Origin of the sequence: Thiomicrorhabdus immobilis, assembly GCF_021654855.1 — a bacterium.
GTDB classification, from domain to species: domain Bacteria; phylum Pseudomonadota; class Gammaproteobacteria; order Thiomicrospirales; family Thiomicrospiraceae; genus Thiomicrorhabdus; species Thiomicrorhabdus immobilis.
Genome location: NZ_AP024202.1, coordinates 576,713 through 807,398 on the forward strand (window position 1 = coordinate 576,713; position 230,686 = coordinate 807,398).

Here is a 230,686-nt window from a genome sequence, read left to right on the forward strand (position 1 = left end):
GATTGGAATTCGGTCAGTGTTTATCGCTATCCAAATGAAAACAACCTGTTTTATGTCACCTTTCCAGGGAAAACAAGTAACAGCCTTAAACAGCAGTTCTGGCAAAGAGATCCAGACGGCGACTGGAAAGTCGTAGTTCAATCTGAAGACACTATTCAGGTTGCGGCTAAGTGAGATTTTCATAAGAATCAATCGTTAGAGAGTGACTGATGGCTAGGTCGGCTTAAAAGGCTTAATTTGTTAAACAAATTAAGCCTTTTTTATTGGTCTTGTTGGTTTTGCTCACGGGTTATTCGTTTTTTAGGCTTATTAGCTGCCGGTTAAAACCTTTTGGAGGCTCCTGGATGTTTTGGCCTTTGATTTTGGTAATGGTCCATTGCTCAACGTCTTTCCACATGCCATATATCTCCTTTTGGCTTGGCATACTTCCGGCAGAACGCAACTCTAGGGTTAACACTGGAATGTTTAAATACTCGCCCGCATAACGACCTAGTGATCCTGGATAGGTTCCTAAGGCCCTATGCTTTAGAGCACCGATTTTGTTGGGAACAGCATGGTCAGGCCCGTCATAATCTAATAGACCGTAAGGCGCATGGATAGAGATAATCGCATCGGGTTTGAACTCTTCGATGGTTTTTACCAGCCATTGGGTTTCAGGTTCTGAGTTAGAGCTGTCTCCTGGGTAACGACGTGGATTTTCTTTGGTGTATTTTTTCCAGTACTTTAAAGCCAATTCGTCCCAGTCGGGAGAAGGAAAATTGCGGTTTAAATCGGTATTGTTGGCATTCATGCGTGTTGCCGGATTTCGGTATAAGCCATCAGGATTGACCAACGGATAAAACAGCCAGTGTTGACGATTTTCATGTTGGTGCTTAAGCATATTCTGCATCCATAAATAGGTGATGCTTATCGCCGAGTATTCATCTCCATGGATACCGCTAATAAATAAAATACGCCCTTCAGGGATGTTTTGATTCAACTGTGACGGTTTGAAGTGACGTTGGGTTAGTAAGCGCCCTTGAGCACTTTTGGCATCGCTCGCTTCCAAGCCCAAATCCAAGCAGCCTTGGTATTTAACGGTACGCAGTTTTTTTGACCACTCTTTACAATAGTTTTCAATGCTTGTTGAAACCGTTTCGGAGTTAATTGAATTATTTACGGGTTGATTAGAGGCCATGGCATTTAATGACCAGGCCTGGTAAAAGGTTAATGCAATTAACCCTGTTGTTCTTAAAAACATATGCTTAACTTTATTGTTGTCTATTCTTGTTTCAAACTAAATGTGACGTTTTCATTTAAAAGCTCACCTTCGTCATCGGTTGGTTTCGGTAGTTTGCTATTTAATTTGATATTAAGGCGTAAATCATTCATTGAGTCAGCGCCTCTAAGTGCATCCTGGTAGGTAATGAGACCATTTTCATATAGCTCAAACAAAGCTTGGTCAAATGTTTGCATGCCTAAGGCACCAGAACTCTGCATGAGTTGTTTTATCTCACTGACCTTGCCTTTAAAAATCAACTCTGCGACACGTGGAGTATTGATTAGCACTTCTACTGCGGCAATTAATCCACCCCCTATTTTAGGAATCAGACGCTGAGAGACAATCGCTTTAAGGTTCAGAGATAAATCCATCAAAATGTGGTCGCGTTGGTTTGCAGGGAAGAAATTAACAATACGGTCAATGGTTTGGTTGGTGTTGTTTGCGTGTAGAGTAGACAAGCACAAGTGACCTGTTTCCGAGAACGCAATGGCATGCTCCATGGTCTCTTTACTACGGATTTCCCCAATCAATATGACATTTGGTGCTTGTCGTAAGGTATTTTTCAAGGCATTTTCATAGCTATCGGTATCCACCCCAACTTCACGCTGAGTAATAATACTTTTCTTATGGCTATGGACAAATTCGATAGGGTCTTCAATGGTAATGATGTGACCATCCATCGTACTGTTTCGTACATCAAGTAAGCTTGCCAAGGTGGTTGATTTACCTGATCCCGTTCCACCAACAATCAGTATCAGTCCGAGTTTGTCCATAATGGATTCTTTAAGAATCGGAGGAAGGTTCAAACTTTCAAAATTGGGTATTTCAGTACGAACTGAACGGATAACCATGCCAGGGGTTCCACGTTGTACAAAGACGTTAACACGGTAACGGGCTATCCCCGCAATGTGATAGGCAAAGTTACATTCCTGTGTGTTTTCAAAGATTTCCGTTTGATCTTCATTCATCAACTCAAAAGTCAACTTTCTCGACATCTCCGCCGTGAGTTTGTCTTCGGTTAATGAAATCAGTTTGCCATCCTTTTTCATGGTGGCTGGTCGGCCTGCGGTGATGAAAAGGTCAGACCCCCCATTGTTAGAGAAATAGACTAAAAGTTTATCCAGTTCGGAAAGGCTTTCTGTGACAGACATCATGATTTCCTTTAAGCAAATGCTGCTTTATTTGCGGCTTTTGAACGCGCATCTTCTCGAGTTATCAGGTTTTTAGCGACTAGGTCTTGCAAGTTTTGGTCCATGGTTTGCATGCCCAATTTTTTTGAGGTTTGAATAACCGAATACATTTGTGGCACCTTGGCTTCACGTATTAAGTTACGGATGGCTGAATTGACCAGCATGATTTCATGTGCGGCTATTCGGCCCCCCGTGGTTTTCTTGAGCAGGGCTTGCGAAATAACCGCTCTTAAAGATTCAGACAGCATCGAACGCACCATCTCTTTTTCTTCCGCAGGAAAAACATCGATTATACGGTCAATGGTTTTTGCAGCAGAACTGGTATGCAAAGTACCAAAAACCAAGTGCCCGGTTTCTGCAGCGGTCAGAGCGAGACGGATGGTTTCTAAATCACGCATCTCACCCACTAAAATAACGTCAGGGTCTTCACGTAATGCGGAACGTAAGGCATTGTTGAAACCTTTGGTATCTCTATGCACTTCACGTTGGTTTATCAGTGCTCGAATCGGCTGGTGTACAAATTCAATCGGATCTTCAACCGTCAAGATGTGTGCGGGGTCTTTTTTATTGATGTAATCAATCATTGCGGCCAAGGTGGTTGATTTACCCGAACCGGTAGGCCCGGTAACCAATACCAAGCCTCTTGGAAAACTGGAAATGTCTTTGAATATCTCTGGCGCACCGAGTTCTTCAAGGGTAATGATATCGCTAGGAATAGTACGAAATACCGCTCCAATTCCGCGATTGTGCATGAATACATTGGCACGGTAACGAGCGATTTTCGGCAGTTCAAAGGAAAAGTCGGCTTCAAGTTCCGATTCAAACCCTCGGCGCTGTTCATCATTCATCACATCGTAAATCATGTTTTGGAGTTGCTCAGCCTCCATATTAGGCGCTTCAACACGCTGAATATCGCCGTTTATACGGATAATCGGTGGTTGGCCTGTAGATAGATGTAAATCTGAGGCACCTTGTTGAACACTAAATTCAAGAAGCTGGGTAATATCCATAAAAGTAAGCCTTTATTGTTAGGTTAGCAACATCTTGACATTATAGAGAACCTTGTGGGTAATTAGAATAAAAACCTTAAATCCTTGTTGATACGTAATTTATCTGTTTTATTGTGTATAATCTTTGCAGTTTTAAAGATAAGGGGTTGTAAATTGAAAGATCACCAGCTAGAAAATAATCAATACATTGATGATGAAATAGATTTATTTGAATTATGGGATGGACTCGTTCAAGAAAAAACTACTATTTTGGTTACGGTTTTTCTTTCCCTGTTGTCTTCATTGGTTTATGTTTTTGGGGTCGATGACATATATGAAGCATCGGTAAAGATGCAGGTACAACAGGTACAACAGGTACAACTAGGTGATGAAGCTAAGCCATATTTGTCTATTGAGCCTGCGAATAAAACGGCAGAAATTTTAAATGGAATTGCGCCTGCTAATTTAAGTGAGATTAAAAAAGTTGATGGGGTTTTATTGGTGACGAGTCGAGGAACTAATAAATCTAAAATAATTGACCAGGTCAAAAATACTGTAGCCTTAGTCGAACAAAGACATCAAAAAATATATGAAGCTTTAGTAAATAGTGGAGGGGTAAAAAGCATTTTACCTACAGAAATGGTAGGTTCTATTTCGGTAACGGATAAGCCAGTGAGTCCCAAACCTAAATTAATATTGGCTGTTGCTGGTGTTTTGGGCTTAATGTTGGGTGTATTTATTGCGTTGATTCGTCGAGCGGTTAAAAATCGTAAACAGTAGGGTTTAACATGAGCTTAGATTGATATTTAAATTAGACTAAGAGTTGTGGTTTACAAAAAAACGGCTGTATAGCCGTTTTTTTGTCTTTAGATTTTATGGGGGAGGGCTAGAATCCGATTTTATGAACGGTTGGTTCTATGCCTGCCTGTTTATAGGCTTTCCAGCGTTCACGTCCCATTTTTATCAGGTAATCGGATTGATCTAATACTTCGATGGTACGTTGATATTGGCTGTGAATTTCTGGAAATTCCGGGTGTAAGTTAATCAGTACATCGTTGCAAGTTTTGGTAATTTTCTCCCCGTAAAGTTGAATGGGCGCAGAAACATTCCATTCTAAACCATGATGAATAAAGCTTTGGGGTTTTGCGCCCCAAAGCGTTAAGTCATAACGTTTTGCATCTTGTTGGTTGGCAAAACGCACATCACACTGACGTTGTTGTTTCCAGATGGTGTTTAACAGCTTACTTAAAAATGCCTCTCTTTCAGCTGGTTCGGTGCTGTTCAAAACATAAAACAACACATCTGGATTTTGAATTGGCTCAGACATTGAAAGTATTAACCTTAGTTAGCTTGTTTTAACAGGTATTCAACTAAAGCAGGTACCGGACGCCCAGTTGCGCCTTTGTTGGCGCCGCTGACCCAAGCTGTGCCGGCGATATCCAAATGCGCCCAATCAACGTCTTTGGTATAACGGGCCAAAAACTGTGCGGCGGTAATCGAACCACCTGCGCGACCTCCAATATTCGCCATGTCGGCAAAGTTGGATTTCAATTGCTCATCCCACTCTTCACCCAATGGCATTTGCCAAAAACGGTCATAGGTGGCTTGTCCAGCCGCCAATAGTTCATTGACCAACTCTTGGTTGTTACCCATTATCGCTGAAACATGATGGCCTAATGCAATGATACAAGCACCTGTCAGGGTCGCCATATCAATCACTTTGGCCGGTTTATACGTTTGTTGAGTGTAGGTTAGGGCATCACATAGAATCAAACGGCCTTCGGCATCGGTGTTTAAAATCTCAATGGTTTGGCCTGATAAGGAGGTGACTACATCGCCAGGTTTAATCGCATTGCCAGAAGGCATGTTTTCGGTTGCAGGAATCACTCCCACTACATTGATATTGGGTTTTAATTCACCTAAAGCCTTGAACACACCCAATACGGTCGCCGCACCACCCATATCGTATTTCATCTCATCCATGGCTTCGCCCGGTTTGAGTGAAATCCCACCGGTATCGAATGTTACCCCTTTACCGACCAACGCAATCGGAGCATCGCCTGCTTTACCGCCTTGGTAAGACAAGCAGATCATTTTTGGCGGGGTGATGCTGCCTTGAGCCACCGCCATAAACGAGCCCATGCCCATTTCAATCATCTCTTCGCGGTCGAGAATGTTGACGTCATAACCGTAATCCTCACCTAATTGAATCGCGGTTTCTGCTAGGTAAGTAGGGGTACAGAAATTACTCGGCATATTCGCCAAGTCTTGGGTCAACGCCATTCCCAATGCGGTTGCCTGGCCTTGTTTTGCCGCGATGGTTTGGTCGCCGCAAGGGAAAACCATGCTCTCCAGTTTGGGTTCTTTGACCGGGTGCTCGCCACGGCTTTCATGGCTATAGTCATAAAAACTTCTTTGGAATACCTGCGCAATCTGCATGGCTGACCAGGCCTGGGGGTTTTCAGCAATATTGTTCGGTGCAACAAACACCAATGCATTTACCGTATTAACCGAACCGCAATGGTCTAAGGCATCGGCAGTGGCTTTAAGTGAGGCCAAATAGCTTTTAGCGGTAAGCTTTTCCAATTCACCAATGCCTACCAATAATAGACGTTTGATTGAGAAATCTTTAGGTTTAATCAGTAGTAAGGTCTTGCCGACTTTTCCTGAGAAGTCTCCTGCATGAAAAAGTTCTTCTACAAAATTTTCTATTTCCGGCAAGTGTTGAATGTTTTCGATGCCTTGCGGTAATTTACCAGCTGACGTCACCGGTAAAATAAGCGTGTCGATATTGCTTAGCTGAGTATCAAAAGAAAAATGGATAGATTTCATGTACAGGTTGCCTTTTGTTTATGTCTCCAACAAGGGTTGGGTATAATGACTGAATCAGAGAACATGGAAAGTTTCTCAAAATATTTAATCATTTTAATATGAGTGAACCCGTTTTTGCGAATTCTCGACAAATATATTTTGAAAGAGCTCACCTTGACCTTTTTAGCGGTTTTGGTAGTTTTGCTACTCATCACTTTTGGCAGTGAGGCAACCAAGCTTTTGGCCGATGCCATGCAGGGCAAGATACCTGCATCGGTTGTGTTGCAGGTGTTGTTGCTTAAAATCCCTCCCGCATTAGAGATTATCTTGCCTTTGGTTGCGCTAATTGGCGTGATGTTGGCGGTTGGGCGTCTTTACCAAGACCAAGAGATGGTGGTGCTGAATAGTTGTGCGATTGGCCCTGCCTATTTTAAAAGGGTGGTGTTTCTATTTTTGATACCTGTGGCCTTGATTACAGCCTGGATTAGCTTGCAGGTCACGCCATGGAGTTATCAACAAGAACGTTTGCTGATCAGTCAGGCACAAACCATCTCGCCGATAGCCGGTCTGGTTCCGGGTAAGTTCAATTCTTTACCTAATAATCAAGGTGTGCTGTATACCAAATCGATTGCTGAGAGCGGCCAGATGGAATCGATCTGGTTGAAATTTGCCGATAAAGAGAACGACGTTATCTTGGTTGCGCCCGTTGGGCGTTTTGAATGGATTGAAAATCGCGTGGTTTTGGTTTTGGAGAATGGGTTCAGCTATCGTGGTCTACATGCGGCTAAGGATGTAACCGTACAAAAGTTTGCTCGTTTTGAAGGTTACTTACCAGAACTTGCACAGGCTAAATTACGCGCCAAAGTCTTCGAAAAACCGACTATGGAGTTGTTTAAATCAACCGACTTGAATGAATTGGCGCTATTGCAATGGCGTTTGGTTACTCCGTTTGGCATTATTGTGCTTGGCTTGCTGGGGCTTAAAATGAGTCGCACCGGGCCTAGAGAAGGACGTTTTGCCAAACTGTTTATCGCTCTGGTGTTATACATCGTTTATAACCAGTTATTGGTGGTGGGGCGTGATGGAATCTCCAATGGTGGTTGGCCGGTTTGGCTAGGCCTCTGGCCTGTAACGGTTATCTTTTTGTGGTTTGCAGTAACGGATATGAAAAAGTTACCAATCAATAAAGCGAAAGATTGGAAAAGCCGGTTGCCTTTTATCGGGGAGGCGAAATAGCCATGAATCGAATCGAGCGTTATTTGGGTGGTGTGGTTCTCGGTCACTCTTTGTTGGTCATGTTGGTTTTAATGGTGATTTTTTCATTTTTTGAATTTATGAACCAGGTCGGTAAATTAACCGAGGGTTATACCTTAGGTTTAGCGTCTTTTTATACTTTATTGAAAGTACCCGTCTATAGTTATGAAGTCTTTCCCATTGTCTTGTTAATAGGCACTTTGATGGGGCTGGGTAGTTTAGCCAATCAATCTGAATTAACCGTGTTGAGGGTTACAGGGTGGTCTATTAAACGAATTTTATGGGCTGTACTGAAAACCGCCTTTTTAATGTGGTTGGTCATGGCCGTCATCGGTGAGTTTATTGCTCCTAAAAGTGAGGCCTATGCAAAAAATATGCGGGCAGAAGCATTGAATCAGAGCTTTTCAATCGGTTCAAACAGCGGTTTATGGGTTAAAGATGAGTATCGCTACATTCATGTCGGGCGCATTATTTCCAGTCAAGACTTAAGGGATATCGAAGTGTATGACTTGGATCAGGGAAGGATCAAAGGGCTTATACAGGCGAAACAAGCTCATTATGTTAACGATAGCTGGGTGTTTAAAGAGGTTAAGCAGGTTGATTTAACTCTACTGCCGGCAGATCAACAATTACCTGCACGAATAGAGTATTCAAGCAAAAATCTGCAAAAGATGGCCGAAATTTTTCCGCTAAAACCGGAAGACTTAACCAAGTTGGATATTGAAACCCGTTATTTAAGCGGCTGGGATTTATATCATTATGTGGCGTTTTTGGAAGACAATGGCTTAGATGCGAGTAGTTATCTGCTTTCATTATGGCGCAAAATTGCTACACCCATCGTGGTGTTGGCGATGATTGCCGTGGTATTTCCGCTGATTTTCGGTTCTATGCGTCAGGTGAGTGTGGGACAACGAATCTTTTTGGGCGTACTGATTGGTATGGGCTTTCATCTTATCAATCAGCTGATTGGAAATATTTCCGTAGTGTATCAATTGCCGATTGTCTTGGGGGCGCTAGGGCCGTCAATTGCCTTGCTGTTATTCTCTTGGTATTGGCTACGTAAGGTAGATGGATAGTGTTTGGTCGATGGTCAATGATTGTTTAACCAAGGACTAACGACCAAAGACCATTGACCAACTCATTTAGTCCGCAAAGATAATCGCTTCAATCTCTTTCACTTTTTGAGTGACCAGGCCTGGGTCACCTCGCGATTCCACATTCAATCTTAACAAAGGTTCGGTGTTGGATAAACGAATGTTCATACGCCAATCGGCAAACTCCAAACTAATACCGTCAGTTTCATCCAATACAGGCTTTTCGGGTTGATATTTGGCTTGCACGGCCTTCAAAATCTTTTGACTGTCTTTGACGGTGTAATTGATTTCACCACTGCAAGGGTAGGCTTTCATGCGCTCTTCGATTAACTGTGAGAGTGATTTTCCGGTTTTTCCCATTAACTCTGCGATGAGTAGCCAAGGAATCATGCCGCTATCGCAATAGAAGAAGTCTTTGAAGTAGTGATGGGCAGACATTTCACCACCATAAATTGCATCTTCTTTACGCATGCGTTCTTTGATAAAAGCGTGTCCGGTTTTAGATTGTATCGGCAGGCCACCAGCTTGCTGGACCTGTTCAATCGTATTCCAGGTTAGGCGAGGGTCGTGTACGATTTTTTCTCCCGGATTATTCTTTAACAAGGTTTCCGCTAACAGTCCTACTAAATAGTAGCCTTCAACAAAATGACCGTTTTCATCAAATAGAAAACAGCGGTCAAAGTCTCCATCCCAGGCTACCCCCATGTCGGCTTTTTTCGCCACAATGGTGTCTGATGTTATGGCACGGTTTTCAACAATCATCGGGTTTGGAACACCGTTAGGGAAGTTACCGTCTGCTTCATGATGTAGTTTAATTACGTTGAAGGGTAATTTTTCAGCAAGGCAGTCAAACGTTGGACCCGCTGAACCATTACCGGCATTGACCACGATATTGAGTTTAGGTAGGTTGGCGACATCCACATACGTTAATAGGTGCTCAACATAGGCGGATTTGTCTTCTCTTTTCTCAAGTTTGCCTTTTTGAGAAGCTAAAGCCGTAAAGTCTTGATTGATAACACGGGCTTCAATCGCTTTTAAACCTGAGTCGCCACTAATCGGTTGCGAACCTTTAGAAACCAATTTCATGCCGTTATAGCCTTTTGGATTATGACTGGCGGTAATCATAATCCCACCGTCAGAGTGATAATGGCTAGTGGCAAAATAGACTTCTTCGGTTCCGCATAGTCCAAGGTGAATGATGTCTACGCCAGAATCGAGTAGGCCGTTACATAAGGCATTGGATAATCCAGGGCTTTCCAGGCGGATATCATGGCCAATCACGATGTTTTTTGGCTGAAATTCACTCGCGAAAGCACGGCCAATCTTATAGGCTAAGTCTTCGTTGAGGTCTTGAGGCACAATGCCTCGAATGTCATAGGCTTTAAATGCGCTAAGGCTTGTCATAAGGTAAAAATCTTTTGCTGAATGAGTTTATGAAATAAGAGGGTTGCTTAACGTCCAACACCGTAATAGATGAATTCATTATCTTCAACCCAGAATTTATTATAAAGGTTGCGGCCATCTAAAATAATGGGTGTTTGCATATTCTCTTTAAGTACAGCAAGGTCTGGCGACCAAAACGCTTTGTATTCGGTTAACACACACAAAGCATCCGAATTTTCAGTGGCGTCATACATTTCTGAGTGGAAAGAAATTTGTTGCTGCTGATGGTTGGAAAGGTTTTTATGTACCCACTCTTTAGAAGCTTCTAAAGCGAAGGGGTCATGCAGCTTCAATGAACAGCCTTGATTGATAAAGGCGGTAATCAAAGTTAAGCTCGCAGAGCTTTCGATTGAGGTGGTATGCGGTTTATATCCTAGACCCCATAAAGTGATAGTTTTACCTTTCAAGTCACAATCGAAGTGTTGCCAAAGCTTTCTAAAGAACAGTTCCTTTTGGTTTTCGTTAATGTCGATAACCGATTGCAGGAGGCTTTTTCCTCCGTGGTGATGGGCTTGCGGCAATAGCGATTTGATACGCTCCAAGTCACGGGTGAAGTTATCGCCACCAAAGCCGATACCAGGATAAAGGTAAGCGCGTCCAATACGTTTGTCGGCTCCTAAACCTAAACGAACTTCTTCAATATCCGCATCAATCACTTCAGAAATCGTGGCTAATTCGTTCATTAAAGAGATTCGTGTCGCCAACATCGCGTTAGTCGCATATTTAGTAAGTTCAGCGGACGCGGGCGTCATATTAAGAATGACATCACGGTTGCGGTTGAAAGGGGCAAAAATCTGTTTTAGTTGCTCTCTAATCTTTTCACTAGAGGTGCCAATGATAATTCTATCTGGGCGCGTAAAGCGTTGAATTGCATGGCCGTCAGCCGCAAAGTCAGGGTTGACTGCAAATTCAAGTTTGGCGGTTTGCGCCAATTCTTTCGCCAAGCCAATGGTAAAGTTACTGCGCACGATCAAAGTGCTTTCCGGTGAGGCGGACTGTGCTAGCTGATTGGCAATGAGTTTGGCATTATGACAATCATCCGGTTCCAAGGCGATAATATGACATTCTGCCTGAGGGTTTAACTTATCGGTAATGGTTAAACGACCACTGGTTAACTGATTATCTAACAGTGCTACCAGGCCTGGTTCAGCAATATCATCAGGGCGTTTGCCAATGAGGGTGACGTTATTCCCCGTTTCAGCTAAACAGCCTGCACAAACCATGGCACTGATGGTGTTTCCAAAAACGTTAATTTTCATTTTGTGTCTTCCATATGCTCTGTAAGATGCCTTGTGTTGAAGAGTCTAAGCCTTCGGTATCTTTAGCTTCAATTTTTTGAAATATTTCTAGGGCAATTTTTTTACCCAGTTCTACACCCCATTGGTCAAATGGATTGATATCCCAAATGACCGATTGTACAAATACGCTGTGTTCATACAGGGCAATCATCATGCCTAAGTGTTTGGCATCTAATTTATCAAATAGAAGCGTGTTGGAAACTTGGCCACCAGGGTAATCCTTGTTTGGGTCATCATCGGTTTTACCCACCATCAATGCTCGGCTTTGTGCCAAACAGTTGGCGATATTCAGGTGGTGGTGAAAGGTGTGGCGTTCACTTTTACCACTGGCTTCGGCATACAGAATAAAGTCTGACATGACTCTTTCTGTTCCTTGGTGCATGAGCTGGTAAAAGGCGTGCTGGGCATTCGGACCCACTTCACCCCAAAGAATCGGACAGGTGCGATAATCAATCATTTCGCCGCTTCTTGAAACATGTTTACCATTACTTTCCATAACCAACTGTTCAAGATAGCTGGCTAGATATTTCAAACGAGAGTCATAAGGCAGGATCGCTTGCCCTGCTAAGTTTAAGAAGTTGATGTTCCAAACACTGATTAAACCTAACATAACGGCAACGTTATCTTTAAAAGGGGTCGTTCTAAAATGCACATCTATTTCATGTGCACCTTGTAAAAAGGCCTTAAAGCCTTGCATTCCTTGTTGTAACGCAATGGTCAAACCAATCGTTGACCAAAGTGAGAACCGGCCACCGACCCACTCCCAAAACAGCAGTTGATGCTCTGGTAACAATCCCCACTCTTGCATCATCGGCGCATTGGTCGAAACACCAATAAAATGCTGCATGGTGCCAGCTTGAGTCGGAGAAAAACTCTCTACCCATTCTCGAGCCGTCTTCGCTAACGACAAGGTATCGATAGTGGTAAATGATTTGGATGCAATTATGAATAGGGTGGTTTCTGCAGATAGATTTTTCAGTAATCTTTGGAGTTGTTTACCATCCAAGGTGGATACAAAGTGCAACTCAGGAGCAAGAGGACTTCTAACGCCTTTTAATGCGTGGGTCACCATAAGAGGCCCTAAGTCACTACCCCCAACACCAATATTAACCACATCGGTAATCGCTTTGCCCGAATAGCCTCTAAGTTGCTTGGTGTGAACACGCTCCACCAACTCTTCCATCTTGGCCCATTGTTCACTGACTTCGGCTTTAGGGTCGGCTAAATCGCGTAAAAAAGTGTGGCCTGCGGCACGCCCTTCAGTATGGTTTATCTTCTCACCAGTAAAGAGTTTTTCAATCCACTCCGTCAGCTTGGCTTCTTCTGCTAAATTAAGCAGAGATTGTCTGTCTTCAGCGGTTAAGTTTTGCTTGGAATAGTCTAATATCAGGCCTGGTAGCTTTACATTAAACTCCTCAAAACGATTGGTATCATCACCAAACAAGCTGGCTAAGTGGCGATCTTTAGCCTGTTTGCTTAAGTTCTCTAAAATACGATAAGAAGGGAGTTGCTTCATTGCATGTACTCTTTTAACCAGGTTGTAAATTCATTGCTAAGTTCAGGATGTTGCATGGCAAACTCAACTGTTGCTTTTAAGTATCCTAGCTTATCACCACAGTCATAACTCTTACCAGCTAAACAGTAGGCATCGACATCGGCGATTTCCATCAATTGAGCGATCGCATCCGTTAATTGAATTTCATTGCCGGCACCCTTTGGGGTGACCTTTAATAAATTCAATATTTGATTGTTGAGAATATAACGCCCGGTTACGGAAAGGTTTGATGGTGCTTCATCGATTTTTGGCTTCTCAACGATGGCCGACATTTTTGAGGCTTTTCCAGGCTGTAAATCCACCCCTAGACAGTCCGCAATACCATATTTATCAACATCAGAAGTGGGAACGGGTTCAACCATGATTTGGCTGTGTTTGGTTTTCTCAAACGCAATCGCCATGTTTTTAAGATCATTCGAGTCATTGTTTAAAATGACGTCTGGTAGCATGACTGCAAAATCCTCATCACCAATAATCGGTGCCGCACATAACACCGCATGCCCTAAACCTAATGCTTGAGGTTGCCTAACCGAGATGATATTGGCTTCCTCAGGAAGGATGTGTCCCACTTTAGCCAAAAGCGCGGTTTTATTTTTAAACGCTAAGGTCTTTTCTAATTCAAAATTGTGGTCAAAGTGGTTTTCAATCGCACCTTTAGATGAGTGTGTTACCAAAATGATATCTGTAAAGCCTGCTGAAACCGCTTCTCTAACCACGTATTGAATCAATGGCTCATCAACCAGGGTAATCATCTCTTTTGGAATCGCTTTGGTAGCAGGCAAAAAGCGAGTTCCAAGACCTGCAACAGGGATAACAACTTTACGAAGGGATGAAGACATAATGAATAATCCTAAATTTAATTTTGCGTTGATTGTGCTCTATATGATTTTGTCAGTATAAATCAAAATTTTTAGTAATGAAGCGTACTTTAAGGCTGTTTACTAAATTAATGCGTGACGTTTCTATTAAAATTTTCCGCCATAAAATAGATTCACCAGGCCTGGTGATTTTAATTTTGCTTTTTGTGTGATTTTAGCAATATACAAGCCATTTAAGCGGTTTTAAAGAGGGTGTTGGTTCTAAGGTGTTGTATTTAAAGCGGTTGTTTTATAGAGTTAGTGCGTTTTTAAAACAAGCAAACTCTGCTTTGGGGTGAGGAGATGGTTAAATCTGCATAAAAAACAGGCATGATTATTCTATTGGTGCACCAATTTGAAAAAGCGAATGGATTTATATTTTGAATTTTTGGATAAATGACAACTGATTGATATTTAGAGAAGTTTTAAAAAAAACAGTAAAATCATTAAAAAATTATAAAAAATCTGTTGCACAGCTGAAATAAATCCCTATAATACGCACCCATACAGAGCGTTGCTCAGTATCTATTCCCCAATAGTTCAGTTGGTAGAACACCGGACTGTTAATCCGTATGTCCCTGGTTCGAGTCCAGGTTGGGGAGCCAAATTCAAAAGCCCTAGTCGAAAGACTGGGGCTTTTTTGTTTCTATCCCTTCTTATTTTCTACGCTTGTTGTAATCTTTGTTTTGTTCTTTATCTGTGTCGTTTTAAAAATTGACGCTTATTTGTATTAAATATAGACTGAATTTGGTTATTTACCCTTAAACCAGGTCTTTTGCGTTTTAAAACGCGTTTTTAGGTCGGGTAACCAGTCTGTGGGTTTTCTAATTCTGGATATAAAAATGAAGTTAGCTACGTTAATACCTGTTCTTTTGTTTTTGGTCATTCCATCCTTTTTTATGTGTGGTTGTCAGCATGAAAATGAACTTGATAAAGTTGTTGGGACTTTAGAGTGGGATCGGATTGAGCTAACGAATGAAGTCAGTGAGCCGATTGTTAAGTTGCATGTTCGTGAGGGTGAGAAAGTCAACCAAGGAGATGTTGTTCTTGAGTTTGATAAGCGTCGTGCTCAGGCTACTTTGAACAGCTTTATTGCCATAGAAGAGCAGTTGCAAGCGAGATTGGATGAACTGGTTGCCGGCTCAAGGATAGAGGTAATGGAGCAAGCTAAACAAGCTGTGGTGCAAGCCAAAAGTGAGTTGCATCTAGCGGAAATCGATTTAGCTAGAATCAAAGCTTTAGTTAAGAAAAATTTAACCAGTCAGGCTGATCTGGATAACAGCTGGGCTATTTATAAAAAAGCGAAAGCGCAACTAGCACTGGAAGAGGCCAAATTGGATGCGTTGTTGGCAGGAACCCGTAAAGAGCAAGTTGAGCAAGCCCGAAAAGCACTGCAATCCGCTCAGGCTCAAGTAGCGCATCAACAAATTAATCTAGAGCATTTAACGCTTTTAGCGCCTGCAAAAGGTTTGGTGGATAGCTTGCCTTATAAAGAGGGGGAAGAGCCTAAAACAGGAAGTGTCGTAGCGGTGATGTTGGTCGGAAATAATCCTTATGCCCGAGTTTATATTCCAGAACCTTTACGTGCGCAAATCAAGCCAGGGCAATCCGCCAAAGTTTTTGTCGATGGTGTTGAAAGCCCCTTTTCAGGCAGGGTGAGGGTGGTTAGTAATGACCCGGTATTTACACCATATTATTCTTTAACCGAAGCTGACCGTTCACGTTTGGCTTATTTGGCCAAGGTGGATTTAGTCGATGATGAAGCCAATCAGTTGCCTGCGGGCTTGCCGTTAAATGTTGTTTTCGAATCCTCTGAAACAGCGATTTTTCAAAGCGATGTTAAACACTGAGATGTCAACCGAATTTGCGATTCAATGCCGACAGCTAACACGTCAATTTGGCGATGTTAAGGCTGTCGATGGTCTTAATCTGACGATTCCGAAAGCCAGTATTTACGGATTTTTAGGTCCTAATGGTTCAGGTAAGTCAACGACTATTCGTATGTTGTGCGGTCTGCTGTTGCCTACTCGTGGCGAGGTAGAGGTTTTAGGGTTGCATATACCCGGACAAAGTGAGCAGTTAAAGAGACACATCGGTTATATGCCGCAAGAATTTTCTCTGTATGAGGATTTAACGGTAAAAGAAAACTTGAGTTTTATGGCTTATGTATATGGGTTGTCTGCCAAGCAACAGCGCCAACGGGTTGCTGAAGTCATATCTATTTATAATTTAGAAGCCAAACAAAATACCTTGGCCGGACAGATGAGTGGTGGACAGAAGCAACGTCTAGCCTTAGCGGCGGCAATTATCCATAAACCAGACCTGTTATTTCTTGATGAGCCTACCAGTGCGGTTGACCCTCAAAGCAGGCGAGATTTTTGGGAGTCTTTATTCGATTTGGTAAATCAGGGTACGACTATTTTAGTTTCATCACATTATATGGATGAAGCCGAGCGTTGCCACTCACTGGCTATTTTAGATCATGGTATTAAAGTAGCGGATGATACGCCGAGTAATTTAATGGCGAATTTAGCCGCCTGGGTTTTAAAGGTTGAAGGTGGGTCGGTTAATTTAATGCGCAAAACTTTATTGGCAATGCCGGATGTCATTAGTGTGACCCAGTTGGGGATGCATTTGCGGGTTTTATTGAATAAAGAGCTCAAACATCCAGTCCATTTTATTGAAAATGGCCTTTCCGATTTTGATGGTTGTAAGGTTCTCCAGGTTGAAGCATCTCTTGAAGATGTTTTTGTGGTTTCCACAAGTCAACAAACAATGGTTGCACAATGATTTCCTGGTATCGATTGTTTGCCGTTTTACGAAAAGAGTTTTGGCAGTTAAAACGAGACCGCCTCACTATAGGGATGATTGTCGGTATTCCTGTGATTCAGATATTGATGTTTGGTTTTGCCATCAATACCGATGTCCGCCACCTACCTATGGCTGTGGTAAATCAAGAAAACTCTCAGCTATCCAGAGAGTTGATTGCCGATATTCAGGCCTCTCAAGTCGCGCTGATAAAATATAGGGTTAAACAAGTCAGTGAAATCGAAACCTTGTTACGAGAGGGTAAGGTCAGTATCGGGTTGGTTATTCCACACGATTTTGAACGCCGCTTGCAAGATGAAAAGCGGCCTGCCGCCCAGTTGCTGGTAGATGGGTCTGATCCATTGATTTTGGCTTCTGCACATCAGTTGACTGCTATGCGGCTACACCATAAAACCCAAGAAACAGCTCAATCAAATAAGCTTTTTGAGGTTCGGAACTACTACAATCCTGAACGACGTTCTGTTATTAATACGGTGCCAGGATTGATTGGTGTCATCTTGACGATGACCATGATGATATTCACCGCAGTTTCCATTGTCAGGGAAAGGGAGCGCGGAAACCTTGAGTTGTTAATCAATACACCGATTACCCGTACCGAACTGATGGTTGGAAAAGTCGTGCCTTATATCGTCATTGGTTTTATCCAGGTCACTTTGGTCGTGGTGCTTGGTGCCGTTATCTTCAAAGTGCCTATTCACGGCAGTATTGCCGATGTTTACATTGTTTCACTTCTGTTTGTATTGGCAAATTTAGCACTCGGTTTGTTGTTTTCCACTATCGCTAAAAGTCAGTTTCAAGCCTTGCAAATGGCAATTTTCGTGATGTTGCCTTCCATCCTGCTCTCGGGCTTTGCATTTCCTTTTGATGGCATGCCAAAGCTGGCGCAGTGGTTTGCGGAAATCTTGCCCATGACACATTTTGTGCGGTTGATACGCGGGATAATGCTTAAAGGTGCAAATATTACCGAGTTATATCAAGAGTTGGCGATATTGATGGTTTTCACTGTTTTAGTGTTGGTCTTGGCGATAAAACGTTTTCATAAACGACTTGATTAAAAGCTTTGACAGGATTCGGTATACTCTCAAGAAGTTAAGCGATTATTAGCTGAGCGGGGTAGTGATTCATTCCGTTTTTTGCTTCATCTTTTTTCTAAAGCTATTTAGTGTCGTTTCGAGACATGAATTTTTAATTAATTCGCTTACAATACTTGCCTGTATCTTTAATTAAGAGCCTTCTTTTACGATGAATGATGTCAAATTTCCTGTAATGGCGCCTAGACCAGAAAAGTCTTCAAGCATGTTTAAAAGGCTTTTATGGGCTCGCAAAAATTTGCTTTCTGTTTGGTCTGAACAGGAGTATGAGTTGAAGTTTTTTCAATTCAAAATCTTAAATAAGCAATATGTTGTTTGTAACTCTCCAGAAACCGTCAAAACGGTTTTTCTTGAGGAGCATGATAATTATGATAAAAAAAGTCCACAAATGCGCCATGCCCTTGAGCCTTTATTAGGGGATGGGCTATTTGTTAGTGATGGTAAGTTGTGGAAAGAACGAAGAAATTATTGTGCACCAGCGTTTAACAATAAGCTGATGTCCGGTTATTTTGATGTCATGGTTGATTCAAGCAACGAGCTCATCCAAGAATGGGAGCAAAAAGCAACGCTAGGGCAGGTTGATATCTTAAATGAGATGGCTAGGTTGACCGCTAAAATCATTGGTAGAAGCATTTTTGGAGATGAAACACAGGATTCAGAGGTAAGAACAATTGTGCGTGAGTTTTCAAAATACCAAAAGAATGTCGATCAGATTAATCTGGCAGACTCTCTGGGTATTCCAGCGTTATCTTTTATGAAAAACCCTTACCGTCAATACAAACTCAAATTGTCGACGCATCGCATTCATAATGTAATTGACACTATTATCGAACGTGCAAAAACAGTGAAAGAAGAAAAATTCAATTTAGTGTCGATGTTTTTAACCGGGTCAACCGGTCAACTAGGTAAAGGTCATGCTTGCCCTTTAAGTTTAGAGGCCGCTAGAAACGAATCGATTGTTATGTTCATGGCAGGACACGAAACTACTGCAAATTCACTGTCATGGACTTGGTATTTATTGAGTGAATATCCAGAAGTAATGAAAAAACTACAAACGGAGTTAGATGAAGTCCTAGGTGGGCGGGAGCCGACACTGGATGATATTGATAAACTTCATTACACCAGAGCCGTTTTTGAAGAGTCTATGCGCCTATATCCTCCCGTGCCTCTTTTGAGTAGAGAGGCAAGGGAAGACGCTGAAATTAATGGCAAAAAAATTACAAAAGGTGCCAATATTCTGGTTGTTCCGTGGCTATTACATAGACATAAAAAATATTGGGATAATCCTGATGAATTTAGACCAGAAAGATTTTTACCCGATGCACCTCAGCCAGATAAGTTTGTTTATATTCCTTTTAGTGTCGGTTACCGGGTGTGTCTTGGAAAACGTTTTGGACTCATTGAAGGCATAACTTGCCTGGCCATGCTTGCCCAAAAGTTTACCCCAAAACTCACACAGCCTGAAAAAGTTGAAATCGAATGCAGGCTTACTTTAAGACCTAAAAAAGGCGTGCCAATGATGCTTCATAAAAGAGAGGTTTCTTTACATGCATCCTAGATTTGAACTGATTTTGGCTTGGTTAATGAAATTTTTACCGGTAAATATTACTTCTAAAATTGGAGCGATATTGGGGCGAATGGAGGTTTTGAGAGCGGCAAAAAAAGACAGAAAATGGGTGGCGAGATTTTATAATAATCTTGAGCAATTACACGCAGTATCCGCCGAAAAGGATAAAAAGAAGTGGCTCATAGAATTTGGTGAGGAGTTTGGACGGCTCTATGCCGAAACAACGATTTTGCAAAAAATAGATAAACTGAATCGAATTAAAATTGAGGGGTTGGAAAACCTTCAAAACCGAACTCGCCCCACCATTTTCATTGCTCCTCACATATCAAACTGGGAAATCATCCTAAAGGTTTTTACACAACTCGACAATCCAACCTGCGCGCTTTATGAACCTAGAGAAAATGAACAGAGAATGAAGATTGTTAACAGCGCACGTCTGGGTTGGGGGAAAAAAATCCACTTAATTTCAACCGAACAACCAATGGCAATGAAAAAATTACAGTCTATGCTTAAAAACAACTCCAACCTGTTTGTTTTGCCGGATGAAGAAAAAGAGGGTATGGTTTTTGCCCCCTCTTTGGGTAGGCATATACCTTATGCAGGTAATCGATGGATGTTAAGTCGCCTGGCGGTTAAGTTTTCGGCTGACGTGATTCCTATTCATGTAGAGCGAGTGAAATCTACCCATTTTGTGATTTATATTGATAAAAAAATTCAATATTCAGATATTGATAATCGAGCGATTGATAAAGTTGAGCAGGCAAAATTAATTGCAGATGAGATTGATGTTAGATTGAATCAACTTGTACGTAAATCCCCTCATCTATGGTATTGGCTGCCTTACTTGGATTTAAAAAAGAATAGGTAAGGTTATGTTGATTGAATTTATTTGATCGTAAATTGCCGTTTATTTGGTTTAAATAGTTTAGAGATTTATTCAATATCGCTTAACAACACTTATAATTGCCCATCCCAACATAAAAAATACTGAATTTAGATTTATGAACCCAGTGACTAAGCGTAAGATTTTTTACATTCCAGGATTTGATCCAAGAAGTGAGTCTTATTACAAAAAGTTGTTGTTGCAGAACTTTCCAGAAATAAAAGCAAGTTTGTCTGGGCAGACTAAATCGCAATTAAGTTATCAGCTTGGGGGGTTAAGTGTGGATTATGAAATTCTAAGCTGGCATGAAAGTGTTCGTAATCATTGGCTTAGTGGGTTTAAAGGTAACTTGATTAATGTCGCAACGCTTTTTACTGAATTTGTTTTCAAAGGCGGTTATTTAAGAGGCAGTAAAGTCACTTTAAGAGATGCGATTCAAAAAGGGTTCTCTGTTTATCTTTTTTTAGCCTGGTTTTTGTTGGCAGTAGGTTTGCTGTTTTATATAAAACAAAGTATTTATGATGTTTATGGAGGGTTTGCAACGGTATTGGCAATGATTGCCTGGTTTTTTCTAAACGCGTTAATCTATCGAGGTTTTGAAAAAACACATATATTTTGGGTGACAAGAATCATGCGTTTTTTTGCTCTTTACGCAAAACAGCAAACTGTAGATGTCATTGAGAAAGAGAAGCAGTTTCAAGCAAAAATTGCCTACACATTGCAATCAAAAGCGTTTGATGAAGTTGTTTTGGTGGGGCATAGTGTAGGTACTATATTAACCCTTAATATTCTGTCTGAACTTGAAAAAAATGGTCAAGCAAAGGCTTTATCTGTTTTTACTTTAGGTCACTGTGTAACCGGTGTTTCAGTTGTGAAAGGTGCGGCATGGTTCAACCAAAAACTAGCCTCTATTGAGTATAGACAGTCTTATTGGGTTGATGTCACCTCTGGAAAAGATGCGGTTAATTTCTATAAAGTGAATCCAGGTTTTGATACAAAAGCTAAACCTGATAGAGTTTTATCAGCGGGTTTTCACAAAATTTTTTATAAAAAGTTTTACAAAAGTTTGAGGTGGGATTTTTACAAAGTTCACTTTTTATATTTATACAAACCTGATTTGCCCGATAAAAGTGTATTCAATTATCAAAAATTATTAACTGAGCCGCTTCTATTGAAAAGATTGAAAGAAGGTGCTGAATGAGTCGTTGTCCAATATTTCCAAAACCATCTGAGAAACGAGCATCATTATTTAAAATTTTTTTTAAGAAAAGTCGTTCATGGATGGATGCTTTGTATGCTCGAAGTTATATCATGAAAATGGGGGAGATTCGTTTCCCAACAAGCAAGTTGTTTATGGTTAACGATCTATCTCAAGTAAAAAAAATGATGATAGAAAAACCAGAAAACTACCCCAAGCACCATGTTCTTTACGAAGTCTTAGAACCGTTGTTGGGAGGAAATTTATTTACCTCTAATGGTCAAGAATGGTCACGACAAAGGGACGTGTTAATGCCAGGTTTTAAGCAAAATAATGTTAATAAAGTCTTTGAAAAAATGGTTGAGGCAACGAATTCTATGCAGCAGCGTTTAGCTCAATATGAAGAAAATAAGGCTTTTGATATTGCTTCAGAGATGACATTGGTTACGGCGGATATTATTTTTAGGGCTATTTTGTCTTCGAATATTAACGAAGAGGAGGCTAAACAGGTTATGCATGCCTTCTCAGATTTTCAGAAACAGTCTCCCAAGATTACTATTTTAAGAATGTTCGGTATACCAAAAAATAGACTTTTCGATTTTTATGATCGCAAGAGAATTGAAAATGCCAAAAAGGTGCGTAAGGTTATAGAAAAGGTTGTTCAAGAGCGTATGCTTTCTTTTGAAAATGGAGATGAGAAAGATGACATTCTCCATGCGGTTCTAGTAACCGCAAGCCAACTGGAACACGATTTTTCTGTAAAAGAAATATCAGATCAAATGGTGACTTTGTTTTTAGGTGGGCATGAGACTTCAGCAGCGGCTTTAACATGGACTATTTATCTAATAAGTTTATTTCCTGAAGAGCAAGAAAAGCTTTTTGATGAGATTAATAGTGTAAACCCATTGCAGGTTTTAACCTCCAATGATGTAAAGCAGTTCAAGTTGTTGAAGCAAGTGTTTATGGAATCATTACGTTTGTATCCTCCTGTTGGTTTTTTAGCGAGAGAGGCAACAGAAAATCAAGAAATGAGAGGAAAAAAAATTACCACCAAAGATGCTATTGTAATTGCCCCTTGGTTAATTCAAAGAAATGAGAATTACTGGGACAAGCCTCATGAATTTTGTCCTCATCGTTTTGACAATGGTGATCCTTCAGAGCGGGGGGCGTATATCCCTTTTGGCATGGGGTCAAGAGTATGTATAGGGATGTCTTTTGCCATTCAAGAAGCTATGCTTGTTTTATCAACATTAATACGTGAATATCGTTTTGAACTGGAAGAAGGTTTTGAGCCCAAGCCTGTAGGAAGTCTTACAATACGCTCTGAAAACGGTATGCGTGTTAAAAAATATAAAAGGTAGTTTTGAGTGAGGTTTTCTTGGAAAGAGTGGTTTACTGGCTTTGGCTTAATGTGTCTAGTCGTTCCTTTGGCTGTGTTTGGGTATTTCTTGATTGTGATTTTTAGTTTCACTGGTCGTGCGAATCGAGTTCGTCAGGGTGTAAGAGCGATGGATCATTTTGTAAATGCCACCGTGTTTGATGGCTACGCTTGGGAATCAGTTTCCTCACATGCTTGGCGTGAACGTAACAATAAAAAGTGGGCGCGTAGAGTCATTGCATTTACTGACTACTTTCAGCCTAATCACTGCCAAAGAGCTAATAAGCGTGAACAGCCTATTGTTGACTTGGTGTTGGCAAAAGGTCTTGAAAAGCAAACGATTAAATAGTCGATAGTCGATAGTCGTTGGTCTATGGTCGATAGTTGTTGGTGTATGGTTTTATGATTATTTTTGGAAATGAATGAACCCTTTTAATATAAAAAGCGGTTATCAGTTTTACTGGTACAACTTAAAAGCCTTGTTTACCGATAAGCATTTTGTGGGTTGGGGGCGTAAACGTACGGGGCGGCTTGCTTCTTGGTGCGCAAAAACCTTTAACGGACAATGCACCTTGTATGAAGATGGTTTTATACGTTCAATTGGTTTGGGTGTAGATGGTGCTCCGCTGTTTTCTGTGGTGGAGGATGATAAAGGTATTTATTACGATGCTACCCAGCCTTCTAAACTTGAGAATTTACTTAACGAAACTGATTTTGGTGATTTACCAGGCCTGGTAAATCAGGCTGAACTTGCAATCGAGCAAGTGATTAAACATCAAATCTCCAAATACAATTTGGCTCAAGATGTGCCAAATGATTTCTTTCCAAAAAATGAAAAACGCATTTTAGTCATTGCTCAAACCGCAGGTGATGCCTCGCTTAAATATGGACTGGCTGAACAAATCACCACACAACAAATATTACAAGCGGCGATAGATGAAAACCCTGATGCTAAAGTCTATTTAAAAGTTCATCCAGATGTCGCATCAGGCAAGAAACAATCAGATATTTCAATTGATTCAGTCAAGCAATATGCGCAGATTATTACTGAGAGTTTTAATCCAATCTCACTGCTAAAGTTTTTTGATAAGGTGTATACCAAAACCTCGCAAATGGGTTTTGAAGCATTATTGCTCAATAAACAGTGTGTTTGTTTTGGGATGCCGTTTTATGCTGGCTGGGGCTGTACGGATGATCGGGTTAAGCTTGAAAGGCGAACCAAAAAACGCAGTGTATCTGAGATATTTGCCATAGCGTATATGCTCTACCCAAAATACTTTAATCCTTACACTCAAAAAGAATCCGATATTTTTGATACGATTTCGACGATTGCTCGAATACAAGCTAAGTCTCGACAGCTTAAGTATTTAAGTAATACCCAAGCTTTTTTATTTGGCTTTTCGCGCTGGAAACACAATTATATTAAGCCCTTCTTGCGGAGTCGTAACCATCAAAGCTTGCAGTTTATTAATCCTTTATTTGGTCAGTCACATCTTAAAATTGCACAGCAACAAGGCTTAAACTCAGAATCGACCAGGCCTGGTGTATTTTACATTTGGGGTAAAAAGGCGTTTGCAGAAGTAGAGTCTTATGCGAAAAAACACAATATTCCCATTTTTAGAGTAGAAGATGGTTTTATCCGCTCCAATTCGTTAGGTTCAGATTTAACGCAACCCTATTCTTTGGTCATCGATTCGCAAGGTATTTATTTTGATCCAACTCAGCCGAGTGATTTAGAAATAATTTTGCAAACCTATGATTTTGATTCTGACAGTAAACTAATAGAACGTTCTCAGCAGGTAATTGATTATCTAGTTGAAAATAAGCTTTCAAAATACAACCTGTATGAAAACAAACTGTTACAGTTGCCTGCCAATCAAAAATTTGTACTGATTCCAGGTCAAGTGGAGGACGATGCCTCTATAAAATATGGTGCCAATAGTATGACCAATTTAGCTTTACTAAAACAGGTTAGGCTGAATTGTCCAGAGGCTTACATTATTTACAAGCCGCATCCAGATGTCTTAGTGGGCAATAGAATAGGTCATATTGAAGAAGAGGTGGCTTTACAGTATTGTAATCAAGTTATTACCAAAGTCGGTATTGATACGGTTTTAGAGCATGCGTATGAAGTGCATACTATGACTTCATTGGTTGGTTTTGAGGCGTTATTACGCAATAAGAAAGTAGTTACCTATGGAATGCCTTTTTATGCTGGTTGGGGGCTAACTGAGGATAAACAAATCTGCAATCGCAGAACTCAAAGACTATCCTTGCCAGGCCTTGTAGCGGCAACCTTATTGATGTATCCAACCTATATTAATCCAAAAAATCATGCTGAGTGTGAGCTTGAAGCGGTTTTTGTCGGTTTGCATGAACAAAAACAAAACTTAGAGAATTCGTTTTTTTTGCGTTTTAAACAGAATCTTAGAAATAAAGTTGTGCGTTTTTTATTGAAAATAGTAAGTAGATTTAGTTAGTTTTAGACTAGAATACGTTTCTATGAAATTGAATAAAATCGGCGAGATTAAACATAAAAATATTCTGTTGCTGCAAGGGCCAATGGGCTCTTTTTTTAAGCGATTAGATAAAGTGTTTCGAGAAAAAGGAGCGACAACCTACCGAATTGGATTTAATGCCGGCGATGCTTTTTTTTCCTACCGTGATAATTACACTCCTTATAAAGACACCCGAAAAAACTGGGTGAGTTTTATTGAAGCTTTTCTGCATCAAAAGAAAATAGATCAAATCTATCTGTTTGGTGATTGTCGGTTCTATCAATCACAGGCAATTCAAGTGGCTAAGGCCTTAGGTATTGATGTGTTTGTGTTTGAAGAAGGGTATTTGAGGCCAAACTACATTACTTTAGAAAAATTTGGCGTGAATCATTTTAGTGTTATGAGAAGGGATCGAGCTTTTTATGACCAATTAGATTTAAATCATTTTCCTGATCCTAGCTCTGAAGATGCACATTTTAGTGCTTATAAGATGATTTTTAGCGCCATAGTCTATTATTTTATGGGTAATGTTTTATATTTTCTGTATCCACATTATCAACATCATCGAGGGTTTTCTGGGTTTAGGGAGGCGTTTTTCGGTATCCGTAATCTTTATAGAAAACAAAAATATAAAATCACAGAAAGGGGTTTACTAAAATCTTTGGTGTTGGAGAGAAAAAAACAATACTTTTTTGTGCCGCTACAAACCCATAATGATTTTCAAATTTTGCAACATTCAGGTTATAGATCACTAGAAAAATTCATTATCGAAGTTATCGAATCCTTCGCTAAACAGGCTAATCAAGATGATTATCTGTTATTCAAACATCACCCCGTTGATAGGGGGCGCATGGAGTACTCCGCTTTTATTAACCGCCAGGCAAGTAAGTATGGGGTTGAGCATAGAGTGAATGTCGTACATGATCTTTATTTGCCGACTTGTCTGCAAAATGCAAAAGGTACTATTACTATTAACAGCACAGTGGGGTTGTCATCCATTTATCACGGTACTCCGGTTTTAACCCTGGGGTATGCTTTATATGATATAGAAGGGTTAACGAATAAAGGCGTAAAACTGGATGATTTTTGGCATTCACAAGCTAAACCCGATAGCGTACTTTTTGAAAAGTACCGACGTTATCTCATCCAAAACACTCAGCTTAATGGTAGTTTTTATGGCAAAATGCCAGACTTTGAAGATTAAAAATATAATTGCTATATGGTTCGTAGAGGCTGTAAGGCACTAGAAATGGTAGGTAGTATGCTCATCAAAAAACGTATTTTATTACTTGTTATAGGAAGTTTGTTTGTTGCGGGTTGTAGTTTTCCGGTTAAGAATGAACAAAATGAAGTTAAAGAAAGTATAGCTAAAGCAGGTGAAATGAAACAAAGTGTGGTCATTATTCCTAAAGACGCACTTTATATCGATGGTCAGGTTCAAGTGTTAAAGAAAAATTCAACCGATTACCAAAGTGCAAAAATAGAGCAACTTTATTTTTCCGCGCTTGGTCAGCAATGCATTCAAGTGGTGGTTATCGATAATCTACAAAAAAGACTATTTTGCCAAAAATCCAAAACTACATGGAAAGAGATGCTACTGCTAGATAATCTTGTCATTGAGCCAATTGAGTGAGAAAAACATGATGTTACGTTTAACAAAAATACTATTTTTTATCACATCTAGCTTTATCGCTTTTAATAGCTTCGCGTTGGGTGAAACGGCTGGAAACCTCCCCGCTGACCAACAAGTGCAATCTTTACAGGTTGATCAGCAAGTATCAAATAGTAATACCGTCTGGAGCAGTAAAAACTACTCATCTAAACAAGAATCGCTTAGCCAAATAAAAGTATTTGGTGAGCAAGTTTTTAGTGGTGGTTTTTCGGGATTACGCTCTGACGGTTTAAATCAAGACTATAAAATCTTGCCAGGCGACCAAATTATTGTGAGAGTTTGGGGGAGTGTTGAAATTGATCGTGTTTTACCCGTCGATTCACAAGGCAATATTTTTATTCCTTCTATTGGACCGGTATATGTTCAGGGTACAACCAATTCTCAATTAACGCCAAAAGTAAAATCGGCTATTAAAACCATCTATACAGAAGGGGTTAATGTCTACACCCAGTTACAAGGTGTTCAACCTATTTCGGTTTACGTTACCGGATTTGTGAATAATCCAGGACGATATTCAGGTACGCCGACCGATTCCATTATCAATTATTTAAATCAAGCAAATGGCATTCAGCCCAAATCGGGTAGCTATCGACACATTCATGTTGTGCGTAAAGGTAAGCAAGTTGCCGCGTTGGATGTGTATGCATTTTTAATCAATGGCGCAGTGCCCAATATTCAATTACAAGATGGCGATACCATTGTGGTTCAACAGCGCGGGTCTATGGTGAGCGTGGTAGACAGCCAAGAGACTGAGGTGTTGTATGAATTAGCCAGCGGTAAAGAGCTCGGCAATGAATTGTTTCAATTTGTGGTGTTAGATGCAGGCATTTCTCATGTGCTGATGAGAGGGTTTAACTCCTCCGGCCCAGTTACTGAGTATATGGATTTAAGCGAATTTAAAAACCGACTAATCCAAAATGGCGATCAAATCGTATTTGCACAAGATCAACGGGCTCAAACTATTCTGGTACAGGTCGAGGGTAGTTACTTAGGAAGGTCGAGTTTTATTGTGCCTAAAAATACACGCTTAAAAACAGTATTGGCCAATATTGCCGTCGATCAAGAACTTGCGGCCTCAAACAATGTTTCTATTCGTCGTAAGAGTATTGTAGAACAGCAAAAACAATCGTTGGAGTCTAGCTTAAAGCGCCTAGAAAGAACGTATTTAACCGCGACATCCTCAACGGCAGAAGAAGCCGCTATTCGTGTGAAAGAAGCGGAGCTAATCATGGATTTTGTGAAGCGAGCAGGCCAGGTTGAACCTAATGGTCGCTTGGTTGTTGCTAATGGTCAAAGGCTTGCTGACGTACGCTTACAAGATGGTGATGTGATTACTATTCCAACCAAAAGCGATTCTATTTTAGTCAGTGGGCAAGTGTTAGTACCCACTTCGCTGGTGTATCAAAAGAATTGGACACTTGAAGACTATATTAATAAGTCTGGCGGTTTTACTGAACAAGCTGATGAAGACAAAATTGTGTTGATTCGTCAAAGTGGAGAGGTGTTGGCAGATGCAAGTGCGCTGATTAAACCGGGCGATGAAATTTTAGTCCTTCCTAAAGTTCCGACTAAAAATATTCAGTTAGCGACCAGCGTTACCCAAATTATGTATCAGCTTGCAATTGCCGCTAAAGTCGCTTTTGACCTTTAAGGACGTTTAGCCATGCAACAACGTACCTCATGGCAAGTAACTAAAAGTGTATGGTATGCGCTGTTTATGCGTGAGATGTTGTCTCGAGTAATGACTAGTCGTTATGCATGGTTTTGGTTGCTTGCTGAACCCGTCATTTTTATCTTAGTTATGATGTCTATTAGGCTATTTATTCGTGGAGGAGAAACTGTTGCAGGTTCAGATAGGGTGACTTGGTTAATACTTGGTTTAACTGCTTTTTTTATGTTTCGTGATAGTGCATTACGAGCCATGGCGGCTATTACAGCTAATAAAGGGTTGTTTGGCTATCGCCAAGTGAAGCCCATTGATACTGTTTTTGTAAGAATCTTTGTAGAAGGTTTTTTGCGAACAATTGTCTTAATTACACTGCTAATTATATTTGGTTTGATTGGTCAAGATGTTATCCCCATTGATCCTTTAGGTGTAATGGTGGCTTGGACTTCTGTTTTTTTATTAGGGGCTGGGGCAGGTGTTTTATTTTCTATGCTTGCAGCTTTGATACCAGGAATTGATAAAGGTGTCCGAATGATGACGATGCCTTTATTGCTTTTATCAGGAGTCATTTTTCCCATAAATAATTTGCCTGTTGAGGTACAACATTACTTGCTTTACAACCCAGTACTGCATAGCTTAGAGCTGCTCAGAGAGGCTTTTCTTAAAGGGTATTGGACAATTAGTGGTGTCAGTTATTTATATTTATATTATTGGGTGCTTGGTATGTTGTTATTCGGTCTCTCACTCTATCTACGCTATCCATATAAAGTGAAACCAACGTGATTAAAATTGAAAACTTGTATAAAAGATACCCTGGTCATAACGATAATAAATGGGTTCTTGAAAACATTAACTTAACAATTCCAACAGGTGTAAGTGTCGGATTGATTGGACCTAACGGTGCAGGTAAATCAACTTTGCTAAAAATGATTGGTGATTTAGAGTTGCCTGATAAGGGAAAAATAATAAGAACAAGTAAAGTTTCATGGCCTATTGGGTTGTCAGGCGGTTTTCAGCAAACATTGACGGGCCGGCAGAATGTTAAATTTGTTGCCAATATACATGGTTATAAAAACGTTAAAGAGGTGATGAGTTTTGTTGAGGCGTTTGCTGAAATTGGTAAGTCTTTCGATGAACCTGTAAGAAGTTATTCTAATGGGATGAAGAGCCGTTTAGCATTTGGATTATCTTTAGCATTCGATTTTGATGTGTATTTGTCTGATGAAGCAACCGCGGTAGGTGATAATAAATTTAAACAAAAAGCGCGCGCTATATTCAAAGAAAGAGTGGGTAAAGCAAGTTTAATTATGGTCTCTCACGCTGAAGGCATACTTAAAGAGTTTTGTGAGGCAGGGATTCTTTTGAATAATGGTCAAGCAATATGGTTTGATGATATTAATGAGGCGCTAAAAGCGTATAAGCAAAGTTAGAAATTCATGAAAAACTATAAACAAATTCTAAAAAAATATCCTATTTGGTTTTTAAGTTTAGTAATAGCCATTTTAATAAGTGTTTACTGGTCCTTCTTTGCAACAGATCGGTATGTATCAACTGCTCATATTGTTTTACAAACACCTGATGTTGCTCCGCCTGAACTGAGTTTTTCTAGTTTAATGACAGGTACCTCTACTTCAAATAAATCCGATTTATTGCTACTTAGAGACTTTTTGTTATCTACAGATATGTTGAAAGCATTAGATGCTGAATTGGACTTAAGAAGTCATTTTTCAGATGAGACGATAGATTATTTTTCGAGAATGAGAGAAGCAAATCTGCCAATTGAATATTTTCATGATTATTATCTAAGAAGAATCAATATTGAGCTTGATGATTATGCAGGTGTTTTGGTGGTTAAGTCTTCAGCTTTTAAGCCTGAGGTAGCAAAAGCTATTACGGATCGACTGCTGAAATATGGTGAGCAACATATGAATCAAATGGGGCAAAAATTAGCAGCAGATCAGGTAAGTTTTATAGAAAAACAAGTTGAAAAGTTAAATCAAAACCTGCAATTAATACGTATTAAAGTACTTGCTTATCAAGATGATAATGAATTAATTTCACCTACATCGACTGTAGAAAGTTACAGCGGAATTATTTCTCAATTAAGAACGGATCTTGCGGGACTTTACACTCAGAAATCTGTTTTAGGTAATTTTCAAAGTCAGCGCTCACCAGAAATGATTAAGTTGAATAGTCAAATTAAGGCACTTCAAAAGCAAATTGCTATCGAAAATTCAAAATTAACCGCGAAACAAGGCCAATCTCTAAATAAAGTCTCTGCTGAGTATGAAACGTTGTTATTGCAAGAGAGATTCGCTCAAGAACTCTATTCAAATGCTTTAGCGACTCTTGAAGGAACAAGAGTCGAAGCCGCTAGAAAATTGAAGCAAGTTTCAGTTACGCAGACTGCCGCGATACCTGAGTATCCAATAGAGCCTAATAGGTTGTATAACATCACGGTAACGATTTTATTATTGTTATTGGTTACCATTATTCTCAGTATGATTTACGAAATTATTCGTGATCATCGTGACTAAATAAATATATGTATCAAGCTACAAAAGTACTAAAAAGAAGGGTGATTTTATGAAAGGCATTATTTTAGCTGGCGGCTCAGGCACACGTTTATATCCAATCACCAAAGGGGTCTCTAAACAGCTAGTACCAATTTATGACAAGCCAATGGTGTACTATCCGCTTTCTGTTTTGATGTTGGCTGGAATTACTGAAGTATTGATTATTACCACCCCAGAAGATCAAACCAGTTTTCAACGTCTGTTAGGCGATGGTTCAGAAATCGGTATGCGTTTTGAATATATCGTACAGCCGTCACCAGACGGTTTGGCTCAAGCCTTTATTCTAGGCGATGAGTTTTTAGGGAATGACGATGCCTGTTTGGTGTTAGGTGACAATATCTATTACGGTCACGACCTAACCTCTACACTTGCCAATGCGGTACAAAACGCCAAACAAGAAAATAAAGCCACGGTCTTTGGTTATCACGTTACTGATCCAGAGCGTTATGGTGTAGCTGAATTTGATGACAATGGTAATGTAATCTCATTAGAAGAAAAACCAGAAATACCAAAATCCAACTATGCCGTAACGGGTCTGTATTTCTATCCAAATGACGTCATTCAAAAAGCTAAAGAGGTAAAACCCTCGCACCGTGGTGAATTAGAAATCACCACCGTTAACCAAATGTACCTAGAAGAAGGTCGTCTAAAACTAGAAACCATGGGACGAGGTTACGCCTGGTTAGACACAGGAACACATGAGAGCCTATTAGAAGCTTCGGCTTTTATTGAAACCATTGAAAAACGCCAAGGCCTGAAAGTCGCGTGTATTGAAGAGATTGCCTTTGAGATGGGCTACATCAGCAAAGAGCAGCTTATCGAGCTGGCACAACCGCTTAGCAAAAACCAATACGGTCAATACCTACTAAAACGTGCAGAAGAAGGAAGAGTATAAATAGATTGCTTCACTCCGTTCGCAATGACAAACCTTAAACAGTCATTGCGAGGGCTTTAGCCCATGGCAATCTAGAGATGTGTGGCATGAGTGGATTGCTTCACTGCGTTCGCAATGACAAACACCCACACTGTCATTGCGAGGGCTTTTGCCCGTGGCAATCTAGGGATGTGTGGCATGAGTGGATTGCTTCACTCCGTTCGCAATGACAGGTGGATCTCAAAAACATGAAGCAAGGTTATATTTACATAATGACCAATAAAAAGAATGGCACTCTTTATGTAGGTGTTACCAGCAATCTTGTGCAAAGAATTTATCAGCATAAAAACCACCTAGTTGATGGCTTTACAAAGCGGTATAGTTTAGATCAATTTGTTTATTATGAACAATATGATGATATCGTTACTGCCATTGAACGAGAGAAGCAGCTAAAAGCTGGAAGTAGAAAAAAGAAAATAGCCCTAATTGAAGCTACAAATCCTAATTGGCAAGATTTATATTCGGCAATAGTATGACTCCGTCATTGCGAGGAGAGTAGCGACGCGGCAATCTAGGGATGTGAGGTTCGGATGGATTGCTTCACCGCGTTCGCAATGACAAAACCCAAACCGTCATTGCGAGGGCTTTTGCCCGTGGCAATCTAGGGATGTGAGGTTCGAATGGATTGCTTCACTCCGTTCGCAATGACAAAACCCAAACCGTCATTGCGAGGGCTTTAGCCCGCGGCAATCCAGAATGGCGAAGTAAGGTATGGGTTGTAATAGATTGCTTCACTGCGTTCGCAATGACAAACACCCACACTGTCATTGCGAGGGCTTTTGCCCGTGGCAATCTAGGGATGTGTGGTACGAATGGATTGCTTCACTCCGTTCGCAATGACAAACACCCACACTGTCATTGCGAGGGCTTTTGCCCGTGGCAATCCAGAATGGCGAAGTAAGGTATGGGTTGTAATAGATTGCTTCACTGCGTTCGCAATGACAAACCTTAAAAAGTCACCGCGTTCGCAATAATAAATATAAAACAAACACAAAGTATTAAGGTAAAAAATGGAGTTTATTAAACAAACCATCGAAGACGTTATTCTCATCAAACCCAAAGTATTTGGTGATGAACGTGGTTACTTTGTAGAAACCTTTCGTCAAGACAAGTTTGAAGAAGCCGTAGGCCATCAGGTTAACTTTATTCAAGACAACGAATCCAAGTCCACTGGAGGTGTGTTAAGAGGATTACACTTTCAATTACCACCTTACGCTCAAAGTAAACTGGTCAGAGTCATAGAAGGTAAAGTGTTAGATGTTGCGGTGGATATACGTCAGGGCAGTCCAACCTTCGGTAACGTCGTAACCGCAGAGTTAAGTAGCGACAATAAACATCAACTTTTTATCCCAAGAGGGTTTGCCCACGGTTTTGTGGTGTTAAGTGAAACAGCGATATTTGCCTATAAAGTCGATAACTACTATTCCCCTGAGTGCGATAGAGGCTTAGCGTTTAATGACCCGCTGCTAAACATAGACTGGCAAATACCCGCAGAAGAACTCAAACTATCCGACAAAGACCAAAAACAACCAGGCCTGTTAGAAATTAATGACGAATGTTCAATCTTTAATGTTGAATTAAACCTCTATGAATAATTTTAAATGAGTGTTTATATCCAAGAATTGATTAATCAAGGAGAAACCGATGTCCTTGAGTTTAAGGCCTCTTTTCAAAAAGAGGTTATTGAGTCCGCCGTTGCTTTCGCTAATGCGAGGGGGAGGCAAGATTGTCGTTGGTGTAGCAGATGATAAACAAATTCTTGGACTGCAGTTAGGTGTAGAAGCACTGTTAAAAGGCGACTACTCCTCAAAAGTACGCAATAGAGGGGTGACTAACATGTTTAAAGAAGCGGGCATTATTGAAAAGTACGGCTCTGGCATTAAAAGAATTCAGCAGGCCTGCTTAGCACATGATGTGATTGAACCCAGGTTCGAAGAATTTCAACATGGTTTTAGAGTGACTCTTTATAAGCAAAGAATCGTAGATGATCTGAGTGGCGGTGTAAGTGAGGGTGTAAGTGAGGGTGTAAGTGAGGGTGTAAGCTTACTGTTAAATTTAATTACAAAGCACCCTGGTTTACGTTCTACCCAAATGCAAAAAGAGCTTTCAGTTCCCGTTAAAACACTTGAGCGCTGGCTAAAGTAATTAAAAGAACAAGATAAAATAGAGTTTAAAGGAGCTCCCAAAACTGGCGGTTATTATGCAAAATCAAATTAAAATACTCGTAACAGGAAAAAATGGTCAACTAGGCCAAAGCTTAAATCAACTAACTGCTAACTACCCACTGTTCACTATGCACTTCGTCGGTAGAGATGAACTCGATTTATCTAGTGCAGAGTCAATTCAAGCCTATTTTGCGAATAATGAATACGATGTCATTATCAATTGCGCCGCTTATACAGCAGTAGATAAAGCCGAGTCTGAACCCGGTCTAGCAGATCAGATTAATCACTTAGCCGTAAAACAGCTAGCTGAAATAGCAAAACAACAAGATGCAATGCTCATTCATATCAGCACTGACTATGTTTTTAACGGACAAAACTTCAAACCCTATAGTGAATCAGATGCAACTGATCCACAAAGCGTTTACGGTTTAACCAAGCTTAAAGGTGAGCAAGCCATTCAAGCCATCAACCCTAAAGGCTGTATTATCCGCACCAGTTGGGTGTATTCAGAATTTGGTAATAACTTTGTCAAAACCATGTTGAGATTAGGTAAAGAAAAAGAGCAGCTAGGAATCATCTTTGACCAAGTGGGTACACCAACCTATGCTGGAGATCTAGCAGAAGCTATTTTGCAAATAATAGACCGCACTGTCATTGCGAGGAGCGCAAGCGACGTGGCAATCTATGAAGCCAGTAGTGGGCTTAAGATGGATCGCCACACTACGCTCGCGATGACAGAAGGTGATGCACCCACTAAAAATGAAGTCTTTCATTTTTCTAACGAAGGAGTTTGCTCTTGGTATGATTTTGCCAAAACAATATTTGAATACGCTAAAATACCCTGCGTTGTTTTACCAATAGAGTCTAGGTGTTATCCAACGCCTGCAACAAGGCCACATTACAGCTTAATGAATAAAGCAAAAATTAAACAAGCCTATAATTTAGAAATACCATACTGGAAAGACAGTTTAAAAAAATGTTTAGTGAATATTTCTTAAATTTGAATGATTATGTTGGGAGATAAATATGCGGTTGTCACCTGAGCAGATACAAGCAATCAGATCCAGTTTTATAAACGTGTTTTGCAAGGGGGAGGTTATACTTTTTGGTAGCCGTGTAGACGACAATAAAAAAGGGGGTGATATTGACCTCTACGTCAGCGCTTCTGAACCTATTAATGACTTGTTTAAGCTTAAATTGAAGTTTTTAGTTGATTTGAAATCTAAGATTGGTGAGCAAAAAATCGATTTGGTGTTAGAGCCTTTTGCTTCAAATGAATTGAAGCAAGAAGTACAAAGAACGGGTATCAAGATATGTCAGATTTAGCTGAAATTAAAATAAAAAAGTTAATCGATGAGTGTGATAAACATCAATATCGAATAAATTCGGCTTATTCTAAAATTGCATACAAACTGCCATTAACAGAACAGGTTTATAAACAACTAACCGATGAAGATATTGAGCATATTGACCAATTTATATTTCGTTTTTCAAAACTACAGGATGCAATTGGTCAGAGACTGTTTAAAGCGATGTTGACTTTTTTAGAAGAAGACGTCGAGACTCTACCGTTTATAGATGTTCTAAATAAACTGGAAAAGCTCAGGCTTATTGAATCGACCGAACAATGGAAGCAGTTAAGAGAAATTAGAAACGCCATTGCGCACGAATATGATGATTCGCCAGAGCTAATGTCACAAGTGCTAAACACTGTGTTTGATGCAAGAATAGACTTATTTGCTATTTACGAAAATTTGAAGAACACTTATCAGGATAGGCAGTCTGAATAAGTTCAAGATAGAAAAGCAACACAGATATTGCGAGGAGCAAAGCGACGCGGCAATCTAGGAATATGAGGCATGAATGGATTGCTTCACTTCGTTCGCAATGACAAACCTTACACCGTCATTGCGAGGAGCTAAGCGACGTGGCAATCCATAGCGGCAAAGTACGGTAAGGTTTGTAAATAGATTGCTTCACAACGTTCGCAATGACAAAACCTACACAGTCATTGCGAGGGCTTTAGCCAGCGGCAATCTAGGAATATGAGGCATGAATGGATTGCTTCACTGCGTTCGCAATGACACCAATACCTGTCATTGCGAGTAACGAAGTTACGCGGCAATCTAAAAAGGCAAAGTACAGTAAGGGTTGTAAATAGATTGCTTCACTATGTTCGCAATGACTATCGACCAAAGCCTAAAGACAATTAACAAAAACAACACAGTCAAGAAATTAAAAATTGAGAATTAATAAAGTGTCATTAAAAACTAAAAATTCATCATTAAAAATTATAGTAACCGGTGGAGCAGGCTTTATTGGTTCTGCGGTTATACGTGAACTCATCAATAATTCAAATCACCATGTAGTGAATGTCGATAAACTCACTTACGCAGGTAACCTAGAATCTCTATCGACCATCGATCAAGATTCACGTTATGCGTTCGAACAAGTTGATATCTGCGATGCAACTGAAGTAAAAAGAGTTTTTGAACAACACCAACCAGATATTGTGATGCACTTGGCCGCCGAGTCTCATGTTGACCGTTCGATTGATGGTCCTGGTGAGTTTATTCAAACCAATATCGTGGGTACTTATACTTTACTAGACCAAGCCAGAGCCTATTGGAATCAACTTGAAGGTGACAAAAAAGCCAACTTCCGTTTTCATCATATCTCAACAGACGAAGTCTACGGCGATCTTCCTCACCCTGATGATTTTACTAGCAGTCATTGCGAGGAAACGAAGAACTCGACGCCTGCAAGGGTAAGTCGAGAACAAAGCGACGCGGCAATCTCCCAAAGTAGAGCGACTAACGACCAAGCATTGCCGCTCTTCACTGAAACAACGGCCTACGCTCCAAGCTCCCCTTATTCAGCGAGTAAAGCGGGAAGTGACCATTTAGTAAGAGCCTGGAACAGAACCTTCGGTTTACCAACGCTGGTGACTAACTGCTCAAATAACTACGGTCCTTATCACTTTCCAGAAAAGCTGATTCCGTTGGTTATTCTTAATGCTTTAGAAGGCAAGCCACTACCTATTTACGGAAAAGGCAATCAAATCCGTGACTGGCTATACGTAGAAGACCATGCCAGAGCCCTGATTAAAGTCGCTACAGAAGGCAAAATCGGTGAAACCTACAATATAGGCGGCCACAACGAAAAACAAAACATAGAAGTAGTAAAAACCATATGTAACATTCTAGATGAATTAATGCCTCCTGAAAAACGCGGTATTAAGAGCCAAGATGGTCAGTTGCTTACTACACACCACTCACTACTCACTTACGTGAGTGACCGCCCCGGCCACGACATGCGCTACGCTATAGATGCCACCAAAATCCAAAAAGAACTGGGTTGGACACCTCAAGAAACATTTGAGAGTGGGATTAAAAAAACCGTACAGTGGTATTTAAATAACCAGGCCTGGTGTAAACATGTGCAGGATGGAAGTTATCAAAGAGAAAGGTTAGGGTTTTCAAAATAAGATGAAGAAGAAAAGAGAAGTAATTGGTGTCATAGATAGTTACGATGGTTCTTTGCTTAGAGGTTGGGCACATGAAGTTGATTCAAATGAACCTGTACTATTGCAACTTTTGATTAATAATGAAGTGGTTGCCGAATTTAAAGCTGATAAATATAGAGATGATTTACTTTTACATGGCATTAATAAAGGAAAAGCATCTTTTAGTATTCCGCTGGATATCAGAAGGCTGTTATTAAAGCTTGAAGATGAAGGTAAAGATGAGATTAAACTAGATGTTAAGCCAAAAGATGATAGTTGTAAATCAAGAATAACAAATAGTTTGAATTCGATAAAAGCTCCAGATATTCATTACAATATAGATAGTTGTGAATATGAGGGTATAAATGGTTGGATAGCGGATTTTAATAACTATTCTTTAACGATACTCCTTGATATATGGATTAATGATCAGAAAATTAAATCAATTCCAGCAAACCATAGTCGAGAAGATCTAATCACGAGAGGATTAACTAATACGGATAAAGGCTTCAATATTAATATTGGCCAATTGGCAGAAGGTGCTGAGTTTGTTGATGTGAAAATAACGTGTGGTTATCTAGATGAAACGATACTACTACCTTCTACAAGCTTATCCTCTTTCCAATCAAAAATTGAGGCTTTTACAGATTTACAAGTTTTACTCCGAGGTTCTCAAGATTTAGCGAACAATCCTAAATATGATTTTTTACTCAAGTCTTTAATACCAGCTGTAATTGATCGTTATCGCAAAGATAGAAAAGTTGAACAGAAAAGTATCAAATGCCTTGATTCAAGTGATGAAAAGAAACCTGTAACAATCGTTATTCCTGTCTATAAAGGTATCGCCGAGACTAAAAACTGTATTTACTCTGTAGTAAATAGTAAAAACAGATCAGATTACCGATTGATTGTAATTTCAGACTTTTCTCCAGAAGAAAAAATGTTGCCAGAATTACTGAATTTACAGAAAAAATATGACTTTGATTTACTCGCGAATGATCGAAATTTAGGTTTTGTCGCTACAGTTAATAAGGGGATGAAATACGCGGGTAATGCTGATGTTATTTTACTAAATTCCGATACTGTTGTTCCAGATGGTTGGTTAGATGCTATACAGCAAGCAGCTTATTCATCACCAACTATTGGTACTGTAACGCCAATGTCAAATAACGCGACAATTTGCAGCTTTCCAGGATTCTGTATAGATAATGATTTACCAACTGGATATAGTGTGGAGTCATTGGCTTATTTATGTAAGAAAAATCAAGAAGCTGAAATAGACCTGCCTACTGCACATGGTTATTGCATGTTTATCAAAAGACAGGTTCTTAATGAAGTTGGTTTGTTTGATGAGCAGAAGTGGGGTAAAGGTTATGCCGAAGAAAATGACTTTTCTCTAAGAGCAAATAAGATTGGATGGCGTCACGTGATGACTAACAAAACATTCATTCATCATTTGGGTTCAGTTTCATTTGCCTCTGATGCGGAAGGTTTTATTGCAAAAAACTTGCAAAAACTGAATGGTTTATACCCTGATTATCCAAAGTTAGTTGAAAAATTTATAAGGAAAGATCCTGCAAGGCGCTTGAGAAATGAACTTGCTGTCAAAATATTAAAAGATGAATCTATGGCTTTTGACCCAAAAACATCTGCTAAAGGTAAATCGATTTTATTTGTATCACTGTCAATTGGCGGGGGAACTAAAAAAGCAACAGATGATTTGATAAAGCTTCTGAAAAAAGAAGGTCAAAATGTCTACTATCTTACTCCTCAAAAGCAAGGCTCGATATGGCGTTTATCAAGCACTAATTCGAATGTTTATGCGGACTATGATTCTGATATCGAAGTAAATGACCTTGTAAAAATACTTCAGGAATTAGATGTCTGGCATATTCATTATCATAATGTTCTTGGATTCAAAGATGGAATTTGGAGTTTACCCAACCTTCTTAAATGCGAATACGATATAACTGTTCATGATTATTATGCTGTTTGTCCGAGGGTAAATTTTGTTTCATTTAACGATGAGTATTGTGGTGAAAAAGGGTATGTTCAATGTCAAAATTGTTTAGCTGACCTTGGAGTGCATGACAGTTCGGTAATCTCTTTTACAGATTATGATGAAGACATTAATTTATGGCGACAACATTTTTATAAAAAATATAAATTAGCAAGAAAAGTATTTACACCTAGTCAGGACACTAAACAAAGGCTTCAAAGTTATTTTGATTTAGAAAATGTATTTCATAACTATCATCCAGAACCGGTAGATAGGGTGGTTTTAAGTAAATTTAGTAAAAGTAGTAATGAAAATATTAATCTAGGTTTTTTAGGGGCACTTGGGCCTCATAAAGGAGTAAATGTTATCAAACAACTGGCGAGCAAGATATCTGAACAGAGGTTGCCAATTAATTTAAAAATTATTGGTTACACAAGCGATGATGATTTCTTCAAAAAATTTGATTTTATAACGCTCACTGGAAAATATGATAGTTCACAGCTTCAGGAATTAATCAAACGTGAACAAATTGATGCAGTTTTCTTAACAAGTATATGGCCTGAAACATATAGCTATACTTTAAGTGAGGCAATATCGAATGGCAAGTATGTTGTCTCATTTGACATAGGGGCAATAAAAGAAAGGCTAGACTTTATGAATGTTAAGAGCAGACTGCTTTTTTCCGTAGATGAAAAACCTGAAACAATGTTGAAAATGATTATAGAATTTTTTGGTAAAAATGATGTTGAAGTGATTAAAAACGGCGTTGAGTATGATTCAATTTTAAATGATTATTTTGCTCTGAGTCGAGGTCTGAAAGCATGAAAAAACTAATCTTGCACGTTGGAATGGGAAAGTGTGGAAGTAGCGCCTTGCAGGAATATTTATCATTTAATAATAGTCTTATTGATACGCAGGGAAATAAATATTTATATGCATGTATGAATACAGATGGAACAGTCTACTCCGGCAATCTACTTGAGGAAAAAGCTAGCAACTCGCCTTTTAACTACGCATCTTCTCCAAATTTAAAACAAATTAATGATAAAGGTTTGTTTATTAATAACTTTCAAACGTCCATGAAAAAAATAAATTCTAATGTGATTTTTTCATCTGAAGGTTGGAGTTCAGAATTAGAGCTTTTTAATGATTTAATTTTTAAATCTGTGACAGATTACCAAATAGAAGTTGTATTCTTTGTAAGACCACCAGTAGCTTGGATTAATAGTGCCTGGTGGCAGTGGGGCGCTTGGGCTGATGTCAGTTTTGACAAATGGATTGATAAAAATATACCAGCAACTCTATGGTCTGGACACATTAGAGAGTGGTTTGCTAGTGAGCATATAGATAAAACTCATGTAAAGTTACTAAATAAAAATGTAATTGAAAGTTTTAGTGAAATATTTAATCTGAAGCTGAATAAAAAACTGTTAAAAAAATCAAATGTTAGTTTACCTGGAACTGTACTGAGGTTTTTTCAAAATAATCGTGATTTAAGGCCCGGTCCTCATGACTCATCAATTGATTTTATTCTTTCTAAATATATAAATATTGATTCAAAACCAGATTGGGTAATACCTGAAGTGATGGTTAAAGATATTGTTCAAAAGACTTTGGATAGTAATACTAAACTTTTAGAATATCTTACTGAAAATGATCGTTTAGCCATGAAAGATGACCCTAAGTGGTGGCAAGTTGATGCGTTTCAAGACTTGTATTCAGGTGTACCTAAAAATTTTAGTCAATTTGCGACACATGGTGAATATACCCAAAATGATATGGAGGTATTAACAAAACAGTTAATAAACTCGATTATTACATTAGATAAAAAACTCAAAAATATTCCAGTCATTAAGAATCAAAACCATAACCAATTACAACAATTTTTGGATGAAAACTATCCTGACAAAGCTGATATGTACAGAGATTTAGCTATTTATTTCGGTAATGATATTGATATAGGAAAACTTTTAATAGATAAGGCCTATTCTCTCAGACCAAAGGGTCCGGTCATAAATAAAATTAGAGAAAAGTTAAATGCTTCAAGATAGTAATCACCTATTAATTGATGAGCAAATTTATAGAGAACTGTGTAAGGTTTTTAATTTTCAATTAGATGAGAGCTTAATTGGAAACTCTTTTGAAATAACTGCAGATGATTTACTCAGTGATTTTAAACCGTCATCATTTTTAAATGGGTTTTCAGAAAATCATTATGAAAATATTTTTATTCCTTTTATGGTGGGTATTCGTTATCTCAAAAAAGAAGGTTCAGAATTAATATTAAATAAGCTAATTTATGAAATTAAGGATGTTGATAAATTAAGGGAGATATTTGTCAATTGCAAGATGTATCTCAAAGCTACTAAAGATTTAAGTTTAGCTAAGATTATAAATAAGCAAATTAAATTATTGACGAAAGAAATTTTTAGGCGTCTTGATAACATTAAGATTTCAACAAACAATAACCATAACAAAAAAAGAAAAAAAATAGTTATTGTTTCTGGGTTTTTAATGCCAAAAGAAAAAAATACTCATGTAAAGTTCTTAAAAGATTTGGCTTCAAATTTTTTAGAAGATAAACAAGATTATGAAATATTTCTTGCTGTAACGGGAGATAAAACGGGGGATACAATATTTGGGGAATCATTTATAGCAAAAGATACAGAATTCTATGAAGAAAGCTGGAGTTATTTTACTAAACAAAAAAATAGTAGTTATCAATCTGTTGGCAAAGCATCATCTCTTAATAAAATACAAGATTTTGTGAAATGGATTAATCAAATAAAACCTGATTTTGCTATTATTCATGGTTCTGGTTCAGAAGCTATTTTTAATGGGCATCTTATGTTCAATAAAATACCTAGCTTTTATTATCCCTCAAATGTACTGAATATTCCTTCATTTTCTGTTGATTATGTTATAGCAAGAACTGATTATATGTTTAATAGACTTGTCAAGCATTATGAAAATATGGAAATTGACCATTTGAATAGACCAAGAATAATTAGTGCTAAACTTCCATGGAAAAAAGAGTTTAATAAAAATCATCCAGAAACAAAACATAATCAAATTGCGAATAAAAGCAAGCTTCGTTTTGTTTTATGCATTGGAAGGAATCTTATCTCCGAGGCATTTAATAAACTTACTAATAGTCAACTTATTTTATTGGATAACTTTCTTTTAGAGCATGAAAATGTAGAATTGTATTTTATTGGTGAAAAAAATTGTGATAAGAGCTTTAAAAATAACATGGTTGTTTCTAAAGCGATTACTAATAATAGAATTATTTGCCTTGGACCTATGCCCCCTGATGAGTTGTCTACTTTCTACGTGCATTCAGAGGTTGTTTTTTCGCTTCCTGGTTTAACAGGTGGGGCTGGGGCTATTATTAAAGGTATTGAGCAAGGTTGTGCCGCCACTATCCCCTATGATAATGATGCTGTAAATTTTTGTGATGAAAATTATATTGTTGGAAGCTTTGAGGAGCTGCTTGTCAAATTGAGTGACTTGGCTGAAAACACTCATAATATTTTTCTTAATGCCACTGAATGTACTAAAAAGATTAATTGGCTGTCCAGTTCTGTATATAAAAAGGAATTCATTAATCATTTTATTGGTAGTAAACCCTGAAGGAAAATAATGCTAAATAAAATTTATCTTCATATTGGAATGAATAAAACAGGAAGTACTTCTATTCAGAATTATTTAGCTTCTAATTTCGAATATTTGAAAAATAAAGGTTTTTTATACCCGCGGACAGGAAGAGCGAAGCATGCGCATTTTGGTTTGAGTACTGCACTTGGTTTTCACAATCAAAAAGAACAGCCGGATGAAAATCAATTACAAGCTTTAAAAGAAAAATTATTATCTGAAGTTCATGATTTTGAAGGTTCATTGATTTTCAGTTCTGAAAATTTCATAAAAAACAAAACGCTAAACTATGTAGAACAGTTTTTTAGAGATTATGATGTTTACATAATTATATACCTTCGGAGACATGATTTATGGTGGGAATCATCATATAGTCAAGCCTTAAAAATGGTGAATAATCCGCCGTGGGATGAAGGAATAGAGAATTACATTAACTTCAGTAAGAATAGGGGTATTGGAAACTATCGTTCTATTGTTGATAGGTGGGCTAAAGTCTTTGGTAGTGAAAAAATAATAGTGAAACCTTTTGAACAATCTAACTTTCCTAATGGATTAGTAAATGACTTTGTTAAAAGTATAGGGTTTGTTCCTGATAAAACCGTGTCTGAACCAGTTTTATTAAATTCATCATTGTCATATAGGGCGCTCCAATTTTTAGAAATCCTCCAAAGGCTTGATGTCAGCGCTAAAGAAAAAAATAATCTTGTTAATTTTGTTAGTAAAAATAAAGCAATGAGTTCAAAGGACTCTTTGCTCAGTATTGAACAAAGAACTGAAATTTACAAAGATAATATTGAAGATTATGAATATATTGCGAAAAAGTACCTAAATAGAAAGAGTGGTGTTCTTTTTAATGATTTAAATTTTGAAAAGTACGAGTGTAATCATGATCATCAAAAAGTTATTACTAGAAGTGAAATTTGTGAAATCTTTTTAGATTATATTAAGAATTGCTAATTTCAGAAAAGTTTTGTGTGTAAAAAACTCGGAAACATCATTTATGATTAATGTAACAAAAACTTATTTACCTAAACAAGACAGGTATATGGCATACGTATCGCAGATTTACCAAAACGGGTGGGTTACTAATAATGGTCCTTTAGTTCAGGAGTTAGAGAAACGTTTGGCTGAATTTTTAGGTGTCAAGAATATCATTTTGGTTTCAAATGGCACGGTTGCTTTAGAAATTGCCTATCGAACATTAGATTTAAAAGGATTTGTAATTACTTCTCCATTTAGTTTTGTTGCCACTACTAGCTCTTTAGTAACCAATAATTTATTACCTATTTTTTGCGATATAGATAAAAAAACTTTCAACTTAAATCCAGCTAACATTGAAAAAAATATAACACCGAACACGTCTGCTATTGCGCCAGTTCACGTTTTTGGAAACCCATGCAAGGTAGAGGAAATAGACAAAATTGCAAAAAAACATAACTTAAAAGTGGTTTATGATGCTGCACATGCTTTTGATGTTAGTTTTAAAGGAACTAATGTTTTAAATTATGGTGATATTTCAACCTTGAGTTTTCATGCAACCAAACTCTTTCATACCATTGAGGGAGGAGCAATCATAATTAATGATGATTCTTTGGTTGAAAAAGCAAGGTACTTAATTAATTTTGGAATTAAGGATGCCGAGAATATTCCGCATTTGGGTACCAATGCCAAAATGAATGAATTTGAGGCTGCAATGGGACTGTGTTTGCTTGATGATTTGGAGTTTATCAAAGAAAAAAGAGAGAAAATTACAGAATATTACTTAGCAGAGCTTAAGGGAATTGTTGAATTTCAACAACGCAATCCTAGCGCAACTGATAACCATTCCTATTTTCCAATCTTATTGAAAACTGAAAAGCAATTGTTAAAGGTTCAACAGGCTTTAAATTCGGAATCTATTTTTCCAAGACGCTATTTCTACCCTTCTTTAGATACACTTGAATATATTGAACCAAAGCAATGTATGCCGGTTTCAAGAGATATATCAACTCGAATCTTATGTTTACCTATTTACCCCGATTTAGAGGAAGATTCCTTAAAGCGTATTGTTGAAATTATTAAGAGTTGTCTAAATGAATAATTATAGATTAGAAGGTGTTAAAACTTTTGAATACACCAAGATTATTGGGATTGAGAATATTGATTTTGGAAAAAATATTATTATTGATGACTTTGTTTTGATTTACGCTAAAGAGCCTATAAAAATTGGAAATTTTGTTCATATTGCTAGCTTCTCTTCGATTACAGGTGGAAATAGATTAACAATTGGTGATTATGCGGCTATTTCTCAAGGGTGTAGAATTTTAACGGCAACAGATGATTTTAAAGATTGGGGTTTTGGGAACTCAACAGTTGGTAACGATTTTAGGAATATAACTAGTGCCCCTGTAACGATTGGAAATTTTTCTATTGTTGGGGCTAATAGTGTTGTGCTACCTGGTGTGAATATCGGAGAAGGGGTAACAGTTGGCGCCAATTCAGTAGTAACGAAAGATTTAGAGCCTTGGGGTGTTTATATTGGTAATAAAAGAATAGCCGAGCGTGATAGCAATTCAGTCTTAGAGAATTTTAAAAAATTCCAGGAGTGCGATGATCAAAAAAAAGTGGGCACCCTTTTTAAGGATTAAAAAGTAAAAAAGGACACCCATAATTTAGACAACTATCTTTAAATTTAATTTTCATAACGCTAAGAACACATGAGAAAACTTTTCCTTCATATAGGGATGCATAAGACTGGTTCTTCATCTATACAGCAAACATTAGCCGCATTGCCACAAAATGGCAATGTGATCTATGCGTCTTTTGCAAATTTTGATAATCATTCACTTCCTTTTATTGGAATGTTTGCTGAAACTCCAGAAAAACATCATATTTTTAGAAGGCAAGGGAACTCTCGTAGTGAAATTAAAGCGGAAGCCATTGAACATAAGGCTAGTTTAATTGAACAGTTCAACAGATATAAAACCGAGAATTTCATTATTTCAGGTGAAGGGATTATTTATTTAAGCGAATCTGAGCTTTTAGATGTTTATGCGTTTTTAAAATCTTATTTTGATGAAATTATAGTCTGTGCTTATATCCGCGCACCAATAAGCTTTATGGAAAGCGCTTTTCAACAAAGGTTAAAAAATGGAAAGGCATCTTTTAATATTATAGGGCCTGATTATAAGAATAAATTTGCAAAGTTTGAGAAGGTGTTTGGGGCTGAATCCGTGCAATATTGGGCTTTTAATCAACGTGAATTGAAGAATGGTTGTGTTGTAGAGGATTTTTGTTCGAAAATTAATTTCAAGTTTTCTCCACAATTCATAAAACAGAAGAATATAGGCTTATCCTTAGATGCAATTAAAATACTTTACTATCTTAAAAAGAATGACATTGAAATTAGCAGAATTAGTAGAGGAATTCTAAAGGATAAACAACTTGTTCGTTTGCTTTCAAGTATTAAAGGATCAAAGTTAAGGTTTGGAAATGAATTGTCAGAAAAGCTTATAAGAGAAAATAGCCAAGATATTGCATGGATGCAAAAGAGGTTGGAAAGTTCCCTTAATGAAGATAACGAGTCCAATGGAGGGGGTATTAATTATGAGAAGGATTTGCTCAATGTTAATTTTAAATCTTCTTATAAATTTAGCCTTGCCGTTGTTCAATTTTTGGTTAAATCCTTGGGAACCAGTTTGGTTTTATTTGTAAAAAAGATACGATTGTATTGAGTTTTTTGTTTAGTAAGGTTTAGCAAAAAGTCATCAATAATTTAAATAAGCAATCTTATGTTTTACTGTATTGAATAGACTCGAGACAAATCAAATGACCAAAGCAGGTGTAGAAGGTTAAGAGAGGAACAAGCGGGATTGAGTGATCGCCTAGGTTATAGTTGTAAATCGTTGTGTGCGTCGTGTGTTTTTATGTGGTGTTGATTCGATTCAGGTCAAGATTACGAGCATTGTAGAGAATGGATTGACAGAAAGTAGACCCCCATGATTTTGACAAGCGTTTCATATATTCAAGGAATTCTATGAAAGTTAAATTAGTTGCAATAGCTAAAGATGAAGCGGCATATATCGCTCAATGGGTGTTTCACCACCTGCACTTTGGTTTTGATGCAATTGAAATTCATGTAAATCGAACTGAAGACAATTCTACTGTAGTACTAGAAAAGATTGTTTCTCAGTATCCAGATAAGGTGAGTTATCGTAATGCGGATTGGGTGGATATTGCTCCGGATTGTGTAAGTCGAGTGATGCAATATGCTGTTTATGCCGAAGCCTATCAGAGAACTAAATCTGAAGGAGAATTTACTCATATCTGCTTTTTGGATATTGATGAGTTCTGGACGCCTCGTGATTTTTGTAGTTCGGTTAAGAGCTGTCTTGAAAGTTTAGATAAAAATGTAAGCTCTGTCTCATTTAATTGGCTTAATGTTTTGGATGAGAAAATCGCATTCTCTTCTTTGACTAACCCTTTAAAGGTACAACCTGCATCGACAGTCAAATCAATTATTAATCTCAAATCTGATGTTTCTCGTGTTCAGCTTCATTTGTCTGAATTTTTAGACAATGATCATTTTTATGGGCATATTATGAATGATGGTCGAAGATTTAAGCATTCTGCAAAAGAGAGACAGCGTTTGGCGGAGTCGGAAAAGGATGTCGAGTATCCCTTTTTTATCCTTCATAGAATGTTTCGGACTCAAATAGAATATGTATCTCTGCTTTACCGTGGTAATCCCCGTGGAAATACGCCTTTTAAAATGAATAGGCCTGGCTATATCGTTACAGCTCTAAATCAAAAAGAAGTTATGTTTAATGGTGAGTTATATGCTGCGTATTTGGCGAAATATAAGTTATTTGAAGAGTCTCTAGGATTAATAGAAGATCTAAAGTCAGCGCAGAAAAATATAGAAGCTCGATTTGAAGACGCTATTAATCGACTTGAAGAAATTGACACGGCTGATTCAGTACATTTTGATGGTATTAAAAGGATTTTCTCTGGGGTTGAAGATAGTCGAGTTAAATCAGCGATACAAAAATTATCCCCTACGGTTGGGGTAAAAACTCAAGAAAGATTTTTGGTGAGTCGCTTTAAAAAAAATTTGAAACGTATTTTTTGAGTGTGTTCAAAATTCTGTGTCAGCATCGCCACTAATTCAGTAGACTCCTTTTAGCCCTGCGTCCGATTTTCTGAGAATGGCTATGATTTGGGGTTCGGTTAATCGAGATTTTTTCATCATAGTCTCCTGCGTTAATAATCGCAGAAAACTCCACTTATTGCTGTCTCATTTTAGGGGGAGCGGACAATGTGTAATTATCTTAAATTAATGACACAGAGTTCTGAATACTATCTATTTTCTAGCCGTTAAGTTCGCTTTTAATCTTTTCTGATAAATTTACAATAGTAGGTCCATTTGGACGAATCTCGCGTGCTTTTTCAATTAAGATTTGTGCATTCTCAAGATCGCCTCGATAATAACATTGGTAGGCAATATCTCTTAAAAAATCTACCGTTTGAGCATTAGGCATTTTTTTTAACTGATTTGGATTGAACCATATCTCTTTATTGGGAAGTTGATTAATATCATAATTAAGCATTTCAGCAAGTTTTAAGACTTCGTAGTCATTTAAACGTGTTATTTTTTTACTGATTTCTTTACAAATGTAGTTATAAATTTGGGGTTTTTGGCGTTCTAATTTTTCAAGAATGGCAGAAATTTCAAGAAACAATTCTTTTTGGTTTATGGTTTTTCGGTTTTCTGTATTTGTTGTTTTAAGAAAATTAGGGTTAATAGTCGTTAAATATTCATTTTGTATTTTCTGGTTCGACATAATGAATTTTTCAGTTAATCGAAGATAGGTTTGTTCGGAAATTCGCTCTGCCAATTTGTATTTTGGTTTAGTACTTTTGTCTGAAATACCTTGTAAAAACCAGTCAATTTCATTGTTTAGACGTTTTTGATTCTGGTCTAAAATGAAGTTTAACATTCGTTTTAGCTCTAGTGCGGCTAGGCAGTAACTATTGTTTACAGATGTGTTATTAATTTTAAAATATTTTTTTTGCGTGTCTTCATCAATACCAAGGGTGGATAAAAATAGATTTTGAATGGGTATATCTTTAAACACCTCTAAATCATATCCAAGAACGGTAAGGTGATTTTTACCAAATATGGAGACCCATTTCTCTAGAGTTTCGCCGGTATAAAAGTCAGCTGGTTTGTCTATTAGGTTCTGGCAAAAGGTTTCTAGTCGTGCTGTCGCAAAGTGGCGTTTAATCCCCTGATTGTAGTTTGAATAAATGGATTCGATGGGGTCACGAAAAAAAGAAATTATCTTGCAGCGATGATCACCAGCCATCTCTTTAAGTTGTGGTGCTCTATTAAATAAAGACTCAGCTGAAATTAACAAAGTGCACTGTTTTTGTTTAGCTTCTTTTAAGTAAGTCTCTAAGATAGCTTTTGCGGTATCAAATTCATTGTCTATTAACTTTTTACCTAAGATGGATTGGCCGCCTGAAATGCCATTTTCATCCACACCATGTTCGGGATAATAAAACCCAAAATTTTCTAGAATTGTTCGGTTTTCTAAAAGGTACTTTTGAATGGCTGATGACCCAGTTTTAGGCGCACCTATGTGAACTATTATGTCGTAATTTTTATTGAGTTGCTCTAACTGAGGTAATTTTATTTTTTTGCTTTTTTTTAGAAAATTGAACATAACGAATGCCTGAATATTTTTATTATTATTTTAATGCAAAGTTCTCATGAACTTGGGTGAGATTTCGATTGTAAGCTGCATCATGTTGTAAGCTTTTAACCCATTTACGCTTCATGTAGCTTACTTCTTCAGCTGCACGTTTTTGCTTTTTAGGCGTGTCTTCGTTACCACGTGAAATGGATTCATGATGATAAAGTTCTGCCCATGGCGTAAATAGGTTTTTATAACCTATTTTTTGCACGTTTAGACAAAAGTCCACATCATTGAAGGCAACGGTTAGGTGTTTTTCATTAAGGCCATTAACCTGTTTATAAACTGATTTTTTGACTAACAAACAGGCCGCCGTTACAGCAGAGTAGTTTTGGGTAAGGTGTAGTCTTGAAAAATAGCCAGGATTTTCTTTGGTAAAGTATTTATGAGAGTGACCAGCTACTCCTCCTATACCTAAGATAACACCGGCATGTTGGATGGTGTCGTCTGGGTAGTACAGTTTGGCGCCTACACAGCCAATATTTGGTCTTATGGCATGACTCACCATTTCTGTTAACCAGTCTTCTGAAATCACTTCAATATCATTGTTAATTAGGCCAATAATTTCACCATAGGCGTTTTCTACCCCAAAGTTGTTGATGGCGGAATAGTTAAACTTGTGGTTCCAATCTAACACTCTAATATTGGAGTGGCTTTTATCAAGCTCCTGCAAATAACTTAGGGTTTTTTTACAGGTTGATTGGTTGTTTAACACGACTATTTCATAGTTTTTGTAGGTGGTTTTTTCGCGTATGGATTGAATACAGTTTTTGAGTATTTCATAACCGTCACGAGTTGGAATCAGAAGTGATACTAGCGGGTTTACTTTGGGCAGTGGCCATTTACAGCGGTAGGTGTTGGCAAATGTTCCTTGGCTAACCATTACACCAGGATTGTTTTTGTCAAAATAGTTTTGTAGAGCCTTGATGCCGCTTGCTGTTGTGTAATCTTTAGCATCGGTATTTTGGGAAGTTGAGTTTTCGGTAGCACGCCAGTGATATAGAATCCACGGTAAATGCACAATCTCTTGGTCGGTTAGATTGTGGGTAAAACGTAGTAGCAGGTCGTGATCTTGACTGCCTTCTACTCCTAATGTGAAGCCATTTATTTCTCGTAGTCGGCTTATTTCGTAAACAGCGGGATGACCGATATAGTTTTGGCTATAGAGTAAGTCTGGATTCCAGTCTGGCTTAAAGTGCGGCATAAACCTAAAGCCGGCTTCGTCAATTTTGTCTTCATCTGCATAGTAAAGCTTGGCGCTAGGGTGTTTGTTAATTGCATCAACAAACAGCATCAAGGTATGTGGCGAGAGTTCATCGTCATGGTCGAGTAGTAAAGCGTATTGTCCGGTAGCTAACGCAATGGCATCGTTACTTGCTTGTGATATATGGCCATTTTGCTTGCGCTGCTCAAATTTGATTCTTGCATCTCTTTTAACGAAATTGTTAATGGCTTCAATGTGAGCCGTTTTGGGTGAAGCATCGTCTACAATGCACAATTCCCAATTGTCGTAAGACTGGCCTAATACCGATTTTATACAAGATTTTAAGTGATCTTTATCTGTGTTATAAGTGGGTAAAATAATTGAGATTAATGGTTGGTGCTTATCGTTTGATTGCTTTTGAGAAAGGAATTTATGTATTTTTACTTTTTCGTTTTTTTCTAACCAGGCCTGGTAGCTTTTGCTGCTTTCAGCTTTGGTGAATGTATTGGCATATAACTCGTTTAATTGATCAGTAAACGATATTTGATTCTCTTCGGCTTGTTTTTGAATAAGCCTTTTTACCGCTGTATGAGATTGTTGATTCAATTCACTGGTTAAATACTCTACTCTAATTAGCTGACGATATTGTGCATAAAATTTGGGTACTTTTACAAGGCGAAATGTTTTTACGGTAAATTCGCCTTGGTTTTCCAAAGGGTCAAATCTTAAGTAATCGATTCCCTCCTTTAGATAAAAGTAGCGGGTGATTTTTTTATGAGGCTTAAGAGGTAAATCAATGGCGTCTTGGTCTGCGGTGTGTTGGTTTTTATAAATAGGATAGAGTTTAGCGTTTTCAAACTGGCGAACACCTAAGTCGATATACAATAAATACCAACCTTTTTTTAATGATGTAGTCTTGACCAAGAAATGCGGATCTTCACTAAGCGACAACCAGGTTTGTTGCGAAATCTTTTCCAAGTCCTTAATGGGTTTTAATTGGATGTTTTTTGCAAGCTTTATTCCAATAAAATTTAATACCTTGGAATACCACGCCTGTAATCTGTATTTATTCATTAAAGAAGACTGTAATAATTTGAGGTTTGATTAAAGGGTACGCTATTATACTCTCTAATGTTGATTAAATAGAAAACTCTTATGGAACTTTCAGAACAAAGAATTACCCACCTAAAAAAATTAGAAGCCGAATCGATTCACATTATGCGAGAAGTGATTGCTGAGTTTGAAAATCCTGCAATGCTTTATAGTGTGGGAAAAGACTCTTCTGTTATGCTACATTTGGCTCAAAAAGCCTTTTATCCTGCTCCTCCACCCTTTCCATTAGTGCATGTTGATACGACTTGGAAGTTCAAAGAGATGATTGAATTTCGAGATCAGCGTGCAAAAGAGGTTGGTATGGAATTGATTGTTCATATCAACCCTAAGGGTAAAGAGTTGGATATCTCGCCTTTTGTGCATGGTTCTGGAATGCATACGGATATTATGAAGACGGAAGGCCTCCGTCAGATGTTGGATATTTATCAATACGATGCTGTATTTGGTGGTGCTCGAAGAGATGAAGAAAAATCTCGTGCTAAAGAGCGTATTTACTCGTTCCGCGATAAAAATCACCGTTGGGACCCTAAAAACCAACGTCCTGAACTATGGGATATTTACAATGGTCGCCACCAAAAAGGTGAATCAATTCGTGTGTTTCCTTTATCCAACTGGACTGAATTAGATATTTGGCAATATATCTATCTAGAAAGTGTGCCGATTCCTGATTTGTATTTTGCAAAAGAGCGTCCGGTTGTTGAGTATGGCGGAACTAAAATTATGGTCGATGATGACCGTATGCCAGAAGAGTTGCGCAATACCGCCAAAATGGAAAAGGTTCGTTTCAGAACATTGGGTTGTTATCCGTTAACTGGAGCAGTACCTTCGGAAGCGGCGACATTACCTGAAATTATTCAAGAAATGCTGTTAACTAAAGTGTCAGAAAGACAAGGACGTTTGATAGATCACGATGAAGCGGGCTCAATGGAGAAGAAGAAGATTGAGGGTTATTTCTAAGCAGAACTTAGAAATAAGTGAGTTAGTGGGCGGTAGGTAGTAAGCGGCATTAGTTTTTAAACTAAGGTTATTTTAATGAAATGTGAAACATTGGATGTTTGGAAGCGAAGTTGCCGTTTATCCGTTGAGGTTTACAAGTATTTTGCGGACTGCCGAGATTTTGGATTCAAAGATCAAATTAATCGTTTTTCTTTATCTGTTCCTAGTAATCTTGCTGAAGGTCTTGAGAAAGAGTCTGTAAAAGAGAATATTCGATATATTGAGATAGCAAGAGGTTCTGGTGCTGAGCTTCTTACACAAATTTATATTGCCATTGAGGTAGGTTATTTAGAAAAAACGCTAGGTCTTCAATGGAAATCTGAGATTAACCAAATTTCTAAAATGCTGAATGCATTAAAACAAAACTTAATAGGGAGGATGGGAGAGTAGTTAAGGTTATGCAATGTGCTAGGAAAGTCAGCACGGCTAACTACCCACTACATACTGCCCACTTAAAAAAATGGCCGTAGAAAAAACTAATTTATTAGAAACGGATATCGAGGGGTATCTTAAGCAGCATGAAAATAAAGAGCTTTTGCGTTTCATCACTTGTGGAAGTGTTGATGATGGTAAAAGTACTCTTATTGGTCGTTTATTGCATGACAGCAAAATGATTTTTGAAGATCAGTTGGCGGCAATTAATAAAGACTCTAAAAAACACGGCACCACCGGCGAAGAGGTTGATTTAGCTTTATTGGTTGATGGTCTGCAATCGGAGCGTGAACAAGGTATTACCATTGATGTTGCTTATCGTTATTTTGCAACGGATAAACGTAAGTTCATTATTGCCGATACTCCTGGTCATGAGCAGTATACGCGTAATATGGCGACAGGTGCTTCTACCGCCGATTTAGCGATTATCTTGATTGATGCGCGTTATGGGGTGCAAACCCAAACACGTCGTCACAGTTACATTACCAGTTTATTGGGCACCAAAAACATTGTGGTTGCGGTAAATAAAATGGATTTGGTTGACTTTAGCGAGCAACGTTTTAATGAAATTAAAGCCGAATATACCGTGTTTGCAAAAGAGTTGGGTATTGAAAATCCAATCTTTAGCCCTGTTTCGGCTTTAACGGGCGATAACGTGGTAAACCCTAGTGAAAATATGCCTTGGTTTACGGGTAAACCGTTAATGCAGTTGTTAGACACCATTGAAATTGGTGATGATACTGATTTAGAGCATTTCCGTTTTCCTGTTCAGTATGTGAATCGTCCTCATTTAGATTTTCGTGGCTTCTGTGGCACCATTGCCGCAGGCAACATTGCAGTTGGTGATGCGATAACGGTATTGCCTTCGATGAAAACATCAACCGTAAAACAGGTGATTCAACCTGCTACCAATACCGATGATATGGAAGTGAAAAGTGCTTTTGCACCCATGGCCATTACTTTAACCTTGAATGATGAAGTGGATATTAGCCGTGGCGATATGATTGTTAAAAGTTCAGATGTCCCTCAAATCGCGGATAATTTAGAAGTGATGTTGGTGTGGATGAACGAAGCAGCCATGCGTCCAGGTAATGATTACTTAATTAAGCGTGCAACCAACGTGACTACAGGACGTTTTAGTGCGATTGATTATAAAGTGGATGTCAATACTCTAGAGAAAACACCTGCTGAAAGCTTAGAGTTAAATGAAATTGCTCAATGTCAGCTAAGTTTGAATCAAATGATCTCATTTGATCCTTATGCTCAAATTAAAGGTACAGGCTCATTTATTGTGATTGATAAATATACCAATGCGACTTTGGCAGCGGGTATGATTGTGAATAAGCTTGATGCTGCTTCACAAAAAACTTTTACAAAAGAATATAGTGCGTTTGAACAAGATTTAAATGCTTTGATTAGACAACATTTTCCTGAATGGGAATGTAAATCTATTGCTGATGTTCTCTAATTATTTAGTTAGTGTAGGCAAGTGATGACAACGCTGATTCTTCTATCAGTAGTTCTATTATTGGGTTTATTGGCCTGGGGTAAAATCCAAGCCTATAAACTTTTTATGGGAATCTTACTGCTGTATTATGCATTCGATTTAATTCCACTCGAATCAATGCTGCAGAACTTTGTTAACCCTGCTTTAGTGACCTTAGCGTTGTTATTAATGGTGAGTCAGGTTTTAGAAAAAACCAATTTTTTTCAACTGATTTCCAGTTACCTTATTAGACCAAATGTACAAACATCTATTTTGAGAATGGGCGGGCTAGTCGGCTTTGGCTCTGCTTTTTTAAATAATACCGCTGTAGTGGCAACCTTAATGTCTTCAGTGGGTAAGTCTAAACAACATCCCCCTTCTAAACTTTTGATTCCTTTGTCATATATTGCCATTTTGGGCGGGACCATGACGCTGATTGGAACCTCAACACATTTGATTGTGAATAGCTTTGTGGTTCAAGCTGGTTTGCCAGCTTTAGAGGTTTTTGACTTTTTTTATGTGGGGGTGGTTTTACTTGTTGTAGGCTCCCTGACCATAGCGGTTTTAGCGCCGATTATTTTGCCTAAAATCAATATGGAACAAGTTCAAAGTAAGGACTACTTCATTGAAGCAAAAGTGTTGCCTGGTTCTGAAATCATCGGTAAAAGCGTTGAATCTGCTGGTTTAAGAAATTTAGAGGATTTGTATCTTGCCCAAGTGTTGAATGAGCAAGGTAGCGTAAAAGCCGTATCGCCAGAGTATATCATTCAAAACGGTGACCGTTTGATGTTTGCCGGTGATCCTAAAGCGGCATCTAAATTATTGTTAATTGACGGTGTGGTTTTGCCTGGTGCAGATGACTCTAAACGAATTGAACAACTTGTTGAAGTAGTAGTCTCTCATCAATCCACGTTAATTGGGCAAACCTTAAAATCGGTGAACTTCCGAAATAAATTTGATGCGGCTGTGGTGGCGATTCGTCGAGGAGACGAGCAGTTGGATAATCGATTATCTGAGGTTGAGTTGCAAGCTGGCGATGCGCTTATTTTGACTACGGGGCCAGACTTTAAAAAACGTGAAAACTTGGATAAAAACTTCTATTTTTATACCGAAGTGAACGCGCAACGTCATTTAAATACTAAAGAAAGCCTTATTGCTAGTATTGGTTTTATTGTGGTGATTTTATTGGCCGCAATGAATGTATTACCTCTAATAAAAGGCCTGATATTTTTGCTGGGTGGATTTTTACTGTTTAAATTGACCAATTTCAATGAGGTGAGAAGGCGATTGCCTTTTGAAATCATTTTGATTGTTGGTGCGGCTCTTGGAGTGGCACAAGTGATGATGGATTATGGGGTGGCTCAGCAACTTGCAGATTGGGTAATGTATGTGTTTAGCCCTTGGGGGTTGCTAGGTAGCCTTATCGGCGTGTATTTATTAACCATGTTGTTAACCGAAATGGTTACTAATAATGCAGCTGCCGCATTGGGAATTCCCATTGCATTGGCAACCGCGCATGCCCTAGACGCAAGTGCAATGCCTTACATCATGACAGTAGCTTACGCTGCAAGCGCGAGCTTTTTGACGCCTTATGGTTATCAAACCAATCTTATGGTTTACACCCCGGGTGGGTATCGGTTTTTAGATTATATAAAAATGGGGCTGCCAGTCAGTCTTGTTTATGGGATTACGGTAATCAGTCTCGTTCCCTTGGTTTTTCCGTTTTAGACAAAAACAGTGTGTAGTGAGTAGTAGGTAGTGAGTAGTAACGGCCCACTGCTAACTACTCACTGCTCACTATAAAATCAAAAAGAGTTTTTTATGCAAGATAATGAAAATATCGTTTGGCATGACCATCATGTTTCGCGAGCAGAACGCTCTGAAATGAAAAATCAAACACCATGCATATTGTGGTTTACAGGATTAAGTGGCAGCGGTAAATCTACGGTGGCAAATGCCGTTGAAAATTTATTGTTTCAAATGGCTAAACACACCTATTTGTTGGATGGCGATAATGTCCGCCATGGTTTGAATAAGGGGCTGTCGTTTTCAGAAGTAGATCGTGTTGAGAATATTCGTCGTGTGGGTGAAGTGGCCAAGTTGTTCAGTGATGCAGGGCTGATTGTGTTAACGGCATTTATCTCGCCTTTTGCCGCAGACCGAAATATGGTCAGAGAAATGACCAGGCCTGGTGAGTTTATCGAAGTGTTTATTGATACGCCTCTAGCAACTTGCGAACAACGAGATCCAAAAGGATTGTATAAAAAAGCAAGAGCTGGCGAAATCAAAGATTTTACTGGTATTGATTCACCTTACGAAGCTCCATCAAATCCAGAGATTCGCATTGTCAATGACGGCATCTCTATAGACAATGCTGCACAACAAGTGATTGATTACTTAAAAGAGAATAAATACATTTAAAGGAGTAAGTAGTGAGCAGTGGGTGGAATGCATTTAATCGCAAACCACTTACTACTTACTGCCCACTAGGTTATGTTAGAAAAAATTAATGTACAAGATATTGTTGGGCTAGCTAAAAAAGCTGGCGAGGCCATTATGGAAATTTATCAAAAAGATTTTGAGGTTGAGTTTAAGGCTGACGAATCTCCGTTGACTGAAGCAGATAAAAAGGCCAATGAAATGATTGTGACAGGCCTGGAAGCTTTAGGGTTGGGTATTCCCGTATTATCTGAAGAAGGTAAAAACATTCCTTATGATGAGCGTAAAGACTGGGAATATTTTTGGTTGGTTGATCCTGTTGATGGCACGAAAGAGTTCGTGAAAAAGAATGGTGAATTCACAGTTAATATTGCTTTAATACATAAAGAAGTTCCTGTTTTAGGTGTAGTGTATGCTCCGGCCTTAAATGAAACGTATTGGGCCAAAAAGGGTGAAGGTGCGTTTAAAGAACAAATGATTGCCGATAAAATGCAAACCTTTGCCTTGCCAAAACAACAAAACAGAAAAGAAGGTGAACTTGTTGTTGTGGCCAGTAAATCTCATATGTCACCTGAAACAAAAACGTTTATTGATGAATATGCGGTTGACTATCCATTGCTGACCACCCACTCAATAGGTAGCTCTCTAAAGATTTGTTTGGTAGCCGAAGGCGAGGCTGATATTTACCCAAGACTTGGGCCAACAATGGAATGGGATACTGGGGCGGCACATGCTGTAGTAATAGAGGCCGGAAAGACTTTTCAAGGTTATTCGATTGAAGATGGCTACTTTCCACATTTGTATAATAAAGAAAACCTGTTAAATGCATGGTTTGTTGTTCAATAATATGGTCTATTTAGTGAGTAGTGAGCAGTGAGTAGTGAGCAGTGAGCTAGTGGGCGTCTTTTAATCAAATACTGTCGACTAACGCCAACAACCAATGACCAACGACTAATTAAGTGAGTAGTTATATTGAGTACTGAACATAAAACTCGGGTTTATATTGTTGAGGAGCGAGAAAACCCTTCTACGGATTTTTTTGTTTTGCCACAGTTTGAATCAAGTGATTTTATAGTGACTCGTTATGCCTTTGATGAGTTGGTTTCAGCGGCCGAGTTAGAATATGCGATTGTTGTCTTTGTTCGGTATTTGCCTAATGCTTGGCGTAAATTGATTTCTGAAAATAGAGCGGTTTTACAATCGCTCTATTTTTTTATGGATGATGATGTTTTGGATTTGTCAGCCTCTAAAGGCATGCCGTTACGTTATCGTTGGAAATTGTTTAAACTGGCTGGCTTGCATAAGAACTGGTTGTTAAATCAACATGCATCGCTTTGGGTTTCTACACCGTATTTAAAAAATAAATACCAGGCCTGGTCACCTCTGGTAATTAAGCCTAAGCCACTGAAACCAATGTCTAATTCAATTAAAGTTTTTTACCATGGTTCAGCTTCACATAATGCGGAAATAGAGTGGCTATATCCGGTTATTAAAGAAGTATTGGAGCAAAACTCCAATCTTTGTTTTGAGATTATTGGCGGACAAGATGTTTATAAAAAATTTAAAACTTTACCAAGGGTGCAGGTGATTCATCCTATGGGGTGGGAGGCCTATCAGCATTTTATTCAACAGCCTGGTAGGCACATCGGTTTGGCTCCATTGTTAGATAATGACTTTAATCAGGCTCGTTCGCATACTAAAGTTTTTGATATTACCCGGGCGGGGGCGGTAGGTGTTTATTCTGCAGGGAGTGATTCAGCCCACTATATCAAGACCAAAGAAGAGAATAGTAATTCAGCAAATAAAGCTGGAATCATTTTGCCTTTAGAGCAAAAAAAGTGGGTAGAAGCCATTACTTGGTTGGCAAAGAACGAGCAAATAAGAACTCAGATGGTTAACTTTGCTAAGAGCGGATTAGAAGATATTTTTTAAGGTTTTTGTATGGATTTAGCGGTTAAATCGAATCAGCATGTAATAAGAAGATAGTAACGATGCCTTTAGAAATAATAAAAGGGGAGCAGGCCTGGCAAAATGTTCGCCATAATAAAGAAGCTAGATGGCCTGGGCTGAGTGGTAAAGAGCGGCTATATCCGGTTACTTCGGTAGGTTTGAAACCATCCTTTAAGTTAAAGAAAAGTGACTCTTTTTTTTGTATAGGTTCTTGTTTTGCCCGAGAAATTGAAAAAACGTTATTCAGTCTTGGGTTTGATGTTTTATCGGAAGTTGAACAGGTAGAAAATTCATCGCTTTCTAATAAATACAATTTGCCCACAATTCTTAATGAGTTGCAATGGGCTTTAGAGCCTGACCAGTCTTTTTCTGCTGATCTTCTTTTTAAACTACCAAATGAAATTACCGAAGATTGCCATTTGGCAGGTAGTGCGGTGACTGGTGATGTGGATTATATTGCAGAACTACACCGCTCTATTCAGTCATCATTTAAGCAGATAAAAAACGCAGATGTTGTGGTGTTAACATTGGGTTTAAGCGAGGTTTGGTTTGATAGGCAGTTAGGTATTTATCTTAATAAAGCACCAAGTCGAAGTTTAATTAAACTTAACGCTGACCGATTTGAACTACATACCCTTAACTTTAAAGAGAGTTATGAGTATTTAATTAATATTTATGAATTGTTAAAAAAGCATCTTAAACCCGATTTTAAAATTTTGGTTACGGTTTCTCCAGTGCCTTTGCAGTTAACATTTCGTGAGCTTGATGTGATTCCGGCAAACACTTATTCAAAATCAGTTTTAAGAACGGTGGTGGAAGAGTTTGTGGTTGCACAGTCGAATGTCGATTATTTTCCTAGTTATGAACTGGTGACTTTAAGTTACCCTCAAGTGGTTTGGGGGCAAAAAGATTATCGTCATGTAGATAGTTTGTTTGTTGATTACATCATGAGTGTGGTCATAGAGAATTATTTTGATGATGTTTCTACAAAGTCCATTGGTAAAACTTCAGAAATAGCAAAAAGCTACCTTTGTTTTAAAAACGGTTTTTCTAGCGAAGCTCAAAGCATGATTACAAACAGCAAACAGTCGGTTGCCAGAAAAAAACTGATGAGTTTGTATTTTAAGTTCTTAACGATTTTAAAAATGGATTCTCAAAAGATTCATAAACTGTTCATGATTAAACAGCATGTGAAAAAGGTCGGATTTAAACAAGGTTTGAGTTATCTATTGCCCTCTTTTTTTAAAAAGAATAAAGCGGCTTACTCTGTTGTTGGTTATGTGGATGAATGGAATGGCGAAAGTATTCACGGTTGGGCAGTCAGTAAAAGCAGGAGGGCAAGTTCAACTCGGATTAAAGTGATGGTAAATGGCGTTTGGATTGGGGAGTATGATGCCAATCTACCTAGACAGGACGTAGTGACTAAAATGGGTAATAACAAACTAAATTGTGGTTTTTCTATAGCGCTTAAACTTAATCGCGACACAGACATCTCGACTATCAGAGTGTTTGAAAAACAATCGGGTGATGAATTAAAAGGCAGCCCGTTTATCATTTCTAAAGATGAATATAAACAGAGATAATAAGAGATAATAATCGTTAAATGGTAATCTACTAGGAATAAAAAAGAGTAACTAGGAGTGTTTTTACCGTTATTTCCTGGGTATTGGAATGAACGGGAATTGGTACGACCGAGTGGATTCGAACCACCGACCCCCACCATGTCAAGGTGAGATGGTAGTATGTTTCTAGATGCAATCAAAAGCGCCTGTAAGCAAAATAGTGTATAAATATCAATAGTTTGATTCTAATGGTTTTGTTTTCTCCTGTTTTTCAAAATCTCTAAAAACCTTTTTCATCTGTTGACTATTTGTTGACTATAATAAGTTAACTAAAATTTTCAACAGGATTTCATATATGAAAAAATCCGATATTACAGGCTGGATTAACAATAACTACCCAAGCAACCGATTAAGTGACGATGCTGTACAGGGTTTGCACCTCAAAAAGAACCCGAACTCAATTTCATGGCGATTACTTTACAGAGATGCGCTTGGCAAGCAACGAAACATTGTGTTGGGCCGCTATCCATCTATGACTCTTGATGAGGCTCGGAAACGAGGGAAAGAGCTTTATGCAGAGATTATTCGTGGTAATGATCCTCTAAAACAGCGCAATGAAGAAAAAGCGAAAGTAACAAATACCGTTAAAGGGTATCTGGATGCTGTTTATACAGGTATTTTAGAAACGAAAAAAAGTGGGAAAGAGACTCGACAAATCTTTGACCGGCATTTTAGTCATTTATTTAATAAAGTTATGTCGGAGCTAAATGCAAAAGATATTACTATTTGGCAAGCTAGGATGATTGAAAATAGTAAAGCATATGCTACTCAAAAGCGGGCATATGGCGCTCTCAAAACATTACTCAATGATGCGGTCAAAAGAGGTGTGCTTACAGATAATCCTCTGGCAAAAGTTACTTTAGACAAAATTCACGAATCAGAAGAGGTGCATTTAGAGCGCAAATCTAAACGCAGTTATTTGACTAAAGAACAAATTCATCAGTTATTTGCTGGCTTAGATAAGTATCAAGAGCAAAAGCGTCAAGGTCGCCGAAATAGCCGAGCACATGGAAAAGCCTATTTACCCTGTCTTGATAATCTAGAGCTTGTTGATTATGTAAAGCCGTTTATTTTGACTATGTTTTATACAGGATTCAGAAATGGTGATGTTTATGGTCTTCGCTGGGAACATATTCATTTTTATGAAGATTCAGCCACCATTCACAAAACCATTGAAAAAACAGCTCATAAAAAACCAGAAGCCAAGACCTTTCCAATCGCCGATGACTTGACTGCTATTCTGAAAAGCTGGCGTGTTCAAAATGGCAATCCAAAATCAGGTTATGTATTTTCCAATCCTGAAGGAGGCAGACTTGGAGGTACGGCACTCAAAAAACCTTGGAAGAAAATTAAAGAGCTTTCCGGATTGCCTGAATCTCTTGATCTATACACACTTCGTCATAATTTTGCGTCGTGGCTGGTTATGAATGGCAGTGATCTTTTAACTGTAGCCAAGCTAATGGGGCATAGTGATATCAGAATGATCATTGATCATTATGGCCATCTTCAACCTGCAACTCTTGAAAAAGCAGTATCTGAAAGCTTTGCAAAAATGTTTGCTTAAGCCAACTTTCCCACCCTTGATAAGCGAATTATGTGACTACAGATAAATCTCAAGTCCCGTAATCAGCTTATATTTGCCTGATGAATGGTTCCCAACCATCAAAATAATGCCCGCCCGATGTTGGCAAGTCACATTGCCAAAACTTATTGTTGGCAATATCAATCCCTTATGAATAAAGGGGTGAAGAGTAGTTGTAAGTATTGCCAATAACTTCTTGCCATATTGCCATGAATGACAGTTCTAGCTAAATCTGTAAATCTTTCGCTCAAGAGCAAACTCCTTGTTTGCCTATGCATCCATAAACAAAGGAATGAAAAAATGAGTGAACAAACTAACAACAAAACCTTCGACAGCAAGCAAGCCGCAAAGTATTTATGTGTATCCGAAATCTCAATTCGAAATAGTCGAATTACGGGTTTGCTTGGAGGTATAAAAGCCCCTAGCTTTCGAAAAATTGGCCGTAAGGTTATTTACCTTAAGTCAGACCTTGACTGTTGGTTGGATAAGCTACCGGTTTTTGAAAATACGACCCAAATGAAATTTGAACACCAAAATAGCTAACGCTCTGGTCTAAAATTATGACGAGGAGAAGCTATTCAAAATCTAAAGTGCGTAGGGAAAGAGGATCATTTTTAGCTCTCCCTCATGCTCTTCTTGAAACTAAAAAATTTGATGGCTTAAGCACAAAAGCAAACAAACTTCTTTTACAAATTGCTAGACAGTATAGAGGAGGGAATAATGGAGACTTAAATGCAACCTTTACTGATTTTAGGGCTAAGGGGTGGAACTCTAAGGATACCCTTAATAGAGCATTAAAAGAGCTGATCGAACAAGGTTTTATCTTCAAAACTAGACAAGGTGGCTATCAAAATAAATGCTCACTTTATGCACTGACGTGGTTTCCACTAGATCAATCGGATAAATATGATGCGGGTGCTGCTTCAGGGTTTACAAGAGGTAGCTGGAAAGATTAATTTCCCTAGACCGATTATCGAACACAATAAGACTGATAATCGTGCTGATTCATGAAGCATAAAGAGTTATCCTGTTCGATAATAGGTCTTATATGCGCTGGATTAGAGATTCGTCAAGACCGATAATCAGACATCTTTTTAAAATTCTAGCCATAGCCAGTCGCAAAAGTCATATCGGAGGAGAGGCCTGAATGGCCTGTCCAGACAGGGATGGTTTAAAAGGCTAAGTAACGAATTTGAACTTTTCCCTCAGCTCTTCACTATGCAGAGATTAAGGCTAGGCAGATAATGAAACCGAAGCCAATCAATAGCTTCATTTAACAAATTATCTAGGAGAAAAATCATGTCTAAAGCCAATCAATCTGGTCGTCCATCTTCTCATTCTGGTAATGGAGGTAATTGGCCTAGCACCACTGGAAACTCGTCTGGTGGCGGTCGAGGCAATGCTCCATCACGTGGAAAATAAAACTTAACCAGAAAAGCGATTGAAGTTATCTTTATAGTGAACCCTATAAATATCGAAAGCTTTCACTAACCATTCCTGCTCAGACTTCCGTTTGAGCAGGAAATTAAAAAATCGTTGAATTAATAACACTGTCTGAAACCGAACGAATTCTTGGTGAACTGATTTGGAATCAGGGCAAAAAGTCTCCAACCACTCAAAAATAGAATCCTCAGAATACATTTGTGGCTGATTTTTGCCACTGCGCCAAGCATCCAGCTTTCGGTCCTTAGAATCGCTTTCTAATCCCGAAATAATTGGCAAATATTCACCCAATGTGTTCACAGACACATCAAATTTAACTGACCAGTAATCTGTTATCTTTTTAATAGGCCATTCGATCTTTTCATCAACCAAAGTTGGCAAAAGTTCTAAAACTAGCGACTGTCGATTAATTGAAACACCATGTTTCTGCTTCATTCCAATTTCATAGGAAGCAATTAAATACAAATTAAGTGACATAGCGCCAAGGTTGCACTGAGCTGTATGTCTATCAAGACCAGGTGTATCTTTTAACCCCCAGGGTTCAAGTAATTGCTTGGCAAGTTCAGTTCCCCAGAAAAGCTGATGGCTTTCGAGAGAGTCTTTGTTTTGCATGCATTGCTGGAAAATTTTATTATCGGCATCCAGTATTCGCTCGATCTGATCAAGAAAAAAGCTTTTTTTATTTTTGCTCGAATGCCTAATGCCTGCCAAAAAACTTTTCCAATGCCCATGTTGAAGAATGTTCGTTTTACCTGGCATAACCGAATCACCCAGAATCTCAGACATTTTAAGGCCATAACTAGTCTCAACGAACTCTTTGACTCTATTACAAGTTTTTAAAGAGACCTTTCCTTTATTTTCTTTTTGGCCAGCGCCTTCTTCTGCTATTTCGCATTTGAGCATTTTTCTTAAAGTCTTTTTATCTACAGGCAATTCCTCAGCTAAAGTTAAAAAGTTGGGCATTCCTATGATTTCATTAAAAAATATACTGGGGTCAACGAAAAATGAATACATAAAATCATGCTCATTAAAAATTAATTCTGATTTTATCAGTAAACTTCCGTAAGCATGCGGATACATATGGATAAAAAATCGCTATAATCCGAGTAGGTTTAAATCCGTGTTGGAAATAAATTTTCCACATTATTTAAAAAAGTGACGGTATATGGCGGCAGCAAAGAATAAGCATAACGAAGACACTCGCGTAAAAATTCCATCCATTTTGCATCTGACCAGACTCGGGTATACCTATCTTTCATTGAAAGATCAGTCTTGGCACACTGAAACTAATATATTTCCAGCGCTATTTAAAGCCGCGGTTACAAAAATAAACCCGGAATTGAAAGACGAAGATGCTGATCGTTTATTAAAAGAAATCTCTTTACTCCTGGACAACGAAGACTTAGGCAAGGCATTTTTCGAGAAACTGACTGAACGCTCAAACACAAAGCTAATTGATTTCGAAAACTTCAATAACAACAGCTTTCATGTTGTGACAGAGTTGCCTTGTATTAACGGTGATGAAGAGTTCCGCCCAGACATTACCTTGCTCATCAACGGTCTACCATTGGTGTTTATTGAGGTTAAAAAGCCCAATAACAGAGATGGTATTATTGCCGAGCGAGAACGTATCAATCGTCGTTTTCAAAACCCCAAATTCAAACATTTTGCCAACATCACCCAGTTCATGATTTTCTCCAACAATATGGAGTATGACGATACAGATCCTGAGCCAGTTCAAGGTGCTTTTTATGCCAGCAGTTCATACAACGAACCCGTGTTTAACTACTTCCGTGAAGAGGAAGTGCTCAATTTAACGGCATTGCTCAAGCCTTTGTCAGATGAAACCGAATTATCTGTCCTCAAAGACACCAACTACCAAGTCATTCGCAGCAGTCCAGAATTTCAAACCAATAAAGACCCTAACCGACCAACCAATCGCATCTGCACATCTTTGTTGAGTCGATACCGTCTGGCGTTTTTACTTCGCTACGCGCTGGTGTATGTGAATGAGCATAATGGTCTGCAAAAGCACATCATGCGTTACCCGCAGCTGTTTGCAACCAAAGCCATTGAAAATAAGCTGAATGAAGGCGTTAAAAAAGGCATTATTTGGCACACGCAGGGAAGCGGAAAAACCGCGTTGACGTTCTACAACGTACGCTTTTTAACCGACTACTTTCAAAAGCAGAAGGTGATCCCAAAGTTTTACTTTATTGTTGACCGTTTAGACCTTTTACAACAGGCACAGCAAGAGTTCACTGCTCGTGGGTTGATTGTGCACACGATCAACTCACGCGAGGACTTCACCAAAGAGATTAAAGCGACAAAGGTTATTCATAATGACTCTGGTAAGCCTGAAATTACCGTTGTGAATATTCAAAAATTTAAAGACGATCCGGATGTTGTTTCCACCAAGGACTACGATGTTGCGATTCAGCGTGTTTACTTTATGGATGAAGTGCACCGAAGCTATAACCCTAAAGGTAGCTTTCTAGCCAACCTGAGTCAATCGGATGCAAATGCTATAAAAATTGGTTTAACCGGTACACCATTATTGGGTGATGACTATAACTCACGGGTGTTATTTGGGGATTACATCCACAAATACTATTACAACGCTTCCATTGCCGACGGCTATACCTTGCGCTTAATTCGTGAGGAAATTTCCACGCAATACAAAATAGATTTACAAAAAGCCCTGGAAGAGGCAGAAGTGCAGGTAGGTGGTCTCGATAAACGAAAAGCCTACTCTCACCCTAACTTTGTTGAACCTATGTTGGATTATATTGTTTCCGACTTTGAAAGTAGTCGAACTACTCTTGATGATTCAACAATTGGCGGCATGGTTATTTGCGACAGTTCTGAACAAGCCAAGCAGATGTTTGAGATATTTCAAAGTAAATATGCAGACAATCCACAATTAACTGACCCTGCAATACTTCATACAGCAACATTAATGGCAGCCGAACCTGCTCCTGTTAGTTATGTAGCTAACCAAAAAATGAGAAATAAAGTTAAGAATGCCGCCCTAATATTGCATGACATTGGCTCCAAGCAAGAACGCAAAGATTGGGTGGATGATTTTAAAGCCGGCAAAATAGACTTCCTATTTGTCTATAACATGCTGCTTACTGGCTTTGATGCTAAACGTCTCAAAAAACTTTATCTTGGTCGAATTATTCGCAAGCACAACTTACTGCAAGCTCTTACACGGGTGAATCGCACTTATAAAAGTTTCCGTTATGGTTATGTGGTTGATTTTGCGGATATTAGCAAAGAATTTGATGCTACCAATAAAGCCTATTTTGAAGAACTTCAAGCCGAATTAGGTGACGAGATGGGGCATTATTCTCACCTGTTTAAGTCCCAAGAGGAAATTCATCAAGATATTGAGCAAATCAAAGATGCGCTTTTCCGTTTTGACATTGAAAACGCAGAAATTTTTGCTGACCAAGTCAGCCAGATTCAAGATCGAGAAACCGTTTTACAACTAAAAAAAGTGCTTGGAAGTGCCAAAGAACTTTATAACCTAATTCGTTTACAAGGTGAATACGATTTCCTTGATCATCTAGATTTTAATCAACTGAACAAGCTCTATCGAGAAACTGAAAATCACTTGCACCTCCTTAATCTCAAACATGATTTAGAGAGCGGCGTGGACAACACAGGCCTGCTCAATCGTGCACTGGAGGATGTTATCTTCAAGTTCGTCAAAATTGGTGAAGAGGAGCTTGTACTTGCTGATCAGCTGAAAAACACATTACGCAAAACACGAGAGGCGTTAGCGGGTAACTTTGACCAACAAGACCCTACGTTTGTCACGCTTAAAGAAGAGCTTCAGCGGCTGTTTAAGAAAAAGAACCTTAGCGAAGTCTCGCAGGAAGAAATGATTGCAAATATCGACGCACTCAATAAAATCCATGCGCGGGTTAATGATCTTAATCGTCAAAACGACCAGTTGCGCCAAAAGTATCAAGGGGATGCCAAATATTCCCGTATCCACAAGCGTTTACAAGAGCGTCAACAAACCAATAAAGACATTAGTGATTCAGAGCGTAAGATCTTTGATGCACTGGTCAGCGTAAAAGAAGATGCCGATGAACAAGTACTCAATAATAGCCAAATTCTCGACAATGAAAGTTACTTTAAGCGGCAGATGATGCCATTAGTACTCAATCGTTTTTACAAAGAACAACAGATTAAATTAAACGCGGATACCTCAAAGTACATTAACCAGTTAGTCGTCGCAGAATACTTAAAAGAATATAACACCGGAGCCAATGCGTGGTAGAACTCGAATTTCAAGAAAAAACCAAACAACTGATTGATAGCTTAAAAAGCATTTGTGCCACCAATGGATTGGGTAATAGCACGGGTGAATTCGAAATAATTACTCAGGTTTTCCTATATAAATTTTTGAACGATAAATTCGCCTTTGAAGCGAAAAAAATAGATGCCAACCTCGCAAAAGCCGAAAAATGGGAAGAGACTGTGGAGAGCATGTCAGAAGACGATTTAGAAATGCTGCAACTGCAAATGGGCGGCGATACCGCCCGTTTAAAACCACATCACTTTATTAGCTATCTGTTTAGCCAACAAAACGAACCGGACTTTGCCAAGTTGTTTGACGACACCTTAATGGATATTGCCGCAACCAATAACGATGTCTTCTCAGTTATGACGGACTCGGGTGAAAAGGTAAGACTCTTTTCCAGAATCAACGAAAACGTCACCGTGTCAAAGCGTGACGCTTTCTGTCGAGCGATTATTAATAAGCTGATCGAATTCAGCTTTGAGCGCATCTTCACGCAAAAATTTGATTTTTACGCCACTATCTTTGAATACATTATCAAAGACTACAACAGCAATTCCGGCGGTAAATACGCTGAATACTATACACCGCATGCAGTGGCTCGCATTATGGCCGCCATCCTTGTGCCAGAAGCGCAGCGCGGACAAATTAAAAACGTCAGTTGTTATGATCCATCAGCGGGGTCAGGAACGCTTCTTATGAATGTTGCTCATGCCATTGGAGAAAACCGTTGTAGTATTTACACGCAAGACATTTCCAAAAAATCCTCGAATCTACTGCGATTGAACCTGATTTTAAATAACCTGGTTCACTCAATACCCAATGTCATTGAAGGTGATACTTTAAGACATCCGCATCATAAAGACGGTGCACAGCTTAAAAAATTCGACTACATCGTCTCTAATCCACCGTTTAAACTCGATTTTAGCGATATTCGGGAGGAGCTAGATAGCAAAGAAAACAAAGAACGCTTTTTCGCGGGTATACCAACAGTACCTAAGAAAGAGAAAGATAAGATGAAAATTTATACACTCTTTCTACAGCACATCATCACCTCTTTGAAATCAGAAGGAAAAGCCGCAGTAGTTGTGCCAACAGGCTTTATTACAGCTAAGACTGGAATTGATAATAAGATTCTAAAACACTTAGTCGACAACAAAATGCTCGCTGGCGTAGTATCCATGCCCTCCAATATTTTTGCCACCACCGGAACCAATGTTTCCATTCTGTTTATTGACGACAGCAATAAAGGCGATGTCGTGCTCATTGACGCTTCAAACTTGGGAGAAAAGGTCAAAGACGGCAAAAACCAAAAAACCGTGTTAAGCCCAGCAGAAGAGCAAAAAATCATTGATGTCTTTAACGATAAACAAGCGGTTGAAGACCTTTCGGTAGCCGTAAGCTATGAAGAGATTGCCGCCAAAAACTACAGCCTCAGCGCCGGTCAGTATTTTGATGTCAAAATCGAATATGTCGATATTACGCCCGATGAGTTCAAAGCCAAAATGCAAAGCTTTACCGACAACCTAGACAGCCTGTTTAGCCAGTCACATGAGTTAGAGGCGGAAATCAAAAAACAATTGGCAGGGTTAAATTATGGTTCATAGTTATACAACTACGATTGGAGATATAGCCCAATTGTTTGATGGGCCACATGCGACACCAAAAAAAATTCAATCAGGACCTTATTTTTTAAGTATTTCAAGCCTAGAAAAAGGCCGTTTAAACCTGGAGAAATCTGCTTTTTTAAGTGAGAGTGATTTTCAAAAATGGACAAAACGAGTAACACCTGAAGAGGGTGATTTGCTGTTTTCGTACGAAACTCGCTTAGGTGAAGCCGCTCTAATGCCTTCAGGTATTAGAGCATGTTTAGGTCGCAGAATGGGCTTACTAAGACCTAATCGAAAAAAGGTTTTACCTGAATACTTTCTGTATGCTTATTTATCACCAGCTTTCCAGCAAATAATTAATGCGAATACTATTAAAGGGGCAACTGTTAATCGCATTGCTCTAAATGAATTACCAAATTTCGACATACGAATTCCTCCCATTGAAGAACAAAGATTAGTTTCAGAATTACTAGCAAATATTGATAAAAAAATCGAACTCAATAACCGCATTAATGCCGAATTGGAAGCTATGGCGAAAACTCTCTATGACTATTGGTTTGTACAATTCGATTTCCCCGACGCCAACGGCCAACCCTATAAAATCGCCGGCGGCAAAATGGTCTACAACCCCACTCTAAAACGCGAAATCCCAGAGGGGTGGGAAGACACAACTATTGAAAAAACAGAGTCAAATATCGTTACCGGTAAAACTCCATCGAAGCAAAAACCTGAATATTTTGATGGTGATATCCCATTTATCACGATTGGAGATATTCGAGGTAATACATTTATCGTATCAACTGAAGAAACTCTTTCAAAACAAGGTGCAGACACACAGTCTGGAAAGTATTTACCTGAAGATTCAATCTGCGTTACATGCATCGCCAGCCCAGGATTAGTGGGATTTGTAACTCAAAGAGCACAGACGAACCAGCAAATTAACTCTGTTATTTGTAAAAACGAAATTAACAAATACTTTCTTTATTTTGCCATGAAAGGATATTTTGAAGGGGCTAAAGCCAAAACTGGAAACACATTTGCCAATATGAACAAAGGAGATTTCAGCGATATTAAGGTACTTAGTCCGTCTACTCAAGAACTACAAAGCTTTCACGAGATTGTCCAGCCTATATTTCAAAAAATAAAAAAATGTTCACTTGAGAATTTTGAACTTCAACAACTTCGTGACTGGCTCTTGCCAATGCTTATGAACGGTCAAGTCACAATTAAACAAAAGGCTAGCTAGATGATTCATGATGAATACTTTAGGTTTCTAAAGAACTTGGAAGGCTCTGAAGAAGATATCATAAAAGTTGCCAACTTAGTCAGTGACAATCTAGATGAACTTGCTGGCTTAAGCACTAGAAATGGTCAACGAGCAAAACGATTTGTTGAACTTGCTCAAAATAGCTGGGATGCACTTTCTACAGAGTTGATCGTTGAAGGTGAGGATGAAACAGATGCTGAGTCAGCTATTGAAATGCTTTCTGAGTTAACGGTTGGGCCTTTTAGAGGTTTCGCAAAACCTGAAAAATTCGATTTATCCAGTAAGATTGTTTTGATTTATGGCCCGAATGGAACAGGGAAATCTAGCTTCTGTGAAGCCCTTGAATTCGGGCTTTTGGGAAGCGTATCTGAAGCAGAGAATAATAGGTTCCGAAACCCGGAAGATTATCTTAAAAACGCTCATGAGAATCAGTTTACTCCTCCAATTTTAAAAGCAAAAAATAGTGAAGGTACTGAAATTGCCATATCACCAAGCACTAACTTCAGGTTTTGCTTTGTTGAAAAAAATCGAATAGATAGCTTTTCTCGAATAGCAGCGCAGGCTCCAGCAAAGCAAACTGAATTGATTTCAACACTGTTTGGCCTTGAAGCATTTACCGAGTTTGTTCGAAACTTTACTACAGAACTTGATGACCGCTACATTGATCTTGTAGGTATAAAATCAACACAGTTACAACAAAAACGCCAAAAGTTAGCTGGATCAGTGCAACAAATCCAACAAGGAAAACAAGATTTAATTCAGATTGAAAAAGAGTCTCAAGCACTTGTTACTCAATACCGACAAGGACTCAATTTTGACCAAATGGTTGCAGAGATTTATGGCAATGACGATTCTGGTGGAAAAATCAAAACACTGGAAGCGGAACTTCAACAATCAATACCAGGCAAAAACAATCTGACTAAGATCTCATTAGAGACTTTGGGTTCTGAAATTGCTGGGACAGTTTCTAAGCTTGAACAAAAACAACAAGAATTGGTAAATTCAAGCCAGCAAGTTTCATTTCAGCAGCTTTACGAAGCTGTAACACAGCTCAAGAGCACAAATCATAATGAATGTCCTGCATGTAAGACGCCAGTTGAACAAGTCCGCGTTAATCCATTTAATCATGCAACAGAGGAATTGGTAAAACTCCAACAATTAGCAGCAACTCAGCAGGCAATTCAAGGGTTCAGTTCAATACTTCAGGGGCAGCTATCTCAACTCTATCAAATTGTTAATATCTGCTTAAGACAGTATCCAGAATCAAACCCTCTTAAAACAATTGAATTAGCTCCAGATCAACAACCAGCACAAGAATGGTGGGATAGGGTAATTACAACTCTTGCTGATGGTTTTACTCCCTGGCACCATTTAGTAAGTCAATTACAACAACTTGAAGTTAAAGACCAAGAAATTGATGCTCTATCGCAAGCACGGACCTCAAAACAAAGCGAACTGGATTCACTTCGTAAATTTGAAAGACAAATAATTTCATTAAAAACCAGAAAAGAAACTTTTGAGAATTCAATCAAAGCAGCGAGCAGAGTAGTTGAAAGCTTTGAAGAAGAAAATTCCGAGCTTATCGCTGCAGTCGAGGCAGAAAAAACTACCATTGCACAAAATATAGAAATCACCAAAGCCTACGGTGAATTCGTAGGTATGTTAAATAATTACAACGACAGCTTACCATTGCTACTTGTCGCAAACCTTAGTGATAGTATTGTTGAGCTATATAACGCCTTTAATCGCAACGATACAGTATCTGAGTTGTTGGCTGAAGTGAAATTACCCTTAGCCCAAAATCAAAGATTAGAAATCGCTTTCCAGAATGAACCCGGGAAATATCATGATGCTTTGCATGTGCTGAGTGAAGGACATCTTCGCTGCATTGGCTTATCTGTTCTTCTTGCTAAAAACCTAAAAGAAGATGCCCCGTTATTGATATTTGATGATCCTGTTAATGCGATTGATGACGATCACCGTGAAAACATTAGACTGACATTATTTGAAGATGACTACTTTAAAGACAAGCAAATTATCTTAACAAGCCACGGAGAAGAATTTTACAAAGACATTCAGAACCTCTTGCCTAGAGAAGTAGCGAATTCGTCAAAAAAATTCGACTTCCTACCTAGATTAGATGAGGTACATATTCGAGTAAACATGAATTCTTCGCCGAGACATTACATTCTCGCTGCACGAACACACATTAATGCAATGGAGCGCCGTGAAGCACTGGCTAAAGCAAGACAAGCCCTAGAAGTTCTCACCAAAGACAAAATTTGGAAGTATGTGCATAAACATGGTGATGGAAGCCTAAGTATTAAGCTTAGAGGTGCAAAAGCCCCCTTAGAACTTCGCAATTTGACAGAGCAACTGAAAAGCAAAATCAATAAAGGTGATTTTGGTGATCCAAATAAAGACAACATTTTAATACCTTTAACATTTCTTCTTGGTTTAAACGGAGATTCTCGTGAATGGCGTTACCTCAATAAAGGGACTCATGAAGAAAGTGATAGAGCAGAGTTTGATCGAAATACCGTTGATCAAATCATCACATATTTAGAACAAATTGAAGCAGCGCTAAATTGGTAAAAAATTTTGGATAAGAAAGAATCATGATTAATGTATATATTGGGGAAAATGGATGTGGGAAAAGTCGTATTTTAGGTAAGTTTGCTAAAAGCAAAATTAATAGCCATCAACCTATTTTGGCTATCGCGAATACCGTAGCTCATAAATTTCCTCTTGAAAAAAAGAGTAATGATAATTATTTTTTCTTTGAGCCAATAAATGAGCTAAACGCTAAGAAAAACTTCTATTACTCGAAAAAACGTCCAATAATTAAAGAGGCTTTGTCGAGTTCTGCTTTTACTAACGATGATTATTCTTTTATTCGTACTCTTCAATCCATTCTATCGTACATTGGCTATGAACCTTCAGTTGGTATCCAAATAGAGCTTAGACCACTAAGAAAACCTTTTATCTCTAAATCTAGTATTCAGGAAGATGAATTAGTAAAAGAGTTTGAAAAAGTATCTGAGCGTTTACAAGATCATAACAACAAGGTCGTGTGGCTTGAAAAAGAGGCAATTTTTGGTATCAAATTTTTGGAAGATTTGGAACTTTTACTGCAAATTGAAAGAAGTCAAAATCGTACCAGGCCATATAGCTATTGTGACGTTCAACTTTTCTTTAGAAAGAACGGGCGTGAATTTGATTTTAAATTAGCAAGTTCAGGAGAAGCTACTCTAATCTACACGGCCTTTTTTCTTGGATTTCATTTACAAAAATTTAAAAATAAAAAGGTTTTTATATTAATTGATGAGCCTGAGAATAGCCTACACCCTAAATGGCAGCGTCAGTATATTGAAAATCTGAGAAATATTTTTCCTTATTACGATTTTGAATTCCATATAGCAACGCATTCCCCAATTTTTATCGCTGGTGCTCAAAAAGAGGGTGCATTACTTCACCGTTTCAATGGACAAAGGTTTGAGAAGCTGGATGCTGATACTTTGGGCATAGAAGATTCTCTAATAGATCAATTTGGTATAGTTACTCCCCAAAATCATTCTTTATCGGAACGTTGCATAGACTTGATAAATGATGTTGATGATAAAAAGTTATCTATTAGTGATGCTCTAAAAGTAGTAGATAGTTTCTTAAAATCTTCTTTTGACGAACAACAAAAAGACTTCTTATTAGGGGTTGAAGACCTAATTAAGCAGATTCCATCCGGGAAGTATGATGGCAAAGATTAGATTTACCCCTGCTGAAGTAAACATATTAAGGCAAGCCAGTGCACTTGGGCATAAAGCAGGATGGACGCTAAGCGCGCTTACTCCTATCAAACGGGCAATTAAATCGCAAAAACAAAGATGGCAAGCTGATATTTGTTGTTATTGTCAAAGAGATATTCATAGTGAATTCAATATGGTTTTAGATATTGAGCATATAATTCCGAAGCACTTCAGCTTAAGGCATATGTTCACAATGAAAAATCTAGCTGTTGCCTGTAAAAGGTGCAACATGCAGATCAAAAATAAAGGTACAAGCTTTTTAACAACTCAAAACTTACCTCGAAGTCCATTTAAAAGCAGTTATTACAAGTTTGTTCATCCTAATCTTGACAGAATTGAGGCTCATATCCTGAGAGAGGTCTCTCAAAGCGGGCGGGCTAGAATAGTAAAGTATAGAATTCCCCTTCAAAGTGCAAAGGGTAAATTCACATATAACTACTTTAAGCTAAAAGACTTTGAGTTAGATGCAGCTGATTCAGCACAAGGCCGCAGAAAAAAACGAATCAAAAATAAAAATGTAGAAGAGGCTTTTGAAAAGTTACAGCAATAGATAAAAGCCACAATATTATTCTATAATTAATTTATGCCATGTTTAAAACTCAATAAAATCATATATATAGGTTGGTAAGTCATCATTAGCAATAAGGTGTTGCCAATATGCCAACAATGCATTTCTAAACATTTCCAACTTTAATTCCCTTTAAGCAAGACGCTTTGCTACACCAATCAGCAAGCTGCTTACTGGTACACATCACGCACAGCCTGCGGCGATGTGTTCTAAATATTCAATTTAGATTAGGGAATTAATTATGAAAAATCTCATTCGCACCTATGTCGATCCGATGCTGGAAGATCGACTCAAATTATTCGCCGAATCTTCCGGCGTTTCACTGTCCTCTTTGACCGCTGAATTGATTCAAAAAGGTCTGGAAGCCAATTCTGAAACATCCACCGATCAATCCTCCTCTGTTTGGCTAGAGGAACAGCTTTACCTTCAGTTTTTAACGCTTCAGCTGGTACTCAATTACAGTGCAATCGAGAATGACCGGTTTGTCGAACTCAAGGCACAGGCGCGTCAGTGGGCGTTGCAAAAAAGCCAATCCTTCAGTAATCAAGGTTAGGAGGTCAATACTATGGCATTAACTCGAAACGACACATTAAGCCAGCTCTCTGCTGGATGGTTGCGTGGACGCTATTTTTTGAGGGATTTGATGGGCCAGATTTTGATTTTTCTGGCCGTGGCGCTGGTCATGGTTGGCTATGTGTTTTATCAGTGGTATCAGTCAATACCGGCGGACCAATTGAATTATTTGTGGTGGTATTGGAAAGCCTATATTTGGGGCATTGTACTGGTGCTACCTGAACATCATGTTGTGCTTCAGGAGGCTGGAGAGGTCATTAGATTGCAAGCCCAGCAGGTATTGAGATCTCATCAAATGATCGAATTTGTTGATGCTTACAATGGATTTTTTGAACAAGATCTAAAAGCCGCTTTACCTTGGGGGCTTGGTGCTTGGACTGTTTTGGCTGGATTGTTTTACTGGGGAGGGAAAAGGCAGCGAGACAATGAATTGCTGGAAGGTGTGCAGCAGATTCCACTGAGTACCTACCACCGTTATTTGAAGAAGCACAAACTGAAAAGTATGATCAAATTAGGCAATGCATTTTGGACAAAAAATGCTGAAAAACAACACCTGCTAATTGTGGGTGATACCGGAGCAGGTAAGAGCCAATTACTGATTCAACTGCTTCGCTACATTCGCAAGCTGGGGGATCAGGTGGTTCTATACGATCCCAAAGGCGATATGGTGCGTGACTTCTATCAACCGGATTTGGATGTGCTTTATAGCCCCTTTGATACTCGCAGCCCTATATGGAATGTTTGGCAGGACTTAAACACCGAACAGGCACTGGAAACTTTTGCTGAGGCGGTGATTAAAGAATCCCCTGGCAAAGATAGCTTTTGGGCTAAAACCGCCAGAATGGTGTTGGTTTCAGCCTTAAAACAAGGCCGTAAAGAGGGATTGAGTTTTGTGCAGAGCATTCATAAGTTGGTAAGTAGTGATTTAGACACTTTGACTGAATGGTTGGATGGATCAGAGGTCGCCAGTGATTTTTCCAACTCTAAAACTGCCGCAACGATTTTATCTGAACTTAAAAGTCAGGCGCGGGCGTTGAAGTATCTTGCTGATGACAAGCAGGCTTCACAAGCCAGCTTTGCGATTGAATCTTTTTTTACCGAGTGTTTTGAAAAAATGGATTCTGGTGATCGACAGCCGATGCCCTGGTTGTTTTTACCTGTACAGAAAAAGTACAAAGCCTCTGCTAGACCGATTATGGCTGCACAGATTGAGCTGATTTCTAATTTTATCCTTTCACAGCCGACTAATCGTCACCGACGTATTTGGTTCATCATTGATGAGTTGCCGAGTCTGGGTAAATTGTCGGCATTGCCGGAGTTGTTGGCCGAAGGCCGTGGTTATGGTGTGGCAACCGTTTTGGCGCTGCAAAACTTTTCGCAACTACTCAAACACTATGGCAAAGATGATGCGCACAATTTAGCCGGACAGTGCGCCAGTTTGGTAGCGCTGCGCACGTCTGATCCACAAACCGCCGACTATTTGTCTAAACGCTTTGGCAAGCAGATTCGCAAAGAAGTCCAGACCAACCAATCTCTTTCAAAAGGCAAGACTGGTTCATTTAGTCAAGGGCATTCCGAGCATATTGCCGAACGCGCCGCCGTCAGTGAAACCGATCTTTCATCTCTGCCAGACCTAAAAGCGTTCTTTAAAGCTAATGGTGTGCCCAATCCAGTCAAGATTGATATTGCCATTACGCAAATGGAGCCATCAAACCCACCGCATTGCCCGATTGAAGAGCTGAGACTGTCTGATGCGGTCGATGCAACGTCTGGCGATGAGGACGGAATCAATGAAACTTGCGATCCAATCGCCACGGATGCGGCTTCAACCGACTCCTCCAAGATTGTGTCTTCACAACCTGAAGCACCGCAACCATCTAAACCCACCGTGATCACTTGGGATATTTAGGAGGAAAAATCGATGATGAACGTCACTGCTTTAACCTCCGCCGGTGGCGCGGCGGGGTATTTAACGCAAGATAATTATTATCTTGAAAAAGGCGAGGCCGCTGCCCATTTTTATGGGCAGGGGGCTGAAAAGCTTGGATTAACCGAGCAAGCCGTGACTAATGAAAATGTCACCGCTTTGCTTAAAGGTGAATTGCCGGATGGGTCACAAGTCGGAAAGTCGGATAATCACCGTCCCGGCTGGGATGCGACTTTTTCTGCCCCCAAGTCGGTGTCCATTCAGGCTCTGGTAGCAGGGGATGAGCGCATTCAAGCCGCGCATGACCAAGCCGTGAAAACCGCTTTAGACCATTATGAAAACCACATCACCACCCGTCAACGGGTGGATGGGAAGATTGAGCGTCAGATCACCGGCTCATTGGTCTCCGCTACCTTTCAACATCAAACATCGCGTAATCTTGACCCGCAGCTGCACACCCATGCGGTGGTGATGAATGTCACTCAAGGTCAAAATGGAGATTGGCGATCGGTGTCCAGCGAATCACTATACCGGATGCAGCGCGAGCTGGATCAGGTCTATAAAACCGAACTGGAAGCCCGATTGAACCAGCTGGGTTATCGTACGGAAAAGACCGAGATGGGCTTTGAGCTCAAATCCGTACCGGAATTGGTGAGAGCGGCTTTTTCCACCCGTGCCACACAGGTGGAGGCCGAACTGGCCAAGCACAACCTGACCCGTCAGGATTCGACTGCCGCGCAACGCCAGACGGCAACGCTTAAAACCCGGCAGGCCAAACCTACCGAGCAAAACCGCCAGGCCATGTTTCGTAGTTGGCAGCAGCAGGCCAAAGATATAGGCTGGCAGCCGGAACCTAGACCGGATAATCAACCCACCCAAAGTCTTGCTCAGCCGCAACAGGCTTTATCTGATCGAGTCTCTCATACCATTGCCGTGCTTACTGAAAAAGATGCCGTGATCAGCGAAGGGGCCGTCTATCGTCACCTCAATGGTACCGATCAACCAGCGGTGAGCAAGCAGCAATTGGCCGATACTCTAAAACAGCTCAAATCCGAAGGTAAATTGCACAGCCGTGAGATCGGTTCGTTTGATCGGCATACACGATTGAATATCACCCAACCGGCGATTGTTACCGAGCAAGGCAGACAGTTGGAAAAACAAATGCTTTCCACCGCCGAGCGCATGAACCAGTCTCAAACACCAGGCTGGCTGGGCAAGGTCAGCCCATCACTTGAGAAATTGGCTTTGAGCAGCGGGTATTTTAAAGGTGGGGCCATCACTTCTCCCAAGGTGGCCGCGAAACAGGTGGATGTACAAATCGCGCTTGCCGCGCAAAAAGAGCATACCTGGACAGCTGAACAGCGCCAAGCCGCGATTGGCATTCTCAGTCATCGAGGCAACCTTTCTCAGTTGCAGGGGTATGCGGGTACGGCCAAAACCTCCAGCGTCCTAGCATCCATTCGAGATATTGCCAAACGTGAAGGCTATACGGTGGTGGCTATTGCCCCAAGTCATGCCGCAAGCCAACAACTGCAAAAAGACATTAATGCTAATCAGGCACTGACCACCAGCGGTTATATCGCCAAAATGCAGTCCGGCCATCTTCAAAAGGAATTGAACTCCAATAAAGTCTTGGTGATTCATGATGAATCTGGATTGGCGTCCACCCAGCAGATGAAAGAACTACTTGTCCAAGCTGAGAAAAGCGGCCATCGTCTGCTCAATTCCGGTGATCGCTATCAAAAAGCCAGTATTGGTGCAGGCAGTGCCTTTGGGCAACTGACGGATTATAAGATACCGACTTATGAACTGACCACCATCTTTCGACAAAAGGATGCGAATTTAAAACAGGCCGTGGAACACAGCTTGCCCAGTGATCCTAAAACCCAAGAAGCCATGCAAATGCTGAATGAAAAAGGTTTAATACAGCAAATCAAATGCCCACAAGAGCGCATTAATACTTTGGCCAGTCAATACACTCAGCTTACGTTGGAACAACGCCAGAAGACCCTATTAATTGATCCGACTCGAAAAGGTATCGATCAATTAAATTCGACTATTCGCGAACAACTGCAAGCCAAGGGTGAATTACCAATTGATCAACTCACCTTGAATACGTTGCACACGCAGGACATCGCCAAAGCCGATTTAGAAAAAGGGGCTGTAGGGTCAGTGTTTAAAGTGCGGCAGGTGGTGACCTTGAACAATCAAGCATTGAAGAGCCAAGACAAAGCTTTGATCAAAGGCTCGCAATGGCAAATCACCGCACTTAATCGAGGCAGCAACACCCTCACCGTGCAATCCATGCAGCAACCCGCTCTTGAAAAAACGCTTGCCGGTACAGAACTGGCAAGAACCCATGCCAGTGTTTCTGAACTTAGGGATACGCCACTTTCTATCGGCGATGAAGTGCGTTTTACCGCCAGTGATCAACAAAAAGGTGTTCTAACCAATGAAGCGGCAATAGTTAAAGAAATCGATGAGAAAACCGGCGAGTTGAAACTCTCCAAACCCAATGGGCAAACTGTTTCTCTGGATGGCAAACAAGCCCACAATATCGATTACAACTATGCTAAAACCACGTTTTCCGCTCAAGGACAAACTGCCGAACGGGTGCTATATCATGCCCCAAGCACCAGCACCAATCTGATGAACCAGCGGGATTTTTATGTGGGATTGAGTCGCGCCACCACTGAAGTCACCGTCGTTACCGACTCCAAACGGGATCTGTCGGAACTGATTGAAAAATCGACCGGTGAAAAATTAACCGCACTTGACAAAATGCATGCACCCAGTCGAACGCATGAAAAAGAAACGGACACTCAGTCTAAATCTGATGTGGATAAAATCTTTACACACGCCGAAGCAGGGAGTCTTGACGATAAATCAGTATCCGAATTTGATAGCAAGGTTTTTTCTAGTGGATGTTCAGCTCAAAATTCATCTTTTAAAGAAGAAAAGTCTGATGATTTAGAACACGATTAAATTTTCAGAGGCTGAAAGTTTTGCAGAAAACATTTTTATGATAATTTAGTAACGAGTTACTTATGATTTTGCTCAGAAGGAGAAATTAGTGGATTTAAGACCTTTAGTAAGATCTTCATATTCGATAGAAGAGGTGATAACAAGATGGCAGACAGTTCATGAAGATTACGATATAGACTACCTTCAGGAAAAAATTGCTTCTTGTGAAATTCGAGCGTATTTGAATCTCAAAAATTGTTATTTATTTCCAGTTGATGAAGTTGAAAAATCTTATGATTACTTACAAATTTGTGATGTAACAGAAGGATTTGGATCAGAAATCATTTTTTCTTTTTTTGTAAAAAGTGGCATATTTGAATCATTACATAACAAAACCATATATAAAAGTGAAATACAGGGTGACTTTCCAACAACATCACAAATTATTGGGAGTTTAATAATTCCTACGGATTTGGGTGTGATCAAAAATATATATCTATATCATATTATTAATAGTTGCGATTTATTAAATTCTAATTTTTCTATTGAGCAGTCAAGAGAGTCACTTGAAGGCCCTATACCTTTAAACTTGGATCAGCCAATTATTAAAGTTTCTGACTGTGGGCTTTCTGTAACTCCATGGTATCAAGTTGAGCCTCTGAGTGGTGCATATATTCCCAAAAATTCTATACCTGAGTCATTGGAGGTATTGAACTTATCACCCAAAAAATATGATTTTTTTGAAGATTGGCTTAGAAGTTGTCGAGTTGTAGAGCTGAATGGCAATTTTTATTATGTAGTTAATGAAAAAAATTATGAATTTGATGGGGGGATCTTGACTGGCTACTCTCTATCAGAAGATGTTTTGAATTCATATCAAGGCGAACAAAATGTGGTGATCCTTAAAGAGGACCTAGAGGATTTTGAAAACAAAAATTTTTACAATAAGCCAGTATTGTTACCCAATTGTACTGAAAAAAGGGCTTTCGCCTTAAGCTCTAAAGATAAAACGTTAGAAATTCTGGTAACACTTGTAAATGAATTTGAAAATTCGACCGAACTTAAAAGGCAAGGTGTAAAAACAGAGCAAGGTTTTATAAAGTCTTGGATAGAATCTCAACCATATAAGTTGAAAGAACATCACGTAAGGATTTTAAAGGAACTTATAAGTGATAGATATGGAATAACAACCAATAGAACTGAATCTTTATAGTTGACTATTTGTTGACTCGTTAAAAATAAAAAGGGTTATTTGAAAATTAAGGTTTTGCAATTTATTGAAATTGCATGAAAAATTGGTACGACCGAGTGGATTCGAACCACCGACCCCCACCATGTCAAGGTGGTGCTCTAACCAACTGAGCTACGGTCGTACAATAGAAAGGGTTACAAGTAATGTGGTACCAGTGGGCGGACTCGAACCGCCACGCTATCACTAGCAACGGATTTTGAATCCGTCATGTCTACCAATTTCATCACACTGGCATTAACTTGTGGACGCGAATTATATTGATTAAAGTCAGGCCTGTCAACTTTATATAGCAATTAGAAGTCTAAAAATTAATCCTTGTGGGCAGACAGGCTTTATTCTCATGAATACGTATGTGTATAGAGAAAACTAGGGTGGTGGATAAAAATTCTTGTTTTGACCCGGTGATAAGAATGCTTAATACTTTGTCGCAAATATAATTTATGATTATTTATTGGGGGAATAGTGGAAAAACGAATGCGACATGTGTTTTCAGCAGAAGGGTATTCAAAGTCTGTTTTGTGGGCATTTATGTTAATTGTTCCATTCGCTTACGTGCAATATCATTTTATTCAGTCTAGTAGTAAGCTGCTGGATTGGGTCATACCTGTTATTGTCGCCTCTCTACTTGGGGTGTTGTTTGGTTTTTTATCCAAGCAAATCACCAATCATAAAAAAGAGCGGGCTCTGTTTAAAGCGGTGGTGGATTTTTCATTAGAGTTTACCTATGTAAGAACGGTGGAAGGTGAATATGAGTACGTTTCACCAGCCGTTTATGATTTAACGGGTTATACACCGGAAGATTTTTATCGAACGCCTAATTTTATGGATGCAATCATTCATCCTAACGATAGGGGTGATTGGTCTCATCACGTGCATAATGTCAATGATGACGGTTTGCCTGAAAAGGTCGAGTTCAGGATTTTGACGAAACGTAATGAGGTGCGTTGGTTAGAGCACTTGTGCGGGCCTATCCATGATGAGCAAGGCAATGTATTGGGTATTCGTTCGATTAATATCGATATCACCGAACGTAAGCTTGCTGCGGAAAGTGTTGAACGTCTAGGTTTTTATGACCCTTTGACGAACCTTCCTAATAGACGCTATCTAAACAATTATATGAACGACCTGATTGAGAACAGTGAATTGACTGGGGGCGCTAAAACCTTTTCAGTGTTCTTTTTGGATTTGAATCGTTTCAAATATGTGAATGATGCACACGGTCATTCCATTGGTGATGCATTGTTAATCGAGGTGGCTAAACGTTTTAAGAAAAGCTGCCTGGATTCAAAGCAGGCGATGATTGCCCGTTTTGGCGGTGATGAGTTTGTATTTGTGACTAAACATAGTGTGACCACGGATTCTGTGCAAGAGTGTGTGAGTTACATTAATCAGCTTCTTGAAGTGCCGTTTCGCATTCAAGGTTATAAGTTGAGCATTGGTGGTACTGCAGGAGTGGCGGTTTATCCACGAGATGGACTTACTCCTGAAGTACTGATCAAAAACGCCGATGCCGCGATGTATAAAGCCAAAAGCCAAGGGTTGAGCATGGCATTTTTCTCCCATGAAATGACGGCGCATGCTACTGAGATGGTTGATCTTCAAAGTCGTTTGCGTGGAGCCTTGAACAAAGGTTTGATAAAACCGTACTATCAGCCGTTGATTGATTTAAAAACCGGTGAAATCATGGGGGTTGAGGTTCTGGCTAGGTGGGTTGTCGAAGATGGTTCTATTGCGCCTTCACCTGCGGTATTTATTCCGGTTTCTGAAGAAACGGGGTTGATTTGGGCTTTGAGTGAAGCGATGATTGCTCAAGCTGGGCGTGATATTGTTGCATGGCAAAATGACGGCGTGCAGATGAAGTACTCAATCAATGTTTCCGCTCGACAGTTTGCAGACGATAATTTTTGCAGTCAGGCAATCGAGCAGTTTGAACGTTTGGGGGTTGATCCTAAAACGGTACAGATTGAGCTGACCGAAAGTGTTTTATTGGATAATATCGATAGAAGTTTAGAGAAAATCCAAGAGTTGAAGGCTCGCGGTTTTATGATTGCCCTGGATGACTTTGGAACGGGTTTTGCCTCGTTACATTATTTGACCTTATTCCCGTTTGATACCTTGAAAGTAGATCGCGCTTTTGTCACCAATATTATTGAGGATAAACGCCAGTTTTCAATTGCCAAGTCGATTATCAATCTGGCCCATGATTTGGATTTAGTCGTGGTGGCAGAAGGTATTGAAACTGAAGAACAACGCAAGGTATTGTTTGATTTGGGTTGCGATATTGGGCAAGGTTATCTTTTTAGCAAGCCGGTTGCACCGAGCTTTTTAACGGATTTAATTGCCGCGTAAATTCAAAGTAGACTTTTAAAAAGTGTTTGCTGTAGATAACAGCTTGAAAATAAAGACACAATCAGCGAAAATAGCGCCCCTTTATTTTATGGATAAATGGGCGTTTTTTATTGGAAAATCTTTCATATAAAACCTCCGTTAACAACTTCAGTGAAACGACAAGACTTCTATTTTGACCTTCCAGAAAACTTAATAGCGCAACAGCCGGCCGCTCAAAGACGTGATAGCCGATTATTGGTGATGTCTGGCGCTGAGACTGACTATGCCCTTGTGGATGGCAAGTTTCCTGATTTACTCACTTATTTAAAGCCGAAAGATTTATTGGTGTTTAACAACACCAAGGTTATTCCTGCACGACTGTTTGGGCAAAAAGCCAGCGGTGGCAAGATTGAGTTGTTAATTGAACGAGTTATGGATGATAAGACCATTCTTACCCATATCCGTTCCAGCCGTTCGCCTAAACCGGGCACTGTTTTAACGATTGAAAATGCTTTTGATGTTGAAGTCATTGGTCGTCAAGACGCTTTGTTTATCGTTAAGGTCATGTCCGATAAAACTGCTTTGGACTTGGTTGAAGAGCATGGTCATATGCCTTTGCCGCCTTATATCGAGCGTGCGCAAGATGTTGAGCAGGATAAAGAACGTTACCAAACGGTTTACTCACAAAAACCGGGTGCGGTAGCCGCACCCACAGCCGGATTGCATTTTGACAACGCTTTGATGGAAGATATCAAAGCCAAAGGGGTGGATATCGGTTTTGTGACTTTACATGTCGGTGCAGGAACCTTTAAACCGGTTCAGGTAGATGATATTGCCGAGCATGTGATGCATTCAGAGTATTTAGAGGTTGAACCAGGCCTGGTGGAACAAGTTGAACAAGCTCGCAAAAACGGCGGACGAGTCATTGCGGTAGGCACGACTTCGGTACGCTGTTTGGAAAGTGCGGCCAACTTCAGCCCGACCGGGCATATTGCACCTTATCAAGGTGAAACCAATATTTTCATTACCCCTGGTTACCAATTTAAAGAAGTGGATGTTTTGTTGACCAATTTCCACTTGCCGGAATCGACCTTAATCATGCTGGTTTCTGCATTAGCCGGTTACGAAAGGACTATGGCGGCCTATCAGCATGCGGTAGATAATCAATATCGTTTTTTCAGTTATGGTGATGCGATGTTGGTGTTTCCACAGAACAATAGCAAAAAATAAGCACAATATCTTTGTAGCGATTAGACATAAAACAGAATCAAATAGGACAAAATCATGGAATTTGAATTAGACAATACTGACGGCCGAGCGAGAAGAGGTCGTTTAAAGTTCGAGCGTGGCGTGGTTGAAACACCTGCGTTTATGCCTGTTGGTACCTATGGTTCTGTAAAAGGTATGACTCCTGAAGAAGTAAAAGCGACCGGCGCGCAGATTATTTTAGGGAACACTTTCCATTTAGCGTTGCGTCCGGGCACAGACATTATTGAACTGCATGGTGATTTGCATGACTTTACCCATTGGGATGGTCCAATCCTAACCGATTCTGGTGGTTTTCAGGTGTTTAGTTTGGGCAAAATGCGCAAAATCAAAGAAGAGGGTGTGACCTTCAATAGCCCGGTAAACGGTGCCAAGATTTTTATGGGGCCGGAAGAATCAATGGAAGTGCAGCGTAAATTGGGGTCGGATATCGTGATGATATTCGATGAATGTACCCCATACCCTGCCGACCACAAAACAGCGCGTGAATCGATGGAGCTATCCATGCGTTGGGCACAGCGTTCAAAAGATGCCCACGGCGATAGTCCAGCGGCTTTATTTGGTATCGTGCAGGGCGGTATGTATGAGGATTTGCGTGTCCAGTCGATAGAAGGCCTGAAAGAGATTGGCTTTGATGGCTATGCCATTGGCGGTTTATCGGTAGGTGAGCCAAAAGATGAGATGATGGCCACACTGGATTTTACCGAGCCGCATATGCCAAAAGACAAACCGCGTTACTTGATGGGCGTAGGCAAGCCGGAAGATTTGGTTGAGGCGGTGCGTCGTGGGATTGATATGTTTGACTGCGTCATGCCGACCCGTAACGCCCGTAACGGTTTTTTGTTTACCCGTGAAGGTGTGGTGAAGTTGCGTAACGCCAAGCACAAAACCAGTCTTGAGCCGTTAGATGCAAAATGTAGCTGCTATACCTGCCAAAATTACACCCGCGCCTATCTGCATCACTTAGATAAGTGTAAAGAGATTCAGGGAGCGCGTTTGAATACCATTCACAATTTGCATTATTATCAAGACTTGATGAAAGGCATGCGTGACGCGATTGCGGCCAATAAGTTAGAAGAATTTGTAGAAGAATTTTATGCCGGTATTGGTCAGCCCGTTCCGGCATTGGATTAGAGAATACCAGTCAGATCGGAGAGTTTGCATTCCCCAAAAAAACAAATTTAAAATTTTACCAGGCCTGGTAAAATTTTTAAAAAACCAGCCAAATTTTAGAATAAGTTTTAAAAGGCAATTAATCGCCATTTAACTTAGATTTTTTGAGCTAGCTGTGCCAAAATACAGCGATTCAATTTTTTTATATTAGGAGTTACAACTATGAGCTTTTTTATCAGTGATGCAATGGCGGAAGGAACTGCAGCGGCACAAGGTGGCGGATGGGAAGGGATTATCCCTTTGGTCCTTCTATTTGTCGTTTTTTACTTTTTATTGATTCGTCCACAACAGAAGAAAGTAAAAGAGCACAAAGCTTTGGTTGAAGCGATTAAGAAGGGCGATGAAGTCGTTACTTACGGCGGTCTTGCTGGTAAGGTTCGTGATATGAACGAAAACTTCTGCGATGTAGAAATTGCTGAAAATGTAGTGGTAAAAGTAGAGCGTCAAAACATTTCACGTTTACTACCAAAAGGTACACTTAAAGGCGAATAATTCGCTTTAAGCTACAAGGGGCAACTAGGGCTTACTATCCAGTGAGTTCTTTTGCCCCTTTTGTGGTTTTAGGAGAATCCTTTATAAGGGTTTCTTTCGACACAAAATTGGAATCGAACTTATGTTTCAAGCACAACAAAAAATCATAGCCAATCAATATCCAGCCTGGAAATACCTGCTGTTGATCGTGATTACTGTGATTGGTTTAACCTACGCCATGCCAAACTTATTTGGTGATGATCCTGCTGTTCAGGTATCGCCAGCGAAGTCGGTGGAATTTAATGCCGACACGCAGTTGCAAGTTGAGAATGTCCTACAACAAGCCGGTTTGAAAGTGAAATCGTCTGTTTTTGAGGGCGGTAAATTTTTAATACGTTTTAACGATACCGAAGATCAGCTTAAAGCCAAATCGCTTTTGAAAGAGGCGTTAGGTCGTCAAGCCGTTGTGGCCTTGAATTTAGCTCCTGCAACTCCGGGTTTTTTGCAAGGCATTAGTGCAGAACCTATGTATTTAGGTTTGGATTTACGTGGCGGTGTGCACTTCTTGATGGACGTCGATATGGAGGCCGCAGTTGCTAAAGCCTATTTACGTTACGTCGATGAAATCAAAGGTTCTTTGCGTGCGGAGAAGGTTCGTTATATTTCGGTCGAAGTGGAAAACGAAGCTTTAGAGATCCAGTTTAAAGATCTAGAGACATTGCAAGCAGGCCTGGTAAGTTTAAACCAAGAGTATGCCAATCGTTTCACCATCACTTCGGATGAAACCACTTCTGCACCAAAAGCGATTTTGAAACTGTCGCAAACCACCATTGCCGAAACCCAGAAATATGCGTTACAGCAAAATATCACTACTTTGCGTAACCGTATCAATGAGTTAGGGGTGGCAGAGCCGGTCATTCAGCAACAAGGTGACAGACGAATTGTGGTGCAGTTACCGGGTGTGCAAGATACCGCTCGTGCTAAAGAGATTCTTGGCGCGACAGCCACTTTGGAGTTCCGCTTGGTCGAAGAGAATGGTGATCCATACCGTGCCGAGAAAACCGGTTATGCACCTAACGGTTCGATTATTTACAAGTTCCGTGATGGGCGTCCGATTTTGTTAAAACGCCGTATCATTGTCAGCGGTGAAAATGTAATCAATGCCCAGTCGGGGATTGATCCACAGCAAGGTTCTGCCATGGTCAACGTTACTTTAGATGGTGCGGGCGGGCGTAAGATGCTGGCTACCACTAAAGAGAACGTGGGTAACCGCATGGCAGTGGTTTACATTGAAAACCGCGTAGAAACCGTTGAAGAAAACGGGGTAAAAGTCAAAAAGCGTATTACCAATAAAGACGTGATCAATGCGGCGGTGATTCGTGGTCAGTTTGCCAACCGTTTCCAAATCACCGGCTTGGATTCCCCACAAGAAGCCCAAGATTTAGCTTTATTACTACGCGCAGGTGCATTAGCTGCACCAATGGAAATTGTTGAGGAGCGTACCGTTGGACCAAGTTTGGGACAAGACAACATCAACCAGGGCTTTATGTCGGTTGTGGTTGGTTTCTTGTTGGTTTTGGTCATTATGGCTTGGCGTTACAAAGTATTTGGTATGGTCGCGAATGTGGCGTTGTTACTGAACTTGGTCATTATCGTGGCGGTATTGTCTATGCTGCAAGCCACCTTAACCCTGCCTGGTATTGCCGGGATAGTGTTAACGGTCGGTATGGCGGTTGATGCCAACGTACTGATCTTTGAACGTATTCGTGAAGAGATGAAAAACAGCTCTATCCAATCTGCTATTTACGCGGGTTATGAGAAGGCCTTTGTGACCATTGCCGATGCCAATATCACCACCTTATTAGCGGCGGTTGTGTTGTTCAGTTTTGGTACCGGGCCAATCAAAGGTTTTGCGATTACCTTATCCATCGGGATTATCACATCGATGTTCACGGCGATTTTGGGAACACGTGCAATTATTAACCTTCTATACGGCAATAAGCGCGTTGAGAAAATCTCAATTTAGGGTGATGACATGAGTACACAAACAGAAACTACCAATATTAATTTTATGGGTCAGCGTCATATCGCGATGGCATTTTCAGTCTTCCTAATCATCGCCTCGTTTGCTGGTTTATGGATGAAAGGCTTGAATTACGGTATCGACTTCACTGGTGGAACCCTGATTGAACTGTCTTATTCCAAACCGGTGGATTTGACCAAGCTACGTAGTGATTTAACTCAAGCCAATTATGGTGAAGCGGTTGCCCAGCACTTTGGTTCGGCTGAAGATGTGTTGATTCGCATTGCACCGCGTGAAGGAATGAATTCAGCACAGTTAAGCAACCAGGTTATGGAAGCGTTGAACAACGCCAGTGACGAAGAGATTACCTTGCGTCGTGTGGAATTCGTGGGTCCTCAAGTGGGGGATGAGTTAACCGAAGATGGGGCTTTAGCGGTTTTATATGCGTTATTTGGCATCCTGATTTACGTGGCATTACGTTTTGAGTGGCGTTTTTCAGTGGGGTCGGTGGCCGCTTTGGTTCACGATGTCATCATCACTGTGGGGGTATTTGCCTGGACACAGATGCAATTCGACTTAACGGTTTTGGCTGCAATCCTTGCGGTAATCGGTTACTCGTTGAACGATACCATTGTTGTGTTTGACCGTGTGCGCGAGAACTTCAGAACCATGCGTGATGGCACACCGGTTGAAATTACCAACGTAGCGGTCAATCAAATGTTGTCACGTACCATTATGACTTCTTTGACCACCTTGATTGTATTGTTAGCGCTATTCTTCTTAGGAGGGGAAATCATCCACGGATTTGCCGCGGCGTTGATTGTGGGGATTGTTGTCGGGACATTCTCATCAACCTATGTGGCCAGTGCGATTGCCTTGCTATTAGGCGTTTCTAAAGAAGACTTAATGAAAGCGCCGACGGCCGAATTGGATCGCGAAGCGCAAGAGCTTGAGTTACAACGTGCATTCTTGGAATCCGAAGCCAAACGTGAAGCCAAGTTGGCTAAACAAGGTAAAAAATTAGACGAAGAAGAGTTATAAAAAACACTCAACTTTAGTTACCAGGCCTGGTAACAATATAAAAGCCAGCCTTAGTGCTGGCTTTGTATTTTAAGAATAGGGATGATTTAGCCGCAGCAAATAATGACTAGCAATAACAATAGGTGTCATACCCGCAACGACTAAATCAAACAGTCACCCTTGGAAATGAAGCTAACCGTTAGGTAATCGGTTGGAATATAACGTTATAGCGAACAAAAGAAATATATTCCAACAAGCTCAGAATATAGCTTGGGCATATTAAAGTCTAATTGATTAAATTCACTATTTTGATAGCTTTTAACTAATGGATTTTATTTTGGATAGCTTATCTGCTTTTTGCGTTACCAGTACTCAACTTGTATAATCGCCACACATTTTATAGATATTATTTGGACAGTTATGTCATTACAACTCGAAAGCTCAAAACGTCGCACTTTTGCGATTATCTCGCACCCGGATGCGGGTAAAACCACCGTAACCGAAAAGTTACTGTTATATGGTGGTGCAATTCAGATGGCCGGTGCGGTAAAGAGCCGTAAAACAGATCGCGGTGCAACCTCCGACTGGATGAAGATGGAGCAAGAACGTGGTATCTCCGTGGCTTCGTCGGTCATGCAGTTTCCGTATAAAAATGTCATGATCAACCTGTTGGACACTCCGGGGCACGAGGATTTCTCTGAAGATACCTATCGTGTATTAACGGCAGTGGATTCGGCACTAATGGTAATTGACGTGGCGAAAGGGGTCGAGGACAGAACCATTAAATTAATGGAAGTCTGTCGTTTACGTACTACGCCGATTTTGACCTTTATCAACAAATTGGACCGTGAAGGAAAAGAACCGATCGACCTGTTGGACGAGGTCGAGGATGTTTTGAAAATCGCTTGTGCGCCAATGACCTGGCCGATTGGGATGGGTAAACGTTTTAAGGGGATTTATCACCTGTATAACGATACGGTGCGTTTGTTTGCTGCGGCCGATGGTCAGCGAGCTACCGAAGGTGAGTTGATTGAAGGTCTGGATAATCCTCGTTTGGATGAGCTGTTAGGCTCGCAAGCGGAAGAGTTGCGTGAAGAGGTCGATTTGGTTCGTGGTGCTAGTCATGAATTTGATTTAGAGCTGTTTTTGGCAGGGGAATTAACGCCGGTTTTCTTTGGTTCAGCGGTGAACAATTTTGGTTTACAAGAGTTGTTAGACGGTTTTGAGATGTATGCCCCGGCGCCAAAAGGTCGTGAGACCGAGTCCCGTTTTGTAGATGCCAACGAAGAGAAATTGACCGGGTTTGTCTTTAAAATCCAGGCCAATATGGATCCGGCTCACCGTGACCGTGTGGCGTTCATGCGCATTGTTTCGGGGAAATATGAATCCGGTATGAAGCTCAAGCATGTGCGTATTGGCAAAGACGTTAAGATTGCCAAGGCGATTACCTTTTTGGCCAATAAACGTGAGCAAGCTGAGGTGGCTTACCCTGGTGATATCATTGGTTTGCACAACCACGGAACAATCAAAATTGGTGATACTTTCACTCAAGGTGAGGAGTTGAAGTTTACCGGGATTCCAAACTTTGCACCGGAGCTTTTCCGACGTGCACAGTTGAAAGATCCAATGAAAATGAAAGCGCTGCAAAAAGGTTTGACCCAATTGTCAGAAGAGGGGGCAACCCAGTTGTTCCGTCCGGTGAATAACAATGATTTGATTTTGGGTGCGGTCGGTATACTTCAATTTGAAGTGGTGGCGCAACGTCTTAAAGATGAGTACAACGTAACCTGTATGTTTGAACCGGTTAATGTGAATACCGCACGCTGGGTAATCGGCCCTAAAGCTGAGATTGAGAAGTTCACCGCCAAAGTCCGTGAAAACGTGGCTTATGATGCGGCCGACCAGTTGGTGTATATCGCACCTACCCGTGTCAATTTAAACTTAACGGAAGAGCGTTGGCCTGAACTTCAGTTTGTTGCGACCCGTGAACACTAGATGTTCATTGGAATTGATAAGATAATCACAAACAAACTAAGCCATACAAAAACGCCACTCAAATGAGTGGCGTTTTTGTTGATGAAATCAAATAACCAAACCTAAGCAGGCCTGGTAGGATTAATTTAATCAAATTTCGCTGATCAGGAAAGTAACACGACGGTTCATACGTTTGCCTTCTGCCGTGGCATTGCTCGCAATCGGACGCTCTTCACCGTAACCGTATGTGACGATTCTGTCACGTGAGATACCGTTGTCCATTAGATGGAAAGCCACGTTTTTAGCTCGGTTTTCTGAAAGTTGCTGGTTGTAAGCGGTTGAACCATCTGAGTCTGTATGGCCTTCTATGTGAACACGTGTATTTGGGTGACGTTGCAAGGTATCCAATACCGGTTTTAGACGGGTTAATTCATACGGTTCTAATTGAGCTGAACCGGAACGGAAGTTGACATCTTTGACTTCTACTTGCACATACTCCTGTCCACCAATGGTGACCGCAGAAACGTCTGTATTCGGATCGGATGCGGTGCCTGCTTGCACGTCCCCATAAACCTGGCGAGCCGTGTAACCGGCTAAGGCACCAACGGCAACCTTACCTAGGTTGTTATCCACACCGAGGGCGTTTGCAGCTAAAGCACCACCAATCGCGGCCAAACCTGTGATGACGTTACGCTCTGTTTCACGCTCTTCAACAGGGCGGTTTGGATCATTCGCACAACCCGCTGTAATTGATATCAATGTGGCAGTCGTTATTGCGGCAATAAGTTTTCTTTTCATGATATGTACTCCAAAAGCATCAATCAAAATTTAAATAAAATACGTTTTTATAATTACTTTATAGAGGATAAAAGGTTTGCTTTCAAGTAATTTAAAAGCTTGTGGATATTATCTCCATGGTTGTTACAGGGTTTATGCAACAGAATGTAGAAATACTTGAAATCAATCAACATGGTTTTTAGTGGAGATAATGCTGATCCATATCTGTATAGGTAGCGTGGTTTGATGTTTTATTTACAGTAAAACAATCGTGGCCAATCCAAGGAATACGAAAAATCCTAGAGAATCGGTCACGGTGGTTAACATGAGGCCAGAAGCCAACGCAGGATCGATTTTCATTCTTTGCAAGAACAGCGGAATCATGGCTCCAGCAAAAGCGGCCGCAAACAGGTTGATTAGCATGGCGGTTGCAAAAATCATACTCAATGCGGCATCATCAAACCAAAACAGTACCGCCATTCCCGTTAATGCCGCCCAAATAACACCGTTGAAGAGGCCAACGGTGGTCTCTTTGATTAATAGCGACCGACTGTTGCTTCGAGCAAGTTTACCGGTCGCCAAAGCACGAATGACAATGGTGGCGGTTTGCGTTCCGGCAATGCCTCCCATGCTGGCGATAATGGGCATCAATACGGCAAGCGCGACAATTTTCTCGATTGAAGCATCAAATAGCCCGATAACAATGGAGGCGAAAATGGCGGTTAACAGATTGATTCCCAACCAAAAAGTACGGCGTTTGGCCGCTCTGGCGGCAGGGGCGAAAATATCTTGGTCTTCATCCAGACCGGCACTCGCCATTTGGGCGTGTTCAGCTTCTTCACGGATAATATCAACAACGTCATCGATGGTGATACGACCAATGATCTGGTCATTTTCATTCACTACCGCAGCAGAAATAAGGTCGTTTTTCTCAAAGAAATGCGCCACTTCTTTTTCTGGTGTAAAAGCCCTGATTGCAGGGATACGGGTATTCAGGACTTCCTTAACAAGGGTGTCTTCATCATGGGTCAATAACACGGTAAGTTTCAATGAGCCGACAAATTTACCTTCACGGTCTCTTACAAATAGTTCAGAGGTTGATTCCGGTAATTCTCCAAGTTTACGAAGATAACGTAAGACTACATCTAAAGTAACGTCGGCACGAATGGAAATTAAGTCGGTACTCATGATACCGCCGGCGGTATCTTCCGGATAGGTAAGAGCCATTTCAACGGCATTACGATCGACTTCATCCAAAGACGCTAAAAGTGTTTGCTGGTCGGACGAATCCAAAGACTGAACGATATCTGCAATATCATCCGTTTCCAAGTCTTCGGTAATGCCTGCAATCTCGTGTGGGGTAAGCGATTCTAGAAGGTTTGCGGTAACTTCGTCATTAGTGTGGGTGAGGATTTCACCTTGACGGTCACTATCCACCGCTTCCCAAAGGAACTGGCGCTCTTTAAGCGGAGTGGATTCTAAAATTTCAGCAATCTCTTCCTCAACCAAATGAGAGAATAGGTCTTTGATTTGCTGAATATTACGAGCTTCAACAGCTGCAAGTAGTTGTTCGGTTAGCTTGGCCTTGTCAATGGCTGTGTGGGTTTGCGTTGTCATGACCATCTCCTTACTGGCTGTTTAACGAACAAATACTAAATGGTTAGTGAGGTTTGAATTCTACAATAGATCGGTTTTTACTAACCTGGATGATTGCTGAATTACATTGTAGCAGGAGATTTGCCAATAAATGCTTTAAAGCTTTATGACAGACATAAAAAAACGCCCTAAACAATTGTTTGGGCGTTTTTATCAGAAACCTTAAGCTTGAAAATTAAGCTTCAGCAGCCGGCATACTTTTTACACCACCAGACTTTCTGTTGTGATCACTGATTTTTTCTTTATGTTTTACAATTTGACGATCTAGCTTGTCTACTAAGCCATCGATTGATGCATACATATCTTCAGTATCATGCTGTGCAAATAAATCTGTACCAGAAACGTGAACAGTCGCTTCAGCTTTCTGAGACTGTTTTTCAACCGTTAAAATAACGTGTACATTGGTAACATGATCAAAGTGTCTAGATAATTTGCTTAATTTCTCTGTGACGTATGCACGAAGAGCATCGGTAACATCGATATGGTGGCCAGTAATATTAATTTGCATAGTATCGCTCCTTTATTTTGTGTTTTGCGATTCTGCTCAGAGTTGGCTTGCGTGTCCGCCAATTTAATTTTGAATCCTTCAAAATCACTGAGTTCAAATTTAGTATACCATCAAGATTTTAAAATCACATAGTAGTTTACTTGAGAAAATATGGAGATGGTTGACAGGAGTTTTGTTCAAAGCGAATAAACTTAAGAGATACAACGATTTGCATAAATTTGCAGTTCAAACCTGTTTTTATAAATTCATATAAACAAGGTTTATTGAAAATTTTCTCCCAAATAAACTCGCTTAACTTCTTCGTGGTTGAGTATCTCTTGTGGCGTACCTGAAGCTAGAATGGTGCCCGCGTGGAGAATGTATGCATAGTCACAAACACCGAGCGTTTCTCGGACATTGTGATCGGTAATAAGTACACCGATTCCTTTATCTTTAAGGTGAGTGATAATGTTTTGTATGTCTTTTACCGAGATTGGGTCGACACCGGCAAAAGGTTCGTCTAGCAGAATAAACTTGGGTTCCATCGCCAGTGCGCGAGCAATTTCGACACGACGACGTTCACCGCCTGAAAGTGCTTGACCCGGTTGCTCGAGGATGTGGCCAATTTGCAAATCATCAATCAGGTTTTCAAATAAAAGACGACGTTGATCGCCTGAGAGTTCAGGACGCATCTCCAAAATAGCCATGATGTTTTCGGTCACGGTGAGTTTTCTGAAAACAGAGGCTTCTTGGGGCAGATAACCGATTCCGAGTTTTGCGCGTTGATGAATTGCGAGTTTAGATATTTCTTGGTCGTCTAAAAAAATCTGTCCATCATCATTAGGAACCAGTCCTGTCATCATGTAAAAGGTGGTGGTTTTTCCCGCACCATTTGGCCCTAAAAGCCCAACGACTTGACCACTTGATACATCTAAATCTACCGAGGTGACGACATGTCTTTTTTTATAGCTTTTAGCCAGTCCGCGTGCATAAAAGTGAGCCATTAAATCGATACCTATTGTGTTTTTGGTTGTGTGTTTTGAGGGGCGGTTTCAGTCTTTGGTTTTTTGACTGGAGCGGGATTGAAGGTCACTGAAATCCGTTTTTTCTCGGTTGCTGTACTTTGCGCCTGGAGTGTTTGGTTGGCAATGTCATAAAACAACTCCGGTCCTTTAATGATGTGTTTACCAGGTTGTTCAACTTGTGCATTACCAATCAATAGCACGGTTTTCTTTGCGGCGTTATACTTGATTTTCTGCGCATGTCCTTTTAACCAGGCCTGGTCAACTTGGCTATAACGTTTAAAACTGGCTGGTTTGCCGCTTGCCGTGACTTCTTTTAGTTGGCCATTTGGGTGTGATACTTCTATGACATCACCTTTTAACGTCAGACTACCTTGGGTAACGATGACATTGCCGTTGTAGACACTTTTTCCAGACTTCTCGCTAGCTTTTAGGCTATCCGCCGTAATGTTTATAGGTTGTGATTCATCAGGTTGTGTTCCTTTCGGTGTCTTGTCACCAGCAAAAGCTTGCATGCTGGCGCTACTGCTAAATAGTAGGCCTAAAAGCAATGCTGCCATAAATCGTGAAGTGGTTGTGAAAGCGAATGGTGTTTGCATTTGATTAACCCTATTGTTGACCCTTAGATTGAATCAGTTGCGATGTTTTTTGTGGATAGTATGTGCCTTTAACATCGGATAAAAGTTCAAACTCTGTTTTGCTTAAATCGGCTTTTAGACCTGTGCCTGAAGTCTGGGCATTGTATTGTTTAATGATAACTTTTTCATCACTATAGACCAGATTACTCTTGGTGTCATAACTTAAGCTAGTGGTTGTTAACATGGTTTTGGAGCGGTCGTTTAGGCCAGCTCGAATAGCGTTTTGTTTGACGACGACATTACCGTTGAAGGTTAATATTCGGTCATTCAGGCTTTGGCCTGTTTGGCTGCTCAACTGGGTGAGCGTGTTTTGATTGATGACTTGGATGTCAGGCGAATTGAATTCACTTTTTTTCTGGTCGTCTTGGTAGTGAATGTTTTTGGCGTGAATGATGGTTTGCTTGTCCGGTATTTGAGGGTCGATTTTCCAGACAGTCGTATCTTGAGCTTGCCAGCTATAAGCCAAGGGTTTGTTACTCAGGGTTGGTTGTTCTGTAGTGCTGGGTGTTTGTAGGTTGGCAATCCACAAAGCCACACTGGCTAAAAGTAGAGTCAGTAAAAGAACGCGTAATCGAGAGATGGGCATCGTCGGTCAGCTCGGTTAGCAACGAAAAGTTAGCTAAGGTCTCTTAGGAAGAAATCCATATGCTGTTGCCAAGTTCCTTGTGATCGCATAATGATTTCACAAACTTCACGAACACAACCTTGTCCTCCGTTAAATTTGGAAATGTAATCTACCCGCGTTTTGACTTCATTATCACCATCTAAAGGGGTAACTGAAAGTCCAATACGGAGCAGGATAGGCAGATCTAAAATATCGTCACCGATATAGGCGATCTCATCAAGGTCGAGTTGTAAATCGTCAACTAATTTTAAGAATGTTGGTAGTTTGTCTGGAACGCCCTGAAAAACATGTTTCACTTTCAAATCATTCATGCGGTTGGTCACCAGTTGAGATTTGCGCCCAGTGATGATGCCGATATCCACTTGGCTTTTTTGGAGCAATACCATGCCATGTCCATCTCGGGTGTTGAACGATTTGTATTCAATGCCGTCATCACTATAAAACAAGCGGTTATCGGTCATTACACCGTCTACATCCAAAATCAGCAGTTTGATTTTTTTTGCTTTTTCAACCAGGTTTTGGGCAATGTTCATAGGGAAGCCTTTTTAAATGTCTTTAAACCGCGAGTTGAGTTGATTTTGTTGCGGCTTAAAGAGATGGAATAAATTGGCCTATACTTTAAACAGCTGTGGAGCGGAAGTAAAGTAAGATTAGATAAGCAATAAATAGACTGGTTAATAAAACCCCTTGTGGTTTTTGAATAACGGCCTTGCCTTTGCGTGGAATGGCCATGATCAGCATCAATAGGGTAAAGCCAAGCATGATTGGCATGTCAACGAGAAGTACGTCTCTATCCAAGGCGGCTGGAGCAAGCAGCGCGGGAACCGCTAATACGGCTAGGATATTGAAAAGGTTGGAGCCAACGATATTACCAATCATTAGGTCAGCTTCATTTTTTCGGGCTGCTGCAATCGCCGCAGCCAGTTCAGGCAGGCTGGTACCAATAGCGATAATCGTCAAACCGATGACTACCTCGGGTACCTCAAAATAGTAGGCGATTTCTACCGCTCCCGATACCATCATCTTGGCACTGATCATAAGGATGATCAGGCCGCCAACCAAGAATAGTAACGCCTTATTTTTGCTCAATTGAGGAAGGCTGTCTAATTCGTGTTGGGTTTCATCGGCTAAAGGGTCGGTGGAATCTAACGCTTTATTGGCTTTTATCATCCAGGTCATGACGGCGATTAACACCAATACTAAAATAATCCCGTCAATAAAGCTCAGATGGCCGTCTAACACTAATAGATAAGCTCCAATAGAGACGGCGAGTAGTAGTGGTAGTTCACGTTTTAGAATTGAAGATTTGATGACGATAGGTGCGATTAGGGCGGTAAAACCGAGTACTAGGGCAATGTTGGCGATATTGGAACCGATTGCGTTACCGACGGCGAGGCCTGGACTGTTATCTAAAGAGGCTAAGGTGGCCACGACCACTTCAGGCATTGAGGTTCCAAACCCCAGTACGACAACACCAATGACCAAAGGTGAGATAGATAGGTGTTTAGCCGTGCTTGCGGCACCTTCAATAAAGATATCAGAACTCCATACAAGGAGTGCTAATCCGATAATGAGAAGTAAGCTAGGGAGCAACAGCGTTGTTAGCATCGATCTATCTGCCTTAATTATTCAGTAATTAAAATGAGTTTTGGATTATAACTAAAATCGCATTGGAAATAAACTAAGTTTATGACGCTCCATATGTTTATGATTATTCATTGTAAAACCAGTGAAAGAAGAGTCACGATTTATTCTAACGGAATCTTTGGCGCAAATATGAAATGCTCTGTTAACGCGTAAAATTACAATCAAAATTTGGGTGTGGCAGTAGTAAAATACGTTCTTGGTATTTTAATAATCGGCAAAATTTAGACGGCTTGCGGCCGTTCGAGTGATTCTAGTTGTGAGGTTGAATTAAGTGGAAAATTTACAGGTCGGTGCTTATGGTTGGCAGTATGCATCATGGGTTGGAGCGTTTTATCCTGAAGATATACCAAAAGAGTGGCAATTGGATTTTTACAGTAACGCTTATAGGGTGTTATTGGTGCCTGAGTCGATTTGGTTGCAGTGGTCTGAAGGTGAGCTGGAAGAGTTGTTGGACTCTGTTGAGGAGGATTTTAGCTTTTTCTTTGAGGTCGACGGTTCCTTCAGTGAGCCTAAAAGGGTTCAGCTGAACCGTGTTGTCGAGGCTTTTGGAGGGTGTGTCAAAGGTGTGGTAGTGATTTCCGAGCAAGATGAGGTGGCTGTTGAATATTGTGGGTTGCCGGTTACCTTGGTGTCAGAAAAAAACACTTTGCCTGGTTGGCAGTGGTCGCATGCCGGTTTGACTTGCTCTGGTGCGCCTTGTGGTGTGGTTTTTGAGTTAACCACCCAGCCCAAAGAGCAAACGGCTTTATTGAAATCTTTTATGCAAAGTTTGCCTGATGGGGTTGAGGGCGCTGCATTTTTTGTGCATAGTCAAGCTCTCGATATGGCTCAGTTGTATAACTTAAAAACAATCGGCGAGTTTTTGGGTTATTGACGAGGCTTCGGTTGAGTTCTTGGAATCATGGCCGGGTTTTAAATTGCCATACTGAAGTCATTATTGACTCTACATAATATTATTAACGGTTAATAAATACGTTAAAATAACTCAATCTTAAAACGGGTCTTAAATTACGGCTGACAAAGTTAAAACATGAGTGATCAAACATTAATTGAAATTAAGAACCTGACCTTTATGCGCGGTGAGCGAACAATCTTTGATGATATTTCGTTGACGATTCCAAAGGGTAAGGTCACTGCGATCATGGGACCAAGTGGCACTGGAAAAACCACTTTGCTTAAATTAATCGCGGGGCAGTTGATACCGGATTCGGGTGAGATTTATGTTGAAGGCCTGAATGTCCATAAATTGCCGCGCAAAAAGCTGTACGAATTACGCCGTAAGATGGGTATGCTCTTTCAAAGTGGAGCTTTGTTAACCGATTTATCGGTGTTTGATAATGTCGCGTTCCCGTTAAGAGAACATACCAAACTGCCTGAATCCGTTATCTATCCGCTTGTCTTAATGAAGCTGCAGGCGGTTGGCCTACGAGGTGCAAAAGACTTGATGCCTGCGGAATTGTCTGGCGGGATGGCGCGACGAGTGGCATTGGCACGTGGAATTGCCTTGGATCCGGAAATGATTTTTTATGATGAGCCTTTCGTTGGTCAAGACCCTATTACGATGGCGGTTTTGGTAGAACTGATTAGAAAACTCAACGATAGTTTGGATTTAACCAGTGTCGTGGTTTCTCATGATGTGAATGAAGTGCTTTCTATCGCGGATTATGTTTGTGTCTTATCCGAAGGTAAGATTATCGCTAAAGGCTCTAAAGAGGAACTTTTGCTAGAGCCTACTGGTTATGTGAATCAATTTGTCAATGGATTGCCTGATGGACCGGTTCCGTTCCATTATTCTACAGACCCTTACAAAATGGATATGGTGTCGAATAATGAGAAATAAAGAGAACCAGTATCCGGCTAGTGTGCAATTTGTCCAAAAAATGGGTAAACAGTTTTTATCCCTTGTAAGTACTTTTGGACGGGGTGCATTTTTTATGCTTTCGTTGTTACCGACCATTCCCTACTCTTTATGGCGAATCGATTTGTTGACCAAACAAATTTATGTGGCAGGGGTTCTATCGCTACCGATTATCCTTACCGCGGGTTTGTTTGTGGGAATGGTTTTGAGTTTACAGGGTTATAACGTGCTGGTGGACTACAACTCTGAAGAGGCGGTGGGTACCATGACTGCGCTTTCCCTATTACGTGAGTTGGGACCGGTAGTGGCCGCTTTGTTGTTTGCTGGGCGAGCAGGTTCGGCTTTGACTGCCGAGATTGGTTTAATGCGTTCAACCGAACAGATTTCCGCATTGGAAATGATGGCGATTGATCCCCTAAAATACATCTACGCACCAAGATTGAGTGCGGCGATTATTGCACTGCCGCTATTGACGCTGTTATTTACCGCTCTAGGTATTATCGGTGGCTATTTAGTGGCTGTAGGTTGGTTAGGGGTTGATGAAGGTTCTTTCTGGTCGCAAATGAATAGCCATGTCGATTGGCAAGAAGATGTTATGAACGGCATTATCAAGTCGGTGGCTTTTGCAATCTTGATTGCCGTTGTAGCCTTATTTCAGGGGTATGATGCCATACCGACTTCGGAAGGGGTGAGTGGTGCAACAACAAGAACGGTTGTGCATAGTTCGTTAGGGGTTTTAGGTTTAGATTTTATCCTAACCACGTTAATGTTTAATTAAGTCACAACGGTATTAAGTACGCGTTATAGTAAAGTTTAAGTGAATTTAAGTCGAAATTTTAAGGAAATCTCCGCATGAAACGACAAGCAAAAATTGAAATATGGGTAGGGGCTTTTGTGCTGATGAGTTTAGCTGCCTTGGTTATGATTGCTTTTCAAGTGAGTAATTTTAGTAGCTGGAAAGAGCGTCCAAGTTACCAGGTCAGTGCTTTGTTTGATGATATCGGCGGTTTGAAAGTGCGTGCGCCCGTTAAAATGAGCGGAGTGGTTATCGGTCGAGTTGTCGCAATCACGGTTGATCCGACCTCGTTTAAAGCGAAGGTATTGATGAAAATCGATCAAGACTACCATGAACTACCACTTGATAGTTCGGCTTCCATTTTAACTTCAGGTCTGCTGGGTGATCAGTATGTCGGGATTGAAATCGGTGGAGAGGAAGAGTTCTTGGTCAATGGCAGTCAGATCGAAATGACCCAGTCAGCTTTAGTATTGGAAAATTTGATTAGCCAGTTTTTAGTTAAATTTAGTGAAAGTGGAGATAAATAAGATGTTTTTTAACCATGCCAGCACATACCGAGTTATTTTGCTTGCTGTGCTTAGCTTCTTTTTTGCTGGTTTTTCCCAGGCGCAAACGGACGGGATTCCACAAGATGATCCGCAAAAATTGGTGCAGTCTTTATCAGATAAGGTTGTTTCTGAATTAAACCTAAATCGTGAAGCATTGGAAAGCAATCCTCAGGAAGTCAAAATCTTTGCGACCACTTACGTTCTACCCTATATCGATACGGTGAAGATGGCTCGTTACGTTATGGGTAAACATTGGCGCTCGGCTTCTGAAGTCCAGCAAAAAGGGTTTGTTGATGCCTTTACCAATACTTTGATTCGTTCGTATTCACAAAGTCTGCTCAAGTTGAAAATTGAGTCGGTGGAAGTTGAACCTGCGCGTGAAGAAAAGCCGGGGCGTGTTACGGTTGCCTCTAAAGTATTGCAATCAGATGGAAATAAATCGGATGTGATTTATCGAGTTTATTTGAATAAGCACACCAATAAATGGATGCTATACGATGTGGCGGTAGAGGGCATCAGCATGCTGTTAAGTTACCGTAAAGCTTATGACTCCGATATTACCAAAAAAGGCTTGGATGCGGTGATTTCTGAAATGCAGGATAAAAACGCCGACTTCAACGGAAGTTCTCAGTCGTGAGTGAAAAGCTTGTCGCAAATGGAACGCTTCAATGGAATGCCGCAGATGAGCTGTTGGTCTTGCCTGAGCAGCTGACAATTGATGTTTTGGCAGGCCTGTTAAAAACGCAGAATTGGTTGAGTTTGCCTGTTAAACAGGTGGATTTTTCGCAAGTTCTTAAGGCGGATAGTGCGATTCTGGCGGTGCTTTTAACTTGGGCGGCCCACTCTGAAGAGCGATTGACCATTATCAAGTTGCCGGATGAATTGCAGACACTGGTCAAGCTTTACGATTTAGATGGCGAGTTTCATTTTATTTGATGGATATGGCAGATTAATTTAGTGATGCTCAATATGGACGGATTGCATTGAGCAAATAATCAATATACAAAATAGGACGTTAAGTCCTATTTTTCATTAAGAGTTTTGTAAAACCTCTTATTCAATAAACAAAGGTTTTTTCCATGGCGTTAGCAGTTCAATTCAATCAGGTTGTAAAGAGTTACGGCGAACTTCAGGCATTGAAAGGTGTGAGTTTTGATGTGGAAGAGGGGGCTTTTTTTGGCTTGTTGGGGCCAAACGGAGCAGGTAAATCAACTTTGATTAATGCCATGTCCGGCTTGGTTGTGCCTACATCCGGCAATATTAAAGTGCAAGGTTATGATGTCATCCATGATTATAGGGAGACACGTAGATTGCTTGGCTTGGTACCGCAAGAGTTGATTGCGGATCCTTTCTTTTCTATCAAAGAGTTGCTTGAGTTGCAGTCCGGTTACTTCGGTATGAAAGGGTCACAGCAGAAACGCTGGATAAACGAGTTGTTGGAAAGGTTGGCTTTGGCGGATAAGGCAGATGCCAATACCAGTCAGCTTTCTGGTGGTATGAAACGCCGTGTTCTGATTGCCATGGCTTTGGTGCATAAACCCAAGGTGTTGGTTTTGGATGAACCTACTGCGGGTGTCGATGTCGATTTGCGCCGTACACTTTGGGATTTCACAAAAGAGTTGCATCAACAAGGGCATACCATCATTTTAACAACGCACTATTTAGAAGAGGCTGAAGCGCTGTGTGATCGTGTTGCCATCATGCAGAAAGGTCAAATTAAAGCCTTGGACAACACTCAACAATTACTCTCTAAACACCCTTATCGTTATTTACGGGTGAGTGTGGCAAACCCGCATGTTCAATTACAGGGCGCATTAGCGGAGCGTTTGGTTGAAAAGGAGTCGAACGGTTTGGTATTTCAAATTGATAAAGAGTCTTCTATGACCGAAACATTGGGGTTGATGGAAAAGTCGGGCTTGGATGTCACCGATGTAAGCAGCCGTGATGCTACCTTGGAAGAGGTGTTTTTAGACTTAACCTCAGAAGGAGCAGAATAATGTTGAATTTTATCGGCTTTAATTTCACGGGTTTTTGGGCGTTGTTTATAAAAGAGATTCGCCGTTTTTATTCGGTGGTTGTGCAGACGGTATTTGCGCCTGTCGTGTCGACTCTATTGTATTTGTTGGTGTTCGGCCAGGTTATCGCCTCGCAAATCGAAACCTATTCCGGATTATCTTACAGCCAGTTTTTGATACCAGGCCTGGTGATGATGGCGATTTTGCAAAATGCATTTTCAAATAGCTCTTCTAGCCTGATTCAGTCAAAAATGCATGGTAATTTAACCTTTGTTTTATTGAGTCCGATTTCGCCTTTTGAGCTTTATCTGGCTTTTGTTGCCGCCTCGATTGTGCGCGGTGTTGCAGTAGGTTTAGGTATTTTAGTGGTTGGTATTATGTGGTTTGACTTAACCTGGCATCAACCCGTTTGGATTATTGTGTTTGCGGTGTTAAGTGCGGCGATGATGGGTGGTTTGGGTATGCTTGCGGGTATCGTTTCTGAAAAATATGATCATTTAGCCGCCTTTCAGAACTTTATTATTATGCCGTTGACCTTTCTGAGCGGGGTGTTTTATTCGATTCATGCCTTGCCAGAGGTTTGGCAACAAGCCTCTCACTTCAATCCATTCTTTTATATGGTGGACGGATTTAGGTACGGTTTTTTCGAGCAGTCTGATGTGTCCGTTTATTTGAGTTTGACCGTGACAAGCTTTTTTGTGGTTTTGGTTTCTGCGATAAATCTGATTTTATTGAATAAAGGCGTTAAAATACGCCAATAAAAATTTTAGAGAACTAGAAAACCATGTCGCCAGATAAAATTAAAGAGATGATTCTCGCTACTATTCCAGATAGTTCCGTTGAGTTTAGCGGTGCAGATTGCACTTCTACCATTGTCGTAACCAGCCCAGCTTTTGAAGGGGTTAGCCTGCTCAAGCGTGAGCGTATGGTAACGGATATTTTTAAAGAGCAGTTTGCCAGTGGCGAACTGCATGCTTTGTCGGTAAAGACAAAAACGGCTTAATTTCCACTGGTAGAAATAGATTGCTCTATGATTTACCTTGTGGATTAAGGTTTGCGAAGTAGCGAACAACAGCTAGAAACAGAAACTAACGTATAGAAAACAAAGTCATATTTATGGATAAACTTGTAATAGATAATCAGGGACAACTCTCTGGTAGTGTGGAGATTTCTGGAGCAAAGAATGCTGCATTGCCGATTTTAATGGGTTGCTTGTTAGCTGAAACCCCGGTCAAGTTATCCAATGTTCCGCATTTGATGGATGTGACGACAACTATCCAACTGTTAGCATCAATGGGGGTCGAAATCCTGTTTGATGAAGAGCTCAATATCGAAATCGATGCGTCGAATGTGACCAGTAAAGAAGCGCCTTATGAGTTGGTGACGACCATGCGAGCTTCTATTTTGGTTCTTGGTCCATTGTTGGCACGTTTTGGAGAGGCCAAAGTCTCTTTACCAGGTGGTTGTGCGATTGGCTCCCGCCCCGTGAATATCCATATCCATGGAATGGAGAAAATGGGCGCGCAGATTGATGTCGAGCAAGGTTATATCATTGCCAAATCAAACGGCCGTTTAAAAGGCGCCGATATCACAATGGAGCCGGTAACGGTAACCGGAACCGAAAACTTATTGATGGCAGCGGTGTTGGCAGAAGGGATTACCACTTTACGCAATGCTGCTCGTGAGCCAGAGGTGACGGATTTAGCGGCTTTCTTAGTGAAGATGGGGGCGAAAATCAGTGGAATAGGTACCGATACCTTAGTGGTTGAAGGGGTTGAACGTTTGAATGGTGTGAATTACGAAGTGATTCCAGACCGTATCGAAGCGGGAACCTATCTTGCCGCTGCAGCGGTCACCCAAAGTAAGTTGACGGTCACCAAAGTCAATCCGAGCCACTTGGGTGCGGTGTTGGAGAAGTTCAAGGAAGCCGGTGCGGAAATCACCACAACCGCCGATACGATTACTTTAGACATGCGTAATCGACAGCTAAAGCCTGTGAATATTGTCACCGATCCATATCCGCTGTTTCCAACGGATATGCAAGCACAGTTTTTGGTGATGAACGCGTTGGCCGATGGTGAGTCGACTATTGAAGAGACCATTTTTGAAAACCGCTTTATGCATGTGTCAGAGTTGGCGCGAATGGGGGCGGATATTACCGTTGAAGGGAATACCGCTCATATCAAGGGGGTTAAAGCCCTTAAAGGTGCGCCGGTTATGGCCACCGATTTACGAGCATCGGCCAGTTTGATTTTGGCAGGCTTGGTTGCCGAAGGCGAAACGGTGGTCAATCGTGTTTATCACATTGACCGTGGTTATGAATTGATAGAAGAGAAGTTCCATAAAGTGGGCGCTCATATTTACCGTTTATCAAATTAGAAATTCTTATTTTTGTAGTTTTCTAAAGTGACCAGGCCTGGTAACTTTGTCTACAGAGATAAACCCAATTAAAATTATAAAAAGTTTATTTAAGTTATGAATGATCAGTTAACTATTGCGCTATCTAAAGGGCGTATTTATAAAGATACTTTGCCACTTCTCGAAGCGGCGGGTATTGAACCTTTAGAAGATCCAAGTAAAAGTCGTAAATTGATTTTGCCAACCAATCAGCCTAACGTACGCTTGTTAATCGTGCGTGCCACCGATGCGCCTACTTATGTGGCGCATGGTGCGGCTGATATTGGTGTTGCCGGTAAAGATGTTTTGATGGAGGCACCAACCCATAACTTATTTGAGCTATTGGATTTGCAGATTGCTAAATGTAAGTTGATGGTTGCCGGGCCTGAAGTTGAAAAACCGCATGGCCATCGTCTGAAGATTGCGACTAAGTATCTTAAGTCTGCGCAAGCCTATTATGCCCAAAAGGGCGAGCAAGTGGATTTGATCAAACTTTATGGCTCAATGGAAATTGCGCCTTTAATTGATTTGGCCGATCGCATTGTGGATTTGGTGGATACGGGAAATACCCTGAAAGCCAATGGGTTGGTGCCGATGGAGCATATTGCCGATATCAGTTCACGCTTGATTGTGAATCAGCACGCATACAAAACCAAATTTGATCAAATCAATAATATTATTCAACAGTTTAAAACAGTGATAGAGAAAGAAAATGCTTAATATTCGTCGTTTATCTGCCAATGCAGAAGGTTTTAGAGAGGAATTAGATCGTTTACTTGCCTGGGAAACGGTTTCTAATGGATCGGTTAATGATATCGTGACTGAAGTAGTGAACAATGTTCGTGCTAACGGTGATGCGGCTCTTTTAGAGTATACGGCTAAGTTTGACCGTTTAACGTTAAAAACCGGTGCTGAGCTAGAAATTCCTAAAGCGCGTTTGCAAGAAGCTCTAGAGCGTATTCCTGCTGATCAACGTGACTCATTGCAATTATCTGCAGACCGTGTTCGTGCCTATCATGAAAAACAGATTCAAAACTCTTGGAGTTATGAAGAAGCTGACGGCACAATGTTGGGTCAGCAGGTGACACCATTGGACAGCGTAGGTCTTTATGTTCCTGGTGGAAAAGCGGCTTATCCTTCATCGGTCATTATGAACGCCATCCCTGCTAAAGTGGCGGGTGTTGAAAAGCTGATCATGGTTGTGCCGACACCGGATGGTGAAGTCAACGATATGGTTCTGGCTGCAGCGGCGATTTGTAATGTCGATGCGGTATTCACTTTAGGTGGTGCGCAGGCGGTTGCGGCATTGGCTTATGGTACGGAAACCGTTCCTGCGGTAGATAAAATTGTGGGTCCAGGTAATATCTTTGTTGCGACAGCTAAACGTATGGTTTATGGAACGGTGGGTATCGATATGATTGCCGGTCCTTCCGAAATTTTGGTTTACTGTGACGGTCAGACCAATCCGGACTGGATTGCGGTTGACCTGTTCTCTCAAGCGGAGCACGATGAAGATGCGCAATCTATTTTGGTTACCCAAGATGCGGATTTTGCTGAAAAAGTCTATGAAAGCATGAATCGTTTATTGCCAACCATGCCTCGTCAGGAAATTATTCGTAAAGCGTTGGATGATCGCGGTGCGATTATCGTTGTGGATAATGAAGAGCAGGCGATTGAAATGATTAACGTCATCGCGCCGGAACACTTGGAACTTTCTGTTGATGACCCTAAAGCGTTACTGCCGAAGATTCGTCATGCAGGTGCGATTTTCATGGGGCGTTATACGGCTGAAGCGATTGGTGACTACTGTGCTGGCCCTAACCATGTATTGCCTACATCCAGAACGGCACGTTTCTCGTCACCTTTAGGGGTTTATGATTTCCAAAAACGTTCAAGTTTGATTATGTGTTCAGCCGAAGGAGCCAATACCTTAGGTAAGGTTGCAGGCATTTTAGCTGATGGCGAAGGCTTACAAGCTCACGCCATGTCTGCACGTTTCCGTGTAACGGATTAAGCTTAAATCGCTTATTTAAGCCCAATGGCTCTAAATTAAACCACCAATGCCTCCAGGCCTGGTGGTTTTTTTTTGTGGCTTTATGGTTAACTGTTTTATGTTTAAATTCCACTTAAATGTGTGTCTTGAAAAAAAGAATGGGGAGGGATTAAATGTTGCGTCATGAATTGCAGGATTATCTTAACGGCTATCTCAAGGTCGAAGAATTTAAGGATTATGCGCCTAATGGCTTACAGGTTGAAGGCGGTGATGATATCCAAACGATTGTCACCGGTGTAACGGCCTGCCAAGCATTGATTGATGAAGCGATTAAACTCAAGGCCGATGCGATTTTAGTGCATCACGGTTATTTCTGGAAAAGTGAACCTGAAGTGATTACCGGGTTTAAACAGAAACGCATCAAAAGCTTGCTAAAGCATGACATTAACCTGTTTGGCTATCATTTGCCTTTGGATGCGCATGGAGAGCTGGGAAACAATGCTTTATTAGGTAAACTTTGGGGTTTACAAGATATTACCCCTATACCAGGTCTGGTAAGGTTGGGTCGGTTGGCTGAACCAGTAGCCATCGAGGATTTTAAAAACAGCGTTTCTAAGAGTTTAGATAGAGAGGTTTTGCATTTGCCGGGTGGTAAAGAGAGGGTGCAAACCATCGCTTGGTGTAGTGGTGGTGCCCAAGGTTATATTGACCAGGCCATTGAGTGGAAAGCGGATGTTTACATAAGCGGTGAAGTCTCCGAGCAAACAACACATTTAGCAAAGGAGTGTGGTTTGCATTATTTTGCGGCAGGTCATCATGCAACGGAGCGATTGGGAATTAAAGCTTTGGGTGAACATTTAGCGGAAAAGTTCGATTTACAGTGCCATTTTGTCGATATAGCCAATCCCGTTTAAATAATTTTTAATTTTTTTAATAACTTTTTTATGCCAAATAACTTGTTGAAATAAAAGGGTAATAAGTTTTTTTATGACGTTCCATAAGTAAAAGTTGATGGTATTATAAGAAGATACTCATTTAAGTTGAGCGCAAGCTTCGGTAGAATAAACAGAATTTGCTTGTATATATAGGAAGACAATCATATGTCGACAGAACAACAAAACGTATCGAGTGTGAATCTTCAGCGCCGTAAAATCTTAACGGGCGCTACAGGGGTGGTGGGTGCAACGGGCGCAACATTTTTAGCGGTTCCGTTTGTAAGTTCATGGCAGCCAAGTGAAAAGGCGAAAGCTGCTGGTGCTCCAGTGAACGCGGATGTCAGTCAGCTTCAACCTGGACAAATGCTAACGGTCGCTTGGCGCGGTAAGCCAGTTTGGATTGTGCGCCGCACACCAGAAATGATTAATGGACTTGCTCCTCTTGATAAAGAGTTGCGAGATCCAGCATCGCAGCAATCAGAGCAACCTGAATATTGCAAAAACCCAACACGTGCGGTGAATAGCGAATATCTTGTGGTCGTGGGTGTGTGTACCCATCTAGGGTGTGCGCCGCTTTATCGTCCAGCAATTGGTTCACCAGATGTGGGCGCGGATTGGCAAGGCGGGTTCTTCTGCCCATGTCACGGTTCACGCTTTGATTTAGCTGGTCGAGTTTTTCAGTCGGTTCCAGCACCAACGAATTTAGAAATTCCTCCTCATCATTACCTTACAGATTCGCTAATCCGAATTGGTGAAGATCCTAAACAGGGAGAGGCATAATGGCAGAATTTGAAAGAAAGGATAATCAACCAAAACAAGGAACTTTGCTTTCTTGGTTTGATCGACGTTATCCATTGGTTAGTACTTGGAACGAGCACGTAGGTGAGTACTATGCCCCTAAAAACTTTAACTTTTGGTACTTTTTTGGCTCTTTAGCCTTATTGGTCTTGGTTAACCAGCTGGTTACCGGTATTTGGTTGACCATGAGCTATAAACCCAGTGCTGCGGAAGCATTCAACTCGATTGAATACATCATGCGTGATGTGGAATGGGGTTGGCTGATTCGTTATATGCACTCTACCGGTGCCTCAGCTTTCTTTATTGTTGTCTATCTGCATATGACACGAGGTCTATTGTATGGCTCCTATAAAGAGCCGCGTGAGCTGGTCTGGATAATCGGTATGCTGCTGTTCCTGGTATTGATGGCGGAAGCGTTTATGGGTTACCTATTACCTTGGGGGCAGATGTCTTACTGGGGTGCACAGGTAATTATCTCGTTATTTGGAGCGATACCGGTAATTGGGCCTGATTTGGCTTTGTGGGTACGTGGTGACTTCATTATCTCGGATGTGACATTAAACCGCTTCTTTGCGCTGCATGTTATTGCTTTGCCATTAGTGTTGTTGATTTTAGTGTTCATGCATATTGTCGCGCTTCACCAGGTAGGGTCAAACAACCCTGACGGTGTTGAAATCAAAAAAGTGAAAAATGACCAGGGTCTACCAATGGATGGTATTCCATTCCACCCTTACTATTCGGTAAAAGATTCCATGGGTGCGGTATTCTTCATGGTTATTTTTGCGGTGGTGCTGTTCTATATGCCAGAGGGTGGCGGTTACTTCATTGAACCACCTAACTTTGAACCGGCAAACCCATTGAAAACACCAGACCATATTGCTCCGGTTTGGTATTTCACACCGTTCTATGCGATTCTCCGAGCGATTCCTGATAAGTTCCTAGGGGTTGTGGCAATGGGTGGTGCGATTGCCGTGCTATTTGCCATGCCTTGGTTGGATCGTTGTAAGGTGAAATCAATTCGTTATCGTGGAATGTCTTTCAAGGTGTTATTGACGATCTTCTTAATCAGCTTTGTGGTTTTAGGTTGGTTGGGAACTCAGCCTGCTACACCTGAATTGACCAAGTTAGCGCAAATTTTTACCGCTTTGTATTTTATGTTTTTCTTGGTATTACCGTTTACCTCGAAGCATGAAAACACCAAGCCAGTTCCAGAGAGGGTGCAATAAATGAAAAAGTTACTTACTGTTTTTAGCTTATGTTTATTGCCATTTACCGCTTCTGTTGAAGCGGCTGGCGGGCATGGTATTGAATTGAAGCCAGCTGAAAATAACTTGAGAGATCAAGACTCTTTACAGCGTGGAGCAATCTTGTTTTCAAACTACTGTATGGCGTGTCATTCGGTTAAATATATGCGTTATAACCGTATTGCTCGTGATATCGGTTGGACGGATGATGAGATTGTTGCCAAGATGGCTTATGGTCAGAATAAGGTGGTAGATAATGTTGAGACACGTATGTTGGATGGCGTGGCGATGCAGGTTCTAGGAACCAATCCTCCAGACTTATCTTTGATGGCTCGTTTGAAAGGTACGGATTACATCTATACTTTCTTAACCGAATATTATCAAGATGAGAAAGGTAAATGGGATAACCATGTACTTAAAGGCACTTCCATGCCTAACGTGTTGGAAGGTATTCAGCGCCATGCTGAACCCGAAGAGTATGCTCAAGCGGCACGTGATATCTCTAACTTCTTAGAGTATGCGGGTGAGCCTGCCAAGATACAACGTCTGGATTTAGGTTGGAAAGTTGTGGCGTTCTTGCTTGTGTTGCTACTACTGACCTATTTGCTGAAAAAAGAGTATTGGCGAGATATTAAGCATTAATACAGCCTATTCTCAAAAGACCCGCATTAGCGGGTTTTTTTATAGCTGGCGATTGTGGTTTTACCACATTGCCAGGTAGCGGATTAAAATATAGAGCTTAAAGCCACATAAGCGTTGTTATTCATCTAAAATAATCACTTTAAATACCTAACCCGATTTTCTAAATTAACGGAACCTGAGTCCATGGCAAAAGTTAAAACCGCTTATGTTTGTACCGATTGTGGTGCGGAATATTCTCAATGGCAGGGTCAGTGCCAAAGCTGTAAGGCATGGAATACTTTGAAAGAGTTCAAGTTGAGTGCGGCCAAAAAGTCGGCAACGTCAAGCTCTAAAGGGTATTCGGGGGTAACGGATAATCAAGTTAAGTCAATCAACGATGTGGATTTGGCGGAAGTCCCAAGAATCGAGTCTGGGATGACGGAACTGGATAGAGTGTTAGGTGGCGGTATTGTCCCTGGTTCTGTGGTATTGATCGGTGGCGATCCGGGAGTCGGTAAATCTTCGATTTTATTACAGGTTATGTGTCATTTAAGTACCCAGCATAAAGTACTTTATGTCACCGGCGAGGAATCTTTACAGCAAGTGGCCTCACGCGCCAAACGAATGCAGTTGCCAGATGAGCACTTGCGTCTGTTTACCGAAACCGATGTTGAGGCCATTACCCAGGCGTCTGAGAACGAACAGCCAAAAGTGATGGTGGTGGATTCTATTCAGACAATGCAATTGGCCGAAGTAAGCAGTGCCGCCGGAGGGGTTTCCCAGGTAAGGGAAACAGCGGCGTATTTGACCCGTTTTGCCAAGCAAAACAATGTGGCCATATTTTTAGTGGGCCACGTGACCAAGTCGGGTGAAGTGGCCGGGCCAAGGGTGCTTGAACACATTGTTGATACGGTGGTGTTTCTAGAAGGACAGTCCGATAGTCGTTTTAGAACTTTAAGAGCGATTAAGAATCGTTTTGGTGCGGTTAATGAATTGGGCGTATTTGCCATGACCGAAAAGGGGATGAAACAAATCAAAAACCCATCGGCCATTTTTCTCTCTCGAGGGGAAGACCCGGCTCCTGGCTCTGTTGTGATGGTGATTTGGGAAGGGTCGCGCCCTTTATTGGTTGAAATTCAGGCTTTGGTGGATGATTCACCGTATGGCGCGCCAAAAAGGGTGACGGTTGGTTTGGATCAAAATCGTATGGCGATGTTATTGGCGGTAATGCATCGCCATGGCGGAATTCAAGCCAGTGACCAAGATGTCTATGTCAATGTGGTGGGGGGTGTCAAGGTTTCTGAAACCAGTGCCGACTTAGCGGTATTGTGCTCGATTCTTTCAAGTATGCGTGCACAACCTCTATCTCAAGAACTCATCGTGTTCGGTGAAGTCGGTCTGGCAGGCGAGATTCGCCCGGTACCGAGTGGCCAAGAGCGAATTATCGAAGCCGCTAAGCACGGTTTTAAACGTGCTATCGTTCCATTGGGGAATGTTCCTAAAGGTGGTGTTGCTGGCATGGAAATCATCGGTGTCAAAAGTTTGCAGCAGGCATTGGATGTGTTGTGAGCAGATATTCAGTATCAATGAATGATCAGGCCTGGTAACAAAAAATCACCGCCTTTTAGTTTTTAGTAATTCATTTTATTTATCGTTGATACAACTAATTTCAATTATCCAGTGCTGTGCCAGGCTGTTAAAATGGCACAAAATTTTAATCATTAAAACATTCTTTGGAGAGAAGATGACATTCAATAAGTTAACAGCAGCGGTGTTATTCGCACTGACTTCGCAAGCGGCAAATGCATCAGGTTTTGCTTTGATTGAACAAAGTGCAAGCGGACAAGGTTTGTCTTATGCGGGTGCAGCGGCCAATGCCGAAGATGCGAGTGTCATGTGGTTTAACCCTGCCGGCTTGACCGAGATTGAGGGTAGTCAGGCTATTATTGGTGCACATTTAATTGTACCCAAAACTGAATATAATGATACTGGTTCCATTCCCCAAAACGGAGATACAAACGTTGATGCAGGTGTTAATGGATTCGTTCCAAATCTATATTGGAAAGGTCAATTTGGTGAATACGCTGTAGGTATCGGTTTAAATGCACCTTTTGGTTCCAAGGTTGAGTATGATTCAAACTGGATTGGTAGAGTTCAAGCAATTGACACTGATTTGAAAACCTATAACTTGAATACCAATATTGCTCGTAAGTTGAGTGATAAAGTGTCTATTGGTTTTGGTTTAAATGTTCAAAAAGTAGATTTAAATATGACTCTAGCAACGGGGATGGGAGCAGGCTCTCCACTTGCTATAGTTAAGGCAGATAGCATTGGTTTTGGTTATAACTTAGGCTTATTGTCTAAAGTGACGGATAATACCCAAATTGGTATTTCATATCGTTCAGAGATTAAGCATGAGGCAACAGGGTCAATGGAAGTAGTTGGACATAGTATTACTGGTGTTAAATCAGATGTGACCCTACCTGCGAGTGCAATGTTAAGTATTTCGCATAAGATGAATGACAATGTTCAATTTTTGGCAGATGCAACGTGGACTGGTTGGGGGGCTTATGATCAGTTGGTTATTACGAATGATGCAGGTTCACTTGTTTCGGCAACAAATCAGAAGTTTAGTGATAGTCTCCGTTATTCTGCAGGTATGATTTACAAATTGAATGAAAAATTGAAATTGAGAACAGGTGTTGCCATTGACTATACTCCAGTACCTGATGCGGAACACCGCTCTCCAAGAACTCCTGATTCAGATAAAACTTGGATCTCAGCTGGTTTTAATTACAAACTGAAAAATAATCTTGGTTTAGATATGGCTTATAGCCATATTCTTGGCGGTAGTGCGGATATTAATCGTACAGATCATACTTTGTTAAAAGGTTATTATGATACGTCGGTAGATATTTTTAGTGCGCAATTAGTCTGGAAGTATTAACGGATTAGCGCATCTTACCAGGCCTGGTAAGGTGCTGAAATTCTCGAAAAAGCCTGTTTGGATGATGTCTAAACAGGCTTTTTGCGTATTGGTAGTCTGATATTTTTGATGAATAATTGCTAACGAATAGGATTTGTTTATACTGATAACCATTGCCAGACTAAGTGATTAAATATGCCTTGTAAATCCTTTCAAGAAAATCTAGAAAATCTATATACTTCCTTGCCGATGGCCACCGCTTTATTTGAACGAGATGAAGACGGAGTTTGGCATCTGTTATGGCAAAACATGGCGGCCATTGCGCTGTGGGGTGATTTTGATGTTTCTGCTAATCCCAGCTTTAAATTGGAGTTGATGGATGCGCTGTCAAAAGTGGCACCGTCAAAATTCACTTATAAAATCCCTAATGCGATACAAAAATACTCTTTTATCGCCACGCCCATCGATGATGCTTTGCTGGTACATTTTTTAGCGGACGGGGCTTCTGATAAAACTTCAACAGAAGCTCTGCAAAATGATGTGTACCCTCTGATTTTTGATTCTGCTGGTTTTGGAGTTTTTGATTGGGATATTGGCTTGGATTTCATTCATTTCAACCAAAATGCTTATGAAGTATTCGGGGTGAATAGCCATATACTCGGTTCAACCTATGACAAGATGATTGAACGGATTCATGAGAATGATGTTGATCGGGTTATTGAGGCGATTGACGGCCATTTGCAAAGTCGTTGGCCCCTAGAAATCGAGTTTAGGGTCTTAAATGAGCAACTGCAATATCAGTGGATAAATCTAGTCGGTCAGGCTGAATGGCAAGAAGGCAAGGCGACCCGTTTAGCGGGGACTTTAATGGATATATCGGACCGTAAATATACCGAGTTACAACTCAAACAGCGTGAGGCGTTAATCCAACAGCTGATCGATGCCTTGCCGATTTGTATTTATGTCAAAGACGCTCAAGGTTGTTACCGTTTCTTTAACAAAGAGGCCGAAAAGCTCACTGGCAAATTACGTAATCAGGTTTTGGGGCGTACCGACTTTGAGGTTTACCCGATTAACTTTGCTTTGGATCAAGCGAATGAAGATAAGTTAATCCAGGATTCCGGTGAGATCAAACTGCTTGAAAAAGAGGCTAGTTTTCAGGACAAAACCTTATGGATGTTTCAAGGTAAGATCCCAATGCCTGTTAAGCAGTTAAATCAGTCTTACGAAACTTGGCTGTTGAGTTTTGCCTTAGATATTTCCATGCGTAAAGAGATGGAAGAGGAGCTCAAAAAAGCCCGTCAAATAGCAGAAGAAGCGGCAAAAACCAAGGCGGATTTTTTGTCTGTTATGAGCCACGAAATCAGAACCCCGTTAAACTCGGTGATTGGCAATTCGGCGCTGTTATTGAGCGAAAACCTGGATGAGCATTTAGCTAAGCATATCGAGATGATTAAACGCTCTGGTGAGCATTTGTTGTATTTGATTAATGATATCCTCGATTTCAATAAATTGGATGCCGGCAAGGTTGAGTTAGAGCGAAAACCCTTTAATCTTGAGCAACAAATCCAAACGGTCATGGAAATGTCTGCCACCAGTGCCAAGTTAAAACACATTGATTTAGAGTTTGCATTGGAACAAGGGCTATCAGACCACTATCTAGGGGATGAAGGGCGCTTAAGGCAGGTATTGCTAAATTTGGTAGGGAATGCGATTAAGTTTACTTCCGAAGGCCAAGTGACGGTTAAGGTCGGTTTAAGCAATGACAACAATGTCCGCTTTGAGGTCAGTGATACAGGAATCGGTATCTCGCAACAGAATATTCCTAAGTTGTTTGCCGAGTTTTCCCAAGCGGATGTCTCTACAAACCGTAAGTTTGGCGGTACCGGATTAGGCTTGTCTATCAGTAAAAAACTGGTAGAAGCCATGGGCGGGCAAATCGGTATTGAAAGCGAGGAAGGTCGGGGCAGTACCTTCTGGTTTGAGATTCCTTTTCAGGCCACGCTTGTAGAAGCTAACCCTCAAAATAACCAAGAGCTGCCTGGTATGGCCGTCGACTTGTCTATTTTGGTTGCCGAAGATAATCTACCAAACCAGTTTTTGATTAAAACGATTTTGACTAAGTTAGGGCATAGGGTCGAAATCGCCAATAACGGTTTGGAAGCCTATGAAATGGCTAAAAATCCTGAGTATGATTTTGATTTGATATTGATGGATATGCAAATGCCGGAAATGAACGGTTTAGAGGCCGCTCAAGAGATTCGAATGTTAGATTGTGAGGCGAAAAACATCCCTATAGTGGCGTTAACCGCAAATACTCAAGATGAGAGTTATGATTCTGTGATTGTCGCTGGCATGAATGACTTTTTAAGCAAGCCAATTGATATCGAGGCTTTGAAAAAAGTGCTACATAAGTGGAGTACGCCTAAAATAGAGTCATGCGACACTGATTCAATCTGTTGAGTTATACAGTTAGCAGACCTAAAGAGAGGGAAAGTTATGTTTAGAGGCGGTGTTCAGACCTGTGGATAACTTTTGAATAACTTTTCAGTATTCAATCTACCAGGCCTGGTAAGTTTGTTTTTTTACGATTTAAATTATTTTATCTCTAGATAATTTCGCCACTCTTCAAATAACGGTTTAGTGGTGGCCGCCACCGCAGAACGTTTGATGACTTTTGCTACGACAACGCTTTCATTATTCAAGTCACAGCTATAACCACCGGCTTCTTCAAGTACCAGCCAGCCAGCAGCGTAATCCCAAATATTTTGTGCGCCGTGTAAATAAACTTGGCCACGTCCTGCCGCAATCCAGCACCAATCTAAACAGACCGAACCAAAACTGCGTTGTGATGAATAAGGGCATTGGGTCGCTATTTTGGTCGCCAATTCGGCAGACAAGCGTTTAAAATCGATAATGCCGCTACACTGTTTAAGGCTTTGTTTAGGCGTGTTGGCAATTAACGGTTTGCCATTAAGTTGTGCTCCTTGACCAATTCTAGCGCTAAACATCTCGTCACGGCTTGGGTCATATACCAGGCCAGCAACCAGTTTACCTTGAATCATCAGAGCAAGAGAGACGGAGTAAACAGGGATGCCGATGGCAAAGTTGCTGGTGCCATCAACCGGATCTAAAATCCAGCAACCTGTATCCCTATTCATGGCCGCTTCTTGCTCTTCACTTGAAGATTCTTCCCCTAAAAAAGCGTATTGTGGCCAATTTTGAGCAAGGAATTGTTGGGTTTGCTTTTGCATTTCCGTATCGGCTTCAGTTAATAGCGAGCCGTCATCTTTCTCTTCAGCCCCCACTTGTTCAAAGCGCGCTAACACCTCGGTTTTAGCTAAGGCGACAATACCTGTTTGCAGTTTTTGCCATTCAGCTTCTTGTTTAAAAGGGTGTGAAAGCGTGTTTGGATTAGTCATTACTTACCTTCTTGCGTTTAACCTCGGTGTAGGTTGAAAGTTTGACCGCTTCAATCGCGTTAGAAGAGGTTTCAATTACTTCGAGAACATATTCATCGATCTTGATGCAAGTACCAGGAGAAGGCAGTTCTTCCAATACTTCTTGTATTAAACCATTGAGGGTTTTTGGGCCATCGGTAGGTAGGCTTAAGTCATAGGCTTTATTCAAGTCTCGGATAAATTCCGAGGCATCGATGGTCATGCTACCATCTTCATGAAAAGCAACCGTTTCTTCAATCGGTTTGGCTTTGGCATCGGTGGAAAGTTTACCTACAATTTCTTCAAGTAAATCTTCCATGGTAAGTAGACCTTGCAAGTCACCATATTCATCCACAATCAAAGCCATACGACGTTTATTGTCATTGAATTTAGCCAGCTGAACATTTAACGAGGTGGTTTCAGGAACAAAGTACGCCTGACGGGTTATTTTGATGATGTCTTTTAGCGTCACTTCAGAACGCATTAAAACCGGCAAAGCACGTCTTAGGTTCAGGATGCCGATTAAGTCCTCATCCAAAGAACCGCGATAAATCGGCACGCGTGTATACGGCGATTTTTGAATGGCCTTTAAAATTTGCTCAATCGGTTGGTCAACATCCACGGCATACATATCTTGCTTGGGAATCATAACGTCTTCAACAGTCACGTTTTCCAATTCAAGCACACTCGACAGCATTGAACGGTATTGTTCTGGTAACTGGCTTGTTGCCTCATAGATAAGCGTTTGTAATTCTTCATGGCTTAATGAATGGTTGTCGTCGGCATTTTTAACATTGACCCTGAATAGGCGCAGAAAACCGTTGGCGAAAAAGTTTACTAACCAAACAATTGGCGATAAGACTTTCAACAGCGGTGTTAATGCATAAGCGGCCGGGTAGGCGATTTTTTCGGGATAAATGGCCGCAAGGGTTTTTGGGGCGACTTCTGCAAACACCAAGACTACCATGGTTAATAATCCAGCTGCAATTGCAATCCCGGCTTCTCCCATGAGTTTCATGGCAATGATGGTGGCAATCGATGAGGCAAAGATATTAACGAAGTTGTTACCCAGCAAAATCACGCCGAGTAGGCGGTCGGGAGACTCTAGTAGTTTTTGCGCAAGTTTTGCGCCCTTGTGTCCGGACTTAACTTGATGTTTTAGGCGATAGCGATTGAGCGCCATCATGCTGGTTTCGGAGCTGGAAAATAATGCGGACAGAATTATAAGTAAAACTAAAATCCCAAATAGGGTTGAAATGTCTAAGGAATTCAATGTCTTTCTAATCGGTTATGAGTGAAACGGAATTATACCTTTTCATCTCAATTGAAAAAAGCAAAAATGCAAAACAGAAAAACCAAGACGTTTTCGCCGGTTGGATTGAACCCGACCAGCAAAGAGTTTAAGCCACTACATATTGAAGAACGATGGTTGTACCAAGGTAACTGAGAATTAATAGGAAATAAGCCCAAATCGTGTAACGGGCTGCAGTCTGCCCACGCCAACCATATTTGGCTTGGCCGAATAAGAACAGTCCATAAACCAGCCATGCAAGAATGGCGAAGAAGGTTTTATGAATAAGATGTTGTTCAAATAAATTCTCTACAAAGAATGCTCCGCTGATTAGGGCGAAGGTCAAAAAGATAAAACCGATTTTCACTAACTGTAAAAGTGTGCTCTCCATGACCTGTAACGGCGGTAGGGCTTTCATCAGCTTGGTTAAGCGTTTTGCTTTGAAGTTTCGCTCCTGCACGCCATATAAAATGGCTTGTGCAGTGGCAATTCCCATAATGCTGTACGCAGCAACCGAAATTAATACATGACTACCAAGTTCTATCGGTAGCTGAATGGGAGATGTCATCGCTAGCGGAATCAAGGTGCTTAATGCGGCTAGAGGATAGATGAAAATCCCTAAGGTTTCGGTTGGTTTATTGAGGTGGGTGACCAATAAGATAGCCGAGGCTAAGACTGCAACCATGGAAAGGCCGTTACCTATATGGAAGAAAATGCTTGAGTGTAACCATAAGGTATCACTTAACGAATAGGCGTGCAGTAAGACGGCAACAAAGATAATCTTAATGATTTTAGGGCGAATATCGGTTTGGGTCGGCGATTGAATTTTTTGCCAGATAATGGCGCTGGCGTAAAAATATAAGAGGCTAGCAAGTACAGCAATGATTCCTGTTGATAACATTGATATCAAACCCTAAAGTTAGTCATGAAAAATCGTATGAATTTAAAATATATGCGTAACATTGTAACTCAGACCTGGATGAAAAAGGCAATCTATCTGGCTAAAATATTACGTGTTATCGCTAATCGGTTTTCCATTGATTGCCGATTTAATTATTGGTGTATTTGCCGTGGCGGCTTGCATTACAGAATTGACCAGGCCTGGTTGGTTTCATCTCGTTGGTTTTTGTGTTCAGCCTAAACACAGTCAATGCCATTTCTAAATTCTATTTCCGCTATAATATGCGGATTATTATCAAGTTATACACAAGTTAGTCTGCATTTAAAGCCTCATAGCGCGGTATATAGGCATGATGTAGGCATGTTTTAGGAGTTTTCATGTTTGACAATTTATCGGATCGTTTAAACAAGACCTTCAAGGCCATTCGTGGTCAAGGTCGTTTAACCGAATCAAATATTAAAGATGCATTGCGTGATGTACGCCGCGCATTACTTGAGGCCGACGTAGCCTTGCCGGTTGTCAAAAGCTTTATCAACCAAGTTCAAGAGCGAGCGATCGGTCAAGAGGTTTCTACCAGCTTAAATCCTGGACAAGCCTTTATTAAGATTGTGCGTGAGCAGCTGGCTGAAGTGATGGGTAATGAAGCCGAGCCACTCAACTTCAATGTAGAGCCGCCAGCGGTCATCATGGTTGCCGGTTTACAGGGTGCGGGTAAAACCACTTCGGTAGCTAAATTAGCCAAGTGGTTAAAAGAACGCGAAAAGAAAAAAGTCATGGTGGTGTCTGCCGATGTTTATCGTCCAGCGGCGATTAAACAGCTGGAAACATTGGCGGAACAAGTCGATGTGCTGTTCTTCCCTTCTTCTGCAGACCAAGATCCGATTGCCATCGCCAAAAACGCCTATGCTGAAGCTAAAAAACAGTTTGCCGATGTTTTAATCTTGGATACGGCCGGTCGTCTTCACATCGATGATGAAATGATGCAAGAAGTGCAAAAACTTCATAGCAGCATCAATCCTTGTGAAACGCTATTTGTTGTAGATTCGATGACAGGGCAAGATGCCGCTAATACCGCTAAAGCGTTTAATGATGCTCTACCGCTAAGTGGTGTGATTCTGACTAAAACCGATGGTGATGCACGTGGTGGTGCGGCACTTTCGATTCGTGAAATCACTGGTAAGCCAATCAAGTTCATCGGTGCGGGTGAAAAAACCGATGCCCTCGAGCCATTCCATCCAGACCGTATGGCTGGCCGTATTTTGGGTATGGGGGATGTATTAAGCTTAATCGAAGAAGCCGAAGCAAAAATCGACCATAAAAAAGCCCAGAAGTTTGCCCAGAAAATCCAAAAATCCGGTGCGTTTGATTTAGAGGATTTCTTGGAGCAATTACAGCAAATCAATAGCATGGGTGGTGTTGGCGGTTTGATGGGCAAGTTGCCAGGAATGGGGCAGCTTGCAGGCCAGGTTAATGAAGATGTGGCCGCTAGAGAGTTCAAACGTTTAGAAGCGATCATTCACTCGATGACCAGGCAGGAACGTCGTTTCCCTACGGTGATAAAAGGTTCGCGTAAACGTCGTATTGCAATGGGTTCGGGTACTTCGGTGCAAGATGTGAACAAGTTGTTAAAACAGTTTACCCAAATGCAAAAAATGATGAAGAAGATGAAAGGCGGCGGCATGAAGAACATGATGCGTGGTCTTGCTGGTAAGCTTCCTCCTGGTATGGGGGGGATGGGTGGTTTGCCGCCGGGTATGCGTTAGACCTTTACCAATTGTTAAGTTTAGTAAGTTTCAATAAAAAGCCACTGGGTAAAATCAGTGGCTTTTTTACTTCAGCCGTTTAATGAAATAAATCGCTGATTTTCTTAAAAAGAATGCATTTAACTGTTTGAATAATAGGCATAAACTCTGTATAATTCCGCTTCTCATTCCTGTGTGGATGAAAAATCGTAAAGAAATCAAAGAGATTTCTTAATAGAAGACATTGTTGAAGAGAGTACTCTTCATCGCCTGATTTAATATTGGAGATTAAAATGGTTGTAATCCGTTTAGCCCGTGGTGGTTCTAAAAAGCGTCCTTTCTATAAAATGGTTGTAGCTGATCAGCGTAACAAAGCTACTGGTCGTTTCATTGAGCAAGTTGGTTTCTTTAACCCGATTGCTAAAGGTCAAGAAGAAAAAGTTCGTGTTGATCAGGCGAGAGTTGATCACTGGGTTGCTCAAGGCGCTCAGATGAGTCCTCGTGTTGCTAGCATCCTAAAAAACGCTTAATCATTCATCAACCGACAGCTAAGGCGATAGATTTATGTCTACAGAAAAATTAATTGTCGGTTCGATTAACGGTGTTTTTGGTGTTAATGGGTGGGTGAAGATTTTTTCTCATACCGACCCACGCGAAAATATTCTAAGTTATTCGCCTTGGTGGATTAAATGCAAAGGCGAATGGCGACAAGTCAGTATTACTGACTCAAAGGTTCAGCAAGGTGGTAAAACCTTGGTGGCCAAGTTAGACAAAGTAGATGACAGGGATGTCGCTCGTGAATATATGGGGTGTGAAATCGCGATTGAAGAATCGCAATTAACCAACCGTAAAGATTCACTCTACTGGATCGATTTAATCGGTTGCCAAGTATTGTTGGAAGACGGTACGGTTGTTGGTACGGTTAAAGATTTAATAGAAACAGGCGTACATGATGTTTTACGTGTCACAGGCGAACATAATGAATTGATTCCATTTGTCATGGATAAATTTATTTTGAGTGTAGACACGGATAAAAAACAGATTGTGGTTGACTGGGAATTGGAAGAAGCTGACAGTGAGATTTGATGTGATTACCTTGTTTCCGGAGATGTTTAGTGCATTGACGGAATCAGGAGTAAGTCGCCGAGCAAATCAATCTGGACTGTATCAACTCAATACTTGGAATCCTCGTCAATTTACTTTAGACAAACATAAAACGGTTGATGATCGTCCTTACGGGGGCGGGCCAGGAATGGTCATGATGTATCAGCCGTTAAAAGATACGCTGAACGCGATTGACGCGGCGTGTGAAACTGACAATGGTGAAAAACCCCATGTGGTTTATTTATCGCCACAAGGTCAGCCTTTAACGCAGCAGAAGGTGGCGCAGTTATCTCAGTACAAAAACCTGACTTTGCTGTGTGGACGTTATGAAGGCGTCGACGAGCGATTAATCGAATCATCTGTGAATGAAGAGATTAGTATCGGCGATTTTGTGGTGAGTGGGGGCGAGCTCCCGGCGATGATGTTGATGGATTCAGTCATCAGACTGATTCCTGGTGCATTAGGGCATAACCAATCAGCGGAACAAGACTCTTTTTCCGATGGCTTGTTAGATTGTCCGCATTACACTCGGCCTGAAGAGGTTGATGGAATGACGGTTCCAGCCGTTTTGCTGGAAGGCAATCACGCTAAAATTGACGCTTGGCGACAAGAACAGAAGTTAGCAAGAACACAGCAACGTCGGCCAGATTTACTATCTGGTAAAAAATAGTAAGAAGTTTTTAATTTATTAAAGGTTTCAAAAACTTGGATTCAACCTCTGATTAGCGCCAGAGTTAATGAATGTTGGATAAAATGGAATTCAGAAAGACTTGAGTTTTTCTGATTTGGAGTAGTTTTAAAATGAAAAATGATATCATTCAGCGTATTGAAGCTGAGCAAATGACTAAAGAAATCCCAGCTTTCCAGGCTGGTGACACTGTTGTAGTACAGGTTAAGGTTGTAGAAGGTAAAAACGAGCGTCTTCAGGCTTTTGAAGGTGTGGTTATCGCTAAGAAAAACCGTGGCATCAACTCTAACTTCATCGTGCGTAAAATCTCACACGGTGTTGGTGTTGAGCGTACTTTCCAGACTTATAGTCCATTAGTTGACAGCATCGCTGTTAAGCGTCGTGGTGCGGTTCGTCGTGCGAAACTATACTATCTACGTGACCTATCTGGTAAAGCAGCACGTATTAAAGAAAAAGTATAATCGCCAAGAAGTTTTACTTCTAAGTCGGTTCAAGAAATTTTTTCTTGTGCAAAAAATGCCTCGTAATCTTTTGGATTGCGGGGCATTTTTACTTTTATGCTTTGGGAATTTGAAATTTATCCAAATGCAAGGTGTTAATAATTGAGATTGATGGATTCACTCTCAGCTATACTTATCAGCATGAAAAAATCATCTGCTCAAAAAGAAATATTTCAATTTGATCCAAAAATCACCGAATTTCTGCGTTATCTCCAGTTCTCGGAAGGTTTAAGTACCAATACTTTGTCTGCTTATCAACGTGATTTAAAACTCTACCAGGCCTGGTTGTCCGATATTCATCAACAAACGATTGAAAGCATCTCCGCTGAGGGGGTTGAGTCCTTTATGCTTTATTTACAGTCAGAAGGGCGGAAAGAAAAGAGCAATGCCCGTTTGCTATCTACCCTTAAACGTTTTTACCAATGGGGGGCGAGCAATGAGTATTTTGAAATGGATCCAACGGCGTTGGTTAAGGCTCCCAAATTACCCAAAAGCATTCCAAAGGTCATTACCGAAGCTCAAGTTGAGGCGTTATTGTATTCACCGGATGAATACACACCTTTGGGAATAAGAGATAGGGCGATTTTGGAGCTGATGTACGCAAGCGGTTTACGTGTTTCTGAAGTGGTCGAATTGCCGTTTGAGCAGGTCAATTTATCAGCAGGCCTGGTTCAGGTGACCGGTAAGGGCAGTAAGGAACGTATTGTGCCGCTTGGAGAGTTGGCGGTTGAATGGCTTGAAAAATATATAAAAGAATCGCGTCCGTTTTTGAGCAAGAACAAATGGGTGAATACCTTGTTCATCTCTCGAATCGGCCGGCCGATGACTCGACAAACCTTATGGCATCGAATTAAAAATTTGGCGTTTGATGCGGGAATCCATGTCAATCTATCCCCGCATACATTACGTCATGCTTTTGCCACCCATTTGATCAACCATGGAGCGGATTTAAGAACGGTACAGTTGTTGTTGGGGCATAGTGATCTATCAACCACACAAATCTATACCCATGTGGCTAAAGAACGTTTGCATAAACTACATCAACAACACCATCCGCGCGGATAATGCCTTGACGTGGATATTCGTCATGCTTGTGTCATGTTTCTTGTCTACGACTCAGGTATGATGTGCAAATCGACAGAAACTAGCTGTTAGTTAACATCAAAAATTATTAATCGTTGTGATTGGATATAGGAATAAAGGGCTTTTCGTTATGCTTGAATCAGGAAAAAATAAAATTTTAATCAGTTTGCTCAGCGGAGTGTTTTTCATGTCCGCTTACACTTCGGTTTTTGCAGCGAGTGAAACGGATGCAATCCAAAAGCGTCTACAGAGTATTATTCCAACAGATGCAAGTCAGGCTCTGATCACCGAAACCGCTGTCGCTGGTCTTTATCAAGTTCAGGTAGGAATGACCGTAGTCTATATGTCAAAAGACGGAAAAATCCTTGTGAACGGCAACATGATTGATTTGGATGCCGGGAAAAACTTAACCAAAGATGCGTTGGCCACTGCGAGAAAAACGGCGTTAGACGGCATTGATGCGTCCAGTTTAATCGTTTTCCCTGCTAAGGGTGGGCAAGACAAGGCCAAGCATACAATCACCGTGTTTACGGATATTGACTGTCCTTACTGCGAAAAACTACATAAAGAGGTGCCAGCCTTAAATGCCGCTGGTGTGAATGTGCGCTATATCGCTTATCCAAGAGCGGGGATGGGGTCTCCTTCTTATTTCAAGGCTGTTTCAGTCTGGTGCGCTAAAGACCCGTTGAAAGCGATGGATAATGCGATGGCTGGGATGAAGCCTGAAAACAAGCAGTGTAAAAATCCTGTGAATCAGCATTTAAAGTATGCTGAAGAATTTGAAGTAAACGGCACGCCTAATATCGTTCTAGAGAACGGTGAACTTTTACCTGGCTATGTTCCTGCTAAAAAGCTAATTGCGATTCTGAATACACCTTAAATAAACTTAAGTTGAATTATCGTAAAAAAAGCCCTCGAATGAGGGCTTTTTTGTAGCAATTATTTTGTAGCTTGTTTTACCAGTATGGACCTGTTGTGCCGATAATAGCTTCGATAATCCCAAGTGAAAAATTGATGATAATAATCGGCTTCATCTGTTTTTGAATAATATTTCCTGCTTCCGGGTATTCGCCATGTGCAACTTTTAACTTTAATTGCTGAAAAGGTTTGAAGTATAGGTAAGCAAATAAGGCAATCATGATCCAGCCAATAATATTCATAGCGTGTATATAGAAAGCGCTCGTCTCATTGATGGAAAACCTATTTTGCCAATCCCAATAACCGGTGATAACAAGTAAAATAATAAATAGCCAAACCCATGGAAAGAACCTGTTGAAGATATTGAGAAAGAGCGGTAATCGTATCGATGGCTCTAAAGACATGGCAGCAGGTCGAAACACTTGATATACCAAAAAAATTCCCCCAATCCAAAGAATTGCGGAAATAAGGTGTAAAGTTATTGCTATCATGTCTAATAGAGTCATTTTGTTATCTCAATTGATATTAATTAAAAAGGTAGACCTTCTTCAATTGGTAGGCTTGGGTCTTGTGACCATTCATTCCATGAACCGAAATACATCTTAACATTTTCTATGCCTGCAGATTTCAGGGCAACAAAGGTGTTCGAGGCTCGTGCCCCTTTAAAACAGTATAGGTAAATCGGTGTTTTCTTGTCTATGCCTACTGTTTGACATTCTGCCAATATCTCATCAGGAGATTTGAACATAGGAACCATTCCAGGCTTCATCATTCTGTACCATTCGATCCAAACTGCACCTGGCAAGCGTCCTTTTCTAGGGCTGAAGTCTTTACCATAAGGGGATGAACTATCTGCAATCCATTCATCCACATCACGCACGTCAAGCAATTTAATTTCTGTTTCCAGTGCCGCCAATACGTCATCTTTGTTCACCATCAAGGTATTGCCAGTCTCCTTTAAAGGAAATTGTTTTGCTATTGGTGTTGAAGGCTCCTTGCTGATAGGAAAATTTTCAGCCAGCCAGCTTTGATAACCTCCTTGTAGAATCTTAATGTTTTCATAGCCGAGGTAACTTAATAAAAAGTAACCTCGGCAAGATTGACCAAATCCTGTGTCTAGAGAGTCTTCATATAGAATAGCTGTCTCGGGACCAGATAAGCCGGCAGTACCGAATGTTTTTGCAAATTTGTTTTTGAGTTCTTCAATTCCCTCTGGTGTTGAACTTGCTAAAAATGTGAATATGTCGTGAATATTCACAGCATTGGGGATGTGACCTACAGCAAAAGCTTCTGGAGAGCGTGTATCGATGATAACGACCTCATCAGTAACACTCTTTTGTTGTAGTTGTGATGCATTGATTAATAACGGGTTTGACATGGTTTGGTATCCTTTTGGTTTTTTTGTTTTGGTTTTAGGACCACGTTGTCTGTTTAACCGTTAATAAAGTAATTTGCAGAATCGACGAATTTTATTCGTTCTTGGGTCATGTTCAGCATGACTTACACCGAAAGAATTAATTCTAATAATATCAATATGCTAAAGAGTATTAGTGGTAAATAAGGGTAAGCTTAGAAGTGTTTTATGTTCTTAATTGTTTTTAAATGTTATCTAAAAGATACAAATTCATACAATTATATAGATGATGACTTATTGGAGAGGTATTTGAAGGATTAAAAAAGCCCTCATTCGAGGGCTTTTTTGTAGGTTAGGAGGTTATAGTCATAAATAGGATGTTATAACGTTAAGGTTGTTAACGTTTATAGTTCGCCCCATTTTTTACGCTTTCCAGGTGGCCTAAAGAAGCGACCTAAAATTAAGCCAAGTAATAAGACCCCGCCACCGGTTAAGAACCATTGGCGTTTGACAGAGTCGTCAGACTGATCAATTTGCTCTTTCATAATCGTATTTTGATTTTCAAGCTGCGTCAATCGCATTTTCATCTGTTGGTTTTGCTCGTCCAACTCCACGGCATTACTAGAGATTTCCTTTAAACGCTCCAACTCCTTACCTAACTCGAATTTCTCTTGTTTGGTTGTCGATAACTGCGAGTTGGTCTCTTCAAAGCGAGTTTTTAAAGTAGAGAGTTCCTGTTGCAGAGCGTTGTACTTTTCTTCTACATCGGTCGTCTTTTTAATCTGAGCGGCAAGTCGGTCGATAGCGACCGGTTGGTTCTGCAGTACAATTGAAGGCAACCAGCCTATATAGGTTTTTCCAGATTTTTGATACTGAACCTGTGCCCAGCCTGACTTATCCACTTCGAGGATTTTGACCGCTTCACCCGACTTGAGCATACGTGAAATTTTGAATTTGTAACCCGCGCCACGACGCATAGGAACTTCAAGAGAGTCGCTGATATAGTTGGTGTAGCCTTTTTCGGCGGCTTGTGCTGCATTTAAAGGCGAGATAATGCCAATGCTTGCAGCCAATAGCATGCTCAATGAAGCACGCTTAACAGATTTAAAGTTGCTGAATTTTGTCATGTTGAGCCTCAAGGTTGTTAAGAGCGGTTTCGTAGTCGCTTAGTTTTTTGCGTTCATTTGCCACCACCTCTTCGGGTGCCTTGGCAACAAACCCAGCATTGTTTAGCTTGCCGCTTAAACGTTTGATTTCGCCTTGCAGTTTTGCAATTTCTTTACCTAAACGCGCCAATTCGGCATCTTTATCGATTAGCCCGGCCATAGGAATCAACACCTTCATTTCACCTACTAAAGCCACAGCGGATTCAGGAGCATCCGCTTCGTTTTGTAAAACGGTGATGCTTTCGAGTTTGGCTAAAGTCTGTAGGAACACTTGGTTGTTGTCTAACCAGGCCTGGTCGTTTTCATTCAAGCCGGCCAATAAAACCTCAAGGGCTTTACTTGGTGCAATGTCCATTTCAGAGCGGATCTTACGCACACCGACAATAAACTGTTTAACCCATTCCAGTTCAGCTACGGCATTCGTGTCAATTTTACTTTCGTCCGCTTCAGGGTAAGGCTCAAGCATAATGGTATTGCCATGCTTGCCGGCTAAAGGTGCGACCGCTTGCCACGCTTCTTCAGTAATGAATGGAATGATTGGGTGTAGCAAACGCAATAACGCTTCCAATACTCGAACCAATGTTTTACGGGTACCGCGTTTTGCTGCGTCAGAACTGTCTTTGTTTAGAATTGGCTTAGCCAACTCTAAATACCAGTCACAATATTCGTTCCAGGTGAATTCATACAGTGCGGTTGCGGCTAAGTCAAAACGGTAGCTGGCAAAGTGTTTTGCAACTTCGGCTTCCACTTCTTGTAGACGTGAAGTAATCCAACGGTCTGCAAGGGAGTACTCAACTTCTAAAGATTCGTCCACACCCGTGTCGTAACCTTCTGTATTCATCAATACATAACGGGTGGCGTTCCATAATTTGTTACAGAAGTTGCGGTAACCTTCGGCACGGTTCAAGTCGAAACGAATGTCACGTCCAGTCGAAGCCAGAGAAGCGAAAGTGAAGCGTAAAGCATCTGTTCCAAAGGCTGGAATGCCATCGGAAAATTGTTTGCGAGTCGCTTTTTCAATTTGTGCGGCTTTTTCTGGCTGCATCATGCCGTAGGTACGTTTCTTAACCAGGTCTTCAAGCTCAATACCGTCAATTAGGTCGATAGGGTCAAGTACGTTGCCTTTTGATTTAGACATTTTTTGGCCTTCGCCATCACGAACTAAACCGTGCACGTAAATCTGCTTGAACGGCACTTCACCAGTGAACTTCAAGCCCATCATGATCATACGAGCTACCCAGAAGAAGATGATGTCAAAACCGGTAACCAATACCGAAGTAGGGTGGAACTTCTCCAGTTCCGGAGTCTTCTCTGGCCAGCCTAATGTAGAGAATGTCCATAAAGCCGAGCTGAACCAGGTATCTAACACATCGTTATCCTGGTTTAGTTCAATGTCGGCAGCCAAGTTATGTTTAGCGCGCACTTCGGCTTCATCACGGCCAACATAAACCTTGCCTTGGTTGTCATACCAGGCTGGAATACGGTGTCCCCACCAGATTTGGCGAGAAATACACCAGTCTTGGATATTATTCATCCATTCAAAATAGGTGTTTTCCCAATTTTTAGGTACAAATTCGATGTCGCCGTTTTTGACCGCATCAATCGCAGGTTTAGCCAATTCTGCAACCGCAACATACCACTGGTCCGTCAAGAATGGTTCAATGACAGCATGAGAGCGGTCACCACGTGGCACCATCAAGGTGTGCGGTTTGATATCTTCAATCAGGCCTAAGGCATCCAAATCCGCCACGATTTGCTTACGTGCTTCGTAACGGTCTAAACCTTGGTATTTTTCTGGAGCCTCTTCATTGATGGCGGCATCAATCGTGAAGATATTCAACATCGGTAAGTTGTGACGTTTGCCCATCTCGTAGTCGTTAAAATCGTGAGCAGGAGTGATTTTTACACAACCCGTTCCAAATTCTAAATCTACGTAATCGTCGGCGATAATCGGAATTTCACGGCCAACCAATGGCAGAGTGATGGTTTTACCGATGAGGTGTTGGTAGCGTTCGTCGTCTGGATGAACCGCAACGGCTTGGTCACCCAGCATGGTTTCTGGGCGGGTGGTCGCCACTACTAAATATCCAGAACCGTCCGTTAGCGGGTAACGCATGTGCCATAGGTTGCCTTGCTCTTCTTCAGAGATAACTTCTAAATCCGAAACCGCTGTGTGCAGGATAGGATCCCAGTTTACTAGGCGTTTTCCGCGGTAAATCAAATCTTCTTCATAGAGTTTTACAAAGACTTCTTTCACCGCGTCAGATAAGCCGTCATCCATAGTGAAACGTTCACGACTCCAGTCCGGTGACGCTCCCATGCGGCGAAGTTGCTTGGTGATGGTACCACCGGACTCTTCTTTCCATTCCCAGATTTTCTCAATGAACTTCTCTCGCCCCAAATCGTGGCGGGTTAAACCTTTTGCTGCAAGTTGACGCTCTACCACCATTTGTGTGGCGATTCCAGCGTGGTCGGTACCTGGTTGCCAAAGGGTGTCATTGCCTTTCATGCGGTTGTAGCGGATTAAAGTATCCATAATGGTGTCTTGGAATGCATGCCCCATATGCAGGCTACCCGTCACATTGGGCGGCGGAATCATGATGCTGTAAGGGTCTGCGTCAGGTTTCTGTGGTTTGAAATATCCTTGGTTTTCCCAGGTTTGATACCACTTTGTCTCGATTGTATTGGGGTCGAAATGCTTTTCCATAGAACTCTTAATCTGCTTGTAATTTTTTAAAATAATAATCGCGTGATTATAACAATCAGATAACGCTATGTCTTAACTAACTTTAGTTTGCCTCTTAAAAAGTAGAGAAATTTCTTATGAATATTATTGCCATCGGGCGCTTGTGCAACTAAAGGCAATTAATTCTCATCAGGGATGAGCCAAAAGAATAGGGGTTGGTAAGATGTTTAAGGAGTGTGGCGAAAAAAAACGGCAGTTAAACTGCCGTAGGTTATTGGAGGAGGAGAGTAATCTAACTGTTTAAAAGTTGTAACACGGAGGCTCTAGATTGGTTGCTCTGTCCCTGCATCGCCACAGCGCTATCTTGTAAGATGTTTTGACGTACCTGCTCTGTGATTGAGCGAGCATAATCACTATCGTTGATTTGACTACGAGCCGCATACGCATTGCTATTTTGGCTTTGAATATTGTTGATTGCCGAACTTAAACCATTTTGTTGAGCGCCAAATTCACCACGTTGCGTACTGATCTGCTCAAGTGCTGTGGTAATGCTACCAAGCGCAGATGTCGCTCCCGTTGGGTTGCTGATATCTAAACCGTTAATGGCGAGGCCGTTACTGGTGAGGTTTGGCAGATTCAGGGTTGTTGTTGAATCTCCGAGGGCGATATTTAGGCTAGCTGTATCACCATTCAATAAATTTTGGTTATTAAAAGAGGTGGATTCAGCAACCTGATTTATCCCTTGAAGGTTTTGCTGGAACTCTTGGTTAAGCGCACTTCTTTGGCTGTTATTGAGTGTGCCATTTGCCGATTGGATAGCGAGTTCATTCATTCTTTGAAGATAAGTAGCAATCGATTCACTGGCTCCATCAACTGTTTGTAATGCAGAAATTCCACTATTGGCATTACGGGTAGCCATGTCTTGGGTGTTGATTTGAGAGGTGAGAGAAGTCACTACCGCTTGCCCGGCCGCGTCATCAGCCGTTTGGTTGATGCGTTGTCCGCTTGCTAAACTTTGTGATGCCGAGTTTACACCTGGAGTATATAAACTCGATGTAATTGGGGAATAACCATTGATTGCCATGATAAAATCTCCAAATAAAATTGTTTTGATAATTTAATTTTACGCTCAATTAGCGGTAAGGGAAAGTAAAAATGTCTTGTTGTTCAGGTGGTTACTGCCAGTTTAAGTTCCCGGAAGGTCCTCCTTTGGTTGATAATGCGGTATCGAATTTAGATGCTACTTATCAGTTTTTACCTTATGGAACCCTGCTTCAAAAGGGTGAGGTGGTAAGGATTTGGATGGAGTCTGGCAAAGCGAAAGCGGTATTTATTGAAGAGAAGATTCCGTTGCAAATTACCGAAAATGGCCCAGTGGCATTAGATGCCGAAGATGTGCAGGATTTGCCGTGGCAGCTTATCGCTTTAGATAGTGGTTTTTCTTATGAGGACTTGATGGATTGGAAAAATCATCCGCTTTATAGTCCGAATGAAACGGCGGTGCTGTTGAAATTTAATCATCCAATCGAAATAAAACCGTCCTTGAAGATGGTTTTATTGAAATGGCTTTATAAGATTCGCAATTTATAACTCTTTAGTGGATGTTTTTAACCACTCAAGATTAAAGTTACCAGGCCTGGTAACTTTGTATTTTCAACTCAGTGTTTTGTTACTGCATGACAAAACGGTCTAAATAAACATCTTCCAGTAGGTCTGGGTAGAGTTTATGTTTTTCTAAAATATCACGTGCCACTTTTAAGACTTCTGCGCGGAGTTCATCCGGTCCAGCAGGGGTCTTAAGTTTTGAATAGGTTTGGTTGCGTAATACACGGTCAATGTCGTTTTTAAGAATGGGGCGCAAATGCTCCATTTCCGTTTCCACGATTTGTGGATAGTAAGACATGAATTTAAAATCTACCGCAAGAAATTTAGCTTTACCTTCTCCTCTGAAATTGACGACAACCTTTTCCATTGAGAAGTATTTGGGGATACGTTCTTTAGGTGCTTCAAACTGTTTATATTTTGGCGAGTAACTCATTCCTTGTGCTTCATCCGAAGCCATTGCAGAGGTGAATGGCGAGCAAAGTAGACCGCTGATAAAGAGTGCGTGAAAAAAGGTTTTAGTGGGTTGTTGCTTCATTTAGTGGACTCTTAACTTTGTGACGTTATGGACGGGGTGTGGATCAATGTCTATTTATAGGGGGTATTCTGCCTTATTCCGGATATTTTTAGAAGTCATATCGTTTTTTGTTGCTCAAATTCTAAAAGCGTTAAATGGTGATGTTTAGGTGGAGTATTTACACGATGGGGTTGTGGCTGGTACTTTGTTTTGGCTATAAAAAAACCCCGCGGGCGCGGGGTTTAAACTAAGTCAATGAGGAGACTGTGTTTTCTAGATAAACACTATTTAGTTTTTAAGACTTTGAGTTTATTTTGTAAACTCAGGGTAAGCTTCCATACCACATTCTGATTGGTCAACACCTTCGTACTCTTCTTCTTCAGTAACTCGGATGCCCATAACCGCTTTGATGATTCCCCAAACGATTAAGCTTGTTACGAATACCCATGCAAAGATCACACCGATACCAGTTAGCTGAGCTACGATAGAAGCGTCAGGGTTTGTGAAAGTTACTGCGATTAGACCGAAGATACCTACAACACCGTGAACTGAGATAGCACCTACAGGATCATCGATTTTGAATTTAGCGTCGATGATTAGGATAGCTAATACTACGATGATACCACCTACAAGACCGATTAAAGTCGCTTCTAAAGCCGTTGGCGTTAAAGGTTCAGCTGTGATCGCTACTAGACCTGCTAGAGCACCGTTAAGCATCATTGTTAAGTCAGCTTTGCCGAACTTGATTTTAGACATTAATAGCGCACCGATCACACCACCAGCAGCGGCCATAAGGGTGTTAACAAAAACCATTGCTACTGCGTTTGCTTCTTCAACGTTTGAGATTTTAAGCTCAGAACCACCGTTGAAACCGAACCAACCTAACCATAGGATGAAAGTACCTAAAGTAGCTAAAGGAAGGTTAGCACCAGGAATCGCACGAGATTCACCGTTTGCACCATATTTACCTTTACGAGCGCCTAGTAGTAATACACCAGCAAGAGCAGCAGATGCACCAGCCATGTGAACAACACCAGAACCTGCGAAGTCAAGGAAGCCTAAACCATCTAGGAAACCACCACCCCATTTCCAGAAACCTTGCATTGGATAGATGAACGCAGTGAATACGATAGCGAAAGCGAAGAAAGCCATTAACTTCATACGTTCAGCAACCGCACCTGAAACAACCGACATAGCCGTTGCAACGAATACTACTTGGAAGAAGAAGTCAGACATACCTGAATAATAAGGTGCGTCATCACCACCAGCAATAACAGATGCCACGGCATTGTCACCACCAATTAGGAAGCTAATTCCAGGGAAGAAGCTGTTTACCGCTTCGCCAGGATACATAATGTTATAACCGACTAACATATACATAATACAAGCGATGGCGAAAAGACCAACGTTCTTAGCTAAGATTTCTGTTGTGTTTTTTGAACGCACAAGGCCGGCTTCCAGCATTGCAAAACCAGCGGCCATCCACATAACTAATGCACCTGACATTAGGAAGTAGAAGGTATCAAGCGCGTAACTTAATTGTAGTACTTGTTCCATGATCAATTTCCTTTCTTCTTATAGAGCGATGTCGCCAGTTTCTTCTGTACGAATTCGTACAGTTTGTTCTAGAGGCATGACAAAGATTTTGCCGTCACCGATTTTTCCAGTTTTAGCCGATGTGCTGATGGCTTCAATAACGCTATCTAGCTTTTCATCGCTCACTGCGATTTCCAATCTGATTTTAGGTAAAAACTCAATCGCGTACTCTGCACCACGATAGATCTCTGTGTGGCCTTTTTGACGGCCAAAACCTTTAGACTCTGTTACAGTCATACCTTGCACGTCAATATCATGAAGTGCTTCGCGTACGTCATCGAGTTTAAAAGGTTTGATAATTGCAACTACCAGTTTCATACTAACCTCTCGGATAAATTAATGAATATAATGTTCGCCTTTGATATAACACTGGATGTGCCAAATACATATAAATCAAATAAAAACAATTGGTTATGTTTATTTTCAGTGGTTTTTTCTGATGAATTTGAATTTATAGAAGTTTATTTGTATTTTGTTGGTGCGAATGTGTTTTTAAATGGTGCGATTTAAAGGAGGGGGTTTGCAGCGGCTACCTAAGATAGTTTTAGCGCTACTCATTCAGCTTGGGGTATTGCTTGTGGTTACAGTCGGTGTGTATTTGGCGCCTGCAGTGATTAGTCCGCCTTATCCTTATTGGGGATTGGTTTTTATTCAGGCTTTGTTGGCCTCTTTGGTGAGTTGTAGATTAGGCTTGCCGTGTTGGTGGCGTTGGATACAGTTTTTTATTCCTGTTGGTTTGTATTTAGGGGTGCTACTCAAGTTTGACCCAATTTGGGCGTTGGTTATTTTTGTAGTAGTTTGGATGGTGTTCGCCAATGCCTTTAAAGAGCGTGTGCCGCTTTATCTAACGAATAATACAACTCGTGAAGCGCTTAAGAATTTGGTCAAACGTAAGCGCCGTGTTCGCTTTTTGGATTTAGGTTGTGGTTTGGGCGGTAATGTGGCCTTTATGTCTCAGCTTAAACCGGTAGCCGAATCTCATGGCGTTGAAACCGCACCGATTCCTTATTTGATTTCAAAGATGATTACGGCATTGAGGGGTGGGCAGACCTTTGCGATGGATATGTGGAAGACCGAATTGGCATACTATGATGTGGTGTATGCTTTTCTATCCCCTGAGCCGATGCCTCGATTATGGAATAAGGTAAAAGAAGAAATGTTGCCGGGTTCAATTTTTGTTTCTAACAGTTTTGCTGTACCTGATGTTGAGCCGAGTGAGGTTTGGGAGTTGTCTGATAGTCGTAAAACCATTCTTTATATATATAGGCTTTAAACAGCTGTTGAGTTAAATAATATAAAGACAGGGCTGTTTTCGATGATTTTTATTTTAAAATTGATGTAAAACAACCAGGCCTGGTAGAACTGGGTCTAAAGTAAATAAATTAACTTCGTTGAACCGACTCGGTATAGAGTGGTTTGCGTTAAATTCATCTAGATTTCTGGAGAGAAAATGTCCCATTCCGTTGAAAAAATCCTTTCTTGGAGCCCTTTTGTTGAGAGGTTGACCAAGCGTTACCCAGATCTTTTAGAGCCAGCTAGTTATGAAGCTCAGTGGTCGCAAAACCACCTCTATGAACGTGTGTATGCGGAGGTTTTCTCAGCGGCAACGGATGCCGAATTGGTGCAAAGATTAAGGGTGCAGCGTAACTGGATGATGGGACGGATTGCATTGCGTGATTTACAGCAGCTTGCGCAATTGGAGGAAACGGTTTCGGCAACTTCGGAATTGGCGGATGCTTTGGTTGGCGCCGCTTTAGACTGGCATTATCAACGTTTTTGTGAGCGCTACGGCACACCAATCGGCAGGGAATCCGGTCAGCCGCAAAAGATGATTGTCATCGGAATGGGAAAACTAGGAGGGCAAGAGCTGAATTTTTCATCTGATGTTGACTTGATTTTTACCTATGCGGAAGGTGGTGAGACAGAAGGGGCGGCAAAAAGCATCTCCAATGAACAGTTCTTTATCCGGCTGGGACAGGCGTTGAATAAATCGCTGGTCGATGTCACTAATGATGGATTTGTGTATCGAGTGGATATGCGTCTACGTCCATTTGGTGATGCGGGGCCATTGGCGGTCAATTTTGCCAGTCTTGAGCATTATTATGAGATTCACGGGCGTGCTTGGGAGCGTTATGCGCTGGTTAAAGCCCGAATTATGGCGGGAGATAAAGCGCAGGGAGAGGAGCTCTTCAATATTTTGCGTCCTTTTGTTTACCGTCGATATGTCGATTTTAGTGCGATGGATTCCTTGCGAGAGCTGAAATTGATGATTGCCGAGCAGGTGGCCAAAAAAGGCATGATCGATAACGTCAAACTAGGTGCAGGCGGGATTCGTGAAATTGAGTTTATCGCTCAAGCTTTTCAGTTGGTGCATGGTGGGCGGGATAAGGCGTTGCAAAGTCGTTCCTTGTTGCCTACGCTCAAGACATTGAATGAGCATGAGTTTTTGGAAGACGAAGTCTATTCCAAACTGGTGGACGCTTATCGTTTTTTAAGAACCACAGAAAACCGTTTGCAAATGTGGGGAGATCAGCAAACCCATGATTTACCAACCGATGAAAATCAGCGTGTTTTATTGGCCAATTCCATGGGGTTTGAGGATTATGCCGGGTTTTACAAGGTCTTAAACCAGCATAGAGAATTCGTTGAGTCGCAATTTAATGAAGTGTTCGCTCAAGAAGCGGAATGTGCCGTACGTGATGATATGACCAGCTTGTGGGCGAGTGATTTGGATGAATTGCAGGGGTTGGAGTCTTTTGGCTTGCCAGAAGGGTTGGCTGGCAATGTGGCTAAGTTATTAATCGATTTTAAAGCCGGTCGTCAAGTGCAAACCTTAAGTAAAGAGGGGGCGGAGCGTTTGGATGAGGTGATGCCTTTTGTTTTGAAGGCGTTGATTTCACCGGAAATGGAGTTGGAGACTTTAAAAAGAGTGTTGTCCGTTATTGAGGCGATTACCAAAAGAAGTGTCTATTTGGTATTGATCAAAGAGAATCCGGAAGCGTTGGAGCACTTGGTTGCCCTGTGTGAAGCAAGTGCCTGGTTGACCGAGATGTTGATCAAGTATCCAGCTCTGTTAGACCAGTTGTTGGATGAAAGGGATCTCTATGCACCGCTTAAAGCGGATGAGCTTCAAGCTCAGGCCAATGCTTTATTGGTTGAAACGGGTTTGGATGAAGAGTTGTTTATGGATGAGTTGCGTCAGTGGCGACATGCCCAGGTGTTTAAAGTGGCCGCCGCTGATGTCACCGGGCACTTACCGTTAATGAAAGTGAGTGATTATCTAAGTTGGATTGCAGAAGCGGTGTTGAATGTCAGTGTTGAGTTCGCTTGGCGATTGATGCAACAACGCAGTGGCTTGCCGGGCGGTCTAAATGTGGATTCGCCGCGAAATCCGTTCTTGGTTCTTGGTTACGGTAAGCTAGGTGGGTTAGAGCTCGGCTTCGGTTCGGATTTGGATGTGGTGTTTTTGTATGAGGGAGTCGCTTCAAGTGAGCAAACGGTTAATCCTGGTGGAAAAACTTTGGATAACGCCATCTACTTTATTCGAATGGGGCAAAAAGTGATTTCACTGCTGTCGACGGTGATGCCTTCAGGCCGCTTGTATGAAGTGGATACCCGGTTACGTCCCAATGGTAATTCTGGGATGTTGGTGACCGATTTCAATAGTTACATGCAGTATATCGAAAATAAGGCGTGGAACTGGGAGCATCAAGCTTTGGTTCGTGCGCGAGCGGTTGCGGGTGATGCGCAAAGCAAGGCTGCGTTTGAAACGTTCAGGGAGGCGTTTTTGAAGCAGGCTCGAGACATTCATACGGTGCGCGAAAGTGTGGTTGAAATGCGCCAGAAGATGAAAGACTCCTTAGATAAAAGTAGTGACGATATCTTTGATTTAAAACAGGGTGCAGGTGGTATTGTCGATATCGAATTTATGATGCAATTTTTGGTACTGGCCTATGCCAATCAATATCCAGGGTTGGCTTCTTATACCGATAATGTGCGGATTCTTGAAGAGGTTGCAAAAGTCGGTTTATTATCTAGTGAAACGGTAGGAATGTTGACGGAGGCTTATAAGACCTATCGTGAAAAGTACCACCGTGTTGCTTTGGCAAATGAAAAACCGTTGGTTTTCAGTGATTGTTATCTTGAAAATAGAGAGGCGGTTAAAGCTACTTGGCAGCGTTTGATGCTTGAAAGTTAGTGGTTGATGTTGAAAAATATGAAAGCCACCAGGCCTGGTGGCTTTAAAATTCAGCTATAAAAAAACCCGCTTAATGAAAACATTAAGCGGGTTTTTTATGACTAATCTTAAAGAATTAAGAAGAGTAGTACATGTCGAACTCAATTGGGTGAGTTGTTGCACGCATACGAGTAACATCATGCATTTTAAGTTTGATGTAAGAATCGATTGCTTCATCAGTGAATACGCCACCCGCTTTCAAGAACTCACGATCTTGATCAAGAGCTTCTAGCGCTTCTTCTAAAGAGGCACAAACAGTATTGTATTCCGCTTCTTCTTCTGGAGTTAGATCATATAAATCTTTCTCTGAAGGCTCGCCTGGATCAATCTTGTTAAGGATACCGTCAAGACCAGCCATTAATGAAGCTGTGAATGCTAGGTATGGGTTAGCTGTTGGATCTGGGAAACGTAGCTCAACACGACGCGAACGCTCAGATGGAGCATAAGGGATACGGATTGAAGCTGAGCGGTTTTTACCAGAGTATGCAATCAGTACCGGTGCTTCAAAACCAGGAACCAAACGCTTATAAGAGTTAGTTCCAGGGTTAGTGAAGGCGTTAAGTGCACGAGCATGCTTCATTAGACCACCGATGTACCAGATCGCTTCTTGTGATAGACCTGAGTAAACATCACCAGCAAAGATGTTTTTACCATCTTTAGAAAGAGACATGTTGATGTGCATACCAGAACCGTTATCACCAACGATTGGCTTAGGCATGAAAGTCGCCGTCTTACCTAAAGCGTGACAGGTGTTGTGTACCACATATTTAAGGATCTGAACTTCATCCGCTTTCGCTGTTAAAGTGTTACCAGAAACCGCTAATTCACACTGACCAGCTGATGCTACTTCGTGGTGGTGCGCTTCGATTTCTAGACCCATAGCTTCAGCCATGGCACAGATGTCAGCACGTACTTCATGTAGTTGGTCAACTGGAGGAACTGGGAAGTATCCACCTTTAACCTTAGGACGGTGCCCCATGTTTCCGCCTTCTAGTTCACGAGCAGATTCCCAGTCAGACTCACCAGAATCGATCTTAACGAAAGTTCCAGACATGTCTTCACCCCAGCGAACATCGTCAAAGATGAAGAATTCAGGCTCAGGACCAAAGAATGCAGAGTCAGCAACGCCAGTTGATGCTAGGTAAGCTTCTGCTTTTTTAGCAATACCACGAGGATCTTTTTCATAAGATTCCATTGTTGCAGGAGATACGATCATCATTCGAATAATGATAGTAGGGTCGTTAGTGAAAGGGTCTAACACTGCGCCATCAGTTTGTGGGATAAGCAACATGTCAGAATCGTTAATGCCCTTCCAGCCTTCAATCGATGAACCGTCGAACGTTTCACCATCAGTGAAGAAGTCTTCGTCTACTTTTGATGCTGGGATGGTTACGTGTTGTTCTTTACCGTGTGTATCGGTAAAACGCAAGTCAGCCCATTTAACATCATTCTCTTTAATCATATCAAAAATAGCTTGTGGCATTTTGTTGTCCTTTTTCAGCTGTGAAAATAAAAATTAACAGATGAGATAATAGCGTGAACCGTGCCAGGATTCCAATTATTTTTATTAATATTCTATTTTCTAAATTTATCAATAAGTTGTGTTTTTTGGAGATAAAGGTTTTTGAAAGTGTAAATTTCAAAAGGCATTTATTTGGTGCGTTATTCTGAAAAAAATGGTGCGAATACGCCTTTTGATGAGGTTGCATTTATCATTAAAACCTTGAAGTTTTGTATCTTATGTTACAGTTTTATGACAATGTGGAAGCTTTATCTTTTCAAATGCAATTTTCCTGTCATATAAGCTTGCTATTATATGGTAAAAATTAATATATGGACTCACTCAGCCCTAAATTTTTTTGGGGTTGTCAACGTGAAGAACAGTGCACTAAGGTAGGTTGTGGGTTATGTCATCAACAGTTCAAAGTAAATTAGATGCGGCGTTAAAAGGCCCAGCGTTTGAAAAAAGAATTCGTCGTAGAAATATTGCTGATGCGGTTTCTAAATACGGAATCTCAATCGGTGGTATGGGGGTTATTTTTTCTGTACTGCTCATAATGTTCTTTTTACTCTATGTCGTTATGCCGTTGTTTGTCTCTCCGACAATCGAGAAAGCGTCTGAATATTCATTGCCTGGAGGCAAGGCTGAAAAATCGATTTTTTATGGTGTTGATGAGTACCAGTCATCGGCGATACGCTTTGCCGAGTCAGGGAAACTGATTGGTTTTAAAATTGCGGATGGTGCAATCAACTTTGAAGAGGCGTTGCCGCTGAATGGTGCCACAATTACGGCACATACGATTGTCGATGAAATCAAGCAGATTATCGCTTTTGGGCTGTCAGATGGCCGAGTGATTTTTGCCCAATATGGTTATGACGTCAGTTATCCGGACAATGTTCGTACCATTACCCCAAAGGTGACTTATCCATTTGGTGAGGAACCATTGGAAATCGCGGATTCTGCAATCTCCTTGTTGGCCGTTAAAAGCTCAGAATCTGAGATTCGTTTAGCCTATAAGCTTGAAGGCTCAAAAGAGGTTACGGTTAAGCAATTTACCAAAACCGAGTCGATGCTTTCTGATGATGTGGCTTTGGAACTGGATTCGGAAGGGCAATTCTCTACTAATCAAGACACTAAATGGTTGATGATTGATACCAGTGGTAGAAATTTATATGTGATTTCAAGTAAGGGTGTGACCGATTTTTATGATATCGCGGGAATCGAAGAACCAAAGCTAGTTCAGCATGTGAACTTATTGAAAGAAAACGAAAAACCAAACGTTATCCGTTTTTTATTAGGGGATTACTCGCTAATGATTGGTACGGATAAAGGGAATGTCTATCAATGGTTCCCGGTGAGGGATCAGCAAAATGATTTCGCACTTAAACAGATTCGTAAGTTTGAGGTTTCCAATGCAGCGATTCAGTCAATCGGGATTGAGTTGGCGCGTAAAGGTTTTGCGGCCACGGATGCTGAAGGTGAATTCCATCTGTTTCATTCAACGTCTGAAAGACATCTGGGTACTGAGCAAGTTAAAAAGGGAGCAGCTGCTGGTTTATTGACCATCTCTCCACGTGCGGATGGGGCTATTGTCGAATCGGCTGATGGCAAGTTGGTGCATTTTGAAATCGACAATGAACACCCTGATGTTTCGTTTGCTAGTCTTTGGGGTAAGGTTTGGTATGAAGGTTATGAAGAGCCAACCTATACTTGGCAGTCTTCATCGGCGAGTTCGGATTTTGAGCCTAAATTTTCATTGATGCCGCTTACCTTTGGTACCATCAAGGCCGCGTTATATTCAATGTTGTTTGCGGTGCCAATTGCGATTTTAGCCGCAATCTATACCGCATTCTTTATGGATAAGGCGACTCGTCAGTGGGTAAAGCCAGCGGTGGAGATGATTGAAGCTTTACCAACCGTTATTTTAGGTTTCCTTGCCGGACTCTGGTTGGCTCCTTATATGGAAGCTAATCTGCCAGGTTTCTTTGCCTTACTGATTGTCATTCCGCTGGGCATCATCCTATTTGGTTACACCTGGTCTAGATTGCCCGAAAATATTCGTCTAATGGTTCCGGTAGGGCGTAGAGCGGTATTGATGATTCCGATTATTATCTTTTTAGGTTGGTTTGCTTTGCAGTTGAGTAGCCCTATTGAGGATGCGATGTTTGATGGCAATATGCGCCATTGGTTAACGGCTTCCGCAGGAATTGATTTTGACCAGCGTAATGCCATGGTCATCGGTTTTGCGATGGGCTTTGCGTTGATTCCGACCATCTTCTCGGTGACCGAGGATGCGATTTATAACGTGCCAAGCTATTTGGTCAATGGCTCTTTGGCTTTGGGTGCGAGTGGTTGGCAAACATTGGTTGGTGTGGTTCTACCGACTGCAAGTCCAGGTATCTTCTCAGCAATCATGCTAGGTTTTGGCCGTGGTGTGGGTGAAACCATGATTGTATTGATGGCTTCAGGTAATACGCCATTAATGGAAGTGAATATTTTTGAAGGTATGAGAACGCTTTCTGCGAACTTAGCCGTGGAAATGGCCGAGGCGGAAGTGGCCAGTTCACATTATCGCGTGCTGTTCTTAGCAGGCCTGGTATTGTTTGTGTTTACCTTTTTATTCAATACATTAGCAGAAGTTGTTCGCCAACGTATGCGCCGTAAATACGGTTCATTATAGGAGTTTGGAAAATGAAAGATTGGTTTAACAAAGGCGAACATTGGATTTGGATTAGCTCTGCTATGGTCAGCATCAGTGTGGTGCTGGTTGTCGGCTTGATGGCTATGATCACCTATAAGGGGGCGGTACATTTTTGGCCGCACGCGGTATATGAATTTCAAGTGAATCAGAACGGTCAGTCTGAAAAAGTCATCGGTGAATTACGTGATGAAAAAGTGCGTGAAGTCACGAATCCAAAAACAGGCAAAGAAGAGGAGCTTACCCAATACCTTATCAAGGTAGGTAATCGTGATGTCTACGGGATTGATTTTAGATGGATCAATGGGGATGTGATTAGTTCGCCGTTAGAGAATTTATCTAAAGATATTTTGGTTATTGAGCGTTTTGAATACGGAAATGTGTTTGGTCACATTGTTGGCGCCAGTATTGCCGGTACTCAGGTGCCTGATAAAAAGAGGTTGTTGAACTTACTTAAAGAGCAAGTGAAGCACAGCACGGAAACCCACGCCAAAATCAAACACATTGAAAAAGTGTTGATTGGTGGAATCAACTACAAAATAGAACAGTTACGTTTTGAAGAGAAAAAACTTCGTAAGCATGGCGCTTTCACGGCTGAAGAAGAGGCTCGTATTGCGGCCGAACGAGCGGAACTGCAGAGTGAATTCGTAGGTTACCAAGCTGAAACTGAAGTGCTTTATAAAAAGCTCGACAGTTTTGGTGAGATCACTGTTGAAATCAGCAACGGCCAAACCTTAACCGTTCCGGTTAAGAATATTGTGAATTTTTGGCGTCCAAACAATATGGACTTTATGGATAAAGTGGCGTTTTTTGGACACTCTATCGGAAACTTCCTATTTGACGACCCTCGTGAGGCGAATACCGAAGGCGGAATCTTCCCCGCGATGATCGGTACCATCACCATGGTGTTATTGATGACGATTTTGGTCACTCCAATGGGGGTTATCGCAGCTGTCTACATGCGTGAATATGCAAAAGATGGGCCTATGCTGCGTATGGTCAGAATATCAATCAATAACTTGGCAGGGGTTCCTTCGATTGTATTTGGTATTTTTGGTTTAGGATTCTTTGTCTATATCTTAGGCGGCTCTATCGACGAACTCTTCTATGACTATGCTCTGCCAAGCCCAACCTTTGGTACCCCTGGGCTGCTTTGGGCAGCACTGACCATGGCATTGCTGACGTTACCGGTGGTGATCGTTTCCACTGAAGAAGGTCTGTCACGTATTCCTCGATCGTTAAGAGAGGGTGGTTTGGCGTTGGGTGCGACCAAGTCGGAAACGATTATGAAAATCGTTTTACCTATGGCGACTCCCGCGATTATGACTGGTTTGATTTTAGCGATTGCGCGTGCCGCAGGTGAGGTTGCACCGCTTATGTTGGTGGGAGTGGTTAAGTTGGCTCCTGAGTTGCCGGTTGATGCGATTGCTCCATTTGTCCATTTAGACCGAAAGTTTATGCACTTAGGTTTCCATATTTATGATGTTGGTTTCCAAAGTCCAAACGTTGAGGCGTCCCAGCCATTGGTTTATGCCACTTCATTACTACTGGTCATCATTATCGTTGGCTTGAATATCGGTGCGATTTCTATCCGTAACCGACTACGTGAAAAATATAAAGCCCTTGAGTAAATCGGTGGGTAATCCGTGCCCATTGTGGCAGGCTGTTGGTGGTTTGACGATTACGGTTGAATACAAAAATTAAGATTATTAAGCGGTGACATTGAAGTCATCAACTTGAGGAAAAGTTTATGAGCGAACAAAACTTATCGATTTCATTAGATAGAGACGATAGAGAACTGTCTTTGGCAAATGAAAAGGTGGCGATTGAAGTTAAGAATTGGAACCTTTATTACGGCAAAAAACAGGCTCTAAATAATATCACTATGAGTCTGCCGGAAAACCGTGTGACTGCGTTTATCGGTCCGTCTGGTTGTGGAAAGTCTACCTTGTTGCGTTGTTTTAACCGTATGAATGATTTGATTGATATCGTGAATGTCGATGGTGAAATGACACTTCATGGCGATGATATGTACGCTAAAAACATGGATGTGGCAGCGTTACGCCGTCGTGTTGGTATGGTGTTCCAAAAACCAAACCCTTTTCCCAAATCCATCTACGAAAATGTTTGTTATGGTTTGAGACTGCAAGGCATTAAAGATAAGGCGACATTGGATGAGTCTGTTGAATGGGCTTTGAAAGGGGCTGGACTTTGGGATGAGGTGAAAGATCGTTTAGATGAAAATGCCTTAGGTATGTCTGGCGGTCAGCAACAGCGTTTATGTATTGCGCGCGCGATTGCGATTAAGCCGGAAGTTTTATTGCTTGATGAGCCTACTTCCGCTCTGGACCCTATCTCAACCTTGGCGATTGAGGAGTTGATTTTTGAGTTGAAAAAGGAGTTCACGATTTTAATCGTGACGCACAATATGCAACAAGCTGCCCGTGTTTCAGATTATACGGCGTTTATGTATATGGGTGATTTAATTGAATATACCGATACGGATAGTCTGTTTACAAATCCTCAGGTCAAGCGTACAGAAGACTATATTACTGGCCGTTACGGTTAATTTAAGCATAGGGCTGGAAAATTAAATTTAGCAGTATGTTAGTTAAGATTAAGTAGGGTGGATAGCATGGAAAAAACAGGTTTTAAATCGCATATATCTGGACAATATAACCGCAATCTGGAAGAACTTTTCAACCAAGTCCTTGAAATGGGCGGGCTGGTTGAAAGTCAGTTGGAAAATGCCGTTGAAGCGATTAAAGGCGAAAACAGAAGTTTAGCTAAACAAGTCAAGCAGCTAGACAAGGCTGTGAACAAGGATGAAATCGAAATCGATCGACTATGCGCACGCGTTTTAGCTCGTCAGCAACCCACCGCATCGGATTTGCGTTTAGTGGTGAGTGCGATTCGTATAGCGGTTGATTTGGAGCGTATTGGGGATGAAGCCGTCAATACCTCTAAATTGGCGATTAAGATGGCAAAAGTGAAAGAGATTCCATGCGATACTTTGCCTGGATTCAATGGCTTGATGGAAATCATCGCCATCGATTTAACCATGTTGAAGAAAGTGCTGAATAGTTTTGCGCAATTGGATACTTCAGCTTTATCTGAAATTGTGGATTATGAAACCCATGTCGATGCGATTAAAGCCAAGGCGTTGGTTGAAATTCAATATTCACTGAATAACAATACCGAAGCTTTGGCTGAATATATTATGCAAATGATCTATTCGATTCGTGCCGCTGAACGCATTTCATCGCATATTCTGAATATCTGTGAAAGCATTGTATACTTGGTTAAAGGTCTTCATGTCCGTAATATGAACGCTGAGAAATTAAAGCAGTTCATAGACGATGTAAATGCTGAGTCGGTTTAATAGGTTTTGATAAATGGCAGTCAGTATAATTGATTGCCGTTGATTGTTATTGGTTATAGTAAGTCGCTGTTTTGGAGAGCACTTTGAGTCAAAATAAAATCTTAATCATTGAAGATGAGCCCGCTATCCGTGATATGTTGAAATTCACATTGACCTCATCGGATTATGCGGTAAATGAAGCGAGCAATGCGGAGGAGGGGTGGAAATCTGCCCTTGCCGATAAACCGGATTTGATTTTGCTGGACTGGATGATGCCTGGAACCTCTGGGGTTGTGTTGGCGGAGCGTTTCCGAAAGAATGATCAAACCGCCAATATACCGATTATCATGCTGACGGCTCGCGGAGAAGAGAGCGACCAGGTGCAGGGGTTTGATGCCGGGGCGGATGATTATGTGGTGAAACCGTTCTCTCCACGAGCATTAGTGGCAAGAGTCCAAGCTTTGCTCAGACGTCAATCCAATCAAAAGGCTAATACGGATCAGATTTCCGCAGGCAATATGCGTCTAGACTTGGAAAGCCATCGTTTTTATGTCAGTGATGAAGAGATTAAGCTTGGGCCAACCGAGTTTAAACTGGTACATTTTTTTATGACACATCCGAATAGGGTCTTCTCTAGAACCCAGCTGCTTGATCATGTTTGGGGTGTGAATGTCGTGGTGGAAGAGCGTACGGTCGATGTACATATCCGTCGATTACGAAAACTACTGGAGCCAACCCTTGTTGCGGATTATATTCAGACAATAAGAGGCTCAGGCTATCGTTTCTCGGTGGTTGAGGGTTAATTTTGTTATCCAATGGCATTAAACGTGAACTGACGTGGATAGTCTTTTTTGCTTGGCTATTAATGTTTTTTGCATGGTTAACTGACTTATGGATCCAGTCGCTGTTTATTTTCATCTTGTTCTATATCGGTCGCCAGCTATGGAGTATGCGTAAATTCGAAAACTGGATGGACGGCCGTAAAGCCAATTCCTACCCTCCAGCGTCCGGTCTTTGGAGCGAACTCACTTATTTGGTCTCCAAAAAACAGCGAGCCTTGGAAAAACACGCAGACCTAAATTTATATAAGTCAGAACAATTCAAAGCCGCGTCTATGTTGATTCCAGACGCCATCGTCTCTTTAGACGAGGGGAATCATATCGAATGGTTCAATACGGTCTCCAAATCGTTAATCGGAGTGCGTCGTCAAGATGTGGGGCACAAAATCGAATCGGTCATCCGTCAGCCTGAGTTTATCCAATACTTGAAGTTACAGGATTTTGATAAGTCACTCACCTTAAATTCGCTTTACAAGCAATCCCGTACCTTCGAAATGCAAGTGATTCCGTATTTTGAAAGTCATAAATTGTTGGTGGTGCGTGACATCACCGAACTGTACCAGTTAGCGCAGATCCGTCGCGATTTCATTGCCAATGCCTCTCATGAGTTAAGGACTCCATTAACGGTTTTACGTGGCTATTTGGAAGTGATGCTCGATACTCCAGGTGAGCATCAAACAACCTGGAAATTACCTCTAGAGCATATGGAAACCCAATCTTTGCGTATGCAGGCAATTATCGAAGACCTATTGACGCTATCCACAATTGAAGCGGACTCAATTACCGCGGTCAAAGAGATGGTGGATGTCCCTAAGATGCTGCATCAACTAGAAGAAGATGCCCGTCAACTCGGTAATGAGAACCATCATTTTGTCTTTGATATTGACGATGCTTTGGTTATCAAAGGGTTTGCCGAACCGTTGAAAAGTGTCTTTATGAATTTGGTCTCCAACGCGGTGCGTTACTCCCCGGAAGGGGGGGCGATTTCGGTACGCTGGTTCAAAGAGAACAATACCGTCGTTTATGAGGTAGAGGACGAAGGTTTAGGGGTTGCTCAAGAACACATTCCTCGTCTAACGGAACGTTTTTATCGGGTTGATAAAGATCGTTCGCGGGTGACTGGTGGTACCGGCTTAGGTTTGGCTATCGTTAAGCATGTTTTGGAACGTCATCACGGTAAACTGGTTATTGATAGTGTTCTAGGTAAGGGAAGTGTGTTTCGTTGCGAATTCCCGGTGAAATAACGGGAAATGACGGTTTAGGTCGGTTATTAGCTAGGTTCGTTAGGCTCATTAGATTCATTAGGTTCATTAGGTTCATTAGGTTCGTGGCACAGGTTTATCGCTTGCTAGTCCTCAGTGTTAGTTCATTTACCCTTTTTAACGCTACCAGGCCTGGTAGGTTATCTGCAATCATAAATCCCGCAATATATGACAACTATAAATAACAGCTATAAAAAAAGGGCTGATGAAAGCCCTTTTTCGATTGGTTCAAAAATGTTGCTAATAAGCTTTATGGCAACATCATGCCTCGAATCATAAAGTAAATGATCGCCGCTAAGGTGGCTGAAGCTGGAACGGTAATGACCCATGCCGCTACGATTTTCAAGAAAGCGGAACGTTTCACTAGCTCTTTTTGGTAGACTTTATCCAACGATTTACGTTCTTTTTTGGTCAGCGATATCTCGGCTTCTTTCTCTTTTAACTGCGCCAATAACGCTTTTTTACCTTCTAATGATGCATTCTCAAAACGCCAAATATACTCTTCAACCTCTTGCTGGTCAGCACCTTGGTGGTGATCACGAATCTGCTGAATAGTTTTAGCATAACTACGCTTTAGGTATTCTCGCAAGAAGCCGACACCAAAGACACCCCCGACGGCAATATGAGTTGAACTGACCGGTAAGCCAAGCTGTGAAGCGACAATTACGGTGATTGCCGCCGCCATTGCAATAGAGAAGGCTCGCATTTGATCCAGTTCGGTGATCTCGGTACCAACGGTACGGATGAGTTTAGGGCCAAACAGCAATAGACCTAAAGAGATACCGATGGCACCAATCATCATAACCCATAAAGGTATCTCTGCCTTAGAGTGAATACCTCCCGTTTGCACGGCGTCATAGATGGCCGCTAAAGGCCCAACGGCATTTGCCACATCGTTGGCACCATGGGCAAAACTTAATAAAGCCGCCGCAAAAATAAGAGGGAAAGTGAATAGGGTATTGACACTGGCTTTGGAGTTTTCTAAACGCTCAGCTTGACGGGCAATCAATGGCTTAATCGTAAGATAAGCGATGGTCGCAATCGCAAAACCAATGGCGGTAGCCGTCATAAAGTCGACTTTCCAGATTTTCTTTAGGCCTTTAAGGATCAAGTAAGTAGAGAACGACCAGACCATAATCGCGATTAGGATAGGCAGCATCTTCTTGGCGGCAGCTACCATGTCGTCTTTATAGGTGATGCTGCGTTTAATCCAGTAGAGGAAGCCTGCGGCGATGATACCCCCGATAACAGGTGAGATAATCCAGCTAGCGGCAATCGCTCCCATTTTATCCCAGTTGGCAATGGACCAGCCAGCAGCAGCAATACCCGCACCCAATACGCCACCTACAATTGAGTGGGTCGTTGAAACTGGTGCACCCATTGCGGTGGCTAAGTTCAACCATAAAGCGCCGGCCAATAAGGCGGCGATCATTAGCCAGATAAAGGTATCACTGTCACCGATCATCGCCGGATCAATAATGCCTTTTTTAATGGTACTGACGACATCTCCGCCGGCAATCAAAGCGCCGGAAGATTCAAATATGGCGGCAAGGATGATGGCGCCGGTCAGGGTCAAGGCTTTAGAGCCGACGGCTGGCCCAACATTGTTTGCGACATCATTGGCACCGATGTTCAGCGCCATGTAGCCACCAATCATGGCTGCAACAACCAGTTCAATACTGACTTGACCGGTTCCTGTTTGCAAATTCGAGGCAAACAGAATAATCATAATAATAAAGAGAAGGGCAGTCCCGAAGCGGAACATTTCTTTGCGACCACGTGAAGTGGCGTTTTCAATATCGTTTAAATCACGAAATTCCATAGCATTAGCTCTATTTTAACTGATAGTGTGTAACGGAGGGATTGTATAAAAATTTGCTATTGAGGGGGAGAATTATTACAGAAATATGACAAGTAATTAATCTCAATTAGTTTCTATTTGATGGCGCTGAGTAATGTTACTTAGTTATCTTGTCACGAATCTGTCATATTTGTGTCAAGTTTGTTTTATGTGGACTTTCTATAATTTGCTCCGTTAAGAAACAAAACAATTTAATTTTCTATTTGGAGTATAACCATGAAAAAAGCCAACATTTTAATGGCAATGGGTCTTGCGGCTTCTGTTGCAACTACAACAGCATTTGCATCTGATTTACCAGCCTATGAAAAAGTTTCTGGTGTTTCTGGTAATTTATCATCAGTAGGTTCAGATACATTGGCAAACTTAATGACACTTTGGGCTGAAGAGTTCAAGCGTACTTACCCTAACGTAAATATTCAGATTCAGGCTGCGGGTTCTTCTACTGCTCCTCCAGCGTTAACTGAAGGGACTTCTAATATCGGTCCTATGAGCCGTAAGATGAAGTCTAAAGAAATTGCAATGTTTGAATCTAAACATGGTTATAAGCCAACTGCAATTGGTGTAGCAATCGATGCTTTAGCGGTATATGTAAACAAAGATAACCCAATTAATGGCCTTTCAATTCCACAAGTGGATGCGATTTTCTCTTCAACACGTAAGTGTGGTGCTAAAGAAGACGTTACTACTTGGGATCAAGTTGGTGCGACTGGTGCTCTAGCGAATAAGTCTGTACAGATTTATGGTCGTAACTCAGTTTCTGGTACTTACGGTTACTTCAAGAAGCACGCTCTATGTAAAGGTGATTACAAGTCTTCTGTAAACGAGCAACCTGGTTCAGCTTCTGTTGTACAGTCTGTTTCAGCATCTTTAAACGGTATCGGTTACTCTGGTATCGGTTATAAAACAGCGGGTGTTAAAGCTTTAGCTATCGCTAAGAAAGCGGGTGGTACACCTGTTGAAGCGACTAAAGAAAACGCTTTAAACTCAACTTACCCTCTATCTCGTGTGCTTTATGTTTATGTAAACAAAGCACCTAATAAAGCTGTAGAGCCTGTAATTGGTGAGTTTGTTAAACTTGTCCTATCTAAGCAAGGTCAGGAAGCGGTTGTTAAGGATGGTTATATCCCACTACCAGCAGACTTCGCAGCTAAGCAGTTAGCAAAACTTAAGTAATTAAGTTCAGTTGGATAATAAAAAACCCCGTTAATCGGGGTTTTTTTATGCCTAGAGTTTTATAAAAGTGGTTACAACCCTAAATCAACCAGGCCTGGTCATGATGTTAAGTGGGGTTTAAATCTAAATCAATTCGATTTCAACATCGGTCACAGGAATAACGCTACAGGTCAAAATCTCACCTTTTCTAGAATCATAAGCAGGGCTTTGAATCTCTTCCACTTCACCTGATATTAATCTTACTGTACAGGCACCGCAGTTTCCGCCTCGGCAGCTATAAGGCATATCAAATCCATTTTCATCTAACGCTTCTAGCATTGAAAACTGTCCATCAAATTCACATTCACCTTGTCCTACTACGGTAATCTTCGCCATGATTTTGTCTATTCCTGTTGATATTAAAAAAATTTATTTTAACAATTAACCGAGTGAATCTATACAGTAAAATAGCCCAAAATTTTAATCTATGTAATCAACATATTTATTTAAGGGTAACTTATGACTTGGTTGGATTTCCAAAACCGTTTTCAAACGATACGTGATAATAAAGTTTTCGAACTATTTGTAATCTCGGTCATTATCTTCTCGTCATTGATGATTGGGATTCGCACTTATGAATTACCAGGCCTGGCAGAAACCATTTTAATCTCGTTGGACTACGCGGTCACTCTGTTCTTTGTGATTGAGATTGTCATTAGAATGGCGGCGGAAGACCGCTTTAGGGATTTTTTCAAAAAGGGTTGGAACATCTTCGATTTTGTCATCGTGGTGGTGAGCCTTATTCCGTTGGATGATTCCGAGTATGCCTTGGTTGCACGTATGTTGCGTCTGTTCCGTGTGATGCGTTTGATCTCTTTCATTCCTGAATTACGTGTGCTGGTCAGCGCCTTGATTACCGCGATGCCACGCATGGGCTATGTAGCTTTGTTGATGTTCATCATCTTCTATATTTACGCGGTCATCGGTAACTTACTGTTCTCGAGCATCAACCCGCAATTATGGGGCGACTTGGGAATCTCCTTGCTGACCTTGTTCCGCGTGGCGACGTTTGAAGACTGGACCGATGTCATGTATGAAGCCATGACGGTATACGGCCTTAGCTGGATCTATTTCATCAGTTTCATCTTTTTCTCAGCCTTTGTGTTCTTGAATATGATGATTGGGATAGTGGTCGATGTGCTGGATGAAGAGCACAAGAAAATGGAAGCCGAGAAGCTGGGTGAGAGTGTTGAAGAGCATCAATTGTTTGAGAATCGTATTGAAAACGAAGTGGCCGAACTGCATAGAAAGTTGGATTTATTGCTTTCCCAAAAACAGGGATAGGGGGTTCAGGGTGATACCGGTTGACTCACTTTGCTTGAGTCGCTTTGCCCAATGTCAAAAATCGTTATTTTCGGTGTTTTGAATGTCAAAAAGGCGTGAATCCATAATAATTCACGCCTTTTTGTTTTACGCAATCGATTTAAAAATCAAACTGACCAGGCCTGGTAGATTACTGAACAAGCTCTATCTGTTATCCCGCCACTCCAAAAATCATACCTACACCAGTGGTGATGGCCATGGCGATACTTCCCCAAATGACAACCCGCATAGCACCTTTCAGCATACTTGCGCCACCGACCCAGGCGGAAAGCGCCCCTAACAGCCCAAGCAGAACCAGTGATGAGATTGTTATCACTAACCCGAGGTTTTGCATCGGTAAAAATGCAACTAGCAGTACCGGAATGATGCCGCCGGTGATGAACGAGACAGCCGAAGCAAATGCGGCTTGGATAGGGTTGGCGCTATGAATCTCGGATAACCCCAATTCATCCTTAAGATGAGCATCCAATGCATCGTGCTCCATCAGCTCATGAGCAACTTGGTGGGCTGTTTGTTCCGATACCCCACGATTCATATAGATCAAAGCAAGCTCATGTTTTTCGGTTTCCCAGTCTTCTTCCAGCGCCTTTTTTTCGATTTCAAGATCGGCTTGTTCTGTATCGGACTGTGAGCTAACCGAGACATATTCCCCAGCGGCCATCGCCAAAGCGCCCGCAGCCAGTGCCGCCATGGCAACCAGTAATATGTGATCCTTATCCGAACCGGCGGCAATCACCCCAACGATTAAACTGACCACCGAGATAATACCATCGTTCGCACCTAAAACCGCGGCTCTTAACCAGCCCATACGGTGGCTGAAATGTTCGGTTACGATATGTTCGTCAACGTGTTGCTGGGTTTCCATGAGCATGTGAGCTTAACTCCATCATTGGCCTGAAAATTCGGCGAAAATTTAATAAATCAGCAAGCCATTTACCAGACAAGTGGTTTATAACCTTCTTCTTGAAGTTCCATCAGAGCGGCGGCACCAACTTCAGCGTATTCGGCAAAAGGGCGCATATCGGCATCTGTCCAGTGAATGGTATTCATGGTGTTGCCGCAGGCAATCCAGCGTACATTGTAATCTTTGGCAAAACTTTCAACACGGGCATAGGTTAAAGGATCCACGTCACGTTTAGGATTTTTAGCTAAAACATGCAGGCCTGGTCCAATGGCAACAACGGCTATTTGCACATTATCTCCATAACGTTTAATCATCGCTTGAATCGAGTTTAAAATCCCGACTTGATATCCCGCATCCGATTTGTTGAACATGTATACCGCTTTATGTTCCGCTGGATCACCGGGAAAACGTTCGCTTGGTGGGTCTTGTAATTCGGGTACCGGTTTCAGTTTGAAGTCGCTGTTTTTGGCGGCTGTCGAATCGCTTGAAGCTTGGGTGGCAAAACCAGTCATCATCAGACTGATTACAAAAAGGGTGTGGATGAATAAACGCATAAACGAATCCTTGTTTTGGCTTTTTGAGCTGTTATGGGTTTTGAGAATTTAATTGATTTATTGTAAGGTGAATTTTTGCATCTAAGCGTTAACTTGTAATAAAATTGCTTATACCTGTTATTAAAAGTATTTATCAGTAATTCTGCGTTGTGTTGCATTCTTATTGATGAACAATCCAACCTTATCATTATGGAGAGAGAAATGATTCAGCCGCAAATAGAAAAAGCGATGCAAGAGACCTTCGATATACAGTTTATGGAGCTTTTGAATGAGAGTCATATGCACTCCGGCCCAGCTCCCGAATCACACTTCAAATTGACGTTGGTGTCCAATAGTTTTGATGGGTTAACTAAAGTAAAAAGACAGCAGGCGGTCTATAAAGCGCTGGTGGATTTAATGCCTCAATTCCATGCCTTGGCTTTGCATACCTATACGCCTGAAGAGTGGTTGGCGGCTGGACAAGCCATCCCTGCATCTCCAAAGTGCACCGGCGGGCATTGATTGTTTGAACAGAAGCGTTTTAGGGTTCTAGGAACGGCGTACAGAACAGGCTTGGTTGATAAAGCTTGTTCTATAAAGCTTGTTCTTCTAGAGAGGGGACATAGTCCGGATCGGTTTCGGGATAGGTCAAGTACCAAATATGACGGAACTTCTCAGGCTCTAGTTTATTTTGTAACAGCAAAACGGCTTGAACATACTGTTCAATATAATGGTATTTTCCTTTACGAACCGACTGCCAGAGATGGCGGTATTTGTTGGGTAGAAAATGTTTGAAGTGTGGAATTAAACCAAAGCTACCTTCTGTTTCTGCAATGCGTCTCATTACCTCTTGACGTGCTTTGAACTTGAAGTTGCGTTCTTGAAATTCCAGCATCTTACTCACCCAGAACAACAAGCCCGCCGCCAATAAAAAGCTGACAATCGGTTGGTCGTAGATAAAACTACCTAAAAGGGTCACCACGACTAACACCAAAGCACTCACCGGAATCGTCAGAATCGACACCCAAATATAATTGCCTTTAAGCTGATTGGCGACTAGATCGATATTGAACTGTTGTACGTCTATCTGTTTAAGGCGTGTTAACATCTCTTCAGGAGAAGGGATAATTTGTTCAAGGTTTTCGTTTATTTGATCCATTGCATCCATCGTTGTTTAACTACGCAATTTTTATTTAAAAATCACAAAAATTTATTTTTTATTTTTCAGTTTGGGCTTGCACTGCTGTTCACAATCTACCGTAAAGCGTTGTTTCGATTCCAGTGCATAGGCGGTCATCTTGCCACCCCATAAGCAACCGGTGTCGGTCGCGTGAATATGATAAGCATCTATCGCACCAAGCGTTGACCAGTGTCCAAAAAAGATTTCATAATCCTTGTTACGACGTTTGGGAAAAACAAACCAAGGTTGATACTTGGAATCGTTATCCTTTGGAGCGGATTTAAGTTTAAACTCCAACTTACCTTTAGCGGTGCAAAAACGCATGCGTGCAAATGCGTTGACAATATAGCGGATACGTTCGTAGCCTTTCAAGCTATTATCCCAATCATTCGGTTCTGATCCAAACAGGTGGTTGGTTATGAACGTCTTCCAGTCAGGTTGCGCGAGTTGGTTTTTAACTTCTTGGGCATAACCCTGCGCTTCCTGAATACTCCATTGTGGTGGTATTCCCGCATGAACCATAACCGCCTGGTAGATAGGGTGGGTTACCATGAGTGGTTGTAAACGTAACCAATCCATTAACGCATCAACATCATCCGCATTTAGAATTTCGCTTAAGGTGTCGGACTTTGAGGTGAATTTTTCCAAACCTGCATAGGCGGCCAATAGATGAAAATCATGGTTGCCCAATACCATGTCGGCCTTACCTTGTTCACAAAGCTGTTTAACAAACCGTAAACATGCCAGAGACTTAGGGCCACGATTGACAATGTCCCCGACAAACCATAAATGGTCGGATTGAGGTTGATAGTCAATATGTTTCAGCAAGGCTTGCAGTTCATCATAGCAGCCTTGTAGGTCTCCAATTACGTAGGTTGTCATAAGTTAATTTGGTCTGTTTAAGCTTAAATTTATTGGTTTATACAATTTTGTTGCACGGGGTATCATTGTCCCGATTTTAATTTAATTTGGTGATAAAGATTGGCCAATTCCACAAATTTTTCGACACTGACGGTTTCCGCCCTTGCAGTAGGATTAATGCCACAAGCTTCAATCTGTTCAACTTCCAAATAGCCTTTCAAGGTGTTACGTAAGGTTTTACGCTTTTGGCTGAAAGCTTGTTTAACCAACTCGGCAAAATCGGCCTCGTCATCGGCCACAAAAGGTTTGGTTTTATAGGGCAGTAAACGAACGATGGCAGAGTCGACTTTTGGGGGTGGGGTAAAGTTTTCTGGGCCTACTGTAAATAAGTATTCTGTTTCACAAGCGTATTGAATCATAACACTCAAGCGACCATAGGCTTTGATACCCGGTTCGGCGGTGATGCGGTCGACCACCTCTTTTTGCAACATAAAATGCATGTCTTGAATATGGTCACTAAACTTCAGCAGGTGAAACATTAACGGGCTAGAAATATTGTAGGGTAGGTTACCCACAATACGTAACGGCTGATCAGGTTCAAACTCTAAAAGAGTCGAGTAATCAAACGCCAAGGCATCCGTATGATGTAAGTTGAACGCAGGTTTACTGGCAAAACGAATCTTTAACGGTCCAATCAAGTCATTATCGATCTCGATGATATCCATGCGTTTCACGACATCGATTAATGGTGTGGTCAAGGCCGCTTCACCAGGACCGATTTCCACCATGTGATTTTCCGGCTTAGGACGGATAGCCGCCACAATTTGATCGATGACACGTCCATTATTTAGGAAGTTCTGTCCAAACTGCTTTTTGTGTTTATGCCCTGAGGGACGGCTACCGTTGTTTCTTGCCATAATATTTCCAGTATTGCGTTACTTGAACCCGTGTTTTACACCCGTTTTCAATGCCTTGCGGTTTAAGTGATTAGTTTGAATGTTGTCCGTTTGCCATTTGTAATGCGACTTCAATGGCATATTCAAAGCTACGTACATCCGCTTTACCCGTCCCGGCCAAATCAAGCGCAGTACCGTGGTCGACTGAGGTGCGAATGAACGGTAAACCTAAGGTGATGTTTACCGCATTACCAAAGCCCATGTGCTTTAAAACAGGTAGGCCTTGGTCGTGGTACATCGCCAAAACGGCATCGGCTTGTTCGAGGTATTTAGGGGTGAATAGGGTGTCTGCAGGCAGTGGACCGCTGAGATGCATCTGTTTACCCAAATTTTCCAACACCGGTTCAATCACATCGATCTCTTCTCGTCCCATATGACCACCTTCACCGGCATGCGGGTTGAGTCCTGTCACGAGGATGTGTGGGTTTTCAATACCAAACTGGGTTTTTAAAGCGTGGTGGGTGATATTCAAAACATCGGTTAATAACGGTTGGGTAATGGCTTTTGGAACATCCGCTAAAGGTAGATGGGTGGTGGCCAATGCAACCCGTAAACCTGGTGTCGCTAACATCATGACGACTTGCTTGGTATTGCTGTCTTCAGCTAATAGTTCGGTATGCCCGGTAAACGGCAAACCGGCTTCATTAATCACGCCCTTATGTACCGGGCCAGTGACCATGCCGGCAAATTCATGTTGTAAACAACCTTGAATAGCTCGTTTAAGCATTTTGATGACATAATCGGCATTAGCCGGATTAAGCTGCCCATCCACAACCGCTTGCTGGGTTGTGATCTCATCTAATTTTAACGTCTTGGCTTTACTTGGCTGAGCCGGTTTTTTGGCATCATAGGTGATGAACTCAACCTCTAACCCCAAACGTTTAGCACGATGTTCAAGCAAGGCCTTGTCGGCAATCACAACCAATTCAACCGGCCAGTCTTTTTGGGCGAGTTGCAGTACTAAGTCCGGGCCAATCCCGGCAGGTTCGCCAGAAGTAATCACTAAACGTTGTGTCATTTTCATTTCCATTATTCTGTTTGGGTTCTAACCAGGCCTGGTCATGACAGGCTTTCTAAGCTAAAAAGCAGGGCGTTCACGCCAAAGCGATTCATTCATGAATTGGCTGTTGAACACTCTGCTTTTAATGTCATTCGGTTATTAGTATGTCGACTTTTTAAAGTAGGCCGAGTTATGTGCGTTATGGTTGAATCTGAATGAACGCCTCATCCTTCAAACGGCGTAACCATAAATCAAACATTTCATTCGCCTTACGAATACGAATCGCCTGAATCGCTTTTTGAGTTTCATCTTCATTGGCGGTACTGGTTTCACGAACATCATCTAAATACAGAATCATCCACCCTTTGTCGGTTGCCAACGGAGGTAACGCATTTTTGATGGATAAGTTGGCGACATCTTCACGAATGACGGCTGGAATCTTATCGATGGTACGCCAACCTAGGTCACTGTCAGCATTGACTTCAGCTGGGATGTCTGGGTATTTGTTAAATAATTCTTGGAAATCCTGCATGCTATTGAGCGACTCAGAAAGTTTCATTAAGCTAGCTGGGATTTGGCTACGGTTGACATCATCGCTCAAAACAATAAAGCGATAAAGGTGATATTCGGTAATCACCGCTGCGGCGCCGCTATCCTGTTTATCGGTCAGTTTGATAAGGTGGAAGCCGCTCGCGCTTTGGATGATTTGGCTCACTTCACCCACCTTTAAACCTTCTAAAGCATCGGCAAAAAAGGTCGGAACCTCCTCTTCATTCATCCAACCTAAGTCACCACCAGTCAGGGCTTTACCCCCATTAGAGTAGCGTACCGCCAGTTGGCTAAAGTCTTCACCAGCTTGAATACGTTTTTGGATGTTTTGAATTTCATTCAAGGCTTTTTCGCGTTGTTGCGGGGTCGCCGATTCAGGCAAGGCGATGAGAATGTGGCTGAGTTTCACTCGTACATTCTTTTTAGCCAATTGTTGGCGCTTCAAGTAATTTTGAATCTCGCTTTCCGTCACATGCGCTTGGCTGATGACTTCTGCTTCTCTTAATTTCTGAATCAACAATTGTTGTTTGATTTTTTGACGTGCTTTTTGAAATCCATCCGCCATTTCAAGATTTAGACGGTTGCGTAATTCGAGTAAAGATAAGTTGTTCTGTTCAGCGATTTTTTGCATCTGCTCATTAATTTCATCATCACCCACCGTTAAGCCTATTTGTTGGGCACGCTCTTCTTGCAACACTTCCAAAACCAAGCTATCCAAGACTTTTTGCTGCAGTGCCTGGGCATCATTAACCGGAATGTTTTGGGCGGCAAGAGCTTGGGCTTGCTCATACATCTTGGCGGTTAATTCACTTTTAAGAATCACGCGGTCATTGACGACGGCCACAACCTTGTCGAGCAGAACATCTTCTGCTAAAGCGTTTGAGTTAAATGAACCCACAATCGCTAAACTGGTGAAAAGTGAAAACAGAATTGAATGAAGCGTTTTTTTCATGCGTTTGCCTTTAAAGGAACCTGAATGTCATCTAATAAACATGAAAATTCAGGTATCAACATCTCGTTAAAAATTGAGTTTTTCGGTTAAAGCTTGTTTAAATTTAGAGCCAGAAGAACTTAAACCTTTAAGTTCAAATTGCACTTGAATTCCGTCATTATACAAGCCATTTTCAAGTTGTGTACGTTCTGCAATAAATTCTGCGGCCCAACAGCAACTGTCGTAGCGTAATCCCAATTGCATTTCATAAAAATCTTCTTCACGTAAGTCATAACTGCTGTAAATCCCAAGGTCCCATTTAGAGTTGATTTTGGTATAACCTCCAAAGGAAAGCATCTCGGTTTCAAAGGCGGTGCCTTGATTGTTTAAGGTATGGTTGAGAAGAGCTAAATCATCATTTCGTTGCCACTTTAAGCGAGTGTTGGCATTGGTTAAGTGTTGGTCGTGACTGTCTAACTGGGTTGTTGATGCAAAATACCACTCATTGAAGTTCAGCCCTAATTTGACAAAAATATCAGAAACCTTGTCGGTTTCTGGGATGTTGCTTAAGGTGACTCTGCGGTCTTCTAAATAGGCGATTTGTCCTACACCGGCTTCGGCGATTGGACGTCCTTGTGGGCTGAGTAGTTTAGAGGTCAAAGCCGCCGAAACCTGACGGGTATCACCAATACGATCCGCTCCGGTAAAACGGTTCAGCGCAAATAGGTTGCTAAAGTCCAAACTGCGGTCAGCCGTATCAAACAATGTGATATTCGATTGGTCTTCATATGGGGTGTACAAATATTGAACTTCAGGTTCAAGAGTTTGAATGTAGTTCTGTTTGTTAAACTCAAAATCACGTTCAAAAATTAGACCACCTCGTACCGCCATTTGAGGGATAAAACGAGTGATGGTGTTTTGGTTTGGTTCATTGAAGCCGTCATCACGCATGTTGTATTGGGTTTGGTTCGCCACCAAGGTGGTTTTAAGGTGGGCATAGCTGTTTTGAATCTGGTAACTCAATGTTGGGGCGGTATGAAAACGTACCGCCTCATATTTATTGGTAACGGCAACTGGAGTGACAAAATCAGTCACGGTTGCGGCGATTTCAAAATCGAAATTGCCTAGATATTTTGCATAACTTGCGCCTATTTCAGGGCGTTTTTCATAGTTGATGGCCGCATTTTGTAAACGTAGATAGCTCAGGAGTTGAATGTAAGCGCTAAAGGCGTTGTCTTTATAATTGATTTGGGCGTTACGTTGCTTTTGGGTCGCGGTTTTTAAATTGTTCTGCACTGGAATGTCTGCAAAGAAACTTTCATCGGAGACCTCATCCCAGTTTAAGGTACTGCTGAAACCATATCCCCAGTTTTGGTTGGCTTCAATGCTCGCTCGCCAACGTTCGGAACGTTTGTCTCCGTAAATCAAATTACCATCCAAATCGCTCGACACAATGCCTTCAGAAGCGGTCAGGTTATCTTGTAAACCGGTTAGGGTGATTTTCGCACCGTGAGTAATGTCGTTGTTTCTGGCGATATATCTAAATTCATTTTCCAACGCCAAGCCCCGTTGAGTCATCGGGATTGCCGTTAGGGTGTCGTCCATATTAGCGGCGATATTGAAGTAGTAAGGCATTTTGACATATTGGTTCGACTCGTTTTGGGTCAACGATTTGTAGCTCCCAATTTCCGGGAACAGCAAGCCGCTGGCACGGTCATCCAAAGGGTAGTCAAAATACGGGGTATAGAAAATAGGGATGTCTTTAAAGTATAGGGTGGTGTTTTTACCGACAACTCGGCGAGTCTTATTATCAATGGTCAACTCATCAAACTTCAGATCCCAGTCGACAGATTGATCTGAATTAAGCTTACAGGTCGTTAGGCTGGCTCTTGCTAACGCGGCTTGTTGCGCTTTTTGGTCTATTTGAATGTTTTTTGATTTGCCATGGGTTCGGCTAGGAAGAATCTGATAACGTGTGTTGTTCAGAACGGCGGTTTCTTGTCGGTTATTAACGCGCGCGTTATCTGCGGTAATGATGAGTTCCGGTTGATGAAGCTCAACATGTCCGTTGAAAACCGCGGTTTGAGTCTGTTTGTTGAGAACCGCTTCATCACTCAACACCACCAGGCCTGGTTGATTTAAATTGGCATGCCCTTGTAGCAGATATTCATTTTTACTCGGTTGTAACAGGCTATCGGCTTCTATATGTTGCGGAGGATTTGTTTGCTTTGGATCTTTAGCGGTGATTTTTTGAGGCTTTGCAATCAATTGTGGAGCGCAAGGGTTGGTTGTATGGATGTTTTCACCGACTTGAACCGTTTTATAATCCTCTGACCAGGCCTGGTGAGGGAAAAAACAGAGCAAACACAGTATTGTATTTAGTCGAATGTGAGAGGTAACTGTGTTTTTGATTGTCATGCTTGTTCTATTTTTAATTACTTTAGGCACTATTAAAATGTGACGCATAATTTGACATCTAATAGAGAATCATTAATTATTCACGAACTGCTTATTTTAACCGAGTATTTAGCGAATGACTGAAAGATTTCAAATGATGTTGGATTGGTTACAAAACCTGCCGATTTTACAAGATTGCGACCTAACCGAACCTGTCCCAGCATCGAGTGATGCGAGTTTTAGACGATATTTTAGAATCGAAGTCCAAGGGACATCCGACCATAACAGCTTCATAATCATGGATGCGCCTGTGGAGCATGAGGATTGTCGTCCATTCATTGCGGTATCCGAACAGTTGATAAAAATGGGCTTAACGGTACCAGAGGTATTGGAACAGGATTTGAATCAAGGTTTTTTATTGTTAACCGACCTTGGAAATACCACGTATCTTTCGGTATTGCAGGCTGCAGAGGACGAGACTGTAGATCAACTATATGGTGATGCTTTAACTGCATTGGTTGCTTTACAAACCAAAGGGGATAAAGCCGCTTTAGACTTGCCTGCTTATAATGAAAAACTGTTGATGACCGAGATGTCACTGTTTTCAGATTGGTTGTTGGGCACACATCTGGAAATCGGTTTGAATCAATTTGAGCAACAGGCCTGGCAGGATGTGCAACAGACGCTAGTCCATTCCGCTTTAAAACAGCCGCAAACGTATGTGCATCGTGATTATCACAGCCGTAACTTGATGGTCTTGGATAATAGCCATCCAAAGATGCGTAATCCCGGTATTCTCGATTTTCAAGATGCGGTCAAGGGGCCTTTGACTTATGATGCGGTCTCTTTACTGCGCGATTGCTATATCGCTTGGCCGCAGGAACAGGTGGTGGAGTGGCAGCGTGATTACTTCTTACAACTCTGCCAAACTCAGCTGTTGCACCGTGATGAATGGTCTGCATTTCAAAAGTCCATGGACTTAATGGGAATTCAACGCCATCTGAAAGCATCTGGGATTTTTGCCCGACTATTCCATCGTGATGGCAAAGACGGTTATTTAAATGACATTCCTTTAACCTTGGATTATCTGCTAAAGGTTGGAAGCAAGTATTCAGAAACACACGCTTTGGTTGATTTGGTAGAGGCTAAAGTGCTGCCTGAATTAGCCAAAATCAACCGTTAACAAGCTTTTTTCATCCAGAAGATAGGAATAATCGTGAATTCAAAGCCCTCAAATCAAAAAACGATTAAAGCGATGATTCTGGCTGCCGGCCGCGGTAAGCGTTTGCGCCCCATAACCGACACCACACCAAAACCTTTAGTGCCTTTATGCGGCAAGCCTTTGATTGAATATCATATTGAAAAGCTCGCAAAAGCGGGGGTTCGAGAGATTGTAATCAACCATGCCTGGCTAGGAGATAAAATCGAGCAGCAACTTGGGGACGGTTCCCGTTGGAATGTGCGGATTCATTACTCTCCTGAACCTGAAGGCGGGTTGGAAACGGCAGGGGGGATTATCAATGCGTTACCGCTACTTGGCGAGCAACCTTTTTTGCTGCTGAATGGCGATGTCTATTGTGAGATGGAATTTGATTCCCTGGTCGATATCGCCCAAAATTTAGTCGCCGCTAATGACACCAATTTAGAAACAGATAAACGACAACAGTATCAATCGTTAGGTCATTTAGTCTTGGTGCCAAGTCCAGAGCATAATTCAAAAGGGGATTTTGGGCTTGATGAAAACTTTTTGGTAGAGCCTCAAGGTGAGTTGACCTTCGCCGGTTTGAGTGTGTTGAGCCCTAAACTTTTTGATGGCATGAGTGTGGATTTCATTCCACTTGCGCCGATTCTTCGTCAAGCCATGGAAAACGGTTTATTAAGCGGAGAAGTTCAGTATAGCTTATGGTCTGATGTGGGGACATTAGAGCGTTTGCACGAAACGGAACGCTGGATTGCTCAAGACTGACTTTTGGCTAAAAGGGTGTTGTCCTGAATATTATGCTTCAGGAATACCAATCTCCCCACCGTTAATGCTTAGATAGCCATCAACCACATCTTGGTAAAGTTCCATCATGATCTCTTTTTCTTGGCCAAAGCAGCGCATACGATGCGAAATGTAGCCAACCAGATTGCCGGCCTCATCCTTGATCGGTCCGACATTGGCTCTTAACCAATAATAGTCGCCGTTTTTACGGCGATTTTTAACGATTTGTGACCAGCTTCGACCTTGTTGAATGGTTTTCCACATATCGGCAAAGACACCTGCTGGAACATCGGGATGTCTAAGGATGCTATGAGGTTGTCCCAAGAGCTCATCGGCAGAGTAGCCGCTACAATGCACAAATGCATCGTTGACTTTCGTTATCGTGCCGCGCAAATCCGTTTCTGACATAATGACCATACCTTCTGGAATCAAAAACTCGTTGTCAGTCACAGTAATGTTGTCTTTCACTTTTTAATCCTTGGAAAATCATCTATCGTCGGCACGGTGTGTGCGGTTATGGACATAATAATTAGCGAAGTGTAACAAGATTTCGTTTTAATACCATAAAACCTTTTTAATAGTGTGGATAAAAATAATTAAAGTATGGTTCGTATCAATAAGTGGTTAAGTGAAATGGGGGTTTGCTCACGAAAACAGGCGGATTGCCTGATTATGTCTGGCCAGGTGTTGGTAAACCAACAACCGGCCTCTTTGGGCATGAAAATCCAGGCTGGGGATCAAGTGATGGTGAAGGGTGAAATGATTGAAACGATTCCAGCACCGATATTTTTGCTTTACCACAAGCCAGTTGGGGTGGTTTGTACCCATGATTTATCGGTCAAAAACAATATCGAGCAGGCCGTTCAATTTCCGCAACGTGTTTTTGCGGTAGGGCGTTTAGATAAAGCTTCGGAAGGATTGATGTTATTGACAAATCAAGGTGACAGCGTCAATAAAATTATGCGTGCAGAGAACCATCATCAAAAAGTCTACCGGGTTTGGGTTGATAAATCGATTACAGATGATTTTCTGATCAAGATGGCTAATGGTGTGCCGATTTTAAATACCGTGACTTTACCGTGTCAGGTGGATTTTGTTGATGAATACCAAGATAAAACCGTTTTTGAAATCAGCTTGAGACAAGGATTGAATTTGCAGATTAGAAGAATGTGTAAGGCTTTAGGCTATCGAGTTTTACGTTTGCAACGAATTAAAATCATGCAGTTTGAGCTATTGGGTTTGCCACTAGGTGAGAATCGGGTTTTGGATGACGAACAGATTAAATTATTACAGGATTCAATCGAAAACTCGATTAATGAGGTTTAAGAAATTTTGTGCTTAATTTGAAATAACTTTTAATCGGATAAGACTTGGATTTATCGGTTAGAGTTATAAAATGAAATCAACCCAATTAAGCAAACAAAATAAATAGAAAGGATTATTAAATGAGTCATAAACACAAAGCGCTTATCGAAAAAGTATTTGCTCATCCGATTGCAACGAATATTGATTGGAAAAAATTATCACATGCATTAGAGCATTTTGGAGCGACGATTGAAGTTTCAAATAGCAACAAAGCGAAAGTGTTTTTAAAAGATCAAGAGATTGTTTTAGGATTGCCACATCATGGACATGAGTTGGCGGATAAGGCTGAAATCACTAAGCTACGCCACTTCTTAGAGTCTGTTGAATTGACTCCAGACGCTATCTAAGTGTGTGCTTATATCTGGATAGTGAATAACTTTTAGTATATAAGATAAGTGGTGTGTGTCATGTAAGGTAAATACAAACAAGCACCACAAAAGCAAAAAGGCCTGCATATGCAGGCCTTTTTTATGTCATGGTTATTGGAAAGAATTAACCTTCAACAACAACGATGTTCTCTGCTTGAGGTCCTTTTTGACCTTGAGTCACAGTGAACTGAACTTTCTGACCCTCTGCTAGAGTTTTGAAGCCAGATCCTTCAATTTGACTGAAGTGAGCAAATACATCAGGTCCTGAATCTTGTGCAATAAAACCAAAGCCTTTTGTTTCGTTAAACCATTTTACGGTGCCAGTAGTGGTAGACATAATCTAATCCTAATTTTTTCATAAGTAAAACATGCCTGATAATCAGGCGGACATTCTGAAGATAGTGCAGTTACTTATGGAGATCAGAGCGAAACGAAAAACCGGCCGAAATGGAAAAACAAAAATAAAAGCATTTAATCTTACGTCAATCATTATATACACATTTAGTAAGATTAAAAGTGAAATTAATATGACATCCTAAAAAATAATTTGAACCTATTTCTTAGGCTGTGTTTTCTTCTAATTTGTTGAAATAAAACGGTTTTATGTGTTTATTGTTTGTCTTGATGGCTTAGCGGTTGTTGTGTTTGTTAATCCACCAGCCAAATGCCGCACCACTAAAAAACATAATTAATGAATAGGTTATGGCAGGAATCATCATGATTTCATTGCCTATTAAGCTACCGGCAACTAACAGTGCTAAGGTTCCGTTTTGGATTCCCACCTCAAATCCAATGGAAACGGCTTGCGCATGGGTCAGTCTGGCCAACTTAGCCATTTGGTAGCCAATCACTAGCACGACAATATTCAACAATAAAGTAGCTAGGCCAGCTTGTGCAAAGAAGTTCAGCATCTCATCCTTATTCTTCATCGCGATTAGGGCGATAATCAGAATCAAGAATAATACCGAGAACCATTTTAAGAAGTTTTCCAATTTGCCGGCAAAGTTTGACCAGCGAGAGAGGACAAACATGCCTATAGCGACCGGTATCACGGTAATGACCAGTAATTGCACAATGGTCTTTATAACCGGCAGGCTAAACTCACTACTGTTTGCCATGAAAAAACTCATGCTCAAGGCGGCCATAACAGGAATGGTAAACGGGGTGATGACACTCACTACCGCAGTAAGGCTGATAGAGAGAGAAACATCACCTTTGGATAGATAGGTGAACATATTCGAGGTTGCGCCGCCAGGAGCAAGTGCAATGATCATCAAACCAACCGCAATTTCGGGTGGAAGTTGCAGCGCAATCGCGATAATGAATGCCGCCAACGGTAGAATAAGCATTTGCCCAATCAAGCCGATAGCAACCGCTTTAGGCGATTTAACGACGTTTTTGAAGTCGGCAATCTTGAGGGATAATCCCATGCCAAACATAATCAAGAAAAGTGATAGCGGCAAAATGACTTTGGTTAATAGGTCGGGTGACATAGAGGTTCCTATTGATAAATTGATGATTATTGGTAGTTATTGATGTGGCATTGTATTCGAACTGATCAAAAAATCTATCATCTTAATTAATCTTTACAAACCAAGTCTGGCATTGCATCGTTTATAATTTGAGCTATTCTGGATAAAGTAAAGGGTTTTCACATGTTAATGGTTGTCTCACCGGCAAAGGCTTTAGATGAAACTTCTGCGGTACAAACGAATCTACATACTCAGGGGGCTTTATTGGATGAAGCCGCGCAATTAATTGATGAGTTGAAAGGGGTTGGCCCTGTTGAAATCGGCCAGATGATGCATATCAGTGAAAAACTTTCTGAACTGAATTACGAGCGTTTTCAGGAATGGAACTTACCTTTTCCAGCAGGCAAGGCCAAACAGGCTGCCTGGTTGTTTAAAGGCGATGTTTATCAAGGTTTGGATGCGTATTCTCTGGATGCCAACGGAATCGATTATATTCAAAAGCATTTAGCGATTTTGTCTGGTTTATATGGTTTATTGAAACCTTGTGATGATATGTTGCCTTATCGTTTAGAGATGGGGACAAAATTTGCCAATCAGAAGGGCAAGGATTTATATGCTTTTTGGGGCAGTAAAATCACTCAACAATTAAATAAATTACTGGCGGAACAAGGCAGCAATACCTTGGTTAACTTAGCGTCAAATGAGTATTTTAAAGCGGTTAAGAAAAAAGAGCTTAATGCTCGAATCATTACACCCATCTTCAAAGATTGGAAAAACGGACAATATAAAATCATCAGTTTCTATGCCAAAAAAGCGCGTGGTTTAATGGCGCGTTATGCAGCGGATCATCAAGTTGAAAATGCAGAAGAGTTAAAATACTTCGATACCGACGGCTATAAATTTGACCCGCAAATGTCTTCTGAAACCGATTGGGTCTTTACCCGAAAAGTGGAAGCGTGAAGCGCGACTAAGTAACAGCACAAACCAGCAAAAATGCTGGTTTTTTTGTTTCATTAATTTAATATTGATGTTTCATAAATCCAAGCAGATAACATCAAACAAGACAGGGAAAGCCTCTTATGAACAATAAGACACCGCAAGCTGGAATATTCAATGAAAATGAACGTCATATGCATTTTTTGGAATATGTTTTGACCAGCGATAATATTGTCTTAATCAAACAAGCCATCAGCAAGGCGTTGGAGATTGAACAGTCAGAACAGCTGACTTTGGTAGTCAGTTTTGGTAAACAGGCCTGGCAGAAACTGCAATCTAACTGGACGCCTGCGACACTAGAAGACTTTACCGAAATAAAAGGCAAGCAAGGGCATATTGCCGCGGCCACCCAAGCGGATGTTTTCTTTTGGCTACAGGGTGAGGATATCGGCGATGTATTTGATGCCGCAATGCATATTCATCACGCTATGAAACAAATTGCCAATTTAACCCTTGAGCAACAAGGCTTCGATTATCATCATAAAAAAGACTTGATTGGCTTTGAAGATGGCACTGCCAACCCGAAAACAGACGAACTAAAACGTGCAGCGGCGGTTATCCCAAAAGGCCAACCTGGTGAGGGCGGAAGCCTGGTATTAAGTGAGAAGTGGGTGCATGATATGGATAAGTGGGGAGAGGTTCCCGTGCACTGCCAAGAAGCCATTGTGGGTAGAACCAAGATAGAAAACGAAGAGTTGCAGGGTGATGCCATGCCACCGGACTCGCACGTTAGCCGTACCGACTTGAAGGTGGATGGTGTAGCCATGAAAATCTATCGGCGTTCTGCACCTTATGGAACCGTGCAAGAAAACGGCTTGATGTTTTTGGCGTTTGCTTGTGAATTGAAACGTTTCACTAGCCAATTGGAAAGTATGTATGGTTTGGCGGATGACGGCATGATTGACCAGTTGCTCAACTATTCAAAAGCGGTGTCTGGCTCTTACTGGTTTGCGCCGGCCGTCGAAGATTTACAAACCATGCTCAAATAAGCTTGAACTTTTTAAGCTAAAAATAACTGTTAGAGAGGTGAGTTGATGTTCGGTTTTATAGTCGCTTTATTGGTTTTGGTATCCGCGGTTGCCACCTATAAGTATTTAGATTGGGGTGTTTTGCAGATTATAGGTGTCGCGTTTGTGGTGGCCCTGGTTTATGAAATCGATGAAAAAGGTGCGGTTTGGCGAAAAACCTTATGGTCATCGCTGGCATTTTCAGCAATGGTGTTGGCACATTTTTGGATAACCGACAATTCGGTTTACTGGATAGAGGTTGCAGGTTCTGTGCTGCTCTTTATGCTTGCCGTCGCGTTGCTATTTGGTATTTTAGGCCATAAGCCAGGTGATGGCAGTGTGCTGACCGTCTATTTTTTAGGCTTGGTCATCATCGTGCCAATAGCTGGAATTCTGATGTATAAGGGCTTGGCGGGTGTTGGGTATTTATAACTGATATGTTTTGGCCTGGTTGGCAATCGAATTGAATCAACCAGGCCTGGTAAAAATATAATCGAGTTGGGTAACCGTTTAATCGATTAATGTCGATTATTGAACGGTCGGTTTTTCCTCCGCAAACAGCGCATCAATATCTTCTTTATTGAAACGCATATGGAAATTGCACATTTCGTTATGAATCACAATTTCACCTTGCTCTTCAAGAATGTGACGTACCTCAGCCTCTCCCAATGATTTAAGCATATTGGTGACACGCTCTTCATCTTTTGGACATTCATAAGCCACTTCTTCAGCGGTAAATAACTCCAATACTTCTTCATGGAATAAGCGGTGCAACAGTTCTTCCGCCGGAAGGGTGGTGAGCTCTTCATCTTTTACCGTCGTGGTCAACTGCAAAATTCGATCCCAGCCATCTTCATCATGGCCATCGGTTTCAGGCATTTTTTGAATCATCACGCCGCCCAAACTGGTTTCATCAGCGGCCAACCAGATTTTAGAAGGTAGTTGTTCTGATTGGCTTAAAAAGGTTTCAAACGCTTCAGCAACCGTGTCGCCTTCGCGAGGCACGTAAGATTGGAAATGATGTTGGGTTTGCGTGTTTTCCAGCGTCATGAGAATCTGACCATCGCCTAACAGCTCATCCAAAGTTGTCTCGGTGGTGATAGCTTGATTGGTTTTGGCCACACCACGGATTTTAAGGTCGTGAGTGACATCGACAACCAATAAGGTGATAGGTCCTGACCCCTGAACTTGCAGGGTAATACGTCCTTCGTGCTTCATGCCGTTGGCCATTAAAACCGACATGGCCGTCAATTCACCTAGCAGTTTGATTATCGCCGGTGGATAGTGACGCTCTTCAATCATCTTCTGCCAGCTTTGTTGTAGCTGGATGTGTTGGCCACGAATATTCAGCTCTTTGAATAGAAAGCGTTGCACAGCGTTTAGCGTGTTGACTTGTGACATAGTGGTTCTCGTAAATTAATATTTAGTGGTTTTATTTCATTGCTTGAATGCTTAAGCAAGTTCTTTCGCTTGTAAGTCCGCGTGGTAGGATGAACGCACCATTGGGCCGGATGCCACATTGCTGAAGCCCATGGCATAACCTTCATCTTCTATTTGCTTAAACTCTTCCGGTGTCCAATACTTTTTCACACCTAAATGGAAGTCGCTAGGTTGTAAATATTGGCCTACCGTCAACATTTCAACATCATGTGCCCTTAAATCACGCATGACTTGCAGGAGTTCTTCCATGGTTTCACCCAAGCCGACCATTAATCCAGATTTGGTGACCACCTCGGGGTTCATCGCTTTAAAACGTTTTAACAAATCTAACGAGGCCTGGTAATCCGCGCCAGGACGGGCTTCTTCGTATAAGCGGGGTACGGTTTCGAGATTGTGGTTGAGAACGTCAGGCGCAGATTGCGAAAGTGTTTCTAAGGCAACTGACAGGCGGCCACGAAAATCCGGCACCAGGGTTTCAATTCGCAAGTTAGGCAAATTCGTCCTCAGTTCGCTAACGACATCGGTAAAGTGTTGAGCACCGCCATCGCGTAAATCATCACGGTCAACAGAAGTTATCACCACATATTTCAAGTTCATCGCTTTGACGGTTTCAGCCAAGTGTTTTGGCTCATTGCGATCAAGCGGTTTTGGGCGGCCATGGGTGACATCGCAGAACGGGCATTTGCGGGTACAGATGTCGCCCATAATCATAAAGGTTGCCGTGCCGTGGCCAAAACATTCACCTAAGTTCGGGCAAGAAGCCTCTTCACAAACAGAGTGCAGGCCTTTTTCACGCATAATGTTCTTCAGCTCAGTCACACGATGCATGTCTTTTGCTTTGGGCAGCTTGGCTTTAATCCAACGCGGTTTTTGAAGTTTATCCGCGGTTGGGTCTGGGCGATGCTTCAGTGATTTGGTTTTATATTGACCCTTTGGCATAGCTTGCAGTTGTTCTTTCAAACTTTTACGGTTGCCGATAGCATCAATGCCAATTTCTTGTATTTGTGGAGGGTTAGACATAAGTTTTACGAGTTTCTAAGCGAATAATAGGAGGTATTATAAAGGATTAGGAGCAAGGATTCGTATTAAGGATTAGAATTTAGTGGTTTAAAGTCTTGATTCTGTGGCTAAGAATCTTGGCGATAGCCAGGCCTGCTTGTTCATTGCTAGGGCAATTTTTTGGGCTGACTAATTCGGCGACCTGGGTCATGAGCATGCCTTGTAAACCACAAGGGTTTACTTTCTGGAAAGGGGATAAGTCCATGTTTACGTTCAAAGCCAGGCCGTGATAGCTTTTTTGTCTGCGGATTTTAAGTCCTAATGATGCGATTTTGTTGCCCTCGACATAAACGCCGGGCGCATCGGCACGTGCCTTGGAATCAATGCCTAGTTGCGCCAGGTAATCAATAATGCTGTTCTCTAACGCTGTAACAAGCGCCCGCACCCCTAATTGATTGCGTTTTAAATCCACCAGAACATAAACCACACTTTGTCCTGGACCATGGTAGGTGATCTGTCCGCCTCGGTCGGTTTGTACGATGGGGATATCGGTCTGCTGCAACAGATGTTCGGCTTTGCCGTTTAATCCTTGGGTGAAAACAGGAGGGTGTTCAACCACCCAAAGTTCATCTGGGGTGTTTTCATTGCGATTATCGGTAAACTCCTGCATGGCTTGCCAGCAGGCCTGGTAAGGCTGTTGCCCCAGGTTTTTGATAATCATCGACATGGTCATGGAAACAAGAAGTTGCCGCCATTAAAGCGACATAAGCACTTCAGGGTGTTTTTTCAAATCACCGTAAATACCGTGGATTTGTTCCAAGCAGGTGGCGTATATCGTGACATTGACCGAGATGAATTTTCCCCCTTTAGAGTTGGTGATATGAATATTATCTCTTGGGGTGTTGGGTGCGTATCTGCAAGCGATTTCATAAACCACTTCTACAAGGGATTCGCTATTTTTTCCCATAGCTTTAAGTCTGAAGTCACATGGGAATTCAATCAAGGATTCATTGTCGGGGGTATGTAAATCTTTTGTCATAACTTAACCTAATAGATTTCAATTCGAAAATTTAAATGAATATATCCAAACGATTATTTCTTACTTAATAAGGTAAATCAGTTCGCATCATTCAGTTGTTGAATGAATTGTTGTTTATGCTCTTGAAAAAACTTATGCATTTGTAACCACACTTTACCAGGCTTTCCATCGCCAACCATTTTGCCGTCTAACTGTGTGACGGGAAGCGCCTCTTTGGTCGAACTGGACAGCCAGATTTCGTCAGCCGAATTCAACTCTTCCAAGCTGATCTGTTTTTCAACAATAGGCATGTTTTGTTGTTCGGCAATCGACTCTATGACCATGCGTGTGATGCCAGGCAAAATCGAGTGGCTATTTGGCGGGGTGATCAAAGTGCCGTCTTTGACGATAAACGTGTTACTTGCGGTACCTTCGGAAACCACGCCTTCACGGCTGACCAAAATGGCGTCATCCGCACCTTGGGCTTTAGCGGCTAATTTCATCATCACATTGGGTAGTAAAGTAATGGCCTTAATATCGCAACGTAACCAACGAATATCCTCTAAGGTAACGACCTTGATTCCGTTTTCAATGATGTTTTGTGCAACCGGTTTTAATGGATTGGTATATGCATAAACCGTTGGTGTGAGGCAATCGGCCGGTAGATGGTCGCGTTGCATCTGTACGCCACGGGTAACTTGCAGATATAAATATTGGTCATTCCATGGATGTTTAGCCACTAGGTTTTCCAGTATTTCTAGCCATTCGTCATCGCTGAAAGGGTTAACAATGCTAGTCGCCTGTAGGCTGTTTTTTAAACGTTGTAAATGTTCCTCAAAGCGGAAGATATTGCGCTGATAAACCGGAATGACTTCATAAACACCATCACCAAATAAGAAACCACGATCTTGCGTAGAAATTTGAGATTCCGCCATAGGAAGGAAGCTTCCATTTAAATAAACGATTTGTTGGCTAACGCTATTGGTCATGATGTTTCCTGTAATGACGTTAAATGATGAGTAAGCTGCTATCAGCTTAAAGGTGTTTAAAATAATGGCGTAATTATAATCCAGTATCTTTTTGGAGATAACTAAAAAGCGGTTTAAATTACTGGATAAAAAGAGGGGGTTGAAGTGTTTTGGATTGGCTACCTCTTTTAAGGTAGCCTGTTATCTGGGTTTATTGATTTGGGTTAACCAATAACAGAACTTACAAATAATTTGAACTGGTCCATAATCTTTTTAAAGAATGAACCTTCTTCAACCGCATCTAAAGCCACTAGAGGTTGTTCGACAATGACTTTATCACCTAAAGAGATATTTAGCATACCCATCTCTTGGCCTTCTTCAATCGGAGCTTTAATCTCCGGGTGAACCGAACTTTCAATTTTAATGTTTTTATACTGACCACGTGGAATCGTGATGTATAAATCCTTGTCTAAACCGACGCCGATCAAATCGCGGGTGCCTTCCCAAACCTTGATGTCATTTAGTCGCTGTTTAGAGGCATATAGTTTATGTGTTTCAAAAAAGCGGAAGCCATAATTAAGTAGCTTCTGACTTTCTTGAATACGCATCTTAGAACTTTCCGTACCTAGGACAATGGTGATTAAACGGGTGTCTTCACGTTTTGCAGAAGAAACCAGGCAGTAACCTGCTGACTCGGTATGCCCCGTTTTTAGACCGTCAACCGTAGAATCCTGCCATAACAGTTTGTTGCGGTTGTACTGAGTAATGCCGTTAAAGGTGAATTTTTTCTCAGAATACCATTTGTACTCTTCAGGGAATTTAGAGATCAACGCCTTGGTTAAAATCGCTAAATCATTCGCTGTCGTATAATGTTCAGGATCCGGTAAACCGGTCGCATTGACAAAATGGGTGTCGTTCATGCCTAAGCTTTTAGCGTACTTATTCATCAGCTGAGCAAAGACTTCCTCACTACCGGCAATGTGTTCTGCCAATGCCACACTCGCATCATTGCCTGATTGGATAACCATCCCTTTCATTAAGTCTTTAACGGAAACTTGTTTACCCACTTCAATGAACATCTTTGAACCAGGCATTTTCCATGCCTTATTACTGATGGTCACCATATCATCAAGACTCATATTGCCGTTAGTAAGCTCGTTGATGACAACATACCCGGTCATGATTTTAGTCAAACTTGCCGGTTCAATACGGTCATGGGCATGTTTTTCAGCTAAAACCTGGTTGCTGTTGAAATCAATCACCAAGAAAGCTTTGGCCGCAATATTTGGAGCAGACGGAATCACATGTGGAGTTGGTGCGGTAGGGGTAGGTAAGGTTTCAGCGGAAACCGTTTGTACCATTTGAATTAAGCTAAAAAAACTTAGCGTTAAAAGCGTAATTGTCTGTTTTAGAGTAAGCATAGCTGCGTCTAGTTCCCTACGGTTATGGGTTTGAATCTCAAGTTCTTTGAAGACTTGTAAAAAAGGAGTAATCTAACATATTTTGGATTAAATCTAAATGACACAAGCTTGAAAAACTATGAATTGCAACGAGTTTTCACTGGTGAAATAAACCTACCAGGCCTGGTAGGTTGTGTTTTGCAACGGTGAAAACTAATCGGTCAGCAAGCGTTTATGGGTGTGTATGGACATCAATATGCCAAAGCTGATCATGAGGGTGACTAATGAGCTACCACCGTAACTGATAAGTGGCAGAGGTAAACCTACTACCGGTAACAGGCCGCTTACCATGCCGATATTGACAAAGATATAGACGAATAACGTCATGGTTAAACTTGAAGCGACCAGGCGAGTGAAGTTGTCTTGCGCTTGAGAGGCGATATATAGGCCTCGTGCAATCACAAACGAATAGAGTACCAACAGCATGATGACACCCAACAGACCAAACTCTTCGGAAAGTACCGAAAAGATAAAGTCGGTTGTGCTTTCCGGCAAAAATTCGAGGTGAGCTTGGGTGCTACCCAAAAAGCCTTTACCTTGAATACCACCAGAACCAATGGCGATTTTAGATTGGATGATATGATAACCACTGCCAAGAGGGTCTGACTCAGGATTTAAAAAGGTTAACACTCGCTGTTTTTGGTAAGCGTGCATAAAATGCCAAGCAATGGGGGCGCTGGCAACGGTTGTGGTGATTGCCGCTAAAATAACCTTCCAGGGCAAGCCGGCGAAGAACAGCACGAATAAACCACTCATGGCGATCAGAAGTGAAGTTCCTAAGTCAGGTTGCACCACGATTAGGCTGGCGGTTAGGGCGATAATCATCGCTCCCATCAATAAACGACGGAAGCTGGGCGGGAATTGGCTATGTGCAAATAACCAGGCCACGGTAATCGGTAGAACCAGTTTCATTAGTTCGGAAGGTTGAAATTTAACCGGCCCCAAATCCAACCAGCGTTGTGCGCCTTTACCGATATCCCCAAAAAGAATAACGGCAATCAGCATTAAGATACCGGATAAGAATAGCCAGGGTGTGAATATGTAGATGATATTGGGGGGGATTTGTGCAAAGACAAGCATTAAAGCCAAAGCAAATCCTACACGGATGAGGTGGCGAGTTATAACGGCCTCATCACCGCCTGAAGCACTGTAAACAATTGCGGCGCTGGTGGTCAGTAGCAGTAAAAGACCAAGTAATAGCCAACCATCAATGTGCAAGGCATGTAACAAGCCTTTATTCTTGCGGTACATTTGTTGTGGTTGAACGTCATCTAATTTCATAGTGAACTTCTATGGTTTTGTTTCGTTATTCGATGTCGGTTTAACATCTACTTCTAAATAATGTTTAATCAAATCTACCGCCATAGGTGCGGCTGTTTTACTACCGCTGCCTCCGTTTTCGACGATGATGGCGACCGCAATTTTAGGGTTGTCTACGGGGGCGAAACCGACAAAGAGTGAGTGGTCATGTAGGCGTTTAGCGAGTTCATCGGCATTGTATTTACCCTGGTTTAAGCTAAAGACCTGAGCCGTTCCGGTTTTACCGGCCATTTTAAAAGGCAGCCCTTGCCCATGTCTGCGAGCGGTGCCTTTTTTCCCATGCATCACATTTTCCATGCCTTGAATGACTTTGTCCCAGTTAGAGATTTTTTTAATCTCAATTTGTGCGGAGGAGGAGGCTTTCAATTCATCTTTTAACAGGTGAGGTTGAATGATTTTTCCTCGGTTTGCCAAAATAGCGGTGGCTTTCGCAAGTTGGATTGGAGTCGCCAGATTGTATCCTTGGCCAATTGAGGAGATGATGGTTTCCCCACGATACCAAGGTTTTCCTTTGGTTTCCTGTTTCCATTGCTGGGAAGGTAAAATCCCTTTTGATTCCCCCAGGATATCCACCCCAGTTTTGGAGCCGAACCCGAAAGGCGCCATCGTATCGTGGATGGCATCAACCCCCATGTCTAAGCTCAGTTCGTAAAAATAGGTGTCGCAAGATTGCTCAATCGCATCATTCAAATCAACTAAGCCATGGCCGGTTCGTTTCCAATCGCGGTAACGGTGCTCGGCATAATCAAAGTAACCCGGATCGTAGATTTTTTTAGTTGGCGAAATGTAGTCGTTTTCAATTGCCCCTAGGGCAACAAACGGCTTAATCGTCGATCCCGGTGGATATTGACCATTAATCGCGCGATTGATAAACGGGCGGTGTGGATCATACAGTAAACGATTGTAGTTAGTCTGGTCGATACCATCCACAAACAGGTTGGGGTCAAAAGTCGGCATGCTGACAAACGCAAGGATTTCGCCGCTTTGAGGGTCGATTGCCACCATGGAGCCTACCTTGTCACCAAACAACTCTTCCGCATAATTTTGTAGTTCAATATCCAGTGTTAAGTGAATGTCTTCACCCGGTGTGGCTGGAACCGTTTCCAATTTTCTTAAGATGCGTCCTCGGGCGTTGGTTTCAATTTGCTGGACTCCTGGCGTGCCGTGGAGTCGGCTTTCGTAAAAGCGTTCAATTCCCGATTTTCCGATAATGTTGGTACCAAGATACTCTTTTTCATTCAAGTCTTTGAGTTCTTTGATATTGATTCGGCCAACATAACCCAATGCATGAACAGCTGTGTTTTTATGGGGGTAAACACGTTTTAGGCGTGCGGTTAGACTGACTCCGGGATGTTTATGGCTAATAACGGAAAAACGCGCTGCTTGCTCTTCACTAATGGAAAATGGCAATGTGTACGACTTAGAACGATTCCATTTGCGGAATTTTTTGAAATACTCTTCTATTTTTTCGGGGTCGGTGCCGTCAAGCAGATTCATTAAATCAAGTTCAAAAGCGTGGATATCATCCATCTTTTCGCGAATCATGCTTAGGGCGTAAACGGGTTGGTTGTCAGCCAAAAGAATGTGGTTTCGATCGTAGATTTTGCCACGAGTGGGTGGTAGCGTTTCAACGGAGATGCGGTTACCTTCAGCAAGACCGTGATAACGCTCATAGTTGTACCACTGTAGGTGTGCCATGCGACCGATTAAGAAAGCGAATAATAGAAGGACAAAGCCATAAGCAAAATAGAGGCGAAAGCGGAACAGACGTTTTTGCTGAAAAGCTTCGGCATCACTGTTAAATTTTAATTGCTCAGACATGCTAATCCCATTTCACAATCAAATTTAGCGGTGATTTGCAGTGAGTTTGTTTAATAGGCTTGTCATTACCGGCCAAATTAAAATCCCCGCTGCCGGCATGCTCCAATAAGGCACAAAGCTCCCATCATCTAAAACCGGAGTGAAGAACAAGGTGTTTAACGCTTGGTAAAACAACAGATAGATGCCAACAATAAAGGCTTGTTGCCAAGCTGGGTAAGTTCGGAACTGTAGGCGGTTACGAATCATCATAAATAGCACGATGCAATATAGAAGTGCATGGGCGCCGAGCGTGGTTTGATAAAGGGTGTCAGCAAGCACGCCGAGTAAAAAGGCGGAAATAAAATAGGTTCTATCAACACAATGGCCACTCCAGTAGAGTACCGCCAATAGAGTCATTGGAGGTAAAAACTCCAGAGAGCTGTTCAGTAAAACCATGCTGTCGATAATTAGACCCAGCAAGTAAGTTAACAGAATTAACCAGCGAACTTGAGTCGAGCGAATATTAACAAAGCTTTCGGTCATGGCGTTTTCCCTGCTGGTTCTGTTTCCTTGCCTTTTAAGTTGAAGTCCAAATTAAAATCAAAATCGTTATTCCAGTTTTCGTCTTCCTGTTGGGTAATGATCAACACCTTATGCGACTGGTTCAGTTTGGCGATTGGTGTCGCGGTCACTTTAAAGTAAGGGTTGTCACCTTGGGTCTCAATCTGAGTGATTTTTGCCACCGGATAGCCCGCAGGGAAAATGCCGCCTAACCCCGAGCTTTCTAACATGTCACCGACTTTGATGGCGCTATTGACCGGAATGAAACCTAGTTGTGTGTGGTCATGCCCGGTGCCGCTTAAAATTCCACGCTGTCCGGTACGCTGAACACGTACCGGAATTTGATGGTCTGGGTCTGTAATCAACAAGACTCTTGAGGTTGTGGGGGTGGTTTGAATGATTTGTCCCATAATCCCTTGTGAATCGATGACCGTCTGCTGTTTCTTAACCTTATCTAAACTCCCTTTGTTCAAGGTTAAGAATTGCGATAAAGGATTGCTGCTGTAAAAGGTGACAGTAGCGATTTGCACACTTTGGTTGGTGATTTTACCGGTGGTACCTAATAACGATTCTAAGCGTTGAACCTGAAGTTCGAGGTTGACCAACTGTTGTTGCTTTGCTTTAAGAAGTAACACTTCCGTTTTGAGCTGTTGATTTTCCCTTTCTAACGCATTGATAGAGGTGAAATCAGTCGTGACCAGGTGATAGATTTGTTGAGGAAAGGTTGCCGCCCTTTCGATGGGGGTTAGGGTGGTTAGAAGAACACTGCGAACACTGCCTAAAATCTGACCATAATGGTCAGCCGCCATCAGCACTATGGCAAGAATGAATGCAATGATGAATTGCATTCCTTCCTGATGTGAGGATGGGGTTGTTAGGTTAATGGGTGTTCTCCTAAAGAGCTAGTTCCACAAAAGAATATAAGGCAAGGGTTTATTCAAAAGAAAAAACGTCAACGCCTTTTTCATCCATAAGTTCTAAAGCTCTACCGCCGCCACGTGCCACACACGTTAAAGGGTCATCCGCGATGATAACGGGAATACCTGTCTCTTCTGAAAGTAAGGTGCTAAGGTTGCGCAATAAAGCTCCACCACCGGTTAATACAATGCCGTGCTCGGCAATGTCGGCACCTAGTTCAGGAGGGGTGTTTTCCAAAGCGGTTCTTACGGCACTGACAATCGCTGAAAGCGGTTCTTGTAATGCTTCCAGTACTTCATTGCTGTTAAGTGTAAAACGGCGAGGAACCGCTTCGGCAATGTTCGAACCATGAACTTCCATGGTGTCAGGCGTTACTTCATGGTAAGCGGTACCGATGGTTTTCTTGATTTTTTCTGCCGTGGTTTCACCGATGATCATGCCGTAGTTACGACGAACGTACTTGATGATTGCATCATCAAAGCGGTCACCACCGACCTTAACCGAGTCAGACCAAACAATGCCGTTTAACGATAAAGTCGCAACTTCAGTGGTACCACCACCGATATCAACTACCATGGAACCGGTTGGTTCTGAAACCGGCATGCCAGCTCCGATTGCCGCGGCCATCGGTTCTTCGATTAAGTAAACTTCACGCGCACCGGCACCTGCCGCCGATTCACGAATGGCGCGACGTTCTACTTGGGTTGAACCACAAGGTACACAGACTAAAACACGTGGGCTAGGTTGGAAGAACTTTGCCTCATGTACTTTTTTGATAAAGGCTTGAAGCATTTTTTCGGTGACTTCGAAGTCAGCGATAACCCCGTCTTTTAATGGACGAACCGTTTGAATGTCTTGGTTTTCTTTACCGAGCATCAGTTTGGCGTTTTCACCTACAGCAACGATTGAACGGCTGTTGCTCCCTCTTTTGTTAGTGCGAATTGAAACGACTGAAGGCTCGTTTAATACCATTCCTTTACCACGAACATAAATCAGAGTGTTGGCGGTACCTAAATCAATAGATAGGTCGTTTGAGAAAAGTCCCATGAATTTGCGAAACATTGAGTGCTGCCCTTAAAAATTAGACTAAAAAGTAATCTTGGCATTTTAACTTATTCTGCATAAGGGGAGAAGACTAATTTCTGTGAAAATATGACTTTTGGGCTAATACTTTTAACGAGTCTTTTATTAAGGTGGTGTGAATCGCAGAATAGAGAGCATGGCGATGCATGGATTGTAAATTCTTCGGAAGGTGGTATTCGCCTTAAAAGTAGAAAATTCGCGACCTAAATGCTAATTAGGCTTTAGAAGAAAACGTTAATATGGTATTTTATACGGTCAAATTTTTTCTACTGGTTTTGGCCTGGATTTATGGATTGAATCCTTGATTTTAAAACAGGTTTAAACGGGTAGTTCAACCGTATCCGATTAGGAGTAGCGTGTGTCTTTAGGAAAAACTGAAGTCGAATACATTTCACGTTTAGCGGCCATCGAAGTTAACGAATCAGAAGTTGATGAAGTAGCGGCTAAACTGTCTAATATTTTAGATTTATTCTCACAAATGCAAGCCGCTGATACTGATGGCGTATTGCCAATGGCTCATCCATTGGATCAGGTTCAGCGTTTGCGTCCAGATGTGGTCACCGAAGTTGACCAGCATGAAAAATTACAATCGGTTGCTCCAGCAGTGGAAAACGGCTTGTATTTAGTGCCACAAGTGATTGAGTGAGTAGAGAGACAAAATGCATAATTTAACCATTAAACAAATGAGCGAAAAGTTACATGCCGGTGAGATTACCAGTGTGCAGTTGACGCAACATTATCTAGATCGTATCTCTCAATATGACGCTGAATTGAATGCCTATGTCACCGTGACACCTGAACTGGCCATCGCTATGGCCAAAGAGGCCGATGAGATGTTGGCGGCCGGTAAAGGTGAGTTGCTTACTGGAATTCCGGTGGCGCACAAGGATATCTTCTGTACAGACGGTGTGAAAACCTCTTGTAGCTCAAAGATGCTGGACAACTTTATCGCACCTTACGATGCTCATGTTGTGACCCAATTGAAAAAAGTGGGTATGCCTATTTTGGGTAAAACAAATATGGATGAGTTTGCCATGGGTTCTTCATCTGAGAGCAGTTACTACGGGCCAACTAAAAACCCTTGGGATCTGAATGCGGTTCCAGGTGGCTCTTCCGGTGGTGCGGCTGCGGTGATTGCCGCCGGTCTTGCGCCAATGGCAACCGGTACCGATACCGGTGGCTCGATTCGTCAGCCAGCCTCTTTCTGCGGTATTACCGGAATCAAGCCAACTTACGGTTCGGTTTCCCGTTTTGGTATTGTCGCTTATGCGTCAAGTTTTGACCAAGCAGGGCCTATGACACGTTCCGCAGAAGATGCGGCGTGGATGTTGAATGCCATGGCAGGATTCGATGAGCGCGACTCAACCAGTTTGGAGCGTGAAACGCCAGATTACGCGGCAGAATTGGGTCAATCTTTAAAAGGGCTGAAAGTCGGTGTTCCTGCTGAATACTTTGAAGACGGTCTAGATCCTGATGTTGAAATCGTGGTTGTCAATGCAATCGCTGAAATTGAAAAGCTAGGTGCCGAGATTGTAGAAGTTCACCTTCCTAATAAAGATTTAGCGGTACCTTCTTATTATGTGTTGGCGCCAGCGGAAGCCTCATCTAACTTGTCACGTTTTGACGGTGTGCGTTTTGGTCATCGTTGTGAGAACCCTAAAGATTTAGAAGACCTGTATAAACGTTCACGTTCTGAAGGTTTTGGTGCCGAGGTCAAACGTCGAATCATGGTGGGGGCTTATGCGCTCTCAGCCGGTTTCTATGATGCTTATTATTTGAAAGCACAAAAACTCCGCCGTATGGTGCGTGATGACTTTACCAAAGCGTTTGAGTCGTGTGACGTGATTATGGGGCCTGTCGCGCCAAGCACGGCATTTAATATCGGCGAAAAGTCAGATGACCAAGTCAGCATGTATCTATCCGATTTATATACCATTCCTGTTAACTTAGCTGGTTTACCAGGCCTGTCGGTTCCGGCTGGTTTTGTAAATAACCGTCCAGTGGGGTTACACATTGTTGGGCCTTATTTTAGTGAGGCTAAGTTGCTGAATATTGGACACCAGTATCAGCAAGTGACTGATTGGCATAAACAGATGCCTGAACAGTATCAATAATTAGGAGTTAACAGAATATGAGTTGGGAAGTTGTAATTGGTTTAGAGATACACGCTCAGTTAACCACAAAATCAAAGATATTTTCAGGATCATCCATCGCCTACGGTGCGGCACCAAACACCCAGGCCTGTAATGTTGATTTGGGTATGCCGGGTATGTTGCCGGTGTTGAATGCTGCGGTGATTGATAAATCAATCGCTCTAGGTTTGGCGCTGAATGCAGAAATTGGTCGTAAATCGGTTTTCGATCGTAAAAACTATTTTTATCCGGATTTACCTAAAGGTTATCAAACCTCACAGTTGGAGTTTCCAATCGTGGGTAAAGGTACTTTAGAAATTGAAGTGGACGGAGTCAAAAAAGTGATTGGTGTCACCCGTGCCCACCTTGAGGAAGATGCCGGTAAATCCAATCACGGTATTGTGCCTGGAATGAGTGGTATCGACTTGAACCGCGCCGGAACTCCATTGTTGGAAATCGTTTCTGATCCCGACATGTCATCGGCTAAAGAAGCGGTCGCTTATGCCAAGAAAATGCATGAACTGGTTCAGTATTTAGGGATTTGTGACGGCAACATGCAGGAAGGTTCTTTCCGTGTGGATTCCAACGTCTCGGTTCGTCGTCCAGGTGAACCGCTTGGTACACGTACCGAGTTGAAAAACATCAACTCATTCCGTTTTATTGAAAAAGCGATTGAGTTTGAGATCGAACGTCAAATCGAACTGATTGAAAACGGTGGGCAAGTGGTTCAAGAAACCCGCTTATACGATTCGGAAAATGACACCACACGTTCAATGCGTTCTAAGGAAGAGGCTAATGACTACCGTTATTTCCCTTGTCCAGACCTATTGCCGGTGATTATCACCGACGAAGATATTGAAGCGGTTAAAGCGACAATGCCTGAGTTGCCGGATGCCAAACGTGCCCGTTTTGTAGCCGAGTTCGGTTTGAGTGAATACGATGCGGAAGTGTTAACCAGCTCTCGTGAGATGGCGGAGTTTTTTGAAGCGGTGGTTGCGGCAACCGGTGCAAAAGATGCCAAGCTGTGTGCAAACTGGATGACTTCCGGTTTTGCGGCGGCTTTAAACAAAGATAGCTTAGCGGTGAAAGATGCGCCGATTAGCGCTGAAATGCTGGCTGGCATGTTAGAGCGTATTATGGATGATACGATTTCGGGCAAAATCGCCAAACAAGTGTTTGAAGCGATGTGGAACGGTGAAGGTTCTGCCGATGAAATCATTGAAGCCAAAGGCTTGAAACAAATCACGGATAGTGGTGCGATTGAAGCATTGGTTGATGAAGTGCTAGCGAATAACCCATCTCAAGTCGAAGCCTATAAAGCGGGTCAAGAGAAGATGATGGGGTACTTTGTCGGGCAAATCATGAAAGCTTCAGGTGGACAGGCCAACCCTGGACAGGTCAACCAAATCTTGAAAGCAAAACTAAGTTGATTTTAAAACCGACCAGGCCTGGTGGTTCTGTTCGGTTTCCAATTCACCTATCACAAGAGCAGTTGTTTACTCATGCTTCTTGCTCTTGTTTCTTTCCCAATCAAACTTTTCAGTAAATATTTCATCCAAAACATCTAACTTATCTATTTTTTTCAACCAAATTCAGCCCGTCTCAGAGTTTAATTCTGCACTATTCTATTCATGCAAACCAGGATTGTTAGGATTCGGTTGCTATTTTCTATATTGTTGCACGCCTATCTTTAAAAGAAAATCGGTGTAATAATCAGAGAATGATAAGGTTTAATTTATCCTGTTTTTTGGGAGTAAAAATTCCCATTATAATTATAGTGTTTTAGTATAAATACCTATAATTTTTTAAGTTTTATTGGTGGTTTTAACACTTAGCGTGTTAGTATTAAATTTTAAAGTCTTTAGGATTTATAAAATGAAACGCTTCGTCATCGCTATCGCTGGCTTTTTTTGTTTCATGAGTAGCTGGCAAATCTATGCCGCAAATGAAGTTCAAGTGATTAGCAATCCGTTATCTGACACCCGTACTCTTTCAGCGGACAAACTCAAACGCATTTATACGATGAAGCTCAAGATTTGGCCAAACGGCATGCCGGTCAAAGTCTTTGCTCTCCCTAGCAGTAATCAAATTCACCAAACCTTTGTTAAAGAATTGCTTAATAGCAATACCTATCAGCTCGACCGAGTTTGGAATCGGTTGGCGTTTAGTGGAAGAGGCTCTTCACCCATCGTTGTTGGTAATATCGAAGAGCTGTTGCAAAAGGTGCAAACCACGCCAGGTGCCATCGGTTATGTTCCAGTCGGAACCCGCATGCAAAAAGTACTACCTATTCAAGTGAGTCAATAATCATGTCAAAGTTCATTTCATCCTTTCGTCCTAAAAAAATCTTAGTCGCTTTATTGTTGGCGGGTAGTAGCCCGAGTGTATGGGCTTATGCGATTACACCGGAGCTTGAGCTAAAAGGTTTTGTTGCACAAGATTATGTTCACACCAACCGCAACCCTTATGCCACAAGTGGCACTCTAGATAACGGTAGCTTTGATTTCAGAGAAGCTGGCTTGAATTTGAATTGGCAAGTGACGCCAAAGCTACGTTTCAATACCCAGCTATTAGCCAGAGAAGAAGGGGAGATGACCGCGAATGGCTTGTCTTTAGATTTAGCGTTGTTGGATTACAATTTTTTACAAACCCAGTCGCAAAATGGGGGAGTTAGGCTTGGCCGTGTCAAAACTCCTTACGGTTTTTATAATGATTCACGAGACCTACCGTCTGCAAGGCCTGGTATATTTTTACCTTCTATCTATTTCGATAATATTCGTAGCCTTATGCTGTCTACCGACGGTATCAATCTTTATGACACGCTTGAGTTGGAACAAGGCTCTTTGTCATTCGATGCCTACTATGGACATCGTCAGTTGGATGACAAGACGTTGGAATATAAGTACCTGTCCCAAGATTATAATAGTGTAGATTTTAAGCAGCTGGACAAGGCCGGACTAAAAATTCAATTTGAACCCACAAGTATTCAGGGGTTAAGTCTGGCTTATAGTTTGTTGAACATAGAAAGTAGCATTACACCTGCGCCAGCTACTCTTAATGGTTTTACCGTTAATAAGTTCGAACTGCAAACCATTCACCATCTTGTATCGGTTCAATACCGTTTTGATAATGTCTTTTTGACGGCCGAGGGGATGCGAGCAAGAAACCATGTCAAATCTAGTTTTACCCCTAATATAGAAATGGTTCCTGAATACCTGGATGCAGAAGGCTATTATTTACAAGCGGAATGGGCAATCTCTCCAGAAGTGTCGACTTTAGTCCGTTATGAAGAATACACACCTTATTTGGATTCACGATATAAATCGGGTAGCAACTATTCCAGTAATTCCTACAATCTCGCTGTCCGTTGGAACCTAAGTCCAAGTTGGATGGTGCAGGCGCAATATGCCAAACATGAGGGCAATGCCGACCTTCCAAGCTATCCAGGCCTGGGGAAAATCACCGATTTCGGAAAGTCGTGGGACCTCTTTGCATTGCAAATATCCTATCAGTTGAATTAAGCGGAAGTTTTTATGCAAACGGCCAATAAAAACCTAGTGCAATTGAACTTTAGTGTTTTGGCGATAATGCTCGGTGTGTCACTTATTTTTGCACTCGCCATTTTGGATGACTTTAAAAAACTGGAGCAGGACAACAAACAGCTCCAAAATATTCAAGAAGTGAATGTCCTGCTGGATGCCTTGCAACTCATACAGCAAGAGGAGCATTTCGCCTATCAACTCAGTTATGACTCTTCTACAGAACTTTATCAGCGTTGGACCGAGGCTAAGTTGGACACCGATAAATTGATTTACGCGGCGTTCTTTTCCAAAAATCAAACCCCCTATTTTTGGTTTGAAGAAGCTTGGCAGAGCTACTTGGATAAACGACAGGCCATAATGGGATGTTATCTAAAAAAGACTTGCCAACAAGAGCTGGTGGAGTGGGAGTTACCCCCGAATGAAATTCAAAATGTACTGATCAATAACAGCTCTAAAAATTTACGACTTTTCGATAATCCGGAAATCAATAGCTTGTCGGATTTCTATAGTCGCTTCTTGCAGTGGAGTCTCTCTTTTGACCGTCTATTTTCTCTGATCAAACACTATTCGATTCAGCCTAGTGAAGCCCTTTATCTAGACATCACCAACCTTAATTTTATTATGCAGCATAATGGTTACTATCTAGATTTAGATTCCAATATCCTGCAAACCTATCCCGAGTTATCTGAGCGATTAATTCAGGTTCGTCAGCTTTATCAAGATACCGTATCCGGATTGATTCGGCCTATCAGTCAGTCACCCAACCAGTCTTTTACTTTACCCAGTGAATTTTTGCCGATTAGAAACCAGTTGTTGGAAACCAATCTCAATCTGCTGAAAACCACCCATGCATTAATGGAACAAGCCGTTACAGACTCGAAGAAACAAAACTTTATTTATAGTCTTTCAGCGGCCATATTGATGATGGTCATTTTAATGGGGTCGTTTTATTCGATAGTGATGTTCAGAAAACGTGCCATTTTGCCATTCCAGCAAAATGAGATTATTTTGCAAGAAGCGGCGGCAGGGATTATCCAGATTTCCGATACCGGTATCATCTTGAGAATCAATTCCGCGGCTGAAAAAATATTTGGCTATGCCGCTGAAGAGATGCGCGGGCAAAATGTCAAAATGCTAATGCCAAAGCGTTATGCCGAGCATCATGATCAATCCTTAAGCGACTTTAAACGAACGGGTGAAGCACATATTATCGGGACTGGACAAGAGTTTGAGGGCCAGCGAAAGAACGGCGAAATCTTTCCTTTGGCGTTGAATGTCAGTGTCATCAAAAACGGCCGCAACAAAGAATACATCGGCCTGGTTACCGATCTTACCGAGCGTAATAAGGCGCAGGCGGAAACCGCTTTACGCAATCAACTGCTGGATGCACTGAAGAATGCCACTGAAAATTTTGTGGCCTCACCCGAAAACCAAAAAGCAACCTGGCAGGAGTTGCTTCAAGCCATTCTTAAGATTACAGGCAGCGAGTATGGCTTTATCGGAGAAGTGATTTACCAGTCTGACAATAAACGCTGTGTGAAATTGCATGCCTTGGCGGATTTTTCATGGGATGAAAATTCCGCAAAACGTTATCAGATAATGATGGACGGAGAGGATGAGTTTTGTGCCCCGGACAGCTTGGCGGGTGATGTACTCTATAAAGCTGAGCGTGTTATCAGTAATGATGTTAACAATGACTCTCGTGGTGGATGTATGCTTAAGGGCCATCCTGAAATCAAAAGTTTTATGGGGTTGCCTATCTTTCAGGGGAATCGCTTAGTGGGGCTGTATGGCATTGCCAATAGTAAAGCGCCTTATGATGAAGTTTTGGCCGATTTTCTAGAGCCTTTCCATGCGACCTGCGGTGTGTTGATTGCCAGTATGCATCAAGCCGAAATGCAAAAGAATCTTATGCAACAGCTTGAAGGTGCCATGAAGGATGCCATTCAATCCAGGCAGTTGGCGGAACAGGCGGCGGCAACCAAGTCCTCTTTTTTAGCCAATATGAGTCATGAGATTCGCACACCGATGAATGCCATTATCGGTATGGCCTATTTGGCATTACGTACTCAATTAACGCCAAAACAACAAGACTATATCGAAAAAATCCACCGATCGGGTCAATCTCTGTTGCACATCATCAACGATATTTTGGATTTTTCAAAAATCGAGGCGGGTAAGCTCGACATTGAGTTTATCCCAATGAAAATCGAAGAGGTGATTAGTCACAGTGTGCAATTGCTGGCAGAGACGGCCACTAAAAAAGGTTTGGAATTGTTGGTCAACTTTCAAACAAATGAACTGATTGATAATCAGGGTTGGTTATTAGGTGACCCTTTTAGATTGGAGCAAATTCTCAATAACCTGCTGTCGAATGCGCTTAAATTCACGGATAGCGGCCTTGTTGTCGTGCAGGTGAATTGTCAGCCTGCACCAAACGGTGTTGAACTGATTATCAGTGTTAAGGATTCCGGTATCGGCATGACTTCGGAACAGCTCAAAGCGCTGTTTAAAGAGTTTACCCAAGCAGATGGCTCTACTACCCGAAAATATGGAGGAACCGGTTTAGGTCTATCGATTTCTAAACGTCTGGCGCGTTTAATGAACGGGGATTTAACCGCAAGTTCAAAACCGGGAGAAGGTAGCCAGTTTACCCTGGCCTTACCATGTGAATTCGCAGCAGAACACCATCAGCAAACATTCGATGATTTGGCCGGTAAACGTTTGTTATTGGTTGATGATTCGCCTTCGGTTCATGAAATCATGAATCAGCAAATTAATCTATTCGATATCAAAGTGAGCAATGCGTTAAGTATTCGTGAAGCGATTAAATGCTTAGAGCAAGAGGATTTTGACTTTATTGTGTTGGACTGCGTCTTGCCAGAAGAAAGTGGTGATGTTCTATTAGAGTACCTTTCAGAGCATAAACCGCATTACCTTTGTAAAACGTTGCTGATTTCAGCTTTTTCGGAAGAGGTTATGAACGGTATCAGCCAGCGTTTTGGTGGGCTGCATAATCTTGCCAAACCCATTTTGCCGAGCCAGTTGTACGGCACCTTGAAATTTATGGATGGTCAAGATATAGACGCCGAAAATGATTCATTTTCACGTTCTGTCGAGCTTCGCTTCGATGGCATGCATGTCCTATTGGCGGAGGATAATCCCATCAATCAGCAAATTGCGATTGAACTGATGGAATCAAGAGGGGTGCAGGTTTCTCTTGCTCAAAATGGTCAAGAAGCCCTAGAGTTGTTGAACAATCAAGCCGACGATTATTTCCATTTGATATTGATGGATTTGCAGATGCCTGTTAAAGACGGTTATCAAGCCACAACTGAAATTCGAGCTCAGGACCAATACCAGGCATTGCCGATTGTGGCTATGACCGCACACGCTCTGAATGAAGAGCGGGAGCGTACACACTCTATCGGTATGAATGGCCATTTAACCAAACCTGTAAATCCAGAAGAGTTGTATAACACGCTTGCCAAGTATTTTACGCAAGTGACCCAGGTTCCTAAAAACAATGTCGAACAAATAGAAACCTCGCAAAAAGAGATTGCTGGAATCAATCTTGAACAGGGATTGAAGATTACCGGCGGCAATCGTTCGTTACAGATTAAATTGCTTCAGGACTACTTCAAGAATTATGAGGGGTTTGTTGCGGACTGTAAGGAGCTATTGGCTGAACCGGGGCAAGAGGACTTTGATAAATTGCACATTCTTACTCATTCGTTTAGAGGGGTTTCCGCCAGTTTGGGTGCGGAAGCGTTAGCGTCACTTGCTGAACAACTCGAGAGTTTGATTATGAAAGCTAAAGAGGGTGATGATGTTTCAAAAAATTGGCAACGTGATGTGTTTTTAGAGCAACTTCAAAACCTAGAAGAGCAAATCGAGCCTACCTTTACTTCGCTGAAAACTTACTTGCAAGAGCATGTCTCTTCGAGCGTTAGCCAACAAGAAACCGTCACAGAAGCACCTATTGAAGATTTGAAACGGCTGTTATCCGAGTTCGATGGGGGTGACACTTTGGCGCTTTGGCAAAAACATCAAAAGGCTTTTCAAGAGATTCTAGGTATTAACCAATATCAGAAAGTAGATCAATTTATCGAACAGTTCAACTTTAACGGTGCTTTGGAAATCCTTAATGAATTATTTCCATAACAAATATGCACAAACTAAAAATGGATTGGGCTGAGTCACTTTTAAACAGGCTTTTGTTTTTGGTAATTTCAAGGGTGAAATAAATAATATGGTTATGGCTACTAAATCAAAAATTCTCTGCGTGGATGACACGCCAACAAATTTAAAGTTATTGATTGATTTACTCTCAGATTTATATGAGGTCAAAATCGCAACCAATGGTGTACAAGCTTTAGAGATACTTGAAAGCTACCAAGCTGATTTAGTGTTGCTGGATATTATGATGCCGGAGATGGATGGTTATGAAACCTGCCAACACATCCGAAATAATCTCAAGACCAAAGATATCCCTATTTTATTTATAACCGCCAAAAACCAGCCAGAAGATGAAGAGAAGGGGTTGAGAATAGGGGGGAATGATTTTATTTCCAAACCGATCAATCCCGGGGTGTTGTATGCTCGCATTGAAACTCAGATCAAGCTCCATGAAGCACAAAAGTCTCTGCAAGCCCATAATGAAGATTTGGAAGAGCAAGTCAAACAGCGCATAGGCGAAGTGCTACGTTTACAGGATAGCAGTATCTATGTCATGGTCTCTTTAGCGGAGTTTCGTGATGAAAATACCGGTAACCATATTCGTCGCACCCAATATTATGTGGAAACTTTAGCCAAAGCGGCCGCCAATACAGCGTTGTTCCGCCCTTATTTATCTGATAAGAATATTGAAGTGATCACTAAGTCCGCACCTTTGCATGATATCGGTAAAATCGCCATACCAGACCCCATTTTGCTGAAACCAGGTAAATTAACCGATGAAGAGTTTACCGTTATGAAAACCCATGCTGAAAAAGGTTATCAAATCTTAAAGCAAGCTTCACGTTCCATGGGAGAGAGTGGCCAAGTCTTAGAGGTCGCTCAACAAATCGCACTCAGCCATCACGAAAAATGGGATGGTTCAGGCTATCCAAACGGCTTAGTCGGTGAAGCGATTCCTTTAGCGGCACGCTTAATGGCTTTAGCGGATGTGTATGATGCTTTAACGAGCGCACGTCCCTATAAACGCGCCTTCAGTGCTGAGGAAGCTTTCGAGATTATCGAACAAGGAAGAGACTCGCATTTTCAACCAGAGTTGGTCGATTTATTCCTACAACTCAAATCTCAGTTGCAACAGATCGCCTTAGAGCACCCCGATCCCCAGGTTGAATAAATCTTGAGTGGGTTTTTAGCGAAAATTTTCAAAAAATGACCAATCTGTTTCAAGCCGTGATAATGCCGGTTTGTAAAGGGCTTTAAGTTAGGCCTTTATGGTTTTACGCACAATAATTCATCTAAACATCAATTAAAACTTGAAAGGTCATAAAAAAACCTTATAGTTATCTATGTTGGAATTCAATGCTGGGATTCGCTCAAGAGTCTCAATCTTTTTTAGGAGAAAAAAATGAAACGTATTGGTTTATTTCTATTAACAAACATCGCGGTCATTGCAGTTGCAATGCTTGCCATGAACATCTTGGGTGTAGGCAACTACATGCAAGGTACGAGCCTTAACCTAAACAACCTATTCATGTTCGCGTTGATTTTTGGTTTTGCCGGTTCATTTGTTTCTTTAGCTATGTCGAAGTGGATGGCAAAAATGTCTACTGGTGCACAGGTTATCACTCAGCCTCGTAATGCGGATGAGCAATGGTTGGTTGAGACAGTGACTCGTCAGGCGGCAAAAGCAGGGATTAAAACACCTGAAGTGGCGATTTACGATTCTCCAGAACCAAACGCGTTTGCAACTGGTATGACTAAAAACAACTCTTTAGTAGCGGTTTCCACGGGTCTTATGCGTAGCATGCGTCAAAACGAAGTGGAAGCGGTATTAGGCCACGAAGTCGCTCACGTAGCCAACGGTGATATGGTGACTATGGCTCTTTTACAAGGTGTATTGAACACGTTTGTTATCTTCTTCGCGAAAATTGTCGCTTACATTGTTGACCGCGTGGTGCTTAAAAACGAACAGGAAGGCCATAGCTGGACATTCATCATTGTCGATATGGTTGCCCAAATCCTATTCGGTATCTTGGCCAGCATGATTGCGATGGCGTTCTCTCGTTACCGTGAGTTCCATGCCGATAATGGTGGGGCTTACCTAGCAGGTAAAGAGAATATGATTGCGGCACTACGTCGTTTACAGACTATGCAGCCTGGTGAATTACCAGACCAGATGGCGGCATTTGGTATCTCAGCTAAGAAGTCGTCTTTTGGTGATCTATTCAAGTCTCACCCAGATCTTGAAGACCGTATCGCACGTCTAGAAGCGACTTCACAAGAGCAGTTAAAAGTCGCTTAATTTAGCCACTTTCAACGCTTAATAAAAAGCCCCGCTTAGGACTTCCTAGCGGGGCTTTTTTATTGTCATAAGCAGTGTTTGTGTTTTAATGCTTAATGGTAGTATTATGTTCACCTAGATAAGTAAAATAAATTATTTATGAGAGGGTGAGTAAGATGGATTTGATTGATCGTATAGGTGAGATTTCAAAAAGAATATCAACTTTGGGGCCAACTTTGGTAACAGAAGAAGCAACTAAGAACGCTTTAATAATGCCTTTTATTCAGGCTTTAGGATATGACGTCTTCAATCCTCTAGAAGTTGTTCCTGAATATACAACTGACCATGGTGTTAAAAAAGGTGAGAAAGTTGATTACGCAGTCAAAAAAGATGATGAGATTATTATGCTTATTGAGTGTAAGAAGTTTGGTTCTAATCTTTCGCCAGACCATGCTAGCCAGCTTTATAGATATTTTTCAGTATCAGAGGCGAGGTTTAGTGTTCTTACAAATGGTATTGAATATATGTTTTTTTCAGATTTGGAAAAGGCAAACCAAATGGATTCAAAACCATTTTTCATAATTGATTTAAATAAGTTTGAAAAACATGAAATTGAAGAACTTAAGAAATTTACTAAAACTGCATTTAATCTAGATGATATTTTGAATACAGCAAGTGATTTGAAATATACAAATGAGGTTAAAAAGATACTAAATAAAGAACTTGAATCACCTTCTGATGAATTTGTTCGTTTCTTTGCATCAAAAATATATAGTGGTCGTTTGACGCAAACTGTTATGGAGCAATTCAAAGAGATAGTTTTAAAGGCTAGAAAGCAATTTATCAATGAAAAAATTAATGAGCGTTTAGAGTCTGCGCTATCACACCCTGAACAACAAGATGAAAAGTCAAAGGTTGGAGTAGAATTTCTTGAAACAGAGCCTAAGATTGATAATGATATTGAAACTACTGAAGAAGAAATAGAAGCATATAACATTGTTAAAGCTATTTTAAGAGTAGAGGCAGATGTAAACAGAATAACCCTTAGAGATACTAAGTCATATTGCGGTGTTTTGCTTGATGATAATAACCGTAAACCTTTATGTAGGTTTCACTTCAATACTAAACAAAAGTATATTGGTTTGCTAACAAATAAAGTCGAAACTCGAGTAGCTATTGATTCATTAGATGATATTTTTAATTATTCCAAAGAGTTGATAAAAACAATAAAAGAATATAAGTAAATTGTGAATATCAGCAGAAAAGAAAATTTAAATTCACTAATAATTGAGAAGCCTTTTGAAATTTATAGGTCTTTAAATTCAGAGGCTTGGCTTCCCGTCACTTTATTTGCTTGTCCAAATAAAGTAACCAAACAAAAGACACCCTGCTGACACAATCTATTTCACTAAGCTTGCTGGCTAACGTTTCAAAACTCGCTTCGCTCAGACAGTTGAAACGTTTTAACGCCCTCTACGCTAAGTGAAATGACGATTGCTTACAGAAGGGAGGCTTTTTCTACGTTAACTCCGTATTTTCATTGTTCAGATGTTCTTGTGCTGTAATTTTTATCAGGCCTGGTGATTTTGTTTTTTATTCTGCAAATCCAGCTACAAGCGCCCAAATTCCCCTTGGAATAAATTGTGCAAAGTTCTTAACGCAGTGAACGTTTAAAAACTTCAGCTGTTTCTTGTCTCTCCGCTTCGCTACAGCCAAGTTCTTCGTTTGAGCGAAGCGAGTTCTGAAGTTTCAGTGAACAAGTTTAGAGCTTGCCAATTTATGGAGTGGGGTGCCTTTTTTCTGGTTACTCTTTTTAGGCAAGTAAAAAGAGTAACGGGAAGCCTAAAAGCCAATAACAAAGGTATATAAATATCTGTAAAGGCTTCTCAATAGCTAAGACAAGTTAAACCTTAAAAGCCAAACAACCAGGCCTGGCCTGCCCTGTGGTCATGCATACGTTGTGAGCATAGGGTGACTTTATGAAAACAATCAAATTCAAGACATAAAAAAGCCCCAATTAAGGGGCTTAGTTATTTAGTTGCGCGGTGTTTATTCACCTGTACCAAAGTTTTCGGCAACGTAATCAATATCCTTGTCTCCACGACCAGATAGGTTGATTAGGATGGTGCTACCAGGGTTTTCCTTACCATGTTTCATCGCCCATGCAACTGCATGTGAGCTTTCTAGGGCGGGAATGATTCCTTCCATGCGCGAAAGCTTATAAAAGGCGTCTAGGGTTTCATCATCTGTCACCGCATGGTAGTCAACTTTCCCCATGGTTTTTAGGTAAGAGTGTTCTGGGCCAACACCTGGATAATCCAAACCTGAGGCGATGGAGTGAACCGGCGCTGGATTACCTTCTTCATCTTCTAGCAATAAACATTTAAAGCCGTGAATCATACCTGGCTTGCCGTAGGTCATCGTGGCTGAGTGTTCACCAATATTGGTTCCACGACCCAGCGGTTCAACGCCATTTAAGCCAACGTTTTCATCTTCGATAAAACCAGCGAACATACCCATGGCATTTGAGCCGCCACCGACACAAGCGCCGACTTGATCAGGCAGTTCCCCTGTCATCTCAAGAAACTGTTCACGGGCTTCATGGCCAACCACCGATTGGAAGTTACGCACCATCATTGGGAATGGGTGTGGCCCTACAACCGAGCCGATGGCAAATAGAGCGGTATCGGCTTGCGGAACGTAAGAATCAAAGGCGGAATCGACCGCCTCTTTTAAACTACGACCACCAAAAGAAACCGGTACCACTTTTGCACCAAGTAGCTTCATTCGGGTAACGTTAGGCGCTTCTTTAGCAATATCGATTTCACCCATATGAATTTCACATTCCATACCAAAATAAGCTGCGGCGGTAGCTAGAGCCACTCCGTGTTGCCCTGCGCCTGTTTCGGCAATCAGCTTGGTTTTACCCATGTGTTTGGCCAGTAAAGCTTCTGCCATGCAGTGATTAAGCTTATGTGCACCAGAGTGGTTTAGGTCTTCACGTTTGAGATAGATGTGTGCGCCACACTCTTTACTTAAGTTGTGTGCGTAATAAACCGGGGTCGGACGGCCTTGATAGTGTTTACGAATGTATTTGAGTTCATTTAAAAAGTCTGCTGAACGCCCAAGTTCCATATAGGCTTTATTGATTTCTTCAAAATGCGGAATTAATACTGGCGGTAAAAATGCACCACCAAAATCACCAAAAAAACCTTCTTGGTTAGGAAAACTTTTTAAATAAGACATTCGTTCATCTCCTCTGTATTTTTATTAACGAATTTGAAAAAGCTTGTTTAGGATACACATAAAACTACTTAGTGTGAAATGCTAAATTTACCCTGTGTGAATCATTTATTTGCAAAATAATTTAGGATTATTTGATTGTCACCAGGCCTGGTGGGATTTGTGGTCGAGTTTTTGAAGAGACAAAAAAGCCTCAATTAAGAGGCTTGTATATGTATGTGTATTTCTGTTTGTTTAGAACATCAGGCCATCCGCTTTTGGCCTTCGGCTTGGATGCGTTTAATCATGTGGTACAAGCCGGTGGAACGATTTGGCGATAGTTGTTGTAACAGGCCGATTTTCCCTAAGAAATCTAACGGTGCGGTCGCTACTTCTTGTGGGGTTCTTCCATGGTAGATTTTAAGTAGCAAAGCGATTAAACCCGATACGATGGCCGCATCGCTTTTGGCTTGCATGAACAGGCGACCATCTTTTTCTTCAATATGAATCCATACTTGTGACTGACAACCGTGAATGCGGTTTTCTTCGGTCTGGTAGCTGTCATCCAATTGCTGCAGTTGCTTACCCATATCAATCAGGTATTTATAACGATCTTTGGGGTTGGCGAAGTGGGTAAAGCGTTTGGTCAAGTCCGCTTGTACTTCTTCGATGCTTTTTTCTGGAACGGTGTAGTCCACTACAAAATCCTTTTAACTTTGAATGCGGCATAGTTTACCAAATTCTAAGGTCTTTGTATTTTCCAAAATCCGTGGGGTTATTTTTGTGTTTTTTGATTGGATGAATGCCGGTTTGAAGGTCTGTAAACCTAACAATTGCCTAAATAACCGAAAAGCCTGTTTTCAAAATGATTCCGCTAAACGATTGGTCAATCTGTGTAATCGGGCTAACGCAGGTGATAACTGACGGGTACCTTGATTAACCAACGGCTACGGGTGATTTCCTTAGGGAAGGCTTTAAAGTGGTTGTGCATTTTTTCTTGAAATATCTCTAAAGCGGCTTGATCTAAAATCGCTCTTTCGGAGCTTTGCAATATTTTCAACTTAGTGATGTTTCCATTAGGGGTCAACACAAATTCGATTGAAACTTCACCCTCCCAACCGCGTCTTTTGGCTCTTCTTGGATAGGTGTCTTTAGCGAAAGTGATAATCTGTTTTCGTAATTCATGTAGATAGGCTTGTTCGGCATCAACGATTTGTTGTTGGCTGTATTTTGGTTTGCTCGGTTTAGCCTTTGTTATAACGGTTTGCGGCTGGCTAGCGGCGACAGTTTGCTCCGTTTTCTTTTCAGGCGTTTCTGGAACGGCTTGTGGCTGTTTTACGGGTTCGGCTTTTGGTTGGGTTTGCGTAATCGGTGTTTTTTGAGGTTCGCTTACCTGTTTTGGTTCAGCTTTTGGTTTGATTTCTTGTTTAAGCTCTTTTTTGGGTTCTTTTTTAGGTTCAGGCTTTTTCGGTTTAATTGGCTTTACTGCGGCAACGAGTTCAGGTGGCTGAATCGGCTGAATGGGTTTTGGTTGGCTAATGGGTTCTATTTCAGGCTTGATTTCCGGTTGTACAATCGATTCGATGACTGGCTCAACCATCGGTTGAACGCTGGATTCTTGAAACATCGCAAGCGTCACGGGCACAGGTTTGAGTTGTTCTTTTATCGGGGTGTTGGCGCTCAGTGTCCACAGCCAGTAACCAAGCAATAGCAATGCTGTGTAGAGTATGGCGGCTATGATAAAAGAAAGGGTGGTGCTCGATTTCATTGTTGTTGCGATTTAGTCAAGATAGAGAGGTTGTTAAGTTCTTGGCCTTTTAAAGCGTCAACGAGTTTTACAAAAGTGCCAAATTCCGCTTTCTTATCCACTTGCAGGGTAATGGCTTGTTCTTTGGACAGTTTGCTTAATCTCTGGGAGATATTGGCAAAACTTTCTGGTTGTTCATTTATGAAATATTGGTTTTCGGCATTGATATGCAGCAGAACAGGTGTGATGTTTTCCGCTGGGACATAGGTTTGGGTATTAGTGGTTTCAGGTAGCTCGATATTCAGACTATCTTTAACGATAAAACTCGCTGTCATTAACACTATGGCAAGCAGGACTAGCATAACGTCAATTAAAGGGATGACGTTCATGGTGTCAAATCGTTTAAGTTCGGAGCGTCGCATTATGCAAGGATATCCTAAAGCAACTATAGTGTTTTAGTGGCTGGGTTAGCAGGCTGATGAATGCTATATAGTGAGTTGATCACTTCGACTTTTCTGAGTAAACCGTTATAGGCAATGATGGTTGGAATCGCTATAGCAATACCTGCCGCGGTGGCTTTTAAGGCCAAAGCCAGCCCCACCATAATGGCTCCGGTTTCAATGGCTTGGTTTTGACCGATATCATAGAAGGTAATCAAGATACCGATAACCGTGCCAAGTAGACCAACAAATGGGGTGTTTGCGCCAATAGTCGACAATATCGTAAGGTTGCGTGTTAAATCGATATTGAGTAAGACTTGTTGGTCGTAGCTTTCAAGGCGTAAGTTACGGTAAAAAATGATACGCTCGACGGTGACCCATAGAGCGATGAATCCCATTAATCCTAAAAGGCCAAAGACAGTAAGGTCTAGATAGGTCTTAATCAATTCCATGGTGTTGAAAATCCGTATATAAAATTAAATGAATCAGCGTATTTTAATACTTTATAGATGAATATAGTGAATAAAGTATGAATATGGGGGAGGGATGAATGGTCTAGGTGGTTTTACTGTGCGTATATTGCTGTATTAATTTTTAAGCAAAAGGTGTTAAAATCGTCAGGTTAAACAATTAAAAAAATACAGTTGGGAGATTGTTATGAAACGTCGTGACTTATTAAAATCGGCATTCGGTTTATCGGCAGGTTTGATTGGGATGTCGGCATTGAAGCCGCTATATGCAAATGATGAGTTGGTAATGAAGGCTGACCCAATGTATGACGTACCTGTTACCAAGGTATCAGATCGTTGCTATTACCTTTTGGCGAAAGATCCTGAGCCGTCACCAGAAAACCACGCATTTTTTAATAATCCGGGTTTCATTGTCACAAGTGAAGGTGTTGTCGTTATCGATACCGGTAGTTCTGTGCAAATTGGTGAAATGGTTATTCGCCAAATTAAGACGGTAACGGATAAACCGATTCTTGCGGTTATTAATACCCATTATCACGGTGACCACTTTTTAGGAAACCATGCCTTTATCGCTGCAAACCCTAAATTGGATATTTATTCACATCAAGCGACCATTGATAATATCAAGAAAGGTGGTGGAGAGTTTTGGGTTGGTTTCATGCAACGTAACTCAAACAATGGGATTTCAGGTACTGTGGTAACACCGCCTAATAAAACGGTTAAGGGTGGCGAAACCATGAAATTTGGTGATACGACAATCAAAATCCACCAGTGGGGAACTGCGCATACCGAGTGTGATTTAATTGTTGAAGTCGTTGAAGATAATGTTGCATTTTTAGGCGATACGGCAATGCGTCGTGTAGCGAACATGGCCGATGGTTCTTTCCCAGGAACGGTCGAGGTGATGAAAAAAGCGAAAGCTTTGGGTTGTGATCATTACATCCTTGGTCATGGTCCTCATGATAATGTTTCAATCTGTGAAGATATGCAGAAGTTCTGTGAAATTATTTATGGAGATGCGACTAAGTACTATGAAGAAGGGCTTTCTGACTTTGAAATGAAGCCTAAAATCATGGCGAATCCATTTATGAAAGATGTGGCAAGCAGCTGGCCTGGTTATGAACATACGATTGGTAAGTTCATTGCTGTCGCTGTCGCAGAAGTAGAAAAAAGTATGTTCTAACACACGTTAGATAACTTTTTTCACTCTACAACGAAAAACCCCGAAAAGAGACTTCTTTTTGGGGTTTTTTATTGGCGAATTCAAGCCGAAAATAAACTGACCAGGCCTGGTTGCTTTATATTTGATTTATTCAATAAAGTCTAAAATCGCATCTAAACCGGCAAAGTTCAGAGAGGTGGTCGCCTGTTGCTGAACCGCCGGTTTTGCATGGTAAGCGACCGAAAGGCCGGCTTGATTCATCATCAGCAGATCATTGGCACCATCGCCGACAGCGATGACCTGGTTAGGTTCAATTGCCAGTTTTTCGCAAAGTTCGTGTAGAAAATCGGCTTTCGCTTGTGCACCGATTATGCCGCCAATCACTTCACCGGTCAGCTCCCCATTGCTCTCGCCCAGTAGGTTTGCTCTGGTAAAGTCTAAGTTTAATTCTTTTTGTAAACGCTCCGTAAAGAAGGTGAATCCTCCAGATACCAAAGCGAATTTAATTCCGTTCTTGTGTAAACCGGAAATCCATTTTTCAGCCCCAGGATTGAGGGTTAGACGGTCATTGTAAACATAGCTTAAAGCATGGGTGTCTAGCCCTTTTAACAGGCCTACTCGTTGCATAAGCGATTCTTCAAAATTCAGTTCACCGCGCATTGCCGCTTCGGTAATGGCTGCTACCTCAGGTTTAAGATTGACGTAGTCGGCAATCTCGTCCACACATTCGATGCTGATTAAGGTCGAATCCATATCGCTGATGACCAGCTTAATCTCTTTGCCATCAAACCCTTCAGGAAGTAGGTTGATGTCAACTTGAATCTCTTCAGCGATGGCTTTCAGGGCCTCTATAGAGGGGGCTTGCTCCAGTTCAAGGCGAAAGTGGTTGTTGATTTTAACGGGTTTACCAGCTTGACCATAGGCTCGTTCAATGACTTTGTATTGTTCAAAGTTCAGGGCGTTGCTGTGAATAATAATGGTGGCCATATCGTTTCCTATTTGCTGTGATGACTAAGCCTTTGGCTAGTTACTTTTGGCTAATTTGTGAGCAGTTATTTTTGAGTGTGGACTATTTTAGTCTTTGCGAATCGATCCTGCAAAAGTTGTTGCTTGGGGAAAAACAGGCCAAGCCAACCGATTAGAAAAAATAGAATGGTAAAGATGAATCTTAGGTTGGCAGAGTGTCTAGAGAGTAACCGATTGTCTTCAGTGACAAGCTGTAATTTCCACGTTCTCAGACCTGGTGTTTGCCCTGATTGAATCCAGAAGTAGGTGAGATACACATATGTTATCGCCACAATGTAAATCTGAAAGGCTAAGGTTACCGTCGGATTGTCGGTAAATTCTTTACCCTGCCAAAGTACAAAAGGGACGGCGGCAACAAACCAAATGGCGATTAGCAATAAAAGGTCGTATAGATTGGCAAAAAGTATTTTAAATCCGCTCATGATGCTCAAGGCTTATAATTGTTGTTAAAATTTCAAGTATTGTACACGTTTCGCGTTAATTTAATAATAGAGTTGCTTAACGGTGTTAAGGACGGATTTGGAGATGTTATTTTGAATTTACTCGCTGAAAGTCTAGGTTTGACGACCATCGTAGGTGGTTGGGTTGTCTTTATATTGGCGCTACTCTGGGCTTTGAAAACCGCTCCTTGGCATAAGGTCAATGGAGATAAAGCCGCACAACACGTCTTATTGGGGTTGTCGGTAATTGTTTTTTTTGTTTGGCAGTTCGGAGCAAATCTAGATAACGGAATTACCTTTCACTTTTTATTGATGACCTTGATGACCTTGATGTTTGGACCTCAATTTGCCATTGTTGGGATGCTGTTAGCTTTAATCGGTGTTACTTATCAAGCGGATTTAGGGTGGTTGTCTTTTGGTATCAATGCCGTGTTGATGGGGATTGTGCCGATTACCGTGACCTGGGTGTTGTATCGACTGGGAGCCAAGTTTTTAGAGGCCAATTTTTTTGTCTATATCTTTTACAATGGTTTTTTTTCGTCTGCGGTCGGAGTGGTTGTATCTTTAGGCTTGTCCGCTTTGGTGTTGGGGTTAAATGAAGTTTATTCACCGCAAATATTGGAGCAAAGCTTTATTGTCTATATCCCTTTGATGGCAACACCGGAAGGTTTTGTGAATGGCATGCTATTGGCCGCATTGGTGGTGTTAAAGCCCAATTGGATCGCAACCTTTCACGATCAAACCTACATTAATGGCAAATAGTCTCATTTAGTTATCCAGGTTTTTTTAAGAAAGTCGGTTATTGCGAGCTTTATCACCAATAGCTTAGCTGTTTGCGATAGGGGGGTATTGTAAGAGTGGCTTGAAAGGGTGGTTTGATAAGTTGGTTTTGATAAGGTTTGGACATGAAAATTTTGACATAAAAAAACCGGCCATTTGGCCGGTTTCTCTCAGAACAGATAAGGAATTATTTTTCCCAACCTGCTTTCAATCCTTTCCATGACTCCATCTGAGTCACTTCAGCGTTTGCTGATTTGTACGCTTCTTTAGCAAACTTAAGTGCAGTTGCTTCATCGCCTTTCTTCTTAGCTTCGTCCGCTTTTGAAAGGTAAGTGTCAACATAAGATTGTTTCATCTTTTTCTGTTTCCACACGTTGTTAACAGCTTTGGCTTTTGCGTGAGCCGCATTAGCGCCTTCAACGTAGTCTGCATAAGTTACAGGTGTTGATTGTGTAGCAGTACAACCACCCATTCCTAATGCTGCAACGATTGCTGTTCCGATTAATAATTTTTTCATTTGGTATCCTCCAGATTAAAAAGAGCTTTACTAGCTTTTAAGCTTATATATTTTTTTATATATTTTATTATGTCGTTGGCCATTGTAATCGTAATTGACATAATGTTAAAGCTTAATACGAACACTTTTTTTGCTGTTTTCGCATGGTTGTATACGTTATTAAGTTTACCCCGGTCGTGTCAATCTTTATAATACCCAGTATTGGATGTAAATAACGTTATTTTTCGAGTGTTTTTTAGTTCAGTTAATGTATAACTGTATGAAATTTAACGAATTTAACTTTTTAGTAAAGTTTTTTGGTTTTTTTTAGAAAAATAACTAATTAGCCTATAAGTTTTATATAAGGTAGAAAAAAATGAGAATTTTGCAAGATGCATTAACTTTTGATGATGTTTTATTGGTTCCAGCACACTCAACTGTGTTGCCAAAAGATGTTTCACTGAAAACAAAATTAACCAAAGAAATTACGCTTAATATTCCGTTTGTTTCTGCTGCAATGGATACGGTTACCGAAGCGCGTCTAGCAATCTCTATGGCGCAAGAGGGTGGTATCGGAATTATCCACAAGAATATGACTGTTAAAGAACAGGCTCATGTCGTAAGTAAAGTGAAAAAATATGAGCACGGTGTGATTTTAGAGCCGATTACCGTTCAGCATACAGATACGGTTGCGGACGTGGTTAAGAAAACCAAAAAGAACCGAGTCTCTAGTGCGCCGGTTATGGATGGAACTGACTTGGTTGGTATTGTGACCAGTAGAGATATTCGTTTTGTAACGGACATGTCACAACCGGTTTCAAAAATCATGACACCAAAAGAAAATTTGGTAACGGTAAAAGAGAAAGAAGACCCAGAAGTGGTTCTGAATCTTTTGCATGAAAACCGCATTGAACGTGTATTAGTGGTGAATGATAGTTTTCAGCTTAAAGGTATGATTACCGTTTCTGACATGATGAAACAATCTGACCATCCAAATGCGTGTAAGGATTCTGAAGGCCGTTTACGTGTTGGTGCGGCAGTGGGAACGGGCGCGGAAACCGAAGATCGTGTAACGGCTTTGGTTAAGGCGGGTGTAGATGTAATTATCGTTGATACCGCTCACGGACATTCACAAGGTGTACTTGATCGTGTGGCGTGGGTAAAACAGAACTTCCCACAAGTGCAGGTTATTGGTGGGAATATCGCCACCGGTGAAGCGGCTCTTGATTTGGTTGCCGCTGGTGCGGATGGCGTTAAAGTCGGTATCGGTCCAGGTTCAATCTGTACAACTCGTATCGTTGCAGGTGTTGGTGTTCCACAAATCACGGCAATCTCAAATGTAGCTAAAGCCTTAGAAGGCACTGGCGTTCCATTGATTGCCGATGGTGGTTTACGTTTCTCTGGTGATGTGGCTAAAGCATTGGTCGCTGGGGCATCTGCTTGTATGATTGGAAGCATGTTTGCGGGTACGGAAGAATCTCCTGGTGAGATCGAATACTACCAAGGGCGTGCATATAAGTCATATCGTGGTATGGGTTCATTAGGCGCAATGGCTCAACCTTCTGGTTCAAGTGACCGTTATTTCCAGGCCTCTAACGCAGAAGATAAATTGGTACCAGAAGGGATTGAAGGACGTGTTGCCTACAAAGGGCCTTTATCCCCAATTATCCACCAGTTGGTGGGTGGTATCCGTTCAAGTATGGGTTATACCGGTTGTAAAGATATCCCAACCATGAACACTAAACCTTCTTTTGTTAAAGTAACTTCTGCGGGTATGGCTGAAAGTCATGTTCACGATGTAACTATTGTTAAAGAAGCGCCTAACTACCGTGTGTAGTTAACGCATAAAAAGTTACATAGGCTTTTATAAGCGATTACTCATTATTGGTTGTTAGCTATATTTAAGTCTTCAAAGCTTTTGTGGAATACCGCAAAAGCTTTTTGCATTTAAATCGTTTTTTATTACCCTACATTTTGGACTCACTATGACACAAGCAAATATTCATGATCATCGTATTCTTATTCTTGACTTCGGTTCACAGTACACACAATTAATTGCTCGTCGTATTCGAGAAATTGGCGTTTACTGTGAAGTAGAACCTTGGGATATCGATGCAAAAGATGTTGAAGCTTTTGGCGCTCGCGGAATCATCCTTTCTGGTGGGCCAGAAACGGTTATTGGTGATGATGCTCCAGTAGCACCGGATATTGTGTTTAATTTGAATGTTCCGGTTTTGGGTATTTGCTATGGTATGCAAACCATGGCTCAACAGCTAGGCGGCCAAGTTATCAATGCGGATGAGCATGAGTACGGTTATGCCAAAGTACGTGCTCATGGACATACCAAATTATTGGTGGACATTGAGGACGAGGTGACTGCTGAAGGTTATGGCATGCTTGATGTTTGGATGTCGCATGGTGACCGTGTTGAATCAATGCCGGAAGGTTTCAAATTGATGGCAAGCACGCCAAGTTGCCCGATTGCAGGTATGGCCAACGAAGAGAAAAACTTCTACGGTATCCAGTTCCACCCAGAAGTCACGCATACCAAGCAAGGCTTGCGTATGATCGAACGTTTTGTGGTTGAACTTTGTGGTTGTGAAAAACTTTGGACTACGGCAAACATCATTGAAGACAGCATTGCGCGTGTGCGTGAACAAGTGGGTACTGACCAAGTCATGCTAGGTCTTTCCGGAGGTGTGGATTCATCTGTTGTGGCGGCACTTCTCCACAAGGCGATTGGTGACCAATTGACCTGTGTGTTTGTCGACCATGGTTTGCTGCGTTATAAAGAGGGTGATCAAGTTATGGCCATGTTTGCTGAAAACATGGGTATCAAGGTGATTCGTGCGGATGTTGAAGATCGTTTTATGACGGCTTTAGCAGGTGAAGCCGATCCTGAGAAAAAACGTAAAATCATCGGTCGAGAGTTCATTGAGGTCTTTGATGAAGAGTCAGCCAAGTTGAAAGGGGTCAAGTGGTTGGCGCAAGGCACTATTTATCCGGATGTTATTGAATCAGCGGGTTCAAAAACCGGTAAGGCTAAAGTCATCAAGTCACACCATAACGTAGGCGGTCTACCTGAAGATATGGAAATGTCTTTGATTGAACCATTACGAGAATTGTTCAAAGATGAAGTACGTAAACTAGGTGTCGCTTTAGGGTTGCCTTATAACATGGTTTATCGTCACCCATTCCCTGGACCAGGCCTGGGCGTTCGAATTTTAGGCGAAGTCAAGAAAGAGTATGCCGATATTCTGCGTTTAGCGGACAACATCTATATCGAAGAATTGGTTAAATGGGAGCTTTACGACAAAACCTCTCAAGCGTTCACGGTGTTTTTACCGGTGAAATCGGTTGGTGTGGTCGGTGACGCTCGTCGCTATGATTATGTAGTGGCTTTACGAGCGGTTGAAACCATCGATTTCATGACGGCGCGTTGGGCGCATTTACCTTACGAATTCTTGGAGCATGTCTCAGGTCGAATCATCAATGAGATTCCACGTATTTCTCGTGTCGTTTACGATATTTCAAGTAAACCACCTGCAACAATCGAGTGGGAATAATCCTAAAGATGGATTTGTTTTAAAGGCCTTATACATTAAGGCCTTTTTTGTATCTGTAAATAACCTTTTGAGTTTAAGTTATGGTTTCGAAAATTGAATGTCCTGAAGGAATAAATCAGCAACAGCAGGATGAGTTTTGGATGGAATATGCCCAGCAATGTGCTCGTAAAGCCGAAGATATGGGGGAGGTTCCTGTCGGGGCTGTGGTTGTTTTGGATAACCGATTGATTGCCGAGGGGTGGAATCAGTCAATCACGAACCATGACCCAACGGCGCATGCCGAGGTGATCGCTTTGAAGGAGGCGGGTAAAGCCGTGGGTAATTACCGGTTAGTCGATGCAACGTTATATGTCACCTTAGAGCCTTGCGCCATGTGTGCCGGCGCTATGGTGCATGCCCGAGTAAAGCGGGTCGTGTTTGGTGCTTATGATGCTAAAACTGGTGCAGCGGGTTCGGTTTTCAATATTGTCGATGCACCACAGTTAAACCATCAGTTGTTGATTACTGGAGGCATCAGAAAGCTGGAGTGTGCAGAACAAGTCAGTCAATTTTTTCAAAAACGTCGTAAAGCCCATAAATTAAAAAAGCGGAAAGCTAATGAAATTTCATAAGCAAGTTTCTTGCTGATTACACCAAACAATGCGAATATAGAAATGCTGTTTTATAACTTTAGTTAATTTTTAGTGTTTGACTCTTTGGCAATATAATTTATAAAGAAAAACCAATCGTTTAATTATGCAAAAAAATATCGATCCTGCAGAAGGAATCACCACAGTCAAAATTTTGCCAGGTGAGTTTTATGTCACTAAAGATAATGAGAGAATTGAAACGATTTTAGGCTCTTGCATTTCTGCTTGTGTAAGAGACCCCATTGCGGGTGTGGGCGGTATGAACCACTTTATGCTACCAGTTGATAAGAGCAATAATCGCGGTACAGAATTGTCAGATGCGAACCGTTACGGCAACTATGCAATGGAGAATTTGGTCAATGCTTTATTGAGCCAAGGAGCCAAAAGAGAACGTCTTGAGTTTAAACTTTTTGGCGGCGGACGTATTATGAGCTCGATGACTAACGTAGGTTGGTACAATATTGGCTTTGCATTTGATTATATTTACACGGAAGGGTTTAAAATCGTCTCCCAAGACATTGGCGATATTTATCCCCGCAAAGTTTTATATTACCCTATAACGGGCCGAGTCCGTGTAAGACGGTTGAACGCGATGCACAATCAGTCACTGGCTGACGAAGAGAATCGCTATATTAATAAAATTGAATCTAAGCCTGTTGAAGGCGATGTAGAACTTTTCTAAGGAACGATGCTATGGATATGATGGAAACATTTCGCCAAACTTACCTTGAAGAGAGTTTTGAAGGCCTTGATGTTATGGAAACAGGCCTGTTAGAACTTCCTCCAGGTATTCCGGATAATGAAAAAATTAACGAAATTTTCCGTGCTGCCCACTCCATAAAAGGAGGGAGCGGGACGTTTGGCTTTAGTGAAATCGCAGGTTTTACTCATGTTCTAGAAACTCTTTTGGATGAGATGCGTGATGGTCGCCGTGATGTTACTCAGGAATCGATTGACGCTATGCTTGCAGCGGTCGATGTCTTAAGAGATATGTTAACTAAGCTTCAAGATCACGAACCTATCGATGAAGAGCGTGCTAGCGCAGTCCAAGGCATTTTAGAAGCGATTTTAGGCGGAGGGGATGTTGATACTGCCTCAGGGCAGGAATCGGCTGGTTCAGCAGTGGCTGCAGCGGGTGGTGAATGGAATATTCAAATTATCCCTGAAAAAGAACTGTTGCAAACCGGTAACGAACCTTTACGAATCTTCAGAGAGCTTGAAACCATCGGTACCTTAAAGGTATCTGCAGATTGGCAAGCATTGCCTGATAGTTCTACTTTTGACCCGGAATCACTCTATATAAAATGGAATCTGTCGCTTTCAGGTGATTCTGTAAATGAAGACGATATTAAAGAAGTCTTTGAATGGATTGATGGAGATGGTGCTGAAATCAAGATATCCGCTCCAGTTTCCGAAGAGAAAGCCGTTAGCCCAGTAGTCGTAGAAACGGCTAAGGAAGTCGAGGTTATGGCAACTTCTGCCACTGCAGAGCCTGAAACGGTTAAACCTGCTCCTAAAGCTTCCGCCAAACCAGCCGCTAAGGCGGCCGATGCCAAGGCGCCTAAGCAAGAGGGTTCAATTCGTGTCGATTTGAGTAAGATTGACCAAATGGTGAACTTAGTGGGTGAGCTGGTTATCACGCAATCGATGTTAAGCCAGTTTGGAGAGCAAGCTGAACAAAGTTCCGAAAACACTCAAGAAGCTAATATGGAGTGGGTCGATAAACTTAAAGAAGGGTTAACACACTTGGAGCGACATACTCGAGAACTCCAAGAGTCGGTAATGAATATTCGTATGTTACCTGTAAGTTTTGCGTTTAACCGTATGCCACGCATTGTGCATGATGTTAGCCAGAAGTTAGGTAAGCAAATCGAGTTGGTGATGGAAGGTGAAGGTACCGAACTGGATAAAACCATGTTGGAACAACTTACCGATCCGCTTGTTCATATTGTACGTAACTCAATTGACCATGGTATTGAAAGTCCGGCGGTTCGTGCCGCGGCGGGTAAACCTGAAAAAGGTACTGTCAAAATGGCAGCCTTCCACCAAGGTGGCAATATTCTTATTCAGATTACCGATGATGGTGCGGGGATTGATTATCGTAGAATCGAAGCAAAAGCCATTGAGAAAGGGGTGATTGAAGAAGACCATAATCTAAACAAAGATGAGATAGTGGATTTGATTTTCCATGCCGGTTTCTCAACGGCTGAAGTAGTGAGTGATATTTCTGGACGTGGTGTAGGTATGGATGTGGTTCGTCGAAACATTCGTGGCTTAGGTGGCTCTGTTGATGTTAAAACCACGATTGGCGAGGGCAGTGTCTTCACAATCCGTCTACCTCTAACTTTAGCGATTTTAGATGGGCAGTTATGTTCAGTTGGTAGTCAGACTTATGTATTCCCATTGATTTCAATTATCGAGTCTATCCAGGTTGATAAGTCGCATGTAAAAGGCATTGCTGGAGAGACGGAGCTCTATAAATTGCGTGATAGCTATATTCCGGTGATTCGTCTGCATAAGAAACTGGGCGTCAAAGATGCTCAGGAGGACTTATCTGATGGCCTGTTGGTCGTGGTGGAAGATGCGGGTCAACGTGCAGGTATTTTTGTTGATGATTTATTGGGTCAACAACAGGTGGTTATCAAAAGTTTAGAAAGTAACTTTATGAAAATTGAAGGCATCGCCGGAGCGACTATTTTAGGTGACGGTACGGTTTCATTGATTTTAGATGTTACCGAAACGGTAAGCTCTCACAAGGGTGGTAATGCTAAGTTGAATGTAGCATAATGCATTCAGTTAATTTAAAGGGCATTCGCTGTAGCCCTTTATGTCCGTTTTCTTAAGTTAGAGGTCGTTTATGTCAGAGCAAAATTCAGATTATGTGTTGGGTGCTAAAGAGGTTCAACAAACCATATTGGTTTTAAATTTGTCTATTGCTCAAATTGATTTGTCGATTACTGAAGGTGATAATTCCGTAAACACCTTGATTGACTCTTTCACTTTCATGTCTCACCACATTGAACAGATTCAGCAAGCGGGTAATAGCCTTGCTGAAATAAGTGGCGATGGTGAAAATGTGGCTCAACATAAAAGTCTTTTGTTGAGTGAAGCGGGAGAGCTTTCTGTCAAAATGCAACAAGCGATTATTGCGTTTCAGTTTTACGATAAATTGAGCCAGCGTTTAGAGCACGTTTCCCATGGTCTAACAGGCCTGGCAGAAATCGTTTCTCATGAGATGCGTGTCAAAAACGAAGAAGAGTGGGAAGCCTTTAAGACCAGTGTTCGTAAAGGAACGACTATGCGAGAAGAGGAAGAGTTGTTCGAACTTATCTTTGATCAGCATGTTCCTACTGAAGAAGCGATAGAGATTATGAAAGATAGAATGCGTCAGCGTATGCATGATCAGGATGAAGTTGAAGAAGAAGTTGAGTTCTTCTGATTTTAAAAAAATAATCTCATGTTTTTTAAAAGCCCGCTTATAGCGGGCTTTTTTATTGATGGCGGTTTTGTATAAGGGATTTTTGCCGATAGCTTATTTAGTCATAAAAAAATTTAACTTTTGTAATTAAGTAAAATTTATAACAATGGTGGCCGAGTTAATAGTTTAATTCAAAAAAATACGAAATAATCAACGAGGCAACAATGAAGTTATCATTTAACACAGGCTCAATCAGAGTCTCTTTTTTTAGTGCAATATTCACATTTTTACTTCTTCCATTTAACGCATTCGCTTCAGGCTTAATGCCTTTCATTTTGGGCGATAATTCAACAGAATCTTCTGTTAAAGCCGCAGCGGCGAAAACACAGCAAGCATTGAAGGATAATGGTTTTACCGTTGTGGGTAGTTACTCGCCAAACAGTAAGTCGACTGTGATTGTGGTTACCAATGCACACCTTAAGAAATTAGCGGCCATGTCTAAAAATGGTGGTTTTGGCGCAATGGAACGTGTCGCGGTTGTCGATAATGGCGGTAAGATTGAAGTGAGTTATACCAACCCTAGCTATCACTGGAATGTTTATCGCATGAAAGGTGATATTGCACCTATTCAAACGGCTATGGAAAAAGCTTTAGGTAACCAGTCAGGTTATGGTGCGGATAAAGGACTATCTGCAGATGAATTACGTGGTTATCATTACAAGATGATGATGCCTTATTTTGACGATGAAGATGAGCTGGCTGAGTATGGTTCATATAAAGAAGCGGTAGCTGCCGTTGAAGCCGGTTTGAAATCAGGCCACGCAGGTTCTAAAAAAGTGTATCGTATCGATGTTCCAGGCCAGGATATGACTGTATTTGGTGTGGCTTTAAAGCATAAAGAAGGTGCGGATAGTTTCATTGCTAAACAGATCGATATTAAAGGTCACTCTCATGCGGCACATTTTCCATATGAAATCCTTGTGGTGGGAGATGAAGTGGTTGCTCTAAACGGTAAGTTCCGTATCGCTATCAACTGGCCAAGTCTTTCTATGATGGGTAACGGTAGTTTTATGAGCATCTCTGGCGCTCCTGACAATATTACCGAGGCGTTAAAAGCGGTTGCTAAAAATCAAAAAATTGAAAAAGAGTCTGAAGGTTTAATTTAATCAGATTCAATTCGATTACGAGCACGGTAAAAGCACAGAATTTTCTGTGCTTTTTTTGTTTTGAGCCCTTGAAAAGGCATTTTTAAACCTTATTTATTAAGCACATTTTTAAATTATTCGTTCACATAAACCAAATTAGGAGATGTATTAATGAGTGCAACAGAAACTCACGCGTTTCAGACCGAAGTCAATCAACTGCTTAAGTTGATGATTCACGCTTTATATTCCAACAAAGAAATCTTTGTAAGAGAATTAGTTTCTAATGCTTCTGACGCCCTAGATAAATTGCGTTTTGAAGCGGTTTCCAATGATGCTTTAACTGAAGGTGAAGAAGAGTTAGCAATTCAGCTTGAGTTCAATAAAGAAGCTCGCACCATTACTATTAGCGATAACGGTATTGGTATGACTCGTGATGAAGTCATTGCCAATATTGGTACAATCGCCAACTCAGGCACTAAAAAATTCCTAGAGTCGATGACCGGTGACCAGGCTAAGGATTCACATCTAATCGGTCAGTTCGGTGTTGGTTTCTACTCGTCATTTATTGTCTCTGATGAAGTGGAGTTGATTACTCGTAAGGCCGGTACCGCTGTTTCTGAAGGGACTAAGTGGGTCTCTAAAGGTGAGGGTGAATTTACCCTGGAAAACGTTGAAAAGGCGTCTAAAGGTACGGTCATCACGTTACACCTTAAAGAAGATATGGACGAGTTTTTATCTGAACACCGTCTAAAAGGCATTGTGACCACTTATTCTGACCATATTAACTTCCCGATTAAGATGGAAAAGTCTGAATGGGATGAAGAAGCCAAAGAAAGTAAAGCAACCGGTGAGTTTGAGCAGGTCAACAAAGCGACGGCCATCTGGACACAACCAAAGTCAGAACTGTCTGATGAGGATTACACCAATTTTTATCAAACCATCTCGCATGACTTCAATGAGCCGTTAGCGCATATTCATAACAAAGTTGAAGGTACGCTGGAATATACTTCATTGCTTTATATTCCAAAAAATGCGCCGTTTGACCTATATGACCGTGAACGTCGTTATGGTTTGAAGCTATATGTTAAGCGTGTATTCATTATGGATGACGCTGAACACCTAATGCCGACTTATCTGCGTTTTGTCCGCGGGGTAATCGATTCAGCCGATTTGCCTTTAAACGTATCGCGTGAAATCTTACAGAGCAACAAGGTGGTTGATAAGATTCGTTCCGCTTCGGTCAAGCGTGTATTGGACCAGTTGGCCAAATTTGCCAAGGCTGATGACCAAGAAGCTTATAACACCTTCTGGGATCAATTTGGTCAAGTCATGAAAGAGGGTGTGGTTGAAGATTTTGCCAATAAAGACAAAATTGCCAAATTGCTACGTTTTGCCTCTACCCATGATGATGCTTCTAAAGCACAGCGTATCTCTTTAGAGAGCTACGTCGACCGTATGCAAGAAGGCCAGGAAGCGATTTACTATATAGTGGCAGACACGCATGCCGCCGCTAAAGGTAGCCCACACTTAGAGATGTTCCGTAAAAAAGGCATTGAAGTGTTGTTGATGTCGGACCGTATTGATGAGTGGTTGGTTTCACACTTAACCGAATTTGAAGGTAAACAATTAAAATCGATTACTTCGGCAGACTTAAAAGAGTTTGAAGAAGAAGCGGACAAAGATTTATCTGACGATGAAAAACAAGCGCGTGAAGCCTTAACCGAAAAAGTTAAAAAAGCGATTGAAGATAAGGTTTCAGATGTGCGCATCACTCATCGTTTAACCGATTCTCCGGCGTGTGTTGTCAGTGCGGAAGGTGATATGTCTGCACATATGGCTCGCTTGATGGAACAAATGGGGCAAAGCATCCCTAAACAGAACCCTGTTTTAGAGTTAAACCCTGACCACGTTCTAGTTAAAAAGCTGGAAGGTATCGAGGATGAAGCTAAGTTAACCGAATGGTCGCTATTCTTGTTAGAGCAGGCGCAGCTTGCTGAAGGTGACCAGTTGGAAGAACCGGCTCTGTTCATTCAACGTATGAATAAGTTGTTAAGCGAAGCCATGTAACCGCTATTGCTTTGGTTTAAATTCACTGAACGCTGTTCAGTGAGCTCAAACCCGAACCACCAGGCCTGGTGGTTCGGGTTTTTTTGTTTATAAACTCAGACACTTAGACTCGATTTATGGCACAATAGCGCCCAAATTTAATGCGACTGGATTTTAAGCTATTTGCGCTTTAAAAGCGTATGCACTCTAGATTCGCAACCTCTTATACATAAGGACAGTATTTTGATTTCAACAGCCAATATCACCATGCAGTTTGGTGAAAAACCTCTTTTTGAAAATATCTCAGTTAAATTCGGTGGCGGCAAACGTTACGGTTTAATCGGCGCAAACGGTTGCGGTAAATCTACCTTTATGAAAATTTTAGGGGGCGATTTAGAGCAAACTTCAGGTACGGTGAGCATTGACGAAAATGAGCGTGTTGGTAAGTTAAAACAGGACCAGTTCGCCTACGAACAATACAGTGTTATCGACACGGTGATTATGGGCCAGCCCGAACTTTGGGAAGTGAAAAAAGAGCGTGACCGTATCTATAGCTTACCTGCCATGTCAGAAACCGAAGGGATGCTGGTTGCCGATTTAGAAGTACAGTTTGGTGAAATGGACGGTTATACGGCCGAGTCGCGTGCCGGTGAGTTGCTAATGGGCTTGGAGATTCCGGTAGAACAGCATTATGGTCCAATGAGTGAAGTGGCTCCAGGTTGGAAATTACGTGTGTTATTGGCACAAGCCCTGTTCGCCGACCCGGATATTTTGTTATTGGATGAGCCTACCAACAACTTGGACATCAACACTATCCGCTGGTTGGAAAACATTTTGAACGAACGTAAAAGCACCATGATCATCATCTCGCATGATAGACACTTCTTGAACAGTGTCTGTACCCATATGGCAGATTTGGATTATGGTGAGCTGCGTATTTACCCTGGTAACTACGATGAATACATGACCGCTTCGACCATGGCTCGAGAGCAGTTATTGTCGGATAACGCTAAGAAGCAGGCGCAGATCAATGAACTAAAAACCTTCGTGAGCCGTTTCTCAGCCAACGCATCAAAAGCCAAGCAGGCGACTTCGCGTGCTAAGTTGATTGATAAAATCGAACTTTCGGAAGTGAAAGCGTCTAGTCGTGTGAATCCGTTCATTCGTTTTGAACAGGATAAGAAACTGTTCCGTTTGGCGTTAGAGATTGAAAACTTGGGCAAAACCTATGATAACGATGGTGAGCCTAATGAAGTGCTGAAAAACCTGAATTTAATGCTGGAAGTGGAAGAGCGTTTGGCGGTATTAGGGGCTAACGGTATCGGTAAAACCACCTTGCTAAAATGTTTGGTGGGTGATGAACAGCCGACTACGGGGGTGGTCAAATGGTCTGAAAACGTCAAAATCGGTTACTATGCGCAGGATCACGCGCACGATTTTGAAGAAGACCTATCTTTGCTTGAATGGATGGCTCAATGGAAACAAGAGAGTGATGATGAGCAAGCGTTGCGTGCTGTTTTAGGTCGTTTGCTGTTCTCTCAAAAAGATATCGATAAGTCGGTTAAGGTGCTGTCCGGTGGTGAGCAAGGCCGCATGTTGTTCGGTAAGCTGATGCTGCAAAAGCCGAACGTCTTGATCATGGATGAGCCAACCAACCACTTGGATATGGAATCGATTGAATCATTAAACCTGGCGATGGAAAACTTCCCAGGAACGATTATCTTTGTCTCGCATGACCGAGAGTTCGTTTCGTCGATTGCCACCCGTCTACTGATTCTAAAAGAAGATGGCATAGAAGATTTCCGTGGTGATTACGAGTCTTATCTGCAAACTCAAGAGTCGTAATATTCAACAGAAAAATCAAGTTGAGCATCAAGTTGCTTAATAGAGCCCGCTGGTTTATCGAAACTAAGCGGGCTTTTTTATAGCGAACAGGTCAATCGATTTAAGGCCTTTTGTTTGATTCTTTTTAAAGGTTCTGTTCAGCTTTTTCTGTTTTGTTATTTGGTGGAATTGGATAGAGATAACCTATAACCAACAAAATACCACCGACAGCAATAAAACTCACAATTCTCGCAATGCTACCGCTACTGGCTAAATCGATAGTGAATACTTTCAACAGTACCAAGCCCAATAAAGCGCTTCCGGCAATCCACAAGGTTCGGCTTTGAATCTTGTTCGAGACACTGATAATGATAAATCCTAACAAACTCCAGCTAATGGATAAGGTCGCTTGGGTAAGAATGGAGTGCATCCAAGCATGCGGGTTATAGCTGACAGCAAACCAATGATGTAGAGTTCTTAATAGCATCGCATTAAATGCTAAAAAACCGACCAGGCCTGCTAGATATGGTCCCCAAATAGTTATCTTTAACCAGTTTTGCCGCTCTGGCAGTTTCCACCATTGTAAAATCACCATTAGAGAGACTAGGCTAACGAAATCTAACAGGTTTAAAACCGGTATATAGGGCATAAAGCTTGCGCCACCAGGCGATTGCAGGTTTAAGCTTAAATTCCAGATAACAATGATGCCAATGGTTGGCCAAGCAATCAAATTGCGATATAAACTTTTATGGCTTTTAAAAGGCCAAAACTTCGCTTTAACAATTAAGTAGATGGCCAACACAAGCGGTAAAATCAGCATTAAGCCGCTTTGCGTAATCCAATCATTATAATATTCTTGGGCAAGCCACTGAGATTCATAACTCAATAAGCCTAAAAACAGTGCGAAGCTTAAGGCGTGCAAGGTTGTTGGGTTATTTAATTGTGTTTTAAGGTTAGATTCAAACCAGTATAGAATTCGATAGAAAAGATAGGCGTTGAGTAACCAGCCCCAAACGGCGTAATTGGCAAAAGGGTGGGGCTGGGAATCGATATTCAAGCCAATCATGATTGCAAGTAGGATGAGCCATCCTAAACGGCCATGTTGCAGGGTTGTCCATTGATAACGCACCTCAATTCGAGTGACGATAATGGCACTTAGGGCGAGGTGTAGTAGTAATATGATTAAAGAATATTCTCTTGGAATAAAAGCCTCTATTTCTCGCCAAGCGCTGGTGAACCACCAAGTAAGTCCCCATAAAAGCAGTATGATATCAATCCCTTGATAACTTTTTGAAAGCTGATGTTGCGCTTTGAATAAGAAAAAAGCACTGAACAGTGAAGAGAGGGCGATCATCATGCCGCCCATAAAATAAGGGTTTAGGATAGCAATATCATGCGCCTGAAGGTTCAATGAAACCTCCAATACATAAAGCAGGCTCGCCCCTAATAAAACCATTAAACCAAATGCCAAACTCAGGGTTCTTTGTTGGCGAAGGCTAATCCAGATAACGCCAGCTCCTTCAATCGCCCAAGCAGCCGAACTCCAGTTATTATCGAATGCAAGCGGAATGGTGAGCGTAAAGAAGATAACGCTTAACGCAAAAAAAGCCTGGTATAAGGTTTGCAGTTCGGCACGGTTTTTTTGGTAGAAAAAGCCTGCCAATACAAGATAAAAAGCACCTAGACTCAAGGTGCTGTAGGCGATGCCATAGGCAAAAGGTTCAACCAAAATTGCCTGAATGGTTGCACCGATAATCGGTGGACCAAACAGCAGTGTGCCGTCTACCAGGCCTTTTAAATTAGGCGGCTGTTTTAAGGCGTGAAGAATGGAAATGACCACATACAATAAGAAGAATAAGATCAAGAAGAACTCGGTACTGGCAAAATGGTCGGTTTGGTATTTCAGTACCCCCCAGATAACCCCGATAATAAAGGTCATAACAAAACCAAGCAGGTTCAACTCGCGCCAAGATTTAAACCAAGCGATGACAAAGATGCTGAAATTCAACAGTGCATAATAACTAAATAGAACAATGTGGTTGCCTTCTCCGGTAGAGGCCACTATTGGAGCTAAAAAGCCGCCCGCCGCACCAATAAATGCGAGTACTTTGGCATCTTGATAAAGTGCCAACAGTAAAGCGATTGCCATAATGACAATCAGTAAAACAAAGCCTAGCTCAACCGAAACCACATCATAAAGTTTAAATGAGGTATAGGCGGTTAAATAGAGAATGGCGACCGAACCTCCTTGTAACACCAAGGCGTAAAGCGGATTTTTGTACCGTAATCGCCAACCTAGATAACCGAGTGCGGATGCACCCATCGCCACAAAAGTCAGTCGGAACTCTATGGGCAGTAAGCTGTTATCGGCGGCGTATTTAAGCAAGAAGGCCACTCCAAAAAACAGCACCACAATACCGGCTTTAACGGTGAGATTTCCTGTGGTGGTAAATTCAATTAAGCGGTTAAGCCATTGATTGGTTTGGGGAGCCTTAGGAAGATTTTCAAAGCGTGTTTCAGTGAGAGATGGTTGAGTTTTCAGTGCCGGCTTTTCTTCTGTTTGCGTGTCAGTTTCCCAGGGGGATTGCAAACGTTTACTGTGCTCGATATCGGCAGAGATGCTGTCATCAACGGGCGGTTCTTCTATGAGTGAACTATCGGGCTTGGTCTCTTTTGTGTTCTCTGTTTTTAATGGCTGGGTGTTTGCGGCATCGGGCGTGATGTTTTTTTGGTTAAGTAACGTTAACTCTTGTTTGAGATTTCTCAGTTGTTTATGAATATTCTTGTTTTCAAAAAACAGGTATAAAACCAATAGCGCCAAAAAAGCGTAAGAGAAACTTTCGCTCATCAATACGCTAATCAATAATCCGATGGTTATTAATATCTCAGCCATAATTCCTCACAACAAAAACAGAAATGTAAGTTTCGATTCTTATTTAAACATAGAGTGCGGTTTTTAGCATATATGGATTTAACCAGGCCTGGTTAGATTAAAACGGTTATCTGATTAAGTTGGTTTTATGACATGAAAAATGAAGAAGCCCGTAAACACTTAAAGTGTTTACGGGCTTTTATTGTTCTTAGCCGCTAGGCTAGGAGGAGAGATAAAGAGGCATTTAAGCGGCTAAGAAACAAAGGGTGATAGGCTTTTAAACGAGATTAAAAAACCATATCTAAATGCGGTGACCAATCTGGAATATAGATGCCAGCATCTTCATATTCAGCCATGTGGTGAGCGGATGCTACTGATGAAATTCCAAAAGTCAAAATCGCTGCTAATAGTACTTTTTTCATGTTATTTCCTTTATATTGCTTTTTGATAATTCAAATTTTAAAAGCGGCTCAATTTAGAACACTAGTTCTAAATGTCCTGAGTTGTCATTGATGTTTCCACCGGCGTTATCGCTTGGTGAATTATGATGAGCCGAAGCGGTGGTTACTAATCCAAAGGTTAATAAAGCGGCTAAAAATACTTTTTTCATTGTTCTATCCTATTTTTTATTAAGTCTATATATCTTTTGTTATTCAGGTTAAAAAACCATATCTAAATGTGGTGATGTATCAGGGATAAACTCACCTGCATCTGGGTTAGCGGCCATGTGGTGTGCTGAAGCGGCTGTACTGATTCCAAAAGTTAGTAGTGCTGCAAAAATAATCTTTTTCATGTTCTTTTCCTGTTAATAGCTTTTTTAAAAATTTACTAAGTTTCTTAATAGTTGGAGAAATGTGATTCACTCATTCTTTATACTTACTGAGTTTTGCATCACGCTTAATAAGATAAGGCTTTTATACGTTTAACTAGTTTAAGGATTTTCACTAAATGTTAAAAAGTTACATATCTTGATTTGCATATTAAATGTAAAAATATTACATGTCAAATATAATATGCATTATTTTTACAGTAAATAGCCATTTTTTTAGTTAACTTTATGAAAGTAATGGGTTTTATGGATACGAAAAAAGATTTTTAGTGTTGGTGGAAACATTGAGAGGGGGATTTATTAAAGGTTTAACAAGAATTTAAATAATAAAAAAGGCCATTACATATTAATGTAATGGCCTGGTTTTAAGAATTAAGCCTTAATATTAGATGAATCTTAATAACTAAGGCTTAAGTTACTGACTCGCTATTATTCAGGAACTTCTTCAGTGTAGTCTTTACGCTGAGCCCAAATGTCGCTACCTAATAGATAGTCTGCCGCACTATCAGGTGCTTCTTCTGGGTCTAGTTCTTGTAACCAGATTGAGTAAAGTGTTTTACCATCAGGAGAAGCAATATTCTGTACCTCTTTCTCTTCAGCAACTGATTGGGCAATCGCTTCATTCATGTCATCAACAGGTACTGCTGCATCAGGATTTGATGGTACTTTTTCCCAGGTGTCACCACCATCGGTTGAGCGAGTTAGGAATAAATCTTCCTCAATCCCCGTTCCCATTTCGACTGTTCCGTAGGTTATAAACACGGTATTTGGATCTCTAGTTTCTAACCCAGGAATCGCTTCAGAGGTTGGAATCAATCTTGGATCCAAGGTTGAAATGATGTTATTGGTAATGTTTGATACATTAAATGGAGTTGTCCAGTTTGTACCATTATTATCAGAACGAGTTACTGTAAAGTTGTTAGACAAGTGCCCAACCCCTGTTAAACGCCATGATGGGGTATATTCATAACCAATAAAGATAGTGTTGCCACTTAAGTAACCACGTGGAGAGAAGGTGTTCTCCCAGTTGTTTTCCCAAGTTGCATCATCTAAGTTAGCTTCACTCCAAGAACCCACGGTTCCTTCATCATCAACCGCAACGTGCGAGCTTAAGTTCCAGCTATTAGAAGGCCATGTTTCAGTACCCATAATGGCTGCCATATCTTCTTTGGTATTTAAGTTAGATACATCGTAACCACCTTTGGCTAAACGTAAATACATGTCAGAAGAGGCACCTTGGGTTTCAATTCCAGATTTATATAGAATTCCCCATAAATGCGCATCCGGAGCTATCGCATCAGTTCCTAGACCATCCGTTCCTAGAACATCTTTAGAATCAACTTGAGTAATCAATGTTAGACGACGGACGTTTTCAAGCACAGGTGTGCCATCTTCTTCATTGGGTCTAAGCTCATTAACAATTGTTCCCGCAGCAATTGGAGTTGGAGTTGTCATGTCAAAAGAGTGTACATAAGCGATTTTACCTTGGTCTTGAACCGGAATGGTATCTAAGGTTTCACTATTTGGAACCCCTGGTAAGCTGGTCGCTTCACCTTTTGTTTCTTCATAACCTAAGATAACTTTATTGCCAAATAGGCCAATAATTGGTCGTGAAGCTCCTGTATCACCATTTAACAGCTGTTTTTCTACAATGTCAGGCGTATCGTTGTAAATTGCTCTGATTGGATCATCGTAGTTGCTAAAACATTTACCGTTATCGCGGTCATCTTCACCAGGGGCAGCTGTAAAGGTACCATTGTCTGCACAAAGTTTTGCACAATATTGAGCACCTGTGCCATTGTCTACGTTCTCTTGTAAACAGACTGCGTTATCACTGATTGGCACTGGCGTTGCAAAGCTATACAGTGCTTTTGGTTTTAAGGTTTCATTATCGGTATCAGGAGTGCCACCTATTTCTGCATTTGGGTCAGCAATATCAAATTTTTCCATTTCGATGTAGCTATACCAAATGTCGGTTTTATGATTTGTGGTTGCTCCACTCCATCCTTCACCTGGACCAGAACCACTACCAGGTCGTAAACCATCTGGGTCTTCTTGCCATGAAAGTACAAAACCTGTTGTATCTGATGCAATCGTCACTTTGTTTGAATCACGACGACCAGAGGTTAATTGTTCAGGAGCAAACCAGTCAATATCGTGTTCTTCTTCATTTAACACACCACGAGCCACCCAAATACAACTAAAAGGTACTTCGTGAGCTTCAACGGTTTCTCCGGCATATTCTTCAATCCCTTCATAGTTGATTGTACCTTGAGGGCCATTGACTAAATATAAGTCGTCTGGATAAGTGGTTTTACCATCTACAATAACCTGTTCAAGATTGGATGGGTTACCGCTTGGGCAAAACTTATCATTCCAAGCCACCAAGACTTTGTTACCTTCGGTTTTCATTGCAGGTTTAAAAGAGTGACCATAGTAAGGCAGTTTTTCACCGTTACCATAGTAGTCGACTTCAATAGATGAGTTTTCTGCCGTGTTTGAAATATTAACTGGTTTCCAGGTAGCTCCCTTATCAAGTGATAAGGCCACAAAGGTATCGGCAAAGTGTTCAATATCTGGAAGTTCAGAACTACCTGTTCCCATTAAAAAGTCACCTGTCATGGTGTCTGTATAGCTTACTAATAAGGGTCTTACTGCGGGTGCAGTATCATCTACAATGCCTGCGGCAGAAGTTTGTGCAGTATGTAGCATCATGCTGGCAATGCTGTGACCGCCACTTCCCATCGCAGGGGTTCTAGAGATGTTCTTGTGTACAGTAATATCACCACTGATTGCGGAATCGAAATGGTATTCAGCTTCCTGTTCCGTTACAACGTGATCATCTGTTGATTCTGTTTCGTCAACTACGGTTTGTAATATAGTGGCTAATTGAGTAGCAAAAGTTTCTGCTTCAGCAGGCGTCATCGCTGAAAAATCGATTTCATCCAAGTTGATGCCTTCATCATCCAACGCTTTTTCTAAAGCGGCAATGGATTCTTCTGTAATGGTAATGCCATTTGAAGCTACACCATCACTATCCAAAGACTGTAATAAAACCAAAATATTCAACACTCGTTGGTCTAGAGTGGCATCAGGTCCAAAGAAATCTTTTGGCGTCACGTCTTCTACCGAACCAAGTAATTGGCCTAGCCGAATCTTGTCACCAAGATAGAACGTTACCATGCTACCAGGTGCAAAATTGTAATGACCACCATTTTCTGTTTTACCGTTGTATCGACCTTTATAGGTTAAGCCATCAACCGCCCCATCCACAAACGTCCCAACAGATGCTGAATCAGATGAATCACTAGATGAACTATCAAAACAGCCTCCTAAAGTTCCACCAATTGCCATGGCAACAGCTATGGCAACCGGGTTTTTTAATAATTTTTTCATAAAGCCTATCCTCTTTATTGGTAATAAGTACAAATCCTCAGTAGATACTATATTTGTATAGTGATTGGGTATATATCACCCTAGTGGGTGAAATTAAAAATAATCGTTGAAAAAGTTGATTTAAAATAATTAAAAATAAAAGGTGGTAAATTTCGCTTAATTACAGGATTGATAAGAATATATGGGGCTTAAATTAGGAATCATTCAGTTTGATGCTGTTTGGCAGAATACGCCGGTCAACCTGCAGCACCTTAAAAATAGCTTGGTGAAACAGGATTGGTCAACAATGGATGTCTTGCTTTTACCAGAGATATTCCATGCAGGGTTTGCTATGCAACCGCAGTTGTTTGCCGAATCCATCGACGGGCTAGTGAGTCAGTGTTTGGCTGATTTGGCGATGGAGTATTCTGTTACGATTGTAGCGGGGGTGGCGCAACGAAGGGTGCGTGCAGATTGCACAGGACAGCAATTAAGTTTTTTCAATAACGCTTTGGTGTTTGATAAAAGTGGTGAGCAAACTGCCTCTTATACTAAACAGACTCTTTTTAGTTATGCCAATGAGCAGCAGGTGTATCAAGCGGGTCATAAATCGAAAATAGTGGAGATAAACGGCCAACCATTCGGTTTGTTTATTTGCTATGACCTCCGTTTTCCTGAGCTGTTTCGTAAGATTGCCAAACAGGTTAAAGGGATGATTGTTTTGGCTAATTGGCCTGAAAGTAGACAGAATCACTGGGAGAGTTTGCTTAAAGCCCGTGCGATTGAAAACCAGTGTTTTGTGATTGGCGTAAACCGCATCGGTCAAGATGGTAATGGTTTGATTTATGCTGGCGGGTCTTGCGTGATTTCTCCCTTAGGGGAGGTGTTGGCTTATGCTGATGCAGAGCAGACATGGTTAACTGGCGAAATTGAACTGCAACAAGTGGACGAGGTGAGAGAACAATTTCCATTTTTGGAGGATATGTACGTTTTATAATAAGCCACCAGGCCTGGTGGCTTTTTTGTCGGATTTATTGCGGAATTTGTTTTGGGTTGTTTAACGCTTTAAGCGATTGATTAATAGACTGTTTTAAATAAAACGGATAAAAATCATAAGCACCGGAAAGCAGTTGATTAGTAATCACTTCTCCCTCACCATCCACAAAAATCACTACCGGTAAACTGCTTAAATTATAAAGGGCTTTAAACTCTTCATTGGCAAGTGTTTCACCATAAAAGTCCACGGTGGTTTCGTCCACATTCACATTGATTTCCGTCATCAACACATAACCATCAAGCTGTCCTGAATAGAGTGTGGGTAGAATGGCTTCGTCTTTTAGGTTTTCTGTTGATTTCAAGCCTTTGGCCGAGAACAGAATCGCAATCGGCAAATTCTGTTCTGTGGCTTGTTTGCCTAATTCTTGTAGGTTTTTTGCAATTGGTAATACGCTGGTATCGCTATAAGCCGAGTTTGAAAACAATACAAAAAATGCAATCACCAGGCCTGGTAGTAATTTTTTAGCAGCCAACATAAGGTGTAAAAGAGAGCCTTGAATAGAACGCATGATTTTTAACCTATTAAAAATAATTTATTCATCTTACCAGGCCTGATAAGTCGATTTGCAAAATTTTAAGATTGAGATAATTAAGGAGTAAAAACCAAGGGCAAAAAGGCGAGGGAAATTAGACGGTGTCTGTTTTGAGCTGAATTAGAGGTAACTCAGCTCAATGAGGTTAAGTCATTCGACTTAGATGGGTTAAGCCATGATCTCAAGTAGTTCAACATCAAAAATCAATGCTGAATAAGGTGCTATTTTTCCACCAGAACCTTGAGCGCCATAGGCCAATTCTTGAGGAATATATAAACGCCATTTTGAACCGGTAGGCATTAACTGCAACGCTTCAGTCCAACCTGCAATCACACGGTTAACCGGGAATTGAGCTGGCTGACCACGTTCAACCGAGCTATCAAAAACCGTACCGTCAATCAATGTTCCGTGATAGTGTGTGGATACCACAGATTCCGGGCCAGGTTTTTCACCCGTACCTTCGGTTAATATTTCATACTGTAGACCTGAAGCGGTGACAAAAACGCCTTCTTTTTGGGCGTTTCCAGCTAAAAAGGCTTCACCTTGCGCACCGGCAACTTTAGCTTGTTCAGCATGTTTGGCTTGCATGATATCGTTAATTTCTTGGAATGCTTGAGCAAACGCTTCTTGGCTAATCGGGCTTTCAGTCCCTTCCAAAGCATCCAATACACCCGCAGCAACCGCTTGAGGGCTGACGCCTTCAAATGGATCTGAAGCCAACTGCTCACCCATCTGGCGACCGATACCGTAACTTACAATTTCTGGTGTGGTAGTAAAGTTGTTAGACATGTTCAAAGTCCTGTTGAATGAAAAACGAGCATCTTAGCATAAATGAGCTGTTGACGCTGATTGGGTTGGTTAAACAGGTTCATTGAACGGTTGCAGATTTGGCGCTCAACCTAAACCTCTTTTTATGCCTATCACTAATGAAATGACACCTAAAATCTGTATTAGATGATAAATTCCGTTGTGGTCAAATAGCCAGATAAGGGTTACAGAAAGTTCAGTGGTTTGAATAAAAGAAGCTGTAATTGTGATTAAGATTCCCAGTGTCATATAAACGGAACCTTTTAGTTTGTCTGTATAAGCCAACCAAAAGTAACCCGATAAAGAATATAGCATGATTGTGAGCTGATAAATGATGAAAATATTAAAACTATCAGGCCAAAATAAGGTGCTTACAAAGAAAATTAGAGCGATGAATAGAACAAAGGGTAAGACTCTTCTAGAGGTTTTTTCGCTAAAAATATCGTTGGTGCTGGCAATCGCAAATAGGCTGACCAGTAAGGCTAGAGAAAAATTGAGAAGATGCCATAAATTGGTTTGCAATTCAAAAGGGATTTTAAAACCATGAACCACTGCACCAAGGCTAGAGGCAAAAGTTAGGACACCAAATAGTCCAACCCAGATCTGGAGTTTCCATTTTTGCGTAGTTAAATTTTGGCGAAGATAAACTAAACTGGCTAAAGCAATCAGCGCCAAAAGCGCATCGGTAATCGCGGTGCTTTGTTCGTTGGCTAAATCAATAAATTCCATAATGACCTTTCAGAAAAGGTAACGGTAGCTTGCATGATAAGCCAGGTGTTTGGGGATTTGTGCAAGATTTAAATGATTTCTAGCCTTAACTCATGCTTTAACTCATGCTTTAACTCATGCTTTAACTCATGCTTTAACCAGGCCTGGTTACTTTTTGAAGATATGCGGAAACAAAGCTATTTTTTGTTCTTGGCTTAACCCACACACCGTTTCAATATTCTGTTCAGGAATCGATTCTGGATTTGGATAATGGGCAATGGCTTTTTCCAGGCTGGCTTCACGCAATAAATGCAAAATAGGGTAGGGTGCACGGTTGGTTAGGTTCTCGTCATCTTCGGGCTCGGTACCCCCAAACTGATAGTCTGGATGAAAGGTCGCCACCTGGAAAACTCCTTCCCATTCGTTGTCTTCAATCAAGGCGTCTACATATTCTAAAAAGTCATTGTAGTCGTAAAAGTCTTCTAGCATATTCGGCACTATCAACAGGGTGGTCTCAATGCTTTCTGCTTTGGTTTCGGCCAATAAATTCAACTCATTTTGTAAATCTTCCAGTAAACACGCATCGGTATTGCAGTGTGATATCGCAAAACGGATTTGTTGGTTTTTATAAGGTTGGGAGGCAAAAGGGCAGAGATTTAAGCCAATAACGACCTTGTCTAACCACTGGTTAACGTCATTCAAAATCTGTTCATTGTTGGTTGGGTTAGACATAAGGTCTCTCTCTAAACGATTTTTTGTTGCAGGATAGAGCTGTTTTTTAATTCAGCCAGTTCACCGGTTAAATGGGCATAAACTTCATCTGCGCTGTTTAACGAAGCATCGTAAACATAGATAGCCACCTGGTCACCAGGTTGAAGAAATACGCTTTCACCAAATTCGGTATAGGTGGTGGCACCCAAACTCACCATGATTTGAGCAGGGTATTGCGCCTGTTGCAAGATCTGGTGGAGGTTTTCCAATGGCCCGAAATCTTGTTGCTGATTGAGTTTTTCAATCATCCAGTCGTTGAGTTGTTGATGAAAATAGGAATAGGTCAACACCGAACTGTCTTTACCATAAGCGTGGATTTGTCCATCGCGAATTAAAAAAGAGGCGATTCTAAACGTGTCTAATTCACAATCTGGTTTAAAGCTGTTCATTTCAATAAACTGCTCGGCAACCCCTTTGGTTGCTTTCCCCCAGTTTTTCTTTTCGCTGATTTTTTTGGCGCCTGGTTTGCGAATGGAGCAATCATTGAATGCCGCAAACGCTTGTGGTTTAAGTTCAATCACTTTTCCATCATCGTATTCAACATTAAATAACACACATACCTCAGGTTCGGCTTGCAGGTGCGCATTGTCGGCTAGGTTTTCTGGGTAGCGAATTTCTGTTGAAGAGAGCGGGTAAACACCTAGCTGTTTGTCTGAACTTTTAACGTAATAAGGAAAGATGCCTTTAGGCGCATTGGTGGTTGCGGTTTTTACATTGACAAAATCCGGGGTTTCTCCGGCTTGTTCTAGGTGGCCGGCAAAGTTGCCCGCCACTCCAAACCCTACAATATCTTGTAGGGTGGTTTGATCAATTGGAAAATAACTCATAGGCCTTTAGATTTCTTTTTTGTTTTTACCTAACATGCGTAACAAGGTGGCGTCTTTATAGACCAAGTGGTGTTTCAAAGCTCCGGCAATATGAAGTGCAACGATGGCAATCAATAGGTAACCCGCAGTGCCGTGGATTTCTTCGGCAATTTCATGAATCATCTCATTTTCACCAATCAACACCGGTAGCGTGAATAGGTTAAAGAAAGAGACGTCATGACCACCCGTGGTTGACATGATCCAGCCTGAAATCGGCATCATGATCATCGCAAGATATAAAATACCTTTTACCGCATGGCCTAGAATATGTTCAAACTTGCTGTTAGAGATTTGTTCAGGGTTCGGGCTGATTTTCAGCCATAATAAACGTACCATCATCAACATGAAAAGACCGATTCCCAATGATTTATGCAGTTGATACATCTCAAGTCTTTCTGGGCCTTTTTCCATTTCATGCATATAGATACCCAAACCAATAAGGCCAATAAACAATGCGGCCGAAAGCCAATGGTTGGCACGAGAAACCAGGCCATAATTTTGTTCACTATTTTTCAACATTTATATACCCTCTAATTTATATTTTGTATTTTTAATAAAGTAAGCTTTGGAATTTTCTTCGATACATTGTAACCAATTCAGGGGCTTTTGCAGTAAGCATTTCAAAGGCTTTTAAAATGGTTTTTTGCGGCAAACCTTCCTGATAAGTTCGATCGATTGTGAAAAGTTTGAACAGGGTTTGTAGTGCTTTTTCGGCATGGCCGTTGAGCATTAAGTAACCCGCTAAAGCGTAGAGTGCATCAACGTCATTTTGATTTTCTGCCAAGGTCGCTTGAATAACTTCAATCTCAGGTGCTTGCTCCAGCGCTTCAGAAAAGAATAGAATCCCATCAAGTTCTTTACCTTTGGGGTCTTTCTGTGCCTCTTCCGGTAGTTTATAGAACAGGTCTTTGGCCTTGTCCAAGTGCCCGGTGTGTAAATACATTTGCACTAAATCCAGGTGGATCTTGAAGTTGTTGGCGTTCACTTTGGCGGCTTCGCCAAGCAGTTGAATAGCTTGGTCATATTGGCCTTGCGCAAAAGCTTCGCCAGCTTGTTTGCGTAAAACCTCAGAAGGTTCTTCTTTGATATTGGCATTTAACATCGATCGATAGGCTTCTTCACTTAATAAGCCTTCGTATTCGGTAACGATATCGCCATCAATAATCAGTTTATAAAGCGGTACGCCAGGTAAACCAAACTTTTGCGCGATGTCTTTCTCTTTGTCCACATTGAGTTTGGCGAAAATGAACTTGCCGGCCATCTCATTCGCTAACTTTTCCAAGATGGTATTGGCGAGCTTACTTTGCTCGTTCAGCGGCGACCAGCAGTTTAGGAGCACCGGAAAACGTTTGGAGTTTCTAATCACCATCTCTTGAATGTTGTTAGCGGTGATATCGACAATCATGGCTTCAGACATGAACTATTTCCTTAATTGATTCTTTTGGTTTAATGCTTGTTGTTTGAACAGTCTGTTAACTTTGATTAAC

General features: G+C 41.4%; 208 protein-coding genes and 3 tRNA genes (2 of these 211 cut by a window edge). 132 read left to right on the forward strand and 79 right to left on the reverse strand.

Annotated features, from left to right (window positions below; all coding sequences use genetic code 11):
- Nucleotides 1-174, forward strand: the 3' end of a protein-coding gene (locus L6421_RS02500; RefSeq protein ID WP_237262848.1) for a L,D-transpeptidase family protein. Its footprint begins 951 nt before the window's first position; only the last 174 of its 1,125 coding nucleotides appear in the window; the start codon falls outside the window, past its left edge; the stop codon is at nt 172-174.
- A 115-nt stretch (nt 175-289) separates the two neighbouring features.
- Here L6421_RS02500 and L6421_RS02505 read toward each other — a convergent pair whose 3' ends face one another.
- The 3 genes from L6421_RS02505 to L6421_RS02515 are packed head-to-tail and all read right to left on the reverse strand — an operon-like array spanning nt 290 to nt 3,461.
- On the reverse strand, nt 290-1,240 hold the full coding sequence (locus L6421_RS02505) for a M14 family zinc carboxypeptidase (protein ID WP_237262850.1): 951 nt from the start codon (nt 1,238-1,240) through the stop codon (nt 290-292).
- A gap of 20 nt (nt 1,241-1,260) precedes the next feature.
- Nucleotides 1,261-2,412 carry a PilT/PilU family type 4a pilus ATPase gene (locus tag L6421_RS02510; RefSeq protein WP_237262851.1) on the reverse strand — a complete coding sequence of 384 codons (1,152 nt, stop codon included), beginning with the start codon at nt 2,410-2,412 and terminating at the stop codon, nt 1,261-1,263.
- A gap of 11 nt (nt 2,413-2,423) precedes the next feature.
- Nucleotides 2,424-3,461 carry a type IV pilus twitching motility protein PilT gene (locus L6421_RS02515; protein ID WP_237262853.1) on the reverse strand — a complete coding sequence of 346 codons (1,038 nt, stop codon included), beginning with the start codon at nt 3,459-3,461 and terminating at the stop codon, nt 2,424-2,426.
- Nucleotides 3,462-3,614: 153 nt separating this feature from the next.
- On the opposite strand from L6421_RS02515, the gene L6421_RS02520 reads away from it, so the two are divergent.
- Nucleotides 3,615-4,220, forward strand: a complete 606-nt coding sequence (locus tag L6421_RS02520; protein WP_237262854.1) for a Wzz/FepE/Etk N-terminal domain-containing protein — start codon at nt 3,615-3,617, stop codon at nt 4,218-4,220.
- A 106-nt stretch (nt 4,221-4,326) separates the two neighbouring features.
- On the opposite strand, the gene L6421_RS02525 is transcribed toward L6421_RS02520, so the two are convergent.
- Together L6421_RS02525 and L6421_RS02530 are read right to left on the reverse strand one after the other, a co-directional pair.
- Nucleotides 4,327-4,767 (reverse strand): DNA polymerase III subunit chi, encoded by a 441-nt coding sequence (locus L6421_RS02525; RefSeq protein WP_237262856.1) that lies wholly within the window; start codon nt 4,765-4,767, stop codon nt 4,327-4,329.
- A gap of 14 nt (nt 4,768-4,781) precedes the next feature.
- Nucleotides 4,782-6,272, reverse strand: coding sequence for a leucyl aminopeptidase (locus L6421_RS02530; protein ID WP_237262858.1), 1,491 nt, complete (start codon nt 6,270-6,272; stop codon nt 4,782-4,784).
- 102 nt (nt 6,273-6,374) lie between these two features.
- On the opposite strand from L6421_RS02530, the gene lptF reads away from it, so the two are divergent.
- Nucleotides 6,375-7,487, forward strand: coding sequence for an LPS export ABC transporter permease LptF (gene lptF, locus L6421_RS02535; RefSeq protein ID WP_255695493.1), 1,113 nt, complete (start codon nt 6,375-6,377; stop codon nt 7,485-7,487).
- A 2-nt stretch (nt 7,488-7,489) separates the two neighbouring features.
- Nucleotides 7,490-8,581: an LPS export ABC transporter permease LptG gene (gene lptG / locus L6421_RS02540; RefSeq protein WP_237262862.1), complete on the forward strand. Its 1,092-nt coding sequence runs from the start codon at nt 7,490-7,492 to the stop codon at nt 8,579-8,581.
- 66 nt (nt 8,582-8,647) lie between these two features.
- Here lptG and L6421_RS02545 read toward each other — a convergent pair whose 3' ends face one another.
- Genes L6421_RS02545 through galU form a run of 4 tightly spaced genes read right to left on the reverse strand, consistent with a single transcriptional unit; the run spans nt 8,648 to nt 13,734 of the window.
- On the reverse strand, nt 8,648-10,003 hold the full coding sequence (locus tag L6421_RS02545; RefSeq protein WP_237262864.1) for a phosphohexomutase domain-containing protein: 1,356 nt from the start codon (nt 10,001-10,003) through the stop codon (nt 8,648-8,650).
- Between the two features lie 47 nt (nt 10,004-10,050).
- Complete coding sequence (locus L6421_RS02550) at nt 10,051-11,301, reverse strand: UDP-glucose dehydrogenase family protein (protein ID WP_237262865.1); 1,251 nt, start codon at nt 11,299-11,301, stop codon at nt 10,051-10,053.
- Nucleotides 11,291-12,856, reverse strand: coding sequence for a glucose-6-phosphate isomerase (pgi, locus tag L6421_RS02555; RefSeq protein ID WP_237262868.1), 1,566 nt, complete (start codon nt 12,854-12,856; stop codon nt 11,291-11,293). Before pgi ends, L6421_RS02550 begins: the two co-directional genes overlap by 11 nt.
- Nucleotides 12,853-13,734, reverse strand: coding sequence for a UTP--glucose-1-phosphate uridylyltransferase GalU (galU, locus tag L6421_RS02560; protein WP_237262871.1), 882 nt, complete (start codon nt 13,732-13,734; stop codon nt 12,853-12,855). Before galU ends, pgi begins: the two co-directional genes overlap by 4 nt.
- A 547-nt stretch (nt 13,735-14,281) precedes the next feature.
- Between galU and L6421_RS02565 the strand changes: the two genes are divergently transcribed.
- The 32 genes from L6421_RS02565 (at nt 14,282) to L6421_RS02720 (ending at nt 48,477) form a co-directional block, all read left to right on the forward strand.
- A tRNA-Asn gene (locus L6421_RS02565) sits at nt 14,282-14,357 on the forward strand.
- A gap of 237 nt (nt 14,358-14,594) precedes the next feature.
- Complete coding sequence (locus L6421_RS02570) at nt 14,595-15,602, forward strand: HlyD family secretion protein (RefSeq protein ID WP_237262872.1); 1,008 nt, start codon at nt 14,595-14,597, stop codon at nt 15,600-15,602.
- Nucleotides 15,547-16,542, forward strand: a complete 996-nt coding sequence (locus L6421_RS02575) for an ABC transporter ATP-binding protein (protein ID WP_237262874.1) — start codon at nt 15,547-15,549, stop codon at nt 16,540-16,542. Before L6421_RS02570 ends, L6421_RS02575 begins: the two co-directional genes overlap by 56 nt.
- Entirely contained in the window at nt 16,539-17,636 is a 1,098-nt protein-coding gene (locus L6421_RS02580) for an ABC transporter permease (RefSeq protein ID WP_237262877.1), read from the forward strand. The genes L6421_RS02575 and L6421_RS02580 overlap by 4 nt, the downstream gene beginning before the upstream one ends.
- Nucleotides 17,637-17,823: 187 nt before the next feature.
- Nucleotides 17,824-19,230: a cytochrome P450 gene (locus L6421_RS02585; protein WP_237262879.1), complete on the forward strand. Its 1,407-nt coding sequence runs from the start codon at nt 17,824-17,826 to the stop codon at nt 19,228-19,230.
- Nucleotides 19,220-20,107, forward strand: a complete 888-nt coding sequence (locus tag L6421_RS02590) for a lysophospholipid acyltransferase family protein (RefSeq protein WP_237262882.1) — start codon at nt 19,220-19,222, stop codon at nt 20,105-20,107. Before L6421_RS02585 ends, L6421_RS02590 begins: the two co-directional genes overlap by 11 nt.
- Nucleotides 20,108-20,249: 142 nt before the next feature.
- Nucleotides 20,250-21,323, forward strand: coding sequence for a hypothetical protein (locus L6421_RS02595; protein ID WP_237262883.1), 1,074 nt, complete (start codon nt 20,250-20,252; stop codon nt 21,321-21,323).
- On the forward strand, nt 21,320-22,681 hold the full coding sequence (locus L6421_RS02600; protein ID WP_237262884.1) for a cytochrome P450: 1,362 nt from the start codon (nt 21,320-21,322) through the stop codon (nt 22,679-22,681). Before L6421_RS02595 ends, L6421_RS02600 begins: the two co-directional genes overlap by 4 nt.
- 6 nt (nt 22,682-22,687) lie before the next feature.
- Entirely contained in the window at nt 22,688-23,047 is a 360-nt protein-coding gene (locus L6421_RS02605; RefSeq protein WP_237262886.1) for a hypothetical protein, read from the forward strand.
- Nucleotides 23,048-23,120: 73 nt separating this feature from the next.
- Nucleotides 23,121-25,178, forward strand: coding sequence for a capsule polysaccharide biogenesis protein (locus L6421_RS02610; protein ID WP_237262888.1), 2,058 nt, complete (start codon nt 23,121-23,123; stop codon nt 25,176-25,178).
- Between the two features lie 22 nt (nt 25,179-25,200).
- Nucleotides 25,201-26,400, forward strand: coding sequence for a capsule polysaccharide biogenesis protein (locus L6421_RS02615; protein ID WP_237262892.1), 1,200 nt, complete (start codon nt 25,201-25,203; stop codon nt 26,398-26,400).
- A 45-nt stretch (nt 26,401-26,445) separates the two neighbouring features.
- Entirely contained in the window at nt 26,446-26,829 is a 384-nt protein-coding gene (locus L6421_RS02620; protein WP_237262893.1) for an outer membrane protein assembly factor BamD, read from the forward strand.
- A gap of 7 nt (nt 26,830-26,836) precedes the next feature.
- A complete protein-coding gene (locus L6421_RS02625; protein WP_237262895.1) occupies nt 26,837-28,519 on the forward strand; it encodes a polysaccharide biosynthesis/export family protein in 1,683 nt (560 codons plus the stop codon).
- Between the two features lie 12 nt (nt 28,520-28,531).
- Nucleotides 28,532-29,317 carry an ABC transporter permease gene (locus tag L6421_RS02630; RefSeq protein ID WP_237262899.1) on the forward strand — a complete coding sequence of 262 codons (786 nt, stop codon included), beginning with the start codon at nt 28,532-28,534 and terminating at the stop codon, nt 29,315-29,317.
- Nucleotides 29,314-29,964: an ABC transporter ATP-binding protein gene (locus L6421_RS02635; RefSeq protein WP_237262901.1), complete on the forward strand. Its 651-nt coding sequence runs from the start codon at nt 29,314-29,316 to the stop codon at nt 29,962-29,964. Before L6421_RS02630 ends, L6421_RS02635 begins: the two co-directional genes overlap by 4 nt.
- A gap of 6 nt (nt 29,965-29,970) precedes the next feature.
- The gene (locus L6421_RS02640; protein ID WP_237262903.1) at nt 29,971-31,071 is read left to right on the forward strand and encodes a KpsE/RkpR family capsule polysaccharide export protein; all 1,101 of its coding nucleotides are present in this window, start codon (nt 29,971-29,973) and stop codon (nt 31,069-31,071) included.
- A 49-nt stretch (nt 31,072-31,120) separates the two neighbouring features.
- Nucleotides 31,121-32,005 carry a glucose-1-phosphate thymidylyltransferase RfbA gene (gene rfbA, locus L6421_RS02645; RefSeq protein WP_237262906.1) on the forward strand — a complete coding sequence of 295 codons (885 nt, stop codon included), beginning with the start codon at nt 31,121-31,123 and terminating at the stop codon, nt 32,003-32,005.
- Nucleotides 32,006-32,232: 227 nt separating this feature from the next.
- A complete protein-coding gene (locus L6421_RS02650) occupies nt 32,233-32,520 on the forward strand; it encodes a GIY-YIG nuclease family protein (protein ID WP_237262907.1) in 288 nt (95 codons plus the stop codon).
- A gap of 534 nt (nt 32,521-33,054) precedes the next feature.
- Nucleotides 33,055-33,639 (forward strand): dTDP-4-dehydrorhamnose 3,5-epimerase, encoded by a 585-nt coding sequence (gene rfbC, locus L6421_RS02655; RefSeq protein ID WP_237262913.1) that lies wholly within the window; start codon nt 33,055-33,057, stop codon nt 33,637-33,639.
- Between the two features lie 49 nt (nt 33,640-33,688).
- Nucleotides 33,689-34,189 carry an ATP-binding protein gene (locus L6421_RS02660; RefSeq protein ID WP_237262915.1) on the forward strand — a complete coding sequence of 167 codons (501 nt, stop codon included), beginning with the start codon at nt 33,689-33,691 and terminating at the stop codon, nt 34,187-34,189.
- Between the two features lie 55 nt (nt 34,190-34,244).
- Nucleotides 34,245-35,207: a dTDP-4-dehydrorhamnose reductase gene (gene rfbD / locus L6421_RS02665; protein ID WP_237262916.1), complete on the forward strand. Its 963-nt coding sequence runs from the start codon at nt 34,245-34,247 to the stop codon at nt 35,205-35,207.
- A gap of 28 nt (nt 35,208-35,235) precedes the next feature.
- The gene (locus tag L6421_RS02670) at nt 35,236-35,535 is read left to right on the forward strand and encodes a nucleotidyltransferase family protein (protein WP_237262920.1); all 300 of its coding nucleotides are present in this window, start codon (nt 35,236-35,238) and stop codon (nt 35,533-35,535) included.
- Nucleotides 35,523-35,999, forward strand: coding sequence for a hypothetical protein (locus tag L6421_RS02675; protein WP_237262921.1), 477 nt, complete (start codon nt 35,523-35,525; stop codon nt 35,997-35,999). Before L6421_RS02670 ends, L6421_RS02675 begins: the two co-directional genes overlap by 13 nt.
- Before the next feature lie 467 nt (nt 36,000-36,466).
- Nucleotides 36,467-37,696, forward strand: coding sequence for a dTDP-glucose 4,6-dehydratase (locus L6421_RS02680; protein WP_237262924.1), 1,230 nt, complete (start codon nt 36,467-36,469; stop codon nt 37,694-37,696).
- Nucleotide 37,697: 1 nt separating this feature from the next.
- Entirely contained in the window at nt 37,698-40,538 is a 2,841-nt protein-coding gene (locus L6421_RS02685) for a glycosyltransferase (RefSeq protein ID WP_237262926.1), read from the forward strand.
- Nucleotides 40,535-41,764: a hypothetical protein gene (locus tag L6421_RS02690; protein ID WP_237262927.1), complete on the forward strand. Its 1,230-nt coding sequence runs from the start codon at nt 40,535-40,537 to the stop codon at nt 41,762-41,764. Before L6421_RS02685 ends, L6421_RS02690 begins: the two co-directional genes overlap by 4 nt.
- Nucleotides 41,751-43,346, forward strand: a complete 1,596-nt coding sequence (locus tag L6421_RS02695) for a hypothetical protein (protein WP_237262929.1) — start codon at nt 41,751-41,753, stop codon at nt 43,344-43,346. The genes L6421_RS02690 and L6421_RS02695 overlap by 14 nt, the downstream gene beginning before the upstream one ends.
- Before the next feature lie 9 nt (nt 43,347-43,355).
- Nucleotides 43,356-44,324: a hypothetical protein gene (locus L6421_RS02700; protein WP_237262931.1), complete on the forward strand. Its 969-nt coding sequence runs from the start codon at nt 43,356-43,358 to the stop codon at nt 44,322-44,324.
- Nucleotides 44,325-44,367: 43 nt separating this feature from the next.
- Entirely contained in the window at nt 44,368-45,447 is a 1,080-nt protein-coding gene (locus L6421_RS02705) for a DegT/DnrJ/EryC1/StrS family aminotransferase (protein WP_237262933.1), read from the forward strand.
- On the forward strand, nt 45,440-45,994 hold the full coding sequence (locus L6421_RS11515) for an acyltransferase (RefSeq protein WP_311195290.1): 555 nt from the start codon (nt 45,440-45,442) through the stop codon (nt 45,992-45,994). Before L6421_RS02705 ends, L6421_RS11515 begins: the two co-directional genes overlap by 8 nt.
- 69 nt (nt 45,995-46,063) lie before the next feature.
- Complete coding sequence (locus tag L6421_RS02715) at nt 46,064-47,080, forward strand: hypothetical protein (RefSeq protein ID WP_237262935.1); 1,017 nt, start codon at nt 46,064-46,066, stop codon at nt 47,078-47,080.
- Nucleotides 47,081-47,382: 302 nt separating this feature from the next.
- Complete coding sequence (locus L6421_RS02720) at nt 47,383-48,477, forward strand: glycosyltransferase family protein (RefSeq protein WP_237262937.1); 1,095 nt, start codon at nt 47,383-47,385, stop codon at nt 48,475-48,477.
- 238 nt (nt 48,478-48,715) lie between these two features.
- Here L6421_RS02720 and L6421_RS02725 read toward each other — a convergent pair whose 3' ends face one another.
- Together L6421_RS02725 and L6421_RS02730 are read right to left on the reverse strand one after the other, a co-directional pair.
- Nucleotides 48,716-50,074: a hypothetical protein gene (locus L6421_RS02725; protein ID WP_237262939.1), complete on the reverse strand. Its 1,359-nt coding sequence runs from the start codon at nt 50,072-50,074 to the stop codon at nt 48,716-48,718.
- A gap of 25 nt (nt 50,075-50,099) precedes the next feature.
- Nucleotides 50,100-52,382 (reverse strand): glycosyltransferase family 2 protein, encoded by a 2,283-nt coding sequence (locus L6421_RS02730; RefSeq protein ID WP_237262942.1) that lies wholly within the window; start codon nt 52,380-52,382, stop codon nt 50,100-50,102.
- An 81-nt stretch (nt 52,383-52,463) separates the two neighbouring features.
- On the opposite strand from L6421_RS02730, the gene cysD reads away from it, so the two are divergent.
- The 12 genes from cysD to L6421_RS11485 all read left to right on the forward strand — a co-directional run bounded on the left by cysD (nt 52,464) and on the right by L6421_RS11485 (nt 64,350).
- Nucleotides 52,464-53,378 (forward strand): sulfate adenylyltransferase subunit CysD, encoded by a 915-nt coding sequence (gene cysD / locus L6421_RS02735; RefSeq protein ID WP_237262943.1) that lies wholly within the window; start codon nt 52,464-52,466, stop codon nt 53,376-53,378.
- Nucleotides 53,379-53,453: 75 nt separating this feature from the next.
- The gene (locus L6421_RS02740) at nt 53,454-53,807 is read left to right on the forward strand and encodes a four helix bundle protein (protein ID WP_237262945.1); all 354 of its coding nucleotides are present in this window, start codon (nt 53,454-53,456) and stop codon (nt 53,805-53,807) included.
- A gap of 70 nt (nt 53,808-53,877) precedes the next feature.
- Nucleotides 53,878-55,317, forward strand: a complete 1,440-nt coding sequence (gene cysN / locus L6421_RS02745) for a sulfate adenylyltransferase subunit CysN (protein ID WP_237262947.1) — start codon at nt 53,878-53,880, stop codon at nt 55,315-55,317.
- 24 nt (nt 55,318-55,341) lie between these two features.
- Nucleotides 55,342-57,063: an SLC13 family permease gene (locus L6421_RS02750; RefSeq protein ID WP_237262949.1), complete on the forward strand. Its 1,722-nt coding sequence runs from the start codon at nt 55,342-55,344 to the stop codon at nt 57,061-57,063.
- Between the two features lie 93 nt (nt 57,064-57,156).
- Nucleotides 57,157-57,756 (forward strand): adenylyl-sulfate kinase, encoded by a 600-nt coding sequence (cysC, locus tag L6421_RS02755; RefSeq protein WP_237262951.1) that lies wholly within the window; start codon nt 57,157-57,159, stop codon nt 57,754-57,756.
- A gap of 72 nt (nt 57,757-57,828) precedes the next feature.
- Entirely contained in the window at nt 57,829-58,620 is a 792-nt protein-coding gene (cysQ, locus tag L6421_RS02760; RefSeq protein ID WP_237262953.1) for a 3'(2'),5'-bisphosphate nucleotidase CysQ, read from the forward strand.
- Nucleotides 58,621-58,746: 126 nt separating this feature from the next.
- Nucleotides 58,747-59,706 carry a glycosyltransferase family protein gene (locus tag L6421_RS02765; protein WP_237262954.1) on the forward strand — a complete coding sequence of 320 codons (960 nt, stop codon included), beginning with the start codon at nt 58,747-58,749 and terminating at the stop codon, nt 59,704-59,706.
- 59 nt (nt 59,707-59,765) lie between these two features.
- Entirely contained in the window at nt 59,766-61,307 is a 1,542-nt protein-coding gene (locus tag L6421_RS02770) for a GSCFA domain-containing protein (protein WP_237262958.1), read from the forward strand.
- Nucleotides 61,308-61,641: 334 nt separating this feature from the next.
- Complete coding sequence (locus L6421_RS02775; RefSeq protein ID WP_237262961.1) at nt 61,642-62,910, forward strand: site-specific integrase; 1,269 nt, start codon at nt 61,642-61,644, stop codon at nt 62,908-62,910.
- A 318-nt stretch (nt 62,911-63,228) separates the two neighbouring features.
- The gene (locus L6421_RS02780) at nt 63,229-63,471 is read left to right on the forward strand and encodes a helix-turn-helix domain-containing protein (RefSeq protein ID WP_237262963.1); all 243 of its coding nucleotides are present in this window, start codon (nt 63,229-63,231) and stop codon (nt 63,469-63,471) included.
- A gap of 17 nt (nt 63,472-63,488) precedes the next feature.
- Entirely contained in the window at nt 63,489-63,884 is a 396-nt protein-coding gene (locus L6421_RS02785; protein ID WP_237262968.1) for a helix-turn-helix domain-containing protein, read from the forward strand.
- Nucleotides 63,885-64,227: 343 nt separating this feature from the next.
- Entirely contained in the window at nt 64,228-64,350 is a 123-nt protein-coding gene (locus tag L6421_RS11485) for a hypothetical protein (protein WP_255695494.1), read from the forward strand.
- Nucleotides 64,351-64,353: 3 nt separating this feature from the next.
- Here L6421_RS11485 and L6421_RS02790 read toward each other — a convergent pair whose 3' ends face one another.
- Nucleotides 64,354-65,451, reverse strand: coding sequence for a hypothetical protein (locus tag L6421_RS02790; protein WP_237262970.1), 1,098 nt, complete (start codon nt 65,449-65,451; stop codon nt 64,354-64,356).
- 85 nt (nt 65,452-65,536) lie between these two features.
- Between L6421_RS02790 and L6421_RS02795 the strand changes: the two genes are divergently transcribed.
- The 10 genes from L6421_RS02795 to L6421_RS02840 all read left to right on the forward strand — a co-directional run bounded on the left by L6421_RS02795 (nt 65,537) and on the right by L6421_RS02840 (nt 82,611).
- Nucleotides 65,537-68,665 (forward strand): type I restriction endonuclease subunit R, encoded by a 3,129-nt coding sequence (locus tag L6421_RS02795; RefSeq protein ID WP_237262972.1) that lies wholly within the window; start codon nt 65,537-65,539, stop codon nt 68,663-68,665.
- Nucleotides 68,659-70,293 carry an HsdM family class I SAM-dependent methyltransferase gene (locus L6421_RS02800; RefSeq protein ID WP_237262975.1) on the forward strand — a complete coding sequence of 545 codons (1,635 nt, stop codon included), beginning with the start codon at nt 68,659-68,661 and terminating at the stop codon, nt 70,291-70,293. The genes L6421_RS02795 and L6421_RS02800 overlap by 7 nt, the downstream gene beginning before the upstream one ends.
- Complete coding sequence (locus tag L6421_RS02805; protein ID WP_237262977.1) at nt 70,283-71,542, forward strand: restriction endonuclease subunit S; 1,260 nt, start codon at nt 70,283-70,285, stop codon at nt 71,540-71,542. The genes L6421_RS02800 and L6421_RS02805 overlap by 11 nt, the downstream gene beginning before the upstream one ends.
- The gene (locus tag L6421_RS02810) at nt 71,543-74,158 is read left to right on the forward strand and encodes an AAA family ATPase (protein ID WP_237262979.1); all 2,616 of its coding nucleotides are present in this window, start codon (nt 71,543-71,545) and stop codon (nt 74,156-74,158) included.
- Between the two features lie 23 nt (nt 74,159-74,181).
- Complete coding sequence (locus L6421_RS02815; RefSeq protein ID WP_237262982.1) at nt 74,182-75,327, forward strand: AAA family ATPase; 1,146 nt, start codon at nt 74,182-74,184, stop codon at nt 75,325-75,327.
- Complete coding sequence (locus L6421_RS02820) at nt 75,314-75,916, forward strand: HNH endonuclease (protein ID WP_237262984.1); 603 nt, start codon at nt 75,314-75,316, stop codon at nt 75,914-75,916. Before L6421_RS02815 ends, L6421_RS02820 begins: the two co-directional genes overlap by 14 nt.
- A gap of 259 nt (nt 75,917-76,175) precedes the next feature.
- Nucleotides 76,176-76,487 carry a hypothetical protein gene (locus L6421_RS02825; protein WP_237262985.1) on the forward strand — a complete coding sequence of 104 codons (312 nt, stop codon included), beginning with the start codon at nt 76,176-76,178 and terminating at the stop codon, nt 76,485-76,487.
- A 12-nt stretch (nt 76,488-76,499) separates the two neighbouring features.
- The gene (locus tag L6421_RS02830; RefSeq protein ID WP_237262988.1) at nt 76,500-78,416 is read left to right on the forward strand and encodes a type IV secretion system DNA-binding domain-containing protein; all 1,917 of its coding nucleotides are present in this window, start codon (nt 76,500-76,502) and stop codon (nt 78,414-78,416) included.
- 12 nt (nt 78,417-78,428) lie between these two features.
- Nucleotides 78,429-81,419 carry a MobF family relaxase gene (gene mobF / locus L6421_RS02835; RefSeq protein WP_237262990.1) on the forward strand — a complete coding sequence of 997 codons (2,991 nt, stop codon included), beginning with the start codon at nt 78,429-78,431 and terminating at the stop codon, nt 81,417-81,419.
- An 88-nt stretch (nt 81,420-81,507) separates the two neighbouring features.
- Nucleotides 81,508-82,611: a hypothetical protein gene (locus L6421_RS02840; protein ID WP_237262992.1), complete on the forward strand. Its 1,104-nt coding sequence runs from the start codon at nt 81,508-81,510 to the stop codon at nt 82,609-82,611.
- Nucleotides 82,612-82,694: 83 nt separating this feature from the next.
- Here the strand turns inward: L6421_RS02840 and L6421_RS02845 are convergent.
- A tRNA-Val gene (locus L6421_RS02845) sits at nt 82,695-82,771 on the reverse strand.
- Nucleotides 82,772-82,796: 25 nt separating this feature from the next.
- A tRNA-Leu gene (locus tag L6421_RS02850) sits at nt 82,797-82,883 on the reverse strand.
- Nucleotides 82,884-83,124: 241 nt separating this feature from the next.
- Here L6421_RS02850 and L6421_RS02855 point away from each other — a divergent pair.
- The 7 genes from L6421_RS02855 to L6421_RS02885 all read left to right on the forward strand — a co-directional run bounded on the left by L6421_RS02855 (nt 83,125) and on the right by L6421_RS02885 (nt 92,926).
- The gene (locus L6421_RS02855; protein WP_237262994.1) at nt 83,125-84,999 is read left to right on the forward strand and encodes a putative bifunctional diguanylate cyclase/phosphodiesterase; all 1,875 of its coding nucleotides are present in this window, start codon (nt 83,125-83,127) and stop codon (nt 84,997-84,999) included.
- A gap of 150 nt (nt 85,000-85,149) precedes the next feature.
- Nucleotides 85,150-86,208, forward strand: a complete 1,059-nt coding sequence (gene queA, locus L6421_RS02860; protein WP_237262996.1) for a tRNA preQ1(34) S-adenosylmethionine ribosyltransferase-isomerase QueA — start codon at nt 85,150-85,152, stop codon at nt 86,206-86,208.
- Nucleotides 86,209-86,262: 54 nt separating this feature from the next.
- Nucleotides 86,263-87,378, forward strand: a complete 1,116-nt coding sequence (gene tgt / locus L6421_RS02865) for a tRNA guanosine(34) transglycosylase Tgt (RefSeq protein WP_237262997.1) — start codon at nt 86,263-86,265, stop codon at nt 87,376-87,378.
- A gap of 201 nt (nt 87,379-87,579) precedes the next feature.
- Entirely contained in the window at nt 87,580-87,909 is a 330-nt protein-coding gene (gene yajC, locus L6421_RS02870; RefSeq protein ID WP_237263004.1) for a preprotein translocase subunit YajC, read from the forward strand.
- A 121-nt stretch (nt 87,910-88,030) separates the two neighbouring features.
- The gene (gene secD, locus L6421_RS02875; RefSeq protein WP_237263007.1) at nt 88,031-89,914 is read left to right on the forward strand and encodes a protein translocase subunit SecD; all 1,884 of its coding nucleotides are present in this window, start codon (nt 88,031-88,033) and stop codon (nt 89,912-89,914) included.
- 9 nt (nt 89,915-89,923) lie between these two features.
- Complete coding sequence (gene secF / locus L6421_RS02880) at nt 89,924-90,952, forward strand: protein translocase subunit SecF (RefSeq protein ID WP_237263011.1); 1,029 nt, start codon at nt 89,924-89,926, stop codon at nt 90,950-90,952.
- A gap of 399 nt (nt 90,953-91,351) precedes the next feature.
- Nucleotides 91,352-92,926, forward strand: a complete 1,575-nt coding sequence (locus tag L6421_RS02885) for a peptide chain release factor 3 (RefSeq protein WP_237263015.1) — start codon at nt 91,352-91,354, stop codon at nt 92,924-92,926.
- 129 nt (nt 92,927-93,055) lie between these two features.
- On the opposite strand, the gene L6421_RS02890 is transcribed toward L6421_RS02885, so the two are convergent.
- The 8 genes from L6421_RS02890 to L6421_RS02925 form a co-directional block, all read right to left on the reverse strand.
- Nucleotides 93,056-93,703, reverse strand: a complete 648-nt coding sequence (locus tag L6421_RS02890) for an OmpA family protein (RefSeq protein WP_237263019.1) — start codon at nt 93,701-93,703, stop codon at nt 93,056-93,058.
- 234 nt (nt 93,704-93,937) lie between these two features.
- Nucleotides 93,938-95,299 (reverse strand): magnesium transporter, encoded by a 1,362-nt coding sequence (gene mgtE / locus L6421_RS02895; protein ID WP_237263022.1) that lies wholly within the window; start codon nt 95,297-95,299, stop codon nt 93,938-93,940.
- A gap of 214 nt (nt 95,300-95,513) precedes the next feature.
- Complete coding sequence (gene hpf, locus L6421_RS02900; RefSeq protein WP_237263023.1) at nt 95,514-95,846, reverse strand: ribosome hibernation-promoting factor, HPF/YfiA family; 333 nt, start codon at nt 95,844-95,846, stop codon at nt 95,514-95,516.
- Between the two features lie 260 nt (nt 95,847-96,106).
- The gene (gene lptB, locus L6421_RS02905) at nt 96,107-96,829 is read right to left on the reverse strand and encodes an LPS export ABC transporter ATP-binding protein (RefSeq protein WP_237263026.1); all 723 of its coding nucleotides are present in this window, start codon (nt 96,827-96,829) and stop codon (nt 96,107-96,109) included.
- A gap of 11 nt (nt 96,830-96,840) precedes the next feature.
- On the reverse strand, nt 96,841-97,446 hold the full coding sequence (gene lptA, locus L6421_RS02910) for a lipopolysaccharide transport periplasmic protein LptA (RefSeq protein ID WP_237263032.1): 606 nt from the start codon (nt 97,444-97,446) through the stop codon (nt 96,841-96,843).
- 10 nt (nt 97,447-97,456) lie between these two features.
- Nucleotides 97,457-98,071, reverse strand: coding sequence for an LPS export ABC transporter periplasmic protein LptC (lptC, locus tag L6421_RS02915; RefSeq protein WP_237263034.1), 615 nt, complete (start codon nt 98,069-98,071; stop codon nt 97,457-97,459).
- A gap of 29 nt (nt 98,072-98,100) precedes the next feature.
- Nucleotides 98,101-98,643, reverse strand: coding sequence for a KdsC family phosphatase (locus L6421_RS02920; protein ID WP_237263036.1), 543 nt, complete (start codon nt 98,641-98,643; stop codon nt 98,101-98,103).
- Nucleotides 98,644-98,728: 85 nt separating this feature from the next.
- Entirely contained in the window at nt 98,729-99,718 is a 990-nt protein-coding gene (locus L6421_RS02925) for a calcium/sodium antiporter (protein ID WP_237263038.1), read from the reverse strand.
- A gap of 310 nt (nt 99,719-100,028) precedes the next feature.
- On the opposite strand from L6421_RS02925, the gene L6421_RS02930 reads away from it, so the two are divergent.
- The 19 genes from L6421_RS02930 (at nt 100,029) to L6421_RS03020 (ending at nt 118,351) form a co-directional block, all read left to right on the forward strand.
- On the forward strand, nt 100,029-100,631 hold the full coding sequence (locus L6421_RS02930) for a DUF72 domain-containing protein (protein WP_237263040.1): 603 nt from the start codon (nt 100,029-100,031) through the stop codon (nt 100,629-100,631).
- A gap of 156 nt (nt 100,632-100,787) precedes the next feature.
- Nucleotides 100,788-101,597 (forward strand): ATP-binding cassette domain-containing protein, encoded by an 810-nt coding sequence (locus L6421_RS02935; RefSeq protein ID WP_237263043.1) that lies wholly within the window; start codon nt 100,788-100,790, stop codon nt 101,595-101,597.
- Between the two features lie 40 nt (nt 101,598-101,637).
- On the forward strand, nt 101,638-102,393 hold the full coding sequence (gene mlaE / locus L6421_RS02940; RefSeq protein ID WP_375540391.1) for a lipid asymmetry maintenance ABC transporter permease subunit MlaE: 756 nt from the start codon (nt 101,638-101,640) through the stop codon (nt 102,391-102,393).
- Nucleotides 102,394-102,467: 74 nt separating this feature from the next.
- Nucleotides 102,468-102,938 carry an outer membrane lipid asymmetry maintenance protein MlaD gene (gene mlaD / locus L6421_RS02945; protein ID WP_237263047.1) on the forward strand — a complete coding sequence of 157 codons (471 nt, stop codon included), beginning with the start codon at nt 102,468-102,470 and terminating at the stop codon, nt 102,936-102,938.
- Between the two features lies 1 nt (nt 102,939).
- Entirely contained in the window at nt 102,940-103,596 is a 657-nt protein-coding gene (locus L6421_RS02950) for an MlaC/ttg2D family ABC transporter substrate-binding protein (protein ID WP_237263048.1), read from the forward strand.
- Nucleotides 103,593-103,895 carry an STAS domain-containing protein gene (locus tag L6421_RS02955; protein ID WP_237263051.1) on the forward strand — a complete coding sequence of 101 codons (303 nt, stop codon included), beginning with the start codon at nt 103,593-103,595 and terminating at the stop codon, nt 103,893-103,895. The genes L6421_RS02950 and L6421_RS02955 overlap by 4 nt, the downstream gene beginning before the upstream one ends.
- 143 nt (nt 103,896-104,038) lie before the next feature.
- On the forward strand, nt 104,039-104,956 hold the full coding sequence (locus tag L6421_RS02960; RefSeq protein ID WP_237263053.1) for an ABC transporter ATP-binding protein: 918 nt from the start codon (nt 104,039-104,041) through the stop codon (nt 104,954-104,956).
- On the forward strand, nt 104,956-105,735 hold the full coding sequence (locus tag L6421_RS02965) for an ABC transporter permease (protein ID WP_237263058.1): 780 nt from the start codon (nt 104,956-104,958) through the stop codon (nt 105,733-105,735). The genes L6421_RS02960 and L6421_RS02965 overlap by 1 nt, the downstream gene beginning before the upstream one ends.
- 23 nt (nt 105,736-105,758) lie before the next feature.
- Nucleotides 105,759-105,977: a BolA/IbaG family iron-sulfur metabolism protein gene (locus L6421_RS02970; RefSeq protein WP_237263061.1), complete on the forward strand. Its 219-nt coding sequence runs from the start codon at nt 105,759-105,761 to the stop codon at nt 105,975-105,977.
- 113 nt (nt 105,978-106,090) lie between these two features.
- Complete coding sequence (gene murA / locus L6421_RS02975) at nt 106,091-107,353, forward strand: UDP-N-acetylglucosamine 1-carboxyvinyltransferase (RefSeq protein WP_237263063.1); 1,263 nt, start codon at nt 106,091-106,093, stop codon at nt 107,351-107,353.
- Between the two features lie 96 nt (nt 107,354-107,449).
- A complete protein-coding gene (gene hisG / locus L6421_RS02980; RefSeq protein WP_237263067.1) occupies nt 107,450-108,091 on the forward strand; it encodes an ATP phosphoribosyltransferase in 642 nt (213 codons plus the stop codon).
- A complete protein-coding gene (gene hisD, locus L6421_RS02985) occupies nt 108,084-109,385 on the forward strand; it encodes a histidinol dehydrogenase (RefSeq protein ID WP_237263069.1) in 1,302 nt (433 codons plus the stop codon). The genes hisG and hisD overlap by 8 nt, the downstream gene beginning before the upstream one ends.
- 152 nt (nt 109,386-109,537) lie before the next feature.
- Nucleotides 109,538-110,278 carry a Nif3-like dinuclear metal center hexameric protein gene (locus tag L6421_RS02990; protein WP_237263070.1) on the forward strand — a complete coding sequence of 247 codons (741 nt, stop codon included), beginning with the start codon at nt 109,538-109,540 and terminating at the stop codon, nt 110,276-110,278.
- Between the two features lie 186 nt (nt 110,279-110,464).
- A complete protein-coding gene (gene petA, locus L6421_RS02995; protein ID WP_237263074.1) occupies nt 110,465-111,079 on the forward strand; it encodes a ubiquinol-cytochrome c reductase iron-sulfur subunit in 615 nt (204 codons plus the stop codon).
- On the forward strand, nt 111,079-112,323 hold the full coding sequence (locus tag L6421_RS03000; RefSeq protein ID WP_237263076.1) for a cytochrome b: 1,245 nt from the start codon (nt 111,079-111,081) through the stop codon (nt 112,321-112,323). Before petA ends, L6421_RS03000 begins: the two co-directional genes overlap by 1 nt.
- Nucleotides 112,324-112,983, forward strand: coding sequence for a cytochrome c1 (locus L6421_RS03005; RefSeq protein ID WP_237263077.1), 660 nt, complete (start codon nt 112,324-112,326; stop codon nt 112,981-112,983).
- A 183-nt stretch (nt 112,984-113,166) separates the two neighbouring features.
- Nucleotides 113,167-114,531 (forward strand): DNA repair protein RadA, encoded by a 1,365-nt coding sequence (gene radA, locus L6421_RS03010; protein ID WP_237263078.1) that lies wholly within the window; start codon nt 113,167-113,169, stop codon nt 114,529-114,531.
- A gap of 175 nt (nt 114,532-114,706) precedes the next feature.
- The gene (locus L6421_RS03015; protein WP_237263079.1) at nt 114,707-115,909 is read left to right on the forward strand and encodes an OmpP1/FadL family transporter; all 1,203 of its coding nucleotides are present in this window, start codon (nt 114,707-114,709) and stop codon (nt 115,907-115,909) included.
- Nucleotides 115,910-116,083: 174 nt separating this feature from the next.
- Nucleotides 116,084-118,351 carry a PAS domain-containing hybrid sensor histidine kinase/response regulator gene (locus tag L6421_RS03020; RefSeq protein ID WP_237263081.1) on the forward strand — a complete coding sequence of 756 codons (2,268 nt, stop codon included), beginning with the start codon at nt 116,084-116,086 and terminating at the stop codon, nt 118,349-118,351.
- A gap of 134 nt (nt 118,352-118,485) precedes the next feature.
- On the opposite strand, the gene L6421_RS03025 is transcribed toward L6421_RS03020, so the two are convergent.
- The 3 genes from L6421_RS03025 to L6421_RS03035 all read right to left on the reverse strand — a co-directional run bounded on the left by L6421_RS03025 (nt 118,486) and on the right by L6421_RS03035 (nt 121,520).
- Nucleotides 118,486-119,310, reverse strand: coding sequence for an inositol monophosphatase family protein (locus L6421_RS03025; RefSeq protein ID WP_237263083.1), 825 nt, complete (start codon nt 119,308-119,310; stop codon nt 118,486-118,488).
- A complete protein-coding gene (locus L6421_RS03030) occupies nt 119,303-120,601 on the reverse strand; it encodes an HlyC/CorC family transporter (RefSeq protein WP_255695495.1) in 1,299 nt (432 codons plus the stop codon). Before L6421_RS03030 ends, L6421_RS03025 begins: the two co-directional genes overlap by 8 nt.
- 127 nt (nt 120,602-120,728) lie before the next feature.
- Nucleotides 120,729-121,520, reverse strand: a complete 792-nt coding sequence (locus tag L6421_RS03035; RefSeq protein ID WP_237263090.1) for a cytochrome C assembly family protein — start codon at nt 121,518-121,520, stop codon at nt 120,729-120,731.
- Between the two features lie 24 nt (nt 121,521-121,544).
- Here L6421_RS03035 and L6421_RS03040 point away from each other — a divergent pair, with 24 nt between their 5' ends.
- From L6421_RS03040 to L6421_RS03075, 8 genes are all read left to right on the forward strand, one after another.
- Nucleotides 121,545-121,760 carry a hypothetical protein gene (locus tag L6421_RS03040; protein WP_237263093.1) on the forward strand — a complete coding sequence of 72 codons (216 nt, stop codon included), beginning with the start codon at nt 121,545-121,547 and terminating at the stop codon, nt 121,758-121,760.
- A gap of 137 nt (nt 121,761-121,897) precedes the next feature.
- Nucleotides 121,898-123,283 carry a signal recognition particle protein gene (ffh, locus tag L6421_RS03045; RefSeq protein ID WP_237263094.1) on the forward strand — a complete coding sequence of 462 codons (1,386 nt, stop codon included), beginning with the start codon at nt 121,898-121,900 and terminating at the stop codon, nt 123,281-123,283.
- Nucleotides 123,284-123,555: 272 nt separating this feature from the next.
- On the forward strand, nt 123,556-123,792 hold the full coding sequence (gene rpsP / locus L6421_RS03050) for a 30S ribosomal protein S16 (protein WP_237263095.1): 237 nt from the start codon (nt 123,556-123,558) through the stop codon (nt 123,790-123,792).
- A 34-nt stretch (nt 123,793-123,826) separates the two neighbouring features.
- Nucleotides 123,827-124,348, forward strand: coding sequence for a ribosome maturation factor RimM (rimM, locus tag L6421_RS03055; RefSeq protein ID WP_237263101.1), 522 nt, complete (start codon nt 123,827-123,829; stop codon nt 124,346-124,348).
- Complete coding sequence (gene trmD / locus L6421_RS03060; RefSeq protein WP_446033472.1) at nt 124,338-125,036, forward strand: tRNA (guanosine(37)-N1)-methyltransferase TrmD; 699 nt, start codon at nt 124,338-124,340, stop codon at nt 125,034-125,036. Before rimM ends, trmD begins: the two co-directional genes overlap by 11 nt.
- A 131-nt stretch (nt 125,037-125,167) precedes the next feature.
- The gene (gene rplS / locus L6421_RS03065) at nt 125,168-125,515 is read left to right on the forward strand and encodes a 50S ribosomal protein L19 (protein ID WP_237263102.1); all 348 of its coding nucleotides are present in this window, start codon (nt 125,168-125,170) and stop codon (nt 125,513-125,515) included.
- Between the two features lie 180 nt (nt 125,516-125,695).
- Nucleotides 125,696-126,619 carry a site-specific tyrosine recombinase XerD gene (xerD, locus tag L6421_RS03070; RefSeq protein WP_237263103.1) on the forward strand — a complete coding sequence of 308 codons (924 nt, stop codon included), beginning with the start codon at nt 125,696-125,698 and terminating at the stop codon, nt 126,617-126,619.
- 205 nt (nt 126,620-126,824) lie between these two features.
- Complete coding sequence (locus L6421_RS03075; RefSeq protein ID WP_237263104.1) at nt 126,825-127,517, forward strand: DsbC family protein; 693 nt, start codon at nt 126,825-126,827, stop codon at nt 127,515-127,517.
- 76 nt (nt 127,518-127,593) lie between these two features.
- On the opposite strand, the gene L6421_RS03080 is transcribed toward L6421_RS03075, so the two are convergent.
- From L6421_RS03080 to L6421_RS03100, 5 genes are all read right to left on the reverse strand, one after another.
- Entirely contained in the window at nt 127,594-128,061 is a 468-nt protein-coding gene (locus tag L6421_RS03080; protein ID WP_237263106.1) for a CopD family protein, read from the reverse strand.
- Between the two features lie 23 nt (nt 128,062-128,084).
- The gene (locus L6421_RS03085) at nt 128,085-128,933 is read right to left on the reverse strand and encodes a sulfurtransferase (RefSeq protein WP_237263107.1); all 849 of its coding nucleotides are present in this window, start codon (nt 128,931-128,933) and stop codon (nt 128,085-128,087) included.
- A 380-nt stretch (nt 128,934-129,313) separates the two neighbouring features.
- Nucleotides 129,314-130,036: a TIGR04211 family SH3 domain-containing protein gene (locus L6421_RS03090; protein WP_237263109.1), complete on the reverse strand. Its 723-nt coding sequence runs from the start codon at nt 130,034-130,036 to the stop codon at nt 129,314-129,316.
- On the reverse strand, nt 130,014-132,782 hold the full coding sequence (locus L6421_RS03095; protein ID WP_237263112.1) for a valine--tRNA ligase: 2,769 nt from the start codon (nt 132,780-132,782) through the stop codon (nt 130,014-130,016). The genes L6421_RS03090 and L6421_RS03095 overlap by 23 nt, the downstream gene beginning before the upstream one ends.
- A gap of 271 nt (nt 132,783-133,053) precedes the next feature.
- Complete coding sequence (locus L6421_RS03100) at nt 133,054-133,845, reverse strand: flagellin N-terminal helical domain-containing protein (protein ID WP_237263114.1); 792 nt, start codon at nt 133,843-133,845, stop codon at nt 133,054-133,056.
- Nucleotides 133,846-133,916: 71 nt separating this feature from the next.
- Here L6421_RS03100 and L6421_RS03105 point away from each other — a divergent pair, with 71 nt between their 5' ends.
- The gene (locus L6421_RS03105) at nt 133,917-134,351 is read left to right on the forward strand and encodes a hypothetical protein (RefSeq protein WP_237263116.1); all 435 of its coding nucleotides are present in this window, start codon (nt 133,917-133,919) and stop codon (nt 134,349-134,351) included.
- Nucleotides 134,352-134,430: 79 nt separating this feature from the next.
- Here the strand turns inward: L6421_RS03105 and L6421_RS03110 are convergent, their stop codons facing one another.
- The 3 genes from L6421_RS03110 to L6421_RS03120 all read right to left on the reverse strand — a co-directional run bounded on the left by L6421_RS03110 (nt 134,431) and on the right by L6421_RS03120 (nt 136,794).
- Nucleotides 134,431-134,901 carry a flagellar basal body-associated FliL family protein gene (locus L6421_RS03110; RefSeq protein ID WP_237263120.1) on the reverse strand — a complete coding sequence of 157 codons (471 nt, stop codon included), beginning with the start codon at nt 134,899-134,901 and terminating at the stop codon, nt 134,431-134,433.
- Between the two features lie 288 nt (nt 134,902-135,189).
- Nucleotides 135,190-136,437, reverse strand: coding sequence for an ammonium transporter AmtB (amtB, locus tag L6421_RS03115; protein WP_237263122.1), 1,248 nt, complete (start codon nt 136,435-136,437; stop codon nt 135,190-135,192).
- An 18-nt stretch (nt 136,438-136,455) separates the two neighbouring features.
- Nucleotides 136,456-136,794: a P-II family nitrogen regulator gene (locus tag L6421_RS03120; RefSeq protein WP_237263123.1), complete on the reverse strand. Its 339-nt coding sequence runs from the start codon at nt 136,792-136,794 to the stop codon at nt 136,456-136,458.
- 178 nt (nt 136,795-136,972) lie between these two features.
- Here L6421_RS03120 and L6421_RS03125 point away from each other — a divergent pair, with 178 nt between their 5' ends.
- Entirely contained in the window at nt 136,973-137,749 is a 777-nt protein-coding gene (locus tag L6421_RS03125; protein ID WP_237263124.1) for a class I SAM-dependent methyltransferase, read from the forward strand.
- Nucleotides 137,750-137,926: 177 nt separating this feature from the next.
- Complete coding sequence (glnE, locus tag L6421_RS03130; protein ID WP_237263126.1) at nt 137,927-140,674, forward strand: bifunctional [glutamate--ammonia ligase]-adenylyl-L-tyrosine phosphorylase/[glutamate--ammonia-ligase] adenylyltransferase; 2,748 nt, start codon at nt 137,927-137,929, stop codon at nt 140,672-140,674.
- Nucleotides 140,675-140,789: 115 nt separating this feature from the next.
- Here the strand turns inward: glnE and glnA are convergent, their stop codons facing one another.
- Nucleotides 140,790-142,196, reverse strand: coding sequence for a type I glutamate--ammonia ligase (gene glnA, locus L6421_RS03135; protein WP_237263127.1), 1,407 nt, complete (start codon nt 142,194-142,196; stop codon nt 140,790-140,792).
- Nucleotides 142,197-142,620: 424 nt separating this feature from the next.
- On the opposite strand from glnA, the gene L6421_RS03140 reads away from it, so the two are divergent.
- The 6 genes from L6421_RS03140 to phoR all read left to right on the forward strand — a co-directional run bounded on the left by L6421_RS03140 (nt 142,621) and on the right by phoR (nt 150,356).
- Nucleotides 142,621-144,894 carry an ABC transporter permease subunit gene (locus L6421_RS03140; protein WP_237263129.1) on the forward strand — a complete coding sequence of 758 codons (2,274 nt, stop codon included), beginning with the start codon at nt 142,621-142,623 and terminating at the stop codon, nt 144,892-144,894.
- A gap of 11 nt (nt 144,895-144,905) precedes the next feature.
- A complete protein-coding gene (gene pstA / locus L6421_RS03145) occupies nt 144,906-146,543 on the forward strand; it encodes a phosphate ABC transporter permease PstA (protein WP_237263130.1) in 1,638 nt (545 codons plus the stop codon).
- Nucleotides 146,544-146,662: 119 nt separating this feature from the next.
- Entirely contained in the window at nt 146,663-147,481 is an 819-nt protein-coding gene (gene pstB / locus L6421_RS03150) for a phosphate ABC transporter ATP-binding protein PstB (RefSeq protein ID WP_237263132.1), read from the forward strand.
- A gap of 66 nt (nt 147,482-147,547) precedes the next feature.
- A complete protein-coding gene (gene phoU / locus L6421_RS03155) occupies nt 147,548-148,294 on the forward strand; it encodes a phosphate signaling complex protein PhoU (RefSeq protein WP_237263133.1) in 747 nt (248 codons plus the stop codon).
- Nucleotides 148,295-148,377: 83 nt separating this feature from the next.
- The gene (phoB, locus tag L6421_RS03160) at nt 148,378-149,076 is read left to right on the forward strand and encodes a phosphate regulon transcriptional regulator PhoB (protein ID WP_255695496.1); all 699 of its coding nucleotides are present in this window, start codon (nt 148,378-148,380) and stop codon (nt 149,074-149,076) included.
- Nucleotides 149,077-149,078: 2 nt separating this feature from the next.
- A complete protein-coding gene (gene phoR / locus L6421_RS03165; protein WP_255695497.1) occupies nt 149,079-150,356 on the forward strand; it encodes a phosphate regulon sensor histidine kinase PhoR in 1,278 nt (425 codons plus the stop codon).
- A gap of 268 nt (nt 150,357-150,624) precedes the next feature.
- Here phoR and L6421_RS03170 read toward each other — a convergent pair whose 3' ends face one another.
- The gene (locus L6421_RS03170) at nt 150,625-152,196 is read right to left on the reverse strand and encodes an inorganic phosphate transporter (protein ID WP_237263135.1); all 1,572 of its coding nucleotides are present in this window, start codon (nt 152,194-152,196) and stop codon (nt 150,625-150,627) included.
- A gap of 255 nt (nt 152,197-152,451) precedes the next feature.
- On the opposite strand from L6421_RS03170, the gene L6421_RS03175 reads away from it, so the two are divergent.
- Nucleotides 152,452-153,408 carry a PstS family phosphate ABC transporter substrate-binding protein gene (locus tag L6421_RS03175; RefSeq protein ID WP_237263136.1) on the forward strand — a complete coding sequence of 319 codons (957 nt, stop codon included), beginning with the start codon at nt 152,452-152,454 and terminating at the stop codon, nt 153,406-153,408.
- Between the two features lie 123 nt (nt 153,409-153,531).
- Here the strand turns inward: L6421_RS03175 and L6421_RS03180 are convergent, their stop codons facing one another.
- The gene (locus tag L6421_RS03180) at nt 153,532-153,783 is read right to left on the reverse strand and encodes a 2Fe-2S iron-sulfur cluster-binding protein (RefSeq protein WP_237263137.1); all 252 of its coding nucleotides are present in this window, start codon (nt 153,781-153,783) and stop codon (nt 153,532-153,534) included.
- A gap of 123 nt (nt 153,784-153,906) precedes the next feature.
- On the opposite strand from L6421_RS03180, the gene L6421_RS03185 reads away from it, so the two are divergent.
- Entirely contained in the window at nt 153,907-154,731 is an 825-nt protein-coding gene (locus L6421_RS03185) for an ion transporter (protein ID WP_237263140.1), read from the forward strand.
- A 190-nt stretch (nt 154,732-154,921) separates the two neighbouring features.
- Here L6421_RS03185 and L6421_RS03190 read toward each other — a convergent pair whose 3' ends face one another.
- Together L6421_RS03190 and L6421_RS03195 are read right to left on the reverse strand one after the other, a co-directional pair.
- Nucleotides 154,922-155,641, reverse strand: a complete 720-nt coding sequence (locus L6421_RS03190; protein ID WP_237263144.1) for a VIT1/CCC1 transporter family protein — start codon at nt 155,639-155,641, stop codon at nt 154,922-154,924.
- A 62-nt stretch (nt 155,642-155,703) separates the two neighbouring features.
- Entirely contained in the window at nt 155,704-156,228 is a 525-nt protein-coding gene (locus L6421_RS03195) for a DsrE family protein (protein ID WP_237263145.1), read from the reverse strand.
- A gap of 201 nt (nt 156,229-156,429) precedes the next feature.
- On the opposite strand from L6421_RS03195, the gene L6421_RS03200 reads away from it, so the two are divergent.
- On the forward strand, nt 156,430-156,729 hold the full coding sequence (locus L6421_RS03200) for a BolA family protein (RefSeq protein ID WP_237263146.1): 300 nt from the start codon (nt 156,430-156,432) through the stop codon (nt 156,727-156,729).
- 70 nt (nt 156,730-156,799) lie between these two features.
- On the opposite strand, the gene L6421_RS03205 is transcribed toward L6421_RS03200, so the two are convergent.
- From L6421_RS03205 to L6421_RS03230, 6 genes are all read right to left on the reverse strand, one after another.
- Nucleotides 156,800-157,366 carry a hypothetical protein gene (locus tag L6421_RS03205; RefSeq protein ID WP_237263147.1) on the reverse strand — a complete coding sequence of 189 codons (567 nt, stop codon included), beginning with the start codon at nt 157,364-157,366 and terminating at the stop codon, nt 156,800-156,802.
- Nucleotides 157,367-157,417: 51 nt separating this feature from the next.
- Nucleotides 157,418-158,269 carry a symmetrical bis(5'-nucleosyl)-tetraphosphatase gene (locus tag L6421_RS03210; protein ID WP_237263149.1) on the reverse strand — a complete coding sequence of 284 codons (852 nt, stop codon included), beginning with the start codon at nt 158,267-158,269 and terminating at the stop codon, nt 157,418-157,420.
- 62 nt (nt 158,270-158,331) lie between these two features.
- On the reverse strand, nt 158,332-159,165 hold the full coding sequence (gene rsmA / locus L6421_RS03215) for a 16S rRNA (adenine(1518)-N(6)/adenine(1519)-N(6))-dimethyltransferase RsmA (RefSeq protein WP_237263154.1): 834 nt from the start codon (nt 159,163-159,165) through the stop codon (nt 158,332-158,334).
- 70 nt (nt 159,166-159,235) lie between these two features.
- Nucleotides 159,236-160,228 carry a 4-hydroxythreonine-4-phosphate dehydrogenase PdxA gene (pdxA, locus tag L6421_RS03220; RefSeq protein WP_255695498.1) on the reverse strand — a complete coding sequence of 331 codons (993 nt, stop codon included), beginning with the start codon at nt 160,226-160,228 and terminating at the stop codon, nt 159,236-159,238.
- A gap of 175 nt (nt 160,229-160,403) precedes the next feature.
- Complete coding sequence (locus tag L6421_RS03225) at nt 160,404-161,705, reverse strand: peptidylprolyl isomerase (protein WP_237263158.1); 1,302 nt, start codon at nt 161,703-161,705, stop codon at nt 160,404-160,406.
- A 66-nt stretch (nt 161,706-161,771) separates the two neighbouring features.
- Nucleotides 161,772-164,102, reverse strand: a complete 2,331-nt coding sequence (locus L6421_RS03230; protein ID WP_237263161.1) for an LPS-assembly protein LptD — start codon at nt 164,100-164,102, stop codon at nt 161,772-161,774.
- A gap of 115 nt (nt 164,103-164,217) precedes the next feature.
- Between L6421_RS03230 and L6421_RS03235 the strand changes: the two genes are divergently transcribed.
- Nucleotides 164,218-165,264, forward strand: coding sequence for an aminoglycoside phosphotransferase family protein (locus tag L6421_RS03235; RefSeq protein ID WP_237263162.1), 1,047 nt, complete (start codon nt 164,218-164,220; stop codon nt 165,262-165,264).
- A gap of 33 nt (nt 165,265-165,297) precedes the next feature.
- Complete coding sequence (gene murU / locus L6421_RS03240; protein ID WP_311195291.1) at nt 165,298-166,047, forward strand: N-acetylmuramate alpha-1-phosphate uridylyltransferase MurU; 750 nt, start codon at nt 165,298-165,300, stop codon at nt 166,045-166,047.
- A gap of 30 nt (nt 166,048-166,077) precedes the next feature.
- On the opposite strand, the gene L6421_RS03245 is transcribed toward murU, so the two are convergent.
- Nucleotides 166,078-166,533 (reverse strand): PAS domain-containing protein, encoded by a 456-nt coding sequence (locus tag L6421_RS03245; RefSeq protein ID WP_237263163.1) that lies wholly within the window; start codon nt 166,531-166,533, stop codon nt 166,078-166,080.
- A 135-nt stretch (nt 166,534-166,668) separates the two neighbouring features.
- On the opposite strand from L6421_RS03245, the gene L6421_RS03250 reads away from it, so the two are divergent.
- Nucleotides 166,669-167,391, forward strand: coding sequence for a pseudouridine synthase (locus L6421_RS03250; protein WP_237263165.1), 723 nt, complete (start codon nt 166,669-166,671; stop codon nt 167,389-167,391).
- 119 nt (nt 167,392-167,510) lie between these two features.
- Entirely contained in the window at nt 167,511-167,777 is a 267-nt protein-coding gene (locus tag L6421_RS03255) for a hypothetical protein (protein ID WP_237263166.1), read from the forward strand.
- A 145-nt stretch (nt 167,778-167,922) separates the two neighbouring features.
- On the opposite strand, the gene L6421_RS03260 is transcribed toward L6421_RS03255, so the two are convergent.
- Nucleotides 167,923-168,135: a cold-shock protein gene (locus tag L6421_RS03260; protein ID WP_237263168.1), complete on the reverse strand. Its 213-nt coding sequence runs from the start codon at nt 168,133-168,135 to the stop codon at nt 167,923-167,925.
- A gap of 292 nt (nt 168,136-168,427) precedes the next feature.
- Nucleotides 168,428-169,291, reverse strand: coding sequence for a bile acid:sodium symporter family protein (locus L6421_RS03265; protein WP_237263170.1), 864 nt, complete (start codon nt 169,289-169,291; stop codon nt 168,428-168,430).
- Between the two features lie 162 nt (nt 169,292-169,453).
- Here L6421_RS03265 and yaaA point away from each other — a divergent pair, with 162 nt between their 5' ends.
- The 3 genes from yaaA (at nt 169,454) to L6421_RS03280 (ending at nt 171,705) form a co-directional block, all read left to right on the forward strand.
- Entirely contained in the window at nt 169,454-170,230 is a 777-nt protein-coding gene (yaaA, locus tag L6421_RS03270) for a peroxide stress protein YaaA (protein ID WP_237263173.1), read from the forward strand.
- Nucleotides 170,231-170,349: 119 nt separating this feature from the next.
- Nucleotides 170,350-171,255 (forward strand): Dyp-type peroxidase, encoded by a 906-nt coding sequence (locus L6421_RS03275; RefSeq protein WP_237263175.1) that lies wholly within the window; start codon nt 170,350-170,352, stop codon nt 171,253-171,255.
- 45 nt (nt 171,256-171,300) lie between these two features.
- A complete protein-coding gene (locus L6421_RS03280; protein WP_237263176.1) occupies nt 171,301-171,705 on the forward strand; it encodes a hypothetical protein in 405 nt (134 codons plus the stop codon).
- A gap of 96 nt (nt 171,706-171,801) precedes the next feature.
- On the opposite strand, the gene hslO is transcribed toward L6421_RS03280, so the two are convergent.
- The 11 genes from hslO to L6421_RS03335 form a co-directional block, all read right to left on the reverse strand.
- Complete coding sequence (gene hslO, locus L6421_RS03285) at nt 171,802-172,674, reverse strand: Hsp33 family molecular chaperone HslO (protein WP_237263177.1); 873 nt, start codon at nt 172,672-172,674, stop codon at nt 171,802-171,804.
- A gap of 51 nt (nt 172,675-172,725) precedes the next feature.
- Entirely contained in the window at nt 172,726-173,733 is a 1,008-nt protein-coding gene (gene lipA, locus L6421_RS03290) for a lipoyl synthase (RefSeq protein WP_237263180.1), read from the reverse strand.
- Nucleotides 173,734-173,812: 79 nt separating this feature from the next.
- Nucleotides 173,813-174,433 carry a lipoyl(octanoyl) transferase LipB gene (lipB, locus tag L6421_RS03295; protein ID WP_446033473.1) on the reverse strand — a complete coding sequence of 207 codons (621 nt, stop codon included), beginning with the start codon at nt 174,431-174,433 and terminating at the stop codon, nt 173,813-173,815.
- A 33-nt stretch (nt 174,434-174,466) separates the two neighbouring features.
- Nucleotides 174,467-174,751, reverse strand: coding sequence for a YbeD family protein (locus L6421_RS03300; RefSeq protein ID WP_237263182.1), 285 nt, complete (start codon nt 174,749-174,751; stop codon nt 174,467-174,469).
- 77 nt (nt 174,752-174,828) lie between these two features.
- Nucleotides 174,829-175,719, reverse strand: a complete 891-nt coding sequence (dat, locus tag L6421_RS03305) for a D-amino-acid transaminase (RefSeq protein WP_237263184.1) — start codon at nt 175,717-175,719, stop codon at nt 174,829-174,831.
- Between the two features lie 203 nt (nt 175,720-175,922).
- Nucleotides 175,923-177,119: a D-alanyl-D-alanine carboxypeptidase family protein gene (locus L6421_RS03310; RefSeq protein ID WP_237263185.1), complete on the reverse strand. Its 1,197-nt coding sequence runs from the start codon at nt 177,117-177,119 to the stop codon at nt 175,923-175,925.
- A 192-nt stretch (nt 177,120-177,311) separates the two neighbouring features.
- Nucleotides 177,312-178,439: a rod shape-determining protein RodA gene (gene rodA, locus L6421_RS03315; protein ID WP_237263186.1), complete on the reverse strand. Its 1,128-nt coding sequence runs from the start codon at nt 178,437-178,439 to the stop codon at nt 177,312-177,314.
- 9 nt (nt 178,440-178,448) lie between these two features.
- Nucleotides 178,449-180,299, reverse strand: a complete 1,851-nt coding sequence (mrdA, locus tag L6421_RS03320; protein WP_237263188.1) for a penicillin-binding protein 2 — start codon at nt 180,297-180,299, stop codon at nt 178,449-178,451.
- Nucleotides 180,300-180,323: 24 nt separating this feature from the next.
- Nucleotides 180,324-180,821, reverse strand: coding sequence for a rod shape-determining protein MreD (mreD, locus tag L6421_RS03325; RefSeq protein WP_237263190.1), 498 nt, complete (start codon nt 180,819-180,821; stop codon nt 180,324-180,326).
- A complete protein-coding gene (gene mreC / locus L6421_RS03330; RefSeq protein WP_237263191.1) occupies nt 180,818-181,687 on the reverse strand; it encodes a rod shape-determining protein MreC in 870 nt (289 codons plus the stop codon). The genes mreD and mreC overlap by 4 nt, the downstream gene beginning before the upstream one ends.
- Before the next feature lie 85 nt (nt 181,688-181,772).
- Nucleotides 181,773-182,819, reverse strand: a complete 1,047-nt coding sequence (locus tag L6421_RS03335; protein WP_237263193.1) for a rod shape-determining protein — start codon at nt 182,817-182,819, stop codon at nt 181,773-181,775.
- Nucleotides 182,820-183,198: 379 nt separating this feature from the next.
- On the opposite strand from L6421_RS03335, the gene gatC reads away from it, so the two are divergent.
- The 9 genes from gatC (at nt 183,199) to L6421_RS03380 (ending at nt 196,215) form a co-directional block, all read left to right on the forward strand.
- Complete coding sequence (gene gatC / locus L6421_RS03340) at nt 183,199-183,486, forward strand: Asp-tRNA(Asn)/Glu-tRNA(Gln) amidotransferase subunit GatC (protein ID WP_237263195.1); 288 nt, start codon at nt 183,199-183,201, stop codon at nt 183,484-183,486.
- A gap of 13 nt (nt 183,487-183,499) precedes the next feature.
- Nucleotides 183,500-184,954 (forward strand): Asp-tRNA(Asn)/Glu-tRNA(Gln) amidotransferase subunit GatA, encoded by a 1,455-nt coding sequence (gatA, locus tag L6421_RS03345; protein ID WP_237263199.1) that lies wholly within the window; start codon nt 183,500-183,502, stop codon nt 184,952-184,954.
- A gap of 17 nt (nt 184,955-184,971) precedes the next feature.
- Complete coding sequence (gene gatB, locus L6421_RS03350; RefSeq protein WP_237263201.1) at nt 184,972-186,402, forward strand: Asp-tRNA(Asn)/Glu-tRNA(Gln) amidotransferase subunit GatB; 1,431 nt, start codon at nt 184,972-184,974, stop codon at nt 186,400-186,402.
- A gap of 445 nt (nt 186,403-186,847) precedes the next feature.
- On the forward strand, nt 186,848-187,279 hold the full coding sequence (locus L6421_RS03355) for a substrate-binding domain-containing protein (RefSeq protein ID WP_237263203.1): 432 nt from the start codon (nt 186,848-186,850) through the stop codon (nt 187,277-187,279).
- A 2-nt stretch (nt 187,280-187,281) separates the two neighbouring features.
- Nucleotides 187,282-188,493, forward strand: a complete 1,212-nt coding sequence (locus L6421_RS03360; protein ID WP_237263205.1) for a porin — start codon at nt 187,282-187,284, stop codon at nt 188,491-188,493.
- Nucleotides 188,494-188,505: 12 nt separating this feature from the next.
- Entirely contained in the window at nt 188,506-192,678 is a 4,173-nt protein-coding gene (locus tag L6421_RS03365; protein ID WP_237263207.1) for a response regulator, read from the forward strand.
- A 94-nt stretch (nt 192,679-192,772) separates the two neighbouring features.
- Nucleotides 192,773-193,864 carry an HD domain-containing phosphohydrolase gene (locus L6421_RS03370; RefSeq protein WP_237263209.1) on the forward strand — a complete coding sequence of 364 codons (1,092 nt, stop codon included), beginning with the start codon at nt 192,773-192,775 and terminating at the stop codon, nt 193,862-193,864.
- A gap of 231 nt (nt 193,865-194,095) precedes the next feature.
- Nucleotides 194,096-194,992, forward strand: coding sequence for a protease HtpX (gene htpX / locus L6421_RS03375; protein WP_237263210.1), 897 nt, complete (start codon nt 194,096-194,098; stop codon nt 194,990-194,992).
- 155 nt (nt 194,993-195,147) lie between these two features.
- Nucleotides 195,148-196,215, forward strand: coding sequence for a type I restriction endonuclease (locus L6421_RS03380; RefSeq protein ID WP_237263212.1), 1,068 nt, complete (start codon nt 195,148-195,150; stop codon nt 196,213-196,215).
- Nucleotides 196,216-197,020: 805 nt separating this feature from the next.
- Here the strand turns inward: L6421_RS03380 and trpB are convergent.
- From trpB to exbB, 5 genes are all read right to left on the reverse strand, one after another.
- Nucleotides 197,021-198,217 carry a tryptophan synthase subunit beta gene (trpB, locus tag L6421_RS03385; RefSeq protein WP_237263214.1) on the reverse strand — a complete coding sequence of 399 codons (1,197 nt, stop codon included), beginning with the start codon at nt 198,215-198,217 and terminating at the stop codon, nt 197,021-197,023.
- 239 nt (nt 198,218-198,456) lie between these two features.
- Nucleotides 198,457-198,891, reverse strand: a complete 435-nt coding sequence (locus L6421_RS03390) for a SufE family protein (RefSeq protein ID WP_237263216.1) — start codon at nt 198,889-198,891, stop codon at nt 198,457-198,459.
- A gap of 206 nt (nt 198,892-199,097) precedes the next feature.
- Nucleotides 199,098-199,961, reverse strand: coding sequence for an energy transducer TonB (locus L6421_RS03395; RefSeq protein WP_237263218.1), 864 nt, complete (start codon nt 199,959-199,961; stop codon nt 199,098-199,100).
- The gene (locus L6421_RS03400) at nt 199,958-200,362 is read right to left on the reverse strand and encodes an ExbD/TolR family protein (protein WP_237263220.1); all 405 of its coding nucleotides are present in this window, start codon (nt 200,360-200,362) and stop codon (nt 199,958-199,960) included. Before L6421_RS03400 ends, L6421_RS03395 begins: the two co-directional genes overlap by 4 nt.
- Before the next feature lie 23 nt (nt 200,363-200,385).
- Nucleotides 200,386-200,832: a TonB-system energizer ExbB gene (gene exbB / locus L6421_RS03405; protein WP_237263221.1), complete on the reverse strand. Its 447-nt coding sequence runs from the start codon at nt 200,830-200,832 to the stop codon at nt 200,386-200,388.
- A gap of 205 nt (nt 200,833-201,037) precedes the next feature.
- On the opposite strand from exbB, the gene L6421_RS03410 reads away from it, so the two are divergent.
- A complete protein-coding gene (locus L6421_RS03410; protein ID WP_237263223.1) occupies nt 201,038-202,033 on the forward strand; it encodes an MBL fold metallo-hydrolase in 996 nt (331 codons plus the stop codon).
- A 126-nt stretch (nt 202,034-202,159) separates the two neighbouring features.
- On the opposite strand, the gene serB is transcribed toward L6421_RS03410, so the two are convergent.
- Together serB and L6421_RS03420 are read right to left on the reverse strand one after the other, a co-directional pair.
- Entirely contained in the window at nt 202,160-202,999 is an 840-nt protein-coding gene (gene serB, locus L6421_RS03415) for a phosphoserine phosphatase SerB (protein WP_237263226.1), read from the reverse strand.
- A 65-nt stretch (nt 203,000-203,064) separates the two neighbouring features.
- The gene (locus L6421_RS03420; protein ID WP_237263227.1) at nt 203,065-203,460 is read right to left on the reverse strand and encodes an RDD family protein; all 396 of its coding nucleotides are present in this window, start codon (nt 203,458-203,460) and stop codon (nt 203,065-203,067) included.
- A gap of 111 nt (nt 203,461-203,571) precedes the next feature.
- Here L6421_RS03420 and L6421_RS03425 point away from each other — a divergent pair, with 111 nt between their 5' ends.
- Entirely contained in the window at nt 203,572-204,240 is a 669-nt protein-coding gene (locus L6421_RS03425) for an energy-coupling factor ABC transporter permease (RefSeq protein ID WP_237263229.1), read from the forward strand.
- Between the two features lie 205 nt (nt 204,241-204,445).
- On the opposite strand, the gene L6421_RS03430 is transcribed toward L6421_RS03425, so the two are convergent.
- A complete protein-coding gene (locus L6421_RS03430) occupies nt 204,446-204,775 on the reverse strand; it encodes a hypothetical protein (protein ID WP_237263231.1) in 330 nt (109 codons plus the stop codon).
- 355 nt (nt 204,776-205,130) lie between these two features.
- Here L6421_RS03430 and guaB point away from each other — a divergent pair, with 355 nt between their 5' ends.
- The 9 genes from guaB (at nt 205,131) to L6421_RS03475 (ending at nt 217,403) form a co-directional block, all read left to right on the forward strand.
- Complete coding sequence (guaB, locus tag L6421_RS03435) at nt 205,131-206,591, forward strand: IMP dehydrogenase (RefSeq protein ID WP_237263234.1); 1,461 nt, start codon at nt 205,131-205,133, stop codon at nt 206,589-206,591.
- Between the two features lie 148 nt (nt 206,592-206,739).
- Complete coding sequence (gene guaA / locus L6421_RS03440; RefSeq protein WP_237263237.1) at nt 206,740-208,320, forward strand: glutamine-hydrolyzing GMP synthase; 1,581 nt, start codon at nt 206,740-206,742, stop codon at nt 208,318-208,320.
- An 80-nt stretch (nt 208,321-208,400) separates the two neighbouring features.
- On the forward strand, nt 208,401-208,931 hold the full coding sequence (gene tadA, locus L6421_RS03445; RefSeq protein WP_237263239.1) for a tRNA adenosine(34) deaminase TadA: 531 nt from the start codon (nt 208,401-208,403) through the stop codon (nt 208,929-208,931).
- 124 nt (nt 208,932-209,055) lie between these two features.
- Complete coding sequence (gene cheD, locus L6421_RS03450; protein WP_237263241.1) at nt 209,056-209,631, forward strand: chemoreceptor glutamine deamidase CheD; 576 nt, start codon at nt 209,056-209,058, stop codon at nt 209,629-209,631.
- Nucleotides 209,632-209,642: 11 nt separating this feature from the next.
- Entirely contained in the window at nt 209,643-211,736 is a 2,094-nt protein-coding gene (locus L6421_RS03455; RefSeq protein WP_237263243.1) for a chemotaxis protein CheA, read from the forward strand.
- A gap of 70 nt (nt 211,737-211,806) precedes the next feature.
- Complete coding sequence (locus tag L6421_RS03460) at nt 211,807-212,388, forward strand: hypothetical protein (RefSeq protein WP_237263245.1); 582 nt, start codon at nt 211,807-211,809, stop codon at nt 212,386-212,388.
- Nucleotides 212,389-212,591: 203 nt separating this feature from the next.
- Nucleotides 212,592-213,533, forward strand: a complete 942-nt coding sequence (locus L6421_RS03465) for a hypothetical protein (protein WP_237263247.1) — start codon at nt 212,592-212,594, stop codon at nt 213,531-213,533.
- A 150-nt stretch (nt 213,534-213,683) separates the two neighbouring features.
- The gene (gene htpG, locus L6421_RS03470; protein WP_237263248.1) at nt 213,684-215,579 is read left to right on the forward strand and encodes a molecular chaperone HtpG; all 1,896 of its coding nucleotides are present in this window, start codon (nt 213,684-213,686) and stop codon (nt 215,577-215,579) included.
- A gap of 222 nt (nt 215,580-215,801) precedes the next feature.
- The gene (locus L6421_RS03475; RefSeq protein WP_237263250.1) at nt 215,802-217,403 is read left to right on the forward strand and encodes an ABC-F family ATPase; all 1,602 of its coding nucleotides are present in this window, start codon (nt 215,802-215,804) and stop codon (nt 217,401-217,403) included.
- Between the two features lie 124 nt (nt 217,404-217,527).
- Here L6421_RS03475 and L6421_RS03480 read toward each other — a convergent pair whose 3' ends face one another.
- The 5 genes from L6421_RS03480 to L6421_RS03485 all read right to left on the reverse strand — a co-directional run bounded on the left by L6421_RS03480 (nt 217,528) and on the right by L6421_RS03485 (nt 224,479).
- Complete coding sequence (locus L6421_RS03480; RefSeq protein ID WP_237263252.1) at nt 217,528-220,275, reverse strand: DUF2339 domain-containing protein; 2,748 nt, start codon at nt 220,273-220,275, stop codon at nt 217,528-217,530.
- A gap of 266 nt (nt 220,276-220,541) precedes the next feature.
- Complete coding sequence (locus tag L6421_RS11490; RefSeq protein WP_255695499.1) at nt 220,542-220,676, reverse strand: hypothetical protein; 135 nt, start codon at nt 220,674-220,676, stop codon at nt 220,542-220,544.
- A gap of 53 nt (nt 220,677-220,729) precedes the next feature.
- Nucleotides 220,730-220,864, reverse strand: a complete 135-nt coding sequence (locus L6421_RS11495) for a hypothetical protein (RefSeq protein ID WP_255695500.1) — start codon at nt 220,862-220,864, stop codon at nt 220,730-220,732.
- A gap of 48 nt (nt 220,865-220,912) precedes the next feature.
- Complete coding sequence (locus L6421_RS11500; protein WP_255695501.1) at nt 220,913-221,047, reverse strand: hypothetical protein; 135 nt, start codon at nt 221,045-221,047, stop codon at nt 220,913-220,915.
- Nucleotides 221,048-221,512: 465 nt separating this feature from the next.
- Nucleotides 221,513-224,479, reverse strand: coding sequence for a choice-of-anchor O protein (locus L6421_RS03485; protein WP_237263254.1), 2,967 nt, complete (start codon nt 224,477-224,479; stop codon nt 221,513-221,515).
- A 181-nt stretch (nt 224,480-224,660) separates the two neighbouring features.
- Between L6421_RS03485 and L6421_RS03490 the strand changes: the two genes are divergently transcribed.
- Nucleotides 224,661-225,455: a nitrilase-related carbon-nitrogen hydrolase gene (locus L6421_RS03490; RefSeq protein ID WP_237263256.1), complete on the forward strand. Its 795-nt coding sequence runs from the start codon at nt 224,661-224,663 to the stop codon at nt 225,453-225,455.
- A gap of 34 nt (nt 225,456-225,489) precedes the next feature.
- Here L6421_RS03490 and L6421_RS03495 read toward each other — a convergent pair whose 3' ends face one another.
- The 8 genes from L6421_RS03495 to mutS form a co-directional block, all read right to left on the reverse strand.
- Nucleotides 225,490-226,023, reverse strand: a complete 534-nt coding sequence (locus L6421_RS03495; protein WP_237263258.1) for a thioredoxin fold domain-containing protein — start codon at nt 226,021-226,023, stop codon at nt 225,490-225,492.
- Between the two features lie 192 nt (nt 226,024-226,215).
- The gene (bamJ, locus tag L6421_RS03500) at nt 226,216-226,836 is read right to left on the reverse strand and encodes a BamJ family beta-barrel-assembly machinery protein (RefSeq protein ID WP_237263259.1); all 621 of its coding nucleotides are present in this window, start codon (nt 226,834-226,836) and stop codon (nt 226,216-226,218) included.
- A 105-nt stretch (nt 226,837-226,941) separates the two neighbouring features.
- Nucleotides 226,942-227,583 (reverse strand): DUF6962 family protein, encoded by a 642-nt coding sequence (locus L6421_RS03505; protein ID WP_237263260.1) that lies wholly within the window; start codon nt 227,581-227,583, stop codon nt 226,942-226,944.
- A gap of 147 nt (nt 227,584-227,730) precedes the next feature.
- Nucleotides 227,731-228,294 carry a DUF1415 domain-containing protein gene (locus tag L6421_RS03510; protein ID WP_237263261.1) on the reverse strand — a complete coding sequence of 188 codons (564 nt, stop codon included), beginning with the start codon at nt 228,292-228,294 and terminating at the stop codon, nt 227,731-227,733.
- A gap of 11 nt (nt 228,295-228,305) precedes the next feature.
- The gene (locus L6421_RS03515) at nt 228,306-229,160 is read right to left on the reverse strand and encodes a DUF5718 family protein (RefSeq protein ID WP_237263263.1); all 855 of its coding nucleotides are present in this window, start codon (nt 229,158-229,160) and stop codon (nt 228,306-228,308) included.
- Nucleotides 229,161-229,166: 6 nt separating this feature from the next.
- Entirely contained in the window at nt 229,167-229,718 is a 552-nt protein-coding gene (locus tag L6421_RS03520; RefSeq protein ID WP_237263265.1) for a cytochrome b, read from the reverse strand.
- Between the two features lie 31 nt (nt 229,719-229,749).
- Entirely contained in the window at nt 229,750-230,616 is an 867-nt protein-coding gene (locus tag L6421_RS03525; protein WP_237263266.1) for a tetratricopeptide repeat protein, read from the reverse strand.
- 65 nt (nt 230,617-230,681) lie between these two features.
- Nucleotides 230,682-230,686, reverse strand: the 3' end of a protein-coding gene (mutS, locus tag L6421_RS03530) for a DNA mismatch repair protein MutS (protein WP_237263391.1). 2,620 nt of this gene lie beyond the right edge of the window; only the last 5 of its 2,625 coding nucleotides appear in the window; its start codon lies off the right edge, out of view; it ends in the stop codon at nt 230,682-230,684.

Bases quoted from the DNA above. Each gene is read 5' to 3' on its own strand.
- bamJ (WP_237263259.1), bottom strand. From the start codon at position 226,836: ATGTCTAACAACTTTACTACCACACCAGAAATTGTAAGTTACGGTATC.
- phoU (WP_237263133.1), top strand. From the start codon at position 147,548: ATGGAAAAAACAGGTTTTAAATCGCATATATCTGGACAATATAACCGC.
- L6421_RS02505 (WP_237262850.1), bottom strand. From the start codon at position 1,240: ATGTTTTTAAGAACAACAGGGTTAATTGCATTAACCTTTTACCAGGCC.
- guaB (WP_237263234.1), top strand. From the start codon at position 205,131: ATGAGAATTTTGCAAGATGCATTAACTTTTGATGATGTTTTATTGGTT.
- L6421_RS02630 (WP_237262899.1), top strand. From the start codon at position 28,532: ATGCAACAACGTACCTCATGGCAAGTAACTAAAAGTGTATGGTATGCG.
- L6421_RS02580 (WP_237262877.1), top strand. From the start codon at position 16,539: ATGATTTCCTGGTATCGATTGTTTGCCGTTTTACGAAAAGAGTTTTGG.
- L6421_RS03090 (WP_237263109.1), bottom strand. From the start codon at position 130,036: ATGACAAAATTCAGCAACTTTAAATCTGTTAAGCGTGCTTCATTGAGC.
- L6421_RS03230 (WP_237263161.1), bottom strand. From the start codon at position 164,102: ATGACAATCAAAAACACAGTTACCTCTCACATTCGACTAAATACAATA.
- L6421_RS03140 (WP_237263129.1), top strand. From the start codon at position 142,621: ATGTCATCAACAGTTCAAAGTAAATTAGATGCGGCGTTAAAAGGCCCA.
- L6421_RS02855 (WP_237262994.1), top strand. From the start codon at position 83,125: ATGCGACATGTGTTTTCAGCAGAAGGGTATTCAAAGTCTGTTTTGTGG.
- L6421_RS11500 (WP_255695501.1), bottom strand. From the start codon at position 221,047: ATGAAAAAGATTATTTTTGCAGCACTACTAACTTTTGGAATCAGTACA.
- L6421_RS02675 (WP_237262921.1), top strand. From the start codon at position 35,523: ATGTCAGATTTAGCTGAAATTAAAATAAAAAAGTTAATCGATGAGTGT.
- L6421_RS02575 (WP_237262874.1), top strand. From the start codon at position 15,547: ATGTTGTTTTCGAATCCTCTGAAACAGCGATTTTTCAAAGCGATGTTA.
- L6421_RS02970 (WP_237263061.1), top strand. From the start codon at position 105,759: ATGTCGCCAGATAAAATTAAAGAGATGATTCTCGCTACTATTCCAGAT.
- L6421_RS03020 (WP_237263081.1), top strand. From the start codon at position 116,084: ATGCCTTGTAAATCCTTTCAAGAAAATCTAGAAAATCTATATACTTCC.
- L6421_RS03235 (WP_237263162.1), top strand. From the start codon at position 164,218: ATGACTGAAAGATTTCAAATGATGTTGGATTGGTTACAAAACCTGCCG.
- mobF (WP_237262990.1), top strand. From the start codon at position 78,429: ATGATGAACGTCACTGCTTTAACCTCCGCCGGTGGCGCGGCGGGGTAT.
- L6421_RS03195 (WP_237263145.1), bottom strand. From the start codon at position 156,228: ATGCGTTTATTCATCCACACCCTTTTTGTAATCAGTCTGATGATGACT.
- yaaA (WP_237263173.1), top strand. From the start codon at position 169,454: ATGTTAATGGTTGTCTCACCGGCAAAGGCTTTAGATGAAACTTCTGCG.
- L6421_RS03455 (WP_237263243.1), top strand. From the start codon at position 209,643: ATGGATATGATGGAAACATTTCGCCAAACTTACCTTGAAGAGAGTTTT.
- mlaD (WP_237263047.1), top strand. From the start codon at position 102,468: ATGAAACGACAAGCAAAAATTGAAATATGGGTAGGGGCTTTTGTGCTG.
- L6421_RS02805 (WP_237262977.1), top strand. From the start codon at position 70,283: ATGGTTCATAGTTATACAACTACGATTGGAGATATAGCCCAATTGTTT.
- L6421_RS02965 (WP_237263058.1), top strand. From the start codon at position 104,956: ATGTTGAATTTTATCGGCTTTAATTTCACGGGTTTTTGGGCGTTGTTT.
- serB (WP_237263226.1), bottom strand. From the start codon at position 202,999: ATGGCCACCATTATTATTCACAGCAACGCCCTGAACTTTGAACAATAC.
- L6421_RS03125 (WP_237263124.1), top strand. From the start codon at position 136,973: ATGGTGCGATTTAAAGGAGGGGGTTTGCAGCGGCTACCTAAGATAGTT.
- L6421_RS03205 (WP_237263147.1), bottom strand. From the start codon at position 157,366: ATGGATCAAATAAACGAAAACCTTGAACAAATTATCCCTTCTCCTGAA.
- L6421_RS02685 (WP_237262926.1), top strand. From the start codon at position 37,698: ATGAAGAAGAAAAGAGAAGTAATTGGTGTCATAGATAGTTACGATGGT.
- L6421_RS03280 (WP_237263176.1), top strand. From the start codon at position 171,301: ATGTTCGGTTTTATAGTCGCTTTATTGGTTTTGGTATCCGCGGTTGCC.
- L6421_RS02730 (WP_237262942.1), bottom strand. From the start codon at position 52,382: ATGAATAAATACAGATTACAGGCGTGGTATTCCAAGGTATTAAATTTT.
- L6421_RS02705 (WP_237262933.1), top strand. From the start codon at position 44,368: ATGATTAATGTAACAAAAACTTATTTACCTAAACAAGACAGGTATATG.
- L6421_RS02825 (WP_237262985.1), top strand. From the start codon at position 76,176: ATGAAAAATCTCATTCGCACCTATGTCGATCCGATGCTGGAAGATCGA.
- lptA (WP_237263032.1), bottom strand. From the start codon at position 97,446: ATGCAAACACCATTCGCTTTCACAACCACTTCACGATTTATGGCAGCA.
- L6421_RS02830 (WP_237262988.1), top strand. From the start codon at position 76,500: ATGGCATTAACTCGAAACGACACATTAAGCCAGCTCTCTGCTGGATGG.
- L6421_RS02620 (WP_237262893.1), top strand. From the start codon at position 26,446: ATGGTAGGTAGTATGCTCATCAAAAAACGTATTTTATTACTTGTTATA.
- L6421_RS03370 (WP_237263209.1), top strand. From the start codon at position 192,773: ATGGCTACTAAATCAAAAATTCTCTGCGTGGATGACACGCCAACAAAT.
- L6421_RS03210 (WP_237263149.1), bottom strand. From the start codon at position 158,269: ATGACAACCTACGTAATTGGAGACCTACAAGGCTGCTATGATGAACTG.
- L6421_RS03025 (WP_237263083.1), bottom strand. From the start codon at position 119,310: ATGACTAATCCAAACACGCTTTCACACCCTTTTAAACAAGAAGCTGAA.
- L6421_RS02590 (WP_237262882.1), top strand. From the start codon at position 19,220: ATGCATCCTAGATTTGAACTGATTTTGGCTTGGTTAATGAAATTTTTA.
- L6421_RS03485 (WP_237263254.1), bottom strand. From the start codon at position 224,479: ATGAAAAAATTATTAAAAAACCCGGTTGCCATAGCTGTTGCCATGGCA.
- L6421_RS03035 (WP_237263090.1), bottom strand. From the start codon at position 121,520: ATGTTATCAACAGGAATCATTGCTGTACTTGCTAGCCTCTTATATTTT.
- hpf (WP_237263023.1), bottom strand. From the start codon at position 95,846: ATGCAAATTAATATTACTGGCCACCATATCGATGTTACCGATGCTCTT.
- rfbD (WP_237262916.1), top strand. From the start codon at position 34,245: ATGCAAAATCAAATTAAAATACTCGTAACAGGAAAAAATGGTCAACTA.
- L6421_RS03355 (WP_237263203.1), top strand. From the start codon at position 186,848: ATGAAACGCTTCGTCATCGCTATCGCTGGCTTTTTTTGTTTCATGAGT.
- L6421_RS02625 (WP_237262895.1), top strand. From the start codon at position 26,837: ATGATGTTACGTTTAACAAAAATACTATTTTTTATCACATCTAGCTTT.
- guaA (WP_237263237.1), top strand. From the start codon at position 206,740: ATGACACAAGCAAATATTCATGATCATCGTATTCTTATTCTTGACTTC.
- secD (WP_237263007.1), top strand. From the start codon at position 88,031: ATGTTTCAAGCACAACAAAAAATCATAGCCAATCAATATCCAGCCTGG.
- pgi (WP_237262868.1), bottom strand. From the start codon at position 12,856: ATGAAGCAACTCCCTTCTTATCGTATTTTAGAGAACTTAAGCAAACAG.
- lipA (WP_237263180.1), bottom strand. From the start codon at position 173,733: ATGTCTAACCCTCCACAAATACAAGAAATTGGCATTGATGCTATCGGC.
- pstB (WP_237263132.1), top strand. From the start codon at position 146,663: ATGAGCGAACAAAACTTATCGATTTCATTAGATAGAGACGATAGAGAA.
- L6421_RS03465 (WP_237263247.1), top strand. From the start codon at position 212,592: ATGAAGTTATCATTTAACACAGGCTCAATCAGAGTCTCTTTTTTTAGT.
- L6421_RS03400 (WP_237263220.1), bottom strand. From the start codon at position 200,362: ATGCGACGCTCCGAACTTAAACGATTTGACACCATGAACGTCATCCCT.
- L6421_RS03520 (WP_237263265.1), bottom strand. From the start codon at position 229,718: ATGTTGAAAAATAGTGAACAAAATTATGGCCTGGTTTCTCGTGCCAAC.
- L6421_RS02785 (WP_237262968.1), top strand. From the start codon at position 63,489: ATGACGAGGAGAAGCTATTCAAAATCTAAAGTGCGTAGGGAAAGAGGA.
- L6421_RS02545 (WP_237262864.1), bottom strand. From the start codon at position 10,003: ATGACAAGCCTTAGCGCATTTAAAGCCTATGACATTCGAGGCATTGTG.
- L6421_RS02720 (WP_237262937.1), top strand. From the start codon at position 47,383: ATGAAAGTTAAATTAGTTGCAATAGCTAAAGATGAAGCGGCATATATC.
- mreD (WP_237263190.1), bottom strand. From the start codon at position 180,821: ATGACCGAAAGCTTTGTTAATATTCGCTCGACTCAAGTTCGCTGGTTA.
- mreC (WP_237263191.1), bottom strand. From the start codon at position 181,687: ATGCAATTCATCATTGCATTCATTCTTGCCATAGTGCTGATGGCGGCT.
- mgtE (WP_237263022.1), bottom strand. From the start codon at position 95,299: ATGACAACGCAAACCCACACAGCCATTGACAAGGCCAAGCTAACCGAA.
- lptG (WP_237262862.1), top strand. From the start codon at position 7,490: ATGAATCGAATCGAGCGTTATTTGGGTGGTGTGGTTCTCGGTCACTCT.
- L6421_RS02925 (WP_237263038.1), bottom strand. From the start codon at position 99,718: ATGCTAACAACGCTGTTGCTCCCTAGCTTACTTCTCATTATCGGATTA.
- L6421_RS02715 (WP_237262935.1), top strand. From the start codon at position 46,064: ATGAGAAAACTTTTCCTTCATATAGGGATGCATAAGACTGGTTCTTCA.
- L6421_RS03080 (WP_237263106.1), bottom strand. From the start codon at position 128,061: ATGACTCTATTAGACATGATAGCAATAACTTTACACCTTATTTCCGCA.
- L6421_RS03360 (WP_237263205.1), top strand. From the start codon at position 187,282: ATGTCAAAGTTCATTTCATCCTTTCGTCCTAAAAAAATCTTAGTCGCT.
- trpB (WP_237263214.1), bottom strand. From the start codon at position 198,217: ATGTCTTATTTAAAAAGTTTTCCTAACCAAGAAGGTTTTTTTGGTGAT.
- L6421_RS03100 (WP_237263114.1), bottom strand. From the start codon at position 133,845: ATGGCAATCAATGGTTATTCCCCAATTACATCGAGTTTATATACTCCA.
- L6421_RS02780 (WP_237262963.1), top strand. From the start codon at position 63,229: ATGAGTGAACAAACTAACAACAAAACCTTCGACAGCAAGCAAGCCGCA.
- L6421_RS11495 (WP_255695500.1), bottom strand. From the start codon at position 220,864: ATGAAAAAAGTATTTTTAGCCGCTTTATTAACCTTTGGATTAGTAACC.
- cysQ (WP_237262953.1), top strand. From the start codon at position 57,829: ATGTTAGAAAAAATTAATGTACAAGATATTGTTGGGCTAGCTAAAAAA.
- cysC (WP_237262951.1), top strand. From the start codon at position 57,157: ATGCAAGATAATGAAAATATCGTTTGGCATGACCATCATGTTTCGCGA.
- L6421_RS02770 (WP_237262958.1), top strand. From the start codon at position 59,766: ATGCCTTTAGAAATAATAAAAGGGGAGCAGGCCTGGCAAAATGTTCGC.
- rodA (WP_237263186.1), bottom strand. From the start codon at position 178,439: ATGAAATTAGATGACGTTCAACCACAACAAATGTACCGCAAGAATAAA.
- L6421_RS03095 (WP_237263112.1), bottom strand. From the start codon at position 132,782: ATGGAAAAGCATTTCGACCCCAATACAATCGAGACAAAGTGGTATCAA.
- tgt (WP_237262997.1), top strand. From the start codon at position 86,263: ATGGAATTTGAATTAGACAATACTGACGGCCGAGCGAGAAGAGGTCGT.
- L6421_RS03335 (WP_237263193.1), bottom strand. From the start codon at position 182,819: ATGTTTCGCAAATTCATGGGACTTTTCTCAAACGACCTATCTATTGAT.
- gatA (WP_237263199.1), top strand. From the start codon at position 183,500: ATGCATAATTTAACCATTAAACAAATGAGCGAAAAGTTACATGCCGGT.
- L6421_RS02935 (WP_237263043.1), top strand. From the start codon at position 100,788: ATGAGTGATCAAACATTAATTGAAATTAAGAACCTGACCTTTATGCGC.
- L6421_RS02530 (WP_237262858.1), bottom strand. From the start codon at position 6,272: ATGAAATCTATCCATTTTTCTTTTGATACTCAGCTAAGCAATATCGAC.
- L6421_RS03185 (WP_237263140.1), top strand. From the start codon at position 153,907: ATGACTTGGTTGGATTTCCAAAACCGTTTTCAAACGATACGTGATAAT.
- L6421_RS11485 (WP_255695494.1), top strand. From the start codon at position 64,228: ATGTCTAAAGCCAATCAATCTGGTCGTCCATCTTCTCATTCTGGTAAT.
- ffh (WP_237263094.1), top strand. From the start codon at position 121,898: ATGTTTGACAATTTATCGGATCGTTTAAACAAGACCTTCAAGGCCATT.
- L6421_RS02690 (WP_237262927.1), top strand. From the start codon at position 40,535: ATGAAAAAACTAATCTTGCACGTTGGAATGGGAAAGTGTGGAAGTAGC.
- petA (WP_237263074.1), top strand. From the start codon at position 110,465: ATGTCGACAGAACAACAAAACGTATCGAGTGTGAATCTTCAGCGCCGT.
- gatB (WP_237263201.1), top strand. From the start codon at position 184,972: ATGAGTTGGGAAGTTGTAATTGGTTTAGAGATACACGCTCAGTTAACC.
- cysN (WP_237262947.1), top strand. From the start codon at position 53,878: ATGGCCGTAGAAAAAACTAATTTATTAGAAACGGATATCGAGGGGTAT.
- L6421_RS03365 (WP_237263207.1), top strand. From the start codon at position 188,506: ATGCAAACGGCCAATAAAAACCTAGTGCAATTGAACTTTAGTGTTTTG.
- rpsP (WP_237263095.1), top strand. From the start codon at position 123,556: ATGGTTGTAATCCGTTTAGCCCGTGGTGGTTCTAAAAAGCGTCCTTTC.
- lptC (WP_237263034.1), bottom strand. From the start codon at position 98,071: ATGCCCATCTCTCGATTACGCGTTCTTTTACTGACTCTACTTTTAGCC.
- mrdA (WP_237263188.1), bottom strand. From the start codon at position 180,299: ATGTCTGAGCAATTAAAATTTAACAGTGATGCCGAAGCTTTTCAGCAA.
- L6421_RS03005 (WP_237263077.1), top strand. From the start codon at position 112,324: ATGAAAAAGTTACTTACTGTTTTTAGCTTATGTTTATTGCCATTTACC.
- L6421_RS03015 (WP_237263079.1), top strand. From the start codon at position 114,707: ATGACATTCAATAAGTTAACAGCAGCGGTGTTATTCGCACTGACTTCG.
- tadA (WP_237263239.1), top strand. From the start codon at position 208,401: ATGGTTTCGAAAATTGAATGTCCTGAAGGAATAAATCAGCAACAGCAG.
- L6421_RS02960 (WP_237263053.1), top strand. From the start codon at position 104,039: ATGGCGTTAGCAGTTCAATTCAATCAGGTTGTAAAGAGTTACGGCGAA.
- glnE (WP_237263126.1), top strand. From the start codon at position 137,927: ATGTCCCATTCCGTTGAAAAAATCCTTTCTTGGAGCCCTTTTGTTGAG.
- L6421_RS03515 (WP_237263263.1), bottom strand. From the start codon at position 229,160: ATGAGTTATTTTCCAATTGATCAAACCACCCTACAAGATATTGTAGGG.
- L6421_RS02650 (WP_237262907.1), top strand. From the start codon at position 32,233: ATGAAGCAAGGTTATATTTACATAATGACCAATAAAAAGAATGGCACT.
- galU (WP_237262871.1), bottom strand. From the start codon at position 13,734: ATGTCTTCATCCCTTCGTAAAGTTGTTATCCCTGTTGCAGGTCTTGGA.
- L6421_RS02515 (WP_237262853.1), bottom strand. From the start codon at position 3,461: ATGGATATTACCCAGCTTCTTGAATTTAGTGTTCAACAAGGTGCCTCA.
- L6421_RS03225 (WP_237263158.1), bottom strand. From the start codon at position 161,705: ATGAAAAAAACGCTTCATTCAATTCTGTTTTCACTTTTCACCAGTTTA.
- L6421_RS03460 (WP_237263245.1), top strand. From the start codon at position 211,807: ATGTCAGAGCAAAATTCAGATTATGTGTTGGGTGCTAAAGAGGTTCAA.
- L6421_RS02920 (WP_237263036.1), bottom strand. From the start codon at position 98,643: ATGAACATTGCCCAAAACCTGGTTGAAAAAGCAAAAAAAATCAAACTG.
- cysD (WP_237262943.1), top strand. From the start codon at position 52,464: ATGGAACTTTCAGAACAAAGAATTACCCACCTAAAAAAATTAGAAGCC.
- L6421_RS02660 (WP_237262915.1), top strand. From the start codon at position 33,689: ATGTCCTTGAGTTTAAGGCCTCTTTTCAAAAAGAGGTTATTGAGTCCG.
- L6421_RS02615 (WP_237262892.1), top strand. From the start codon at position 25,201: ATGAAATTGAATAAAATCGGCGAGATTAAACATAAAAATATTCTGTTG.
- L6421_RS03075 (WP_237263104.1), top strand. From the start codon at position 126,825: ATGTCCGCTTACACTTCGGTTTTTGCAGCGAGTGAAACGGATGCAATC.
- L6421_RS03410 (WP_237263223.1), top strand. From the start codon at position 201,038: ATGAAACGTCGTGACTTATTAAAATCGGCATTCGGTTTATCGGCAGGT.
- hisD (WP_237263069.1), top strand. From the start codon at position 108,084: ATGCTTAATATTCGTCGTTTATCTGCCAATGCAGAAGGTTTTAGAGAG.
- L6421_RS03300 (WP_237263182.1), bottom strand. From the start codon at position 174,751: ATGACAAAAGATTTACATACCCCCGACAATGAATCCTTGATTGAATTC.
- L6421_RS03395 (WP_237263218.1), bottom strand. From the start codon at position 199,961: ATGAAATCGAGCACCACCCTTTCTTTTATCATAGCCGCCATACTCTAC.
- L6421_RS03495 (WP_237263258.1), bottom strand. From the start codon at position 226,023: ATGCGTTCTATTCAAGGCTCTCTTTTACACCTTATGTTGGCTGCTAAA.
- L6421_RS02885 (WP_237263015.1), top strand. From the start codon at position 91,352: ATGTCATTACAACTCGAAAGCTCAAAACGTCGCACTTTTGCGATTATC.
- rplS (WP_237263102.1), top strand. From the start codon at position 125,168: ATGAAAAATGATATCATTCAGCGTATTGAAGCTGAGCAAATGACTAAA.
- L6421_RS03525 (WP_237263266.1), bottom strand. From the start codon at position 230,616: ATGTCTGAAGCCATGATTGTCGATATCACCGCTAACAACATTCAAGAG.
- L6421_RS03170 (WP_237263135.1), bottom strand. From the start codon at position 152,196: ATGGAATTTCGTGATTTAAACGATATTGAAAACGCCACTTCACGTGGT.
- rfbA (WP_237262906.1), top strand. From the start codon at position 31,121: ATGAAAGGCATTATTTTAGCTGGCGGCTCAGGCACACGTTTATATCCA.
- L6421_RS02820 (WP_237262984.1), top strand. From the start codon at position 75,314: ATGGCAAAGATTAGATTTACCCCTGCTGAAGTAAACATATTAAGGCAA.
- rimM (WP_237263101.1), top strand. From the start codon at position 123,827: ATGTCTACAGAAAAATTAATTGTCGGTTCGATTAACGGTGTTTTTGGT.
- pdxA (WP_255695498.1), bottom strand. From the start codon at position 160,228: ATGAAAATGACACAACGTTTAGTGATTACTTCTGGCGAACCTGCCGGG.
- L6421_RS03490 (WP_237263256.1), top strand. From the start codon at position 224,661: ATGGGGCTTAAATTAGGAATCATTCAGTTTGATGCTGTTTGGCAGAAT.
- L6421_RS03310 (WP_237263185.1), bottom strand. From the start codon at position 177,119: ATGCTTACTCTAAAACAGACAATTACGCTTTTAACGCTAAGTTTTTTT.
- L6421_RS03180 (WP_237263137.1), bottom strand. From the start codon at position 153,783: ATGGCGAAGATTACCGTAGTAGGACAAGGTGAATGTGAATTTGATGGA.
- hisG (WP_237263067.1), top strand. From the start codon at position 107,450: ATGAATGATCAGTTAACTATTGCGCTATCTAAAGGGCGTATTTATAAA.
- L6421_RS03000 (WP_237263076.1), top strand. From the start codon at position 111,079: ATGGCAGAATTTGAAAGAAAGGATAATCAACCAAAACAAGGAACTTTG.
- L6421_RS02795 (WP_237262972.1), top strand. From the start codon at position 65,537: ATGGCGGCAGCAAAGAATAAGCATAACGAAGACACTCGCGTAAAAATT.
- xerD (WP_237263103.1), top strand. From the start codon at position 125,696: ATGAAAAAATCATCTGCTCAAAAAGAAATATTTCAATTTGATCCAAAA.
- L6421_RS11490 (WP_255695499.1), bottom strand. From the start codon at position 220,676: ATGAAAAAAGTACTATTAGCAGCGATTTTGACTTTTGGAATTTCATCA.
- cheD (WP_237263241.1), top strand. From the start codon at position 209,056: ATGCAAAAAAATATCGATCCTGCAGAAGGAATCACCACAGTCAAAATT.
- L6421_RS03380 (WP_237263212.1), top strand. From the start codon at position 195,148: ATGGATTTGATTGATCGTATAGGTGAGATTTCAAAAAGAATATCAACT.
- yajC (WP_237263004.1), top strand. From the start codon at position 87,580: ATGAGCTTTTTTATCAGTGATGCAATGGCGGAAGGAACTGCAGCGGCA.
- L6421_RS02810 (WP_237262979.1), top strand. From the start codon at position 71,543: ATGATTCATGATGAATACTTTAGGTTTCTAAAGAACTTGGAAGGCTCT.
- L6421_RS02585 (WP_237262879.1), top strand. From the start codon at position 17,824: ATGAATGATGTCAAATTTCCTGTAATGGCGCCTAGACCAGAAAAGTCT.
- L6421_RS03505 (WP_237263260.1), bottom strand. From the start codon at position 227,583: ATGGAATTTATTGATTTAGCCAACGAACAAAGCACCGCGATTACCGAT.
- lptB (WP_237263026.1), bottom strand. From the start codon at position 96,829: ATGGCTCACTTTTATGCACGCGGACTGGCTAAAAGCTATAAAAAAAGA.
- L6421_RS02750 (WP_237262949.1), top strand. From the start codon at position 55,342: ATGACAACGCTGATTCTTCTATCAGTAGTTCTATTATTGGGTTTATTG.
- L6421_RS03200 (WP_237263146.1), top strand. From the start codon at position 156,430: ATGATTCAGCCGCAAATAGAAAAAGCGATGCAAGAGACCTTCGATATA.
- L6421_RS03260 (WP_237263168.1), bottom strand. From the start codon at position 168,135: ATGTCTACCACTACTGGCACCGTAAAATGGTTTAACGAAACAAAAGGC.
- murA (WP_237263063.1), top strand. From the start codon at position 106,091: ATGGATAAACTTGTAATAGATAATCAGGGACAACTCTCTGGTAGTGTG.
- radA (WP_237263078.1), top strand. From the start codon at position 113,167: ATGGCAAAAGTTAAAACCGCTTATGTTTGTACCGATTGTGGTGCGGAA.
- L6421_RS02570 (WP_237262872.1), top strand. From the start codon at position 14,595: ATGAAGTTAGCTACGTTAATACCTGTTCTTTTGTTTTTGGTCATTCCA.
- L6421_RS03255 (WP_237263166.1), top strand. From the start codon at position 167,511: ATGAGTCATAAACACAAAGCGCTTATCGAAAAAGTATTTGCTCATCCG.
- L6421_RS02790 (WP_237262970.1), bottom strand. From the start codon at position 65,451: ATGTATCCGCATGCTTACGGAAGTTTACTGATAAAATCAGAATTAATT.
- L6421_RS03105 (WP_237263116.1), top strand. From the start codon at position 133,917: ATGTCTTGTTGTTCAGGTGGTTACTGCCAGTTTAAGTTCCCGGAAGGT.
- L6421_RS02950 (WP_237263048.1), top strand. From the start codon at position 102,940: ATGTTTTTTAACCATGCCAGCACATACCGAGTTATTTTGCTTGCTGTG.
- L6421_RS02740 (WP_237262945.1), top strand. From the start codon at position 53,454: ATGAAATGTGAAACATTGGATGTTTGGAAGCGAAGTTGCCGTTTATCC.
- htpG (WP_237263248.1), top strand. From the start codon at position 213,684: ATGAGTGCAACAGAAACTCACGCGTTTCAGACCGAAGTCAATCAACTG.
- L6421_RS02815 (WP_237262982.1), top strand. From the start codon at position 74,182: ATGATTAATGTATATATTGGGGAAAATGGATGTGGGAAAAGTCGTATT.
- pstA (WP_237263130.1), top strand. From the start codon at position 144,906: ATGAAAGATTGGTTTAACAAAGGCGAACATTGGATTTGGATTAGCTCT.
- L6421_RS03085 (WP_237263107.1), bottom strand. From the start codon at position 128,933: ATGTCAAACCCGTTATTAATCAATGCATCACAACTACAACAAAAGAGT.
- amtB (WP_237263122.1), bottom strand. From the start codon at position 136,437: ATGGAACAAGTACTACAATTAAGTTACGCGCTTGATACCTTCTACTTC.
- L6421_RS02990 (WP_237263070.1), top strand. From the start codon at position 109,538: ATGTTGCGTCATGAATTGCAGGATTATCTTAACGGCTATCTCAAGGTC.
- L6421_RS11515 (WP_311195290.1), top strand. From the start codon at position 45,440: ATGAATAATTATAGATTAGAAGGTGTTAAAACTTTTGAATACACCAAG.
- L6421_RS03480 (WP_237263252.1), bottom strand. From the start codon at position 220,275: ATGGCTGAGATATTAATAACCATCGGATTATTGATTAGCGTATTGATG.
- L6421_RS02700 (WP_237262931.1), top strand. From the start codon at position 43,356: ATGCTAAATAAAATTTATCTTCATATTGGAATGAATAAAACAGGAAGT.
- exbB (WP_237263221.1), bottom strand. From the start codon at position 200,832: ATGGAATTGATTAAGACCTATCTAGACCTTACTGTCTTTGGCCTTTTA.
- L6421_RS03420 (WP_237263227.1), bottom strand. From the start codon at position 203,460: ATGAGCGGATTTAAAATACTTTTTGCCAATCTATACGACCTTTTATTG.
- L6421_RS02695 (WP_237262929.1), top strand. From the start codon at position 41,751: ATGCTTCAAGATAGTAATCACCTATTAATTGATGAGCAAATTTATAGA.
- L6421_RS02725 (WP_237262939.1), bottom strand. From the start codon at position 50,074: ATGTTCAATTTTCTAAAAAAAAGCAAAAAAATAAAATTACCTCAGTTA.
- L6421_RS02640 (WP_237262903.1), top strand. From the start codon at position 29,971: ATGAAAAACTATAAACAAATTCTAAAAAAATATCCTATTTGGTTTTTA.
- rsmA (WP_237263154.1), bottom strand. From the start codon at position 159,165: ATGGCAAGAAACAACGGTAGCCGTCCCTCAGGGCATAAACACAAAAAG.
- mlaE (WP_375540391.1), top strand. From the start codon at position 101,638: ATGGGTAAACAGTTTTTATCCCTTGTAAGTACTTTTGGACGGGGTGCA.
- rfbC (WP_237262913.1), top strand. From the start codon at position 33,055: ATGGAGTTTATTAAACAAACCATCGAAGACGTTATTCTCATCAAACCC.
- L6421_RS03275 (WP_237263175.1), top strand. From the start codon at position 170,350: ATGAACAATAAGACACCGCAAGCTGGAATATTCAATGAAAATGAACGT.
- secF (WP_237263011.1), top strand. From the start codon at position 89,924: ATGAGTACACAAACAGAAACTACCAATATTAATTTTATGGGTCAGCGT.
- L6421_RS02600 (WP_237262884.1), top strand. From the start codon at position 21,320: ATGAGTCGTTGTCCAATATTTCCAAAACCATCTGAGAAACGAGCATCA.
- glnA (WP_237263127.1), bottom strand. From the start codon at position 142,196: ATGCCACAAGCTATTTTTGATATGATTAAAGAGAATGATGTTAAATGG.
- L6421_RS02525 (WP_237262856.1), bottom strand. From the start codon at position 4,767: ATGTCTGAGCCAATTCAAAATCCAGATGTGTTGTTTTATGTTTTGAAC.
- L6421_RS03110 (WP_237263120.1), bottom strand. From the start codon at position 134,901: ATGAAGCAACAACCCACTAAAACCTTTTTTCACGCACTCTTTATCAGC.
- L6421_RS03040 (WP_237263093.1), top strand. From the start codon at position 121,545: ATGAAAAATCGTATGAATTTAAAATATATGCGTAACATTGTAACTCAG.
- L6421_RS03175 (WP_237263136.1), top strand. From the start codon at position 152,452: ATGAAAAAAGCCAACATTTTAATGGCAATGGGTCTTGCGGCTTCTGTT.
- L6421_RS03190 (WP_237263144.1), bottom strand. From the start codon at position 155,641: ATGCTCATGGAAACCCAGCAACACGTTGACGAACATATCGTAACCGAA.
- dat (WP_237263184.1), bottom strand. From the start codon at position 175,719: ATGACCAATAGCGTTAGCCAACAAATCGTTTATTTAAATGGAAGCTTC.
- L6421_RS03250 (WP_237263165.1), top strand. From the start codon at position 166,669: ATGGTTCGTATCAATAAGTGGTTAAGTGAAATGGGGGTTTGCTCACGA.
- L6421_RS03120 (WP_237263123.1), bottom strand. From the start codon at position 136,794: ATGAAACTGGTAGTTGCAATTATCAAACCTTTTAAACTCGATGACGTA.
- L6421_RS02550 (WP_237262865.1), bottom strand. From the start codon at position 11,301: ATGAAAATTAACGTTTTTGGAAACACCATCAGTGCCATGGTTTGTGCA.
- hslO (WP_237263177.1), bottom strand. From the start codon at position 172,674: ATGTCACAAGTCAACACGCTAAACGCTGTGCAACGCTTTCTATTCAAA.
- L6421_RS02775 (WP_237262961.1), top strand. From the start codon at position 61,642: ATGAAAAAATCCGATATTACAGGCTGGATTAACAATAACTACCCAAGC.
- L6421_RS02610 (WP_237262888.1), top strand. From the start codon at position 23,121: ATGAACCCTTTTAATATAAAAAGCGGTTATCAGTTTTACTGGTACAAC.
- htpX (WP_237263210.1), top strand. From the start codon at position 194,096: ATGAAACGTATTGGTTTATTTCTATTAACAAACATCGCGGTCATTGCA.
- L6421_RS03265 (WP_237263170.1), bottom strand. From the start codon at position 169,291: ATGTCACCCGACCTATTAACCAAAGTCATTTTGCCGCTATCACTTTTC.
- L6421_RS02510 (WP_237262851.1), bottom strand. From the start codon at position 2,412: ATGTCTGTCACAGAAAGCCTTTCCGAACTGGATAAACTTTTAGTCTAT.
- L6421_RS02670 (WP_237262920.1), top strand. From the start codon at position 35,236: ATGCGGTTGTCACCTGAGCAGATACAAGCAATCAGATCCAGTTTTATA.
- L6421_RS02890 (WP_237263019.1), bottom strand. From the start codon at position 93,703: ATGAAAAGAAAACTTATTGCCGCAATAACGACTGCCACATTGATATCA.
- L6421_RS03430 (WP_237263231.1), bottom strand. From the start codon at position 204,775: ATGAAAAAATTATTAATCGGAACAGCAATCGTTGCAGCATTAGGAATG.
- lipB (WP_446033473.1), bottom strand. From the start codon at position 174,433: ATGATTATCAAAAACCTGGGGCAACAGCCTTACCAGGCCTGCTGGCAA.
- L6421_RS03510 (WP_237263261.1), bottom strand. From the start codon at position 228,294: ATGTCTAACCCAACCAACAATGAACAGATTTTGAATGACGTTAACCAG.